Source organism: Xenorhabdus cabanillasii, assembly GCF_003386665.1.
GTDB classification, from domain to species: Bacteria; Pseudomonadota; Gammaproteobacteria; order Enterobacterales; family Enterobacteriaceae; genus Xenorhabdus; species Xenorhabdus cabanillasii.
Map to the genome: position 1 here is coordinate 4,032,843 of NZ_QTUB01000001.1, position 230,686 is coordinate 4,263,528.

The 230,686-nt window shown below is 43.1% G+C and carries 165 protein-coding genes, 2 tRNA genes, 4 pseudogenes, 1 riboswitch and 1 other annotated feature (2 of these 173 only partly in view); of the genes and pseudogenes, 81 read left to right on the forward strand and 90 right to left on the reverse strand.

The window, feature by feature from the left end:
* The 5 genes from pflB to BDD26_RS18165 form a co-directional block, all read left to right on the forward strand.
* On the forward strand, positions 1-854 hold the final stretch of the coding sequence (gene pflB, locus BDD26_RS18145) for a formate C-acetyltransferase (RefSeq protein ID WP_115827348.1). Its footprint begins 1,429 nt before the window's first position; only the last 854 of its 2,283 coding nucleotides appear in the window; its start codon lies beyond the left edge, outside the window; the stop codon is at positions 852-854.
* A 138-nt stretch (positions 855-992) separates the two neighbouring features.
* A complete protein-coding gene (gene pflA / locus BDD26_RS18150) occupies positions 993-1,733 on the forward strand; it encodes a pyruvate formate lyase 1-activating protein (RefSeq protein WP_115827349.1) in 741 nt (246 codons plus the stop codon).
* Positions 1,734-2,279: 546 nt separating this feature from the next.
* The gene (locus BDD26_RS18155) at positions 2,280-3,002 is read left to right on the forward strand and encodes a BPSS1780 family membrane protein (RefSeq protein ID WP_280524545.1); all 723 of its coding nucleotides are present in this window, start codon (positions 2,280-2,282) and stop codon (positions 3,000-3,002) included.
* Positions 3,003-3,152: 150 nt separating this feature from the next.
* Entirely contained in the window at positions 3,153-3,626 is a 474-nt protein-coding gene (locus BDD26_RS18160; protein WP_051502334.1) for a helix-turn-helix domain-containing protein, read from the forward strand.
* Entirely contained in the window at positions 3,620-4,156 is a 537-nt protein-coding gene (locus tag BDD26_RS18165; RefSeq protein ID WP_084766466.1) for an IS630 family transposase, read from the forward strand. Before BDD26_RS18160 ends, BDD26_RS18165 begins: the two co-directional genes overlap by 7 nt.
* 270 nt (positions 4,157-4,426) lie before the next feature.
* Here BDD26_RS18165 and serS read toward each other — a convergent pair whose 3' ends face one another.
* From serS to lrp, 5 genes are all read right to left on the reverse strand, one after another.
* Positions 4,427-5,716, reverse strand: coding sequence for a serine--tRNA ligase (gene serS, locus BDD26_RS18170; protein ID WP_115827350.1), 1,290 nt, complete (start codon positions 5,714-5,716; stop codon positions 4,427-4,429).
* Positions 5,717-5,878: 162 nt separating this feature from the next.
* A complete protein-coding gene (locus BDD26_RS18175) occupies positions 5,879-7,222 on the reverse strand; it encodes a replication-associated recombination protein A (protein ID WP_115827351.1) in 1,344 nt (447 codons plus the stop codon).
* A 7-nt stretch (positions 7,223-7,229) separates the two neighbouring features.
* Positions 7,230-7,841: an outer membrane lipoprotein periplasmic chaperone LolA gene (gene lolA, locus BDD26_RS18180; protein ID WP_038269267.1), complete on the reverse strand. Its 612-nt coding sequence runs from the start codon at positions 7,839-7,841 to the stop codon at positions 7,230-7,232.
* A 66-nt stretch (positions 7,842-7,907) separates the two neighbouring features.
* Positions 7,908-11,294 (reverse strand): DNA translocase FtsK 4TM domain-containing protein, encoded by a 3,387-nt coding sequence (locus BDD26_RS18185; protein ID WP_115827352.1) that lies wholly within the window; start codon positions 11,292-11,294, stop codon positions 7,908-7,910.
* A 139-nt stretch (positions 11,295-11,433) separates the two neighbouring features.
* On the reverse strand, positions 11,434-11,928 hold the full coding sequence (gene lrp / locus BDD26_RS18190) for a leucine-responsive transcriptional regulator Lrp (protein ID WP_004256338.1): 495 nt from the start codon (positions 11,926-11,928) through the stop codon (positions 11,434-11,436).
* Positions 11,929-12,580: 652 nt separating this feature from the next.
* Here lrp and trxB point away from each other — a divergent pair.
* The 5 genes from trxB to infA all read left to right on the forward strand — a co-directional run bounded on the left by trxB (position 12,581) and on the right by infA (position 18,282).
* Positions 12,581-13,540 carry a thioredoxin-disulfide reductase gene (gene trxB, locus BDD26_RS18195; RefSeq protein ID WP_038259446.1) on the forward strand — a complete coding sequence of 320 codons (960 nt, stop codon included), beginning with the start codon at positions 12,581-12,583 and terminating at the stop codon, positions 13,538-13,540.
* Positions 13,541-13,690: 150 nt separating this feature from the next.
* Positions 13,691-15,466, forward strand: coding sequence for a heme ABC transporter permease/ATP-binding protein CydD (gene cydD / locus BDD26_RS18200; protein ID WP_115827353.1), 1,776 nt, complete (start codon positions 13,691-13,693; stop codon positions 15,464-15,466).
* Between the two features lie 2 nt (positions 15,467-15,468).
* Positions 15,469-17,211 (forward strand): heme ABC transporter ATP-binding protein/permease CydC, encoded by a 1,743-nt coding sequence (cydC, locus tag BDD26_RS18205; protein WP_115827354.1) that lies wholly within the window; start codon positions 15,469-15,471, stop codon positions 17,209-17,211.
* Positions 17,212-17,219: 8 nt separating this feature from the next.
* Complete coding sequence (gene aat, locus BDD26_RS18210; protein WP_038259453.1) at positions 17,220-17,909, forward strand: leucyl/phenylalanyl-tRNA--protein transferase; 690 nt, start codon at positions 17,220-17,222, stop codon at positions 17,907-17,909.
* A gap of 154 nt (positions 17,910-18,063) precedes the next feature.
* On the forward strand, positions 18,064-18,282 hold the full coding sequence (gene infA / locus BDD26_RS18215; protein WP_002211347.1) for a translation initiation factor IF-1: 219 nt from the start codon (positions 18,064-18,066) through the stop codon (positions 18,280-18,282).
* A gap of 114 nt (positions 18,283-18,396) precedes the next feature.
* Here infA and clpA read toward each other — a convergent pair whose 3' ends face one another.
* Both clpA and clpS read right to left on the reverse strand, forming a co-directional pair.
* The gene (gene clpA, locus BDD26_RS18220; protein ID WP_115827355.1) at positions 18,397-20,682 is read right to left on the reverse strand and encodes an ATP-dependent Clp protease ATP-binding subunit ClpA; all 2,286 of its coding nucleotides are present in this window, start codon (positions 20,680-20,682) and stop codon (positions 18,397-18,399) included.
* 31 nt (positions 20,683-20,713) lie between these two features.
* Positions 20,714-21,034 (reverse strand): ATP-dependent Clp protease adapter ClpS, encoded by a 321-nt coding sequence (gene clpS, locus BDD26_RS18225; RefSeq protein ID WP_038259458.1) that lies wholly within the window; start codon positions 21,032-21,034, stop codon positions 20,714-20,716.
* 325 nt (positions 21,035-21,359) lie between these two features.
* On the opposite strand from clpS, the gene cspD reads away from it, so the two are divergent.
* The 6 genes from cspD to artM all read left to right on the forward strand — a co-directional run bounded on the left by cspD (position 21,360) and on the right by artM (position 26,277).
* On the forward strand, positions 21,360-21,590 hold the full coding sequence (gene cspD, locus BDD26_RS18230) for a cold shock-like protein CspD (protein WP_038259460.1): 231 nt from the start codon (positions 21,360-21,362) through the stop codon (positions 21,588-21,590).
* A 598-nt stretch (positions 21,591-22,188) separates the two neighbouring features.
* Complete coding sequence (locus tag BDD26_RS18235) at positions 22,189-23,091, forward strand: LysO family transporter (protein ID WP_038259462.1); 903 nt, start codon at positions 22,189-22,191, stop codon at positions 23,089-23,091.
* Between the two features lie 225 nt (positions 23,092-23,316).
* Positions 23,317-24,045 (forward strand): arginine ABC transporter ATP-binding protein ArtP, encoded by a 729-nt coding sequence (gene artP, locus BDD26_RS18240; RefSeq protein WP_115827356.1) that lies wholly within the window; start codon positions 23,317-23,319, stop codon positions 24,043-24,045.
* A gap of 96 nt (positions 24,046-24,141) precedes the next feature.
* Positions 24,142-24,879 (forward strand): arginine ABC transporter substrate-binding protein, encoded by a 738-nt coding sequence (gene artJ, locus BDD26_RS18245; RefSeq protein WP_115827357.1) that lies wholly within the window; start codon positions 24,142-24,144, stop codon positions 24,877-24,879.
* Positions 24,880-24,893: 14 nt separating this feature from the next.
* Positions 24,894-25,616 carry an arginine ABC transporter permease ArtQ gene (artQ, locus tag BDD26_RS18250; protein WP_115827358.1) on the forward strand — a complete coding sequence of 241 codons (723 nt, stop codon included), beginning with the start codon at positions 24,894-24,896 and terminating at the stop codon, positions 25,614-25,616.
* Entirely contained in the window at positions 25,609-26,277 is a 669-nt protein-coding gene (artM, locus tag BDD26_RS18255) for an arginine ABC transporter permease ArtM (protein WP_115827359.1), read from the forward strand. Before artQ ends, artM begins: the two co-directional genes overlap by 8 nt.
* A gap of 111 nt (positions 26,278-26,388) precedes the next feature.
* On the opposite strand, the gene rlmC is transcribed toward artM, so the two are convergent.
* The 3 genes from rlmC to BDD26_RS18270 all read right to left on the reverse strand — a co-directional run bounded on the left by rlmC (position 26,389) and on the right by BDD26_RS18270 (position 28,453).
* A complete protein-coding gene (gene rlmC / locus BDD26_RS18260) occupies positions 26,389-27,522 on the reverse strand; it encodes a 23S rRNA (uracil(747)-C(5))-methyltransferase RlmC (RefSeq protein ID WP_115827360.1) in 1,134 nt (377 codons plus the stop codon).
* Between the two features lie 23 nt (positions 27,523-27,545).
* On the reverse strand, positions 27,546-28,061 hold the full coding sequence (locus BDD26_RS18265) for a type III secretion system chaperone family protein (protein ID WP_038259470.1): 516 nt from the start codon (positions 28,059-28,061) through the stop codon (positions 27,546-27,548).
* 80 nt (positions 28,062-28,141) lie between these two features.
* Entirely contained in the window at positions 28,142-28,453 is a 312-nt protein-coding gene (locus tag BDD26_RS18270) for a YbjC family protein (RefSeq protein ID WP_038259485.1), read from the reverse strand.
* A 261-nt stretch (positions 28,454-28,714) separates the two neighbouring features.
* Here BDD26_RS18270 and BDD26_RS18275 point away from each other — a divergent pair, with 261 nt between their 5' ends.
* The 3 genes from BDD26_RS18275 to BDD26_RS18285 all read left to right on the forward strand — a co-directional run bounded on the left by BDD26_RS18275 (position 28,715) and on the right by BDD26_RS18285 (position 32,279).
* The gene (locus tag BDD26_RS18275) at positions 28,715-28,978 is read left to right on the forward strand and encodes a GrxA family glutaredoxin (protein WP_038259471.1); all 264 of its coding nucleotides are present in this window, start codon (positions 28,715-28,717) and stop codon (positions 28,976-28,978) included.
* Positions 28,979-29,430: 452 nt separating this feature from the next.
* A complete protein-coding gene (gene ybjG, locus BDD26_RS18280; protein WP_244922781.1) occupies positions 29,431-30,039 on the forward strand; it encodes an undecaprenyl-diphosphate phosphatase in 609 nt (202 codons plus the stop codon).
* A gap of 935 nt (positions 30,040-30,974) precedes the next feature.
* Positions 30,975-32,279 (forward strand): HAAAP family serine/threonine permease, encoded by a 1,305-nt coding sequence (locus tag BDD26_RS18285; protein ID WP_038259472.1) that lies wholly within the window; start codon positions 30,975-30,977, stop codon positions 32,277-32,279.
* A 125-nt stretch (positions 32,280-32,404) separates the two neighbouring features.
* On the opposite strand, the gene BDD26_RS18290 is transcribed toward BDD26_RS18285, so the two are convergent.
* Positions 32,405-33,613 (reverse strand): serine hydrolase, encoded by a 1,209-nt coding sequence (locus tag BDD26_RS18290; protein WP_115827362.1) that lies wholly within the window; start codon positions 33,611-33,613, stop codon positions 32,405-32,407.
* 164 nt (positions 33,614-33,777) lie between these two features.
* Between BDD26_RS18290 and BDD26_RS18295 the strand changes: the two genes are divergently transcribed.
* Positions 33,778-34,398 carry a glutathione S-transferase family protein gene (locus tag BDD26_RS18295; RefSeq protein WP_038259487.1) on the forward strand — a complete coding sequence of 207 codons (621 nt, stop codon included), beginning with the start codon at positions 33,778-33,780 and terminating at the stop codon, positions 34,396-34,398.
* On the opposite strand, the gene BDD26_RS18300 is transcribed toward BDD26_RS18295, so the two are convergent.
* Positions 34,399-35,250, reverse strand: a complete 852-nt coding sequence (locus tag BDD26_RS18300) for an SDR family oxidoreductase (RefSeq protein ID WP_099119379.1) — start codon at positions 35,248-35,250, stop codon at positions 34,399-34,401.
* 382 nt (positions 35,251-35,632) lie between these two features.
* Between BDD26_RS18300 and hisL the strand changes: the two genes are divergently transcribed.
* The 9 genes from hisL (at position 35,633) to hisIE (ending at position 43,149) form a co-directional block, all read left to right on the forward strand.
* Positions 35,633-35,680, forward strand: coding sequence for a his operon leader peptide (gene hisL / locus BDD26_RS18305; RefSeq protein ID WP_113967449.1), 48 nt, complete (start codon positions 35,633-35,635; stop codon positions 35,678-35,680).
* Positions 35,656-35,778 (forward strand) — a sequence feature (His leader region). Its footprint overlaps the gene before it by 25 nt.
* Positions 35,779-35,958: 180 nt before the next feature.
* Positions 35,959-36,858 (forward strand): ATP phosphoribosyltransferase, encoded by a 900-nt coding sequence (gene hisG, locus BDD26_RS18310; protein ID WP_038259475.1) that lies wholly within the window; start codon positions 35,959-35,961, stop codon positions 36,856-36,858.
* Between the two features lie 5 nt (positions 36,859-36,863).
* A complete protein-coding gene (gene hisD / locus BDD26_RS18315; protein WP_115827363.1) occupies positions 36,864-38,237 on the forward strand; it encodes a histidinol dehydrogenase in 1,374 nt (457 codons plus the stop codon).
* A gap of 9 nt (positions 38,238-38,246) precedes the next feature.
* A complete protein-coding gene (hisC, locus tag BDD26_RS18320) occupies positions 38,247-39,353 on the forward strand; it encodes a histidinol-phosphate transaminase (protein WP_115827364.1) in 1,107 nt (368 codons plus the stop codon).
* On the forward strand, positions 39,350-40,417 hold the full coding sequence (gene hisB, locus BDD26_RS18325) for a bifunctional histidinol-phosphatase/imidazoleglycerol-phosphate dehydratase HisB (protein WP_115827365.1): 1,068 nt from the start codon (positions 39,350-39,352) through the stop codon (positions 40,415-40,417). The genes hisC and hisB overlap by 4 nt, the downstream gene beginning before the upstream one ends.
* Positions 40,418-40,429: 12 nt before the next feature.
* Positions 40,430-41,020, forward strand: coding sequence for an imidazole glycerol phosphate synthase subunit HisH (gene hisH, locus BDD26_RS18330; protein ID WP_115827597.1), 591 nt, complete (start codon positions 40,430-40,432; stop codon positions 41,018-41,020).
* Positions 41,021-41,024: 4 nt separating this feature from the next.
* On the forward strand, positions 41,025-41,762 hold the full coding sequence (gene hisA / locus BDD26_RS18335; RefSeq protein WP_115827366.1) for a 1-(5-phosphoribosyl)-5-[(5-phosphoribosylamino)methylideneamino]imidazole-4-carboxamide isomerase: 738 nt from the start codon (positions 41,025-41,027) through the stop codon (positions 41,760-41,762).
* A complete protein-coding gene (gene hisF, locus BDD26_RS18340) occupies positions 41,744-42,520 on the forward strand; it encodes an imidazole glycerol phosphate synthase subunit HisF (protein ID WP_115827367.1) in 777 nt (258 codons plus the stop codon). The genes hisA and hisF overlap by 19 nt, the downstream gene beginning before the upstream one ends.
* Complete coding sequence (gene hisIE / locus BDD26_RS18345) at positions 42,514-43,149, forward strand: bifunctional phosphoribosyl-AMP cyclohydrolase/phosphoribosyl-ATP diphosphatase HisIE (protein WP_115827368.1); 636 nt, start codon at positions 42,514-42,516, stop codon at positions 43,147-43,149. The genes hisF and hisIE overlap by 7 nt, the downstream gene beginning before the upstream one ends.
* Positions 43,150-43,304: 155 nt before the next feature.
* On the opposite strand, the gene yiaY is transcribed toward hisIE, so the two are convergent.
* On the reverse strand, positions 43,305-44,456 hold the full coding sequence (yiaY, locus tag BDD26_RS18350; RefSeq protein ID WP_115827369.1) for an L-threonine dehydrogenase: 1,152 nt from the start codon (positions 44,454-44,456) through the stop codon (positions 43,305-43,307).
* Between the two features lie 337 nt (positions 44,457-44,793).
* Here yiaY and BDD26_RS20600 point away from each other — a divergent pair, with 337 nt between their 5' ends.
* Positions 44,794-44,919 carry a hypothetical protein gene (locus tag BDD26_RS20600; protein WP_255296127.1) on the forward strand — a complete coding sequence of 42 codons (126 nt, stop codon included), beginning with the start codon at positions 44,794-44,796 and terminating at the stop codon, positions 44,917-44,919.
* A 111-nt stretch (positions 44,920-45,030) separates the two neighbouring features.
* On the opposite strand, the gene gndA is transcribed toward BDD26_RS20600, so the two are convergent.
* A complete protein-coding gene (gndA, locus tag BDD26_RS18355; RefSeq protein ID WP_115827370.1) occupies positions 45,031-46,437 on the reverse strand; it encodes an NADP-dependent phosphogluconate dehydrogenase in 1,407 nt (468 codons plus the stop codon).
* A gap of 279 nt (positions 46,438-46,716) precedes the next feature.
* Between gndA and BDD26_RS18360 the strand changes: the two genes are divergently transcribed.
* Positions 46,717-48,297: a TerC family protein gene (locus tag BDD26_RS18360; RefSeq protein ID WP_115827371.1), complete on the forward strand. Its 1,581-nt coding sequence runs from the start codon at positions 46,717-46,719 to the stop codon at positions 48,295-48,297.
* Positions 48,298-48,609: 312 nt separating this feature from the next.
* Positions 48,610-54,750: a phage tail protein gene (locus BDD26_RS18365; protein ID WP_115827372.1), complete on the forward strand. Its 6,141-nt coding sequence runs from the start codon at positions 48,610-48,612 to the stop codon at positions 54,748-54,750.
* A gap of 152 nt (positions 54,751-54,902) precedes the next feature.
* On the opposite strand, the gene asmA is transcribed toward BDD26_RS18365, so the two are convergent.
* The 5 genes from asmA to apbC form a co-directional block, all read right to left on the reverse strand.
* On the reverse strand, positions 54,903-56,753 hold the full coding sequence (gene asmA, locus BDD26_RS18370; protein ID WP_115827373.1) for an outer membrane assembly protein AsmA: 1,851 nt from the start codon (positions 56,751-56,753) through the stop codon (positions 54,903-54,905).
* 78 nt (positions 56,754-56,831) lie between these two features.
* Positions 56,832-57,413, reverse strand: a complete 582-nt coding sequence (gene dcd / locus BDD26_RS18375) for a dCTP deaminase (RefSeq protein ID WP_038264428.1) — start codon at positions 57,411-57,413, stop codon at positions 56,832-56,834.
* Between the two features lie 48 nt (positions 57,414-57,461).
* Positions 57,462-58,103 (reverse strand): uridine kinase, encoded by a 642-nt coding sequence (gene udk, locus BDD26_RS18380; RefSeq protein WP_038264425.1) that lies wholly within the window; start codon positions 58,101-58,103, stop codon positions 57,462-57,464.
* A 447-nt stretch (positions 58,104-58,550) separates the two neighbouring features.
* Complete coding sequence (locus tag BDD26_RS18385; protein ID WP_170140429.1) at positions 58,551-59,630, reverse strand: YiiG family protein; 1,080 nt, start codon at positions 59,628-59,630, stop codon at positions 58,551-58,553.
* A 338-nt stretch (positions 59,631-59,968) separates the two neighbouring features.
* Positions 59,969-61,081 (reverse strand): iron-sulfur cluster carrier protein ApbC, encoded by a 1,113-nt coding sequence (apbC, locus tag BDD26_RS18390; protein WP_038264422.1) that lies wholly within the window; start codon positions 61,079-61,081, stop codon positions 59,969-59,971.
* A gap of 180 nt (positions 61,082-61,261) precedes the next feature.
* Between apbC and metG the strand changes: the two genes are divergently transcribed.
* The 6 genes from metG (at position 61,262) to sanA (ending at position 68,457) form a co-directional block, all read left to right on the forward strand.
* Positions 61,262-63,289, forward strand: a complete 2,028-nt coding sequence (metG, locus tag BDD26_RS18395; RefSeq protein ID WP_115827375.1) for a methionine--tRNA ligase — start codon at positions 61,262-61,264, stop codon at positions 63,287-63,289.
* 150 nt (positions 63,290-63,439) lie between these two features.
* Positions 63,440-63,880, forward strand: coding sequence for a CidA/LrgA family protein (locus BDD26_RS18400; protein ID WP_051502342.1), 441 nt, complete (start codon positions 63,440-63,442; stop codon positions 63,878-63,880).
* Positions 63,881-63,882: 2 nt separating this feature from the next.
* On the forward strand, positions 63,883-64,578 hold the full coding sequence (locus BDD26_RS18405; protein ID WP_115827376.1) for a CidB/LrgB family autolysis modulator: 696 nt from the start codon (positions 63,883-63,885) through the stop codon (positions 64,576-64,578).
* Between the two features lie 162 nt (positions 64,579-64,740).
* Positions 64,741-65,625 (forward strand): cytidine deaminase, encoded by an 885-nt coding sequence (gene cdd, locus BDD26_RS18410; protein WP_115827377.1) that lies wholly within the window; start codon positions 64,741-64,743, stop codon positions 65,623-65,625.
* 206 nt (positions 65,626-65,831) lie between these two features.
* Positions 65,832-67,529, forward strand: a complete 1,698-nt coding sequence (locus tag BDD26_RS18415) for an NAD-dependent malic enzyme (RefSeq protein WP_038264407.1) — start codon at positions 65,832-65,834, stop codon at positions 67,527-67,529.
* Between the two features lie 205 nt (positions 67,530-67,734).
* On the forward strand, positions 67,735-68,457 hold the full coding sequence (sanA, locus tag BDD26_RS18420; protein ID WP_038264404.1) for an outer membrane permeability protein SanA: 723 nt from the start codon (positions 67,735-67,737) through the stop codon (positions 68,455-68,457).
* 34 nt (positions 68,458-68,491) lie between these two features.
* Here the strand turns inward: sanA and yeiB are convergent, their stop codons facing one another.
* The 3 genes from yeiB to BDD26_RS18435 form a co-directional block, all read right to left on the reverse strand.
* On the reverse strand, positions 68,492-69,655 hold the full coding sequence (gene yeiB, locus BDD26_RS18425) for a DUF418 domain-containing protein YeiB (RefSeq protein WP_115827378.1): 1,164 nt from the start codon (positions 69,653-69,655) through the stop codon (positions 68,492-68,494).
* Positions 69,656-69,673: 18 nt separating this feature from the next.
* A complete protein-coding gene (folE, locus tag BDD26_RS18430) occupies positions 69,674-70,342 on the reverse strand; it encodes a GTP cyclohydrolase I FolE (protein WP_038264398.1) in 669 nt (222 codons plus the stop codon).
* Positions 70,343-70,599: 257 nt separating this feature from the next.
* Positions 70,600-71,778: a YbfB/YjiJ family MFS transporter gene (locus BDD26_RS18435; protein WP_115827379.1), complete on the reverse strand. Its 1,179-nt coding sequence runs from the start codon at positions 71,776-71,778 to the stop codon at positions 70,600-70,602.
* Positions 71,779-72,151: 373 nt separating this feature from the next.
* Here BDD26_RS18435 and moeA point away from each other — a divergent pair, with 373 nt between their 5' ends.
* Together moeA and moeB are read left to right on the forward strand one after the other, a co-directional pair.
* Complete coding sequence (gene moeA, locus BDD26_RS18440; protein ID WP_115827598.1) at positions 72,152-73,393, forward strand: molybdopterin molybdotransferase MoeA; 1,242 nt, start codon at positions 72,152-72,154, stop codon at positions 73,391-73,393.
* Between the two features lie 30 nt (positions 73,394-73,423).
* On the forward strand, positions 73,424-74,179 hold the full coding sequence (gene moeB / locus BDD26_RS18445) for a molybdopterin-synthase adenylyltransferase MoeB (RefSeq protein WP_115827380.1): 756 nt from the start codon (positions 73,424-73,426) through the stop codon (positions 74,177-74,179).
* A gap of 44 nt (positions 74,180-74,223) precedes the next feature.
* On the opposite strand, the pseudogene BDD26_RS18450 reads toward moeB, so the two are convergent.
* Positions 74,224-75,796: pseudogene (locus tag BDD26_RS18450) on the reverse strand (ABC-F family ATPase).
* Positions 75,797-76,119: 323 nt separating this feature from the next.
* On the opposite strand from BDD26_RS18450, the gene BDD26_RS18455 reads away from it, so the two are divergent.
* Together BDD26_RS18455 and BDD26_RS18460 are read left to right on the forward strand one after the other, a co-directional pair.
* Positions 76,120-77,124 (forward strand): Gfo/Idh/MocA family protein, encoded by a 1,005-nt coding sequence (locus tag BDD26_RS18455; protein ID WP_115827381.1) that lies wholly within the window; start codon positions 76,120-76,122, stop codon positions 77,122-77,124.
* A 52-nt stretch (positions 77,125-77,176) separates the two neighbouring features.
* A complete protein-coding gene (locus tag BDD26_RS18460) occupies positions 77,177-77,794 on the forward strand; it encodes a short chain dehydrogenase (protein ID WP_115827382.1) in 618 nt (205 codons plus the stop codon).
* A 102-nt stretch (positions 77,795-77,896) separates the two neighbouring features.
* Here the strand turns inward: BDD26_RS18460 and BDD26_RS18465 are convergent, their stop codons facing one another.
* The 4 genes from BDD26_RS18465 to BDD26_RS18480 form a co-directional block, all read right to left on the reverse strand.
* Positions 77,897-79,114, reverse strand: coding sequence for an MFS transporter (locus BDD26_RS18465; RefSeq protein WP_038264377.1), 1,218 nt, complete (start codon positions 79,112-79,114; stop codon positions 77,897-77,899).
* Between the two features lie 201 nt (positions 79,115-79,315).
* Positions 79,316-79,612, reverse strand: coding sequence for a GNAT family N-acetyltransferase (locus BDD26_RS18470; protein ID WP_342353484.1), 297 nt, complete (start codon positions 79,610-79,612; stop codon positions 79,316-79,318).
* 34 nt (positions 79,613-79,646) lie between these two features.
* Complete coding sequence (locus tag BDD26_RS18475) at positions 79,647-80,111, reverse strand: GNAT family N-acetyltransferase (RefSeq protein WP_115827384.1); 465 nt, start codon at positions 80,109-80,111, stop codon at positions 79,647-79,649.
* A 22-nt stretch (positions 80,112-80,133) separates the two neighbouring features.
* Positions 80,134-80,745, reverse strand: coding sequence for an LOG family protein (locus BDD26_RS18480; RefSeq protein ID WP_051502341.1), 612 nt, complete (start codon positions 80,743-80,745; stop codon positions 80,134-80,136).
* Positions 80,746-80,890: 145 nt separating this feature from the next.
* Here BDD26_RS18480 and rhtA point away from each other — a divergent pair, with 145 nt between their 5' ends.
* From rhtA to BDD26_RS18495, 3 genes are all read left to right on the forward strand, one after another.
* Positions 80,891-81,781 (forward strand): threonine/homoserine exporter RhtA, encoded by an 891-nt coding sequence (rhtA, locus tag BDD26_RS18485; protein WP_038264370.1) that lies wholly within the window; start codon positions 80,891-80,893, stop codon positions 81,779-81,781.
* A 262-nt stretch (positions 81,782-82,043) separates the two neighbouring features.
* A complete protein-coding gene (gene dps / locus BDD26_RS18490) occupies positions 82,044-82,550 on the forward strand; it encodes a DNA starvation/stationary phase protection protein Dps (RefSeq protein ID WP_038264368.1) in 507 nt (168 codons plus the stop codon).
* 169 nt (positions 82,551-82,719) lie between these two features.
* A complete protein-coding gene (locus tag BDD26_RS18495) occupies positions 82,720-82,941 on the forward strand; it encodes an alkylphosphonate utilization protein (RefSeq protein WP_038264364.1) in 222 nt (73 codons plus the stop codon).
* A 54-nt stretch (positions 82,942-82,995) separates the two neighbouring features.
* Here the strand turns inward: BDD26_RS18495 and dinG are convergent, their stop codons facing one another.
* Positions 82,996-85,131, reverse strand: a complete 2,136-nt coding sequence (gene dinG / locus BDD26_RS18500) for an ATP-dependent DNA helicase DinG (RefSeq protein ID WP_115827385.1) — start codon at positions 85,129-85,131, stop codon at positions 82,996-82,998.
* 270 nt (positions 85,132-85,401) lie between these two features.
* Here dinG and BDD26_RS18505 point away from each other — a divergent pair, with 270 nt between their 5' ends.
* Both BDD26_RS18505 and sseA read left to right on the forward strand, forming a co-directional pair.
* Positions 85,402-85,587: a hypothetical protein gene (locus BDD26_RS18505; RefSeq protein ID WP_038264357.1), complete on the forward strand. Its 186-nt coding sequence runs from the start codon at positions 85,402-85,404 to the stop codon at positions 85,585-85,587.
* Positions 85,588-85,694: 107 nt separating this feature from the next.
* On the forward strand, positions 85,695-86,534 hold the full coding sequence (gene sseA, locus BDD26_RS18510; protein ID WP_115827386.1) for a 3-mercaptopyruvate sulfurtransferase: 840 nt from the start codon (positions 85,695-85,697) through the stop codon (positions 86,532-86,534).
* 129 nt (positions 86,535-86,663) lie between these two features.
* On the opposite strand, the gene BDD26_RS18515 is transcribed toward sseA, so the two are convergent.
* The 4 genes from BDD26_RS18515 to rhlE form a co-directional block, all read right to left on the reverse strand.
* Complete coding sequence (locus tag BDD26_RS18515) at positions 86,664-86,912, reverse strand: GlsB/YeaQ/YmgE family stress response membrane protein (RefSeq protein ID WP_115827387.1); 249 nt, start codon at positions 86,910-86,912, stop codon at positions 86,664-86,666.
* Between the two features lie 463 nt (positions 86,913-87,375).
* The gene (locus BDD26_RS18520) at positions 87,376-88,650 is read right to left on the reverse strand and encodes a bifunctional O-acetylhomoserine aminocarboxypropyltransferase/cysteine synthase (RefSeq protein WP_115827599.1); all 1,275 of its coding nucleotides are present in this window, start codon (positions 88,648-88,650) and stop codon (positions 87,376-87,378) included.
* A 243-nt stretch (positions 88,651-88,893) separates the two neighbouring features.
* Entirely contained in the window at positions 88,894-89,847 is a 954-nt protein-coding gene (gene dusC / locus BDD26_RS18525) for a tRNA dihydrouridine(16) synthase DusC (RefSeq protein WP_038262006.1), read from the reverse strand.
* A gap of 4 nt (positions 89,848-89,851) precedes the next feature.
* Positions 89,852-91,177 (reverse strand): ATP-dependent RNA helicase RhlE, encoded by a 1,326-nt coding sequence (gene rhlE / locus BDD26_RS18530; RefSeq protein ID WP_115827388.1) that lies wholly within the window; start codon positions 91,175-91,177, stop codon positions 89,852-89,854.
* 321 nt (positions 91,178-91,498) lie between these two features.
* Here rhlE and BDD26_RS18535 point away from each other — a divergent pair, with 321 nt between their 5' ends.
* The 5 genes from BDD26_RS18535 to BDD26_RS18555 are packed head-to-tail and all read left to right on the forward strand — an operon-like array spanning position 91,499 to position 97,255.
* Positions 91,499-92,191 (forward strand): transcriptional regulator, encoded by a 693-nt coding sequence (locus BDD26_RS18535; RefSeq protein WP_038262013.1) that lies wholly within the window; start codon positions 91,499-91,501, stop codon positions 92,189-92,191.
* Between the two features lie 34 nt (positions 92,192-92,225).
* Positions 92,226-93,215, forward strand: a complete 990-nt coding sequence (gene hlyD, locus BDD26_RS18540) for a secretion protein HlyD (protein WP_115827389.1) — start codon at positions 92,226-92,228, stop codon at positions 93,213-93,215.
* Between the two features lie 9 nt (positions 93,216-93,224).
* Positions 93,225-94,961, forward strand: a complete 1,737-nt coding sequence (locus BDD26_RS18545) for an ATP-binding cassette domain-containing protein (RefSeq protein WP_115827390.1) — start codon at positions 93,225-93,227, stop codon at positions 94,959-94,961.
* Entirely contained in the window at positions 94,958-96,136 is a 1,179-nt protein-coding gene (locus BDD26_RS18550) for an ABC transporter permease (protein WP_115827391.1), read from the forward strand. Before BDD26_RS18545 ends, BDD26_RS18550 begins: the two co-directional genes overlap by 4 nt.
* A 12-nt stretch (positions 96,137-96,148) precedes the next feature.
* Positions 96,149-97,255 (forward strand): ABC transporter permease, encoded by a 1,107-nt coding sequence (locus BDD26_RS18555; protein WP_115827392.1) that lies wholly within the window; start codon positions 96,149-96,151, stop codon positions 97,253-97,255.
* A 154-nt stretch (positions 97,256-97,409) separates the two neighbouring features.
* Here the strand turns inward: BDD26_RS18555 and BDD26_RS18560 are convergent, their stop codons facing one another.
* The 5 genes from BDD26_RS18560 to moaA all read right to left on the reverse strand — a co-directional run bounded on the left by BDD26_RS18560 (position 97,410) and on the right by moaA (position 100,520).
* The gene (locus BDD26_RS18560; RefSeq protein WP_038262022.1) at positions 97,410-98,120 is read right to left on the reverse strand and encodes a Bax inhibitor-1/YccA family protein; all 711 of its coding nucleotides are present in this window, start codon (positions 98,118-98,120) and stop codon (positions 97,410-97,412) included.
* Between the two features lie 199 nt (positions 98,121-98,319).
* Positions 98,320-98,781 carry a molybdopterin synthase catalytic subunit MoaE gene (gene moaE, locus BDD26_RS18565; protein ID WP_038262025.1) on the reverse strand — a complete coding sequence of 154 codons (462 nt, stop codon included), beginning with the start codon at positions 98,779-98,781 and terminating at the stop codon, positions 98,320-98,322.
* Positions 98,782-98,783: 2 nt separating this feature from the next.
* The gene (moaD, locus tag BDD26_RS18570) at positions 98,784-99,029 is read right to left on the reverse strand and encodes a molybdopterin synthase sulfur carrier subunit (RefSeq protein ID WP_038262027.1); all 246 of its coding nucleotides are present in this window, start codon (positions 99,027-99,029) and stop codon (positions 98,784-98,786) included.
* Complete coding sequence (gene moaC, locus BDD26_RS18575) at positions 99,026-99,505, reverse strand: cyclic pyranopterin monophosphate synthase MoaC (RefSeq protein WP_038262030.1); 480 nt, start codon at positions 99,503-99,505, stop codon at positions 99,026-99,028. Before moaC ends, moaD begins: the two co-directional genes overlap by 4 nt.
* A 19-nt stretch (positions 99,506-99,524) precedes the next feature.
* Positions 99,525-100,520, reverse strand: coding sequence for a GTP 3',8-cyclase MoaA (moaA, locus tag BDD26_RS18580; protein WP_115827393.1), 996 nt, complete (start codon positions 100,518-100,520; stop codon positions 99,525-99,527).
* Positions 100,510-100,704, reverse strand: a riboswitch (molybdenum cofactor riboswitch). It overlaps the preceding gene by 11 nt.
* A 265-nt stretch (positions 100,705-100,969) precedes the next feature.
* On the opposite strand from moaA, the gene BDD26_RS18585 reads away from it, so the two are divergent.
* The gene (locus tag BDD26_RS18585) at positions 100,970-101,878 is read left to right on the forward strand and encodes a gluconeogenesis factor YvcK family protein (protein WP_115827394.1); all 909 of its coding nucleotides are present in this window, start codon (positions 100,970-100,972) and stop codon (positions 101,876-101,878) included.
* Between the two features lie 101 nt (positions 101,879-101,979).
* Here BDD26_RS18585 and uvrB read toward each other — a convergent pair whose 3' ends face one another.
* The 5 genes from uvrB to bioB all read right to left on the reverse strand — a co-directional run bounded on the left by uvrB (position 101,980) and on the right by bioB (position 108,341).
* Positions 101,980-104,013, reverse strand: coding sequence for an excinuclease ABC subunit UvrB (gene uvrB, locus BDD26_RS18590; RefSeq protein ID WP_038262038.1), 2,034 nt, complete (start codon positions 104,011-104,013; stop codon positions 101,980-101,982).
* 706 nt (positions 104,014-104,719) lie between these two features.
* Entirely contained in the window at positions 104,720-105,403 is a 684-nt protein-coding gene (gene bioD, locus BDD26_RS18600; protein WP_038262041.1) for a dethiobiotin synthase, read from the reverse strand.
* Positions 105,393-106,166, reverse strand: coding sequence for a malonyl-ACP O-methyltransferase BioC (bioC, locus tag BDD26_RS18605; protein WP_115827395.1), 774 nt, complete (start codon positions 106,164-106,166; stop codon positions 105,393-105,395). The genes bioD and bioC overlap by 11 nt, the downstream gene beginning before the upstream one ends.
* Entirely contained in the window at positions 106,150-107,301 is a 1,152-nt protein-coding gene (bioF, locus tag BDD26_RS18610; protein WP_115827396.1) for an 8-amino-7-oxononanoate synthase, read from the reverse strand. The genes bioC and bioF overlap by 17 nt, the downstream gene beginning before the upstream one ends.
* The gene (gene bioB / locus BDD26_RS18615; protein ID WP_038262047.1) at positions 107,301-108,341 is read right to left on the reverse strand and encodes a biotin synthase BioB; all 1,041 of its coding nucleotides are present in this window, start codon (positions 108,339-108,341) and stop codon (positions 107,301-107,303) included. The genes bioF and bioB overlap by 1 nt, the downstream gene beginning before the upstream one ends.
* A gap of 95 nt (positions 108,342-108,436) precedes the next feature.
* On the opposite strand from bioB, the gene bioA reads away from it, so the two are divergent.
* Positions 108,437-109,717, forward strand: coding sequence for an adenosylmethionine--8-amino-7-oxononanoate transaminase (gene bioA, locus BDD26_RS18620; RefSeq protein WP_115827397.1), 1,281 nt, complete (start codon positions 108,437-108,439; stop codon positions 109,715-109,717).
* Positions 109,718-109,962: 245 nt separating this feature from the next.
* Complete coding sequence (locus tag BDD26_RS18625; protein ID WP_115827398.1) at positions 109,963-110,535, forward strand: hypothetical protein; 573 nt, start codon at positions 109,963-109,965, stop codon at positions 110,533-110,535.
* A 72-nt stretch (positions 110,536-110,607) separates the two neighbouring features.
* On the opposite strand, the gene pgl is transcribed toward BDD26_RS18625, so the two are convergent.
* On the reverse strand, positions 110,608-111,594 hold the full coding sequence (gene pgl, locus BDD26_RS18630) for a 6-phosphogluconolactonase (protein ID WP_115827399.1): 987 nt from the start codon (positions 111,592-111,594) through the stop codon (positions 110,608-110,610).
* 148 nt (positions 111,595-111,742) lie between these two features.
* Between pgl and BDD26_RS18635 the strand changes: the two genes are divergently transcribed.
* Positions 111,743-112,558 carry a pyridoxal phosphatase gene (locus tag BDD26_RS18635; protein WP_115827400.1) on the forward strand — a complete coding sequence of 272 codons (816 nt, stop codon included), beginning with the start codon at positions 111,743-111,745 and terminating at the stop codon, positions 112,556-112,558.
* Between the two features lie 148 nt (positions 112,559-112,706).
* Here BDD26_RS18635 and modC read toward each other — a convergent pair whose 3' ends face one another.
* From modC to BDD26_RS18655, 4 genes are all read right to left on the reverse strand, one after another.
* Positions 112,707-113,771 (reverse strand): molybdenum ABC transporter ATP-binding protein ModC, encoded by a 1,065-nt coding sequence (gene modC / locus BDD26_RS18640; RefSeq protein WP_170140430.1) that lies wholly within the window; start codon positions 113,769-113,771, stop codon positions 112,707-112,709.
* Positions 113,765-114,457 carry a molybdate ABC transporter permease subunit gene (modB, locus tag BDD26_RS18645; RefSeq protein ID WP_038262065.1) on the reverse strand — a complete coding sequence of 231 codons (693 nt, stop codon included), beginning with the start codon at positions 114,455-114,457 and terminating at the stop codon, positions 113,765-113,767. The genes modC and modB overlap by 7 nt, the downstream gene beginning before the upstream one ends.
* A gap of 17 nt (positions 114,458-114,474) precedes the next feature.
* The gene (gene modA, locus BDD26_RS18650; RefSeq protein WP_115827600.1) at positions 114,475-115,257 is read right to left on the reverse strand and encodes a molybdate ABC transporter substrate-binding protein; all 783 of its coding nucleotides are present in this window, start codon (positions 115,255-115,257) and stop codon (positions 114,475-114,477) included.
* A 269-nt stretch (positions 115,258-115,526) separates the two neighbouring features.
* The gene (locus tag BDD26_RS18655) at positions 115,527-115,673 is read right to left on the reverse strand and encodes an AcrZ family multidrug efflux pump-associated protein (RefSeq protein WP_038262067.1); all 147 of its coding nucleotides are present in this window, start codon (positions 115,671-115,673) and stop codon (positions 115,527-115,529) included.
* 211 nt (positions 115,674-115,884) lie between these two features.
* Here BDD26_RS18655 and modE point away from each other — a divergent pair, with 211 nt between their 5' ends.
* From modE to gpmA, 4 genes are all read left to right on the forward strand, one after another.
* Positions 115,885-116,691, forward strand: a complete 807-nt coding sequence (modE, locus tag BDD26_RS18660) for a molybdenum-dependent transcriptional regulator (protein WP_115827402.1) — start codon at positions 115,885-115,887, stop codon at positions 116,689-116,691.
* A 206-nt stretch (positions 116,692-116,897) separates the two neighbouring features.
* Positions 116,898-118,382, forward strand: coding sequence for a molybdate ABC transporter ATP-binding protein ModF (modF, locus tag BDD26_RS18665; protein WP_115827403.1), 1,485 nt, complete (start codon positions 116,898-116,900; stop codon positions 118,380-118,382).
* A 220-nt stretch (positions 118,383-118,602) separates the two neighbouring features.
* Entirely contained in the window at positions 118,603-119,433 is an 831-nt protein-coding gene (locus tag BDD26_RS18670) for a CPBP family intramembrane glutamic endopeptidase (RefSeq protein ID WP_115827404.1), read from the forward strand.
* 338 nt (positions 119,434-119,771) lie between these two features.
* Positions 119,772-120,524 carry a 2,3-diphosphoglycerate-dependent phosphoglycerate mutase gene (gpmA, locus tag BDD26_RS18675; protein WP_038262081.1) on the forward strand — a complete coding sequence of 251 codons (753 nt, stop codon included), beginning with the start codon at positions 119,772-119,774 and terminating at the stop codon, positions 120,522-120,524.
* Positions 120,525-120,587: 63 nt separating this feature from the next.
* Here the strand turns inward: gpmA and aroG are convergent, their stop codons facing one another.
* From aroG to sdhC, 23 genes are all read right to left on the reverse strand, one after another.
* Positions 120,588-121,640, reverse strand: coding sequence for a 3-deoxy-7-phosphoheptulonate synthase AroG (aroG, locus tag BDD26_RS18680; RefSeq protein ID WP_038262084.1), 1,053 nt, complete (start codon positions 121,638-121,640; stop codon positions 120,588-120,590).
* A 284-nt stretch (positions 121,641-121,924) separates the two neighbouring features.
* Positions 121,925-122,626: a nicotinamide riboside transporter PnuC gene (pnuC, locus tag BDD26_RS18685; RefSeq protein WP_038262088.1), complete on the reverse strand. Its 702-nt coding sequence runs from the start codon at positions 122,624-122,626 to the stop codon at positions 121,925-121,927.
* 272 nt (positions 122,627-122,898) lie between these two features.
* A tRNA-Lys gene (locus tag BDD26_RS18690) sits at positions 122,899-122,974 on the reverse strand.
* A gap of 31 nt (positions 122,975-123,005) precedes the next feature.
* Positions 123,006-123,081 (reverse strand) — tRNA-Lys (locus BDD26_RS18695).
* Between the two features lie 166 nt (positions 123,082-123,247).
* A complete protein-coding gene (gene cpoB / locus BDD26_RS18700) occupies positions 123,248-124,012 on the reverse strand; it encodes a cell division protein CpoB (RefSeq protein ID WP_115827405.1) in 765 nt (254 codons plus the stop codon).
* Between the two features lie 9 nt (positions 124,013-124,021).
* On the reverse strand, positions 124,022-124,528 hold the full coding sequence (pal, locus tag BDD26_RS18705) for a peptidoglycan-associated lipoprotein Pal (protein WP_038263194.1): 507 nt from the start codon (positions 124,526-124,528) through the stop codon (positions 124,022-124,024).
* 43 nt (positions 124,529-124,571) lie between these two features.
* A complete protein-coding gene (gene tolB, locus BDD26_RS18710) occupies positions 124,572-125,879 on the reverse strand; it encodes a Tol-Pal system beta propeller repeat protein TolB (RefSeq protein ID WP_038263191.1) in 1,308 nt (435 codons plus the stop codon).
* Positions 125,880-126,048: 169 nt separating this feature from the next.
* On the reverse strand, positions 126,049-127,059 hold the full coding sequence (gene tolA, locus BDD26_RS18715; protein WP_170140431.1) for a cell envelope integrity protein TolA: 1,011 nt from the start codon (positions 127,057-127,059) through the stop codon (positions 126,049-126,051).
* A 35-nt stretch (positions 127,060-127,094) separates the two neighbouring features.
* Complete coding sequence (gene tolR, locus BDD26_RS18720) at positions 127,095-127,526, reverse strand: colicin uptake protein TolR (RefSeq protein ID WP_038263184.1); 432 nt, start codon at positions 127,524-127,526, stop codon at positions 127,095-127,097.
* Between the two features lie 23 nt (positions 127,527-127,549).
* Positions 127,550-128,239, reverse strand: a complete 690-nt coding sequence (gene tolQ / locus BDD26_RS18725; protein WP_038263181.1) for a Tol-Pal system protein TolQ — start codon at positions 128,237-128,239, stop codon at positions 127,550-127,552.
* Positions 128,236-128,640 carry a tol-pal system-associated acyl-CoA thioesterase gene (gene ybgC / locus BDD26_RS18730; protein ID WP_038263178.1) on the reverse strand — a complete coding sequence of 135 codons (405 nt, stop codon included), beginning with the start codon at positions 128,638-128,640 and terminating at the stop codon, positions 128,236-128,238. The genes tolQ and ybgC overlap by 4 nt, the downstream gene beginning before the upstream one ends.
* A gap of 124 nt (positions 128,641-128,764) precedes the next feature.
* On the reverse strand, positions 128,765-129,052 hold the full coding sequence (gene ybgE, locus BDD26_RS18735; protein WP_038263175.1) for a cyd operon protein YbgE: 288 nt from the start codon (positions 129,050-129,052) through the stop codon (positions 128,765-128,767).
* Entirely contained in the window at positions 129,052-129,168 is a 117-nt protein-coding gene (cydX, locus tag BDD26_RS18740) for a cytochrome bd-I oxidase subunit CydX (RefSeq protein ID WP_115827407.1), read from the reverse strand. The genes ybgE and cydX overlap by 1 nt, the downstream gene beginning before the upstream one ends.
* Before the next feature lie 13 nt (positions 129,169-129,181).
* On the reverse strand, positions 129,182-130,321 hold the full coding sequence (gene cydB / locus BDD26_RS18745) for a cytochrome d ubiquinol oxidase subunit II (protein ID WP_038263172.1): 1,140 nt from the start codon (positions 130,319-130,321) through the stop codon (positions 129,182-129,184).
* Positions 130,322-130,335: 14 nt separating this feature from the next.
* Positions 130,336-131,922: a cytochrome ubiquinol oxidase subunit I gene (cydA, locus tag BDD26_RS18750; protein ID WP_038263170.1), complete on the reverse strand. Its 1,587-nt coding sequence runs from the start codon at positions 131,920-131,922 to the stop codon at positions 130,336-130,338.
* A 629-nt stretch (positions 131,923-132,551) separates the two neighbouring features.
* Positions 132,552-133,427 carry a succinate--CoA ligase subunit alpha gene (gene sucD / locus BDD26_RS18755; RefSeq protein ID WP_115827408.1) on the reverse strand — a complete coding sequence of 292 codons (876 nt, stop codon included), beginning with the start codon at positions 133,425-133,427 and terminating at the stop codon, positions 132,552-132,554.
* Positions 133,427-134,593: an ADP-forming succinate--CoA ligase subunit beta gene (gene sucC, locus BDD26_RS18760; protein ID WP_038263165.1), complete on the reverse strand. Its 1,167-nt coding sequence runs from the start codon at positions 134,591-134,593 to the stop codon at positions 133,427-133,429. Before sucC ends, sucD begins: the two co-directional genes overlap by 1 nt.
* 173 nt (positions 134,594-134,766) lie before the next feature.
* A complete protein-coding gene (odhB, locus tag BDD26_RS18765; protein WP_115827409.1) occupies positions 134,767-135,984 on the reverse strand; it encodes a 2-oxoglutarate dehydrogenase complex dihydrolipoyllysine-residue succinyltransferase in 1,218 nt (405 codons plus the stop codon).
* 13 nt (positions 135,985-135,997) lie between these two features.
* Positions 135,998-138,805: a 2-oxoglutarate dehydrogenase E1 component gene (gene sucA, locus BDD26_RS18770; RefSeq protein WP_115827410.1), complete on the reverse strand. Its 2,808-nt coding sequence runs from the start codon at positions 138,803-138,805 to the stop codon at positions 135,998-136,000.
* Between the two features lie 367 nt (positions 138,806-139,172).
* Positions 139,173-139,889, reverse strand: a complete 717-nt coding sequence (locus BDD26_RS18775) for a succinate dehydrogenase iron-sulfur subunit (RefSeq protein WP_038263156.1) — start codon at positions 139,887-139,889, stop codon at positions 139,173-139,175.
* Positions 139,890-139,926: 37 nt separating this feature from the next.
* The gene (sdhA, locus tag BDD26_RS18780) at positions 139,927-141,693 is read right to left on the reverse strand and encodes a succinate dehydrogenase flavoprotein subunit (RefSeq protein WP_038263154.1); all 1,767 of its coding nucleotides are present in this window, start codon (positions 141,691-141,693) and stop codon (positions 139,927-139,929) included.
* Positions 141,694-142,041, reverse strand: a complete 348-nt coding sequence (sdhD, locus tag BDD26_RS18785) for a succinate dehydrogenase membrane anchor subunit (RefSeq protein ID WP_038263153.1) — start codon at positions 142,039-142,041, stop codon at positions 141,694-141,696.
* Positions 142,035-142,424 (reverse strand): succinate dehydrogenase cytochrome b556 subunit, encoded by a 390-nt coding sequence (gene sdhC, locus BDD26_RS18790; protein WP_038263150.1) that lies wholly within the window; start codon positions 142,422-142,424, stop codon positions 142,035-142,037. The genes sdhD and sdhC overlap by 7 nt, the downstream gene beginning before the upstream one ends.
* A 623-nt stretch (positions 142,425-143,047) precedes the next feature.
* Here sdhC and BDD26_RS18795 point away from each other — a divergent pair.
* A complete protein-coding gene (locus tag BDD26_RS18795; RefSeq protein WP_115827411.1) occupies positions 143,048-144,331 on the forward strand; it encodes a citrate synthase in 1,284 nt (427 codons plus the stop codon).
* Positions 144,332-144,541: 210 nt separating this feature from the next.
* On the opposite strand, the gene BDD26_RS18800 is transcribed toward BDD26_RS18795, so the two are convergent.
* Positions 144,542-145,303 (reverse strand): AraC family transcriptional regulator, encoded by a 762-nt coding sequence (locus tag BDD26_RS18800; protein WP_038263143.1) that lies wholly within the window; start codon positions 145,301-145,303, stop codon positions 144,542-144,544.
* A gap of 120 nt (positions 145,304-145,423) precedes the next feature.
* Here BDD26_RS18800 and BDD26_RS18805 point away from each other — a divergent pair, with 120 nt between their 5' ends.
* Positions 145,424-146,575: a multidrug effflux MFS transporter gene (locus tag BDD26_RS18805; protein ID WP_115827412.1), complete on the forward strand. Its 1,152-nt coding sequence runs from the start codon at positions 145,424-145,426 to the stop codon at positions 146,573-146,575.
* Between the two features lie 20 nt (positions 146,576-146,595).
* Here the strand turns inward: BDD26_RS18805 and BDD26_RS18810 are convergent.
* The 3 genes and pseudogenes from BDD26_RS18810 to BDD26_RS18820 form a co-directional block, all read right to left on the reverse strand.
* Positions 146,596-146,894, reverse strand: a pseudogene (locus tag BDD26_RS18810) (helix-turn-helix domain-containing protein).
* A 173-nt stretch (positions 146,895-147,067) separates the two neighbouring features.
* Complete coding sequence (locus tag BDD26_RS18815) at positions 147,068-147,811, reverse strand: type 2 GTP cyclohydrolase I (protein ID WP_038263135.1); 744 nt, start codon at positions 147,809-147,811, stop codon at positions 147,068-147,070.
* 246 nt (positions 147,812-148,057) lie between these two features.
* Positions 148,058-148,267: a YbfA family protein gene (locus BDD26_RS18820; protein WP_038263133.1), complete on the reverse strand. Its 210-nt coding sequence runs from the start codon at positions 148,265-148,267 to the stop codon at positions 148,058-148,060.
* Between the two features lie 360 nt (positions 148,268-148,627).
* On the opposite strand from BDD26_RS18820, the gene kdpF reads away from it, so the two are divergent.
* The 5 genes and pseudogenes from kdpF (at position 148,628) to kdpD (ending at position 155,887) form a co-directional block, all read left to right on the forward strand.
* The gene (gene kdpF / locus BDD26_RS18825; protein WP_069202319.1) at positions 148,628-148,720 is read left to right on the forward strand and encodes a K(+)-transporting ATPase subunit F; all 93 of its coding nucleotides are present in this window, start codon (positions 148,628-148,630) and stop codon (positions 148,718-148,720) included.
* A pseudogene (gene kdpA, locus BDD26_RS18830) lies at positions 148,721-150,428 on the forward strand (potassium-transporting ATPase subunit KdpA).
* 32 nt (positions 150,429-150,460) lie between these two features.
* Positions 150,461-152,527, forward strand: coding sequence for a potassium-transporting ATPase subunit KdpB (kdpB, locus tag BDD26_RS18835; RefSeq protein ID WP_038263126.1), 2,067 nt, complete (start codon positions 150,461-150,463; stop codon positions 152,525-152,527).
* 87 nt (positions 152,528-152,614) lie between these two features.
* On the forward strand, positions 152,615-153,196 hold the full coding sequence (gene kdpC, locus BDD26_RS18840) for a potassium-transporting ATPase subunit KdpC (protein WP_115827413.1): 582 nt from the start codon (positions 152,615-152,617) through the stop codon (positions 153,194-153,196).
* 3 nt (positions 153,197-153,199) lie between these two features.
* Positions 153,200-155,887 carry a two-component system sensor histidine kinase KdpD gene (gene kdpD / locus BDD26_RS18845; RefSeq protein WP_115827414.1) on the forward strand — a complete coding sequence of 896 codons (2,688 nt, stop codon included), beginning with the start codon at positions 153,200-153,202 and terminating at the stop codon, positions 155,885-155,887.
* A gap of 63 nt (positions 155,888-155,950) precedes the next feature.
* Here kdpD and BDD26_RS18850 read toward each other — a convergent pair whose 3' ends face one another.
* From BDD26_RS18850 to seqA, 3 genes are all read right to left on the reverse strand, one after another.
* Positions 155,951-156,457, reverse strand: coding sequence for a hypothetical protein (locus BDD26_RS18850; protein ID WP_115827415.1), 507 nt, complete (start codon positions 156,455-156,457; stop codon positions 155,951-155,953).
* Between the two features lie 198 nt (positions 156,458-156,655).
* A complete protein-coding gene (gene pgm, locus BDD26_RS18855; RefSeq protein ID WP_038263118.1) occupies positions 156,656-158,296 on the reverse strand; it encodes a phosphoglucomutase (alpha-D-glucose-1,6-bisphosphate-dependent) in 1,641 nt (546 codons plus the stop codon).
* 105 nt (positions 158,297-158,401) lie between these two features.
* A complete protein-coding gene (gene seqA / locus BDD26_RS18860; RefSeq protein WP_038263115.1) occupies positions 158,402-158,935 on the reverse strand; it encodes a replication initiation negative regulator SeqA in 534 nt (177 codons plus the stop codon).
* Positions 158,936-159,195: 260 nt separating this feature from the next.
* Between seqA and ybfF the strand changes: the two genes are divergently transcribed.
* Both ybfF and BDD26_RS18870 read left to right on the forward strand, forming a co-directional pair.
* Positions 159,196-159,987: an esterase gene (gene ybfF, locus BDD26_RS18865; RefSeq protein WP_115827416.1), complete on the forward strand. Its 792-nt coding sequence runs from the start codon at positions 159,196-159,198 to the stop codon at positions 159,985-159,987.
* A 288-nt stretch (positions 159,988-160,275) separates the two neighbouring features.
* Positions 160,276-161,013 carry a class I SAM-dependent DNA methyltransferase gene (locus BDD26_RS18870; protein ID WP_038263109.1) on the forward strand — a complete coding sequence of 246 codons (738 nt, stop codon included), beginning with the start codon at positions 160,276-160,278 and terminating at the stop codon, positions 161,011-161,013.
* A 141-nt stretch (positions 161,014-161,154) separates the two neighbouring features.
* Here BDD26_RS18870 and BDD26_RS18875 read toward each other — a convergent pair whose 3' ends face one another.
* From BDD26_RS18875 to rtxA (BDD26_RS18885), 3 genes are all read right to left on the reverse strand, one after another.
* On the reverse strand, positions 161,155-161,961 hold the full coding sequence (locus BDD26_RS18875; protein WP_115827417.1) for an inositol monophosphatase family protein: 807 nt from the start codon (positions 161,959-161,961) through the stop codon (positions 161,155-161,157).
* A gap of 181 nt (positions 161,962-162,142) precedes the next feature.
* Positions 162,143-175,576 (reverse strand): MARTX multifunctional-autoprocessing repeats-in-toxin holotoxin RtxA, encoded by a 13,434-nt coding sequence (gene rtxA / locus BDD26_RS18880; protein ID WP_115827418.1) that lies wholly within the window; start codon positions 175,574-175,576, stop codon positions 162,143-162,145.
* 465 nt (positions 175,577-176,041) lie between these two features.
* Entirely contained in the window at positions 176,042-188,272 is a 12,231-nt protein-coding gene (gene rtxA, locus BDD26_RS18885) for an MARTX multifunctional-autoprocessing repeats-in-toxin holotoxin RtxA (protein ID WP_115827419.1), read from the reverse strand.
* Between the two features lie 714 nt (positions 188,273-188,986).
* Here rtxA (BDD26_RS18885) and BDD26_RS18890 point away from each other — a divergent pair.
* Complete coding sequence (locus BDD26_RS18890) at positions 188,987-189,487, forward strand: DUF3156 family protein (RefSeq protein WP_115827601.1); 501 nt, start codon at positions 188,987-188,989, stop codon at positions 189,485-189,487.
* Positions 189,488-189,723: 236 nt separating this feature from the next.
* Here the strand turns inward: BDD26_RS18890 and BDD26_RS18895 are convergent.
* The 4 genes and pseudogenes from BDD26_RS18895 to rtxH all read right to left on the reverse strand — a co-directional run.
* A pseudogene (locus BDD26_RS18895) lies at positions 189,724-189,978 on the reverse strand (transposase family protein); the annotation flags it as partial.
* Positions 189,979-190,251: 273 nt separating this feature from the next.
* Positions 190,252-204,168 carry an MARTX multifunctional-autoprocessing repeats-in-toxin holotoxin RtxA gene (gene rtxA / locus BDD26_RS18900; protein WP_115827420.1) on the reverse strand — a complete coding sequence of 4,639 codons (13,917 nt, stop codon included), beginning with the start codon at positions 204,166-204,168 and terminating at the stop codon, positions 190,252-190,254.
* Positions 204,169-204,195: 27 nt separating this feature from the next.
* Complete coding sequence (rtxC, locus tag BDD26_RS18905) at positions 204,196-204,657, reverse strand: RTX toxin-activating lysine-acyltransferase RtxC (protein WP_115827421.1); 462 nt, start codon at positions 204,655-204,657, stop codon at positions 204,196-204,198.
* Positions 204,658-204,691: 34 nt separating this feature from the next.
* Positions 204,692-205,036 carry a protein RtxH gene (rtxH, locus tag BDD26_RS18910; protein WP_038259903.1) on the reverse strand — a complete coding sequence of 115 codons (345 nt, stop codon included), beginning with the start codon at positions 205,034-205,036 and terminating at the stop codon, positions 204,692-204,694.
* A 499-nt stretch (positions 205,037-205,535) separates the two neighbouring features.
* On the opposite strand from rtxH, the gene BDD26_RS18915 reads away from it, so the two are divergent.
* The 10 genes from BDD26_RS18915 (at position 205,536) to fur (ending at position 219,245) form a co-directional block, all read left to right on the forward strand.
* Positions 205,536-207,656 (forward strand): peptidase domain-containing ABC transporter, encoded by a 2,121-nt coding sequence (locus BDD26_RS18915; protein ID WP_115827422.1) that lies wholly within the window; start codon positions 205,536-205,538, stop codon positions 207,654-207,656.
* Entirely contained in the window at positions 207,649-209,004 is a 1,356-nt protein-coding gene (locus BDD26_RS18920) for an HlyD family type I secretion periplasmic adaptor subunit (RefSeq protein ID WP_115827423.1), read from the forward strand. The genes BDD26_RS18915 and BDD26_RS18920 overlap by 8 nt, the downstream gene beginning before the upstream one ends.
* A 1-nt stretch (position 209,005) precedes the next feature.
* Entirely contained in the window at positions 209,006-211,150 is a 2,145-nt protein-coding gene (locus BDD26_RS18925) for a type I secretion system permease/ATPase (RefSeq protein ID WP_038259899.1), read from the forward strand.
* Positions 211,151-211,247: 97 nt separating this feature from the next.
* Positions 211,248-212,219: a GlxA family transcriptional regulator gene (locus BDD26_RS18930; RefSeq protein WP_244922783.1), complete on the forward strand. Its 972-nt coding sequence runs from the start codon at positions 211,248-211,250 to the stop codon at positions 212,217-212,219.
* Positions 212,220-212,461: 242 nt separating this feature from the next.
* Positions 212,462-213,568 carry an efflux RND transporter periplasmic adaptor subunit gene (locus tag BDD26_RS18935; RefSeq protein WP_069202295.1) on the forward strand — a complete coding sequence of 369 codons (1,107 nt, stop codon included), beginning with the start codon at positions 212,462-212,464 and terminating at the stop codon, positions 213,566-213,568.
* A gap of 1 nt (position 213,569) precedes the next feature.
* Positions 213,570-216,683, forward strand: a complete 3,114-nt coding sequence (locus BDD26_RS18940; protein WP_115827424.1) for an efflux RND transporter permease subunit — start codon at positions 213,570-213,572, stop codon at positions 216,681-216,683.
* Positions 216,684-216,730: 47 nt separating this feature from the next.
* The gene (locus tag BDD26_RS18945) at positions 216,731-217,321 is read left to right on the forward strand and encodes a TetR/AcrR family transcriptional regulator (protein ID WP_038259897.1); all 591 of its coding nucleotides are present in this window, start codon (positions 216,731-216,733) and stop codon (positions 217,319-217,321) included.
* A 268-nt stretch (positions 217,322-217,589) separates the two neighbouring features.
* Positions 217,590-217,880 (forward strand): LexA regulated protein, encoded by a 291-nt coding sequence (gene ybfE / locus BDD26_RS18950; protein ID WP_038259896.1) that lies wholly within the window; start codon positions 217,590-217,592, stop codon positions 217,878-217,880.
* 174 nt (positions 217,881-218,054) lie between these two features.
* Positions 218,055-218,588 carry a flavodoxin FldA gene (fldA, locus tag BDD26_RS18955; protein WP_115827425.1) on the forward strand — a complete coding sequence of 178 codons (534 nt, stop codon included), beginning with the start codon at positions 218,055-218,057 and terminating at the stop codon, positions 218,586-218,588.
* A gap of 207 nt (positions 218,589-218,795) precedes the next feature.
* On the forward strand, positions 218,796-219,245 hold the full coding sequence (gene fur, locus BDD26_RS18960) for a ferric iron uptake transcriptional regulator (protein WP_038259894.1): 450 nt from the start codon (positions 218,796-218,798) through the stop codon (positions 219,243-219,245).
* Positions 219,246-219,367: 122 nt separating this feature from the next.
* On the opposite strand, the gene BDD26_RS18965 is transcribed toward fur, so the two are convergent.
* The 6 genes from BDD26_RS18965 to nagE form a co-directional block, all read right to left on the reverse strand.
* Positions 219,368-222,061 carry a beta-N-acetylhexosaminidase gene (locus BDD26_RS18965; RefSeq protein WP_115827426.1) on the reverse strand — a complete coding sequence of 898 codons (2,694 nt, stop codon included), beginning with the start codon at positions 222,059-222,061 and terminating at the stop codon, positions 219,368-219,370.
* Positions 222,062-222,299: 238 nt separating this feature from the next.
* The gene (gene glnS / locus BDD26_RS18970) at positions 222,300-223,967 is read right to left on the reverse strand and encodes a glutamine--tRNA ligase (RefSeq protein WP_115827427.1); all 1,668 of its coding nucleotides are present in this window, start codon (positions 223,965-223,967) and stop codon (positions 222,300-222,302) included.
* A 256-nt stretch (positions 223,968-224,223) separates the two neighbouring features.
* Complete coding sequence (locus BDD26_RS18975) at positions 224,224-225,453, reverse strand: DegT/DnrJ/EryC1/StrS family aminotransferase (RefSeq protein WP_115827428.1); 1,230 nt, start codon at positions 225,451-225,453, stop codon at positions 224,224-224,226.
* A gap of 105 nt (positions 225,454-225,558) precedes the next feature.
* Entirely contained in the window at positions 225,559-226,305 is a 747-nt protein-coding gene (locus BDD26_RS18980) for a glycosyltransferase (RefSeq protein ID WP_038259890.1), read from the reverse strand.
* A 43-nt stretch (positions 226,306-226,348) separates the two neighbouring features.
* Positions 226,349-227,200 (reverse strand): phytanoyl-CoA dioxygenase family protein, encoded by an 852-nt coding sequence (locus BDD26_RS18985; protein ID WP_115827429.1) that lies wholly within the window; start codon positions 227,198-227,200, stop codon positions 226,349-226,351.
* Positions 227,201-227,662: 462 nt separating this feature from the next.
* Entirely contained in the window at positions 227,663-229,684 is a 2,022-nt protein-coding gene (nagE, locus tag BDD26_RS18990; RefSeq protein WP_425330447.1) for an N-acetylglucosamine-specific PTS transporter subunit IIBC, read from the reverse strand.
* 338 nt (positions 229,685-230,022) lie between these two features.
* Between nagE and nagB the strand changes: the two genes are divergently transcribed.
* Positions 230,023-230,686, forward strand: partial view of a glucosamine-6-phosphate deaminase gene (gene nagB / locus BDD26_RS18995; RefSeq protein WP_038259888.1) — the 5' portion only. It continues 143 nt past the right edge of the window; only the first 664 of its 807 coding nucleotides appear in the window; its start codon is at positions 230,023-230,025; its stop codon lies beyond the right edge, outside the window.

The following is a 230,686-nucleotide window of genomic DNA, read 5'->3' on the forward strand; positions in this document are numbered from 1 at the left end:
TTGAACGCATGGATCACTTTATGGACTGGCTGGCAAAACAATACGTTACAGCGTTGAATATTATCCACTATATGCATGATAAATACAGCTATGAAGCCTCTTTAATGGCACTGCATGATCGGGATGTTCACCGCACTATGGCATGTGGTATTGCAGGTTTGTCTGTGGCGGCAGACTCTCTGTCCGCGATCAAATATGCAAAAGTATCACCAATCCGTGATGAGAATGGCCTGGCGATTGATTTCAAAATCGAAGGTGAATATCCACAGTTTGGTAATAATGATACTCGTGTTGATGATATTGCCTGCGATTTGGTTGAACGCTTCATGAAGAAGATTCAGAAATTGCAGACCTATCGTAATGCAGTACCAACTCAGTCCGTGTTAACCATTACCTCTAACGTTGTTTATGGCAAAAAAACCGGTAACACACCTGATGGACGTCGTGCAGGTGCCCCATTCGGGCCGGGTGCTAACCCAATGCACGGTCGTGACCAAAAAGGTGCGGTTGCTTCACTGACCTCAGTTGCTAAACTACCATTTGCTTACGCGAAGGATGGTATCTCTTATACCTTCTCCATCGTACCTAATGCTCTGGGCAAAAATGACGAAGCACGCAAAACGAATCTGGCGGCTCTGATGGATGGCTACTTCCATCATGAAACCCATATTGAAGGTGGTCAACATCTAAACGTTAACGTAATGAATCGTGAAATGTTAATGGATGCAATGGAAAATCCTGAAAAATATCCTCAGTTGACGATCCGTGTATCTGGCTATGCGGTACGCTTCAATTCCCTGACTAAAGAACAGCAGCAGGATGTAATTACGCGTACATTTACGCAAACAATGTAAATATTCATCAGTAGCATCGTGTTACCTCAAAAATGCCATAGTTTTCTAATCGAGCAAAATGGCATACACTCCAAGGCCCCTGTACAACTCGGGCCTTTACTCTCTCAGCATCCAATCAGTTTTTGGAGAACCCCTTTCATGTCCGTACTTGGCCGTATCCACTCTTTTGAATCTTGCGGAACCGTCGATGGCCCTGGTATCCGTTTCATCGCGTTTTTTCAAGGCTGCCTGATGCGTTGTCTTTATTGCCATAACCGCGATACATGGGATACACACTGCGGCAAAACTGTAACTGTCGAAGAGCTTATCAAGGAAGCAATAACTTATCGTCATTTTATGAATGCCTCAGACGGCGGAGTCACAGCCTCAGGTGGAGAAGCAATCCTTCAGGCTGAATTTGTCCGTGATTGGTTCAGAGCCTGCCATGCAGAAGGTATTCATACTTGTTTAGATACCAATGGCTTTGTTCGCCGCTATGAATTGGTAATTGATGAGCTGCTGGATGATACCGATTTAGTGATGCTGGATCTAAAACAGCTTGACGATGATATTCACCGAGAATTGGTCGGTGTTTCCAATCACCGAACACTCGAATTTGCCCGTTATCTGGCAAAACGCAATCAAAAAACATGGATCCGCTATGTAGTTGTACCCGGCTGGTCAGATGATGATAAATCTGTCCACATGTTGGGAGAATTCACCAGGGATATGAAGAACATCGAGAAAATTGAATTATTGCCTTATCATGAGCTTGGAAAGCATAAGTGGATTACCATGGGTGAAGAATACAAGCTGGAAGGGGTGAAACCACCTTCTAATGAGACGATGGAACGAGTGCAACGAATCCTGACTAACTACGGGCATAATGTAATTTATTGAATCCAATATCCTTCCTGCTCCCTCAAAAGAAATAATTATAAATAGCAACTGGTTCAATGATAAATTGTAGCCAGTTTTGCGCTAAAAAATCATTTTATCATTTAAATATTGTGTAATTTAAACCCGATTTTTTTATCAGATAACGTTCTATAATAAGCTACAATATTATAAATACAGATGTACTTTTCACACAATTTAATTTCATCCAATAATTATTATTCCCTTAATTAATTACATCCACATCATGAATGCATTAATTAAAAAAGTACTAAGAAACTCATTTAACAATATGATAAACATCATTTCCTGATAATATACCATTTAAACTGCAGAGTGATTTTATTTATTACCAATGAAAAGGGAATTAATTTTAGTTAGTGCAAAAGAAAGATTTAAATATAAGCAGAGTTATTTGGCAAAATAGGAAAGGAATTATGTATTAATCTCTTAGATATTAATTTCAATTCCGGGGGAAAAATCATATCCCTAACTAAAGAAAAATAGGTATTTATTCGTGAAGGGCAGGCTGTTGGAGCAGGAGCAGCAATAAAATGGATCGGTAATGCATGGCAAATATTCAAAGCAAACCCGATGCAATGGATACTATTAACGTTAGTCTATATAGTTATCATGGTAGTCTTGAATTTTATTCCATTTCTAAATTTAGTATGTGATCTATTTGGTTCAGTATTTGTTGCTGGTTTTATCGCGGCTGCTGAAAAACAAAGAACTACCGGTAATTTTGAAATAGATTTATTATTTTATGGATTTAAAGATAAATTAGGTACACTAGTTGCCGTTGGTGCACTTTACCTGGGCATCTATATACTTGGGGCTGTCGCTGCTGTCCTTGTGGCAGGCTTTGGTATAGTAGAACTGATTTTAGCCTCTCAATATGGGGAGCCAAATCCAGTACTATTAATGGATAGCATTCCTTCTCTCATATGGGCAATCTTTGTCTTCTGTATTTTCAGCATAGTCGCCCTTGCATTTATTTGGTTTGCTCCTGCATTGATTATCATTAATGATATGAAATTTGGTGAAGCCGTATCAATGAGCCTGAATGCTGTGAAGAAAAACTTACTCGGTGGTTTTCTGTTTTTCCTGCTAATGGGAATTCTGATAGTTACTTCCATGATACCCTTATTATTGGGCCTGATTATAACTATCCCTATGAATCTTATCACTTATTATACGACATACCGCAGTATTTTTTATGTGTCAAAAGGAAACAGCAGCGAAGAACAAAAATCCAGCTTGATCATCTAATAAATACTTAATAAAAATAAATACAAGTGCTGAATATCAAAGTCAGCACTTTGTTAATAACCTAAATTATCCAACTTAAGTTAATCAGATAAATTATCTGCATTACTGTTACAATCGATAACACGATAACCTGATTCTCTGCCTGTTCTTATGAAATCGAAGATAATACTTTCTGAGCCTGAACGAATCACATTGCAACAACTTGCTTTGAATCATCCACATCGGGACATTCGTACGCGAGGAACGGGTTTGCTCATGCTTGCCAGAGGGATCAAGCCGTCCCAGATCACCGCTGAAATCGGATGCAGTCTCCGGGTTATCTATAATTGGGTTCACATGTGGCACAATTCAGGGATAGCGGGATTATTAGGTGGTCATGCCGGAGGCCGGTATCTCGCCATGACGCCTGACATGATTGCCACTGCGGTCGAAGCGGCCAGCGCAGAGTCCCTGACACTCGCCCGGATAGCTCAGTGCGTTGAGGCAAAGCATGGTGCCCTGCCTTGTACGCTTGAAACGCTGGCAAATACCCTGAAAAAGCAGGGGCTCACCTATAAACGAACCCGACTGTCGCTTAAAAAAAGCGTAACGAAACGGAGTTTGCTAAAAAATCCGCCTTGCTGAATAAAATTAAGGCTGGAGCACAGTTAGGCCATTACCGTCTGCTCTATTTCGATGAGGCGGGTTTTGCCGCGTCTCCTCCGGTGCAATATGGATGGAGTCCACGGGGTAAGCCCCATAAAACTGAGCCTCGAGAGCATGACAGACGGTCAGTTCTGGGGGCGTTAAATTACACGGATAACACGCTGTTTTACCAGACAACGTCAGGCAGTATCACGCGCGATGACGTGATTGATTTTTTAGAGCAGGTCGCCAAACAAGGGGACAACCGCCTGACATTTTTAGTGTTGGATAATGCGCGTATCCATCACGGGATCGAAGAACAAATCAGAAATGGCTGGTTACGAGAACACAACATGTTTTTATTCTATCTTCCCGCTTACAGCCCAGAGCTGAATTTGATTGAGATCGTCTGGAAACAGGCCAAATACCATTGGCGACGTTTTATCACTTGGACTCAGAATACAATGGAGCATGAATTAAATACTTTATTGAAAGGTTATGGCGACCAATTTGCAATTAACTTTTCTTGAGTACTTATCACCTAAATAAATAGAAAAAATCGGTAATAAAAATATAAATCTTAATGCAAAAGAAAAGAAATTCTCTTTGGTAATTTTTCTTTTATATATCTTATTATTCTTATTTTTGGTGCTTTCATTTTTACAATCAGTTCCATACCCAATGGATTTCAAGTTGCGTCGCGGCGACAGGGGAACAAATCTTATAGGCCAGGATAAAGCATAATTTATTGTTGATAAAAAAGCGCCTGATATGGCGCTTTTTATTAAGAATACAAGGTATTAACCAATATATTCCAGCCCTTTCATATAAGGACGCAATACTTCTGGAACTTCAATACGACCATCTGCCTGCTGATAGTTTTCCATTACAGCAACCAGTGTACGCCCTACAGCCAGACCAGAGCCATTCAGTGTATGCACTAACTGGATTTTTTTGTCATCTTTACTGCGGAAACGGGCCTGCATACGACGAGCCTGAAAATCCCACATATTAGAGCAAGATGAAATTTCACGATAAGTATTCTGCGCAGGTAACCAAACTTCCAAATCGTAGGTTTTTCTTGCACTCGCGCCCATATCTCCGGTACACAGCAACATTTTACGGTAAGGTAATTTCAGGAACTGCAATACTTTTTCTGCATGCCCTGTCAGCTCTTCCAATGCTTCCATGGATTTTTCAGGATGAGCAATTTGAACCAGCTCAATTTTATCAAACTGGTGCATACGGATCAGACCACGAGTATCGCGACCATAAGAACCCGCTTCTGAGCGGAAGCAAGGTGTATGCGCTGTCATTCTCAGAGGAAGATCACTCTCATCCAGAATCTCACCACGCACTAAGTTAGTTACAGGTACTTCCGCAGTTGGGATCAGTGCATAGTTATTGCCGGAATCTTCTGCCAGTGCCTTAGTGTGGAACAAATCTTCACCAAACTTAGGTAACTGGCCTGTACCGTACAACGTGTCATGGTTAACCAGATAAGGCACATAAGTTTCCAGATAGCCATGTTGTTCAGTATGCAGATCCAGCATAAACTGCGCCAATGCACGATGCAGGCGGGCAATTTGCCCTTTCATCACGACAAAACGCGCACCTGTTAATTTCACTGCGGCGGCAAAATCAAGACCATCAGTTAACTCACCCAACGATACATGATCTTTCACTTCAAAATCATACTGACGTGGTTCACCCCAACGGCTGATTTCCACATTATCACTATCATCTTTTCCGTCAGGAGAAGAATCATCAGGAACATTCGGCATGCCTAATGCGAGATCACGGATCTCAGCCTGCAATGCTTCTAATTCAGCTTTTGCTGAATCTAGCTTTGCTCCCAATTGATTTACTTCCTGGCGCAATGGTTCAATATCTTCACCACGGGCTTTAGCTGCACCAATAGCCTTCGATCGGGAATTACGTTCTGCTTGCAGGGTTTCAGTTTCAACTTGTAAAACTTTACGGCGCTCTTCTTGTTTGCGCACCGTCTCCACATCAAGGGTATAACCCCTGCGAGCCAGTTTTTCGGCGACTGCGTCTAGCTCGTTACGCAGCATATTTGGATCGAGCATGCTATTCCTGTGCTTGTTGTTGTTAAGAAACTAGTTGTTGAGAAAATAATTGTTAAGAAAATAGTATTGAGAAAAAAGTTACTAAAACAGTAGCAAAATCAGTTTTGATTAACCAACCTGATATAAATTCTTTGCCATATCAACCTTACCGTATCAATGATATTAACGATAGCGTTTTATTGAACTACTTTGGTCTTGTTCCATCAACCAGTTTAATTTTTCACCAATCTTACCTTCCAGCCCTCTGTTAGTCGGGTGGTAATAACGAGTACGTTGCATCTCAGGTGGAAAATAAACTTCTCCCGCCGCATACGCATTGGGCTCATCATGAGCATAACGGTATCCTTCACCAAAACCCATTTCGTTCATCAATTTGGTTGGAGCATTACGCAGATGCGCAGGAACGTCGTAATCCGGCTTTTCTTGTGCATCTGCCATCGCTGCTTTAAATGCCGTGTAAACAGCATTACTTTTGGGAGCACAGGCAAGATAAACAATTGCCTGAGCAATTGCCCGTTCTCCCTCTGCTGCTCCAACACGGGTAAAACAATCCCATGCAGCAATTGCTATCTGCATTCCACGCGGATCAGCATTACCTACATCTTCAGACGCTATCGCCAATAAGCGGCGGGCAACATAAAGCGGATCTCCACCCGCGGTAATAATTCTGGCATACCAGTAAAGTGCGGCATCCGGTGAAGAACCACGGATCGATTTATGCAAAGCCGATATTAAGTCGTAATATCGATCACCTTGATTATCAAACCGCGCACTCCGCTCCCCGCTAACCTCTTTCAGTAACTCTGGAGTCAGGATACGTTGCCCTTGTACATTGACTTCCGCCATATCCGACATCATTTCCAGCAAGTTCAATGAACGACGTGCATCCCCTGCGACCAACTCTGCTACCATCTGGCGAGTGCTGTCCGGCAACACGATATTTTGCCCACCAAGTCCATGCTCTTTATCATTTATGGCCTGAATAAGCACTTGTTCTATTTCTGCTGGCGAAAGAGATTTCAATAAATAGACTCGCGCCCGTGATAACAGTGCTGAATTTAGTTCAAAAGAGGGGTTTTCAGTCGTGGCACCAATGAATGTGATGGTGCCATCTTCAATATGCGGCAAAAAGGCATCTTGCTGGCTTTTGTTAAATCGGTGAACTTCATCGACAAACAAAATTGTTCTACGCCCAGCATTGCGATTCTGCCGCGCTTTTTCTATAGATTCACGTATCTCTTTGATACCGGATGTAACGGCAGAAATGCGTTCAATATCTGCTTGCGCATGATAGCCGATAATTTCAGCCAGCGTCGTTTTCCCCGTGCCCGGCGGCCCCCACAAAATCATGGAATGAAGACGACCTGTACGGATCGCCCTTGGCAAAGGTTTCCCCTCTGCCAATAGATGTTGCTGTCCAATATAACGATCCAGCGTAACTGGCCGCATTTTTGCAGCCAGTGGCTGAAACTCATTCTGTGAAAAATCGAGTAAAAGATTGTTCACTTAAACCTCACTGGCGTTGATCATCCAGCGTAACACCTTCTGGTAAAGTGAATTTGAATTTTGACGCATCTACGCTGGTATTCTGCTGCCCTTTCAACTGATATGCGCTTTTCTGACCGTCTTGTTCAACTGCCGTGAATTTCTGAATAGTGCCATCAGGTGTCACTGTGATTGAAAAATGTTTCAGATTTCCATTGGCATTATTAGGCGTCAGTTCAAAATTATTACCATTTTGTGTCACTCTGTATTGTTTCCAATCGGCGGGATCATTACGAGCAATCAACATAAACGGTGTATTACCCGTAGCATCTTTCAGCCAATTAGCTGTTACTTGCTCGACAAAAGGATTGTAGAACCACAATGTTTTGCCATCAGAAATCAAAGTACTTTCATCAGGCGATGTCATATGCCAATTAAACAAATTGGGACGTTTAACCCAGAGTTGCCCTTCACCATTTTGGATTGTTGAACCGTCACTGCTGGTAACAGTCTGGGTAAAGTTCGCGTGAAAACTATTTACCTTATTCAAACGCCCCTGCAAACCTTGTGCAGCATCAGCCCATGCAGAACTCACGCTCATTCCCATCATCAGACAACCAATCAACATCAGTTTTTTCATGTGTGAGTACCTTCAATTCATATATTATCGGCATCACAATAGCCGATGCCGAATTTAAAATGATGCTCAGTGTTCATGTGGCGGAGGTGCTAAAACTTCACGATTGCCATTATGACCAGGCGCACTGACAATTTGCTGAGCTTCCATCTGTTCTACAATCCGAGCTGCCCGGTTATAACCAATGCGGAATTGACGTTGTACCCCGGAGATAGATACCCGGCGTTTTTCAATCACAAATTCAACTGCCTGATCAAACAGAGGATCCAGCTCTTCATCACTGTCTAATCCCAATCCTCCTTCGCCATCTTCACCCCCTTTAATAATATTATCGATGTATTGAGGGCGACCACGTGCTTTCCAGTCATTAACAACTTCATGGACTTCCTGATCACGCACAAAAGCACCGTGGACACGTACAGGAATCGAAGAGTTTGGTGCCAAATAGAGCATATCACCCATACCAAGCAATGATTCCGCTCCGCCCTGATCAAGAATAGTACGGGAATCAATTTTACTGGAAACGGTGAATGCAATTCGTGTAGGAATATTAGCCTTAATCAATCCTGTAATGATATCAACAGAAGGACGCTGTGTAGCCAGTACCAGATGGATACCCGCAGCTCGTGCTTTCTGTGCCAAACGCGCAATTAACTCTTCCACTTTTTTCCCGACTGTCATCATCAAATCGGCAAACTCATCGACCATAACAACAATATAAGGCTCTTTTTTCAGTACAGGATGTATCACATCCATGCTGTCACCGGGCTTCCAGAATGGATCTGGGATCGGACGGCCCATATTTTCAGCCTGTTTGATCTTATCGTTATAACCCGCGATATTGCGCACACCTAAAGCTGACATCAACTTATAACGGCGTTCCATTTCATTGACACACCAACGCAATGCGTTGGCTGCATCTTTCATATCAGTGACCACTTCTGTCAACAAATGCGGAATACCTTCGTAAACAGATAACTCAAGCATTTTCGGGTCTATCATGATAAAACGAACATCTTCTGGTTTCGCTTTATACAAAATGCTGAGGATCATGGCATTAACGCCGACTGATTTTCCCGAACCTGTCGTCCCTGCCACCAGCAAATGAGGCATTTTCCCCAAATCAGCAACAACAGGCTGACCAGCGATATCTTTTCCCAAAACGATAGTTAATGGTGACGGGTCATCACGGAACTTTTCACAATCCAGCACTTCCCGTAAATAAACGGTCTGGCGTTTTTTATTCGGTAATTCCAAGCCCACATAAGGTCTTCCCGGGATCACTTCGACAATACGAACTGCCACAGCCGAAAGTGAACGTGCAAGATCGCGAGATAAATTAGAGATGCGGGAAGCTTTAACCCCAGGCGCTAAATCCAACTCAAAACGCGTGATTACAGGACCTGGAGAGAACTCAACAACATCCGCTTTGACACGATAATCATTCAGACGAGCTTCAATTAAACGCGAAGTTTGTTCCAGCGCAAACATATCAATCGGTTCTGCTTCTGCTGGAGGTTCTGCCAGAAGATCTAAAGAAGGCATCGGTGTAGTCGGCTTAGGTAATGGCTGATCATTACGTACCAAAAATGGATGAAACAGGCTTGGTTGCTGCGGTTGCTGCGGTTGCTGCGGTTGCTGCGGTTGCTGCGGTTGCTGCGGTTGCTGCGCAAAATTATGCGTAGTTTCCGGCTGATAAGAAGTTTTTAAAACAGATGAATTTGTTGTAACAGGAACAATATTTTTTTCCTGGTCTGGCTGAATAGCGTCTTCCGATAGTATGGACTCCGAAGGCATAAATAATGGTTCTGTCGGCTCGGGAATTTCTACGCTATTATTTGGTGCAAAATAATCAAACACAGGCTTTTCAGACTGCTGCGAAACAGCAGGCTGGCTTTGATAACGTTCACGTTGCTGCTGTTCAAATGCCTTCCGCAACATTTCTTCCTGTTCTGCTTGCTGATCAATGGTGATTGGTATTTTATCATCACGGTTCTCAACCGCTTTTTCCAAATCACAGCCATAACGCTCACGCTGTTGAGCAATAAATTGCTCACGTAGCATATCTTGCTGCTGCTCATCCATTTTCTGTTCTTCAGCTTCAGCATTGAGTTCGTCCTGTCTGTCTTTCCGCTGCAAATGCTCAGACAAACGGTGAGAAGGGACTTTAATACCATACAATTCACGGCGAGTCGGTATTCGTACCGGATTCGGCCTTGGCATTTCAGGACCTATTCCCTGTTTCATCTGAGGATTTTTCACAACAGCAACAGAGCCAGTTACCGCCCCCTGCAAATCAGTACTATCTTTTGAAGGTGGTGACATTGGCATAGCACTCTGTGTCACTATGTCATTCCCCGGCTGGTGCTCATCAGGCAGCTCAAATGTATATCGGGTAGGCTCTTGCTCCTGACTATTTTCAGTTTGTTCTGATCCAACAACCTGTTCAGCCCCAGCGTGCTTTAATTCCGTTTGAATTGATACTGCTTCCGGAACTATGGATATGTATGGCTTAATCAGGTGAGATTTATCGTCTTGTTCCAGAGTAGATTGCATCTGTTCAGGTGAAGTACTTTCATGCTTAGGGGAAACGATTTCAGGTGAAATTTTTTCCGCTGACTTTTCCATAACTGGCTGTTCTGAATCAGTATTTACCAACTCTGTCACTGTTGGAGCTGTCAGCAATACATCATCTTCATCATCAGCAATAGCGTTTTGAATAACATGAATTGCCTTAACAGGAGCTACTTTAGACTCCTCTTGTTTAGAATGGCTTGTATCATCAGAAAATTCTGGAACAACTTTTTTTTCCACTTCATCATCATAATCAGTTTGAGTACGCCCACGATTAACCACAAAACTGAGCGAATCCAGAGTGTACTCCCCAATTTTTTCTGCAATGGTAAGCCAGGACCAACCCGTAAATAATGTGAACCCGATAGCCCATGTACCAAGCAGGGCCAACGTTGCACCAAGGATGTTAAACCACGGCAGGATCGCATTACTGAACAGACTACCGATAACACCACCTGAAGCAAAATCATCGAAATCATCAATATTGAGTTCAGCCAAACCACATGAAGTCAAAATAAGAGTTAAGGCACCAATAACACGTAATGCCAGTGTGAAGAAATCCACATACTCTTGCCTATCTTTCTGACGGAAAGCATTCCAACAACCCGAAAGCATTAAGGGTGGGACTGCATAGGCAAGAATACCAAATGCTGAGAATAGTATGTCTGACAACCAGGCACCAATGCTGCCACCTAAATTATGAACAGGTTCATGCCAGGCAGTTTGTGACCAGCTAGGATCGGAAGGATGAAAACTGACAAGTGCTACCATTAAATATACGGCACATATGGCAATAACCAACAGAACGGCTTCCAGAAGCCGACGGCCACTGCTTACTCTTTTTAACCTAACACGTTTGTCTTCTGTATATTCCTGGTTCAAGAAAGGCTCTCCAGGTTTTCCTGTTGATTAAACGGAACAACGCTGAGGATAGCTCAGCGTTGAAACTGTATGCATAAACAGGAGTGTACCTAAATTTTTCCTGTTTTGCATCTATACACTGTACATTGTAGACAAAAGCTTAACGAGTCTTAATGACCAAACGGTTACTCTGTTTCACTTCTTCCATTACTACATAAGTACGAGTATCGTTAACGCCCGGAAGACGTAATAAGGTCTCTCCTAGCAATTTACGGTACGCAGACATGTCTGGCACACGTGTTTTCAGTAAGTAGTCAAAATCCCCTGAAACCAAATGGCATTCTTGAATTTCTTCCAATTTTTGTACGGCAGTATTGAACTGCTCAAAAACATCTGCCGCTCCACGGTTTAGGGTGATTTCAACGAACACCAGCAATGATGCATCCAGGTAATGGGGATTCAGCAAGGCGGTATAACCAGAAATAAAGCCTTGACGCTCTAAACGACGTACACGCTCCAGACAAGGTGTAGGTGATAATCCTACCCGTTTGGATAATTCCACATTAGAAATACGGCCGTCTTTCTGCAATTCGTTAAGGATATTACGGTCTATGCGATCAAGATCTTTTCCTGGACGCTTCTTATTATCTATCATCTTATTGCTCTCTCTTTATATTCCTACACCCATAACATTTTCCCTATCTCTTTAAAGCAGCTGAGCTGGAAAAGATGTCTTCAAAGGCTAAAGCTCAATCTGTAACCAAGGTTTGGGGTCTGCACGTAATCTTCCAGAATACAATTTCCCAGAACTCGATTAACCAAAACACGACTTACTAGAGCACCGTCTTCCAGAATGGAATCGCCCAAAACACGATTTTCCCAAAACACTGGGTCTCTCAGAAAGCAGCTTATCGGCAATTTTTAATATTCTATGAGAAAATCATCTACTCCAAATTGTCTATTCTATAGAAACAATTGATTAGCGAGGCAGATAATTATCTCTTACACAGATGTTTTCGCAAATGCATAGCCGATTGTCAAAGTAAATGAACAAAAATCAGAACAACCTACCAAACAAATTTTCGGTAAATCGTTTCAATAGCTCGTTTCATGCCTAAAACGAATAAATGATGTTCAATTCAAAAAGTTAAGCACTCACTCCTTACATTCCCATTACATCACAGTTACTATCTATCGGTAAAATCGTTAATAACATGAATATTTTATCTGATAACCGCTTTTTTTAACTTATTATTTCTCCTACAATCCCTAAATCTGCAATATGCGATAATGGAAATGAGGTATTCATGAGTACAGCCAAACACAGTAAGCTCATCATTCTCGGCTCAGGTCCTGCTGGTTATACTGCTGCTGTTTATGCGGCCCGTGCTAATCTAAATCCCGTACTCATTACCGGGGTTGAGAAAGGCGGTCAATTGACCACCACGACTGAAGTTGAAAACTGGCCCGGTGATCCTGAAGGGCTAACAGGCCCTGTTCTGATGGAGCGTATGTTCCAGCACGCTGAAAAATTTCAGACAGAAATTATAACTGATCACATTAAGAAAGTTGATTTTTCAAAAAAACCATTCCATCTATATGGTGATGATCAGGAATATACCTGTGATTCTTTAATTATCGCAACAGGTGCTTCTGCCCGTTATTTGGGATTGCTTTCCGAAGAAGAATTCAAAGGACGTGGTGTTTCTGCCTGTGCAACTTGTGATGGTTTCTTCTACCGTAAACAAAAAGTTGCTGTCGTAGGTGGCGGTAATACTGCTGTTGAAGAAGCATTATACCTGGCGAATATTGCGTCTGAAGTTCACCTGATCCACCGCCGTGATACTTTCCGTTCAGAAAAGATCTTAATTGACCGTTTGATGGATAAAGTTAAAAACGGCAATATTATTTTGCATACTGACCGCACCCTAGACGAAGTTTTGGGTGATGAAATGGGTGTAACAGGTATCCGTATTCGCGATACGAAAAGTGACAATACTGAAGAGCTAGATGTTGCAGGTGTTTTCATCGCCATCGGTCATAGTCCTAATACCGACATTTTTGCAGGACAGCTTGAACTGGAAAACGGGTACATCAAAGTTCAGTCCGGTCTGCATGGAAATGCCACCCAGACTTCCATTCCCGGCATATTTGCCGCAGGTGATGTCATGGATCATGTTTATCGACAAGCTATCACTTCAGCCGGCACGGGCTGTATGGCTGCGCTGGATGCCGAACGTTTTCTGGACGGATTGGCAACCAAATAAGATTATCTTTCCCTAAAAGCGCTATTTCGATAGCGCTTTTTAACAGGTAACATTTTTTTGTAGATAAAACATAGTACGCGGAAGCTGGCAACACGATTACCAGCTTTTTTGATACGCCGTATCATCATCTGCTAATCTGAAATTTTTCTTATGGACAAAACAAGACAATCTGAACTTGTTCGATGGCTGAGACAACAAAGTGCCCCAGCCCGTCGATGGCTTCGTCTATCCATGCTGCTAGGGCTAATTGGTGGTTTACTGATTATCACTCAGGCCTGGCTTCTCGCTTCTATTCTTCAGGCGCTTATTATGGATAATGTCCCCCGTGAAAATCTCATCAACCAATTCCTGATGTTGATGGCCACTTTCACGCTGAGAGCCATTGTCAGTGCTGTCCGGGAGCGTATCGGGTTTATCTGCGGTAAAGTCGTGCGTCAACAAATCCGCGGTATGGTATTGGATAAACTGACACAATTGGGACCTGTTTGGGTAAAAGGCAAACCTGCTGGTAGCTGGGCGACCATTATTCTGGAACAAATTGAAGACATGCAGGATTTTTATTCCCGCTATTTACCCCAAATGACCCTTGCGGCTACTATCCCTGTCTTAATCCTGATCACTATCTTTCCCATCAATTGGGCTGCTGGCGTTATTCTGTTCGTAACTGCGCCATTAATCCCTATTTTCATGGCCCTGGTCGGATTAGGGGCTGCTGATGCTAACCGACGCAATTTTGTTGCACTCAGTCGCTTAAGTGGTAATTTTCTGGATCGTTTACGTGGTCTCGAAACACTGCGTTTGTTCCATCGGGGAAAAGCCGAAATTAAACAAGTTACCGAATCAACAGAAGATTTCCGACGCAGAACAATGGAAGTACTACGTATGGCATTTTTATCTTCTGCGGTATTAGAGTTCTTTGCCGCTGTTTCCATTGCTGTTGTCGCTGTTTATTTTGGTTTTTCTTATCTGGGAGAGTTGCATTTTGGCAGTTATGGCCTTGGCGTGACATTATTTGCCGGTTTCCTCACACTTATCCTTGCTCCTGAATTCTTCCAACCGCTGCGTGATTTGGGCACTTTTTATCATGCCAAAGCCCAGGCTGTGGGCGCTGCGGAATCACTTTTCACTTTGTTAAGCAGCGACGGGGAGCACACCACATACGGTGGCAGAAAAACCTTGTCAGATAAAGAACCAGTGACTATTGAAGCAAGCGAATTGGAAATTCTGTCACACGATGGGCATTGTCTTGCTGGTCCTTTAAATTTTACAATTGATAAACATCAACGCATTGCATTAGTGGGAAAAAGTGGCGCAGGAAAAAGTTCACTGATAAATGTGTTACTCGGTTTTCTTCCTTACCGAGGTTCATTGAAAATCAATGGAAACGAATTACGTCAGCTTGATCTCGATAAATGGCGTGAAAAAGTAAGTTGGGTTGGGCAGAACCCTCATCTGCCGGAACAAACCGTACTCGATAATATTCGTCTTGGTCAATTTGATGCAACACCAGAACAGATCCACGATGTAATGAAGCGCGCTTATGTCGATGAGTTTGTCTGTGATCTCCCTGATGGCATAAACACAGTTATTGGTGATAATGCTGCACGCTTATCTGTTGGACAAGCTCAGCGTATCGCTGTAGCACGGGCATTATTAAATCCGTGCCAGCTCTTGTTACTGGATGAACCCGCAGCCAGCCTTGATGCTAATAGCGAACAACGCGTGATGATGGCATTGAATCAGGCATCCAGTCAGCAAACGACATTATTGGTTACACACTTACTGGAAGAAACGCTGGAATATGACCAAATCTGGGTTATGGAGGGCGGATTAATTATCGAAAAAGGTAACTATCAAAATTTGAGCCAATCTCAAACTCAAAGTGCATTTTTCCGTCTGTTGTCTCATCGCAGTGTGGAGCTTTAATCATGCGTGTATTACTCCCTTTTCTTGCACTATATCGCCGCCATTGGTTTCTTATTAGTTTAGGTATGATTTTAGCAGTTGTAACCCTGCTAGCCAGTATTGGCTTACTTACGCTGTCCGGTTGGTTTCTTGCTGGCACTGCTGTAGCAGGATTTGCCGGAAAATATACTTTCAATTACATGCTGCCTGCGGCGGGTGTCCGTGGGGCAGCTATTTTTCGCACTGCCGGACGTTATGGTGAGCGGTTGGTCAGCCATGATGCTACATTCCGGGTATTGGCACATCTTCGGGTTTTTACCTTCCAGAAGATCCTGCCACTTTCTCCGGGAGGTATCGCTCGTTTTCGCCAGGGAGAGTTATTGAATAGGATTGTGGCTGATGTCGAAACGTTAGATCATCTCTATCTACGCGTCATGTCTCCAGTCCTTGCTGCACTTGCCGTTATTGTTGTCCTGACATTTGGCTTGGGGTTCCTTGATAAAACACTTGCCTATACTCTTGGTGGTATTCTGTTAGGGCTGCTGCTGACATTACCTTTTGTGTTTTATCATGCGGGCAAACCTTACGGCAGGAATATCACTTTATTACGCGGCCAATATCGAACATTACTCACTAGTGCATTACAAGGTCAGGCAGAGCTGACCGTATTCGGTGCTCTCCGGCGCTTCCGCCACTCAATGTCTGAGGTTGAATCCAGGTGGTTAAAGTGTCAACAACAACAGGCTAATCTGACGGGGCTTTCTCAAGCCATTATGATTTTTGCCACTGGCGTCACAGTGACACTGATACTGTGGCTGGCAGCAACAGGTATAGACGGAAACAATCAACCCGGAGCGTTGATTGCTCTGTTTACATTCTGTGCTCTTGCTGCTTTTGAGTCTCTTGGGCCAGTCACTGTAGCTTTCCAGCACATGGGACAAGTTATCTCCTCAGCTACACGTGTCTCTCAGTTAATGCACCAGAAAGCTGAAGTCACCTTTCCTGCTTACGGACCAGAAAGTACAGATAATCTCAGTCTTGAGATAAAAAACATTGATTTCACTTATCCTAATCAACCTTTGCCTGTATTACAGAACATTTCTCTGTCTCTGCAAGCTGGTGAGCATGTTGCTTTGTTGGGCAAAACAGGCTGCGGTAAATCGACTCTTTTACAATTATTGACCCGAGCATGGGATGTTGATCACGGAGAGATTTTAATCAACCAACAGCCTATCTCTCGTTATGATGAAGCTACACTGAGATCAATGATGTCTATCGTTCCCCAGCGGATACATGTATTCAGTCATACTCTGCGTGAAAATTTGTTATTGGCAAAACCAGATGCTACTGATGAAGAATTAACGACAGTGTTAAAGCAGGTCGGATTAGGAAACTTGTTAGGCAATAATGAAAAGCTAAACTGTTGGATAGGCGAAGGCGGACGCCAACTTTCTGGCGGTGAGCAACGCCGCCTGGGGATTGCCAGAGCATTGCTGCATAATTCTCCACTTGTGCTTCTGGATGAGCCGACAGAAGGGCTTGATGCAGATACTGAACAACAAATTCTGTCGTTATTACGCGATAGTTGCCAAAATAAAACGCTTATTGTGATTACCCATCGGCTAACTGGCTTACAGTACATGGATCGTATCTGTGTAATGGATGGGGGGCGTATCATTGAGCAAGGGCAACATGATGTATTATTGTCCCAGCACGGGCGTTATTACCAATTCTATCAACGACAATACTATCCTGAGCAGGAGTGATAACTTTTATGTTGATAGCTCAATTGGATAACTCATGTGAGTTTCCTCATCCAACCAATGCATTAGCAGATCCGAATGGTCTGTTGGCATTCGGAGGGGATTTGAGTGCAGAACGCTTAAAAGCAGCTTATAGTAAGGGAATTTTCCCATGGTTTTCACCTGATGAGCCTCCCTTATGGTGGTCTCCAGATCCCAGAGCGGTCCTGATCCCGGGAGAATTACATACCGGACGTACTCTGCGACGTTTTATTCGCAAACATCCTTATCAAATTACGGTAAACTATGCTTTCGATCAGGTGATATACGGCTGTGCCCAGCGACAAGAAGGTACGTGGATCGGTGCTGACATTCAGCAAGGTTACCAAACCCTGCATCAGGAAGGTCTGGCTCATTCGGTTGAAGTCTGGCATGAACACCAGCTTGTCGGTGGATTATACGGTGTTAGTGTAGGAACGCTATTTTGTGGTGAATCGATGTTCAGCAAAATGGAGAATGCATCTAAGTGCGCTTTTGTGGCATTCTATCACCATTTTTTACGTCATAACGGTCAGCTGTTTGACTGCCAGGTGTTAAATCACCATACAGAGTCACTGGGCGCGAAAAATATTCCAAGGAGAGAATTTCTCCAGTATCTTGAGCAATGTAAAAAACAATCATTGCAGGCTGGCTGTTGGGATAGACAAGTGCTGGAATTATAATCAACACTTGGTGATTTATGCTGTTTACGGTGGGAGTGTCAATTCCATTATGAGGAAAATGATGGTTTAAAATACGACATTCCTTTACATGTTGAGGGTTTTTCGGCATTATCTTGCCGGTTAAAAACTATGGTTGTTACATTTAGAGGATTAGATGGCCAAAGAAGACAATATTGAAATGCAAGGCACTGTGTTGGACACACTGCCAAACACCATGTTCCGTGTCGAACTAGAAAACGGACACGTCGTTACTGCTCATATTTCAGGCAAAATGCGCAAGAACTACATCCGCATCCTGACTGGAGACAAGGTTACAGTTGAGCTAACCCCATATGACCTGAGCAAAGGCCGTATCGTCTTCCGTAGCCGCTGATTCACATACCTTCTATAACACCACAGGTAAATGTATTTTTTCAGCATTCTCCTGTGGTGTCACTCTTAGTCATACGGCCAGTGTCTTCCGTATTTGTTTTTTCCGTACCTATTTTTATAGTACGGCATCTTCTGATTTTTTCTTATTCGACTTTTGTACACCTTTGAAATCGTATTTCAGTGCCTGCTTATCTTTATCAAAAGTAATCCTGACAGATCCGCCATGCACTAAGGAACCAAACAGCAATTCATTGGCTAAAGGTTTTTTCAGGCTATCCTGGATCACGCGAGCCATAGGACGAGCCCCCATCGCTTTATCGTACCCTTTATCACATAACCAGTGACGAGCATCTGTACTGATTTCCAGAGAAACGCCTTTTTCATCCAACTGAGCTTGTAGTTCAACAATGAATTTATCAACTACTTGCTGAATAACTTCCGCAGAAAGTACATCAAACCAAATGATACTATCAAGTCGATTACGGAATTCTGGGGTAAAGGTTCGCTTAATTTCTTCCATACCATCAATACTGTTATCCTGCTCAGTAAAACCGATGGATTTACGCAGGGTCTCACGCACCCCGGCATTAGTTGTCATGACCAAAATAACATTGCGGAAATCAGCCTTCCGGCCATTGTTATCAGTCAATGTTCCATTATCCATGACTTGCAGCAGTATATTGAATACATCAGGGTGAGCTTTCTCAATTTCGTCAAGCAGCAATACAGAATGAGGGTGTTTGATAATCGCATCTGTCAATAAACCACCCTGATCATAGCCAACATAACCTGGTGGTGCACCAATCAGGCGGCTAACAGTGTGACGCTCCATATATTCAGACATATCAAACCGCAGTAGCTTGATATTAAGCACTTTGGCTAACTGAACTGTCACTTCAGTTTTACCAACCCCTGTAGGCCCCGCAAATAGAAAAGAACCAACAGGTTTATACTCCTGCCTCAAACCAGCACGGCTCATTTTAATGGCTTCTGTTAATACTCCAATTGCTTTGCCCTGACCAAAAACCAACATTTTCAAACGATCATCCAGGGTTCTCAATACATCTTTATCACTGGCTGAAACTGTTTTCTCAGGAATACGGGCAATACGAGCCACAACAGATTCAATGTCTGAAACATTGATAGTCTTTCTGCGACGACTGACCGGGACTAACCTTGTTCGAGCTCCTGCTTCATCAATGACATCAATAGCTTTGTCCGGCAAATGGCGATCAGTAATGTATTTCACGGATAACTCAACAGCAGCCCGAATAGCTTTCGATGTATAGCGGACATCATGATGTGCCTCATATTTGGCTCGTAAACCATGAATAATCTGTATTGTTTCTTCAGAAGAAGGCTCAAGAATATCAATCTTCTGGAACCGACGAGCCAAAGCGCGATCTTTCTCAAAGATGTTGCTGAATTCTTGATAAGTTGTTGAACCAATTACCCGGATACGACCACTGGATAAAAGTGGTTTAATCAGATTAGCGGCATCCACTTGCCCGCCCGAAGCAGCACCAGCTCCGATAATGGTATGAATTTCGTCGATAAAGAGAATACTTTTACTATCTTGTTCTAATGTTTTTAACAAGGTCTTGAAGCGCTTCTCAAAATCGCCACGATATTTTGTTCCTGCCAGTAACGAACCAATATCCAATGAATAAATCGTACAATCTTTCATCACCTCAGGGACATCTTCTTGCACAATACGCCATGCAAGCCCTTCTGCAATCGCAGTTTTACCAACCCCGGATTCACCCACAAACAAAGGATTGTTCTTACGCCGGCGACATAGCACCTGAATTGTCCTTTCCAATTCATGCTGACGTCCGACAAGTGGATCAATCTGTCCTTTCTGCGCTAACAGATTCAGGTTAGTAGTGAAATTCTCCAATCGATCTTCACCTATCACTTGTTCTTCCTGAACTGGATTAACGTTGTGATGAGGCTCACTATCGAGTTCATCTTTACGTGTTCCGTGAGATATAAAATTCACAACATCCAGTCGGCTAACATCATGCTTACGCAATAAATAAGCCGCCTGAGATTCCTGTTCACTAAAAATCGCAACTAACACATTTGCCCCAGAAACTTCTGAGCGCCCTGAAGACTGAACATGAAATACCGCACGTTGCAAAACACGCTGAAAACTCAACGTTGGTTGTGTATCTCGATCATCATTCTCAGATAGTAAAGGGGTTGTTTGAGTTATAAAATTTTCTAATTCCTGGCGTAATATTGCCAGGTCGACCTTACAAGCCTCCAGTGCTTCTCGCGCTGATGTGTTACTTAACAACGCCAGCAACAGGTGCTCTACAGTCATAAATTCATGTCTGTTATCCCTTGCTTTGGCAAAAGCAATGTTGAGACTAAGCTCCAATTCTTGATTGAGCATAAGCACCTCCTCCCAAAATCAATAAGCCAGATCAGACCTTTTCTAGCGTGCAAAGTAACGGATGCTCGTGCTCCTTCGCATACATGTTCACTTGCGCAGCCTTAGTTTCTGCGACCTCTGCTGTATAAATACCGCAAATAGCCTTACCTTGGTAATGGACATCCAGCATTAGTTGCGTTGCTCGTTCAACATCATAAGAAAAGAACTTTTGCAATACGTCAACCACAAACTCCATAGGGGTATAATCATCATTGTTCAGAATAATCTTATACATTGATGGCGGCTGTAACGCTTGCTTTTCTTTATCTTCAACAAATTCTTCAAGATTCAAGCTGTTATAAAACTGACTCATTGTCTTTCCACTGAGTATTATCTTTCTACCGGATTTTAGTATGAACTAATTCGTTCTACCTCTATATATTTTATCACTGCATAAAGCACTCTGCTTAATTCCCATAGACGATCAAAGCAAGTCTTCCACTTGAAAATCTGATACCGTTATCTATATCAAACTTTAGCGATTTGAGACAACCTGACGCTATTTCTATGCTTGACGATGAAATGAATTTCACTACAGTGTATTTTATGAACACTATTCCTAGCTGAACGACTGTTCATGATCCTGAAATTTTTAGTGATTCCTAAATCCGAAATCATAATACGAGGGATAGAGAAGTATGGAAACAGGTACAGTTAAATGGTTCAATAATGCAAAGGGCTTTGGATTTATTTGCCCGGCTGGCGGTGGCGATGACATATTTGCTCACTATTCAACTATTCAGATGGATGGTTATAGGACGCTGAAAGCTGGACAAAAAGTGAATTTCAGTGTTAATCAAGGCCCTAAAGGCACTCATGCCAGTCTTATTGTTCCTCTGGAAGAGGACTCAAAATCAAAAAAAGAGTAATCAAATCAATTTGTAATTTCCACGCCACAAGTAAACAAACGTTATTTGTGGCGTATTATTATCCAATAGCCATATCATTTTTTCTCTGGTTAAGAATCTAAAATAAGCGATAAGCCTCGACAACATCTCACCTCTTCTGTTCTTATCAACTCTAATATGTCAATTGCCTATCCACGATAGATATAAATGAGTCAGATGTAAATAAATTGGATATAAATGAAATAGATGTAAGAATCGGGAGAGTTTTATCATTAAATGTCAGTAACCATTGATTGATCTCCCTAAAGTCAGAAATTTCTATACAATTCAGAAAAATATTTTTCTATTTAGTATAAAAATCATTTCATTTTATTTAATGATTTCAATCTTATCATAGAGTAAAAAACGCATTGAATTTCAGTAGTTTTCCCTTTATTCTACTTGTTATTACAGTGTAAATTTATTGTTGTCATTATTTTTTGGTTTTTATGACCAGCTAAAGGTATACCCGATAGATTACCTGCTGCGACCATAAGTATGAATGCAGCTAATAATGAAGCTCGTAAGATAAAGGGTATAAAAACAGATAAAAAACCTTTATTATAATAAGGATTGTGACATGTATTCAGGATTACTAATTATCCTCCTTCCATTGAGTCTGGGTTACCTGATCCGTCTAAATAGTAAAATGATACTTATCAAAGTTCACCAGCTGCTCAATGTCATGGTTTATCTCATCCTCGTTTTTATGGGCATCAGCCTTGCTATGCTGGAAAATCTGGGCAGTAACTTACTCTCTATCTTGCTATATGCGATGACATTTTTTCTGTGCATCTTTACAACTAACTTACTGGCACTTTTCCTGTTGGATACAAGAAAACCGTGGACTATCGCAGAGTATAAGCAAGAAAGCCCTCCTTCCCGCCTGCATATGGCGTTTGATTCCATTAAATTATGCGGTGCTCTAATATTGGGTTTTTTATTTGGTTTGACGGAATGGTCATGGTTTCATTTTGCCAGCAAAGCCAGTGAAATCACTTTAATTTTTCTACTTTTTCTTGTCGGGATTCAGCTACGCAATAACGGTATGACCCTGAAACAGACCCTGATTAATCGCCGTGGAACCATTGTTGCTATCGTTGTTGCAGTCAGTTCTCTTTTAGGTGGTATGCTGGCTGCTTTTCTGCTAGGGCTACCGACCAAAACAGGCCTTGCCGTTGCGTCTGGCTATGGCTGGTATTCTCTTTCCGGCATTTTACTCTCTGATGCCTATGGGCCAGTATTAGGCAGTACCGCTTTTTTCAATGACTTGGCTCGTGAACTGGCATCAATCATGCTCATCCCTATGCTAATCAATCGATACCGTTCTACGGCATTGGGTTTAACCGGAGCTACATCAATAGATTTCACATTACCAATATTACAACGCTGTGGTGGTCTGAATATCGTACCCGCTGCTATCGTTCATGGTTTCATTTTGAGTTTAATGACACCTATATTTATTGCATTTTTTACCCAGTAGATTTAGCTCATGTTTTTGGTATAAAAAATTCGCAATATCACTTAACAGCATAATATTTAACCAGAAAAACCATATTAGAGAACAAAAAAACCAGACAAAACATCAGCAGAATGATTAGTTAACTTATTAAATTGACTAAAATAACATTCTTATGCAGATGTTATTGCATAGTTATTCTTTTGAGATTAATATCCCATCAATCAGTTAACTATTCATATTTTTCACATGAGAATTCAATTAAAAAACATTGATTGCTTCTATGGAACTAATCAGGCTCTGTTTGATATCAATTTCGAATGTACATCAGGAGAAACCGTAGTATTACTAGGGCCTAGTGGCGCAGGCAAAAGTTCCTTACTACGAGTCTTGAATTTGCTGGAGATGCCACGTTCTGGTCAGTTAAGTGTGGCACAGCATCAATTTGACTTTAAACAACCCCCTGGTGAAAAAGAAATCCGTGCCCTACGGCAGAAAGTAGGTATGGTTTTCCAACAATACAATTTGTGGCCACATCTGACCGTAATGGATAACCTGACTGAAGCTCCCCGTCGGGTATTAGGGTTACCGGGACAACAAGCACAGGAAAAAGCGGTAAAATTACTCTCCCGTCTTCGTCTGGAAGAATTTTCCAATCGTTTTCCATTACATTTGTCAGGCGGACAACAGCAACGTGTCGCCATTGCACGAGCGCTGATGATGGAACCCCAAGTTCTGCTGTTTGATGAACCTACTGCTGCACTTGATCCAGAAATCACATCTCAAGTCGTTGACATAATAAAAGAGTTGGCAGAAACCGGGATCACACAAATTATCGTGACACATGAAGTAGAGCTTGCCCGTAAAACAGCAAGTCAGTTCATCTATATGGAGAAAGGGCGAATTATAGAAAAAGGTGATGCAAGCCATTTTTTGAAGCCTCACACAGAAGCTTTTGCTAATTATTTATCACACTAAACCTACCATATTAATTCAGCCAGGCAGATAACTCGTTAACAAATAAATACCAATAACATTCATCAACCACATGCTCATGAATTACAGGACATGGCTATGAAAAAATTATTACTTGCAGCCTTACTAAGTTCAATAACACTATCCGCGACCGCAGCAGAAAAACAAACACTCCGTTTTGCCACTGAAGCAACCTATCCTCCCTTTGAGTTTATTGATGCAAATAATAAAATCCAGGGATTCGATGTGGATTTAGCAAACGCTATGTGTAAAAAAATTCATGCCGAATGCACCTTCACCAACCAGGCATTCGATAGTCTCATTCCCAGCCTGAAATTCCGCCGTGTTGATGTATTGATAGCAGGTATCGATATTACGCCTGACAGACAGAAACAAGTTGATTTCACTGATACTTATTATGACAACTCGGCCATATTTGTCACTGTCAAAGGTAAATATTCCCAAGTTGCTGATCTTAAAGGCAAACAAATAGGTACTCAAAACGGCACAACACATCAAAAATACCTCATGGAACAGCATAAGGAGCTAAACAGCGTTCCTTATGACAGCTATCAAAATGCGATCCTTGATCTGAAAAATGGGCGTATTGATGCAATATTCGGTGATACCGCCGTTGTTAATGTGTGGCTAAAAAAGAATAAAGAACTGGGTACTATTGGCAAAAAAGTTACTGATAAAAATTACTTCGGCACAGGTTTAGGCATAGCTGTTCGTAAAGGCAATACCGTTTTATTGAACAAACTGAACCAGGCTCTGGCTGAAATTAAGCAGGATGGCACTTATGACACTATCTACAAGAAATGGTTTGAACAATAATTAGCTGAATCTCTATGAATGAACTTCAATCTTTAATCAGTGCCGCCGGTATAACCGTCGGCCTTGCTGTTGTGTCTCTTGTAACAGGTCTGATTCTGGCAATGCTTTTTGCTACCTGGGAATCTTCCCGTTGGAAACCCTTCGCATTTCTAGGATCCTGCTGGGTTACTTTGATCCGTGGATTACCTGAAATTTTGGTGGTTCTTTTTATCTATTTTGGGAGTTCACAACTTCTGATCACCCTGTCAGAAGGAATTGATATCAACCTTGTGGTGTGGCAATTCAGGATACAAATGGAAATTGACAGTTTTGATGTCAGCCCTTTCCTTTGTGGTGTTATTGCCCTCTCCCTGCTTTATTCTGCATATGCCTCTCAAACACTGAGGGGAGCATTGAAAGCAATCCCAACGGGGCAACGAGAAGCCGGGCAAGCATTAGGATTAAGCCAAAGCCGTACCTTTTTTCGTTTAATTATGCCGCAAATGTGGCGTCATGCTTTACCGGGGCTTGGTAATCAATGGTTAGTCTTATTGAAAGACACAGCTTTGGTTTCACTGATAAGTGTTAATGATTTGATGTTACAAACAAAAAGTATTGCCACCCGCACACAAGAACCATTCACCTGGTATATGGTTGCTGCCACTATCTACCTACTTATTACACTGGTGAGCCAATTTATCCTCAAACGACTTGAAGTGCGCGCTACTCATTTTGAACGGAGTGCTTCTGATGTTTGAGTATATAAAGGATATTTTACCGGGTTTACAAACCAGCCTGAGTCTGACTATTAGCGCATTGCTGGTAGCATTTATGATGTCTGTCGCCCTGACTACTATTCTGGCGATGAAACCGCCGATATTATCGCAATTGGTGAAAGGCTACATCACACTGTTTACCGGAACGCCCTTGCTAGTACAGTTCTTTTTGATTTACTACGGCCCGGGACAATTTCCGTCACTGAAAGCATATCCGTGGTTATGGCAACTCATATCCGAACCATGGCTTTGTGCTATGGTGACATTGGCATTAAATAGTGCAGCATATTCGACTCAACTTTTCTATGGTGCAGTTAAAGCAATTCCAGCCGGACAATGGCAATCCTGCTACGCTCTTGGGATGTCAAAGGCACATTCTCTGTGCATTCTGTTACCTTATGCCTTCAAAAGAGCACTTTCTTCCTATTCGAATGAAGTTGTATTAATTTTCAAAAGCACTTCATTGGCCAGTACGATAACGCTGCTGGATATAATGGGATACAGCCAACTCCAGTTTGGCCGTAGCTATGATGCCACAGTATTTTTTGCCGCAGGTATTATTTATCTTTGTATAAATGGCCTTTTAACATTACTCATGCGTTTGATTGAACGACGCACCTTATTATTTGAGCAACGTAATTAAGATTATCTGCATTATTATTATTATTTTAGCTTCCATTGTTGATTGCTATTTGTTATCAGTAACCTATTATCAACAAACTGCTATCAACAATGGAAATATCCCTCGTTCCGGTTAATTGCCAGCAATAACTAATAATGCCAGCGTTTCATAATGCTCTGTATGAGGAAACATATCGAATAATTGTATTTTTTCTGTCCGGTATCGTTCGAGCATAGTAATATCTTTTGCCATAGTTTCAGCATTACAACTTGAATAAAGAATGAATTTAGGAGCCATTCGATTAAGATATTGGCAAAGCTCCTTACCAATTCCTCTGCGTGGAGGATTAACCAACACCAACTCAGGGATCTGAGATTTATCAAGAGCAAAACGTGTAGAATCCAGCGCCTGAAATTCAACATGTTTAAGTCCAAGACTATTAGCCGAATTCTTGGCACAAGCAATGGCTTCCTCACTGATTTCAATACCCGTCAGCCTTGTCTCTTCATCTGCACAATGCAGGCCAAAACCACCTGCTCCACAAAACAGATCCCACATACTGTTTATATTCAAATCTCTGACCCACTGCCCGGCAGTCGCATATAATCGTGAAGCAATATCGGGATTAGTCTGGAAAAAGCTACGGGGGCGAATATACAACGGAATATTATTAAAATTTTCCTGTAACATTTTCTTTTCAGTGAAAATTATCTCTTTTTCACCTTCAAGGATCGCCATATGAACAGGCTGAATATTTGCGGAAATCACCATCAATTGTGGTAATTGTTCTTGTAACCACGGTAAGACACGTTTTAACTGTTCCAACTTGGTTTCTGAACGCAGCACAAACCGCAGCATAATTTCTCTGTTAGCCCGACTTTCGGTCAATAAAATATATTTGAGCTCACCTTTTTTACGTGCAACGTTGTATGGAACTAATCCCGCTTTAGCAATAAATACTTTTATTACTTCGAATACTGACTGAAAATGTTGTGGATATAGGGGACAATCGCAAAGATCGACTGCCCTGCCATCCCGGTGCAACATCCCAAGTAGCGGACGCTCAACACTGCCACTCACTACCATTTTGGCTTTATTACGAAACTCAGTAAGTTGACTGGCAACAGGGGGTTGCCAGCACGTTATTGATAATTTTTGTAAAAGCTGTTGTAAATGTTCTTGTTTATCAGATAATTGCTTTAAATAGGACTTATCAAGCCACTGGCAGGAGTGACAATGCCCCGCGGTATACTGCGCACACTGCATTGTAAGAAACCACATAAAAAATATTAGTGCAAGGTAAACGTCGATGTTTTTGTCGAAGCTTGTAATTCTTCATCTTCTACTTCCATTTCCAGCTCGCCTTCCATGTCACTATTAACATAAAGGAAATTATTACTGTGAACTTCAAAGATCACATTAGCAATTTGTTCCTCACTCTGCTTCAGAAAATGAGAAAATTGTTGGAAAGTCATACCAGCCGCGATAGGAAATGCCTGACAAACAATCAGTTTGGGTAAATTTTCGTCCTGAACATCAAGAAATGCCTTAACAGTAAGGGAACTGGCATTAATCTGGCTCAAATTTGCCACTAATGGAATAATTGCAGTTGGCCTGACTTCCGCCAAAGCGGAGAAAAAGACAACATCCCCTAACAGATCAAGCTTGGCATCAAACAAGCCATCAATGTTCTGCATATGAGGCAAATGTAATACTGGACTTGCTTCATTCTCAAAATAAGAGATTTTGAGTTTATCCAGCCAATTACGTAATGTTGCTAAATTTGGGATAACCATAGAATCCATTGAATCAACCTCATATGACTAAAAGTGACATATGCTACCTTCAGAAAACACGACTAGGATAGCAACATGAAATCGTTAACCTATTTTGTTTTTTCTTCATCAGAGCCAATCTGATGATTTCTACTTGCTTTCTTATGATCAATGCCTAAGAAAGAAAGATTATAGATCGCACGCCAGATAATATGGATAGCTGCGGGTATCAAACAACCAATACCCAATAAGATCATAGCAATGTGTGCTTCTGTCGTCATTAATAAAGGCGATAGAATTATACTACCAGTTATCGACAAATAGACTAAAGCCAACAACCCAATTCCCAATATTTCTAATAAAACAACCAGCTTTGGCATATCAGCCAACGAACGCATCTCTTTTGATATACTTTTCTTCATTTGTTGACTACCTTCCAAATCTGATATGTGAGATGATTTTTTAACCGCTCTCATCGGGCTACCATACATAAATATCTGCTATATCCTTCGTCCTTCAGGTGACCTCTTTTGTTGGCTACATTTTGAAATCCATGAAAGTTAATTGGCGGGGCTGATTAAAGCGAAAGGAAATCCCTGCTTTTTTTTACCCGCTCTTACAGGCATAGTAACCCAAGATGACATATCTATGTAGTCCATGACTATTACTAATAAGGAGTTTATATGTACACAGTCATTTTTGGTCGTCCCGGTTGCCCATACTGCGTCCGCGCTAAGGAGCTGGCTGAAAAATTAAAAACAGAGCGCGAAGATTTTGACTACCGTTATATTGATATCTGGGCAGAAGGCATCACCAAAGACGATTTATCAAAAACAGTAGGTAAACCTGTTGAGACGGTTCCTCAGATTTTCATTGATGAAAAACACATTGGCGGTTGTACAGATTTTGAAGCCTACGCCAAAGAAAATCTGGAACTATACAAATAATCATAGCATCCGCTATTTAGGTGAGAGAAAATTCTCTTTCTGGATAGCGGCATGCGCCCAAATATTCAACAAAATCCCCCCATACTTCTTAATCTACCGCCGCACTGAAAAAATTCTGTGATTTTTTTTCGATCTCGAGAACTTTCATGTTTTCACACAGTCTCAATTAGTGCCACTGCTTTTCTTTGATGTCCCCATATTGAGGAGCCCGATAGTCATCCCCTTTGGTTAAAGACTATCGGGTTTTTTGTTTATACAGGAAAAAGAATAGTCATAAAGAACACCGTACTTATCAATACATTATTTACTCACTTCAATTTTAATCAGTATTAAACAACATGACGAATTAAGGCGATATCTCTTTACTAAACCACATGATAAAATTATTGTTTTGCACAGTATTTGATAAAGCACGTTATCATATTTACTTCAATGCACGTGTGAGGCTCATTTTGCTAGAACAACTGAACCACGATTTGTTTACTCTTATCAATGCTACACCAGATTCATCACCAGGTATGATCATGTTTTCAATCTTTGTTGCAAAATATCTGGTGTATGTATACCCCATCACTTTGGCAGTTTGCTGGCTTTGGGGGGGAAAAGAAGCTATCTCACACCAGCGCATTGTTGTCAGCAAATCTTGTATTGCTTTTGCCTTTGCAATGACAGTTTCAGCAATCATTGGAATGCTGGTTCCACATGCACGCCCTTTTGTTGAAGGTGTTGGTCATAATTTTCTTGCTCATGCGCCAACAGTTTCTTTCCCCAGTAATCACGGTACAGCTGTGTTTACTTTCGCATTAGCATTTATCTTCTGGCACCGAATCTGGTCAGGTTTTTGTCTGATGGTTATTGCCGGCGCTATTGTCTGGGCCAGAGTCTATGTCGGAGTCCACTGGCCAATTGATATGTTTGGCGCATTTTTGGTCAGCCTCATGGGATGTGCATTTTCCCAAATATTCTGGCACCTCTATGGAGCATGCTTGCAAAGCAAACTAACCTGCCTTTACCAATTCTGCTGTGCTTTTTTAATCAGAAGAGGTTGGGTACAAAGTTAAATCAAACTCTCAACATCGCAACAGAAAATAGATTCCCCCAGAGACTTAGGATTTTGTAACTGGGGGAACTACGATTAAGAAAGTTAGTGTGGCTGAACACAATAACGTCTCATTTGACAAAGCTTCTGTGTTATCTAAAAAAACAAATAAATCAGTAATCGATATAAAACACTTCGTTATATACAACATTACATAACTGTAATAAGATTACCCTTTCTTCACAAATCAAACCTTGTTTGATTTTTTTTCATTCAACATTTTTTAAACATCAAGAAGATTATTAATTCATAATATTAATGAAATCAAAATCCCAATCATACAGCACATATTTTAAACCAAAATAAAAGTCACTATTATTTTACTGTTATTTCATACTGATACAGTAAAATAAAGAAAGGAAGGATTTATAGCTAAAGGGATAAAGATTATATTAAGCTGAGACTAGCATCCCTCATAAAAAATAATATATTAATATTTTAATGAAAAATCAGGAATAAGTAAACGGACACAGAATGTTAAAATCCAATTGATGATATTTATTATCCATTTTTATGCATGCTTCTTATTTAATATTTAATTAACATCATCATGAAAACTCATAACATATTAACTTTACGATATAAATCTTACAATTGCGAGAGCGATCACGGTACATTTTACTAAAAATAATTATATTCCCCCTACCAAAATTCTGTGATTAAGCTTTTTTGATTTAAGCATCAAGAAATAGAACTAAACTGGATCTCGAATCCTCTGCTTAAGATGACCATATTTTAGGCAATATTATTAGTATAGAAATAAAAGTGTTTAAATAAACATCAGAACAATATCTGACAATTTATTATTCATATAACGAATCCAGCTCGCGCATTTTATTAATGTGCGGGTTTAGCAATTTTTAAATTTTACTTTACCGCGTTATTTCGGAGATATTTATGGACACATCTCAAACAGGTTCAATCGCATCCTCTGCTTTCAGCAAAAGCGATTATTCTACCTGGCGTAAATCAGACACTGTATGGATGTTGGGATTATATGGTACAGCCATTGGCGCTGGCGTTCTGTTTCTTCCCATAAACGCCGGTATTGGTGGGTTAATACCACTTATCATCATGGCACTGCTTGCACTTCCGATGACATTCTTTGCTCACCGCGGAATGTGTCGTTTTGTCCTGTCCGGCAAAAATAGCGGCGAAGATATCACTGGCGTGGTAGAAGAACATTTCGGTAAAGTTGCAGGTTTTTTAATCACTATTCTGTACTTCTTTGCAATTTACCCTATCCTGCTGGTTTATAGTGTTGCAATAACCAATACGGTAGAAAGTTTTATTATCCACCAGCTACATATGGATGCCCCACCTCGTGCACTGCTGGCACTGTTATTAATCCTGGGCGTTATGAGCATTATTCGTTTCGGTGAACAAACGATTGTCAAAGCAATGAGTGTCCTGGTATTCCCATTTGTCGCCGTTTTGATGCTTCTGGCTCTGTATCTGATCCCTCACTGGAACACGACTATCTTTGATACTTTATCGCTGGAAAATACCGTATCCTCAACCAATAGTCATGGTCTGCTGTTCACCCTGTGGTTGGCGATCCCAGTAATGGTTTTCTCTTTCAATCATTCCCCGATTATCTCTGCATTTGCTGTGGCAAAACGTGAAGAGTACGGTGAAAATGCGGAGAAAAAATGTTCACGCATTCTGGGCTATGCTCACATCATGATGGTACTGACAGTCATGTTCTTCGTCTTCAGTTGCGTACTAAGCCTGTCACCGGAAAATCTGGCGGAAGCTAAAGCACAGAACATTACTATTCTGTCTTATCTGGCTAACCATTTTAATGCACCAGTTATTGAATACATTGCACCATTCATTGCCTTCATCGCAATTACCAAGTCATTCCTTGGTCACTATCTGGGTGCCCGTGAAGGTTTTAATGGCATCATTAACAAGGCACTGAGCACACAAGGAAAAACAATTCAGCACAAGACGCTGAATCGTATCACCAGTTTGTTCATGCTAATCAGTGCCTGGATTATTGCAACACTTAACCCTAGTATTCTGAACATCATTGAATCTCTGGGCGGGCCAATCATTGCCATGATCCTGTTCATCATGCCAATGTATGCTATTTATAAGGTTCCGGCTATGCGCAAATATGCAGGCAAACCAAGCAATATCTTTGTTATTGTTACAGGGTCAATCGCTATTTCAGCAGCCGTTTACTCTGTGATGTAATGAATATATCAGGCAGCTTTCTACAGTCACTGCCCTGAAATAAATGCCAGCTACGATTAAAGGTGACTGGCATTTTTTTAACTTCTGACTATTTTCAAATTATTATATTTTTACTTAATCATTCACTAACTGAAAATTGAGTTAAACCAACCGCTGACGGTCAGTACAATAAAATCCCAAATGCGGCCAAAGAACCCTGTCTCCTCAACGGATTCTTTTACTACCAGCGGGCGTTGTTCAATGACCTTGCCATCCAGCATAAAATTAACCGTTCCTACAACCTGATTTTTTGCCAATGGCGCTTCCAGTGGTGTCTGATTCAGTGTAAAACTTGCTTTCAAATTACCCGACTGCCCACGCAAAACCGTAACTGCCGCATCTTTCTCTACCCCTAAAGCAACTTCTGGGCGAGTTCCATACCATACTTTTTCTGTTACTAGTACATCATCGGCCTTAAGCGGAGTACTGGTTTCATAAAAACGGAAACCCCATGCCAGAAGCTTTTCACTGTCCACAAAACGAATTCGATCACTTGGAGCACCCAGAACAACTGAGATTAAACGCATTGGGCCTTCTGTAGCAGAGGCAACAAGATTATATCCTGCTCCGCTGGTATGACCTGTCTTTATACCATCCACACTCATGTTTTGATTCCACAACAAACGGTTGCGGTTAGGCTGACGGATTTTGTTGAAAGTGAATTCTTTTTCTTTATTTAGTGCATATTCTTCTGGAACATCACGGATCATTGCCTGACCCAAAAGTGCCATATCACGAGCAGTGCTATACTGCCCGGCGGCATCTAAACCATGAACAGTCTTGAAATGAGTATTTGTCAGACCTAGCGATTGGGAGTATTTATTCATTAAATCAACAAAAGCATCCTGACTACCTGCAACATAATCTGCAAGAGCAATGCTGGCATCATTACCAGACTGGATAACAATACCACGATTTAAATCAATGACTTTGACTCTATCTCCGGGTTTTAAAAACATCAGGGATGACCCTTTAAGTACCGGATTACCTGTCGCCCAGGCATCTTTTCCGACAGTGACCAAATCCTCTTGGGAAACTTTGCCAGCTTTCATCGCCTGCCCAATCACATAGCTGGTCATCATCTTTGTCAGACTCGCAGGATCCAAACGCTCATCAGGGTTATTTGATGCCAGAATTTTTCCACTGGCATAGTCCATCAAAATATAAGCTTTAGCATCAATCTCTGGCGCAGCCGGTTCATTTATCGCGTATAAGTTGGTACTTGCCAGCCAAAAAACACTTAGCCCTATCGTAAAAGACTTTATTATCTTTATCTGACCTCTTTTTTTCATCATCGCTCGCCTTCTTTCTCTGACAGCCAAAATACAAAACCTCTATTAATATAGGATGTTATGAGATAAGACTCCAACCCAATAACGTAAAGATTTTCCTGTCATTCACATGCATTTATTGTCATATTATCGATAATTCAGAACAACCTGATATTAAGGAGAAAATGGTGCTGACAGTCTGGGGACGTAAGAATTCATCGAATGTAAAAAAGGTTCTTTGGTGTCTGGAAGAATTAAAGATCCCATATCAGCAAATTGATGTTGGTGGAAAATTTGGCAAACTTGATGATCCAAAATATTTACACATGAACCCTAATGGCGTTATTCCATGTTTACAGGACGATGATTTTATCCTGTGGGAATCAAATGTGATTGTCCGTTACATTGCGGAAAAATTTGGCAAAGATACTCTTTACCCAACTGATATTAAAGAAAAATATAATGTCGAAAAATGGATGGATTGGATAGGCTGTAATCTCTTTCCTCCAATCAAGCAGCTTATGATAAACCTTGTCAGAACTCCGGCAGCGCAACGCGATCAAAAAATCATCTCTCAGACATTAGCAGAGATAGAAAAACTGCTGAAAATTACTGATGAAACATTGAGCAAACAAACTTATCTTTCTGGTGATAAATTTGGCATGGCCGACATCGCCCTTGCTCCCTTTGTCTACCTATGGATTAATATCGTGACAGAACATCAATCGCTGCCAAACTTAGAACGCTGGTATCAATTAATGACTAAAAGACCAGCGTTCCAAAAAATCGTTATGATTGAAATAAGCTAATTACAGGCTCATCGGCATTCTGCCGGGATCTGGATATTGATATTCGAACCCCAGTTCCCGGCAAATGCGGCTTCCATCAACCGTTTTACATTTCCCTGTGTGATTTTCCATTTCCTCATCTTCCGGTTGTAAAAATTCTGGCGGGGTCAAATTAAGCTGACGGCAGGCTTGTGAGTAAAACTCCGATCTTTTCGGATGTTCCGGAGCACACAAGTTATAGATACTGCCTCCTTCAGAACGCTGAATAAGGAGTTTAATAGCAGAGATAGCATCATCCTGATGAACTAAATTTACTGCGTTTTCTCCCCCAACAATCGCTTTCTGCCCTGCCAGAAAACGTCCTGCATGGCGACCGCTGCCTACCAATCCCGCCAAACGCAGGATATCAACAGATGTATTGGGTAATTGATGCAGCCAGTTTTCCAGCTCAACCAATGCTCTGGCAGATTGAGTTTCAGGAAACAATGGTGCATCTTCATTGAGATGGCCGACAGAAGAGCCATAAACAGAAGTTGAACTGGTAAAAATAATATGAGGGACAGAATACGAGAGCGCAGTATCAACAAGTAACTGTATTGCTCTGACATACTCTGCCCCACCTCCTGCAACTCTGCTGACAGGCAATGTCAAAACCAATACATCAACTGACATAAGTTGTTCAAGCTCATCGGGTGTACAGATGATTTCAGGGGTCAAATTCAATAAATGACAGTCAACTCCACACATACAGGCTGCTTCAACACCATCCGGGGTTGTTTTGCTACCGACTACCTGTATACCGCTCCCCCGCAAAGCTTGTGCCAATGGCATTCCCAACCATCCCAGGCCAATAATTGAAACCTTTTTCACCATGATTCTCCCCAGCACATATGATTTTGATTATTGAAGCAAATTACGCCTGTAAAGGATATCAACCGCTCACTTTCCTAAAGAGGATAAAACATTATTTTCATATAAAACAAAACGTTAATAGCGAAAAATAACTTTTTTAAAAAAAGGGTTGCTTTTCATACACCGGATCAGATAGGTTAAATGGCACGCAATCAATTTCTTATGTCTGCTAGCCTATAGCAAACATATATACAAAGTTAAGCATAAAGTTTTCCTGAAGTCACAAAGTAGACCAGACATAAGTAGCGCTAAAACATGCCATTGCCTGCAAAGCCGTGACTTGGAAGATGACAAATATACGCTCAAATTATTAATCACGTATTCGACAGAGAGCACACATATTATGAATCGTATTCAATTTAACCATCACCACCACCATCATCCTGATTAGTCTTTCAGGCTGTTGTGTGCTGGAAGACGTTTAATAACTCTTCCGGTGGTGTGAATACGATAAAAAACCCTCGGAAGATTTTCCGGGGGTTTTTTATGCCCAACAGATTCCGAGTTACCTAAATTTCAAGTTTTCAAATTATATCGTGGTAAAACGTAGCAACAACCAAGCATCGCCAGTGCTAAGAGCCATGAACACAAGCGTCATAAGCCCCAAGAAACAACTTGAAACGACAGAGAATATTCTGATTTATATATTGATTATAGGGTAGACATAACATGTTAGATAAAACTCGATTACGGATAGCTATGCAGAAATCAGGACGCTTGAGTGATGACTCCCAGGCATTACTGACGCGCTGTGGCATCAAAATCAATTTACAGCAACAACGCCTGATCGCATTCGCAGAAAATATGCCCATTGATATCCTGCGTGTCCGTGATGATGATATTCCTGGTCTTGTAATGGATGGTGTTGTCGATTTAGGTATTGTTGGTGAAAATGTACTCGAAGAAGAACTGCTTAGCCGTCTCGCACAGGGAGATAGCCCACAATATACCACACTGCGCCGCCTTGATTTTGGTAGTTGCCGCCTCTCTCTCGCCGCCCCTTTTGATTATGACTATACTGGCGCAGAATGTTTACAAAACTCTCGTATCGCAACCTCTTACCCACACCTATTAAAACGCTATCTGGATCAAAAAGGCGTTCAATTCAAACCCTGTCTTCTCAATGGCTCTGTCGAAGTCGCTCCCCGGGCAGGATTGGCCGATGCCATCTGTGATTTGATATCAACTGGTGCAACATTAGAAGCAAACGGTCTGCGGGAAGTTGAAGTTATCTATCGTTCAAAAGCCTGTCTGATCCAGCGTGATGGTGAAATGCCAGAAACAAAACAACAATTAATTAATAAGTTAATGATCCGCATTCAAGGTGTAATTCAGGCTCGTGAGTCCAAATACATCATGCTACATGCTCCAAGTGACAAGTTAGAAGAAATTATCTCATTACTGCCGGGCGCAGAACGCCCAACCATTTTGCCTCTGGCCGGAGCTCAAAATCGCGTCGCCATGCACATGGTCAGCAGTGAAACTCTATTCTGGGAAACGATGGAAAAACTCAAGACACTGGGTGCCAGTTCCATTCTTGTTTTGCCCATTGAAAAGATGATGGAGTAATCCTGATGAGTGCTAATCTTAATATAACTTTGAGTAATGCCTCTGATTTTAACACCATCATTCGCTGGCAAGAGTGTACACCGGAACAGCAACAAATACTGCTGACCCGCCCTGCTGTTGCCGCATCTGAAGATGTTGCCCGTACGGTAAAACAGATCCTGGAAACCGTCAAAGAGCGTGGAGATGAAGTATTACGGGAGCTTAGTCAACATTTGGATAATACCGCAGTTAATACCATCCAAATTTCTGTAGATGAAATTAGCGCCGCAACCAAACGCCTGGCACCAGAAATCAAGCAAGCTATGCAACAGGCCATGAACAATATCCGCCTGTTTCATGAAGCACAAAAACCAACAGTGGTTGAAGTAGAAACTATACCCGGTGTGTACTGCCGACAAATTACACGACCGATTGATTCAGTAGGGCTATACATCCCCGGAGGTTCCGCGCCATTACCTTCCACTGTGCTAATGCTCGGAACACCCGCCAGTATCGCAGGATGCCGTAAGGTAATTTTATGCTCTCCACCACCAATTGCTGATGAAATACTCTATGCTGCCCAATTATGCGGTATCAGCGAAATATTTCAGATTGGTGGTGCTCAAGCCATTGCAGCAATGGCATTTGGTACAGAATCCATCCCTAAAGTGGATAAAATTTTTGGCCCAGGTAGCGCATGGGTCACCGAAGCCAAACGACAAGTAAGCCAACGCTTTGATGGTGCAACCATTGATATGCCCGCCGGCCCCTCAGAAGTACTGGTAATTGCAGACAATAGCGCTAATCCCACATTTACAGCAGCAGACCTACTTTCACAAGCAGAACATGGCCCAGATTCCCAAGTCATATTGGTCACACCTGACGAAAATTATGCCAAACAGGTCATTCGTGAAATTGAGAAACAACTTATTACTCTGCCACGTCAACAAATCGCTATTCAGGCCTTACAATCCAGCCGTATCATTGTCACTGCTAATATTGACCAATGTGTGACAATCAGTAACCAATATGGCCCTGAGCATTTGATCATCCAAACGCGGCAACCAGAACAGCTTGTAGACAAAATCACCAGCGCTGGCTCCATTTTCCTTGGCGACTGGTCGCCTGAATCTGCGGGAGATTATGCTTCCGGTACAAATCACGTATTACCAACTTACGGTTATACCTCAACCTATTCAAGCCTCGGTTTGGCTGATTTCCTGAAAAGAATGACCATTCAGAAACTCACACCACAAGGTTTAAAAAAACTTGCACCAACTATAGAAACACTGGCACAGGCAGAACAACTCACTGCACACAAGAATGCGGTTACATTACGCATAGCGGCCCTGAACAGTACAGATAATACAGACAACACCGACACACAGCCCAAAGCTTAAGGAGCAATAATGAGCACTGTTTTTGATGTCAATTCACTGGCAAGAGAAAATATCCGTAAATTAGTTCCTTATATGTCAGCCCGTCGTCTGGGTGGTAACGGTGATATTTGGTTAAATGCCAACGAATATCATACCGCCCCCGATTTTCAATTCTCGGAAAAAACTCTCAACCGCTATCCTGAGTGCCAGCCTGTAACGGTTATTCAGCGCTATGCAGATTACACAGACCTGCAACCAGAACAAGTGCTTGTCAGCCGTGGAGCTGATGAATCCATAGAGCTGCTGATCCGCGTTTTCTGCGAACCGGGTAAAGATGCCGTTCTGTTTTGCCCTCCAACATATGGTATGTACGGTGTCAGTGCGGAAACCTTCGGGGTCGAGCAGAAAAAGATCCTCAGCAGTGCTGACTGGCAGCCAAATATTACAGCAATCCAAAATAATCTGGATCGCGTCAAATTGATCTATATCTGCAACCCGAATAATCCAACAGGTAATCTGATTGATCCCGCGGCATTACGCCAGATCCTCGAACTTGCCCGTAATCGTGCCATTGTTGCCATTGATGAAGCCTATATCGAATTCAGCCCGCAAAATACTACCATTCACTGGCTAAAAGAGTATCCACACTTGGTGATTTTGCGAACCCTCTCGAAAGCTTTTGCTTTAGCAGGGCTACGTTGTGGATTTACTCTGGCTTCTGCCGATATTATCGCGCTAATGTTGAAAGTGATTGCTCCTTATCCACTTGCTACGCCTGTTGCAGACATCGCTGCACAGGCGTTAACTGCAACAGGCATTCGAGCAATGCAAAACCGGGTAGAAGAAATTATTGCTAATCGTGCTTATCTACAAGCAGCACTTGATGAATTGATATTAGTGGAAAAGGTATTTCCCAGTGAAACCAACTATATCCTGGTCAGATTCACCAATGCTGAATTAGTATTCAGAGCATTATGGGATCAGGGCACTATCCTGCGCGATCAACAAAAACAACCGGGGCTAGAAAATTGCTTACGTATTACGGTTGGCAGTCGTAGTGAATGTGAGCGGCTTGTCAATGCCATTGCTACTCTTTGCAAACAAACTCAACAAGTACAGGAAACAGAAAATCCATGAGCCAGAAATTGCTTTTTATTGACCGCGATGGAACATTAATTACTGAACCACCAACTGACTATCAAGTCGATCGCATTGATAAACTGGCATTTGAAGCTGGAGTGATCCCTGCTCTGCTGACCCTGCAAAAATCCGGTTACAAACTGGTTATGGTCACTAATCAGGATGGATTAGGTACAAACAGTTTTCCGCTAGCTGATTTTGAACCACCTCATACTCTGATGATGCAAGTTCTTACTTCACAAGGTATTCAGTTTGAAGAGGTATTAATCTGCCCTCACAAACCGGAAGATAACTGTAATTGCCGCAAACCAAAACTCGGTTTGGTCGAGAAATATCTGACAGATGGCATGATGGATACTAAAAACAGTTATGTGATTGGTGATAGGGAAACTGACCTGCAATTAGCCCGAAAGATGGGAATACAAGGCATTCGTTATCATGCTGATTTACTGGGCTGGTCAGCTATTTGTGAACAGTTGACCCGTAAAGATCGTTATTCCAGCGTAAATCGTAAAACGAAAGAAACTGCGATCAATATTAAAATTTGGCTGGATCGAGAAGGAGAGAGCCGCATTAATACAGGCGTCGGTTTCTTTGATCATATGCTGGATCAGATCGCCACCCATGGTGGTTTCCGCATGAACATTCAAGTTGATGGTGATCTTTATATTGACGATCATCACACTGTTGAAGACACCGGCCTTGCGTTAGGGGAAGCTCTGAAACAAGCATTGGGTGATAAACGTGGTATTGCCCGTTTCGGATTTACGCTTCCAATGGACGAATGTCTTGCCCGTTGTGCGCTGGATATTTCCGGCCGACCACATCTTGAATATAAAGCTGAGTTTAAACACCAACGCGTCGGGGATTTAAGCACAGAGATGATCGAACATTTTTTCCGCTCCCTCTCTTATACAATGGGATGTACCTTACACCTGAAAACGAAAGGTAAGAACGACCACCATCGTGCTGAAAGTCTGTTTAAAGTCTTTGGCCGCACCCTGAGACAAGCTATCCGCATAGAAGGCGATACTTTGCCCAGCTCTAAAGGTGTCTTATAAGAGAAAATGATGATGAAAGTTGTTATTTTGGATACAGGCTGTGCCAATCTTGCTTCGGTTACCTATGCTGTTCGTCGGTTAGGCTATGAACCTGTAATCAGCCGTGATGCAGATATTGTTAAATCAGCCGAGAAACTGCTCTTACCGGGTGTAGGCACAGCGGCTGCTGCAATGGATCAATTTCAGCAACGGAAGTTGATCTCCCTGATCACTTCTCTCACTCAGCCAGTATTAGGTATCTGTCTGGGTATGCAACTTCTGGCTGGAGCCAGCGAAGAAGGCGGCAATATCTCATTACTCAAATTAATCGATTCTTCTGTCAGAAAAATGGCAACTTCTGGTTTGCCATTACCACATATGGGATGGAATCAAGTCAATGCTCTCGCCGGACATCCCTTGTTCCGCAATATTAAAAACAATGCCTATTTTTATTTCGTACACAGTTATGCGCTACCTGTTGGCGAATACACCATTGCTCAAACGAATTATGGCAATCCATTCAGTAGTGCAATTGCAAAAAACAATTTTTTTGGTGTGCAATTCCACCCTGAGCGATCCGGCGCGGCAGGGGCACAGCTATTGAAAAACTTTCTGGAGATGTAATTGCATGATTATACCTGCATTAGATCTAATTGATGGCAACGTTGTGCGTTTGCATCAGGGTGATTATGACCAACGCCGGGATTATGGAAATTCTCCCTTATCCCGTTTACAGGAATATGAACAAACAGGTGCCAAACTATTGCATCTGGTGGATTTGACCGGAGCAAAAGATCCCGCTAAACGCCAAATTACATTGTTGCGTAAACTACTGGCGGGTGTTTCCATTCCGGTACAAGTCGGTGGAGGTATCCGCTCAGAAAACGATGTCAAAACGCTCTTTGAAGCCGGAGCAAGTCGGGTAGTTATTGGCTCAACTGCGGTCATCCAGCCAGAATTAGTTAAGCAATGGTTTCAAGATTACGGAGCAGAAGCCATCGTGCTGGCACTGGATATCCGCATCAATACAGATGATGTTAAACAAATTGCCATCAGCGGTTGGCAGGAAAACAGTAAGGCCACACTTGAACAAATTGTTGAACAATATCTTCCTGTTGGCCTGAAGCATGTCTTATGTACCGATATTTCCCGTGATGGCACACTAAGTGGTTCTAATATTTCACTGTATCAGGAAATCAGTCAACGCTATCCACAAGTTGCATTTCAAGCATCCGGAGGAATTGGTAGTCTCACCGATATTTCTCCTCTGCCTGCGTCTGGTGTTGCAGGTGTGATTGTTGGTCGTGCGTTACTTGAAGGAAAATTCACACTGAGGGAGGCTATTCAATGTTGGCAAAACGCATAATCCCTTGCCTTGATGTACGCGATGGACAAGTGGTTAAAGGGGTGCAATTCCGCAATCATGAGATTATTGGAGATATCGTTCCCCTTGCACAACGCTACGCTCAGGAAGGTGCAGACGAACTGGTATTTTACGATATCACCGCTTCTTCTGATGGCCGTATAGTAGATAAAAGCTGGGTTGCGAAAGTAGCTGAGGTGATCGATATCCCATTTTGTGTTGCTGGTGGGATCAAAACCGTCGAAGATGCAGGGCAAATCTTGTCATTCGGCGCAGATAAAATTTCCATTAATTCTCCTGCCTTGGCAGATCCTTCTTTGATTAACCGTCTGGCTGATCGCTATGGGGTTCAGTGTGTCGTGATCGGTATCGATACATGGTTTGATGAAAAGAATAATAGCTATCAAGTGTACCAATTTACCGGAGATGAAAAACGCACTATCGCAACTTCATGGCAAACATTAGATTGGGTCAAAGAAATACAACAACGTGGAGCAGGTGAAATTGTCCTGAACATGATGAATCAGGACGGGGTTCGTAATGGTTATGATCTCACCCAGCTTAAACTGGTTCGAGAAGCCTGCTCTGTACCCTTGATTGCTTCCGGTGGTGCAGGTACTCCAATACATTTTCTAGACGCCTTCAAAATAGCTAATGTTGATGGTGCTTTAGCCGCTTCCGTTTTCCACAAACAGATCATCAACATCGGTGAACTGAAACAGTATCTGGCAGCACAAGGGGTTGAAATAAGAACATGTTAACGATACCGCCACTAACACAACACGAAATCGAAAAATTAAACTGGGAAAAAGTCGATAACCTCATACCCGTTATCGTACAACATGCAGTGTCTGGCACAGTGTTGATGATGGGTTACATGGATCAGGAAGCACTGAATGTAACGCTAAATTCAGGCAAAGTTACCTTTTTCTCACGCACTAAACAACGGTTATGGACTAAAGGAGAAAGCTCCGGCAATTTTCTGGAATTAGTTGAAATTCACTCTGACTGTGATAACGATACTCTCCTTATCCTTGCCAGTCCTATCGGCCCAACCTGCCATAAAGGCACTGAAAGCTGTTTTGCTTCCGCACAAACAGAATGGAGTTTTCTTTACCAACTGGAACAGTTAATAGCAAGTCGAAAAAATTCGTCCCCGGATAGCTCCTATACTGCCCGCCTGTATGCCAGTGGGACAAAACGCATTGCGCAAAAAGTGGGAGAAGAAGGTGTAGAAACTGCATTAGCAGCAACCGTTAATGATAAAGAAGAGCTCACCAATGAAGCTGCGGATTTGATTTATCATCTGTTAGTGTTACTACAAGATCAAGATTTGGATCTCAGTTGTGTCATTCGCCAATTGCAAAAAAGGCATTCAATTAAGGAATAACTTTTAAGGAATAGTTTTCTGAACAGGAATAAAAGTTCAAAAAAACCGCCACTTCGTTAATTTACCTTAATAAAACGAAATGGCTTTTTGCTAAATCTTACCCTTACCAGATAAGATGCCAGAGTTTATGAAAAATTTAAAAATTTTATGAATCACTACATTGCCTCTTCGAAAATAGCAACAATCTCTTCATGTGATGCCTGAATCGGATTAGTGAAACCACAAGCATCTTTTAAGGCATTAGCTGACAATGTTGGGATATCTTCTGCTTTAACATTCAGCTCAGCTAATCCCGCCGGGATATTGACATCTTTTGCCAGTCGGCTTATCTCTTGAATACAGACTTCCGCACCCTCTTGATCATCGACATTAGCAACATCGGCTCCCATCGTGGCAGCAATATCTTTCAAGCGAGATGCTGCGGCTTTGGCATTAAAGCGCTGTACATGAGGTAATAACACCGCATTACAGACACCATGTGGCAGATCATAGAAACCACCTAATTGATGCGCCATCGCGTGAACATAACCCAAAGAAGCATTGTTGAATGCCATACCCGCTAAGAATTGGGCATAAGCCATATTTTCACGCGCTTCTACATCACTGCCATCTTCAACAGCACGACGCAAATGGCGGCTGATCATTGCTACCGCTTTCAACGCGCAGGCATCAGTGATCGGGTTAGCTGCTATAGATACATAGGCTTCAATCGCATGAGTCAGTGCATCCATACCGGTCGCAGCCGTCAGTCCTTTTGGCATTCCAATCATCAATGCAGGATCATTAACTGATAAGATTGGGGTCACATTTTTGTCCACAATTGCCATTTTAATATGGCGATCTATATCTGTGATGATACAAAAACGCGTCATTTCGGAAGCTGTCCCTGCCGTAGTATTAATCGCTATCAGCGGCAATTGGGGCTTTGCAGAGCGATCAACACCTTCATAATCACGGATATCACCACCATTTGCGGCAACCAGCGCAATACCTTTCGCACAATCGTGTGGTGAACCACCACCCAGAGAAATTACAAAATCACAATCATGCTGACGCAGAATAGCCAGCCCTTGTTCGACATTGATTGTAGTTGGATTCGGATTCGTTCCATCATAAACTGCACTTTTTATCCCTACATCGGCCAATAACCTCTGAACTTTCCCAACAACACCAATCTCGTTCAGCACACAGTCAGTGACAATCAAGGCCTGCTTATAACCATAAACTTTCACTAACTCAACGGCTTCATTCAAGCATCCCATACCGATTTTATTTACAGGCGGGATAAAAAAAGTTGATATTGCCATTAGGAACTCCTTATATTTTAATGAGGTATCTCAAATCCTGATGTACGAGAAGTGATTTATAATTTGTCACTTATCTGCATCAGTAATTTTGACTGATATCAATAACCTCTAGTGTAGGATTAAAAAATAAACTGAAATTCACCAAACCTTAAAAAAATAAAATTTATTTTAAATGAGTCAAATACAGGATTAAACATTCAAGACTCCACCGAAGGGCGCTCTGGTATCACCATGCCGGAGTTAGCCACATTTAGAATGCTCTCCAGTCAACCAGAAATAACTTAAATAAAATTTATATTTTGCTATAATTTAACCAGATGAAATAGGTGATTATTCTATGAATAATATTTTTGTTTTGGTAATAATTGGGCTGGTGGTTATCTGCATTATTGTGATGCATCACGCTTTTGATGCAAATATGGCTCACTGGCTGGTACAATTTGCTGAATGGTTGGTGAGATAGAGGTTACTTTCTTATAAATTGTTTATTAAAAAATTCTGCTACAAAAAAGGTGCTGAAAACTCAGCACCCCATCATTTTGAAAGTTAAATATTTATTATAGATATCTAACTATTATGATAACCATTCGGTATGAAATACACCTTCTTTATCGATACGCTTATAGGTATGCGCTCCGAAATAGTCACGCTGTGCCTGAATCAGGTTGGCAGGCAAAACGGCAGAGCGATAGCTATCGTAATAAGAGATAGCCGCAGAGAAAGTTGGCGTTGGAATACCATTCTGCACACCATAGGAAACAACATCGCGCAGAGCTTGCTGATATTCATCAGCGATTTGTTTAAAGTAAGGTGCCAGCAACAGGTTAGCAATATCTTGGTCTTCGTTGTAAGCATCCGTGATTTTTTGCAGGAATTGCGCACGAATAATACAGCCAGCACGGAAGATCTTGGCAATTTCACCGTAGTTCAAATCCCAGTTGTATTCATCAGAAGATGCTTTCAACTGCTGGAAGCCTTGCGCATAAGAAACGATCTTACCTAAATACAAAGCACGACGAACTTTCTCAATAAATTCTGACTTATCACCTTCAAATGGCTGTGCTTCTGGCCCTGACAGAACTTTAGATGCAGCCACTCGCTGATCTTTCATAGAAGAGATGTAACGCGCGAAGACAGATTCAGCAATCAACGTTACTGGAACGCCCAGATCCAGAGAACTCTGGCTAGTCCATTTACCAGTCCCTTTATTAGCTGCTTCATCCAGGATCACATCTACCAGATATTTACCTTCTTCATCTTTCTTGTTGAAAATATCAGCGGTAATTTCAATCAGATAACTACTCAGCTCACCCTGATTCCAACCATTGAATACATCCGCCAGCTCCTGATTGCTCAGATTCAGTGAATGTTTCAGCAGAGAATAGGCTTCAGCAATTAGCTGCATATCACCATACTCAATGCCATTGTGAACCATCTTCACGTAGTGACCTGCTCCATCTGAGCCAATATAAGTCACACAAGGCTCACCATCTGCTTGAGCAGCGATCTCTTTCAAAATCGGTGCAACCAGTTCATAAGCTTCTTTCTGACCACCCGGCATAATTGAAGGGCCTTTTAATGCACCTTCTTCACCACCGGAAACCCCTGTTCCAATAAAGTTAAAACCTTGAGCGGATAATTCACGATTACGGCGGATAGTATCCTGAAAATAGGTGTTGCCACCATCGATCAGAATGTCACCCTTATCCAAATGTGGCGTCAGAGATGCAATGGTTTTATCCGTAGCTTCACCTGCCTTAACCATTAACAGAATACGACGTGGCTTTTCCAGTGAATCGACAAACTCTTCAATGGAATAACTTGGAACTAATTTTTTCCCTGGATTTTCAGCAATAACTTCATCAGTTTTATCGCTGGAGCGGTTAAAAATAGATACAGAGTAACCACGGCTTTCAATATTCAACGCCAGATTGCGCCCCATAACCGCCATACCGACAACACCGATCTGTTGCTTGGACATGAATAACTCCCGTCTGATAATGACCTGCTGTCTAGCAAAATGTTGTACATGTAACAATATCGCGTACAACAAAATATAGTAGACAATTTGTTAATGAGATCACATGTTAACTCAGGAATGGGTATCGGGGATAGTTATTGATGCAATCGATATTGTGATACTGTTTTTTTGCTGAAAAAATTTCCAGCTGCAATAAATCGCCTATTGATATTTTGACAATCAATCCTCATTATTCAGAGGTCGGCATAAGCCGTCACAGTAAAAGGTAAAATAAACTATATGGAATGGATCGCTGATCCAACGATATGGGCAGGTCTGGCCACACTTATCGTTTTAGAAATTGTTCTCGGAATTGACAACTTAATCTTTATTGCCATTCTGGCAGATAAACTTCCTGAAAAACAGAGAGATAAAGCGCGTCTCACTGGTTTATCCTGTGCTCTGTTGATGAGGTTGCTCTTATTATTCAGCCTTTCCTGGCTTATTTCTCTGACAACACCATTGCTAACCTTGTGGGATCATCCATTCAGTGCCCGTGATTTAATTATGCTGATTGGGGGAATGTTTCTACTGTTTAAAGCCACAATGGAGTTGAATGAACGGCTAGAAGGAAAAATCCTGCATACCAATCAACAACGTAAAGGAACAAGTTTTTGGGCGGTTGTTGTACAGATTATTGTCTTAGATGCTGTTTTCTCACTGGATTCCGTTATTACCGCTGTGGGTATGGTGAATCATATCGGTATCATGGTTACTGCGGTCATCATCGCCATGATCCTGATGATATGGGCCAGTAAGCCTCTGACAAAGTTTGTTAATGCCCATCCTACCATCGTTATACTGTGTCTCAGTTTTCTACTGATGATTGGTTTCAGCCTGGTAGCCGAAGGCTTTGGCTACAAAATACCCAAAGGCTATCTTTATGCCGCCATTGGCTTCTCCATTATGATCGAAGCATTAAATCAATTCGCCCATTTCAATCGTCGAAAATTCCTGAGTGCTTCCCGCTCACTGCGCGAAAGAACCGCAGAAGCTGTCCTCCATATTTTAAATGGCAGACGTGAAAGTGCGGATTTGGATAACCATACTTCCAGTTTGATTGCGGATCATGAAGAGCATAAAGAAGTTTTTGAACCACAAGAACGGCAAATGATTGCCCGCGTTTTTAGTCTTGCACAACGTACAGTCAGCAGTATTATGACCTCACGCCACGACGTGGTTTACCTTGATGTTCACTCACCTACTGACAAACTGGCTATATTACTGGAGCAAAAACCACATACCCGGATTGTCGTCACGGATGAAAAAACTAGTGATGAACCGCTGGGCGTGGTTCATGTGATTGATATCCTTAATCAACAACTCACTTATAAAACATTTAATTTGCGGCAATTAGTACAACAACCTTTGATTTTCCCTGAATCTCTCTCTTTACTTCAGGCGTTAGAACAATTCCGTCAGGCACAAACTCACTTTGCTTTTGTTGTTGATGAATTTGGCTCTGTTGAAGGTATTGTCACAGTCACAGATGTAATGGAAACCATCACAGGAAACTTGCCTGTAGGTAGTGGAGAGATTGATGCTCGCCATGATATTCAGGTCACAGAAGAAGGGCATTGGATTGCCAATGGATTTATGCCACTGGATGATCTGATACTTTATGTTCCACTATCACTGGATGAAAAACGCGAATACCAAACACTGGCAGGCCTGTTGATGGAACATCTACAACATATTCCACAACAAGGGGAACAACTACAGATTGGCGATTATCTTTTTGAACCACTGGAAATCACCAGTCATCGTATTAATAAAGTGAAAATCACCTTGCTAAAAATAGAAGAAGAGATGAAAGAATAATTCACTCAGTGATACACATCATTTACTGACAAAAACCGACACTATGTCGGTTTTTTCATTTCTGACAAATTTCATTATTTTGATTTAATTTGAATTTCCAGATAATTAATCCGCTTAATCTTGCAGATGCAATGTATGTCTCATATAGGCAGAACCTGCCTACATTTCTCCACGAACACATGTTTACCAAAACAATGAGCTTATTAAACAGTCAGTTGTTATAGCTCAGGCAAATGCTACATGGACTTGTGTTGTAACAGGCGGGTTTGTGAATTACTCCATTAACTTGTCATTGATAAATAAGGGGATTACATGAGTACGAAATATTTTTCATTGTTGACAGATTCAGGTGCCAATAAGCTGGAAAACGCTGCAACCTCAGGTAGCAAGCTTGAAATTACACATATGGCAGTCGGCGACGGAAATTTATCAACACCTAATGCTAATCAAACTCAATTGATTAATGAAAGACATCGCGCAGAAATTGACAGATTATTCATTGATCCTAAAAACCCTAACCAAGTTATTGTTGAACAGGTACTTCCAGAAGATGAGGGTAGCTGGTGGATCCGTGAAATAGGCCTGTTTGATAAAGATGGTACGCTAGTTGCTGTCGGAAACTGTGCTGAACTGTACAAGTCACAGATGCATGAACAAACAATTCGTATGCTTCTACCTATTGATAACATAAATTTGATAGGTTCATTTGATGAATTATTTTCTGGCTTAGCAACTCGCAGATACGTAAGGGACAGAATCAGAAACCATGCAGAAAGCCGTAACCATCCAGATGCCACGCTGAAAAACAAAGGATTTGTTATCTTAAGTAATGCTGTAGACAGTAACAGTGAAGCTCATGCAGCAACATCAAAAGCCGTGAAATCAGCTAATGAGTTAGCCCAAAAAGCCTATGATTTAGCTAATCCAGAAAATGCCAAGAAGAAATGGGTGCCGTTAACTCGCCGTGTCAACGATAAAGAGCTAGTCAATGATATTACCCTGGTGGCGGCCGATGTCGGCGCCTATACCAAAGAAGAAACTAATACGCTGATCAAAGACAGCGATGCGCAGGTCATGAAAGTGACGGAAAGCAAGGTGCCGTTAACCCGCCGTGTCAATGACAAAGAGCTGGTCAATGACATTACCCTGACCGCCGCCGATGTCGGCGCCTACAGCAAGGAAGAAACTAATACGCTGATTAAAGACAGCGATGCACCGATCATGCAGGAAGCCCAGAAGGCTTTACATGAAGCCCATCGGGCTTTGAAAGATGCGGACAGCAAAGTGCCGTTAACCCGCCGTGTCAACGATAAAGAGCTGGTCAATGACATTACCCTGACTGCCGCCGATGTCGGCGCCTATACCAAAGAAGAAACTAATACGCTGATCAAAGACAGTGATGCGCAGGTCATAAAAGTGGCGGACAGCAAGGTGCCGTTAACCCGCCGTGTCAATGACAAAGAGCTGGTCAATGACATTACTCTGACCGCCGCCGATGTCGGCGCCTACAGCAAGGAAGAAACTAATACGCTGATTAAAGACAGCGATGCACCGATCATGCAGGAAGCCCAGAAGGCTTTACATGAAGCCCATCGGGCTTTGAAAGATGCGGACAGCAAAGTGCCGTTAACCCGCCGTGTCAATGATAAAGAGCTGGTCAATGACATCACCCTGGTAGCGGCCGATGTCGGCGCCTATACCAAAGAAGAAACTAATACGCTGATCAAAGACAGCGATGCACCGATCATGCAGGAAGCCCAACAGGCCCTGAAAGCCGCGGAAAGCAAAGTGCCGTTAACCCGCCGTGTCAATGATAAAGAGCTAGTCAATGATATTACCCTGGTGGCGGCCGATGTCGGCGCCTATACCAAAGAAGAAACTAATACGCTGATTAAAGACAGCGATGCGCAGGTCATAAAAGTGGCGGACAGCAAAGTGCCGTTAACCCGCCGTGTCAATGACAAAGAGCTGGTCAATGACATCACCCTGACCGCCGCTGATGTCGGCGCCTACAGCAAGGAAGAAACTAATACGCTGATCAAAGACAGCGATGCACCGATCATGCAGGAAGCCCAGAAGGCTTTACATGAAGCCCATCGGGCTCTGAAAGATGCGGAAAGCAAGGTGCCGTTAACCCGCCGTGTCAATGATAAAGAGCTGGTCAATGACATCACCCTGACCGCCGCTGATGTCGGCGCCTATAACAAGGAAGAAACTAATACGCTGATTAAAGACAGCGATGCACCGATCATGCAGGAAGCCCAGCGGGCCCTGAATGAAGCTCAACAGGCCGTGAAGACAGCGGACAGCAAAGTGCCGTTAACCCGCCGTGTCAATGATAAAGAGCTGGTCAATGACATTACCCTGACCGCCGCCGATGTCGGCGCCTATACCAAGGACGAAACCGATACGCAGGTCATGAAAGTGGCGGACAGCAAGGTGCCGTTAACCCGCCGTGTCAATGATAAAGAGCTGGTCAATGACATTACCCTGGTAGCGGCCGATGTCGGCGCCTATACCAAGGAAGAAACCGATGCGCGGATCAAAGACGGTGATACGCAGGTCATGAAAGTGGCAGACAGCAAGGTGCCGTTAACCCGCCGTATCAATGATAAAGAGCTGGTCAATGACATCACCCTGGCAGCGGCCGATGTCGGCGCCTATACCAAGGACGAAACCGATACGCGGATCAAAGACAGTGGTACACCGATCATGCAGGAAGCCCAACAGGCCCTGAAAGCCGCGGAAAGCAAAGTGCCGTTAACCCGCCGTGTCAATGATAAAGAGCTGGTCAATGACATCACCCTGGTGGCGGCCGATGTCGGCGCCTATACCAAGGACGAAACCAATACGCGGATCAAAGACAGTGGTACACCGATCATGCAGGAAGCCCAACAGGCCCTGAAAGCCGCGGAAAGCAAAGTGCCGTTAACCCGCCGTGTCAATGACAAAGAGCTGGTCAATGACATTACCCTGACTGCCGCCGATGTCGGCGCCTATACCAAGGAAGAAACCGATACGCGGATCAAAGACGGTGATGCGCAGGTCATGAAAGTGACGGAAAGCAAGGTGCCGTTAACCCGCCGTATCAATGACAAAGAGCTGGTCAATGACATCACCCTGGCAGCGGCCGATGTCGGCGCCTATACCAAGGACGAAACCGATACGCAGGTCATGAAAGTAGCGGACAGCAAGGTGCCGTTAACCCGCCGTATCAATGATAAAGAGCTGGTCAATGACATCACCCTGACCGCCGCCGATGTCGGCGCCTATACCAGGGACGAAACCGATGCACGGATCAAAGACAGCGGTGCACCGATCATGCAGGAAGCCCAACAGGCCCTGAAAGCCGCGGAAAGCAAGGTGCCGTTAACCCGCCGTGTCAATGACAAAGAGCTGGTCAATGACATTACCCTGGCAGCGGCCGATGTCGGTGCCTATACCAAGGACGAAACCGATGCGCAGATCATGAAAGTGGCGGACAGCAAAGTGCCGTTAACCCGCCGTGTCAACGACAAAGAGCTGGTCAATGACATCACCCTGGTGGCGGCCGATGTCGGCGCCTATACCAGGGACGAAACCGATGCACGGATCAAAGACAGCGGTGCACCGATCATGCAGGAAGCCCAACAGGCCCTGAAAGCCGCGGAAAGCAAAGTGCCGTTAACCCGCCGTGTCAATGACAAAGAGCTGGTCAATGACATTACCCTGGCAGCGGCCGATGTCGGCGCCTATACCAAGGACGAAACCGATACGCGGATCAAAGACAGTGGTACACCGATCATGCAGGAAGCCCAACAGGCCCTGAAAGCCGCGGAAAGCAAGGTGCCGTTAACCCGCCGTGTCAATGACAAAGAGCTGGTCAATGACATTACCCTGGCAGCGGCCGATGTCGGCGCCTATACCAAGGACGAAACCGATACACGGATCAAAGACAGCGGTGCACCGATCATGCAGGAAGCCCAGAAGGCTTTACATGAAGCTCATCGGGCCCTGAAAGATGCGGAAAGCAAAGTGCCGTTAACCCGCCGTATCAATGACAAAGAGCTGGTCAATGACATTACCCTGGTGGCGGCCGATGTCGGGGCTTATACCAAGGACGAAACCGATGCACGGATCAAAGACGGTGATGAGCAGGTCATGAAAGTGGCGGAAAACAAAGTGCCGTTAACCCGCCGTGTCAATGATAAAGAGCTGGTCAATGATATTACCCTGGTAGCGGCCGATGTCGGCGCCTATACCAGGGACGAAACCGATACGCGGATCAAAGACAGCGGTGCACCGATCATGCAGGAAGCCCAACAGGCCCTGAAAGCCGCGGAAAGCAAGGTGCCGTTAACCCGCCGTGTCAATGACAAAGAGCTGGTCAATGACATCACCCTGGTGGCGGCCGATGTCGGCGCCTATACCAAGGACGAAACCGATGCGCAGATCATGAAAGTGGCGGACAGCAAGGTGCCGTTAACCCGCCGTGTCAATGACAAAGAGCTGGTCAATGACATCACCCTGGTAGCGGCCGATGTCGGCGCCTATACCAGGGACGAAACCGATACACGGATCAAAGACAGCGGTGCACCGATCATGCAGGAAGCCCAGAAGGCTTTACATGAAGCCCATCGGGCCCTGAAAGCCGCGGAAAGCAAGGTGCCGTTAACCCGCCGTGTCAACGATAAAGAGCTGGTCAATGACATTACCCTGGTGGCGGCCGATGTCGGCGCCTATACCAAGGAAGAAACCGATGCGCGGATCAAAGACGGTGATGCGCAGGTCATAAAAGTGGCGGACAGCAAGGTGCCGTTAACCCGCCGTGTCAACGATAAAGAGCTGGTCAATGACATTACCCTGGTGGCGGCCGATGTCGGCGCCTATACCAAGGAAGAAACCGATGCGCGGATCAAAGACGGTGATGCGCAGGTCATGAAAGTGGCGGACAGCAAGGTGCCGTTAACCCGCCGTGTCAACGACAAAGAGCTGGTCAATGACATTACCCTGATAGCGGCCGATGTCGGGGCCTACAGCAAGGAAGAAACTAATACGCTGATCAAAGACAGCGATGCACCGATCATGCAGGAAGCCGAGCGGGCCCTGAAAGCCGCGGAAAGCAAAGTGCCGTTAACCCGCCGTGTCAATGATAAAGAGCTGGTCAATGACATTACCCTGGTGGCGGCCGATGTCGGGGCTTATACCAAGGAAGAAACCGATGCGCGGATCAAAGACGGTGATGCGCAGGTCATGAAAGTGGCGGACAGCAAGGTGCCGTTAACCCGCCGTGTCAACGACAAAGAGCTGGTCAATGACATTACCCTGACCGCCGCCGATGTCGGGGCTTATACCAAGGAAGAAACCGATACGCGGATCAAAGACGGTGATGCGCAGGTCATGAAAGTGGCGGACAGCAAGGTGCCGTTAACCCGCCGCATCAACGACAAAGAACTGATCAATGACATTAAACTGGCGGCGGCCGATGTCGGGGCTTATACCAAGGAAGAAACCGATGCGCGGATCAAAGACGGTGATGCACAAGTCATGAAAGTGGCGGACAGCAAGGTGCCGTTAACCCGCCGTATCAACAACAAAGAGCTGGTGAATGACATTAAACTGGTGGCGGCTGATGTCGATGCCTACAATAAAGAAGAAACCAGCCAGCTTATTGATAATATTCATGAGCTAGTAAACTCTGCCAATAACAATGCTGATAGCAAAGTGCCAATGACTCGTACAGTGAATAATAAAGCGCTGTTAACAGACATTACACTTACTGCATCTGATATAGATACCTATACTAGAGGAGAAATTGATCAACAAATCCATACAGTCAGGAAGTTAGCAAATGATGCCAATAATAATGTAAACGGCAAAGTTCCATTAACTCGTACAGTAAATAGTAAAGCACTGTTAGCAGATATTGTACTTACTGCATACGATGTCGGCGCCTATAGCAAAAACGAAGTAGATTCTCGTATAGGGAAAGTTAATGCGAACGCCAATAGTCGGCTGGCAAAAAATGAGAACGGAGCTGATATTCCAGACAAAAATGCTTTTGTAAGAAATCTTGGTTTAGCTAATCTGGTTGGGTTAAATATTGAATCTCGTTTAATCGGACAAGACGCCACTGTCATCAGACTTGGTGATATCGTCCAGATAAACGGGACCGCCGTAGCCAGTGACTCAATTCAGGCAGTTAATATGTCAGTTATCGGTGGAATAACCTATTACACCAATTACTACAAAGTACAACTGCCAATCAGCTTGTCAAATGGCATCATTTCATGTCATGCCAGTATTGTCGGAGATAATTTCGATGCACAAAGCCCTGGCTACCCGGCTGATGTTAAAACACAACGCAATAATCCGGATGGAATGGGAATATCGAAAGATACCTTAACTATATCGGTCACTACTCCACAATTAGGCTGGATTCCACAATTCTATTATGAGGTTATGGGGTATTAACAGAAACAGGAAATGAAAAACCCATCTGTTATTTGAGCTATAAGTTGATAGTGGTGTAACACCACTATCAACTCACTATCAATTTTTTCACATACAGGTGAACGTTAAAACGCTCACCTGTTTATTTTATCAATTATGATAAATTCAACTATTTATTCAGCAGTTTTTTTTCTTACTTCACTGTTATCGCTACTTTCAAGCCAGTTTTTGATGGATTGTTTGACTTTTTGCTGTAATTCATCACGCAATATTGGTTCAACATTCAAGGTATATTGCAGATTATCCCAATTACCATAAACCCGCAGTGGTACTTTTAGTTTTTCTAAACGACTAACTAATTCGTTTTCTTGCCCCCATCCACCGGTTAACTGAACCGCCAATGCAACATCAATATTCTGTTTCAGTAAATTGGCCTCACCCTGCCCTTCAATTTTCGAAATACCAGATGTAGCAGAAAGGTTATTAATTTTAATCTTACCTTTATCCAGTTGAGCTTTTACTGACAGATTCTGTGCATCAGTAAAGTTCTGAGTATTCGTCGGCTGTTGAACCAAATCAGTCATTCTTGAAAAAGATTGCTGAATAAGTAAAGGAATATTCAATCCGTCCAAACGCGCATTTTTCAGGCCGATATTCAGATCTCCCCGCCAGTAATGGGTGACTGCATATTCATCGTAGCCATCTCCCAAAAGATCTCCATCCAACGCAAGTTGTCCACTAAACACTGATGGCAGAGCCAAAGCTTTCAATAGTGATTGTAAGTCAATATTTTGCAACAGAGGTTTAGCATGTAATTTAGCCGGATTAACTGTTGCATCAATTGTGGCAGGCAGTGCAAAACGGCCACCAAATACGTTACCACTCAATCTCAAAATCTCTGTTATTCCCTCATCATTGACGGCATTAAAGACAAAGTTATCGATATCCATACCCTGATAAATAAATTTATTCGCCATGAATAACAGATGGGTATTAAATTCTTTCAGAAAACTGAGATCATAATTTGATAAAGGAGAAACAAACTTTGCAATCACAGGTTTTGCCGAATTATTTTCAGCCCGATAATCAAGTTTTGCCTGTAAACTATGCTGTGATAATTTATCCCATCCTAACAAATTATCTAAATCTAATTTTGGCGAAGACAGATTGATGGAATAGTGCGGTTTATCTTTCAGGTTAACCACAACATTGCCTGTCAATTCGCTTTCATTCATTGCCAGTGCTATTTTCTGCAACGAAATAGATGAGGAGAAAGCATCATATTTTACAGTCGCACTACCCGTTCCTGTTATGCCTTCTGGCGGGAGACCAACACCCTGTAGCTGATATTTAAACGAACTGATATCGCCAGTTAAATTATGTGGATAATCAGAAATGTCGAAAGAAGCGTTAACCTCAAAGGCAAATTCTTGCTGATTCTTATTGATCTTACTATTGAGTTCAAGATTAACATGGCTCTCATCCTGGCGTTTCATCAGCAAATCAATATCCCGCATATTTAACTGCGAATGGGGATCAGTTTGCCAAATCAGCAAGCTATTCTCTACTTTGATCTTATCGATATCCAGTTTCCAACTGTGAGCATCATCCGCTACGGGATAATGAAAATCACCTTCAGGCGCAATAGGGGCTTCTGGTTTTTTTTGCGGCTGACTATCCGGTGTAAACCGCAAAACAGCCCCTTTAAGCATCACTTCTTTGACAGAAAGTTGATGAGAAAACAATGGCAGCAACTCAACATCGAGGCGCATATTTTCTGCCATAACAGCGGGCATTTTCGCATTGGGAGCAATCAGTGATACCTGCCCGGTCAAAATACTCAATTTTGGCCAGGCATGCCAACGTAGATCATCTTGTAACACAAGCTGATAGCCACTCTTTTTTTGTACTTGTTTGACTATGTAGCTACGAAAATCGTTTGGATTAATCAGCACGACTAATGCTGTTAGCCCCGTAACAACTACCACCAACAAAATAACGAGTGTCGTCAACAATCTTTTCATGACTTCCCCAGTCTCATGTCCACAAGATGACTATTTTCACCAAATGACTACTTTACCAGAAATTTTCACCAGGAAAGATTAGTCTTCGCTGATTCGGCTCCCTACTGCTCCTTTCTGATTTTTATATTTAGCATCCTGACGTCGGTTATAAGGACGGTCAGCAATGCCTGAAAGCGGCTCAAAACTCAAAGCCCCAATGACCATACCCGGACGCAAGGCTAACGGTAATTTTCCTGAATTATAGAATTCCAGAACAATTTGACCATGCCAACCTGGGTCAATCCGGTGAGCAGTAACATGGACCATCAGACCAAGACGGGCCAGAGATGAACGACCATCCAGCCAGCCAACAAGATTAGCGGGCAATGTGACAGATTCCAGTGTCACTGCCAGTGCCAGTTCGCCGGGATGCAGAAAAAAAGCCTCCCCATCCGGCAAATTAATTTCATCGCTCATGACACGATCAAGTGCCGCATTGACTTCAGCCTTAGGACCACTCAAGTCAATATAAGCAGCAGTATGACCACGAAAAACGCGAAACTGATTCCCAAGGCGAACATCAGCAGTTGCCCCATTAATACGATCAACAGGAGGACGTGGGGTAATTTCCAGTTTACCTTCATCAAGCCATTTAATAATGTCACGGTCACAGAGTCGCATTACTTCCTCTCAAAATACGATGATACTTATGAATTCCTGAACATCAGGTTATTCGCAAAATTGGCCAATCTTGGCTTTCAGTATGTCGATAGCCACACGGTTTTTACCACCACGGGGAACAATAATGTCCGCATATTGTTTTGATGGCTCTATGAATTGCAGGAACATCGGACGAACTGTTTTTTTATACTGTTCTATTACAGAATCCAGTGAACGCCCACGCTCATTCACATCACGCTTGATACGACGCATCAGACAGATATCTAAAGGTGTATCAACAAAAATCGAAAAATCCAGTTCCTGACGCAAACGCTTATCCGTTAATAATAGGATACCTTCAAGGATAATAACTCGCTTCGGTTCAAAATGAATGGATTCTGGTTTGCGGGTATGAACAACGTAGTCATATTGTGGCAATTCAACGGACTTCCCGGCTTTCAGTGCCTGGATATGTTCGAATAGTAAATTGTGATCCATTGAACTTGGGTGGTCATAATTGACTTTATAGCGTTCTTCCAGCGGGGTGTTAGTTTGGTCTTTATAATAGCAATCTTCTGAAATAACTCCGATATTGTGATCACCAACCTGAGCGCGTAATTCTCTATAAAGTGTGCTGGCAATAAGGCTTTTGCCCGAAGCGGAGGCACCTGAAATACCTACGATTGTACACTTATGTGCTTCATCAGCCATACTAGAAATAACCTGGTTAAAAAGAAAAAATAAAGTGGGAAAATAGCATTCTGTCACGCTATGTTTGGCGGATTATAGGGAGTTAGTAGCTTCTATGCCAGCTCAAACGAGATAAGTCTCGCTTTTTTCGATACGCTTCGCATAAAAATTCCGCAATCACAGGTCTGCAAATGGAAAAATGACTCAAAAAAATAATGTTCAAAAACCAGTACCAAAGCAATTCCCAAAATCAGTCTCAAGATTGTATCCGAAATAATTCCCTGAAGGTATTCAGTTAAATTTCAAATGGTAGGTATAGTAGATAAAATAGAAACTGCCAAGTGTAGAACAATCGCTCTGTAACCGATGGTCCTGTAACAATAGAGCCATTGTTCTACGTTTTTGATATTGCGTCATCCCTATACCGTAAGCCACAACTAAATAACGGCAATATCAATGGAATAATCATTAATCTAGTCTATTAAATCTCTCAATATAACCGTTATATTCTTTTATCAGTTTACCGACAGATCCTTCCACCATCCATTCAGAAGAAGTACCTAAATTTCTTTTTTCAAAATCTGAATAAGGAACCTTATCTCTGACTCTGCGGATACGCTCTTTTGCAACTTTAGCGTAACTGTCAGCTTGATCTAACAGAGAATCATACCCCATGTAGGAAAGATCCCGCGCATTTTTACGCTCAGCAACCAGAGGAAGGGCGTTTTCAGTTTTATTTTGCAATTCAGTAACCAGAGCAAACGCTTGGGCGGTATCAAAAGCATCCTCTTCGATCATCTGATTGATTTTTTTAGCATCAATTAAAATTGCCAGACTATAATATTCCAATGTCCGGCCGTTCTCTTTTTCAATTTGCTGTAACGCGGTTATTTGACGTTCATTGTTAATCTTTTCAATAGATTGAGAAAATTCTTCAGATACTGGTTCAAATACTTGATACGCTGCTATTAATTGAAGGTGTTTCTCTTTGCCTCTGGCAAAATTGTCATCTTTGTAATCACCTTGATCATAATAACGGTTCAGTGCATTAATTTCTGGCACAAGCTTCGCTGATGACTCAATATAGTTAACAGCAATATGGTCAATCGGCTTCAATGCTGGAGTCATCACTGCAACATTTTTAATTTTTTCCTGACAACTGATTACACTATCCTGACTGACTGAGTAGAGCCCATAAACAACACTTTCATTTCCTGTAGGGCCTTTTTCTAAATCTTTAATCCAACTGGCATAGCGTTCTATGCTACGTTCGATATATTTATCCAGCGAATTGTAGCAATCAATGTATGCATTCATTTTTTCGGAAATAACCTGTTCTGGATCTTGGACAGATTTCTCTTTGATTTCTTTCGTCAGTTGTTCAACCTTCTCTGCAACTGAATTATTTTGCGCAGTTTCAGTTGATGACTTAGAAGTCACAGACTGTGTTAATTCTTCTTTTTTGTTATCACATGCTGATAGCGCTAATGTAACACAAAGAGCTATAACCCCTTTTTTCCATTTTGCAAAATTATTATTAAAATCCATTGCCATTCCTTACATAAGATTTTTTAAGGTAGACAAAATACCTTTTGAAACGATGAATATCAAGGTAGTCAGGTCACAATAAAGTAACCAAATTAATGAATTAAGACATCAATAAGATAATCGGCAGGATTTTGATTTTTTCTGAATTTATTTTAATAGTGCATTAAAGGAAAGCAGGCAGGTTTTACGCCTAATTTATCAATCAAGAAGAAATAAAACACCAAGGGGATAATAAATTAAATTAATTAATAATTAAATTCCCCTAAGAAACGCCGCTTCATACAAAAGTAATCATTCAGACGGCGTTTAATTGAGACATGTTTATTCAATAAATTAAATCAAACTTCACGAAAAGAAATTTCAGTCGGGATTTTCTCTCCGCGCCAGTACATCTGGGCAGAAATATTAGCGGCAATTTCACGATAAATACCCGCAAATTCGCTATCAGGTTGACTGATAACCGTAGGCTCTCCGCGATCAAGATCTTCACGCAGTGAAATATGCAGAGGGATCTTGCCCAATAATTGGCATTTGTATTTTTCCGCCAGTTTTTCTGCGCCTCCCTCGCCAAAAATCGGTTCATGTTTGCCACAGTGACTACAGATATGTGTGCTCATGTTCTCAATAATACCTAACACTGGTACGTTGACTTTTTGGAACATGACAATGCCTTTCATAGCATCAATCAAGGCAATATCCTGCGGTGTTGTGACAACCAATGCACCAGTCACGGGAATATTCTGGGATAACGTTAACTGGATATCCCCAGTTCCCGGTGGCATATCGATTACCAGATAGTCCAGATCCGGCCACAATGTATCTTGTAGCATCTGCATAAGTGCCTTACTGGCCATCGGGCCACGCCATACCATTGCGTTATCACCGGTGACAAGATAACCAATGGAATTTGTCGCCATGCCATGTACCATAATTGGTGCCATGTGCTGACCATCAGGTGAAGTCGGTCGCTCTTTGGCTGTCCCAAGCATATCAGGAACCGATGGGCCGTAGATATCTGCATCCAGAATACCTACTTTTGCCCCTTCCTGAGCCAAAGCCAGTGCCAGATTCACTGCCGTGCTGGATTTACCCACACCACCTTTTCCTGAACTGATTGCCAGAATGTTACGCACGCCATTAACACCCGGTAAGTTGTTAGCTCGGCGTAAGGTACAGATATCATGGGAAAGCCGCCATTCAACACTTTTTGCACCTGTAGCAGCTTGTAAGAGATGAATTGTTTCTTCCTTCAGTGTTTCAAAAGCTCGTTTCCAGACGAAAGGCATCATTAATTCAATATGTAGTATCTCATCCAGAACAGTACAACGATGCAATGCTTTCAGAGTCACTAAATCTTGTTCTAATGTCGGATGTTTAAATGCTGCCAATATTTTCGCAACGCTTTCTCTCAGCAGGTCAGGATTGGTCTGCTCGGGGGATTGTGAGTTCATCCCGGCTCCTTTTGATTTATCTTTTTCAACCTAAAACTGTTCGTCCATCATAGCAGAAGCAGGCAACTTACGATAAGAACAAAACAAAAGAGATGAAGTTCTCGCATTACCCTAGCGACAATGCTTCTTATCAGGTAACATCAAAAACCCTTTTCAATTTATGGAAGTCAGATCCTAACTATGTCTCAAGTCGCGAAAAAATTACTGGTGACCTGTGCGTTACCCTATGCTAACGGTCCAATTCATCTCGGTCACATCTTAGAACACATTCAGGCTGATATTTGGGTTCGTTATCATCGAATGCGCGGCAAAGAGGTTCACTTTGTCTGTGCTGACGATGCTCATGGTACACCAATCATGCTGAAAGCTCAGCAAGCAGGGATTCCGCCAGAAGAGATGATCGACAAAGTGCACCTGGAGCATCAGCAGGATTTTGCCGGTTTTGCTATCAGTTACGATAACTACCATTCTACGCACAGTGAAGAAAACAGAGCGCTTGCGTCAGAAATTTATCTGAAACTGAAAAAAAACGGTTACATCAAGAATCGCACCATTTCTCAACTGTTCGATCCAGAAAAAAGCATGTTCCTGCCTGATCGTTTCGTCAAAGGCTCCTGTCCGAAATGTAAGGCGGAAGATCAGTACGGCGATAACTGTGAAGTGTGTGGAACAACCTATTCTCCAACAGAGTTGATCAACCCTCGTTCGGTTGTATCCGGCGCAACACCAGAGCTGCGTAGCACAGAGCATTTCTTCTTCGACCTGCCAGCATTCAGCGATATGCTGCAACAATGGACTCGCTCTGGCACCTTGCAAGAACAGGTAGCAAACAAAATGCAGGAGTGGTTCGAAGCAGGTCTGCAACAATGGGATATCACTCGTGATGCGCCTTATTTCGGTTTTGAGGTTCCTGATGAACCGGGTAAATATTTTTATGTCTGGCTGGATGCACCAATCGGCTATATGGGGTCATTCCAGAACCTGTGTGACAAACGTGGTGACCTGAATTTCGATGAATTCTGGGCGAAAGATTCCAAAGCAGATCTTTACCACTTCATTGGTAAAGATATCGTCTATTTCCATAGTCTGTTCTGGCCAGCTATGTTAGAAGGCAGCAATTACCGCAAGCCAACCAACGTATTTGTTCACGGTTACATTACTGTCAACGGTACTAAGATGTCTAAGTCTCGTGGAACTTTCATCAAAGCAGAGACTTATCTGAAGCATCTGGATGCAGACTGTCTGCGTTATTACTACGCAGCAAAACTCTCTTCCCGTATTGATGATATCGACCTGAATCTGGAAGACTTCGTTCAGCGCGTAAACAGTGACATCGTCAACAAAGTCGTTAATCTGGCTTCACGTAACGCTGGTTTCATCAATAAGCGTTTTGCCGGCAAACTGGCAGATCAGCTCGCTGATCCTGTGCTGTACCAGAAATTTATTGATGCCGCACAGGGAATTGCAGAAGATTTCACTAATCGTGAATTTGGTAAGGCTGTTCGTGAAATCATGGCATTGGCAGATCTCGCTAACCGTTATGTTGATGAACAAGCACCATGGGTTGTGGCGAAAGAAGAAGGCAGGGATGCAGATCTTCAAGCTATCTGCTCAATGGGCATCAACCTGTTCCGCGTGCTGATGACTTACCTGAAACCTATTATTCCGGGCCTCGCTGCCCGTGCAGAAACATTCCTGAATACTGAACTGACTTGGGATGGTATCCAGCAACCTCTGCTGGATCATGATGTTTCACCATTTAAGGCGCTGTTTAACCGTATCGATATGGCCAAAATTGAAGCAATGGTAGATGATTCCAAAGAGAACATTGAGCCACAAAAAACCCAGACAGGCCCTCTGGCAGATGATCCAATTCAGGACACCATCACATTTGATGATTTTGCCAAAGTTGATCTACGTATCGCATTGATTAAACAGGCTGATTTTATTGAAGGCTCAGATAAACTGCTGAAACTGATCCTTGATCTTGGTGGTGAAACTCGTCAAGTCTTTTCCGGCATCCGTGCTGCTTATCCGGATCCAAAAGCATTAGAAAACCGCCTGACCGTTATGGTAGCTAATCTTGCTCCACGTAAAATGCGTTTTGGTATTTCAGAAGGCATGGTGATGGCAGCAGGCCCCGGAGGAAAAGAAATTTTCCTGTTAAGCCCGGACAGCGGTGCTCAGCCTGGTATGCAGGTTAAGTAATCACCTGATATTCTGAGACTGATGTTCTGAAAAGCTGATGTTCCGAAAACAGTAAAGCGGGTTTTTTGAACCCGCTTTTTAATGTGACCTATAGCACATTAACAATATTAATCGTATGATGACCCTCTTTACATTGAGGAATTATACGTTATGTCTTTCCAAAACGTACTCATGGCAGGTTGGCAATATCTGCGTGCATTTGTGCTGCTCTATTTATGCCTCATTGTAGGGAATCTCATTTCAGCACATCTCCCCTTCTCTCTCCCCGGTAGTATTATTGGCTTGCTTCTTCTGTTCTGTTTGCTGGCGCTTCAGATTATTCCCGCTCATTGGGTAAAACCGGGCTGTAGCTTATTGATGAAAAACATGACATTGCTCTTTTTACCCATCGGGGTTGGTGTCATGGAATATTATCCACAACTGAGCCAGCAGATACTCCCGATTGCCCTTTCCTGTATCATCAGTACCGTCATCGTCATGATTACCGTTGCTTACAGCTCTCATTATGTCCACCGCGAACGCACCATTATCGGCACCAATCACAAAAAACAATTACCAGAACAGAAATCATCACAACAGGAGGGAAAATAAAAATGCTAAACCATATCTGGTGGTCACTGTCATTAACCCTGGCTGTCTTTTATGTTGCCAAAAAACTATCTGTCCGACTCAGATTTCCTGTTTTCAACCCTTTATTGATATCAATGGCAGTCATCATTCCTCTGTTGCTGCTGACTCACACCTCTTATGAACACTATTTTGCCGGTAGCCGGATATTAAATGATTTGCTACAACCTGCTGTTGTTGCTCTGGCCTTTCCGCTGTATGAACAGCTCCATCAAATCCGTGCTCAATGGAAATCTATTATCAGTATCTGCTTCATCGGCAGTGTTACTGCAATGGTCACAGGTACAGCTATTGCTTTATGGGCAGGTGCTACCCCTGAAATTGCGGCTTCTGTGTTACCAAAATCAGTGACAACCCCTATCGCCATGGCAGTGGCTCATTCTATTGGGGGTATTCCAGCCATCAGTACCGCCTGTGTCATTGCTGTCGGTATGTTAGGTGCGATTTTTGGCCATAATCTGTTTAATTTATTGAAAATTAAAACCCAAGCCTCCAGAGGATTAGCAATGGGTACAGCTTCTCATGCCGTAGGAACTGCACGATGTGCTGAAATAGATCATGTCGAAGGTGCGTATAGTTCGCTGGCACTGATGACTTGCGGCGTTATTACTTCATTGATTGCGCCTTTCTTATTTCCTATGTTACTGCATCTTTTTGGTTAGTTACCAAAAAGTGAAAAAATCATTCAGATAGTAAAAAATTTGACGTAAGTTGTTAAAATAATATCTTTGTTACATTAATTTCATTAATTATATGGTATACATCACATTATAAACCCAACTAATCATCCTAGAATAACCTTCAATTAATTTGGAGATTATTCTATGCAAGCTCGTTTTCATGCTATCTGGTCAGAAGTTACACTTAAATTGCAAAAGGCTCTATTGCCCTACATTGGTAATGATGATTTTCCAGCTATGCTGACAGCAGAGCAGGTGGAGTCGATTAAGCAGAGTTGCGGCTTTGATGATCATGCGCTGGCACTTGCCCTGTTGCCACTCGCTGCGGCCTGCTCCATTGCTCCTATCTCACACTTTCATGTCGGTGCCATTGCACAAGGAGAAAGCGGAAACTTCTATTTTGGTGCCAATATGGAATTTGTGGGCGTTCCGTTACAGCAAACTGTCCATGCCGAACAATCAGCCATTACTCATGCCTGGTTACGTGGTGAGAAAAAACTGCTATCCGTCACTGTTAGTTGCTCACCTTGCGGCCATTGCCGCCAATTTATGAATGAATTAAACAGTGGAATACAATTGGAAATCTGTTTACCTGATCGCCCACGGTTAACTCTGGCTGACTATCTGCCAGAGGCATTCGGTCCACGTGATTTAGGAGATACTCCCTTGTTGCTGGATAGCATTCATCACGACTATCAGTTGGATACTAACGACGAACTCGTGCTGGCTGCACTGGATGCGGCAAATCAGAGTCATTCACCTTATAGCCAATCCCACTCAGGTATAGCTCTGATGGATGAACAAAATCGTGTTTATACTGGTCGCTATGCAGAAAATGCTGCATTTAATCCGAGCTTACCTCCTTTGCAGGCAGCTCTGATATTGATGAACATGTCAGGCAGTGATTGCCGAACCATCAAACGGGCGATATTAGTAGAAGGACAAAATAATCATCTATCACAATGGAATGCGACTGAATCCACCTTAATTTCCCTCGGCTGTAAGCAAACAGAGTGTCATACGTTCTGACAGTTCCATTGCTAAAAAATGGCCATCCTGGAAAATTTTTGGGCAAAAACGAGAAACTAAATAACATTTAATTAGCGAATTCTGTATGTTATCTCTCATTTTTGCTCATAATGAACATATTTAAGTAACATTCACTGTACTTATTTTTTTATCTTCTTAGGATCTATAGCCGATTTTGTTATTGATTAGTCCAAAGAGTAAGCATCATGGAACTGGAACACGAAAGTAAACGTCCTCTCTATATCCCCTACGCTGGCCCCATCTTGTTGGAATTTCCCCTGCTGAATAAAGGCAGCGCTTTTACGGAAGAAGAACGCAGCAATTTCAATCTGCATGGTTTATTACCTCAGACCGTTGAAACAATTGAAGAGCAGGCCGAACGCGCCTATCGCCAATATTGCGATTTCAAAAATGACGCGGATAAACATATTTATCTGAGGAACATTCAGGACACCAACGAAACTCTTTTCTACCGGCTCCTTGACGCCCATCTCAGCGAGATGATGCCTATTATTTACACGCCAACCGTCGGTGAAGCGTGTGAACATTTCTCTGACATTTACCGCCGTGCCCGTGGTTTGTTCATCTCTTACCCGAACCGGGCTTATATTGATGATATGCTGCAAAACGCGACTAAACAGAATGTTAAAGTCATCGTTGTCACCGATGGTGAACGTATCCTGGGTCTTGGCGATCAGGGGATTGGTGGTATGGGGATCCCTATCGGTAAATTATCTTTATATACCTCCTGTGGCGGGATCAGCCCTGCTTACACCCTGCCTGTCGTGTTGGATGTGGGGACTAATAACCCACAACGCTTGAACGATCCGCTGTACATGGGCTGGCGCCATCCTCGCATTACAGGCAAAGAATACGATGACTTCGTAGATGAATTCATTCAGGCTGTAAAACGCCGCTGGCCGAATGTACTGCTGCAATTTGAAGATTTTGCCCAGCAAAATGCGATGCCATTACTGACTCGCTATCGCAATGATCTTTGCTGCTTCAATGACGATATTCAGGGTACAGCCGCTGTTGCTCTCGGTAGCCTGATTGCCGCCAGCCGTGCCGCAGGCCGTCAATTGAAAGACCAAACTGTTACTTTCCTCGGTGCGGGCTCCGCTGGTTGTGGTATCGCTGAGCAAATCATCGCCCACATGAAATCGGAAGGTTTAAGTGATGAACAAGCCCGTGCCCGTGTATTCATGGTTGATCGTTTTGGGCTGCTCACTGACAGGCAACCAAATCTGCTGGATTTTCAAAGTGCACTGGTTCAGAAAAGTAGCGCACTGCAATCCTGGGATGTTGACAATGATAGCCTGTCACTGATGGATGTTGTCCGCAATGCCAAGCCTACTGTTCTGATTGGTGTTTCTGGTCAGTCCGGTCTGTTCACGGAAGAAATTATCCGTGAAATGCATAAACATTGTGAACGCCCAATTGTAATGCCGCTGTCCAACCCGACATCACGTGTCGAAGCCCGTCCTGAAGATATTATTACCTGGACAGAAGGTCAGGCACTGGTCGCAACCGGTAGTCCATTCTCACCAGTACAATATGAAGGCCAGGAGTTCCCAATTGCACAATGTAATAACTCTTATATCTTCCCCGGTATCGGGTTAGGTGTTATTGCTGCCGGTGCCAAACGCGTGACAGATGATATGCTGATGGCTGCCAGCCGCGCATTAGCAGATTGTTCACCACTGGCACAAACTGGTTCTGGCCCGTTATTGCCATTGATTGATGATATTCAGAACGTTTCCCGTAAGATCGCTAAAGAGGTAGCGAAAAAAGCCCAGATTCAGGGGGTAGCAACGGTTACTTCTGAAGATGCACTTGAAGAAGCTATTGAGCGTAACTTCTGGAAACCAGAATACCGCGTCTATAAACGCACATCATTCTGATATATTACCAACTGGCCTGCCGAAAACATTGACAGGCCTTTTAGTAAAAGCTTTTAGTAATAAGTACAGCCAATCTCTATAATCCAATAAACATACTAACAATAAAGAGCGTTCTATCTGGATGCTCATCCAATACTTGCTTCGGTATATCAAGTAAAGTAGCCTTTGACCACTTGTTTATAATTATGTAAAAGGCAAAAAAATAATGTGGAAACGCCTGATTATCAGTCTGATTTTCATAATAGCTGTTTTTATGCTATCAGCCATTATGCTTGATCGCTGGATCAGCTGGAAAACCGCTCCTTATGTTTTTGACGACCTTAGACAGTTACCTGAACGGGAAGTTGGTATGGTATTGGGTACATCCAAATATTATAAAACTGGTGCGTATAACCAATATTATTTCTATCGAATTCAAGGCGCTGTTAACGCTTATAACAGCGGGAAAGTAAAATACCTGCTGCTAAGCGGAGATAATGCCCAACACAGCTATAATGAACCAAATACAATGCGAAAAGACCTGATCAAGGCAGGGGTTCCTGCCTCAAAAATTGTGATGGATTTTGCTGGTTTTCGCACATTAGATTCGATTGTCAGAACCCGCAAGGTATTTGATACCAATGATTTCACTACCATCACTCAACGCTTCCATTGTGAACGCGCCCTGTTCATTGCAATGCACATGGGAATAGAAGCACAATGTTATGCGGTGTCTTCCCCTAAGAATATGATAACTATACGTATACGGGAAGTATTTGCTCGTCTCGGCGCTTTGGCTGACCTTTATATTTTGAAACGTGAGCCGCGTTTTCTAGGCCCTCTGACACCAATTCCTATCCAGCAGGTCGCTCCTGCCGGAATTGAGGGCTACCCTGCTGTATCACCAAAAGAGTTACAGGAACTGGAGAAAAAACAGCCCAGTAAATAAGAGCCTATTTTTCAAATAATAGGCTCTGCACAGTTTAAAATCTTTCTACCAATTTTCCAGATAGCCCCCGCCAAAGCGTTTCAACAGGCCCTTTTTGATGATATTTCAACCACCAGCAGGCGAACCCGATATTACCCCCCCAGACGAAAGGAACAAATATTAACAATTCCAAACGGGTGAATTGATTAAATAGCTCCCAATGATAAAAAAGCACGGTGCAAATCAAAGTTTGCATTAAATAACAGGTTAACGGCATTCTGCCAACCTGCTGGAACCAGAAAATAACTCGACAACGTGAAATAACCGGCCAGAATCCATAAATCAGTGCCACATAAGCCAACGCCAGAAATGGTGTCGCCAGTTCAGCGATGGTATGACGCACTGTCAAAGCGGTAAAATAACTGTACGGGTATAAATACTGAACTAACAGAGCAACAGCGTGGATCACCAGACCAACGACAAACAGCCACAACGCCATCCGACGATAATGGTAACTACTGTATGCTCCTTTCAACCATCCATTACGTACTAACATTGCCCCACAAAGCATTGTCCCAACCATTTGCCAGCCATACTGTACCGCGGTCACGATCATTGCCCCACTGACCTGACGCATACGATGCTCTATCGCCAATAGCCCACCATGGGTTTTCCAGTAAACTTCATGAAAAATATCCTGTTCTAATGGACGCCAGAACGTACTATTTTCTTCCACTGGAAATAATCCCAACAGATAAAACATCATCAAACCGAACAGGTAAAAAACAACCCCCTGACCAAACAGATTGTGGCGGGTATTGATCAAATGCAACGCAAAAATACCAGCCAAACCATATGACAGCAAGATATCGCCATCCCACAGTAAAATCCCGTGCAATAAACCAATAACCGACAGAATCAATAGCCTGCAAAGATTCCAGTTATGCTCGCGTTGCCTCAATAACTCAAGTGACGCACCAAACAACAGCGTTAAAATAAACAAAAATTTTCCTTGCGCAAAAGTACTCAAGGCAGACCATGTTAATACATCAGAAAATAAGACATCCTCTTTATAAAAGAGATTCATATAAGCAGCATATGGCAACGCAAAACTAGAGATATTCAGTAATAATATGCCCAAAATGGCGAAACCACGCACACTATCAAGAGCCACAATCCTATGGCCCGCTACTTCACTATTTAATTCACTACTTGTCATGATAATAAAAAAGATGTATCACGATAAGTGTAAGTGGCGAACGGCTCGCAAAAATTCCTGTCGTGTATTCTGACTGGACTTAAATAAACCGCCAAGAGAAGTCGTCGTTGTGGTACTGGTTGCATCACGAATACCACGGGCTTTTACACAGTAATGGACAGCATCAATAGAGATGGCAACATTATTTGTCCCAAGCAAAGTTTGTAGCGCAATTAAAATTTGCTGTGTCAGACGTTCCTGCACTTGGGGACGTTGCGCAAAAAATTGCACAATGCGGTTAATTTTTGATAATCCAATAACTTTATCTTTAGGAATATAAGCTACAGTGGCTTTTCCATCGATAGTCACAAAATGGTGTTCACAGGTACTGGTCAGCGTGATATCTCTTACTGTCACCATCTCATCGACTTTCATTTTATTTTCTATCAAAGTGATTTTCGGAAAATTTCTGTAGTCCAAACCCGAAAATATTTCATCTACATACATTTTTGCAATACGGCCTGGCGTATCAGCCAAACTGTCATCGCTCAAATCGAGGTTTAACAGTTTCATAATTTCTGTCATGTGTTCCTCAATGCGTGCTTTACGTACTTCAGGCTCTAAAATCTGTTCACGCAATGGGGTTTCAAGACCATGAGCAACCAGTGCCGAATGCACCAGAGCGGCTTCTGTACTTAAGGATGACATTGATTTCTCCAAGAGTAATACTTCCGTTATATGATGGGTATCTGCTTACATGATATCTATTGATGGGACATCTGTTCACATTTTTACTGTGCATAACTGCTTCGGATATAGCTACGCCAAATATAGCTATACCGAATATTGAATAGCTTTCCCCGTCATCCGTCGTCTTTCAAACCGCATTTTTATCAGCGCATATTGAAATCCATTGGATTAGGTTCATAACTATACCGTCATTGCATCAATGCACCAAATCAGGATTATTTCCGACAAATCCTGTTACGATTAAACACCAACAATCCGGCAATAACCAAGCCAATAAATGCGATATATAAAGCAGGTTCTAGTTTACCGGTCAGCCATGTTGAAATAGCGGACAACATCGGCCCGACCAATTGCCCCACAGCATAACCTGTGGTCAATAATCCCGCCATATAATGAATATGATTAGGTGCTAATTCACGCCCATACAGTAAAGCCAGTTGCACCACACACATAAAACCACCACCAACCAACAACGCCCCAATGACAAGGCCGCTGATCCCCGGCATTACCTCGGCTATCAATATTCCGAGTGCCTGAAGCCAGAGTGTGATCGCTAAACGAACTTGAGCTGTCGATACATGACTTAACAGAATTCCCAGTACAATACCAATGACAGAAGCGCCCCCAAATATCGGCCAGACAAATTGCGCAAACAGGCTGCCGGGAAAACGTTCATAGGCCATTTGAGAAAGGAATGTGGCAGGCAGAATATAGCCAAATCCCGCCAGACTGTAACTCCATAGCAACCGTTTAATTTCTGGAGTCAACATCAGTTTTTGGATAGCCGTTTGTGGGCGTTGTAATTCACCACGACGCGGCAAATGACGACTAGCATAAATACTGCACAACAAGGCCAGAATGCCATAAATAAGCCATGCCTGAGCAGCATTCATTCCCCACGACTGAATCCCCACCGCTAGTGCGCCACTGATCAAAATTCCAATTCCGGTGCCTGCAAAGACAGCCGCACTTAGCCCCGGACGATTCAGTTTTGCCAGTGCATCATTCGCCCATGCTGCCACTAACACCAATGTCCAGCCACTCGCCCAGCCAATAAAAAAACGGGCAATACTGTGTAATACCGGGCCATCCAGTAAGGCTGACAGAAGTGTAATAATTACCGCCCCCCACAGTCCGCCCCACAAACGATACTCTACAAACTGCCGTGCCCGCATTGCATCATAAGAGCCAGCAAAATAGCCAAGGTAATTAAACGCAGCAACAATTCCTGCTTGTGTCAGAGTGAATTGTGATTCTGCGATCATCAATGGAACTTGTGGAGTAAAAGTAAAGCGTCCTATTCCCATTGCAACAACTAAAGCGAGAAAACCGCTCAATGCAATCTGAATAGCTTGATAATTACGGCTGCCTGGTGTGATGATTTGATTGCTCATAGTGATTAATTATTTATTTAATTAAATGTTTTAATTATCATTATTTAGTTATAGCAAATCATGAATGTAATATACATCTTTTCTTAGTCACTAATCATACCCATCGTTACTGTAAACGGTACTCTGGTTGAACAGCATACCTATATTCTCAACATAATATGAAAACATATGATGTAGTCTTTATCTAACCGTAAACAACTGAAGTTATCAAACAGGGGTTCTCTTCCAGCCCTGCTAAAACGATCTAAATTCTTTTCCTGCTGATAATGAGGTGATTTAATGGTGCATAGAAGGAATGTGCCAAGCAATTCCCCATTAAAAGGATATTTGCCATAATGCAGTCATGCCATTTGCCGCACATTGGGAGCTTTCCATGGATCATTGTTATACTTCAGGTTTAATTTCACTCGAACAGGCGCTGGAAAAACTACTGACACAAACCGCTCCTCTTACCGAAACAGAAACAATTAACCTGACACAATCAGCAGGCCGTATTACTGCTACAGATATTATCTCACCCATTAACATTCCCCCTTTTGATAACTCAGCAATGGATGGCTATGCTATTCGCCTTACTGACCTGAACGATACTCAAGTTTTACCCGTCGCAGGAAAAGTACTGGCGGGTATACCATTTCAAAGGGAATGGCCTGTAGGTACTTGCATTCGTATTATGACAGGTGCCCCGATCCCCGCCGGTACTGATGCTGTCGTTATGCAAGAGCAGACAGAAGTTACTGAATCAGGCGTTCGGTTTACGTACCCTGCCCATCAGGGGCAAAACATTCGTACCATCGGCGAAGATATCGCCCAAAATACAGCAGTCCTGCCACAGGGTATTAAACTCTCTACCGCACAATTACCTCTGCTTGCTTCTCTGGGGATTGCGCAAGTTGATGTGATCCGCAAATTAAAAGTTGCCGTTTTTTCTACCGGTGATGAGCTACAAGCAATTGGTGAACCATTGCAGGCAGGGCAAATTTATGACACCAATCGTTTTGCAGTTCGTCTGATGCTGGAAAAATTGAGTTGTGATGTTATTGATCTCGGTGTCATTCCTGATGATCCTGACGCTCTGCGTCACGCTTTTGTACAAGCCAATGAACTCGCAGATTTAGTTATCAGTAGCGGCGGGGTTTCCGTTGGTGAAGCTGATTACACTAAACAGGTTTTGGATGAAATGGGTGAAATTAGCTTCTGGAAATTGGCGATTAAACCCGGTAAACCTTTTGCTTTTGGTAAGCTGAAAAATGCGTGGTTCTGTGGTTTGCCGGGTAATCCGGTATCCGCTGTGCTGACTTTCTACCAATTAGTACAACCTTTGATTGCACACTTATCGGGTTTTACAGCATGGCAACCACCAATGAGACTCAGTGCCAAAGTTATAACACCTTTGAAAAAATCTCCCGGCAGGCTGGATTTCCAGCGTGGGATCGCTGCACTCAATGAGCAAGGTGAGTTAGAAGTTCGAAGCACCGGGCATCAAGGTTCACATATTTTCAGTTCATATAGCCTCGGCAATTGCTTTATCGTACTGGAGCGGGAACGAGGTTCTGTTGCGACCGGAGAAACCGTGCAGATAGAATTTTTCAACCATTTGCTGAAAAATCAATAAATAAATGAAAACCAGTGACTAACTGAGAAAATGACTATTGAACTCACAGATGAAGAGATCCTGCGCTACAACCGGCAGATTGTTCTACGTCACTTTGATTTTGACGGGCAAGAAAAATTGAAATCATCCAGGGTGCTGATAGTAGGTTTGGGCGGTCTTGGTTGTGCAGCCGCCCAATATTTAACGGCAGCGGGTATCGGAGCAATCACTTTATTAGATTTTGATACCGTTTCCCTCTCTAATTTACAACGTCAGATCCTTCACCGTGATGAACGGATTGGTATGGCCAAAGTGCATTCAGCAGCACTAACGCTACGGGAAATTAATCCTCACATTGCTATCTATCCCATTGAAGGATTATTAGATGACCTAACCTTAGACCAGCTTATTAGTCAGCATGATATTGTGCTGGATTGCACAGATAATATTGCGATTCGCGAGCAACTCAACCGATTATGCTATGGGCATAAAACAGCATTGGTTTCCGGTGCGGCTATTCGCATGGAAGGACAACTATCAGTTTTTACTTATCAAACAGGGGAACCTTGCTACCGCTGCCTGAGCCGATTATTCGGTGAAAATAATCTGACTTGTGTTGAAGCAGGTGTCATGGCACCACTCGTAGGCACAATTGGTTCATTACAGGCAATGGAAGCAATTAAGTTGCTGACTCAATACGGAGAAGTTGGCAGAGGCAAAGTATTACTGTTTGATGCAATGACGATGCAGTTTCGTGAAATAAAATTGCCTAAAGATCCCCGGTGTGAGGTATGTCAGAACGGCTAATAACTGGCCCCGTTGTTAATCTACGGGGCCTGAAAAAACGGAGGTTATTCAACAATCCCCTGACTTCTCAGATACTCATCATAAGTACCTTTAAAATCAATAACTTTATCAGCTTTAATTTCCAGGATACGGCTGGCCAATGAGCTGACAAATGCGCGGTCATGGGACACAAAAACCAGCGTGCCTTGATAGAGTTCCAACGCAAGATTTAGTGATTCGATAGATTCCATATCCAAATGGTTGGTTGGCTCATCCATTACCAGAATATTTGGTTTATGCATCATTAGCTTGCCAAACAACATCCGGCCTTTTTCACCACCAGACAATACGCCGACTTTTTTCCTGATATCATCCTGAGTGAACAGTAAACGTCCCAGCACACTACGTACCGCCTGTTCATCATCGCCTTCACGCTTCCACTGGCTCATCCATTCAAATACAGTCAAATCACAGTCAAAATCACTGGCGTGATCCTGTGCATAATAGCCAATGGTGCTATTTTCAGACCATTTAATCGTACCGCTGTTTGGTTCAGCTTCGCCGATCAAAGTCTTCAGCAGTGTTGTCTTACCAATGCCATTCTCACCAATCACCGCCATTTTTTTCGCCAACTTCCATCAGCAGATTCAGGTTTTTAAATAATGGCCCATTATCATAACCTTTAGTCAGACTTTCTAACTCCAGCGCATTACGGAACAGTTTTTTCTCCTGCTCAAAGCGGATATATGGATTCTGGCGACTGGAAGCTTTTACTTCTTCTAACTGAATCTTATCAATCTGACGGGCACGTGAAGTTGCCTGCTTAGATTTAGAGGCATTAGCACTAAAACGGCTGACAAATGCCTGTAATTCAGCAATCTGGGCTTTCTTTTTGGCATTATCTGCCAGCAAACGCTCACGTGCCTGAGTTGCCGCCACCATGTATTCATCGTAATTGCCGGGGAACAGACGCAATTGACCATAGTCCAGATCAGCCATATGAGTACACACTGTGTTCAGGAAATGGCGGTCATGGGAAATGATAATCATCGTACTGTCGCGCTCGTTCAGTACTTGTTCCAACCAACGGATAGTATCGATATCCAGGTTGTTGGTTGGTTCATCAAGCAACAGAACATCAGGATTAGAAAATAGCGCCTGTGCCAGCAAAACACGTAATTTCCAACCCGGAGCAACTGCACTCATCAAACCATAATGCTGTTCTACCGGAATACCAACACCAAGCAATAATTCTCCGGCACGAGCTTCCGCACTGTAGCCATCCATTTCACCATAAGAGACTTCCAGATCAGCAACACGATAACCATCTTCTTCGCTCATTTCTGCCATGGCGTAAATACGGTCACGTTCCTGTTTCACCTGCCACAATTCCGTGTGCCCCATGATGACTGTATCCAATACAGTGTACTCTTCAAAAGCAAACTGATCCTGACGCAATTTACCTAAGCGTTCATTCGGATCAAGACTGACATTGCCGGAGGTCGGTGTTAAATCTCCCCCCAAGATTTTCATAAAAGTCGATTTACCCGCTCCGTTGGCACCAATCAGGCCATAGCGGTTACCGTTACCAAATTTGGCAGAAATGTTTTCAAACAGAGGCTTACTGCCGAACTGCATAGTAATGTTGTTTGTACTTAACACAACGTTTGCTCTTATAGTGAATAAAAAAGGAATTTGGAAAAATTGATAGTTATCTATTATGCCACAACAAGCAAAAAGTATCGCCAGTATGTTTCCATAACTACTTCAAACGCTCATTTCAAAAAGTCTATCATTTCAAAAGTCACGCCATCAATGTCCTCCCCCTGAAATCAGGAAAATAAATTTTTCTAATGTAAAAATATAAATTACCGAACAAAGAGCATAGAACAAAGCAAGGGGGTATTATAGACTGGAAAGGAATTTTACGGATTAACAATTTGATATACCGGAAAAATAAAATGCAAAAAACCAGATGGGGTATTATTGGTTGTGGTAATGTAACAGAGGTAAAAAGTGGCCCTGCTTTTTATAAATTGGAAAATTCAGAATTAATTGCCGTTATGCGGCGCGATGCAGATTTAGCTAAAGATTTTGCCAAAAGACATAATGTCTCCAAATGGTATTCTGATGCCAAATTGCTGGTTAACGACCCTGATATTGATGCAGTATACATTGCAACTCCCCCTTCTACTCATAAAGAATATACTTTATTAGCTGCTGAGGCTGGCAAAATAGTTTATGTAGAAAAACCAATGGCTCTGACATTTTCAGAATGCAATGAAATGATTGCTGCCTGCCAGTCTCATAATGTGCCATTATTCGTGGCTTATTATCGCAGAGCCTTGCCGAGATTTACCAAAATAAAATCACTAATTGATTCCGGTGCAATTGGCACTCCACGTATTGTGGTCTGTCAGTTATTCAGAGAAATGGAATCCCGTTATCTGGATCCTGATAATCTCCCCTGGTTTGTAAAACCAGAAATATCCGGTGGTGGATTATTTGTTGATTTAGCTTGCCATACACTGGATATATTGGATTTTCTTCTGGGAAAAATTATTTCAGTCAAAGGGCACTCTAATTCACAGGCAAAAGCCTATCCGGCAGAAGATTGTGTTTCAATGTCATTTATGTTTGAAAATCAGATTCAGGGGGTGGGTATCTGGAATTTTGTTGCCAGCTCTCGTGAAGATAAAGTAGAAATTGTTGGTACAAAAGGCAAAATAACCTTTGCAACATTCGGTAATTCCCCAATTTCATATTACGATGAAAACAATACACTGCATCAGTTCCATTTTGAAAATCCCACACACATTCAAATGCCATTAATCCAGACAATTGTGCATCAATTACAGGGAAAAGATATCTGCCCTTCTAATGGCATATCCGCTTCACGAACCAGTTGGGTTATTGATGAGGTTTTGAAAGAATATAGGGCTGAGTTACACTCTAAGACTAAATAATCATTATTCTATCCGGCGTGAACTAATCTAATTAAATTACGGAGTCATTAACATGAAAATATTAGTTATAGGAGCAACAGGAAATATAGGAAAGCACATTATCAGTAATATTAAAAAATATCATCCATTGCTGACTGATAACCTTACAGATCTTGAAATTCTTCAAGCCAGCCGTAATTCATCTGAATACCCGCTTGATGTTTTCGATACTCAACAATTAGATAGTTTTTTATCTAAAAATAAAATGTTTGAAGCTATTGTTTGTGCATTCGGTAAAACCAACTGGACAAAACCAGAAAAGCTGAGTGACTATGAGGAAAGTATCAGGAATAAAGCACTGGGTCAGATCAACGTTGCCCTCCGTGCCTTGCAATACGTTAAACCCGGCGGCTCAATCACTTTAACATCCGGTATTGTCGGCAAAATAATGTCACCCAATGGTTCACAAACTGCTGTAACCAATAGTGCTATTGATGCTTTTGTCCGCTCGGCAGCAACTGAAATCACCAATATCCGAATCAACGTCGTTAGCCCAAGATTACTGGATGAATCATTTACCAGTTATGCCCGGTTCTTCCCCGGACAGGAAACTTGTACAGGAGAACAGATAGCTAAAGGTTATATACGTAGTATATATGGTCAAGAAACAGGAATGGTTGTTGAAATATAAGCTCTTCTCTATCTGTCGTCTTTCAAATTGCAGTTTTGTTGTCTGCATTTGCAATCCATAGAATATATGATTAGCGGTTTTTATAACCGCTAATCATTGATACTACTTGGCATCAAGCTTCTCATTTTTTCCAATTACTATACCTAAGATCCCCTGTATCCCCAGAATAATGAAAAGCATCCACATAACGATACTCCATGAGGAGGTTAAATCATGGATATAACCAGAAACAACCGGGCCACAAAACGCAATCAAATAGCCAATTGACTGTATCATTGAGTTTGCTCTTGTAACATTGGCGGTATGATTGAAACGCAACAACGGCAGTAAAAAGGCAACTCCTGTACAGATACCCGCACCGATTCCCATGATCATTACCGCAACAGGAATCAGACTCTTCTGACCATAAACGAATAGTACAATCCCCAACATACCAATAATTGGGTTAATGATGAACATTATCTCCTGTCTTTTTATCTTATAGATATAAAATGCCGTTAATGTTGCAAAAGGTATCGCAATCAGCGAGAACAGAGCGGCATAGGATGCCGCTTCAGTCTGGCCTAAACCATAAGAACTGATAATTTCGGGAAACCAGGCAGTAATGATGTAAAAATTAAGCGATAAAATTGAAAAATAAACAGCCATCACCCAACATGGAATACTTGACCACGGATTGATGTTTTTAACTGGTTTATCATCATGATTACTGGAAGAATGTGGGTTATTGTCTGAAACTTGGGATTTTTTATCAGAAAATAACAGAATCAAGAGTAATGAGAATATCGGGATCAAGATCCAAACCCAGGATACTGCGTTCCAAGAAAGTCCGAAAATATGCTTAGCAGGTAAAGTGAGGCCCGTTGCCATTGCTGGCCCCAAATACAGAGAAGCCGTATAAGATGATGATAAAAGAGCGACCCTGTTACTCCCCAAACTCTTAAAGAATGAAGGTAATGCAATATTTCCCAGTGCGATGGCAAACCCAAACATTACTGTAGAAGTCAACAGTAATATCAGAGAGCTATTCAACCTTAAAAAATAAGCAGCAATAGCAACGATAAATGTCATCAATAAGGTTTTATATAAACCTATTTTACTTTCAAAATAAGGAGTTAAGGGAGAGAATAAAAAAAAACATAAAGGTGACAGCGATGTTATCAAACCGAACGTAGAATGACTTATTTTTAAATCGTCGATGATTTCCTGTGACATAGGTGGGATATAAGATATCGGTACTCTCAATCCCAAACCGGCAATCATAATAAACAATAGTAATTTAAGAATAAAGCTATTACTAAAGTGTTTCCCTATTTTCATTATTTCACCACAGAAGTTTGGAGGTTTATCATATTTTGACTTAACGAGATTGAGGATACACCAAATAAACTTGCCGCCATATTTATTTTAAATTCTGGCAGACAAATATTCTTTTCGCAAGCTCCAGAATTATTAATTTATCTATAACATCCGTTAACAACGTTAATCATATGGGAAATATTTTCTCCCTTTGATGAGTAGCTAAACTTCCTTTTTTACAATGAGTTCTGCTAACATTTCCTCATACTCATCACAATAACCCACTTCGGTAAAGCCAAAACGTTGATAGAATTTGCGGTGTCGCTCACTCGTTTCATCATAACAAACAGATATTTTGTGACAATCTGTTTGTTGTTTCATTTCATCCAGCAATAATTGCATAGCAACACTGCCGATTCCCTTATTTTGATACAATTTGTCGATCATCATGCGATAAAGATTATACTCACTCGGTTTTCCTTCATTCACACAACGTTCGTACATAGCGAAACCGACAATTTTTTTACTAAAACAAACCTGCTCTCCCTTTGAATCACAATGTAATAGCCATTAATTTGCTAATTTCTTTATAACCTTCCCTTTCATAAAATCTCGTCGCTGCAACATTTTCTGATAAAAAATTCAATTCTAAATGGGTGTGATTATTTTCCTTCGCCCACTTTTTTATTTCTGCTAATAATTGTTGACCAATGCCCTGACTTCTGACATCCCGACTGACAATTAAATCAATAATGTAACAATAAGTTCTCGGTATTATAGAGTTAAATGGCGGTGTTTTATTTTCTTGTGCAATGCAGAAGCCTTTAATATTACCATTATCATCTTCTGAAACTAATAAATAAAATTTATCATCATTTATACTGGAAATAATAAATTCTCTATCCTGTTCCACATCTCTCAATCGGTCTGGCTGCAATGCAGCCATTTCACTGAATAATATATTGTAGAGTGATGAAATAGCATCAAGATCCTGCATAGAGGCTGTTCTTATTATCATACCTGTGCTCCTGATATCAGTATTAATTGTAAGTTTTTATTGAAGGCACTACATAATGATCAAAACGGTCAAGTAATACGGTAGGATTTTTCTCAATAATCGCCATATTGCGATATTTTTCCTGTAAAAAACGCTCATCCGCCATTTTATTAATCATAGAGATCAGAGGATCATAAAAGTTATTAATATTCAGGATACCACATGGTTTACTGTTAAGGCCAATCATACTCCACGTAAAGACTTCACTGAATTCTTCCAATGTGCCAAACCCACCGGGCAATGCAACGAAACCATCAGCAAGTTCAATCATTTTATTTTTACGCTGATGCATGGTTTCCACAATATAAAGTTCAGATAAATTCTTATGAGAAATTTCACGTTCTTCCAGCAACGCCGGAATTACACCAATAACTTTACCTCCTTCGTGTAATACCGTATCTGCAACTGTTCCCATAATTCCTACACTGGCACCACCATACACCAAAGTAATACCACGTTTAACAAGCTCTTTTGCAAAAATAATGGCATTCTCTTTGTAAATTTCAGATGCTCCCAAGCTTGAACCACAATAAACCGCAATGCTCTTTATTGCCTCATTTTTTTCTGATGAACTCGTCACTACAGTCTCTTTCATGTCTAAACTCCACATTATTATTTTTTTAATTTCTGATTATACGTTAGCTTAATGAGCATACAACACATAATACAGTTGAGTTCTCATTATTTCGCTGCGAAGATAACGCTCCTAAATAACATGTTGTAATCGAGGTTTTCTGAAAATGTCTCTTTCCAAACATCAGGCGGCATCTTTCCCTCTGCTTCCTATCGTTTTATTATTATTTTCAATGACATCAATTCAAGCTGGTGCATCTTTAGCCAAAACAGTATTTCATGTCATTGGTGCTCCTGGTGTAACAGCTCTGAGACTTGCACTGGGAACAGTGATTTTATTTCTGATCTTTAAGCCCTGGCGTCTGAAATTTCAGCGGTCATCAATCATACCTCTCCTTGCCTACGGCATTTCACTCGGTGGAATGAATTATCTGTTTTACATGGCACTTTCCAGAATTCCTCTTGGTATCGCCGTTGCACTTGAATTTACCGGCCCTCTGGCTGTTGCCATGTTTTCCTCACGTCGTCCACTGGATTTTCTCTGGATCGCTTTGGTCATTGCCGGATTAGGTTTTCTGTTACCTATCGGGGATGACGTCAGCACACTTGATCCTATCGGTATTTTGTATGCATTAGGAGCCGGGGTTTTCTGGGCACTTTATATTATCTTCGGTCAACGTGCTGGTGCGGGCTATGGTGCTGCAACGGTTTCGATCGGCTCATTAGTTGCTGCCTTGATTTTCTTTCCAGTGGGACTAATCCAAACCGGCCCGGAACTCCTGTTTGATGTCTCATTGTTGCCCGTTGCTTTGGGGATTGCCATTTTGTCGACTGCATTTCCCTATACACTGGAAATGATTGCGCTTACCCGCTTACCTGCCAAAACATTTGGTACTTTAATGAGTCTGGAACCTGCATTAGGTGCCTTGTCAGGTATCATTTTCCTGAATGAGTACTTAACTACGACGCAATGGCTCGCCCTTTTCTGCATTATCTGTGCCTCAATTGGCTCTACTTCTACCGTGAAACAGAAGACCAAAATCGAAAAGGTTAAATAAACTATTTTAATGATATTGCATAATTCATCAAAGCCGGACGAACTTAGTATTATCCGGTTTTGATTATTACTATTATTGATTAATGATATTTTTATCAACTATCAATTTAATAGAATAAAGCAATATGACTTCTGATAAATGATCAGCTACTTTTAATGTATCCAATAAGATAATTCGTTATACCTTTTGGATTTCAAGATACAGCCAGCAGGACTGAAACCTGAAAGACGATGGGTATAGTTTAAATTAAGGGAACATTACGATGAGTACAGCAAAATTTATCAGAAAAAAATCCTCTAAGCTGATTTACACCCGTAATAATATTGATGAGGATATTAAACAAAGTTCTATTTCCACCCTGAACCATATGGTGATCCAATTTATTGATTTGTCTTTGATGACCAAACAAGCTCACTGGAATATACGCGGCAGAAACTTTATTGCCATTCATCAAATGCTGGATGATTTCCGTACCACACTTGTTGAGCATCTCGATACTTTTGCAGAACGTATAGTGCAATTAGGCGGTACTGCACTGGGGACAACTCAGGATGTTCATAAAGGGACCCGGTTAGAAAGTTATCCAACAGATATTCATGATGTACAAGATCACTTAAAAGCACTGGCAGATCGCTATGCTATCGTTGCCAATGATATCCGCCAGGCTATTGTTGATGCAAAGGATGAAGACACAGCAGATATGTTCACTGCCGCTTCCCGTGATCTCGACAAATTTTTATGGTTTATTGAAGCCAATATTGAGCAATGAGATAGAGAGTACCCTTTCATAATGTTAAGGCCGTCAGCGCGGCCTTTTTTGTTATTAAAAATATCTAAAAATAGAAGTTATAGCGTAAAAAATCATACTAACCTTTAAAAAATTATTTTTCTCTCTATAATCCTGTCTGTTCTAAAAATAAACATGAGGATTATATACGATGGATATCGAAGTCAAAGATACTAACGGTGCACTGCTGAATGATGGTGATTCAGTCCAGGTCATCAAAGATCTGAAGGTTAAAGGGACCTCTAAGACATTGAAACGCGGCACATTAATTAAGAATATTCGTCTTACCAATCGGGAAGATGAAATTGAATGTAATGCCGATAAGATCAAAGGATTAGTCTTAAAAACCTGCTTCCTGAAAAAAGTAGGATAAATAGCGGTTATCCATAAAATTATGTTTAAAGGATAAATAATATTAACTCTTTTATCATTTATCCTTTTTCATCCGCACCAATTCTTCTTCCGAGGGTATTTTGGGCTGTTCAATCGGAAATACAGGCAACGCCTTCAACAACCGGGAACCATAACGCTTGGTTAATAACCGTTTGTCATAAATCACTACTTCCCCATAACATTCATGGCTGCGTATCAATCTCCCAACTTGTTGGATCAGACTGAAAGAAGCACTCGGCAGACTCTGCACTTCAAACGGATAGCGTTTCAAAGACTTAAGCCATTCACTTTCAGTGATAATGACAGGATTTGTAACGGGTGGAAAAGCAATTTTATGGATATGCACCTGTGAAAGGTAATCACCTTTCAGATCCAGCCCTTCTGCAAAAGATTGTAACCCAACCAGAACACTTGCCTGCCCTTCATCAATACGCCTGCAATGGGTTTCCACCAGCCGATATCGCGGCTGATCTCCCTGTACCAGTAACATCAGTCGTAATTCTTTTACGAAAGTGAGAAAACCGTCCATTGCCCGTTGGCTGCTAAATAACACCAACATTCCCTGATGTTTGCCCAGCAGAACTTGTGCACGAAAATAGCGAGCCATCTCCTCAAGATGTTTCATTTCATTTTGAATTATAGGTTCTTCTGTCATCTGAGGAATAATCAGATGCCCTTGCCGCACATGCTCAAAAGGAGATGATAACGTAATAAAACGATCATCATGATTTTCATGTAACCCAGTCAGTTCCTGAATACGGGAAAAACTATTCAGGGAGCGTAATGTTGCTGATGTCACCACAACATGAGGAATATTCCGCCATAATAATTGAGTTAATTGCTCACTTACCCGAATGCCTGCGCAATGAAAGTAGACATTTGACTGATTCTTCTCATAACGACGTGTTAACCATTTTGATATCGGGGCATGGGAAGATTCCTCCTGTGCAGCTAATCGCCACAGTTTCGTCATATTTTCGAAATAACCTAATGTCCGGCTGGTCTGCAAGATAGCACGGTGCAGTCTGACAATATCCTGCCTGGCTGTTTGCTCGGTAAGATCACTTAAAATCGCTTCAGATAATCCGCGTAATCCATCAGTAAGTTTAAATAGTTGCTGGCAACACAACAGCAAATTTTCCGGCAGTTTTCCCAATTCAAACAGATATTCTTCCACCTCACTGTTTTCAGGCAACAATGCCTGTGTGATATCCGACAGTTCTTTAAAACATTCACGAATTTTTTCACAGTGTGCCTGCAAACGGGTAATATTAGCTAAAGTGGGTGGTTTTACCGGACGAAACTGAAGTAAATACTGTTCTACATGACGAACAAACGAATCCAGTTGCCCATTTAACTGAAATAACGTGATTTCCCCTTCAACTTCCAGTGAATCCCTTGCAACATCGGGAACATGATGGCCTTCATCCAAAACCAGCAGCAGATTTTTAGCTTCCGGTAAGACAGATTCACTTTCCAGTGCTGCCATAACCAAAGCATGATTGGCAACCACAACATCAGCATCTTCAATCTCCCTTCTGGCAAGAAAGAACGGGCAACGATGGTAAAACTGACAATTTCTCGCCAGACAGTTCATTTTATCCGTGCTGATCTTTGACCATAGCGAATCCGGCAATGCCAGCTTATGGTGATCACGTAAACCATCCCAGACAGAAGTCGTGTAATCATTGCGTAATCTGCGGCACAGCTCCCGTTCCTCACTATTGGCAATCGTTGTCTGATCTTCCACCAGAAGCATCAAATCAATTTGCTCTCCATCAGCAGCACAGATAGCTTCCAGATTACGTGGACAAACATAACGCGCACGACCAAAAGCCCCGGTAAATTTCAAATCGGGAATAATCTTTCGCAATAACGGGAGATCCTTACTGTAAATCTGATCTTGTAAGGCGACATTGGCCGTACTCACCACCAGTGGTTTTTGTTCCGCCCGGCTGACAGCAATACCAGGGAGAAGATAAGACAGCGTTTTTCCCACACCGGTTGGTGCTTCTATCACTAAATGCCGCCCTTCTTCATCAGCCAACGTTTTTGCTACTTCTGCAATCATCTGACGCTGCGGAGTTCTCGGAACGAAGCCATTGATATGGACAGATAGTGCTTTATACCATTGGCTGATTTGAGTTTTTATTGAATTGGAAAGTGCCATGAGTTTTGCTGCATAAAAATTGGAACGCTATTCTCCCACAGAGTTGCTATCAGATCAGCCTGATATCGTAATTATTGGAAACAGCTTTCCAGCTTTTCCATTATAAAAGCAAGAAAACTGCTTATATCCAATAGATTTTCTGTTGCATCTTGAAAAGTGAAGGGTATATCGCTTGTCTGGAATGCAGAAGCCTATATACTGCTGGCTTTCTATGTGACAAAAACCTTGTGGCTAAAAACCTTATAACTAAGAACGTTATTGAGAACAAAGATGAAAAAAATCCTGCTTATTATTATCGTACTATCCACTCTTGGCTCCATTGGCGGCATTATTTTAGCAGGAATGAATATGTATAACCGTTCAACAGCGTCAACAGAAGAACCTCAACAAGCACAGCAAGAGCAAATACAGCAGGAAGCAGTTCAACAGGAAACTACGCCAACAGAACAACAATAGTAATCAATACACCTTCAAGTTTATTACAACCCCGAACTTATCAGTATCTGAACTGAAACAACATAATGCATACAATATCCGACATTGCACATCAGATGAGGAAGCTTATGAACAATGAATATTTTGTAACTCCACAGTGGTTAAGTAAACATCTCAATGATGAGAATGTCGTTATTATTGATGCCAGTGCTCCCATGCCAACCCAATCTATCGATTATCATCAGAAATGGTTGGAGAATCATATCCCATGCTCCCAGTTTTTTGATCTTGATAAAATAGCTAATCTCCAGACCGAATTACCACATATGCTACCGGAGCCAGAAACTTTCCGGCAGGCTGTCAGCGCAATGGGGATCAGTGAAAACCATTTGGTAGTGATTTACGATCAGGGGAATATGTTTTCTGCCCCTCGTGCATGGTGGACGTTTAAAATTTTTGGTGCTCAGCATATCCGTATTCTGGAAGGTGGCTTACAAGGCTGGCAACAGGCGGATTATCCAATGGAATCAGGAGAAGTCAGCCGTCAGCCTCAGAAGTTCAATATTCAGTTTACGCCTGAATATGTTTTTTCCCAACGACAGATCCTGGATGCCCTGCAAAGCAATGCGCCGACACAATTTATTGATGCCAGAGCAGAAGATCGTTTTCAGGCCAAAGTACCAGAGCCGCGTCCCGGTTTAAGAATGGGTCATATTCCTAGTTCCAAAAATGTCCCGTGGACAGCGTTAATTGAGAATGGCCGCTATAAATCACCAGATGAAATCGAACAAATCTTTAAACAGCAAAGCGTCGATTTAAATCGACCAATTATTACCAGTTGTGGCTCTGGCATGACAGCAGCCGTTTTAGTATTAGGGCTTGATATAATCGGCCATAAAACAGCAGGACTATATGATGGTTCCTGGGCTGAATGGGGAGCAGATAATATGCTTCCATTAGAAAAGTAGGGATCTGTTTAATAAATTATAAGCACCAAAATTAGAAAGGGCATTAAAGTATCATGCCCTTTTTCTAATCCTTTTTTCTACCGAACATATGATATCAACCATATGAAACCTATTACTTTTACCAATCGATTAGTTAGAAACTTTATGGTATATAAATAGAATGATTAATGCGCCAATAACTGCAATCGCAAAACTTCCCAGGCTAAAACCATCTACTTTCCCCATACCAAAGAAAGTGCTGATATAGCCGCCAACAACCGCACCAACGATCCCCAGAATCATCGTCATAATGATACCACTGCTATTATCTCCCGGCATAATCCACTTCGCTATAATTCCGGCAATTAAACCAAAGATAATCCATGACAAGATACCCATATTCAACCTCCTGAATTTATTAGTTAATTAAGATTTAATATTAGTTAAGAGCTAAAAATATCTATGGGGTGATCTTACTGAAGGTTTCTCAATTCTACGTCCTAATTTAAGACACTAACTAAAAGAATTGCAAATAGTAAAAGATAAGATATTTACAAGTAATTAGTGATACTTATAGAATTCACTGACATTAAAAATCGGCACTGATTAATTTAATATCAGTATTAATTTTGTCAGATTAAGCATTATCATAAATTAGTCAATCCTAATTTTTGCAAATAATAAGACTTGCAGATCGACTTAAAATTATCATAAATAATTTTTATAAAAAATCAGAATAAGATAAAAATCAAAAAATGGATTAATTAATATAAATAATCTTATTTATCATCAAAATCCACATACTCTAATAACAGTATAAAAGCCTATTCAATTTAGGCTTTTATTCAAATAATATTGAAAATTATTTTTCTGCATCCAGTGCTTGTGCAAGATCAGCAATAATGTCATCGATATGTTCGATTCCGATAGATAGGCGGATCAGATCACGTGACACTCCAGCTTTTACCAATTCTTCATCATTCAGTTGGCGGTGAGTTGTAGATGCCGGATGACAAGCCAGTGATTTTGCATCACCGATATTGACCAAACGTATAATCAATTGCAAGGCATCGATAAAGCGTACCGCTACTTTTTCTCCTCCTTTGATACCGAAAGAGATAATGGCAGAAGATTTACCATCCATATAACGAACAGCCAAATCATATTCAGGGTGTGTCGGCAATCCTGCGTATTTAACCCAGGAAACCTGAGGATGTTGTTCCAGATATTGGGCTGTTTTCAGGGCATTTTCAGTATGGCGTTCCATACGAAGAGCCAATGTTTCAAGACCTTGTAAAATCAAGAAGGCATTAAAAGGGGAAAGTGCCGCACCAGTGCTACGCAGTTGCCCGACACGGCAGCGAGCGATAAACGCCGCGGAACCAAAATGTTCGATATAGTTTATTCCGTGATAGGAAGGATCCGGCGTATTTAAAATCGCAAAACGATCTTGATGATCTGCCCAAGAGAATTTGCCCGAATCAACAATTATTCCACCAATAGAAGTTCCATGACCGCCGATATATTTGGTCAGGGAGTGAATGATAATATCTGCGCCATATTCAAACGGGCGGCACAAATAGGGTGTTGCGACAGTATTATCGACAATAAGAGGAATGCCGTGCCGATGGGCAATGTCAGCTAATGCCTGGATATCAACAATATTCCCGCTTGGATTGGTGATGGTTTCGCAAAAGACGGCTTTGGTTTTTTCGTCAATCATCGCTTCAAGGGTAGTAAAATCATTATGATCAACGAAACGAACTTCAATCCCGATATTCGGGAAATTGTGTGCCATTAAATTATAAGTCCCGCCATACAATTTTGCTACGGAGACAATGTTATCTCCCAAACCAGTAATCGTCTGGATGGCGTAGGTGATTGCCGCCATGCCAGAAGCAACTGCAAGCGCCCCAATTCCTCCTTCTAAAGCAGCGATACGTTTTTCCAATACATCATTGGTTGGGTTCATGATGCGGGTGTAAATGTTGCCTTCAACTTTTAAATCAAATAAATCAGCACCATGCTGGGAATCATCAAAAGAGTAGGACGTTGTTTGATAGATTGGGACTGCAACGGCTTTGGTTGTAGGGTCAGGGGAGTAACCGGCATGGATGGACAGTGTTTCTAATTTCATTGTCATTTCCTTCAGTGAATTACAGAGTAAGGTCATGTATTCAACCTGCTGCTCGACCGCCAACATAATATGCTCTTTCGATAAAAGTACCAATGGCTTTATCATGCATTTTCGGTGATTATGAATAACCCAATACTTTACTATTTAGCCTTTAAATTCAGTTAAATAGTGTCATATTTTTACGTTCGATATGTAGTGTGAAGAAAGGTAATATAATAAAAATTACACTGCCACTTTAATTAATTATACATACAAACCACTCTCTACGGCTAAAGAAATAACTTCAGATATAGCAGATGAAGTTTTCAACGCTCTGATTTGCATAAATAGTTCATCAGCTTCATCATATTCTTTGCGTAGATAACCAAGCCATTGTTTGATACGTGTGACATGATATAAGCCTGTATCTCCCTGCTTTTCCAGCCAGATATACCTTTGCAGCAGCTGGAGCACCCCATGCCATGCCATTTTGGGTTCATTATATTTAATAACACAGCTTAGATTCGGCACATGCAGCGCACCACGTCCAATCATTACCGAATCACATCCGGTAACTTTGATACACTCCTGTGAACTCTGCCAATCCCATATTTCACCATTAGCAACCACCGGAATAGTAAGACGTCGGCGGATCTCTCCAATCGCCTGCCAATTTATGCATTCTGCTTTATAGCCATCTTCCTTAGTACGCCCATGCACAACCAATTCCGTTGCACCAGCTTGCTGAACAGCATCCGCAATTTCAAACTGACGGGCATCAGAATCCCACCCCAGACGTACTTTGACTGTAACCGGCAATTCTGCCGGTACAGCTTCCCGCATGGCTTTAGCACCACGGTAGAGAAGTTCAGGATCTTTCAGTAAGGTGGCCCCTCCTCCACTACCATTAACTGTTTTGGAAGGACAACCACAGTTTAAATCAACTCCCCACGATCCCAATTCCACTGCCCTGACCGCATTTTCAGCCAACCATTCAGGATATTGCCCCAAAAGCTGTATCCTGACCGGCGTACCCGATGGAGTCCTGCTCTGATGATGCAATTCAGGACATAAGCGGTAAAAAGATTTCACTGGCAACAGGCTGTCCACTACACGCAAAAATTCGGTAATGCAAAGATCGTATTCATTGACCTCACTCAACAACTCCCTAACCAATGAATCCAACACCCCTTCCATCGGAGCCAGCAAGACTCGCATGGAATTACTCTCCTGCCGCCGCTTTGACCGGCCTACGATAACGGCGCTGCTGTGACGATGCGCCTTTGCCACGTGGGTTACGACTATGATGTTGCTGGTCATCTTGTTTGTTACTGCTTCGCTGATCCTGACCACGGGATTGATTACTGCGCCCGTTGCGTCCATTCTGGATAGGCTCCGCTTTAATGGAAGGATCGGGTTCATAACCGGGGATCGCGATACGTGGAATTTCCCGTTTCAGCAGCCGTTCAATATCTTTTAATAGCTTATGCTCATCAACACACACCAGTGATATTGCCTGCCCCGTTGCTTCTGCACGGCCAGTGCGGCCAATACGATGTACGTAATCCTCTGCAACATTAGGTAATTCATAGTTAACGACATGAGGCAATTGGTCGATATCCAATCCGCGGGCTGCAATATCCGTTGCGACCAACGCACGTATCCGGCCTGTTTTAAAATCGGCCAATGCACGAGTTCTGGCTCCTTGACTCTTGTTACCGTGAATAGCCGCCGCAGTAACACCATCCTTATTAAGTTGTTCTGCCAGACGGTTCGCACCATGTTTAGTGCGGGTAAACACCAATACCTGCTGCCAGTTTTGGCTGCCAATCATGTAAGAAAGCAATTCTCCCTTACGTTTCTTATCCACAAAATGGACAGACTGATCGATCTGTTCAGAAGCCGAGTTACGACGAGCGACTTCCACACTAACCGGATCTCGCAGCAATTTATTAGCAAGATTTTTGATTTCATCAGAGAATGTAGCTGAAAACAGTAAGTTCTGACGTTTAGCAGGTAGTTTGTTCAGTACCCGACGGATATCATGAATAAATCCCATATCCAACATGCGGTCGGCTTCATCCAAAATCAGAATTTCCACACGGGATAAGTCCACGGCATTTTGATGTTCCAGATCCAGCAAACGGCCCGGTGTGGCGACCAAAATATCTACTCCACCACGTAATTTCATCATTTGTGGATTGATGCTCACACCACCAAATACTACAAATGAACGCAATCGGAGATATTTGCTGTAATTACGCACATTTTCAACTACTTGTGCGGCCAATTCACGGGTTGGTGTCAGGATTAATGCTCTGATCGGACGGCGGCCCTTGGATTGAATAGGAGATTCGCTCAATAACTGCAAGACAGGTAAAGTAAAGCCCGCCGTTTTCCCCGTTCCTGTCTGGGCACTAGCCAGAAGATCTTTACCAGATAGCACAACAGGAATTGCCTGTTGCTGAATAGGGGTAGGTTCTGCATAGCCTTGTTCTTCAATGGCACGCAAAATATCAGCCTTCAGGCCGAGTGACTCAAAATTCATAAATAAGAAATGCTCCAGACTTCACCATTCCTGATATCAATTCAGGGGCAGTTTTATGGGAAGAAAAACCAGACGCGATAAATCGCAAAAGAAATTACACAAACTGCAATGCACCATAAGCGTGGCATTATAACAGATATCTTTTTTCAAACAGCATGAGCACACAAGTAAATTTACATCAGCCTGTTTTATATTCTTTGTCGTACAAATTAAGTTCTGTTGACTGTATCTTGAAATCCAGTGGCTATAGCTTTAAAGTTAATCATACGATTGATATATTTATAACCATTTCAGTAATTTTTATCACAGGATATTCTTAACATGGCAGCGAAAATGGCTCAGACTTCACGAGGTGAACAAGCTAAACAGCAACTTCTTGAATCTGCATTAGAAATTTTTGGTAAATCAGGCCTGGAAGGTGCAACCACTCGTAATATTGCCCAACACGCAAAACAGAATATCGCTGCCATCGCTTATTATTTTGGTTCCAAAGAAGGGTTATACCTCGCTGTCGCACACCATATTGCAGATAGACTAAAAGCTGAATTCTCTCTGCTGATTAAGGCCATTGACCAATTTTTTATCACCACTCCCCAACCTTATTCACAAGACCAAATACTGGCATTTATTCATCAAGGCTTGATTAGCTATAACCGTCTTATTTTCGATAAAAGCAGTCTGAATCTCAGTCGCATTATGTCACATGAGCAATTGACACCGACAGAAGCTTATAGCGTCATCCATGAACAAGGGCTTGCTCCAATTTACTCTCGCCTGAATAAGTTAATCGCCTATTATATCGGTGCTGATGAAGGAAAAATTTCAACACAAATCCATACTCATGCCTTATTAGGCGAGATCCTTTCTTTCCGGCTGGCACGAGAAGCACTATTACGCCAAACCGGTTGGGATAATATTGGCACCAAAGAGTACGAATTAATTAACCAGGTTTTGACTCAACACATTGATGTTTTGCTTAATGGGTTGCGAAAAAATAACCAACAAACAGCGTAACTTGAAGATTTAATAACGCATAAGGGATAGTAGTATGAACACTAAAAAGTTTGCTCTTGTCCTATTGGCGATAGTCATTATTATCGGTGTTATTAGTATTTATTATTATCAGGAGAAAAATGACAAGGAGTTAACCCTATATGGCAATGTTGATGTCAGAACTGTCAACCTTGGCTTTCGGGTCAGTGGTAAATTAGAAAACCTGCTGGTGGATGAAGGCGATACCATCACCGCAGGGCAACTCCTTGGTCAACTCGATAATTCCCCTTTTAATAATGCATTGAATCAAGCCAAAGCAAATCGCGATGCAGCCAGGGCAAATCTTACCAAAACAGAAGCGGGTTATCGCCCTGAAGAAATCGCTCAGGTACGCGCCGAAGTTGCTCAGAAAGAGTCAGCATTCCGCTTTGCCGATAGTTTTCTGAAACGTCAACAGGAATTATGGCAACGTAAAATGATCTCAGCCAATGATCTGGAAAATGCCAGAACAGGACAACATCAGGCATTAGCCGCTTATCAAGCTGCAAAAGATAAATTACGTCAGTTTGAAACAGGATACCGCAAAGAAGAAATCGCCGCCGCTAAAGCACAACTCGCACAGGCTGAAGCAGCTGTCGCACAAGCTGAACTCAATTTACAAGATACCCGCCTCATTTCACCATCCGCCGGAATTATTCTTACCAGAGCCATTGAGCCAGGGACAATTCTGGCCGCCGGAAATACAGTATTTACACTGTCACTGACTAATCCGGTCTGGATCAGAGCATATATTAATGAACCTAACCTCAATCAGGCAGTGGCAGGACGCGATATCCTGATTTATACCGATGGACGGAAAAACCAACCCTATCACGGCAAAATTGGCTTTGTTTCGCCAACTGCTGAATTTACCCCGAAAAATGTTGAAACCCCGGATTTAAGAACCGATCTGGTCTATCGATTGCGCATTATTGTCAGCGATCCCGATGAGGGGTTGAAACAAGGAATGCCTGTCACATTACGTTTTACTGAGCCACACAAGTAAGGCTGAAATATGACCAGTTCAGCATATACGATAAAACTGAACAGTGTGGAGAAAACTTTTCCAGGGTTAGAAAAACCCGCTGTATCCCATCTGAATGCAGAAATCTTCGGAGGTTCTGTCACGGGTCTTGTCGGCCCGGATGGGGCGGGAAAAACCACACTGATAAGAATGTTGGCAGGGTTATTGAAACCTGATAGTGGCAATATTGAAATCATGGGGCTTGATCCAATTAAGGACAGTGTTGAAGTTCGTTCTGAACTTGGTTATATGCCGCAAAAGTTCGGTCTGTATGAAGATTTAACCGTATTAGAAAATCTCAATTTGTATGCTGATCTACGTGGTGTACTCGGAGAAGAACGAAAAACTACTTTTCAAAAGCTACTGACCTTCACTGATTTAACACGTTTTACTTGCAGGCTGGCAGGTAAACTTTCCGGCGGAATGAAGCAAAAGCTAGGTCTTGCCTGTACATTGGTCGGCAGCCCAAAAGTGTTATTGCTTGATGAACCCGGTGTCGGCGTAGATCCCATTGCCCGGCGGGAATTATGGCAGATGGTGCATGAACTCGCTTCCGATGGAATGTTGATTTTATGGAGCACCTCTTATTTGGATGAGGCTGAGTTATGCCCTGATGTTTTGTTACTGAATCAGGGGGAATTACTCTATCGCGGCCAACCCCAGAAATTAACCCAAAGTATTGTCGGACGCTCTTTTCTGCTTGATATCAAACCAGACTCCCGCCGAAAAACGTTGCAACACGCACTCACCTTGCCACAAGTGACTGATGGAGTGATCCAGGGCAGATATCTCCGCTTAATTTTAAAAGCTGATGCAGATAAAGATGGATTACTTCAGCAAATAGGTTTACCCGATGTAGAAATTCTGGATGCCAATCCACGTTTTGAAGATGCCTTTATCGACCTCTTAGGTGGTGGCCCTTCCCATCGCTCAGAGCTGGCAGAAATCATGCCTCAAATCCCACCGAATCCGACAGAAATCGTGATAGAAGCCCGAAACCTGACGAAAAAATTCGGGGATTTTGCTGCGACAGATCATGTGAACTTTCAGGTGAAACGCGGGGAGATTTTCGGCTTACTGGGGCCAAACGGAGCCGGAAAATCGACGACATTCAAAATGATGTGCGGATTAATGCTCCCTACTCACGGCAATGCACTGGTATTGAACATGGATTTAAAAACCAGTTCAGGTAAAGCTCGCCAGCGTCTTGGTTATATGGCACAAAAATTTTCACTCTATGGTGACTTAACTGTAGAGCAAAACCTGAAATTCTTTTCCGGTGTTTATGGCTTGAGTGGCCGCCATCAACAGAAAAAAATGACAGATATGATCAGTGCTTTTAGTCTGAGACCAATTCTGCACCAAACTACCGACAGTCTACCTCTCGGCTTTAAACAGCGCCTTGCCCTCGCCTGCGCCCTGATGCATGAACCAGATATTCTGTTTTTGGATGAACCAACTTCGGGAGTTGATCCACTGACTCGTCGTGAATTCTGGCTGCATATCAACGGCATGGTAGATAAAGGTGTGACTGTGATGGTAACGACACATTTCATGGATGAGGCAGAGTATTGTGACCGTATTGGGCTAGTTTTTCGGGGAAAATTAATTGCAGCAGGTACGCCTGATGAGCTGAAACAGCAGGTATCGACCACTGACCGCCCTAATCCTTCAATGGAAGATGTTTTTATCGATCTCGTGGTGAATTATGATAAGGAGCCGCAATGAGTGGCATTCAACAGAATCATCCCGCCCCTACTCCCTCTTCTCAAAAAGCAGTCAGTTTTTCATGGCGGCGATTAAAAGCACTTTGTATTAAAGAGAGTAAACAGATTATCCGCGATCCCAGTAGTACCTTAATTGCTGTGGTTATTCCACTCATGCTGCTGTTTATCTTTGGCTACGGGATTAATCTTGATTCCAGCAAACTTCGCCTCGGCATTTTGATGGAGCAACAAAGCGAAGATGCCCGCGAACTGGTGCATGCATTTATAGGATCGCCTTATATCGATGCCACAGTCAGCAACGACCGTCAATTTTTAATCAAAAAAATACAGGCGAGTGAGATCCGAGGCATTATTGTTATTCCGGTTAATTTCGATGTCCGGCTTGCCCGTGTCGGCGATCATGCTCCGATTCAGGTAATCACAGATGGTAGTGAACCAAATATAGCCAATTTTGTGCAAAGCTACGCTAAAGGTATCTGGCAAATCTGGTTACAACAACAAGGGCAGGATCGTGGAGTCTCAACGACACCATTGATCGATATGCAGATCCGTTATTGGTTTAATCCTGCCGCTATCAGCCAGCATTTCCTCATCCCCGGTGCTATTTCAATTATCATGACAGTCGTTGGCGCAATCCTTACTTCTCTGGTTGTCGCACGTGAATGGGAACGGGGCACAATGGAGGCCCTTTTATCCACTCAGGTTACCCGGACTGAATTATTGCTTTCTAAATTATTGCCTTACCAGGTTCTGGGCTCTTTCGTTATGGTACTTTGCATGGTATTCGCTGTGTTTATTATGGGCATTCCTTATCATGGTTCCCTCTGGGCACTCGCTTTGATTTCCAGCCTGTATCTCGCGACAGCTTTAGGAATGGGGTTATTTATCTCAACGGTGACGCGCAATCAATTTAATGCCGCAATGATTTCCCTGAATACCGCCTTTTTGCCAGCGGTTATGCTATCCGGCTTTGTGTTCGAAATTAACAGCATGCCGGCTTTGATTCAGGTATTCACTTATATCGTTCCTGCCCGTTATTTTGTCAGCAGCCTGCAAACGTTGTTTTTGGCAGGCAACATCAGCACCATTTTGATAACAAATTTACTGTTATTGATTGTCAGTGCTATCGTATTTATTGGCCTGACTGCATGGAAAACCCGCCGGCGCCTGGATTAAAAAGGAAAGAAAATGTTTTATCGCCTCTATACGCTCGTCATGAAAGAGTTGCAGTCTCTCCTGAGAAACCCTAAAACACGAGCCACTTTGATCGTACCTGTGATTTTTCAGATGAGCCTGTTTCCGTGGGCTGCTACGCTGGAAGTTAAAAATGCAACTATCGCTATTTATGACGAAGACAAAGGGCAGGCTTCCATTGAATTGACCCAACGGCTGGCTAAATCGAAATCCTTTCCTGATGTTATTATGCTGAACAGTTCGCAGGAAATTCGGCCAGTCTTGGATAACCGCGATGCCCTGCTGCTGGTTCGTTTTCCACAAAATTTCAGTGCTCATATTGCCAGCCATACTCCCACTTCAATTCAAGTTCTGCTGGATGGACGTAACTCTAACAGTGCACAAATTGCCGCAAATTATCTCCAGCAGATCGTGACGAATTACCAGAAAGAGCTATTGGGTAATACACCGGACCTCAATAACAGCGAGTTGATCATCCGTAATTGGTACAACACTAATCTGGATTATAAATGGTTTGTCGTTCCATCTCTGGTTGCCATGATAACAACCATTGGCGTTCTGATCGTTACTGCCCTTTCCGTTGCCCGTGAAAGAGAACAGGGAACATTGGATCAATTACTGGTTTCCCCGCTGACTACATGGCAGATTTTTATTGGTAAAGCCATTCCTGCGTTAGTTGTGGCGACAATTCAGGCAAGTATCGTTTTGTTGATTGGAACATTGTGTTACCAGATCCCTTTTTCCGGTTCATTGCTATTATTTTATGGCTGTATCCTGATTTATGGATTGTCACTGGTCGGGTTTGGATTACTTATCTCCGCTATTTGCTCAACTCAACAGCAAGCTTTTATCGGTGTGTTTGTGTTTATGATGCCTGCTATTTTGCTTTCTGGTTATGTTTCCCCCGTCGAAAATATGCCGGTTTGGTTACAAAATATAACGTGGATAAATCCAATCCGGCATTTTACGGATATAACCAAGCAAATTTATTTGAAAAGCGCTGATTTCTCAGTTATCTGGCATAGCTTATGGCCGTTATTGCTGATTATTGTCACTACGAATGGAATCGCTTATCGGTTATTTCGGAATAAGGTTGCCTAACGGCAAAGAAGTCGCCCAATAACTATTGTTTCAAATTCTCGGTATTCGTTATAGTCCAAACTGAAGGAAAATCCTTATATTGAAAATCAGTAGCAAAAAACCCTGTACAAACAGGGTCTTTAATATTTTAGAATAGGAAAATCGCATTCATTAATTAACGGCGATCACCCAGAATGCGCAGCAGCATCAGGAACAGGTTGATAAAGTCCAGATACAGCGTTAGTGCACCAGTAATGGAATATCTACGCAGGTTCTCTTTATCATTGATATCCAGCTCAGCACCCATTTCTTTCAGTTTCTGGGTATCGTAAGCAGTCAAACCAGCAAAGATCAGAACCCCAATATAGGTAATTGCCCACATCAGAGCCGGGCTTTTCAGCCAGATATTGACCAAAGAAGCCAGTACAATACCGATTAGCCCCATAAATAGGAAACTGCCTAAACCGCTCAGACTACGCTTCGTGGTATAACCATAGACACTCAGCGCACCAAACATCGCTGCCGAAATAACAAAAGTGCTGGCAATAGAACTACTGGTGTAAACCACAAAAATACTGGATAACGTCAGCCCGGTTAGCATGGAATAGAGCATAAACAGCCCTGTAGCCAGAGCACCACTCATTTTATGCACCAGACCAGACAGCACAAACACCAATGCAAGTTGTGCAATGATCAAGCCATAAAATACGACAGAGTTACTAAAGATGGCATATAAAATTTCCGGCGTATTTGCCACATACCATGCAACAAATGCGGTTAACAACAAACCACAAGTCATCCAACCGTAGACTTGCGCCATATAAGTTTGTATACCTGAACCAGCTTGCTGGACAATCGAACCACTAGAACGTTGATATCGGTCCATGACGATTACCTTTTATGACAATGTTAAAGGGTATAGACTGTTAAAAATAAACAACCTATTTCAAATGCTATACATTAGCATAGAACATGAACAAAACCATCTGCCAATTAATGACAATTTTAGTGATATATTATTTCTTTACCCAGTTTTAGAGATAGTTCGCAAAATACTCCGCAAATGTATTTTTTCTGATTTTATATCATTGAGTTAACCAGCGACTGGCGGCTTCCCGATCGCTTTCCTTTGCTTCCACCCAACGCTCTCCATCATTAAGGAATTCTTTTTTCCAGAAAGGAGCCTGAGTCTTCAAATAATCCATCAGAAATTCAGCCGCAGCAAAAGCCATGCTGCGATGGGTGCTTGTTACGCCGACAAATACAATTTCATCCCCCGGATATAACTTTCCAATACGATGAATAATGTTGATACGTTGTAGTCGCCAACGCTGGCGAGCTTCATCAGCAATTTTCTGCAACATATTTTCCGTCATGCCCGGATAGTGTTCCAATATTAACGCCCGGACATCATCGCCAAGATTGTGGTTACGTACCTTGCCTGTAAAGGTTACAACCGCACCATCTTCATCACACTGTGCCAGCCATTGGTATTCTGCACCAACATTAAACATCTCTTTCTGGACACAAATCCGTGTATTTTCCATACTTATCCTCCTGTAACAGGCGGAAAAAATGCTACTTCATCACCATCACGCAGTGGATGTTCGGCATGAACAAAGGATTGATTCACCGCTGTCAACCATTTGCCTTCTTCCAATGCTAATTTCCAGCGTTCACCTTTTTCAAGTAGTGCCTGACGAAGATGAGCCACCGTTGGATATTCACTGGGCACTTCAAGATAATCGGTTCCCACCAACTCACGGACTTGAGCGAAAAACAGAACTTTTATCATTTTTCCACCTTAAAATTTCCCGATTTTCCACCACTTTTTTCCAGCAAACGTACAGGCCCGATAACCATATCTTTTTGTACTGCCTTGCACATGTCGTAAATTGTCAGTGCTGCTACGCAAGCGGCTGTCAGAGCTTCCATTTCCACCCCGGTTTTGCCTGCCAGACGACAACAGGATTCAATTCTGACGCGATTATGTTCTGTTTGTGCCTCCAATTGAACCTCAACTTTGCTGAGTAACAAAGGATGACACAGGGGAATTAATTCCCAAGTCCTCTTCGCTGCCTGAATGCCTGCAATGCGGGCCGTTGCAAAAACATCCCCTTTGTGATGATCGCCGGCAATAATCATAGCCAGCGTTTCGGCCTGCATTTCAACAAAGGCTTCTGCTCTGGCCTCACGCACAGTTTCTGCTTTGGCAGAAATATCCACCATATGAGCTTCACCCGCAGTATTGATATGAGTTAATTGGGACATTCTTGCTCCTGAAAATAAATTAACCGCCAATAAAAGAAAGATTCGAGGTAATGCCACTATCCCCCTGATGTAGAAAATGCGTTTCACGTTTATGACGCAATCCGCCCTGAATACGTAATTTCAAATCATTAAGTGATGTGTCATCGGATAATAAATCACGCAACGGGATCCCCTGTTCACCAAACAGGCACAGATGGAGATTGCCAATAGCTGAAACACGCAGGCGATTACAACTTTGGCAGAAATCTTTTTCATACGGCATGATCAAGCCGATTTCTCCCTGATAGTCTGCATGCCTGAACACCTGAGCCGGCCCGTCACTACGTGCTCGCTGCTGTGGTTGCCAACCTTGTTGAAGTAAACGACGTCGGATCACATCACCGGAAAGATGATGACGCTGGAAAGTTGCACTACCTTCTCCCGTTTCCATCAACTCGATAAAGCGCAATTGAATTGAACGGTGCTTTATCCAATCAAGAAAAGCTGGCAGGATGGTCTCATTGATATTCTTCATCAACACCGAATTAACTTTTACTGTGCTGAAGCCTGCTTCAAAGGCCGCATCAATGCCACGCATAATCTGAAAAAACTTATCCTGTCCGGTAATAGCATAAAATTGACGGGGATCGAGACTATCCACACTCACATTGACTGCTGTAAGGCCAGCTTCTTTCCAGCGGGCAACTTCACGCTCCATACGATAGCCATTAGTCGTGACAGCAATTTTTTTAATCTGCGGATTTTCATGCACCGTCGCAATAATATCGCAAAAATCACGGCGCATAGTGGGTTCTCCTCCCGTCAGACGGATCTTCTCTGTGCCAAGCTCAGCAAATGCACGACTGACACGACGGATCTCCGGCAGGGTCAGAAATGATTTGTGTTCCCTGGAGGGAGAGCGGTCAGGTTGGTAACCGTTGGGCAGACAATAGGTGCAACGAAAGTTACATACATCAGTAATCGATAGCCTCAAGTAGTAAAACTTGCGGGAGAACATATCAATGAGTTGTTCCACTATAACACCTTCCAATCATGGGGGATGCAGGCATTTCTGCCTTGCACCCTGGTGACTCAAGAGCCACGGCCAAAGCATCATATCGATGTGGTATCCATTTGACAGAACTATTTATGCCAGTACTAATTAGTAAAAAATTACACAGCAAAGACTTAGATGCAGAGGCTAGGGGTTAATTTCAAACTTGGTCATCATGTAAACTATTACGTGAATAGCCGAGTCTTACTGTGGATTCTAACGCTTAAATCAATAAAAAGCTAACTTCGGCACCGATATATATCTTGATATACAACGAGTTACGAAATATCATCAGCATCAACCTGTTGTCATCTATTTATTCTATTTGGGTAGAAAAATAGCTGATAAAAATCGCATAAAATCATGGCAATTGCTCAAAACGTCATACTTTATGATAGATTACATAAAATTTATTCAGTAACAGGAACCCTATGCGAAACCGAACATTAGCCGATTTAGATCGTGTTGTTGCCCTCGGAGGTGGTCACGGACTCGGACGCGTCATGTCTTCCCTCTCATCTCTCAGTACCCGGCTGACTGGTATTGTCACTACAACAGATAATGGTGGCTCAACCGGAAGAATAAGACGTTCCGAAGGGGGTATCGCCTGGGGAGATACCCGCAATTGCCTTAATCAGTTGATTACGGAACCCACGGTTGCTTCAGCCATGTTTGAGTATCGATTTGGCGGTAATGGCGAGCTGGCAGGACATAATCTGGGTAATTTGATGTTGAAAGCTTTGGATCATTTAAGTGTCCGACCTCTTGAGGCGATTAATCTGATCCGCAATCTACTGAAAGTGAATGCGCATCTGATCCCTATGTCTGAACAATCTGTTGATTTAATGGCTCTAGATGATCAGGGAAATGCGGTGTATGGTGAAGTGAATATTGACCAACTGAATTGTGTGCCGCGAGAGTTAATGCTTTACCCCCATGTCAACGCCACTAAAGAAGCGCTGGAAGCCATTGAACAGGCTGATTTAATTCTAATCGGTCCCGGTAGTTTTTTCACCAGTCTGATGCCGGTATTACTGTTGGAAGATTTAACTCAATCTTTGCGTCGCAGTAATGCCAATATGATTTATATCGGTAATTTAGGGAAAGAACTCAGTCATGCTGCCGCTGATCTCTCATTGAAAGATAAACTCGATATGATAGAGAATACGATTGGTCGCAAGATGATTAATGCAATCATTGTTGGCCCATGCACAGATACCCGCAATTTGAATGACAGGATTATCACACAACAAGTTTTGGAAGCTCAGGATATTCCTTATCGTCATGATCGCGAATTATTACGGCAAGCAATAGAAGATACCCTGCAAAAATTGGGATAATTCATTCGTTACCGGCTGATATCTACAGATTACACCGCTAAGTTACCGATAGAGAGTGATTATTTCACTCTCCATTTCAATTTAAGAGTTGATAATAAGATTTAAGAATTGACAATAAACTGTGCTCTTAATGCCTGAACCTGATCGCGCACGTTAGCCGCCTGTTCAAATTCAAGATCACGCGCATATTGGTACATTTTTTCTTCCAACTCGCGGATTTTACTCTCCAGTTCTTTCGTGGATAGTTTCTGATAATCGTCCATTCCCAAATCTGTTTTGTTTCTGCTTTTACTCTTAGCTTTTCCTTTACCATTAACAGGTTGACCAAGTTGCAGAATATCGCCAATTTTTTTATTCAGCCCTTTTGGCGTAATACCGTGCTCTTCGTTAAACGCCTGTTGTTTAGCACGACGACGTTCTGTTTCACTAATTGCTTTCGCCATAGAATCGGTAATTTTATCACCGTACAGAATCGCTTTGCCATGCAGGTTACGCGCTGCACGCCCAATCGTCTGGATCAAAGAACGTTCTGACCGAAGGAAACCTTCTTTATCGGCATCTAAGATTGCAACTAAAGAGACTTCCGGCATATCCAAACCTTCACGTAACAAGTTGATCCCAACCAGTACATCAAATTCTCCCAGGCGCAAATCACGGATGATTTCCACCCGCTCAACGGTATCAATATCAGAATGAAGATAACGCACCCGCTCGCCATGCTCTTCCAGATATTCTGTCAAATCTTCCGCCATACGCTTGGTCAGAGTGGTTACCAGTACACGTTCATTTTTTGCTGCACGGACACGGATTTCAGACAATAAGTCATCAACCTGAGTCGCAACTGGACGAACTTCAACCTCTGGGTCGATAAGACCCGTTGGACGCACCACCTGTTCAACCACTTCATTGCCGGATTTCTCCAGTTCATAGTGGCCGGGTGTTGCCGATACATAAATGGTTTGTGGTGCCAGAGCTTCAAATTCTTCAAAGCGCATCGGACGGTTATCCAACGCTGATGGTAACCGGAAACCATATTCCACCAGTGTCTCCTTACGGGAACGATCTCCCCGATACATGCCACCCAATTGTGGGATAGTGACGTGGGATTCATCCACGATCAACAAACCATCCGCTGACAGGTAGTCGAATAAAGTCGGAGGCGGTTCCCCTGGAGCACGGCCGGACAGATAGCGGGAGTAGTTTTCAATCCCGGAGCAATAACCCAGTTCATTCATCATTTCCAGATCAAATTGGGTTCTCTGGGTTATACGCTGTTCCTCCAGCAGCTTATCTGAAGCCAGAAGAACTTTACGTCTCTCATCCAGCTCAACTTTAATATATTCTATCGCCTGAAGGATACGCTCACGTGGTGTTACATAGTGAGTTTTGGGATAAACAGTATAACGGGGAACATTATATTGCACCTGCCCTGTCAGCGGATCAAACAAAGAAAGCCGTTCCACTTCATCGTCAAACAATTCAACACGCAATGCATGTTCATCTGATTCAGCAGGGAAAATATCAATCACTTCACCACGTACACGGAAAGTTCCTCGCTGGAATGCCTGATCATTACGCGTATATTGCAGCTCTGCCAGACGACGCAGGATAGAGCGCTGGTCTATCAACATCCCGTTAGTCAGGTGCAGCATCATTTTCAGGTAACTATCGGGATCACCCAAACCATAAATTGCGGAAACAGATGCAACCACAACAACATCCTTTCGCTCCAACAAGGCTTTTGTCGCAGACAAACGCATCTGTTCAATATGTTCGTTCACAGATGCATCTTTTTCGATAAAAGTATCAGAGCTGGGCACATAGGCTTCTGGTTGATAATAGTCGTAGTAAGAGACAAAGTACTCTACTGCATTCTCAGGGAAGAACTCCTTCATTTCACTATAGAGCTGAGCCGCCAACGTTTTATTCGGAGCCAAAACCATCGTTGGTCGATTCATATTTGCAATAACATTGGCTATCGTGAATGTCTTGCCTGATCCCGTAACCCCCAATAATGTCTGATGGGCAAGACCATCTTCCAGCCCATCCTGCAATTTCCGGATAGCTTCTGGCTGATCTCCGCCAGGCTCGAAATCAGAACATAACTTGAATACTTTGCTCGTCTCTTTACTCATCTTCCACCCGATATCATTGCATGCCTATACACCCATCTTTCAAGTTACAACTTTGCGGACTGCGCGTTGAAACCCATCGTGTATATATGCTAACCAAAACGCTCTTATAATACTGGATAAAAAACCAGCTTCAAGTAGATTAGCAAAATAATATTATCCCCAATTCAAAAATTGTACCCGACAGACGTTAACCAGGGGCAGAAACAGCCATAAGGTGATATTAACCTTTAGTTAACATTAGCTAAGACTATTTTTATCCCCAGATAGCTATTTTGCTTTTTCCTATTTTCATTTTAGCTACTGAAATGATAAAGCAGGGAATGATAAAGAGGCATTGAAAAGGATTGATTTTATATAACCAACTAATTTTAAATAAAAAAAATTCAAAGGAGAGAATAACAGCAAATCTTGCGCAAGCCGCGTGTCATCTTGTGTCAGACTACTTTTCTAAACCTAATACACAAGGTTATCCACAGGAACAGTGGATAACTCAACAAACCCTATTAGGCATGGGAGGTTGCAGAGTTATCCTCTTCTGTGGATTTCTTCAATAGCGAAATGTTTTCATACTATTTTGAAATAGTTTTACGCTATTTATTGTTCAAAAATAGGACAATAATTGTTAAAATGAGGCATATTTTATACCAACTTTTCAGCCAGAACCCACTTATCCAGTGGGCTATTTTAACTAACAGCGAATAAATAATTAGTTAACCAACAAATCAATATTTATATATTCTCCAATGTTATTTTTTTTATCTGAGTCGCTTAAATGGGGTATAACACCAAGTAAAGGCGCAGAAATCATCCGTTTTAATGTTGCTAAATACTCAGCCTGACGCTTGCCAGCGGGCTCTATTTCATTCGCAACCCAACCCACTAATTCCAAATCTGAACCTTGAATAACTTTTGCTGTTAAGACAGCATGGTTGATACAGCCCAGTTTAACTCCTACCGTTAAGATCACAGGCAGTTTTTCCTGAACCACCCAATCTGCAAAAGTAGTATTTTCAGATAACGGTGTATACCAACCACCAGCCCCCTCAATTAACACCCAATTCGCTTTTACCGCCAATTTTTCCAGACCTTGTGACATCACAGTAAATTCGATCGGTTGATTGAGTTCAGCACTGACAATATGGGGAGAAGTCGGTTCTACAAATACTAATGGGTTAACTTCCTGATAAGATAGAGATACTGAACTGTTATACTGCAAAGCCAAAGCATCTCCATTACGTATCCCTTCCGGAGTCACTTCACTGCCTGATGCCACTGGTTTATAACCCGCAGTTTGATAGCCTTTTTTATTCGCCGCTTGTAACAAGGCACAACTGACAACCGTTTTACCTACTTCGGTATCAGTCCCGGTAAGAAAATATTTATTTGTCACAGTAAATGACTCCGAAAGCAATTTGATAGCTTAATGGGTAATTTCCATTATTTCTCGGATACACTTCTGAAAGAACATTCAGGCGTTTTCTCGTCATCAAACCCGGTTTACGGCCACGATGAAGATGTGTAGCTCCGATACCTTTCAAGGAATTCAATAAAAGCAGTAACTGTGGATAATGCTGGCTATATTGCTTGTGTATGAATTGATGCCGATACGGTTGACACGCATCAGCAATTGCCTGCAAGGACAGGAATTGATTGATGTGTCGATAAGAATCAACGCGCTCCCATGCTGTTTCCAGCTCACACAATGAGCCCTGTGCAAGCGTGGAGAACAAAATAAGGCCTCCGGGACGGGTTACGCGATGGAATTCCTGCAATGCACATGGCAGATCATTACACCACTGTACAGCCAAGTTACTGAAACAGATATCCACACTATTATCCGCCAGCCCTAAATGCTCAATATCGCCTTGCAGGTAATAGTCAGCAACTTGCTGACTCTGAGCATGGTTTAACATGCCGGCAGCCAGATCCAATGCGATAACCTGTTTACCCCATTGTTTCCAACGGTGACTAAAAAAACCTGTGCCACAACCAGCATCCAATACCCGAACACCAGTATCTTCTGCTCGTGCCAATTCCATCAGGTATTCCCCGGTTTGTTGTTGCAACTTCGCAACAGTGTCATAGCATGAGGCTGCTCTGCCAAAAGCCCCCGCAATCGCCTGTTTATCAACACATTTAATAGCCAGATCCACGCAACGCCTCCAGTAATACATCAATATCTTGTCGGGTATGATTTGCTGTCAGTGTGATACGCAAACGAGCACTATTCGGTGGCACTGTCGGTGGAAGAATCGCTTTTACCCATACTTTTTGTTGCATAAGCAAGTGGGATAAGGCGATACAACGTTCATTATCACCAATGATCACAGGCTGAATAACAGTTTCAGAATCCACCAGGGAAAAAGGTAAATTTTGCGCCTCACGGCGAAAATAACGGATATTATTTTGCAGACGATGGCGTAATTCATCTCCAGCCCGGATTTGCCGCACAGCTTCAGAAAGAGCTACAGCCTGAGCAGGTGGCATAGACGTGCTGTAAATCAAGTGTCGGGCATATTGAATCAGGTACTCTGCGGTCTGTTCATCACACAACACAGCCGCACCACTTAAACCAAATGCTTTACCAAATGTGACGATTAAAAGCTCTGGTTTCACATCCTGCAACCAACAACTACCCCGTCCTTCATCTCCACGAATACCGATACCGTGAGCATCATCAACCATTAACCAGCCGCCCGCAGATTGTGTTTGCTGTGCAATCACATCAAGTGGTGCACTATCTCCATCCATACTGAAGATGCCCTCGGTGACGACTAATGTTTTACCTGTACACTCTTTTGCCAGATGCTGTTTCAGAGAATCAGGATTATTGTGCAGAAAGCGCCGTAGTTGAGCCGGAGATTGCATAGCTGCTTCCATCAATGAGGCATGGCTCAGGCGATCAGCAATAATACGATCCTCCTTTTCCATCAATGCAGCTATCACTCCTTGATTAGCGGCATAGCCAGAAATGAACAGTAAAGCCCGGGGATAACCAAGCCATTCCGCCAGTTGTTGCTCCAGCATATGGTGAGCTGCGGTATAACCTGTAACATGCCCCGAACCACCGCTGCCTACACCATACCGCTCCGCCCCTTGTTGCCAGGCGGCAATAATTTGCGGATTTTGACTCAGTCCGAGGTAGTCGTTACTGGAAAAGTTCAGGTACTGGCCATCAGAAGTGTCTAAGAGCTGCCCACATGAACCCAAATGGACTTGCCTGCTACGCCACAAAGATGTGCCCCGGCGTTCAGCCAAACGCCGGGAGATAGAATCTGACCAATTCATCATATTGCCGCATTATAGAATTGTTCATTATCAGCATTGTTTATGATTGCTTCTGTCAGGTGTTGCTGCTGTTGATTATCACCAAATGCAGTTTTTGTCTGCTGAGGATTGATACCCAATCTGCGGAACAGTTGCAGGTCTTTGTCTTCCTCAGGATTCGGGGTTGTCAGCAATTTACAACCATAAAAAATAGAGTTGGCTCCGGCCATAAAACACATAGCCTGAGTCTGTTCATTCATCTGTTCACGCCCTGCGGATAAGCGGACATGAGATTTCGGCATCATGATCCGAGCCACCGCAATAGTGCGGATAAAGTCAAATGGATCGACGTCCTCGTTACTTTCCAGCGGTGTTCCTTTAACTTTTACCAGCATGTTGATTGGCACGCTTTCAGGTGGTTTCGGCAGGTTTGCCAGTTGTACCAACAATGCTGCCCGGTCACGAATTTCCTCACCCAGACCCACAATACCTCCAGAACACACCTTAATGCCTACATCCCTGACATTTTCCAGTGTATCCAGCCTGTCCTGATAACTGCGTGTGGTAATGATATTGCCGTAAAATTCCGGCGAGGTGTCCAGGTTATGGTTATAGTAGTCCAGACCTGCCTCTGCCAGACGCTGTGCCTGAGATTGGTTCAACATTCCCAGTGTCATACAAGTTTCCATACCCAATGCCTTAACTTCTTTAACCATCTTCTCCAGATAAGGCATATCCCGTTCGTGTGGATTTTTCCATGCTGCGCCCATACAAAAACGGGTTGAACCTGCATTTTTGGCTTTGCGGGCAGATTCAATGACTTTTTCCACTTCCATCAGGCGTTCTTTTTCCAGACCAGTTTTATAACGGGAACTTTGTGGACAGTACTTACAGTCTTCTGGACAGGCTCCGGTTTTTATTGAAAGAAGTGTACTGACCTGTACCTGCTGTGGATCAAAATGTTCGCGATGTATCTGCTGTGCCTGAAACAATAATTCAAAAAAAGGCTTATCAAACAGCACCTGTGCCTGTTTGATAGTCCATTGTTGACGCTCACTCACAATAATTTCTCCAGTGTGAAAAATGTTGTCAGTTTAAATAACACCGCTATCATGTCAACCAAAACAAACTCAAAAAGGTTTACAATAAATTTGTTATGAATCGTTCAGATATTGAATTTGACCTGCGCCATATCTGGCATCCGTATACATCAATGAGTAATCCACTGCCGACTTATCCTGTTGTTTCAGCCAGTGGCGCTGAACTGGTATTGTCAGATGGCCGTAGGTTAATTGATGGTATGTCTTCATGGTGGGCCGCGATCCACGGCTACAATCATCCTGTACTTAATAAAGCGGTAACGTCGCAAATTGACAAAATGTCTCATGTAATGTTTGGCGGTATTACCCATCCACCTGCTATTGAACTGTGTAAACAGCTAGTGGCAATGACCCCTGCGCCATTAGAGTGTGTTTTTCTGGCCGATTCCGGATCTGTTGCCGTGGAAGTTGCCATGAAAATGGCGCTGCAATATTGGCAAGCCAAAGGGAAAAAACAGAAGAAAAAACGCCAGAAATTTCTGACACTACGTCATGGTTATCATGGCGATACTTTCGGTGCAATGTCGGTCTGCGATCCCGATAATTCAATGCACAGCCTTTATAAAGGCTATCTCCCCAGTCATCTGTTCGCAGATGCCCCTCAATCCCGTTTTGATGATGAATGGCAACCAGAAGATATCGCTTCTTTCCGGCAATTAATACAACAGCATCATGATGAAATCGCCGCTGTCATTATGGAACCGATTGTTCAGGGAGCAGGTGGAATGCGAATTTATCATCCTGAGTATCTGCGTCAGGTTCGTCAGCTTTGTCATGAATACCAGATTTTGCTGATTGCGGATGAGATCGCTACCGGATTTGGCCGCACAGGCAAGTTATTTGCCTGTGAACATGCTGATATCGAACCAGATATTTTATGCTTAGGTAAAGCACTGACAGGCGGTTATATGACGTTATCCGCAACGTTAACAACTCGCCATGTAGCAGAAATCATCAGCCAGAGTGAGGCCGGCTGTTTTATGCACGGCCCAACTTTCATGGGCAATCCACTGGCTTGTGCCGTTGCCAGCGCCAGCCTGAAATTACTTACAGGAAGCCAGTGGCAACAACGTATTCAGTCAGTTGAATCTCAGTTAAAAAGCGAGTTGCTGCCTCTGAAATCACATGAATCTGTTGAAGATGTGCGGGTATTAGGTGCAATTGGCGTTGTAGAAATGAAACAGCCTGTTGATATGGCTTCTCTACAGCATCATTTCGTACAACAGGGAGTTTGGATAAGACCATTTGGACGCTTAATTTATTTAATGCCTCCTTATATTATTCAGCCGGGGCAATTGTCGAAACTGACAAATGCTATTACTGATGCAATAATTTAACAATGAAGGTCAGCATTAATAATTATGCTGGCCTTATTTTTCCTCAAAATTAAATTATCTCTTCTATTTTTTTATTTATCGATTCATATCATTAAGCTCGCTATATAATTATCCGGTTTAACTTCAAAAATCAGTCACTGATAAATATTAGTAACTAATTGGCTATATTCTGCATCATTTAAAAATAAATTTTCTGATATATTGCGTACACAGTCATATTTATTCTAACCAGAGAGAGATATATCATGAATCAAGAAAATTTAGTTGCACCTTCTAAAGACGAACTGGAAACTGTATTTGCACTGTCTAACGATATGTATAAGCAAGAACAATTACACTATGAGGCAATAGCAAAAGAGAAACCTGAGCTGGCTCATTTATTTGGGAAAAATCCTGGAGCAAATTCATTACCTCATCCAGGCTTAAATATAACAGAATACGTCAGTGGATATTTTAATATTAATACATATCTCCAGTATGGAAGTTATCCATTTATTCAAGTATCATCTTATCCTGTTTTAATTGGAACTGCTCCGAATACAAGAAAGAGTGCTAATTTCAATGGGTATATTTATGGTGGATATAATATGCCACAATTGAATTTTAATAATCTCTATCTTGGTGGTGTAATACACCATACCAATACTATTATAAACACTCCACTTAATTTCCAACTTTTCATTTATCCTCAAAAAATCTATCTGCGTTTATTTAAAGGAAATTTTTATTTGGGAGATTTAATTTCTGTATATCAACATCATATACTGGTTACATATCCTATTGTTTTCTCAGGGGTTGGCACCTTTAGTCTTGCCTAAAAGACAGCGGGTATCAGAATAATTTTCAGAAGAAGAATCAAATGCCGCGCTAATAATTTGCGCGGCTTCTAATTACAATGCCAATACTGTTACCCACATAGGCCCTTTACCAACCGGATAACGTGCCAGTTGGGTCAGTTTTCCGCTGTATTTATCAATGCCGGATACTGAAATATGATCGGATTTCTGCCCTGAAGAGATTAAAAAGTTACCACTGTAATCTATGGCAAAACCACGAGGCTGATTTTCTGTCAGGTAATGTCCTGCTAATGTCAGATGATAGCCATCTTCTGAAACACGGAAGTGACTAATCACACTTTCAGAACGCTCGCTGGTATAGAGATGACGACCATCCGGTGTGATATGAATATCCGCAGACCAACGGGTACTGGAAAAATCCGCAGGCAATGAATCAACAGATTGTACTATGCGGTATTTTTCCCATTTACGCAGCACATCTACGGTTGAATCGAGTTCATTAATGCAATAAATTGCCTCTTTTTCTGGATGAAAAGCCATATGGCGCGGGCCTGCACCAGCTTCTGTTGTGATTTCGTCGGCACGGCTTTCTGTCAGATATCCCTGCTCATTCAAATCAAAAATACGAATATGATCTTCTTTCAAGCATGGAACCAATAATTGGCAATTCTCCCGATCAATATTGGCCGAATGTGGCGCTTTCAACCCTTCTACAATTTGGATCGGTGCTTTGACTACACCATTTTTGTCAATGGGGTGAACACTTAAATTGTTGAAGCTATAGGAAGCAGAAAATAAAAAACGCCCTGCTTTGTCCGTTGAAATATGAGTCGGGCTACCCGGTAATGGTGCAATGGCTTGCTGTTCCAATCGCCCATCAGAGCCGATTTTATAAGTGACGATGTTGAATTGAGGTCGTATCCCTACATATAAATGTTTACCATCAGGATTAACCACCATCGGTTGTACTTCACCCGGTACATTTACCGTCTGGAGTAACGAAAGTTCTCCAACAATATTCAGAGACCAGACATGAATCTGACAACTATTCGGACTGGCTGTATAAACCACTTGTTTCATTTTATCTCCTTAAAGCTCCATCACTATTTTATTGATCTGTAATGATTCTTGGAAAAATTTGTTTGTTAAACTGAGTGTATATCAGTTTAACTGTTTTTAATTAACATATAATATTTGCTTGAATCATCAACAATCTAGAGGCTAACTCATGTCATACCGCGTTATTGCGCTGGATCTGGATGGAACATTACTTGATCCACAAAAAAATATTCTGTCAGAGTCAATAACAGCCCTAAGTGAAGCTTGCCAGACGGGCATTAAGATCCTGATTGTCACTGGGCGTCATCATGTTGCCATTCACCCTTTCTATCAGGCACTCCAACTCGATACTCCGGCTATTTGCTGTAACGGGGCTTATTCATACGATTACCACGCTAAAAAGGTTCTGGCTGCCGATCCTCTCTCTATTCAAGAAGCCTCTCAAGCACTTTCTTATTTGCAAGGTGCGGAAGTTGAGCATCTGATGTATGTTGATGATGCTATTTTATATGAATTTCCACACACAGTTACCCGTACCTTTGCGTGGTCAAATTCTCTGCCTGAACACCAACGCCCTACTCTCCAGCACATCAAGAATTTTCAGGAAGCGCTGCACAATGTGAATTTCATCTGGAAGTTTGCCACCAGCTCCCCCGATTTAGAGAAACTACGTCAGGTTAGCGAGCAAATTGAGAAAAATGTGGGTCTGGAATGTGAATGGTCATGGTTTGATCAGGTCGATATCACCAAAAAAGGCAATAGCAAAGGGATGCGTTTACAGCAATGGGTAGAGTCACAAGGGATGAGCATGAAAGATGTCCTGGCTTTTGGCGATAATTATAATGATCTCAGTATGCTGGAAGCAGCAGGTCTGGGTGTTGCTATGGGAAATGCTGTCGATGATGTCAAAGCACGGGCAGATCTTGTCACAAAGAACAATGCTCAGCCCGGTATTGCAGAAGTAATTCGAAAATATGTGCTTTAGTTTTTCACTTAATTAGCCGAATTCAAAGGGGGGAGTGAAAAAAGTTTTACTCCCCGAATCACCGGCTCTGTTCTGTTTTCTCAGTTCTTTTCTTCCGTGATTTTCTTTCATGACTTTTTTCGTGACTTTTTTTCGTGAATAGTTGCCATTACAAGTGACGATTCAGTGAAATACTCTTTATCTGAGCATATAACCATTGCCCTGTGCGTAAATTAAGCTCTTCCCGCGCCCATAGTGTGATCCTTGCCCATAGAAATTGATCGCTTAACGACAATTTGACATCAACCTGACCAGCCTCTTCAAAAATCTCGATGACTTTCACCTGTAAGGTATTACGGATACTGCTGCCTCTTGGTGGTTCTAATACTAAAGAGACATCCGATGCGTCAATTCGGATACGCAAGTCAGTTCCTGCAACGGCATCGATTTTCGGCAACCAAAGAGCTTTATCTCCCACCGCGACCACTGTCATCTGATGACGCTGGTGGTGATCCATCACAATCACAGGAAGTATGCTGCTAAGACTCTCTTTCTGTAACCACGGACACAGTATGCTGTTTGACCATACTTCTTCCAGTGAACCTGTGGCTCTGATTTTTCCTTTATCCATAACAACCACGTTATCTGCTAAACGGATAATTTCATCCAAACTGTGACTGACATACAGGATTGGGATCTTGACATCTTCAGACAGTTTTTCCAGATAAGGCAACAATTCACGTTTACGTGGCAGATCCAGTGAAGCCATTGGTTCATCCATCAACAGTAATTCAGGCCCGGTCAGTAATGCACGCCCAATTGCAACTCGCTGTTTTTCACCTCCTGATAAAGTCACCGGGAAACGGGACAGTAAATGTTCAATACCGAGTAAATCTACAATTTTATCAAATTGCGGTTGCATATCGGGTGACATGCCATATTGCAAATTTCCTTTGACCCGATAATGAGGAAAAAGACGGGCATCCTGAAACACATATCCAATGCGGCGCTTTTCTGGTGGCAGAAAAATTTTTTGTTCTGTATCAACCAAGATACGTTCATTCAAGGCAATTTTGCCTTTTTGCAGTCGGGTTAAACCAGCAATGACATTGATTAAAGAAGTTTTACCTGCGCCTGAAAGCCCAAATATGGCAGTAATACTTTCTGTTGGTAAAGTGGTGTCAACCTGCATGTGCAGATCACCCAAACGCTGTTTAAAACTTAGCTCTAACATGCTGCCCCCAGCCGCTTTCTTCCCCAACGAGTTAACCACTCAGATATCAATAACGAAACCAAAGCCAGCACTACAGCAATGACACATAAACGTGCAGCTGCCGTTTCTGCACCAGGCATTTCAATCAATGTGTACATAGCCAAAGGAATTGTGCGTGTTTCTCCGGGGATATTCGATACAAAAGTGATTGTTGCACCAAATTCCCCCAGTGAACGGGCAAACGCCAGCACAGATCCAACAATTATTCCCGGTAATGAAAGCGGTAAAGTAATGGTAAAAAAGACTTTAAGTGAATTTGCTCCTAATGTGCGTGCGGCCTGCTCCAGACGAAGGTCTATAGCCTCCAATGCCAACCGGATAGCTCTGACCATTAACGGAAAAGAGACAACTGCCGAAGCCAAAGCAGCTCCTGTCCAGTTAAACGCAAAGCTAACGCCAAACCAATTATAAAGAAATTCCCCAAGTACCCCCCGGCGCCCCATGCTGATTAACAACAGGTAACCAACAACAACCGGAGGTAATACCAGCGGCAGATGGATAAGGCTATCAAGCAGAGACTTCCCCAAAAACTGGCAGCGCGCCAGAACCCATGCCATCAAGATCCCTAATGGCAAACTGAATAACACCGCAATACCTGAAACTTTCAGGCTCAGTAAAATTGCCTGCCATTCATATTCACTTAACATCTCCAAAAGAACAGTTCCTACAGTGGACTAAAGCCGTAACGTTTGAAAACATTAACGGCTTCAGGGGATTTGAGATAATCATAAAAATCACGTACCGCCTGATTTTCGTGACCTTTAATAATTGCAATGGGATATTCCACTGGCTTATGACTCTCTTGCGGGAATATACCAATCACTTTCACTTTCTTGCTGGCAACGGCATCAGAACCATAGACAATTCCCAATGGTACTTCTTCCCGTTCCACCAAAGCCATACCGCTGCGTACATTATTGGTACGAGCCAACGATGGGTTAACCAAGTTCCACGCCCCCAGATAATGAAGGGATTCTTTGGCATAAATACCAACCGGAACATGATCGGGGTCACCAACCGCTAAACGTCCTCCAGACAGTAAAGACTGCCATTTTGTCTTTCGATTGATATCGACTTTATTCAGTTGACTCTCTTTAGGAGCAATCAAAACCAGTTGATTCCCCAGTAAAGTATGACGAGTATTTTCAACAATAAGTTTCTTATCAGAAACATAATCCATCCATTGTTGATCAGCAGAAACAAAGATATCTGCGGGCGCTCCCTGCTCTATCTGGCGAGCTAATGTTGAAGACGATGCATAAGAAGCAACAATATCTCCCCGATTTTCTTTTTTATACTGCTCAGCAATATCATTAAGTGCATTCGTTAATGATGCAGCAGCGAAAACAGTCACTTTCTCCGCAGCCCAACCATTTCCAACAAGTGCAAAAGAAACTATAGCTCCTGTCAGTAACTGATAAAAATTCTTTGCTATGCGCTTTTTCATACGCTTTTTCATATTGTATTCCACTTATGATAACCAAGACGGTGCGCTGTATATAACAAGATACAACGTTAAATGAAAATACTATTCTGAGATTAATCGGCAAGTTGTGAGCCAGTTTTAGCTTTTGTGTTCACTCAGGGCAGGTGTTGCAATTCAGGATGTGGAGAATTTTTATTTGTAAGCTGGCGGTTGATGGGAAAAAAGCGTAAGGCAAAAAAATTACCCGGAAAAACCGGGTAAGATAAACTCTGATGATCAACCAACTGAGATCAAAGCTTTCGTTCAAGATTTTTCGATTCGTTTTTGGAAATCATGTTAAACAGCTCGCCAAGCCCGTAAATCAATCCCAGAATGACTGCCATGACAGCGGGAACCATAACCAGCGCAAATGCCATACTTTTAATCAACTCAAACATGTAAACCTCATATCATGAGTGACTATTATCTAGCCAAAAATAAACTGTACCGTATTTAACTCTCTTTTCCCCTACCAGAGCAAGAGCAACGTACTGCACAGACAACAATCTCACTATTCTAGACAATAAAAAGATAACAGTAACCGACGAAACGTGCGATTCTTACAGTTATTCTGTATAAACTTTCAAATAGTTGCCTGAATAAATCACTATGCAAGCAGAAATATTGTTAACACTCAAATTGCAGCACCGGATTTTCGCCGATCCCCGACGAATCGAGTTACTAAAACAGATTAAAATCACAGGCTCTATCAGTCAGGGGGCCAGGCAAGCTGGTATCAGCTATAAAAGCGCCTGGGATGCTATCAATGAAATGAACCATCTCGCAGATGGGTTATTGGTTGATCGTGCAACTGGTGGTAAAGGTGGTGGAGGTGCCCAACTTACACGTTATGGTGAACGCCTGATACAGCTCTACGATCTGCTGGAAAAAATTCAGCAAAAAGCATTTGATGTTCTCAATCAGGATTCATTGCCTTTGGGTAGCCTGTTAGCCGCCATATCCCGATTTTCCCTGCAAACAAGTGCCAGAAATCAATTTTTTGGAACAATTGTCGAGCGTGATTATGAGAACGTTCAGCAAAATATCCGTATCCTGCTGGCTGATAACAAAACATCAATCTGTGCTGCGGTAACAGAGCAAAGCGCTAACCGATTAAATCTGGTAAAAGGTAAAGAGGTGATCGCCTTAATTAAGGCTCCGTGGATTACCTTAAGCAAAGGCACTATAGCTGCAATTTCCTCCAACAAGATCTCTTTTGAGAATAAGTTATCTGGTCAAATCAGCCAGATTGAAACAGGAAAACAATGCAGTGAAATTATCCTGACCCTTGATGGCGGTGGATCGCTCTGTGTCACGTTATCCAATCAGGAAATAGAAGATTTGGATCTTCAGCTGCATGATCCAGTGACTGCGCTTTTTAATGCAGATAAGGTGATTATTGCAGCATTATATTAGCGACATATTATCGATACTTGCCTCCTGATACTTACTGTCAGGGGCATCTGTACTGTTGTTGTAACACAATTTCTGTAACAATTTTTGTACCTCCCTTCCTAAAATATCAACCCATAACGAATAACAGACGGTTACTCATTGACATTGAACATTATTCCGCTTATTTCTGTGATCCTTTAGTTGATGTTGCTTAAAAAGGAATAGAAATGTCTGAATTGCAAGTAAAGCAAGGTAGTTTCCGTTTAAGTGACACCCGTATTCTGCGGTTACCGTCACTAAAAATTATTTCCGGGGAAAGCTGGGCATTTGTCGGCGCGAATGGCAGTGGAAAGTCTTCTCTGGCTCGTGTTTTATCAAATGAACTAACTCAACTGACAGGTGAAACACATTGCTCTTTTCATACTCCGATACGAATCTCTTTCGAGCAGCTTCAGCAGCTGATCGATGAAGAATGGCAACGCAACAACACAGATTTGATCAGTGAAGATGAAGAAGACACGGGGCGTACTGCCGCAGAAGTGATCCAAATGTATCACAAAGACAATGAATTGTGCCTTGAACTGACAAAATACTTTGGCATTAAAGACTTGCTTTCACGCCGTTTTAAATATCTTTCTACTGGAGAAGTACGCAAGGTTTTGCTTTGCCAGGCATTAATGGCCGATCCAGACCTTTTAATCCTTGATGAGCCTTTTGACGGATTAGATGCATATGCCAGGGATCAGTTATCTCAATTATTAGAGACTCTGACCACAAAAGGCATCACTCTGGTTTTAATCTTAAACCGATTTAACCAGATCCCTGATTTTGTCGAACAAATTGGTATATTGGCTGATTGTCATTTGACATTAGCCGGAGAAAAAAAACGTATTTTGGCTGAATCTCTTGTGGCACAATTGGCACACAGTGAAGCTCTAAAAAATATTCAACTACCAGAGCCAGATGAATATCGGGTTGATAAGCAACTCCCCGCAGATCAACCTTTAGTATCAATGCACAACATGGTTGTTCAATACAACGATAAACCAATATTACATGGCCTGAACTGGCAGGTTAACCCTGGTGAACACTGGCAAATCATCGGTGAAAATGGTGCCGGAAAATCCACTCTTCTCAGTCTGATCACTGGCGATCATCCTCAAGGTTATAACAATCAGCTGATTTTATTTGGCCGCCAGCGGGGAAGTGGTGAAACTATCTGGGATATAAAACGTCATATTGGTTATGTCAGCAATAGTATTCATCTCGAATACCGTGTCAGTACCAGCGTCCGTAATGTTATCCTCTCCGGTTTCTTCGATTCTATCGGGCTTTATCAGACAGTTTCAGATCGCCAGCAACAATTAGCTGATGAATGGCTAATACTGTTAGGTTTATCCGGGGCAACTGCAAACAGTCCATTCCATAGCCTGTCGTGGGGACAGCAGCGGTTGGTATTGATTGCCCGTGCTTTAGCGAAACATCCGGCATTATTAATTCTGGATGAGCCATTACAAGGGCTTGATCCACTTAATCGTCAATTAGTCCTGTGCTTCATTGACATCATGATCAGAAGTGGTGATACACAACTTTTGTTTGTTTCTCACCACCAGGAAGATGCGCCTGAATGTATTACTCATCGGCTGAAATTTATTCCTGATGGTGATGTCTACCGATATGAAACAGAGCTGACTTCCCGTTCCTTTTCGTGATGACTTAATAATCCCCCTCTCAAATGAAACTAAGAGAGGGGTAAGTCTGCACACTGCACCGTCTCTTAAATAAAGAAAATTGTGTGCCAGCTTACAAAATAGTACGGAATACTTTTTTGGTATTTTTTATTATTTTTTTTGAATTTTTTTTCTCTTGCTATAAAATCTCGGTCTATTTTTAGACTATTTACCTATTTTTTCAAAAATAACCGAGAGTTGTATGGGCTGGACTTTACTTGCCGCTTCGTTGGCACTGCTAGATATTCGCCAAAAAATCGCTTTTTTCATTGGATTTTTAGCTATTGTTGTTGGGATCAGCACTCATGTGTTGGCCTATCCCGCGATTATCTCACTATTAATGATAAGTGTGTTGGGTGTAGCACATATCTGTTTCAATACCAAAAAGCATGCTATCGGTAAAAACATTACCGAATTGCTATTGGTTATCGTGAGTATTTTGTTATTTATACATTACATCCCCGGTTTTCATAACCTGAAATATCTGGATAAAGTACAGGTTGGGCCACACAGTGCCCCTTTTTCCATGTATTTTAATTTTGACAAAGCTTTGATCCCCTTTATTTTGTTATGCTGTATGCCGAGTTTATTCCGCCGCAATCCGGTGGTTAATGCTCCTGCACATGGCTGGGCATTGTTAATCGCAACTATACCTGCGTTATTAGGGCTCGCGACTGTTCTCGGTGGATTAGCCGTTGAACTCCACCTCCCTAGCTGGTTTCCTGCATTTGTTGCTGCCAATATCTTATTCGTTTCATTGGCAGAAGAAGCCTTATTCCGCGGTTATATTCAACAAAAACTCAGTCAGTGGATGAGCCCTTATTTTGCACTTATCATAACTTCGTTAATATTTGGTGTTGCTCATTTTGCTGGCGGTGTCCTGCTGATGGCTTTCGCAACACTGGCAGGTCTGATTTATGGTATAGCATGGATGTGGAGTGGACGTTTATGGGTAGCTGTCGGCTTTCACTTTACGCTTAATGTGTTACATCTGCTGTTTTACACTTATCCGATAAAAGCAGTCATCAGCTAAACGGAATCTGATTCTAATCAATCTCCAGTTGCAGCCATATTCAATAAATTTCAAGATACGGGTCAACGGCAAGGGAACAAACTCCGGGGAACATAGTTCTATGTAACAGATACTATGTAACAGATACTATGTAACCGAGATGAGTAAAAACCGCTAGTAAAACTGCAACTTGAAAAATGACAGGAATAATCAGGCTGCAACTGTCTCCAGATGTGCCCAAACATGATTTAAAACAGGTGTTCCGAGACTATTGTTTGCCGTTTCGGTCTATCGCACCATATAATGCCCCCAGCGACCATTTCATTTGTATTAAAAAGTTAATGATAGGAGTTTAAGCTATGGCTGTAACTAAGCTGGTCCTTGTAAGGCATGGTGAAAGTGAGTGGAACAAAGAGAACCGCTTTACCGGCTGGACTGATGTTGAATTGTCTGATAAAGGCCGCACTGAAGCACAACAGGCTGGTCAATTGCTAAAACAAGAAGGTTTTACTTTTGATTTTGCCTACACTTCTGTTTTAAAACGTGCCATTCATACTTTGTGGAATATTCTGGACCAAGTCGATCAGCAATGGCTGCCTGTTGAAAAAAGCTGGAAACTAAATGAACGCCATTATGGTGCACTGCAAGGTCTGGATAAGGCTGAAACAGCAGCTAAATACGGTGATGATCAAGTTAAATTGTGGCGTCGTGGGTTTGCAATCACTCCTCCAGATCTGACTAAAGATGATGAACGTTATCCTGGTCATGATCCTCGCTATGCAAGCCTGAAACCAGAAGAACTTCCTGTCACAGAAAGTCTGGCAACCACTATCGAGCGTGTTGTCCCTTATTGGGAAGAAGTTATCAGACCTCGTGTTGCAAACGGTGAAAAAGTCATTATTGCCGCTCATGGCAACTCCCTGCGTGCACTGGTGAAATATCTGGATAACATGGGCGAAGACGAAATTCTTGAATTGAATATCCCAACGGCTGTGCCATTGGTTTATGAATTTGACGAAAACATGAAACCAATCAGACACTATTATCTGGGTAATGCTGATGAGATAGCTGCAAAAGCAGCCGCAGTAGCAAACCAAGGTAAAGCAAAGTAATTCAAACCATTTCTTAGACATTAAGCAAAAGCCGGAAATCACTCCGGCTTTTTTCATACTGGTTTAACCCCGACGTGCTCTGACAGCCTGAGATAATTGCCGCAATAAAGTCTCTGTATCATCCCAGCCAATACAGGCATCTGTCACACTTTGACCGTAAACCAGAGGTTCGTCACTATCCAAGCTTTGGTTGCCTTCAACCAGATTGCTTTCAACCATCACGCCGATAATCGCAGTTTCTCCTGCGGAAATCTGACCACAAACATCAGTACCAACATCCATTTGCCTTTTGAATTGCTTCGCACTGTTCGCGTGGCTGAAATCAATCATTACCCGTGGTGCCAATCCTGCTTTTATCAACTCTTCTTTGACAGCACCGACGTGTTCAGCACTATAATTCGGCACCTTACCACCACGCAGAATAATATGACAATCCTGATTACCTACAGTGTTAACAATTGCAGAATGACCCCATTTAGTCACTGACAGGAAACAGTGTGATGAGCTGGCTGCATTAATGGCATCAATCGCAACTTTTATTGTACCGTCAGTACCATTCTTAAAACCAACCGGGCAAGAAAGACCAGATGCCAACTCACGATGAACCTGGGACTCTGTTGTACGCGCTCCTATCGCTCCCCAACTCATGAGATCTGCAAGATATTGAGGTGTAATCATATCAAGGTATTCGCCTGCTGCTGGTAATCCCATATCGTTAATATCGATCAGAAGCTTACGTGCTATGCGTAATCCATCGTTGATATCAAAACTACAATCCATTTTCGGGTCATTAATTAACCCCTTCCAACCGATTGTGGTACGAGGTTTTTCAAAATAAACCCGCATCACGATTTCCAAATCTGCCTTCAATTCTTTGCGTAATTTGTTCAGGCGTTCTGCATATTCCAATGCAGCCTTCGGATCATGAATTGAGCACGGACCAATTACTACCAATAGACGATCATCTTCACCAGCTAAAACGTTATGAATAGCTTCACGGGCTTCACGGACAGTAATAGCAGTATCTTTTGTCGCGGGAAATTTTTCGAGCAATGCAACTGGTGGTAATAATTCTGTTATTTTCCTTATTTTTATATCGTCATTCTGGTAATTCATCGACCTTCCACCTAATGTGTTTACAGTTATTTGAAATAATTTTGTGATCTCAATCTAACTGTTAGGTGCTATGCTGTAAATAATCTTTGTGGGTAAGAAAAGAACTTTTTTCATAGAAGAATAAGAATATACATAAAAATTATGTAAATTCAGATAATTAAATTAATAAAGCGGGAACTTGTAAGAGGGAATAATTAAATGAAATATCAATAAATAAGCCATAAGCCGATTAATGACTTATGGCCTGCGCTAACTGTTAGTTAGCATTTTTAATAGATCACACTTCATTCATTATTTTTAGCTGCTGTGATCCACAAACGAGCACCATTCAGAGCGATCCCCGTCAGAATAATGTACTGCAACGACATAGCCAGAACACCCTGGTAGAAGTAAATCACTACACTAATAACATTAATGATCACCCATATCAGCCAATTTTCCACATGCTTACGAGTCATTAAAATCATTGCCACTATCGATAGCACTGTCATCACTGAATCCCAGAATGGGAATGCATCTGGCTGTAAATTCGGCATGGTAATATTGGAGCCCATCCCCTGTAAGACAAAAACCACAATTTTTGCCATATAACCAAAGATCTGATCAATATTGAATGTCATGATCAAGATAAAAATGATAGAAACTGCCGCAACACTAAGCATTTGTTTAGGGTTCAGCCAACGGATCTTTAATTCTATCTGTTTCTGTTCGTTGATTCGGCTCCAGGCATACCAACCATAAATATTAGCGGCGAAGAAAAAGATTTGCAGGATAAGACTGGCATAGAGTTGAATTTGGAAAAATATCACAGCAAATAATGACACATTAATCAAACCAAACAAGTAATTAATGATTTTTTCTTGACTGGCGAGCCAAATACATAATAAACCCGCAATTGTGCCAACAGCTTCTATGTATGAGAGGTTATAACCACCTGTTCCTAACGGAATATGTACTAATATGTTATGAATATTGAAAAAATCCATGCTTTCTTATCCTTACCATAAATGATGTTTAGTATATCAATACAAAAAACGTAGAATTAAGATAAAAATCGATTATTTTGCTCTTAATTGTTTTACATGCTAAACAAGATAGCGAATTATTAAGCAAAAGTCTTTAAGTATTTTAGAGATCTTAATGTAATAAGGGAGAAATAAATTTTCGACTCGAACCGGTGAGCGATTGATTAAAAGCCAACAGTTCTACTGACTAAGCTAACGACTCACTTGGAAAATGTATGAATGAGAATTTTAGATGGTGGGTCGTGCAGGATTCGAACCTGCGACCAATTGATTAAAAGTCAACTGCTCTACCGACTGAGCTAACGACCCATCTTGGGAATGTATGAATGAGAATTTTAGATGGTGGGTCGTGCAGGATTCGAACCTGCGACCAATTGATTAAAAGTCAACTGCTCTACCGACTGAGCTAACGACCCATCTAAATCTTGCCTGGCATTGCTTTCTTATTGCTTGCCAACGGCGGCATATATTACTGATTTCTCTGTAAGGCGCAATATTTATTTTATCAAATCCCGTTTAAGCGCCTATTAATCGGCCAATCATCCCCAAAAAGACCGATAAATAACCTCTTGGGGATAATTATTACATTCCTGCAATCTTTTTTTCGGCCATTTTAGCCGCACTAGTGCCGGGGTATTGCTTAACCACCTGTTGATAAACTGCCTTCGCTTTATCCTTTTGCCCTTTTTCCTGCATGATCAAACCAACTTTATACAGAGAATCACTGCTTTTTTGTGACTTAGGATAATTTTTCACTACGGTCGCGAAATAATAAGCCGCATCATCTTTCTTACCTTTGTTGTAATTCAACTGACCTAACCAATAGTTGACATTCGGTAAGTATTTCGACTTAGGATAAGCTTTAGCAAAATTCTGGAATGCTACGATAGCCTTATCGTATTCCTTAGTGTTGATAGCCAAAGCAACGGCGGCATCATAATCTCCCTTTTCGCTTCCTGTGCTGATGGCAGCTGCGGGCTGATTATCAGCCCCCTTTTCCGCCGGGGTCGCTGTATTACCATTTTCTGCATCTGAAGGATGAGTGATTTTATCCAACTGCTGATAAATATCTTTCTGGCGCTCAATGATCTGATTTAATTGATACTGATTTTCCTGAATCTGACCACGGAGTGTATCAATATCACGCTGAGAATCAGCAAGCTGTTGCTGGAGTTGAGTTAATAACTGGCTATGAGCGTCGGAAATACGCTCTAATTGGGAAAGGCGCTCATCTGTGGAGCCTGAGCCGACATTACTGATTGGCGCTTGGGCAGTAGCGGCCCATGGAGCCGCTACGCCAACCAATAACGACAGACCCAATACAAAACGTCTGAAGTTACTGTTCATGCCTTACTCTTAGTATACGATTACAGCGCGACGGTTTTTAGCGTATGCTGCTTCGTCATGACCAAGTACAGCTGGTTTTTCTTTACCATAAGAAACGATAGCGAGCTGGTCACCTGAAACACCTTTGCCTTGCAGATACATTTTAACTGCATTTGCACGACGCTCACCCAGAGCGATATTGTACTCAGGAGTACCACGCTCATCTGCATGGCCTTCAATAGTTACTTTAACAGATGGGTTGCTACGCAGGAATGCAGCATGCGCATCCAGCATCTGAGCAAATTCGCTGTTAATGTCGTATTTATCGAAACCGAAGTATACGATATTGTTGTTTTGCAGCTCTTGCATCTGCTGACGTGCTAATTCTTCAGCAGACGGACCTGCTTTAGAAGAATTATCAACAGTGCCTACACCAGACTGATCATTGTTGCCATTTTTGTTAGTGTTAGTACACGCTGCTACGGCCATGATTGGTAAAGCTAACATCAACCCTTTTAGCACTTTGTTCAGTTGCATCTCTTTGATCCTTTTATAGTTTGCCATACATACTTATTATGCATCACAGATACGGCGACCAGGCAGGAAATTTAACCTGTCCATCAGTAGCCGGAAGACGCGCTTTGAAACGCCCGTCAGTCGAAACTAGCTGCAATATAGTCCCCAACCCTTGAGTGGAGCTATAAATAACCATAGTGCCGTTAGGTGCGATACTCGGCGTTTCATCTAGAAACGTATCTGTCAAAATCTGAACAGATCCCGTTCCCAGATCCTGTTTGGCGATGTGCTGACTGCCACTCGCTGTGCTAACCATAACGATAAAAGTACCGTCTGGACTCACATCAGCATCTTGGTTTTGTGAACCTTCCCAAGTCAGTCGTTGTGGAGCACCGCCATTAATATCGATTTTATACAATTGTGGACGACCACCCTGATCAGAGGTATAGACCAGTGTCTGGCTATCCGGCATCCAGCTTGGCTCAGTATTGTTACTGCGGCCATCTGTTATTTGACGAATCTGCCCTGAAGCCAAATCCATCACATACAAATTCAAACTGCCTGTTTTAGATAGGGCAAAAGCGAGCTTAGCCCCATCAGGGGAGAATGCTGGTGCTCCATTGTGGCGAGGAAATGAAGCTACATTACGAAATACTCCTGTTGCCAATGTTTGGATCACCAGAGAAGAACGGCCACCTTCAAATGTCACATAAGCCAGTTGAGAATTGTCTGGTGACCATGCCGGTGACATTAAAGGTTCTGCTGAACTACGTACCGGAGTTTCGTTATAACCGTCATAATCAGCCACTCGCAGCTCATACGAATACTTATTCGCAGCAACCTTCTTAACGACATAAGCTATACGTGTGGTGAATGCGCCTTTAATGCCGGTCAGCTTTTCAAATACTTCATTACTGGCTTCATGCGCAGCATAGCGTAGCCATTTTTTCTCAACTGAAAATTGATTCTGCACCAATACTGAACCCGGTGTTCCAGCTACATCAACCAACTGATAGGAAACCAAAAATTTGCCATCAGCAGCAGGCTGAATTTGCCCTACAGCTACAGAATCTATTCCAAGAGCGGACCATACCGCAGGTGTTACTTCAGAGGCTGTGGTAGGTTGCTGTGGCATGCGATCCGGAGTAATGGGATTGAATTTCCCACTGTTCCTCAAATCGGCAGCAACGATTGAACCAATTTCTTCTGGCGGATTACCTGCACCAGTCCATTTAAATGGAACGACACCAATAGGACGGGCAGAATCAACACCTTCCGTAATTTCAATGCGAACTTCTGCATGAGCAAACGTTGCCCATAGCATCAGAAAACCCAATAATACTTTAAACGTCAGTTTAAAAGTTTGCTTCATCATCTCTCCCTTATCGCGATCGATATGCCCGCAATAATCCGCCGGATTCTAACAAACGCCAACAAACAAAACCAGATACCTAAATAAAATCTAATAATTTTATTTATACAAATAAATTATCCAAAACTTCACCTAATAAATAACACATTCCCACCAAATATTTACCTTACTATGGCTTAAAGTCTAGTGAAAAACTCTTGAAATGTTCATAAACCTCTTTACTTGGTGGACGTGGCATTTTGGTTTGATTCGCCGCAGCAATTGCTGCCCTACATAATGCGGGGTCGCCTCCATTAGCCTGAACACTAATCAACATACCATCTGATGCCAGTTTTATGCTCAAGTCACAAGTGCGCCCTAAATACAAACTCGGATCACGAAAATGACTCTGGATCGCAGCCCGAATTTGCCCTTTGTAATTATTGATATCCGATTCAGAAGCGCCACTTTTCTTACTACCGCCTTTACCGGCAGCGGATGCTCCACCTTGCTGTTTAGGTGCATTAGAAGTTAATCCCCCAAGCAGATCATCAACTGCCTGAGCCTCTTTTTGGGCTTCAGCCTTAGCCCTGACTTTTGCTTTAGCCGCGGCTTCCGCTTTAGCCTTTGCTTCAGCTTCTGTTTTTGCCTTCGCTTCGGCTTCAGCTTTTCGTTTCGCCGCTTCTTCTGCTTCTTTCTTAGCTTGGGCTTCTGCTTTTCTCTGAGCTTCTGCCTGCTCTTTCAGAATTCTTTCTTGCTCCGCTTTCGCTTTAGCAGCAGCTTCTTCGGCAATCTTTTGCTCTTCACGAGCCTTAGCTGCCGCAGCATCAGCCAGCTTTTTCTGTTCTTCCGCAGCTTGCTGTGCTTTTATTCGCTCTTCTTCTGCGGCTTTCAGCCGCTCCTGCTCTTCTGCCTGTTTAGCACGCAATTCGGCTGCCTGTTGTTCAGCTTTTTTCTTCCGTTGCTGCTCAGCCAGCTTTGCATTAGCCTGCTGTTGTTGTTGCTGGTTATATTGCTGAACTACCGCATTCGGATCGACCATAACGGCATCAATCACCGTACCACTATTTCCACCGCCTCCCATTTCTGTTTTTTGCTTCAAAGATCCCCAAATCAGGAATCCGAACAGGATAATATGCAAAATAATCGAAATGATAATGGCACGATTTAGCCTACTGTTTTGCTTATTTGTCTTTCCCACGCTCGACATCCAGAAACTTTAAGTAAAAGCCGCCATCAGGCACCAATAGGCTGAGTCATTAAACCAACCGATTTCACACCCGCTTGACGAAGCATATTCAGTGCCTTGATGATTTCATCATAAGGGACTTCCTTTGAACCTCCAATCAAGAAAATTGTTTTTGGGTTAGCTTTCATCAAGGTTTGAGCTTCAGCAATAATTTGCTGTTCAGGTAATAATTCTAAACGCTCCTGACTAACAACCATGTTGTAGCGCCCTACCCCGGAAACTTCTACAATAACCGGTGGATTATCAGAACTGGAGACAGTTTTGGAATCCACCGAATCAGGTAAGTCAACTTCTACACTTTGCGTGATAATCGGGGCGGTTGCCATAAAAATCAGCAGCAAAACCAGCAACACGTCCAGCAAGGGGACGATATTGATCTCGGATTTTAGCTCACGTCTGCGACTACGAGTGCGCGCCATTCGCTTTTTCCCCTTACGATAAATTACGATTTATTGGAATTGGAAACAAAAGCCTGACGATGCAAAATCGCCAGAAATTCTTCCATAAAATTATCGTAACTTTGTTCGAGTTTATTGACACGCTGGTTCAGACGGTTATAAGCCATCACCGCCGGAATCGCAGCAAACAAACCAATAGCTGTTGCAATCAAAGCTTCCGCAATACCAGGAGCGACCATTTGCAATGTTGCCTGTTTTACTGCTCCCAGAGCAATAAAAGCATGCATGATCCCCCAGACTGTGCCGAACAGACCGATATAGGGACTGATAGAACCGACAGTACCCAGAAATGGGATATGATTCTCCAAAGTTTCTAATTCACGATTCATTGAAATTCGCATAGCGCGGGAAGCTCCCGTAATGACAGCCTCTGGTGCATGGTTATTTGCCTGATGTAAGCGAGCGAACTCTTTAAAACCAGAATAGAAAATCTGTTCAGTGCCACTTAAAGAATCGCGGCGTGACTGGCTTTCTTTATAAAGACGGGATAATTCAACCCCAGACCAAAATTTATCTTCAAATGCTTCCGTTTCCCGCGTAGCGGCATTCAGAATTCTTGTTCGTTGAATAATAATTGCCCAAGAAACCACAGAGAAGCCAACCAGGATTAACATGATCAGCTGCACTAAAAAGCCTGCCTTCAGGAATAAATCTAGGATGTTCATGTCAGTCACTGCTTAAACTCCGCGACAATAGACTTTGGAAGCGCAATAGGCTTCATTTGAGATGAATTTACGCAGACGACCAGACATTCTGCGTTACTGATAACTACATCATTACAATCAACAATTCGTTGAATAAATGTCAGTGAAGCACCACGGATATTCGTGATCTCGCTTTCCACAACCAACTGGTCATCCAGCCTCGCTGGTTTGCGGTAGTCAACAGTCATACGGCTGACAGCAAAACCAACTTGTTCATCCAACATATACTTTTGGTGGAAGCCCTTATCACGCAGCATCTCTGTACGTGCTCTTTCATAAAAAGCCAAATATTGAGCGTGATAGACTATACCACTAGCATCTGTGTCTTCGTAGTAAACACGGATAGGCCAACGGAACAACATATTACTCACATATAATCCTAATCAGGCGAATTGACGTTGTCACTATACTCAAGAGAATAGCGCTTTGGAATGACTTGTTATTAAAGAAGTCAAAAAAATTTATAGGCCAGCGTCCTATAAAATCATAAATAGTTTACTTAAGGAAATGATATAAGCCAAAAATCAGAATCAAAAATGCAGGTAATGGATGAAAAAAAAGACGCCAGATAAAATGCTTAGGGTTAAATCCAATACCAAAAATAACCCCGGAACATACCGCCCAGATCAGTAAAATGCCTTGCCATACAGCTAATAAACTTGTGCTCGCAGCAAAGCGTGTTGGATCCCACAATACACATCCAGCAAGTGCCAGAGCCATAATAAGGATAAGGGCCCTTAGCAGGCCCTTACTCATCAGTTGGTAAAATTTGTCAACCAACATTAGCTTTTATCACTCTCAGTTATTTTTTCTGATTCACTATGTTCAAGTGCCAAAGCTGCAATAACTGCAAAACTACAAGCTAAGAGCGTTCCCAGAATCCAAGCAAAATACCACATGTTCTATGCTCCTTTAGTACAGTGAGTGTTTGTTATTTTCAATGTGGCTCTTATCCAAACGCCCAAAGGTTTTGTAGTAACACCAAATGGTGTATGACAGAACAATAGGAACGAAGATAAGCGCAACAACGAACATAATTTGCAACGTCCACTGACTGGATGTCGCATCCCACATAGTCAAACTGACATTCGGATTAAAGCTTGATGGCATCACAAACGGGAACATGGATACTCCTGCGGTCAGAATAATGCAAGCAACTGTCAGTGATGAAAACAGAAACGCCCAGGCACCTTTATCCAATCGAGTCGCCAGCATAGTCAGCAAAGGAAGAATGACACCCAATGCAGGTATAGCCCACAATATTGGCTGATTATTGAAATTGATCAGCCATGCCCCAACCTGTTGAGTAACTTGTTTATGCAATGGATTAGATACTCCATTCACATCCAGACCACCAGTCACAACATAACCATCAATGCCATAAATCAGCCACACACCTGCCAGTAAGAAAGCCACCGCGGTTATCAATGCACAAACGTGTGTCGCAGTACGGGAGCGCAAATGCAATTCACCCGTAGTACGCATTTGCAGGTAAGTTGCCCCTTGTGTCGTAATCATCATCAGACTGATGATACCTGCCAGCAGCCCATAAGGGTTCAGCAACTCAAAGAATGACCCTTCATAGGAAACCCTCTGATCTACATCTATCATCAAAGGTACACCTTGCAGCAGGTTACCGAATGCCACCCCAATAACCAATGGAGGTACAAAACTGCCAATAAACAGCCCCCAGTCCCACATGTTACGCCATTTTCTGTTTTCCAGTTTCGAACGATAGTCAAACCCTACAGGACGGAAGAACAATGCCGCCAACACCAAAATCATCGCTACATAGAAACCGGAGAAAGCAGCAGCATATACCGCTGGCCAGGCAGCAAACAGTGCTCCACCCGCTGTGATTAACCACACCTGGTTACCGTCCCAGTGAGGTGCAATTGAGTTAATCATGACACGGCGTTCAGTGTCATTTTTGCCGATAATCCGCAGCAGGATACCAACACCCATGTCAAAACCATCGGTCACTGCAAACCCGATTAGCAATACACCAATCAGCAGCCACCATATAAATCGTAACACTTCATAATCAAGCATAAGTGGACTCCTGCTTATTCAATATTATTCGCTGAAGAATTATTGGTTGAAGAAATAGTTTTCTGTTCAAAATGGTAACGTCCGGTCTTGAGGCTACTTGGGCCAAGGCGAGCAAATTTGAACATCAGAAACATTTCAGCGATCAGGAACAAGGTATACAGACCACAAATCAGTGCCATTGAGAAAATCAAATCACCAACACTGCGTGTCGAAGCTGCCACTGCGGTTGGCAATACTTCACCAATTGCCCAAGGCTGACGGCCATACTCTGCAACAAACCAACCAGCTTCAACCGCAATCCACGGTAATGGAATACTGAATAGCGCCGCACGCAACAACCACTTCTGTTGACCAATGCGATTACGGATAACGCTGAAGAATGCCAGGCCGATAACCAGTAACATGATGAAACCACAAGCAACCATGATACGAAATGCAAAATAAAGCGGAGCCACACGTGGAATAGAATCTTTCGCAGCGGCTTTGATTTGCTCTTCTGTCGCGTTTGCTACCTCTGGGGTGTAACGTTTTACGAGCATGCCGTAACCAAGGTCTTTTTTGCTTTCGTTGAATGCCTTACGTACTGCCGGATCAGTGTTACCTGCACGCAACTCTTCCAACAATTCATATGCCTTAAGTCCGTTACGGATACGTTGCTCATGCTGACTCATCAAGTCACGCAAGCCGACAACCGGAGTATCAGTAGAACGTGTAGCGATAAGGCCTAATATGTAAGGAATTTGAATGGAGTATTTGTTTTCCATCTTATCCTGATCAGGAATACCAATCAGCGTGAATGCAGCCGGAGGAGTCTGAGTATCCCACTCTGCTTCAATGGCAGCCAGTTTGGTTTTCTGCACATCCCCCATTTCATATCCAGATTCATCCCCCAGTACAATGACGGACAGGACTGCGGCAATACCGAAACTTGATGCAATGGCAAATGAACGTTTAGCAAACGGAATATCCCGCCCTTTAAGCAAGTAATAAGCACTGATGCCCAAGACAAAAATCGCGCCTGTCACATAACCAGCAGCTACAGTATGAACAAATTTCACTTGAGCAACAGGATTCAGAACCAGATCGCTAAAGCTCACCATCTCCATACGCATGGTTTCAAAATTGAAATCAGATGCAATCGGGTTTTGCATCCAGCCATTTGCAATTAGAATCCATAAAGCAGAGAAGTTAGAACCTAATGCAACCAACCAAGTCACAACCAAATGCTGTTTCTTACTCAGACGATCCCAACCGAAAAAGAACAAACCAACAAATGTGGATTCAAGGAAGAAAGCCATTAAACCTTCAATGGCCAGTGGTGCACCAAAAATATCACCAACGTAATGTGAGAAATATGACCAGTTTGTTCCGAACTGGAACTCCATAGTCAAACCTGTTGCAACACCTAAGGCAAAGTTAATACCAAATAACTTACCCCAGAATTTCGTCATATCTTTGTAGATTTGTTTGCCAGACAGAACATATACCGTTTCCATAATCGCAAGCAAAAACGCCATACCGAGTGTTAATGGTACGAATAAGAAATGGTACATAGCAGTTAAGGCAAACTGTAATCGTGACAGTTCGACAATATCAAACATCTTGACTCCTTGCTCCTAGCAGGAAGACACCGACTTGCGGCAACCCAACTTTCGTAAAATGAAAGTCTCATAACTACCAGCAATAAATGCCTCAAACACAACAACAAATTATTAAGTAAATCAAAATTCAGCAGATACCCCAATAATATTACGCTTATATTCACACACAATAAATAGCTTTTGCATGACTAAGATTAGAATTCTCAATATAAGCCAATATTGCCGCTAATTTATGAGGTAATACCATTTATTTTAGGACAATTAAATCAAGTTTAGCGAACACATTCCACAGTAATAAATTGATTTTAATAAATTTTTTCTATTCACTGTTAATCATTTCAGCTATTATTTCATTACGGTTGATTTAGTGTTAATAATTTGTTTCCCACAATGCCGATTAATTTATTTTTTGCTGTAAAAAGCATTATAAAATTAACTTTTCATTTTCATTATGAGAAAAATATATTTTTCTAACATTTCTAATTAAATTAATCGATTAAATAGAATTTTCTAAAATAAGTTCAGCTAAATTTTAAAATAGCTCTCCAGCCTACTGTTTATCTTATAAATGAAAATAAAAAGGCTGCTTTAAAGCAGCCTTTATTCTATAAAAATAGCTTATTTGGTGACTATTTGCTGGACAATAAACCTTTAACTGCATCGCCGATGTCAGCAAGGCTGCGGACAGTCTCCACCCCCGCGGATTCCAGTGCTGCGAATTTTTCATCCGCCGTACCTTTACCACCTGCGATAATCGCCCCTGCATGCCCCATTCGCTTACCTTTAGGTGCTGTTACACCAGCAATGTAAGCTACAACAGGTTTAGTAACATGCTCTTTGATATACGCAGCTGCTTCTTCTTCTGCTGTACCACCAATTTCACCAATCATGACGATAGCTTCAGTCTGTGGATCTTCCTGGAACAGTTTCAGAATATCAATGAAATTTGAACCCGGGATTGGGTCACCGCCGATACCAACACAAGTGGATTGACCCAATCCTGCGTCAGTTGTCTGCTTCACGGCCTCATAAGTCAAAGTCCCTGAACGAGACACAATACCTACTTTACCTGCCTTATGAATATGACCGGGCATAATACCGATCTTACATTCATCCGGAGTAATAATACCCGGACAGTTAGGGCCAATCATACGAACACCAGCCTGATCCAGTTTTACCTTAACTGTCAGCATATCCAGCGTCGGGATGCCTTCAGTAATGGTAATGATCAGTTTAATACCTGCATCAATAGCCTCCAGAATGGAGTCTTTACAAAATGGCGCTGGCACGTAAATAACAGAAGCTGTCGCACCTGTTGCTTCAACTGCTTCACGGACGGTATTAAAGACGGGCAGACCAAGATGCTGTGTACCACCTTTACCCGGCGTCACACCGCCAACCATTTGAGTACCGTAAGCGATCGCCTGTTCTGAATGGAAAGTACCCTGACTGCCAGTGAAACCCTGACAAATCACTTTGGTGTTTTTATCAATTAAAATAGACATTATTTGTTCCCCGCTGCTGCGACTGCCTGTTTAGCTGCGTCTGTCAAACTGGTTGCTGCAATGATATTCAAACCACTATCAGCCAGTTTCTTCGCACCCAGTTCAGCATTATTCCCTTCCAAACGAACGACTACAGGTACGTGAACACCTACTTCTTCCACCGCACCAATAATACCGTCAGCAATCAGGTCACAACGGACGATCCCACCAAAGATATTTACCAAGACAGCTTTCACATTTTCATCCGACAGGATAATTTTGAACGCTTCAGTAACACGCTCTTTTGTCGCACCACCGCCTACATCAAGGAAATTAGCCGGTGCGCCACCGTGCAGCTTGACAATGTCCATGGTTCCCATCGCCAGACCAGCACCATTTACCATACAACCAATGTTGCCATCCAACGCAACATAATTCAGTTCCCATTGTGCAGCCTGAGCTTCACGTGGATCTTCCTGCGAAGGGTCGTGCATTTCACGTAGTTCAGCCTGACGGAACATAGCATTACCGTCCGCACCCAACTTCCCATCCAAACAGACAAGATCACCTTGAGTTGTAATAACCAACGGGTTAATTTCGACTAGAGCCAGGTCACGGTCAAGGAAAAGGTTTGCCAATCCGAGGAAAATTTTAGTGAATTGATTGACCTGTTTACCAGTCAGACCCAGCTTAAACGCCAGTTCACGGCCTTGGTAGGGCATAGGGCCAGCCAGTGGATCGATAATTGCTTTATGAATCAGTTCGGGCGTTTCTTCCGCCACTTTTTCTATTTCAACGCCACCTTCGGTAGAGGCCATGAACACTACACGACGTGTACCACGGTCAACAACGGCACCGAGATACAGCTCCTTAGCAATATCGGTAGCCCCTTCTACCAGGATCTGATGGACAGGTTGCCCCTGTGCATCTGTCTGGTAAGTTACCAGTCGTTTACCCAGCCACTGTTCAGCAAAAGCACGGATATCCTCCTTGCTATTGACGACTTTCACGCCCCCGGCTTTACCGCGACCGCCAGCATGAACCTGACATTTAACGACCCAAGGGCCTGCACCAATCTTGGATGCTGCTTCTTCTGCTTCGCGCGGTGTAGTGCAAGCATAACCAGCAGGCGCTGGTAAGCCATACCGTGCAAAAAGTTGTTTTGCCTGATACTCGTGTAAATTCATGATGTTCTATCCATAATTTAATCTAAGAAAGGTAAATTACCTTCTATTTTTTTGCTCTGGATATGACCAGCCCGAAGGCTGGCCGCATAATTTGTTACATCAGCACTTTTTACATCAACATCGTTTTACTTCAGACTGGACGGAATTTAACACCCTCCGCCCTGATGGTGATGCTATACATCCAGCAACAAACGTGTTGGATCTTCCAGCATTTCTTTGATAGTCACCAGGAAGCCTACAGACTCACGCCCGTCAATCAGACGATGGTCATAAGACAGAGCCAGATACATCATTGGAAGGATCTCAACCTGACCATTTACTGCCATTGGGCGATCTTTAATAGCGTGCATGCCAAGGATCGCACTTTGTGGTGGGTTAATGATCGGAGTAGACATCAAGGAGCCAAAAACACCACCATTGGTAATGGTGAAGTTACCGCCAGTGAGTTCTTCAACGGTCAATTTGCCGTCACGGCCTTTAATAGCCAGCTCTTTGATGTTTTTCTCAATATCAGCCATACCCAATGCATCTGCATCACGCAGTACTGGCGTCACCAGACCACGTGGTGTAGATACCGCGATGCTGATATCAAAATAGTTGTGGTAAACCACATCAGTGCCATCAATAGAAGCATTAACTTCTGGATAACGTTTCAGCGCTTCAACAACGGCTTTCACATAGAAAGACATGAAACCCAGACGGACACCGTGACGTTTTTCAAACTCATCACCGTATTGCTTACGCAATTCCTGAATTGGCTTCATATTGACTTCGTTAAAAGTCGTCAGCATTGCAGTGTTGTTTTTCGCTTCGAGCAGACGTTCTGCAATACGCTTACGCAAACGAGTCATTGGTACGCGTTTTTCACTGCGGTGTGGCAACTGAGATGGTTGAGCTGCTGGAGCAGATTCAGCGGGTTTAGTACTCTCTTTTTTGTTCGCAGCAATATATTTTTCTACATCTTCACGCACAATACGGCCGCCTACACCACTGCCTTTAATCGCAGTAGGATCTAAATCATGCTCTGCAATCAAACGACGAACTGCCGGGCTCAGTGCATCATTGCTTTCTTCTTCCAAAGAAGCTGTCTGACGCTGTGCTGGTGTTGCTTCTGTTTGTTCTTTCACCATAGCAGGCATACCAGTACTGTCACTCAGGCTAATACGGCCAAGCAGTTGCTTAGACAGTACAGTGGCTCCTTCGTCTTCCAGAATAGATTCCAGAATACCCGCTTCACTTGCCGGTACTTCTAAAATCACTTTGTCTGTTTCGATTTCAACCAGAATGTCATCACGCTCTACGGTATCACCTGGTTTTTTATGCCATGTCGCAACAGTGGCATCCGCAACAGATTCAGGAAGGTCTGGAACCAGAATTTCTACGCTACTCATTTTCTATCCTTATTTATTCAACGTTCAGTGCGTCATTAACCAGAGCTTGCTGCTGCTGCTGGTGAACAGATGTATAGCCCACAGCCGGGGAAGCAGAAGCCGGACGCCCTGCATAACGTAAAGAAGCCCCAAATGGGATCGCTTCACGGAAATTATGTTGACTGCAATACCAAGCCCCTTGATTCAATGGCTCTTCCTGACACCAGACAAAATCATGCACATGTGCATACTGCTCAAGTAAGGTCTGCATGTCCTGACGTGGGAATGGATACAGTTGTTCAATACGCACAATGGCGACGTCGGTCTGCTCGTTCTTACGACGTTGTTCCAGCAGATCGTAATAAACTTTACCGGAGCAAAGTACAACGCGTTTCACACCTTTTGGATCCAACGCATCAACTTCACCAATCACTGTTTCAAATTTACCGTTAGCCAATTCATCCAGGCTGGATACTGCCAATGGATGACGTAACAACGACTTAGGTGACATGACTATCAGAGGACGACGCATACCACGCAATGCCTGACGACGCAGCATGTGGTAAATCTGAGCCGGAGTTGATGGCACACAAACCTGCATGTTCTGTTCTGCACACAATTGCAGGTAACGTTCCAGACGTGCTGATGAGTGTTCAGGGCCTTGTCCTTCGTAGCCATGTGGCAACAACATGACCAGACCACACATACGACCCCATTTTTGTTCACCAGAACTGATGAACTGATCAATCACAACCTGTGCTACGTTAGCAAAATCACCAAACTGGGCTTCCCAGATAGTTAATGTACGAGGCTCTGTCGTTGCATAACCATATTCAAATGCCAGTACAGCTTCTTCTGACAGGACTGAATCCCATACGTTAAATACACCCTGACCGTTGTGAACATTCGCCAGAGGGACATAAACAGAAGCATTAGCCTGATTGTGGACAACAGCATGGCGGTGGAAGAATGTGCCACGGCCAGCGTCTTCACCAGACAAACGAACTGGAATACCTTCATCAACCAAGGTTGCATAAGCCAGTGTTTCCGCTCCACCCCAGTCAAACAATTTGTTGCCGTTGGCCATGTCTGCACGATCAGCATAGATTTTTGCAACACGAGAGTGCATTTCCACTTCGGCAGGAATGGTACTAATGCGTTTGCCAAGATCTTGCAGACGCTTCATATCCATTTTATGTGGATACTCTTCATCCCATTCGTGATTCAGGTAAGGTTCCCATGTAAACGAATGCAATCCCATTGGACGCCATTCATCTACAACACATTCACCATGATCCAATGCATCACGATATAAGTTAACCATTTCAGTTACATCGTTAGGCGATAGCAGACCTTCTGCAATGAGTTTGTCCGCATAGATCTTACGTGGAGTCGGATGTTTCTTAATTTTCTGATACATCAGTGGCTGAGTTGCACTTGGCTCATCAGCTTCGTTATGACCGTGACGACGGTAACAAACCAGATCAATCATCACGTCACGTTTAAAGGTATTACGGAAATCCAGAGCCAGGCGGGTAACAAAGGCGACAGCTTCCGGGTCATCAGCATTAACGTGGAAAATCGGAGCCTGAACCATTTTCACAACATCAGTACAATATTGCGTTGAACGGGCATCTTTCGGGTTGGAAGTAGTAAAACCAATCTGGTTGTTAACCACAATGCGAACAGTGCCACCAACTTCATAACCGCGAGCCTGAGACATGTTCAGTGTTTCCTGAACAATCCCCTGCCCTGTTACTGCTGCGTCACCATGAATGGTTATCGGCAACACCATGTTGCTCTGGCCTTCATCAAGACGGTCACGGCGAGCACGTACTGAACCAATAACGACAGGACTGACAATTTCAAGATGAGATGGGTTGAATGCCAACGCTAAGTGTACTAAACCGCCTTCGGTTTCGAAATCAGAGGAAAAACCCTGATGATACTTCACATCACCTGTTCCGAGATGTTCTTTATGTTTCCCGGCAAATTCATCAAACAGATCAGCTGGTTTTTTACCTAAGATATTAATAAGGACATTGAGACGACCACGGTGAGCCATGCCAAGTACAACTTCGCGTGTATCTTGCTTACCTGCATGACGGATCAAATCCTTCAGCATTGGAACTAGTGCATCACCGCCTTCCAGAGAAAAACGTTTCGCTCCTGGAAACTTAGCCCCCAGATAACGTTCAAGACCTTCTGCCGCAGTTAACTCCGCCAGAAAGCGACGTTTTTCATCTGCGCTGAATTGTGAGCTTACAGAGACAGATTCCAGACGCTGCTGGATCCAGCGTTTTTCTTCTGTATTGGTGATATGCATATATTCCGCACCAATAGAGCCGCAATAAATGCGTTTCAGTGCATCATACAAATCCGCCAATTTCATTGTCTCTTTGCCGCTAGCAAATGAGCCTACATTAAACGTTTCTTCAAAATCAGCTTTTGTTAAATTATGGAAAGCAGGATCGAGATCCGATACAGGTTCCTGTTTCCATAATCCCAATGGATCAAGATTCGCATGTTGATGACCGCGGAAGCGGAATGCGTTGATAAGCTGCAAAACCTTAACTTGTTTTGCATCCATTGCTGGATCGCTGACTGAAGTGTGGTAACGAGTGGCATCCTTTGCCAGACGACGGAAGTAATCACGTGTCTGTGAGTGAAGTTGTTCCCCGTGAAGTCCTGCATCCGATAATTGTTGGAAAATTTCTCTCCAACCTGCATCAACAGAATTAGGATCGGTTATATAGTCTTCATAGATTTGCTCTATATAAGACTGGTTTGCACCAGCCAGAAAGCTTGAGTCCAGCCAGTCCTTCATTGCACCGTTCTGCATTGTGATCCCTTAAGCTTTAAAAGCTTTAGTTTTCGCCGTGGTTAACAAATACCGCTTTATTAATAAGCGGGGTTGATAAAAGGTTCATTTGGACGTGCTTAATGCATGTTCTTTATTTGGGTTATCCTACCCTTCAAGGAACCTTTAAAAACTGAGAGGCAGTTTTTAAAGGTTCCTTATTCCAATAACATGCGCCGTCATTAGCAGCAGGCAATTTATCATCTTTCATTCTTTATGCCCTCCACTGGTTTGATATTTATTTCAAAATTGTGGAGGGCTACCTTATATGCATTATTTACACACAGTTTATGTGTTATTTATGCACTATCTATACATTGTCAGTATATTTAATTAAGTAATATTTTAATTAAGCACTATGTCTTAATAACATCGACTTAATATGCCCAATCGCTTTTGTCGGGTTAAGACCTTTAGGACACACACTGACGCAGTTCATAATCCCATGGCAACGGAAGACACTGAAAGCATCATTCAGTCCATCCAATCGGGATGAGGTTTCAGTATCACGGCTATCAATCAGAAAACGATATGCAGCTAAGAGACCTGCTGGTCCAATAAATTTATCCGGGTTCCACCAGAATGACGGGCATGACGTCGAACAGCAGGCACACAAGATACATTCATAAAGACCATCCAATTTTGCACGTTGTTCCGGTGATTGCAGATGTTCACGCGCAGGTGGATTTTTACCGTCATTGAGCAAATAAGGACGGATTTTTTCATATTGCGCGTAAAACTGCCCCATATCAACAACCAGGTCACGAATAACTGGCAAACCAGGCAGCGGACGAATAACAATTTTCTTGTTACCACGGCGTAATGCTGAAACAGGTGTAATACAAGCCAGCCCGTTTTTACCATTCATATTCAGACCGTCAGAACCACATACACCTTCACGGCACGAACGGCGGAATGACAACGTTGGATCTTGTTCCTTCAACTGGATAAGCGCATCCAGCAGCATCATGTCACGCCCTTCTTCAGCTTCCAGCGTGTAATCTTGCATACGGGGTGCGTTGTCTACATCCGGATTATAACGATAAATTGAGAATTCAAGTTTCATAATCTATTTCTCCGCAACTGGAACATCAACAACGCAATTAGTAAGAACGCACTTTCGGCGGGAAGGCTTCACGCAATTTTGGCTGCATGTTAACTTCACGACGGGTCATGCTCTCAGTCTGCGGTAAATACAAGCTATGGCACAGCCAATTTGCATCATCACGCTCTGGATAATCGAAACGGCTATGCGCTCCACGACTTTCTGTACGGAAATTTGCAGCTACAGCAGTCGAATAAGCGGTTTCCATCAGGTTGTCCAATTCCAGACATTCGATACGCTGGGTATTGAATTCTGATGATGTATCATCCAAACGGGCATTTTGCAGGCGCTCACGGATGACTTTTAATTCATCTAATCCTCTCGCCATTGCATCACCTTCACGGAATACAGAGAAATTGTGCTGCATACAAGCCTGCAATGCTTTACGGATTTCAACTGGATCCTCGCCTGAACGGGTATTGTTCCAACGGTTCAGACGTTGCAGTGCTGCATCAACATCAGACTCGCTGGCATCACGGCTGGTTCCCTGCTCCATCAGACACTCTTTCAGGTGCAAACCAGCAGAACGGCCAAAGACCACCAAATCCAGTAATGAATTACCACCTAAACGGTTCGCACCATGAACAGATACACAAGCGATTTCACCCACAGCAAATAAGCCCGGAATGATAACATCTTCGCCTTTCTCATTAATAGTCAGTGCCTGACCAGTAATTTTAGTTGGAATTCCGCCCATCATATAGTGGCAGGTTGGGATCACCGGAATCGGCTCTTTTACAGGGTCTACGTGGGCAAAAGTACGGGACAGTTCAAGGATACCCGGCAGGCGGGATTCCAGAACCTCTTTACCCAAGTGATCCAGCTTCAATTTCACGTGAGGTCCCCATGGACCTTCACAACCGCGACCTTCACGGATTTCGATCATCATAGACCGTGCAACCACATCGCGACCAGCCAGATCTTTAGCATTTGGTGCATAACGCTCCATAAAGCGTTCACCATCTTTATTCAGCAGATAACCACCTTCACCACGGCAACCTTCTGTCACCAATACACCAGCACCCGCAATTCCTGTCGGATGGAATTGCCACATTTCCATATCCTGAACAGGAACATCAGCACGCAACGCCATACCAACACCATCCCCAGTATTGATATGCGCATTAGTCGTAGATTGGAAAATACGGCCTGCACCGCCCGTTGCGAGAATTGTTGCTTTGGCTTTGAAATAGACAACTTCACCTGTTTCAATACAGATGGCTGTACAGCCAACAATAGCACCATCTTGGTTTTTTACCAGATCCAGAGAATACCACTCAGAGAAAATGGTCGTGTGGTTCTTCAGGTTTTGCTGATACAGGGTATGAAGTAATGCGTGACCGGTACGGTCAGCAGCAGCAGCAGTGCGGGCAGCCTGCTCACCGCCAAAATTTCTGGATTGCCCACCAAATGGGCGCTGATAGATACGTCCATCATCCAGGCGTGAGAATGGCAACCCCATATGTTCCAGTTCCAAAATCGCTTCAGGGCCGGTTTTACACATGTATTCGATGGCATCCTGGTCACCGATATAGTCGGAGCCTTTTACCGTGTCATACATATGCCATTCCCAGTTATCATCATGAGAGTTACCCAGAGCAACGGTAATGCCACCCTGTGCTGAAACTGTATGGGAGCGGGTCGGAAAAACCTTAGAAATCAGGGCACAAGACAAGCCCATTTGTGAAATTTGCAGTGCAGCACGCATACCTGCGCCGCCAGCACCAATAACAACAGCGTCAAACTCTCTTACTGGCAGTTTCATTTATGCACCCCACACAACAATTGTTCCGTAAATCAAATAAGCCAGCAGCGCAACAATAATCACCAGTTGCAACACCAGACGCAGTGCCAGTGGCTTCACATAATCTGTCAGCACCTGCCACATTCCGATCCATGCGTGAACCAGAATAGAAATCAGTGCCAATATGGTGAACACTTTAGTGAGAGATGAAGAAAAAAAACCGCTCCAGACTTCATAAGTGATGTTTGACGTTGTTGCTACAAAACCAACAAGATAAAGAACATATAAAACAATAACGATTGCAGATGCACGTAACAACAGCCAGTCCTGAATACCCGTGCGCCCCAATGCGGATGCGTTGCTTACCATATTAATACCCCAGCCAGAATAGACAGAATAACTGCAATCACTATTGCCAATTTGGCAGAAGTTTTACCAGTAGCAAGGCTCTCTTCCAAAAAGCCAAAATCCATCAAAACATGGCGGATCCCACCACAGATGTGGTAACCCAATGCCGTTAATATCCCCCACAGGATAAATTTGGCGAAAAAGCCAGTCATAATTTCAGATGCATGCTGGAAGCCCTCTTGCGAAGACAGCGACATACCTAGCAGCCACAGCAGAATGCCGACTGCTACAAAGGTGATGACGCCTGAGATACGGTGCAAGATCGAAGCTATCGCGGACACGGGTTGATTTATCGTCCGCAGATCGAGGTTGACAGGTCTTTGTTTTTTCACAATTTTGCCCACACAGCTTTTTTTTATTTTCCATCCTCCGGCCCTGGGTGGGAATCAGACAGCGTTAAGAGGATACAAAGACACAACATAATTAATTTAACAATCCTTACTGTTCATAAAACGTTGTGATTTGATTACGCTGGGTGCTCCTACATCAGGTATCCGGAGACCTTAACGCAGTATAAGTACTTCACATTGTTATTACAATTCCCACACAATATGATTATTAACATTTAGCTTGAACAGTGAGTAAGATCACGCTTCAAACATTTATCATAAAAACCACTATCTTGTTTGACAAAGATTAAACATTTATCTTACATATATGGCGGTGCATATTATCCACCGTCGTTTTCCGATGAAAAAGTAAACTTCACGAAAAACACGAGCTTTGTAAAAGTATCGTTATGACACAAAATGGTAACATTTTATGTTAAAAATACTTTAGATATGACATCCAGAAACTTTTTAACAACCTGAAAACGATTGTCGTCCGTAAATGAGATTTCAGCACAAATGTATACAGCCTGATTTTTAATTCTCTCCGGTAGCACAATGCCGTCGGCACAGTAAAAAAATTGCGCCTATCTGAAGGTTGTTAGGGGTTATAAAAAATAAGCGCTAAGGAGATGTAAATGGCTGATAAAAAGGCTACGTTGACCATAAATGGTTCAGCTGCTATCGAACTAGACGTACTAACGCCAGCCCTAGGTTCTGAAGTGATTGACGTTCGTACCCTCGGCTCAAAAGGCTTCTATACCTACGATCCCGGTTTTACTTCCACTGCCTCCTGCGAGTCGAAAATCACCTATATTGATGGCAACGAAGGCATTTTGCTGCACCGTGGTTTTCCCATCGATCAGCTCGCAACGAAATCAAACTATCTGGAAGTTTGTTATATTCTGCTGTACGGGGAGCCACCCACACCCGAAGAATTTGAAAAATTCAAAAAAACTGTGACACGTCATACGATGATCCACGAACAGATTACCCGTCTGTTCCACGGTTTCCGCCGTGATTCTCACCCTATGGCTGTACTTTGCGGCGTGACCGGCGCTCTTGCTGCTTTCTACCACGATGCAGTGGATGTTCATAATCCTCAACACCGCGAAATCACTGCATATCGTCTGCTATCCAAAATGCCAACTGTGGCAGCAATGTGTTACAAATACTCCATTGGTCAACCTTTTGTTTATCCTCGTAATGATCTTTCTTATGCCGGTAACTTCCTGTATATGATGTTCTCAACGCCTTGTGAGGAATATAAGGTCAATCCGGTGTTGGAAAAAGCAATGGATCGCATTTTTATTCTACATGCGGATCATGAGCAGAATGCTTCAACTTCAACAGTACGTACCGCGGGTTCTTCTGGTGCGAATCCATTCGTCTGCATCGCTGCGGGGATTGCATCATTGTGGGGGCCTGCACATGGTGGTGCAAATGAAGCTTGTCTGCGTATGCTGGAAGAGATCCAGACTGTCGATCACATTCCTGAATTTGTCGCTCGCGCCAAAGATAAAAATGACTCTTTCCGCCTGATGGGCTTTGGTCATCGCGTCTATAAAAACTATGATCCACGCGCAACCGTGATGCGTGAAACCTGTCATGAAGTACTGGATGAACTTGGTCTGAATGACAGTTTGTTGGAAGTTGCCATGGAGCTGGAACGTATCGCCCTGAACGACCCGTACTTTATTGAGAAAAAACTGTATCCGAATGTCGATTTCTATTCCGGTATTATTCTGAAAGCAATGGGGATTCCATCCTCCATGTTTACCGTAATCTTTGCCATTGCCCGTACAATTGGCTGGATTGCACACTGGAATGAAATGCATGACGATGGTTTGAAGATCGCTCGTCCTCGCCAGCTTTACACTGGCCATGCTAAGCGCGACTTCACAAGTAAGATTAAAAAATAATCTAACAAACTTGCTGACACACTTCATATTCTGAAGCGTGTATATACTGCACCTTACCAGCCAATCCACCACAATTGGCTTGCCATCTGACAGTAGGGTGCAGTATCCGCTATGTAATGATACCCGTTATTATTTCAACGATTATGGTGCTTTCTATCGGTGAAACTATCCGTTTTTTCTCCTCCTCATCCCTGCTACGGGTTTTGCCCTTTAGCCTGCCATATATTCACGTGGCGGTTTTCCCATGATTTTGCGAAAGAACGTGACAAATGCACTGTCATTGGCAAACCCTAACTCCTGAGCCACATAAGATATGGTCTTATCCTGTGCCAATAATTCAATCGCTTTAATTAATCGCCATTGTTGCCGCCATTGTTGATAACTCATTCCTGTTTCACGCTGAAATATACGGGTAATCGTTTTTTCGCTGGCACCGATATAAGTAGCCATTTCCTGTAGTGAAGGAGGTAATTGCTCAAACGACAAACGAGCCAAACGGCGATCATGAGGCAAAGGCAATAGCGTTGGCTCTCGGCGTGCCTCACAAATTTCATCAAAAAACACCGCTAATATGTGTGCGTCTTTTCCCTGATCCCAGTCAGTATCAAAAGGCGATATTGCAATACGTTCCAAAACTGCCTGTAGCAATGGTGTAGCTTCCAGTACTTCACTCCTGTCAGGTATCCAATCCACTCCAGAAACATCAAGATAGATAGAACGATACTCAACAGAACCTCGCATCTCCGCCCGATGTAATGTCTTTGGCGGGACCCATGCCACTCTGGTCGGAGGTAAAACAGAAATCTGATTAGCCAAAGTGATCTTGATACAACCCCGCTGAGTAAATAATAGCTGCCCCATATTATGCTGATGAAAACCAGAGTCATGCTGTCCCATTTCTGCCGCAATGCCTACTACAGGTACATTCAAACTGTCAGGATCAAAATGATCACTTTGCCTCAACCATGCCATGCTGGCTCCCGTTAAATTAATGTCCTATTATATAAATTTATTGCCTTTATTATCATAATCAGACAAACATCAGAATGCTAACCTTCTGGTCATCAATCATTAACGATCAGAAAAAATACCATGCAAGTTAAACCATCACTTTGGCTCACTATTGCTTTAATGATGTTTCCTCAAATTGTGGAAACTATCTATAGTCCTGTCCTAACCAATATTGCCAATAGCTTTTCCGTCAGTGCAGAACAAGCCTCACAAACCTTATCACTCTACTTTTTTGCCTTTGCTTTTGGTGTCGTCGTATGGGGTCGCATGTGTGATGTTATTGGCAGACGTCCTACCATTATTGCCGGATTATTACTCTATGGTCTGGCTTGTGTTATGGCGCTATTAACAGAGCACTTCTGGTTACTACTGGTTGCCAGAATGTTATCCGCTTTTGGAGCGGCGGTCGGCTCAATCGGGACACAAACTATTATGCGCGATAGTTACCGTGGTGAAGAACTGGCACATGTTTTCTCCATTATGGGCATTGCTTTGGCTGCCAGTCCTGCTGTTGGTATGATCAGCGGCTCTGCTCTGAATCATTTTGGCGGTTATCAGGCCGTATTCGCAGGATTGACTGTTTTGGCTGCTATTTTGATCAGCTGGTCTGTTATTCGCTTACCAGAAACACGCCCGGTAACTGTAACAAAAATTGCACTATCTGATACCGTCAGCATGATGTTGAAAGATATTGCCATTTGGCGAAGTGTGTTTCTCATCGCTTTATTCAATGTTTGTCTATTCAGCTACTATCAACTAGCTCCTTTCCGTTTTGCACAATTCGGATTATCACCAGCGCTTTTCGGTTATACCGGACTGCTCTTCACTCTCGGTGTTGGGATGGGTTCAGTATCTAATAAGCAATTTTTAAAAAAGAAATGGCCAACTAAAAAAATCATATCCCTTGCTGCATGGCTTGTCTTATTAAGCGGGATTGGTGTTTATCTGCTTGAAAATAGATGGCTGTTTATTTTCCCTATGTTGGGTATTGTGATTGCTTATGGCCTTGCAATTCCCAATATTTTGGCATCTGCATTAAATCGTTATACAGATAGATTGGGCACAGCAGGCGCCTTGTTAGGGTTATTTTACTATTTGCTGTTAGGGGCTGGCTTAGCTATTGCTGGCTGGAGTCAAGCATTAGGTGGTATTCTAATTTATTGTGGATTAATCACAGTGTTTCTATCCTTACCGGGTATTACACCCAGCAAGCACAATAACCTTAAAAGTTAGTGCAATTATTCAGGTAACTGCTAAATATGGAAAATTTTTCCATAACCAGTTGGGAGTTCTATAGTTAAGCTCAATTTACTTCCCATCGCTTCAACATAGCGTTTTAGTGTAACTAACTTTATATCATTACCCGTTGTTCTATTTAAGTAATGGCTGGTTGGCTGATACCTAAACTGTCAGCCAATTTTTGCTGAGAAATATTTAACTCTTGCCTCAACTGTTGTAATCCAGTTTCTAAAACCAGCCCATCAGCCATTTGTTTTATTTCTGCTTGATCTTCTTTCGAAAATTCTCGAATTTTCTTTTTGAGAGTTTTCATTTCTTACCCTCCAGATTAGCTAAATGTGCTTCATACTCCGCATCAGCAACCGCGATTATTTCTTTGTAAAAACGTTTATCATTACAATCCATACGAGAATCTCATAAGCCATAACTTATAATGGCATCATATAAGCTATGACTTATATATCAATGATTATTCATTGTAAGACATCAAGCCGGATTAGGAATGTCAATAAAAGTGACATCTAACCCATGATGATTCGCCAGCCATTCACCAAGCGTTTTGATGCCATAGCGCTCAGTGGCATGGTGCCCTGCCGAATAAAAATGCAGTCCCATTTCACGGGCAACATGAATGGTTTTTTCGGATACCTCACCAGTAACAAAAGCATCAACACCAAATTCAGCAGCTTGCTCAATAAAACTTTGTCCGCCACCTGTACACCATGCGATAGTGCGGATCTCTTCCCTGGCGTTATCGCCACAATGCAGTACCTTGCGTTCCAGTCTTTTTTCAAGGCGCTCAGTCAATTCTGCTGGAGTAATCGGTTGATCAAATGCACCATGAGGAAGTAATGGCTCAATCGTTCCTATGATTTTCACACCCATCTGACGTGCTAACTGAACATTATTGCCTAATGCAGGATGAGCATCCAGCGGGAGATGGTAGCCATACAGGTTAATGTCATTGCAGAGTAAAGTTTGTAAACGACGGCGTTTCATGCCTCGGATAACAGGCGATTCATTCTTCCAAAAATACCCATGGTGTACGATGACAGCATCAGCCTCCAAACGAACAGCTTCATCCAGTAGAGCCTGACATGCTGTCACGCCTGTTATAATCCGTTGAATATGACGGCGTCCTTCCACCTGCAATCCATTAGGGGCATAATCCTGAAACTCACGAACATTCAGTTCCGTATTGAGTACATGCTCTAATTCAACATTATTCATTACACACCCCTTATTATTTAGCTTTTTCATCATAGAAGACGTACCTATTCTTCGCTTACCCAAAGTGATATATATATGTGTTAAGTAACAACATCAGTAGTAATAAGCAATAAGAGCAAAACACCTTGCCAGCATAAGCTGGCAAGGTGTCAGAATACTACATTTAATACTATGTTCAGAAGGCTATATCAGTCAGAAAACATTATGCATAAAAAACGAAGAACAGCCAGTCACCAAGCAGAGGATTCAGGGATTTAACGTGTCAGAGGCAATTTCTGCACGTTCTAACCATACGGGTTTATCACTTGTTTTTACCCATACTTTATACAAGTAGCTGTAAAAACGGGCGCGGTTTCGGCTAAATAACATAACAGGAAGCGCAATAACGCCTAATACGACAGCGCCAACACGCCGCAAGAGAACCTGATGCCGAGAATATTCACGATATGTAGACATAAAGACCCTCCTTGATGGGCAATACCTGTAAGACATACTAAATTTTACTCAATGAAATGAAATTTTACTACTGATCAGACCACTTTTTAGTGTTTAAAATCATTCTTTTTTTTCAGCATGTAATTTAATTACAAAAAAACACTTAAACAGAAACAAAACCAACATTTTAAAAACATAAAATCAACCTGTCGGAATTTGCTAAACTTATTTTTTATAATATCGAATCAATCAAATTTATTTATATTTTACGTTTACAGGCTCTCTTTTTTAATCACTTCTTTATATGGTTACTTTTATTTTCAACCGTCAGTTGTTATTAAGAAGTAAACAGTTATTAAGAAGTAAACAAGGAGATAAATAGTGAATAAATTACTCATTATTGTTGGCGCAATCCTGGTAGTGTTATTACTGTTCTATTTGATTTATGCGTTATTAAATGCGGAGGATTTCTAAATGGAAGCCTCTTCTTTTCTGTTGATAGCCACTTTCTTATTATTTCTATTTATATTAAGTAAACCTCTTGGAAATTTTATCGCTAACCTAATCGAAGGAGAATTACCTCACTGGATGACAAATACAGAAATAATCTTATGGCGTTGTTGTGGATTACAAAAACCCGGCAATAACTTCAAAGAAATGAACTGGTGGCAATATACATTTGCCATTATTATATTCAATGTTACAGGCTTGTTGTTATTATTTATCCTGCTGATAAGTCAAAAATATCTGCCACTCAATCCACAACATTTTGCGGGTATGAAATGGGATTTGGCTCTCAATACAGCAATTAGCTTTGTTACTAATACTAACTGGCAAGCCTACAGTGGCGAAAACACCCTCAGTTATCTGAGCCAAATGGCAGGATTAACAGTGCAAAACTTCCTGTCAGCTGCAACAGGTATTGCCATTGCGTTTACCTTAATACGAGCATTTTCCCGTCAGGGTGTAAAAACTCTGGGAAACGCGTGGGTTGATATCACCCGTATCACTCTATATCTACTGCTACCTTTGGCGATCATTTTTGCTCTTATCTTTGCCAGCCAGGGCGTAATCCAAAATTTCTCTCCCTATGTTGCAGTCCATGCCCTTGAAGGACAGCAACAACTGCTCCCTATGGGGCCGGTTGCTTCTCAGGAAGCTATCAAGTTACTGGGAACAAATGGCGGAGGAGTATTTGGAGCAAATTCAGCACATCCCTTTGAAAACCCAAATGCCATCAGTAACTTTGCACAAATGCTTGCGATTTTCCTGATCCCCAGCGCTTTGTGTTTCGCATTTGGTCTGGTTGTCGGAGATAATCGCCAGGGCTATGCCTTACTCTGGGCAATGAGCATTATCTTCCTTATTTCTGCATCTGTTGTGATTTACGCTGAAACTGCGGGTAATCCCCACTTCATGCAATTAGGAGCCAGCAGCAATATCAATATGGAAGGAAAGGAGAGCCGCTTTGGTATTCTTGTTTCCTCCCTTTACAGCATAATCACGACAGCAGCCTCTTGTGGAGCAGTCAATGCAATGCATGATTCTTTCACAGCATTAGGGGGCATGATACCACTCTGGTTAATGCAAATTGGCGAAGTCGTATTTGGTGGTGTAGGCGCCGGTCTCTATGGCATGTTGCTATTTGTTCTGTTAGCCGTCTTTATTGCGGGTCTGATGATAGGTCGCGCTCCTGAATATTTGGGCAAGAAAATTGATGTTCATGAAATGAAAATGGTTGCTCTTGCAATTCTGGTCACCCCCTCTCTTATCTTGCTAGGAACTGCACTGTCAGTTTCGTTTGATGCGGGGCGAGCTGCCGTAACCAATCCCGGAGCGCACGGTTTCACAGAAATACTTTATGCTGTCACATCTGCGGCAAATAATAATGGTAGTGCTTTCGCTGGCCTGGAAGCCAACAGCCTGTTTTTACAATCTGCTCTTAGGAATAGTGATGTTTCTTGGGCGCTTTGGTGTCATTCTGCCTGTACTATCCATCGCTGGTTCCATGAGTAGTAAAAAACGCCAGCCGATCAGTAACGGTACACTACCGACGCATAGTGCCTTATTCATTGGTTTACTAATTTTGGTCATCTTATTGATTGGAGCACTTACTTTCATTCCCGCATTGGCTCTTGGCCCTATTGCTGAGCATTTACAACTTTGGCAACTATCACGTTAGGTGAAGTTGTGAGATAAATTGTGAGATAAGTAATGAGAAATAAAAAACAGGCATTATTTGAATCCGATCTCATTCGCCAGGCGATCATCGATTCAATAAAAAAATGTCATCCGGCTATTCAGTGGCATAATCCGGTCATGTTTGTTGTTTATCTTGGTAGCTGCCTGACGACCTTGTTATGGCTCGGTATATTAACTGGTCAGGCAGAGGGCAATGCTCTCTTTACTGGGTCAATTGCTTTATGGTTATGGTTCACTGTGCTGTTTGCCAATTTTGCTGAAGCGCTGGCAGAAGGACGCAGTCAGGCTCAGGCTTCCAGCCTGAAAGGTGTAAAACAAACAACCTGGGCCACCAGACTTTCTGCGCCCAGTCGCAATGCTACAAAAGAGAAAGTCACTTCAGATAGTTTACGCAAAGGAGATATTGTACTGATAGAAGCGGGGGAAATTATCCCCTGTGATGGGGAAGTTATTGAAGGCGGCGCTTCTGTTAATGAAAGTGCTATTACAGGGGAGTCAGCCCCGGTGATCCGGGAATCAGGAGGAGATTTTGCTTCCGTAACAGGAGGTACTCAAGTGTTATCAGATTGGCTAATCGTAGAATGCTCTGTCAATCCGGGAGAAACTTTCCTCGACAGGATGATCTCAATGGTTGAAGGCGCTAAACGGCGAAAAACACCGAATGAAATTGCCCTCTCGATTCTACTTACTGCTCTCACCATCATTTTCCTGCTAACCTGCGCCAGCTTATTCCCCTTTTCCTTGTTCAGTGTTGAAGCCAATCATTCCGGTGCCCCCATTACGATCACTGTGGTGATCGCACTGTTAGTTTGTTTAATTCCCACCACTATTGGCGGGTTGCTTTCTGCTATTGGTGTTGCGGGTATGAGTCGCATGTTGGAAGCTAATGTCATTGCCACCAGCGGGCGTGCCATTGAAGCCGCAGGCGATGTAGATGTTCTGTTGCTGGATAAAACCGGTACGATCACATTAGGCAACCGTCAGGCATCTCAGTTTTTGCCTGCTCCTGGTGTGACGGAACAACAACTGGCTGATGCTGCTCAACTTTCCTCACTTGCCGATGAAACACCTGAAGGACGCAGCATTGTGATTCTGGCAAAACAGCGTTTTAATATGCGTGAACGTGACCTGCGCGCCTTAAACGCTACGTTTGTTCCTTTTTCTGCCATGACCCGCATGAGTGGGGTCAACATTAACAACCGTATGATCCGCAAGGGAGCGGTTGATGCTATCCGCCGCCATATTGAAGCCAACCGTAGTCAATTTCCTGAAGCTATTAACCTGCTGGTACAGCAAGTAGCAAGCAAAGGTGGTACGCCACTGGTTGTTGCCGAAAATCAGCGGGTTCTGGGAGTCGTTGCCCTAAAAGATATTATCAAAGGGGGTATTAAGGAGCGTTTCAATGAAATGCGCAGGATGGGGATCAAGACTGTCATGATCACCGGCGATAATCATCTGACCGCCGCGGCCATCGCCGCAGAAGCCGGGGTTGATGATTTTCTCGCAGAGGCTACCCCCGAAGCAAAACTGACGTTAATCCGCCAATATCAATCTGAAGGGCGCCTGGTTGCAATGACCGGTGATGGTACAAACGATGCTCCTGCGCTGGCTCAGGCTGATGTTGCCGTTGCCATGAATTCAGGTACTCAGGCTGCAAAAGAGGCCGGCAATATGGTGGACTTAGATTCTAATCCCACAAAATTAATTGAAGTGGTACGTATTGGTAAACAAATGCTGATGACCCGGGGTTCTTTGACCACATTCAGTATCGCCAATGACATTGCCAAATATTTTGCCATTATTCCTGCCGCATTTTCCGTCACTTATCCACAGCTTAACACTCTGAACATCATGCACCTCCATTCACCACAATCGGCAGTACTGTCGGCGGTTATTTTCAATGCGATCATCATTATCTTTTTACTGCCATTGGCTCTGAAAGGTGTCAGCTATCGTCCGATGAATGCACTATCGCTCCTGCGCCGCAATTTATGGATATATGGTCTTGGTGGTTTGCTTATGCCTTTTGTGGGTATCAAACTTATCGACATACTACTTACTGCACTCGGTTTTAAGTAACACGAATTCTGAATAAAACAATTTCCAGATAATACAGATTGCAAATCATTAGGCTCTAGAATTTGACTATCAAGTAAGGTGACAAAAATGATTTGGTTACGTTCTTCCATTGTTTTGTTGATATTTCTTACCCTGATCACCGGTATTGCTTATCCGCTGCTGATCACCGGGATCTCAGCAACATTGTTTCACCATAAGGCTAGCGGTTCATTGATTGAACAGAATGGAAAAGTGATCGGTTCTGAATTAATCGGACAGGAATTCACTAAAACCGGCTATTTTCATGGGCGTCCTTCCATGACCGCCCAACAGCCCTATAATGCGCTATCATCCGGGGGAAGCAATCTGTCGCCGACTAACCCGATTTTATTTCATAAAATACAACAACAGATTATTAAAATCCGTTTATTTAACTACCCGGAAAACCAGCCAATTCCGGTCGATTTAGTGACAGCATCCGGCAGTGGACTTGACCCTCATATTTCACCTGAAGCAGCCAGATTCCAGGCACAGCGCATCGCCACGGCCCGTCACATACCAATAAATGTAATTAATAAACTGATTCAGGAAAATACAACTTCTCCACTGCCGAACTACCTTGGTCAACCTGTAGTCAATGTCCTGAAACTTAATCTGGCATTAGATAACTTGCAACCACAAGGCCAATAGCTTATGAATCAGACCGAACCACAACGCCCGGACCCAGACAATCTGCTAACATTGGCGAATGAGAAACCGCGTGGCAAGCTGAAAATATTTTTTGGTGCTTGTGCCGGGGTAGGAAAAACCTATGCCATGTTACAGGAAGCCCAACGCTTACTGGCTCAGGGTTTGGATGTCATTGTCGGTGTCGTTGAAACACACGAGCGGCAGGAAACCGCAGCATTATTGAAGGGCTTGCCTCAACTACCGCCAAAACATATCCACCATGCTAAACGCAGAATAGCAGCATTTGATATTGATGCTGCTATCGCCCGCCGCCCGGCCATCATTTTGATGGATGAACTAGCATTCAGTAATCCTCAAGGCTGCCGTCATCCTAAACGTTGGCAGGACGTGGAAGAGCTTCTGGAAGCAGGTATTGATGTCCTGACCACCATTAACGTACAACATCTTGAAAGCCTGAACGATGTTGTCGGTGGCATTACCGGTATCCGGGTTCGGGAAACCATTCCCGATCACATATTTGATAGTGCGGACGATGTTGTTTTAGTCGATCTTCCACCTGACGATCTACGCCAGCGGCTCCACGAAGGTAAAGTTTATATATCAGGTCAGGCTGAACGGGCTATTGAACATTTTTTCCGTAAAGGAAACCTGATCGCCTTACGTGAACTTGCTTTACGCCGCACAGCAGATCGTGTGGATGATCAGATGCGTGCTTTCCGCGATACACGGGGAAAAGAACCAGTCTGGCATACACGGGATAACTTACTGTTGTGCATTGGTGATAATGAAGGAAATGAAAAACTGATCCGCAAAGCTGCCCGGCTGGCCGCAAAACTGGATTGTATCTGGCATGCTGTTTACGTTGAAACTCCTAAACTACACCGACTGCCAGAAGTCAAACGACGTACTATCTTAAAAGCGTTAAGGCTGGCACAAGAGTTGGGCGCAGAAACCGCTACACTTTCTGAGCCTGATAAAGAAAGGGCGATTCTTCGTTACGCAAGAGAACACAACCTCGGTAAAATCATAGTGGGGCGCTATCATAGTCTGTATTCAAAATTCTTTAATCGCAGATGGCGCTCTGATTTCGTTGAACGTTTAGGCAAACTTGGTCCCGATCTGGATATCATTATTATTGCTCTGGAAGATAAAAGACATTGGCATAATCATAATAAAGAACATACCGATCACCGCTCATTTAATGAAAAATGGCTCAGTCAGATCCAGGGCTTCGTGATGGCGATTATTCTGTGCGCCTTAATCACCTTATTTTCCCGTGCTGTTTTACTGCCTCTTGATAAAGCTAATCTGGTGACACTCTACCTGCTCGGCGTTGTTGTCATCTCCCTGTTTTATGGGCGTTGGCCTTCAGTCTTTGCTGCTTTTATCAATGTTGTCAGTTTCGATCTCTTTTTCGTTCAGCCACATTGGTCACTGGCAGTTAAAGATATGCAGTACCTGCTCGCCTTTATCGTCATGTTGATCGTAGGGGTTGTCGTCGGAAACCTGACCGCTGGTATACGTTATCAGGCCAGAGTTGCCCGCCATCGTGAACAGCGAACACGGCACTTATATGAAATTACCCGTGAACTCAGCCGGGCCTTGAATGAAGAAGATGTTGCCCGGATCAGCTATCACTTTTTGTCTAACAGCTTTCAGGCCAAAACAGGGCTGTTACTGCCGGATGGTAATAACCGTCTATATCAGGTGAAATCCTACAATGGCGGGCAAATGTTGGTTGATGAAGCCATCGCCAAATGGTGTTTTGAGAAAAAACAACCTGCCGGAGCAGGTACGGATACCCTGCCGGGTGTACCTTATCAGTTAATTCCCATAGCTACTCCGTCGCAAGTATTTGCTGTTCTTGCGATTGAATCGCCTAACCTTCGTCAATTACTAGTACCGGAGCAACAACGCTTACTGCATATTTTTACTGGAATTATCGCTAACGCATTAGAACGCTTACATTTGGCCCGTGGCGCAGAAACAGCCAAGCTAGATAACAAATGGGAACAATTACGCAACGCATTTCTGACTGCATTGTCCCACGATTTACTTACTCCGCTGACAATCCTCACTGAACAAACAGAAGCACTGAGATTAGATTTATCCATTGAAAATGCTCATCATGCCAGGCAATTTCAGCAAATTCACCAACAAATTCTCAATACCTCACATCTGGTGAATAACGTTCTGGATATAGTACGTATTCAATCAGGTACTCTTCAGCCCAATTTAGGCTGTTATTCGTTGGAAAAAATTGTTGGTACAGCCCTGCATTCATTAAACTATGCACTCAGCCGTTATCCTGTAGAACTTTCCCTGCCCTCCGATTTAACGCTACAGTGTGACGCTTCCTTATTAGAGCGTGTATTTATCAATCTATTGGAGAATGCTATCAAGCATACTAATGAAAACTCAGCATTAGGCATCAAAGCCATTGTTGAAAAAAAACAAGTTAATATCGAAGTTTGGGATACAGGTTCAGGCATTCCAGTAGGGCAAGAACAATCTATCTTTGATAAATTCTCACATAATCACCGAAAATCTGCTGTCCCTAATGCCGGATTAGGATTGACGATCTGTTATAACATCATTGAAATCCATAACGGAAAAATATGGGCAGCGAATAATGAAAAAGGCGGAGCCAGTTTCCATTTTTCCTTACCGCTTTGCTCTACTGCGGAGTAACCTCCCATAACAAGGGAGGGAATAGACCGCGTTCTATTTACACAATGCAACATAATCTTTTTGTTACTTTATTAAGTAATCTTGCTTTTTCATCATACCATTTTCGAATATTACGCAGTAATAGTTAGGAACGTTATTGGTATGCACTCGATTGTTTCCAGCCCGTACAAGATATTGTTCGATATAAGCACCATTACTCTCATTATTTAGATAAAGCTGATAAACATCCTTATATCTGAAGTTTATATACACTGAACCTACATATCCTTTAACTTCAGTATCTCGTATTATTGATGATATTTTTGATGCAGTAGAAGCGAGATCATAATTCGCTGAGTTGCAAGCAAGAATGTGGATTTTATTCAATGAATAAACTCTTGTGCATGACTGGATGAATTCAGCAACTCTGTCGGGAGGCCAGATATTGTTGTCTATGGCAAGACCTTCCGTCAATCCATGACAAGCAACTGTGAATTCGTTTGTCACGTATCCATCATGAAAGGTTGATGTAATGTACATGTGTGCATCTGGATAAATGCTTATAAGCTGGACTCTCTGCGTCAAGGCCATATGAAGTTTCCTCCCCAAAAAGCATGTCAGTTAGCATTGCAACGGTATTGGGCATATATATACTCATCGTCTTTCATGCTACATTCGTTTTGCACGATTATATCTATCATTCCCTATAGCAAGTATAAAAATAACGGGTATAAAAACGGAAAAGCCGCAGTCACAGCTACGGCTTTCCTTATCATTGTTCAACGTCAATTAACCCGCAGCGAGTACTTGATTGACAATTTCCTGAGCTTCCTGCTCAATTTTTTCACGGTGTTCAGTACCAAGGAAACTTTCACAATAGATTTTATAAGCTTCTTCTGTGCCAGAAGGACGAGCAGCAAACCAGCCATTATCACTCATCACTTTCAACCCACCAATGGAAGCACCATTGCCTGAAGCGGTTGTCAAACGGGCCGTAACAGGATCACCCGCCAATGTATCAGCCTTAACCATTTCCGGTGACAATTTGGATAATTGTGCTTTCTGCTGATGATTTGCCGGTGCCTGAAGGCGACTATAACTCGGTGTACCAAAACGCGCAGCTAATTTATCATAGCGTTGCTGTGGATTTTCTCCGGTAATCGCCATCATTTCTGCTGCAAGCAGACAAAGAATAATACCATCCTTATCTGTTGACCACGGTGTACCGTCAAAACGCAGGAAAGATGCACCTGCACTTTCTTCTCCAGCAAAGCCCAATTGCCCTTTATATAGCCCATCAACAAACCATTTAAAGCCAACAGGAACTTCCACCAATTCACGTCCCAGATCAGCCACAACACGATCAATCATGGCACTGGAAACCAATGTTTTACCCACTGCAACTTTTTCAGACCATTGTGGGCGGTGACGGAATAGATAATCCACTGCTGTCGCCAGATAATGATTAGGGTTCATCAAGCCTGCTGGAGTAATGATCCCGTGGCGGTCATAATCGGGATCATTAGCAAAAGCTAAATCAAACTTATCACGTAACTCCAGTAAACCCGCCATTGCCCAACGTGATGAGCAATCCATTCTGATCACACCATCACGATCCAGCGTCATAAAACGAAATGTCTGGTCAATATTGTCATTCACCAGCGTCAGATCGAGGTTATAGTACTCCCCAATCCGCTGCCAGTAAGCAATACCTGAACCACCCAGCGGGTCAATGCCAATTTTCAAACCCGCCTTTTGAATGGCGGCCATATCCACAACTTCACCTAACGCAGTCACATAAGGTTCAACCAAGTCTTGTGGATGCAAGTATTCACTTTTCAATGCCTGCTCATAAGGCTGACGTTTAACCCCGTTCAGGTTATTTGCCAGCAATTCATTAGCACGATCCTCAATAACGGAAGTCAGATCAGTATCAGCGGGGCCACCATTCGGTGGGTTGTATTTAATACCACCATCTTCTGGCGGATTATGGGATGGCGTGATCACAATCCCATCTGCTAAATTTTTTTCCTGGCAATTGTAAGACAGAATTGCATGAGAAATAGCCGGTGTTGGTGTAAAACCATTATTTTCCTGTACAACTACATCGACACCATTTGCTGTCAGCACTTCCAGCACTGAAATAAATGCAGCTTCAGAAAGTGCATGAGTGTCTTTCCCTACATAACATGGGCCTGTGATGTCGTGTTGCTTACGAACGTCCACAATAGCCTGAGAAATCGCCAGAATATGTGCTTCATTGAAACTATTGCGTCCAGCGCTGCCACGATGACCGGAAGTCCCGAATTTAACTTTATGTGCTGGATTTTCTGGATGTGGTTGCACGGTGTAATACTGCGAAGTGAGAAGTGCAACATTGATTAAATCATGCTGCCGGGCCAGTTGCCCTGCCCTTGGATGAATTGCCACTATATTTCTCCTGAAAGGCTGCACTGGATACCCTCCAGTGCAGTATAGAACAGATAAGCTGAGTAGTTTAAAGCGCTAACTAACTAGCTAAATCAGGTAGCTAAACTAGATTGTGCCACACACCTTTTCAATCAAATTTGCAGGAAAACTCATACTCTGCATAACATGTTCAATCATGCTGCGTTTACGGTCAGTATTAGTATTAGTGATCACCCAAAAAGGTGTGCCGGAGATATGACGTGGTTTGGTCTGCTTACCACTGGCCAGCAACGTATGTTCATCGCCTGCAAAATAAATGCGGGTACGACCGTGCATCTCTTCTGTTGCTTTGGAGAAATTTTCACTGTCCAAATTATACAATGCAGACAACACTAACATGAAACGCTCAACGGATTTTTTCTTTTCAGCATATTCATCAGAAAGCAATAATTCGCGCATAACACGAACAGTATCACGGGAACGTACAGCTGGTATTTTATCGACAGGTACAGGCTCGCTGGCAGACTGTATAGTTTGTACTGGCTGCCCGGCGTCCAATTTTAATATGCGCCGTAAAATATCAGATGCACTTTCACCGATATGCAGGGTTTGGCTTGCAATAAAGCGGTAAAGGTCTTCATCAACTTCTATCGTTTTCATTTCTATCCAGTACTGTTCTTAATGAAAAAATTATCCCCGGATTATAAGATATAATGCAACAAAACAAAACAATTAAACTTTCAATAACTTAAAGTGATTCTTCCCACAATTGAGAATTGAAAAAAAAGTCGCTTTTCCCCTAAAATAAATCAATCAGTTACAGCTATTTCGCCCCATTTTGTTTGTCCATGCTAATGTGTCATGATATTAAACTCTACAATATTAAACATTGTATGAATGGTATTAAACTCAGGCAAATTATGAAGTCAAACAATCAATTAAATTATCATTTACACAAACCGGAAAACCCGCTGTCTTCCACACCAATTATTCTTATCCATGGGCTTTTTGGTGATTTAAACAATTTGGGGATATTAGGTCGCGATTTACAACAATATTATCCGGTTATTCAAATTGACGTGCGCAATCACGGTATTTCTCCCCGGTCGGAAAACATGGATTACCGCGATATGGCTCAGGATGTTTTAGCACTTCTTAATGAACTACTTGATGAGCTGAATGTGCCGAAGGCTATCATTATAGGACATTCTATGGGTGGCAAAATTGCGATGAGTATGACAGCAATTGCCCCGGAACGAATTGAAAAGATTGTAGTCATTGACATCGCACCCGTGGCTTATCAGGTTCGGCAACATGACGGCATTTTCGCAGCACTGAACAAAGTTACCGAAGCCGGAGTACAAACCCGGCAGGCAGCAACAGATATAATGCGACAGAATATTCAGGAAGATGGTGTGATCCAGTTTTTGCTGAAATCCTTCCACCAGGGAGAATGGAAGTTCAACCTGCCTGTATTGCAAAAAGAGTATGAAAAGATTATCGGTTGGGAAACGATCCCTGCATGGCATAAACCTGCCCTGTTTATTCGTGGTGGAAATTCAGATTACATTACCGAGGAATATCGGCAGGATATTATCAGACAATTCCCAAAAGCTAACGCATGGATAGTAGCTGGTGCCGGTCATTGGGTTCATGCAGAAAAACCCGAAGCCGTACTCAGGGCAATTCATCGATTTTTAGGAACAGAATAATCATCATATCAGCCCACCTGTAAACGTGGGTTGATAGCTATTGATAGCAACAAGAGATATATTCAATACTATCGCTAATAAGTTATTTTTTAATATTCTTCTAATTAAATATTTATTCCTATACCTATTAAACTATATAACCAATACAAAAATAATTATATCTAAATTATTATTTATACACTAATGTGCTGTGATGAAATAAATATCAGGAAAAACCACATCAACAATAAACTTCATTCTTACCAAATAAAAAACATCCTCTTCAATTAATATTAAAGGATAAAAACAATGGATCCTAAAAACGTATATAATCCTATCGCAGATCTATATGAGAGTTTTTCAGATTCTGCCGCCCAAATCAATATCGAAATTCGGACTATTCTTAATCTGGCAGGGGACATACAAGGAAAATCCGTGTTAGATTTAGCCTGTGGATATGGTCTTTTTAGCCGATTGTTCAGAAACAATGGTGCTGCAAAAGTGGTAGGAGTCGATATATCACATAACATGATTGAGATTGCCAAAAGTAAATCGCAACAATACGGTGATAATATCGAATTTCATGTAAGAGATGCCTGCAATATGGAGTCATTCGGGAAATTTGATCTAATAGTTGCGGCCTGGTTATTCTGTAATGCGCTATCACTTGAAGAACTTGAAATGATGTTTCGTTCAGTTGCAAAGAATCTGGCACCTGACGGTAAACTCATCGCTTATACTATTGATCCTGATTATCGGTTAGCAAAAGGAAACTGTATAAATTATCGCGTCAATATTCTTAGTGAAGAGCCCTGGAAAGAAGGCTTTCTCGTCAAGGCTGAATTTCTTACCACTCCACCCAGCCCTTTTACAATGTATCAATGGAGTCGTGAACAACATAAAGAGGCGAGTAATAAAGCAGGATTAACACAATTGGAGTGGCATAAACCAACACTGTTACAAAGCGATATTGATAGTTACCCTCCGGGTTTTTGGGAAGATTTCCAGAATAACTGTCATGACACAGCATTTGTTTGTCAATTTTAACAGTATCAGGTAACTTATCTCTTCATCTTTCAATATGTGCTAATAAAATAATAAATTGAAAGATGAAGGGGATTTTAAATTGAAAAAAATAAACAGCCTAAGTGTATAGGCTATTTATTTACTAAGAAAGTTCTGAATAAATTAACCAGTGACAGAAGAATTCATTCTCTCCACTACCCGATCAAGTAGCTCTGAATTACATGCCGATACCAGGCTACCACCAAATATCACCTTTTCCCGGCTACCATTCAGTGCACAAAAATCACCACCCGCTTCTTTAATACAAGGCAAAATTGCGGCGCTATCCCACGGTTTCATTATTGTATCAATGGCACAGTGCAACCTTCCGGCTGCGACCATAGCATGTTGATAGCAATCATTGACAAAAATAAAATCACGGGAAGTGTTCACTAATTTATCTAAATTATAAGGAACCGAACCGTCTACAAGGTTATAGCTGGAACTGTGTATTCCAGAAGCAGCAACCACTGCATTTTCAACAGATTCTGGTGAATCCACAGCAACTTTAAGCTGGCGTAACGGCTTACCCTCCACATTCATCCAGCATCCTTCTCCCTGAGAGGCATAAACAGTTGTTGAAACTGCCGGAAAACTAATCACGCCAACCAACGGTTCACCATTTTCAACAAAAGCCAGCAATGTACTGAACAACGGTATGCCATACAAAAATGCTCTTGTACCATCTATAGGATCAATAACCCAACCGGATTCAAATTTCTCGATACCATTTAGCCCAAACTCTTCGCCTAAAATAGGGACTCCCGGACTGCGTTTTTCCAATATGTTACGAATTTCAGCTTCCAGCATTAAATCTGTCTGGGTGACAACAGAACGATCAGGCTTGTAATCAAATTGTCCCGCACCGTCAAAAGCATCTTGAGTTCGTTTCCTGATCGTATTTACCGCTTCAAGGGCAATCTCTAACATCTGTTTATAACTCCTCAAGGTTTAATTAATCTCATCCCGGCAAGGCAATTCTATTGTTAAAACCGTCATAATGTCCTGTTAAAAAAACATAAGGACATTAAATTAACCATTTGAAGTTAAATAAAAAAATGGCCCACATTTGTGGGCCATTTTGATTAATCAAGTTCAGGTAAGAAAACCATCAAATCAGTTTGGATTTCCCGGCTGTGGTATCCGACCAGGCCATCATGATGGAAGATTGAGTTTGTCTATCCAGTGAATCGATAAAACCACTGTCGCCAATCGCTGGCGCAAAACCACTCATTGCCTGAACCAATGAATCTAGCGCATTGGCAGAGAGTGCGGTATATTCACGCTCGCCACGTGCGTCTTTACTGCCCATTTGCATGATAATGTCCGCACGGTTGCCATTGAAGTAGTCAGTAAACGTCACCGAGCCGATTGCTTCAAACTGTCCTTGCTCAGAAGTATCCTCAATATTACGGTTGGTCAACATAACCAGATCGTAGCCACTACGCTGGAACCACAAGTCTTGCCAGTTAAGGTTGTTGAAAACGATCTTGTCACCACGTTTGATACCCTCAACTACGTTATCAATCACATCTCCACTGACCACATAACTGTTAACCCCTGCACCACCTTTGAAGGTGTTCTGGTATCCTCCCAACACCAACAGATCGTCACCATCACCGCCGTCAAACTGACTGAATTTGGAAATGACATCCGCGATCAGGTGATCGTTACCAGCCCCGCCATTGATCAGAGCATGGTAACCCATCAGCTTGATGGTATCGTTTCCCGCTCCAGCATCAATCTGGTTATAGTTGCCAAAAACCGTAGCAAAGTCGTGATCATCACCCAAGTCAACCTGATTGTTGTTACCAATAGTAACCACGTAATCCTGCCCTTCTCCGCTTTCAATGCGATTGAAGTTACCGGAAGCGACGATATAGTCACGTCCTCTGCCAGTATCGATCACACCACCTTCACCAAAAGCAAAGACCTGATCATCACCATCTCCCATGTAGGCATAGTTGATACGTCCCGCAACTACGGCAACATCATTACCCCTGCCGCCAAACATGATGTTTTCACGCCCCATCAAAACACCCATATCATTACCTTCACCACCAGTGAAGATATTGGAGGTTCCCAAAGCATAATAGACATCATCACCACGACCGCCCCAGAAGTTATTGTTATCTCCCAGATAAGCGCCCAGATCTTTTCCGTCTCCACCCCAGTTAAAGTTGTAGTTACCGAGAGAGACATGGATGTCGCCATCACCTTGCAGATGACCACTGTTGCGCAGGAAGTCGAAGGTTTTTTCCTGCATATGCAGCAGATCGTCAGTCAGGTTCTGTTTCAGGTTGGAAACTAACTCTTTCATTTCTTTCTGTTTATCCTGTCTGAACAGAGTTGCAAACAGGTTTGGCAGGCTCAGGGAATTAAACCCGAATGTACGCTCTGAGTGTGCATCTTCTGCTGTCGGTACAGCACCAACATTTTCAGTTGGCTCCGCCTGCTCATTTGGCGCTTTTTCTTTTATTCCGTGACTCTCAAGGAAAGAGTTCAGTCCGTCCGCACCTGCTGACAGGTTTGTCTTCAAACCACTGCGTAGTGTTTCCGGATCAATAAATGCCTCCAACTGGCTGCCACTGAATTCACTGATGACTTCCAGCATTTCCCGCAGAATAGCAACACCATCCACCGGTTGATTTGAGCGGGAAACAATAGCGCCATCCGATGTGTAATCCACGTTAAAGATATCGGCTAATGTGGTATCTGCATTCACGCTGGCAAGGTTTCTCAACAACTTGTTTTTAAGCTGACGAGGCAGATCCGTCGGACTGAACGTAAAGGTGGTTTTTGCCATTCCTGTTGAGGTGTATTGCTGAGTCATCAAACCAAACAGTGAACCAAGGTTGATATCCAGAATTGACTGGATATTGTCACCGAACATAAAGTTCCAGTTACCGGTTGTCACTTGAATATCAGCACCTTGTCCGCCAACAGCGAAATTAAAGGCTAATTTCTCATTTGCCTGCCGGAGTTTATTTGCCCGGCTGAGATTACCCAGTTCTGGTTTATTACCCGCGCCACTCAACCACTGGTTATATTTTTTATTCAGTGTACTTTCGATATCACTCTTCAGACCACGGCCATTTCGTTTATATTGGGAGTCAATCGCAGTCAGCGACATATAATCCACGTTGCTGGTCATATCAAGCCCTGACATATTCTGTAGATATTTCTTCACACTTTCTGCCGTCCACTGTGCTTCCTGCTCAGACAACCAGTCAGGGGCAGAGAATGATCCGGCAATATTTTGCAGGATACCCGATACGCGGGAGACGCTATCAAACGGATTAAGCATCGGTGGTGTCGGGATAGATTTATCCATCATAACCAGCAGGTCATTACTGCGACCCTGATTGAAACTGATATTCCGGTTTCCGATAAACAGTTGCGCGCCTTCCAATGCCTGATAACCTGCAATATTGACGCTGTGCTTGCTGTCACCATTCCCCAGATGAACCATGACATTGTTGTCACCAAAGGCCAGCGATTTGAAACCGCCTGTGCCGACTTTAATACCAACGTTGGTGGTTCCCCAGTTAATGGACGTAAATTCGCCGTCTCCTGCCTGTATCTGTACATTCCCGGAATAGCTCAGCTGGTTATCGGACGCGGTTCCGGCGGGGTAATCCTCATACTGATATTTTTCCGGTGCATGGAATACTTCGGTATTGCCTGTAATAGCCCCGCGTACCCGGTTTTTTCTGCTATCTGTACGCAGACTGCCTACACGCACAAGCGAAACATCGTTTTCAGAGACATTATTGCGTATACGTTCTGAATGACCTTCCAATTCTCCTTTCTCGTTCCAGTTCAAAACGATTTTATTGTCGAAGATCTTATTTTCCAGCATATTATGTTCTGATTTCGTATATTTACGCCCTGATTTACCGATCACAACTTCAGTGCGACGGGCAGATACCGTGGTACGTATCCCATTTTCATCAAGAGCTGAAATAAAGCGATAAGCAAAGCCATCCCGCTTATCATCACTGAGCAGAGAACACCCTACCAGACTGATATGGTCAAGCTCCCCTCCATATTGGAAGCTATTTTTGAACTGTTTTAACCGCATCGCCAGCTCAGATGCAGTGTAATCACTCAGCGTCGTGTGATTGAATCCATCAATATCATCACCGCCGTGTCCAACAACCTGCCAGCGTATTTTACCGTTCAACAGGCTTGGATCACCGTATATCACCTTATACTGGCCATTAGTATCAAGCTGGACAAGCACACTCTCTTTCGGGTGCTTACCGGTCAGATAAGAGACAGAGTCGGCCACGATAGGATCATCTTCAAGCTGAATAATGACCTGACCATCAAAACGCATTTTTTTGCGTTCTAATCTCGGTAAGACATCAATAACTTCCCACGTATTGACATCATGGTTATTCAACGGACGAAGTCTCTCCAGCGCTTTTTTCATTGGTGAGCCGACAAAGATTTCCATTGCCAGAATATCTTTCATAGTTGTTCTGTCGCCAATTACCGGACGATAAGATGCCAGTGTCTGACCATCCAGGACAATCACATGCTCGAAAACTCTTTCCCGCCGACCATTTTTAGACATTTTATAGCTTTCTGCCATGTTCAGGTCTGAACGACCAAAGAAATGTGTAACGTATTTACTGAATTTCTCCGCAGATGAAAACTCCACAATCCCGACATTAGGATCATAGAACCCATACATCCGGTTCTCTCCGCTGCCTTTTGACCATGCCGCCATTGCATGGCCCAATGTATCCAGCTCCAGCAGAATCGGTTGGTCACCTACGCTGGTGGCAGTGATTTTTTCAATCATACCTTTCACTGTTAGTGCCTTCTCATCGTTCAGTTTCTCTTTCCATATCTTGCAGGTACTGTCTAACATCGGATCTTTGGCATAGAGTGCAGACAATGTACCTAATAATTTACTGGCGTTGGCTTGTTCAACTTCAGAATACAGTTCTGGATGGCTGAGTACCGAAGCTGCGGAGTAAAGTTTATTCAACAAATCATGGCCAACATTTTCCTGACCGTCATTTTCAAGCTGTTTTGCCAGCAGAACCAATTTAGACAACGGTACACAGCGTCCGCCGAAACCATCATTGGATAAATTCAGCAATAGCAATTGTGGCGCTAAATGTTCACTTGCCTTAGGATCTACTGCGCCAGTGGAAGTGATATCACGAAACAGCCGGCTATACTTCTCCGTTTTTGGTCGAAGCGTAATTTTCAGTGCCCGGTTTTCAATTTCCCATGCTAACGCCCCTTTCTGCTCTGCCGTCCAATTTCCTGTGACCAACAGATCCACCAGTTGCTTGATGTCCATATCCGCATGGAAGCCGTCCACAATACGCTCAGCATGGTTATGTTTGTACCCTGACAGGAAAGCCTTTGTCGCACGCAGATCGTGCTCTACGCCCACTTCATCAACCTGAGGCTTCAGCGCTTGCATATAGCGTCTCAAATCACTCTTGATGCCTTTAAGAACGATATTCCCCTGTGCTTGCTGATTAGTGCCAGACAGGTAAGAAACTATTTTATCGGCATACTGACTCATCAGTTGATAACTGGATTCATGACCATGATAAGTTCGTTCCCCGGAAATGTTGTAACCGGCTGTCATTAATCTGGTACGGAGTTTTTCACCTTCATTACCTAAACCTCCACTGTCAGTCAGCAACATAATTGGCGTCTGCTTCGAGATCCCCCTCAGATTCTGCTCTACCGAGAATTTACCATTAACCGCTTTTGCCAATACACCAGCAAGACCGGATGGATTCGGTATTTCATGAGCAGTAATCGCCTTGGTCATGCTTGGCATTGGCCTGTCTAACAGTAAGCCGGAAACAGCCATGCCTTGTCTGTCAGCGTAACGAGCAAGATCTGCCGCAATGGGTGCTCCCATTGAATAACCGTGGATAATAATGTTTTCCGGCTTAATACCACGATCATTAACCAGATAATGGAACATGGTACGTACATCCTGATACATCCCTGCTTCCCCCGGATAGCCATCGCTGGTGCCGTAACCCCGCATATTGACCGAGAGCATATCAATACCCTGTTGTTGATAATGTGGCTGAATTTTACTCGCTTGATCTTCAACAGACGCACCGGAGCCATGGATAAACAGCACGACTTTATTTGTCATGTCTGTGTGTGACGAGCTTTGTGCCTGATTACTTTTTGCCTGATTATTTTTTGCCTGATAGTAATAACCTGCTAAGCGCCCGGTTTCACCCTGTAGGGTAACTTTTTGTGCAACACCCTGGTTTACTGCCAAATTGAGCTTGTTTTGTACCTCCTGACTGATCCGGCGACGTTCTTCTTTTGTACCATACAGTTCATTGTTCATGAAACGAGTCAATGGATTAAGCGGTTCTCTCTCACGCGGCAATGATCCATCGTTGGAGATAGCAATTCTCTCCAGTTCATACTCATTGGTTTCATTATTCAGAATTGCCTCAAACTGCTCTCCATTGAGACGGAGATGTTTTTGTTTAACCCGTTCAATATGAACTGCTTGCTGCAATGACCGGCCGAAGTCAAACAGATCACTTGGTGTCCAGACACCAAAGGCAGGCCGCCAGACCTTGCCGAGCATTTTCTCTGCACCTCCTGCTCTGAGAATACGGGCAACGACACTGGAACAGTTTTTAGTCAGTAACTGATAACGGGCATTCGGATCACTGCTTATTTTACTCCATTCAGCCTGCATTGCTGCCACATCAAGCCCTTCCAGATTGATGCGGTATACCCGATCAGGTTCAGCTTTGCTGTTTTTGAAATCGGTAATTTCTGCCAGTTCTCTTTCAGCAAATTGATGCATGACATCGGCAATTGCATTCTCCATACGTTTAGATGTCTGCATGTGTGCCGCCATACGTAAGGTCTCGGCAAAATTCCGGCCGATTTCTTGCATATCTATAGCGGGATCAGCCCACTGCGCAAGAAATGGCCGGTAAATATATTCCGGTATTTCCGCGGACTTGAGCAATTCAGGATTAGCAAGGGCAGCCATCGCAAAACCCTCACTGATATCCTTGAATTTTGCATCCACCCCTTTGGCTATTCTCAGTTTTTCAATAAACTCTCTCAGTTCAGCAGAACCATCAACTAACCCGAAATCATCATCCTCCTCGGCCTCAACATCGAATGTTAACGCCGGAGCCTGAAAAGCGGGTTGACTGAGGTCATACCAACGAAACCGCAGGTCCGGTTGATCTTGTGTCGAGATATCAAACATCTCGCGTATATCGACAGATTTATTCCCTGCCGGCCACCAACTGACATAATTCATTTCATTCAAATGACTGGCATCGTCTGCCTTGACCAGAACACGTCCCTGACCAATTTGCAGCGCTACATGACCAAGAGTGCTGTACTCACTTGGCCGCCAGACATACAGTGTCGCACTGACAGGGGATAAGTGCTGTTCAATCGCCAGATGGACTTTTTTCAGACCGGCTATATCAATGCCCCGGCCATCTTTCGCCAGATCACGGGCTGACAGTTTGGAAAAGACGGCATTTGTGACATTCTGTCCATATTCTTTGGTCACAGCTGCCATAACCTGCTGTAGCCCGGCATCGGCAGTATTTCTGGCGATGTGCAAACTGAACTGACCACGGGTCACAAAATCGCCCTGTGCATCCAGATAGAGATGTTTGCTATCCTTGAGATTGGCGTTACCCAGACTGGTATATAATTCGCTGAAACCACCCTGGCCTGAGCTTCTCAATGTCGGCTCTGCCAGTACCAATGATTCAGTCAGGCGTGTGTTGATTTGGGAAAGCAGCAGTTTCATCGCTGGTGCCCGCCCAGATTCAGAATGCCCGAGCAGATAACCTTCCACCTGCTGGTGTAAATCAGTTAATTTTTCGATAGCATCCAGAGAGTAATCCGGCTTTTCCAGCAGGACTTTTTCATAAGCACGCAGTGCCTCAAGCACCTTACGGTAACTTCCCCCCAGTTGTTTACCTTTAACATAAGCCTTTTTCTGGAACTCATCACCTGACATCAATTCGCTATGTGGCAAATAATGCCAGACACCATCCGCTCTTTCCGCGAGAATACGGGTATGACCCTCTTCAAGGGAAATAATATGGTTTTCCACCAGCCGCAACTCAGCAGGGAGTTGTTCATAGTTTTGATAATTAGCAAAGATGAAATGTTCAACTGTTTTCATCTGTGCCGGATCTTTCGGATTATCAACTTTTATAGTTTTAAACAGAGCAGGCCGGATTTCCGTCCAGGGAAGAACCTCAAAGCTGTCATGTAAGCCTTCGCGTATCAAAAGATTACGTTCAGTCCGTAAACGATAGAATGGAATCGCTTGATTTAACATACTATCGATAGCACTCAACTTGATATCCAGATTTATCAGTGAATCAGCGCGGTAACCATCAGGGTCCTGTTCAAGATAGCTTTTCTGCTCAGCCGTGTTCAGTGAGTCAAAACGTATTTTTACTCTGACACCGGCATCAGTCAGTCTGTGACCAATGGATTCCAGCGGCTTACCCCGGTAGTGATGGGCAGGTTTATCCAATAAACGAATTTCATTGACCAGACCTTCACGTTGCAATTGACGCAATACCGGCAACTCAACGTTCCAGAAGAAATTCCCTAAACGCAGACCGCCCGGCGCAATAACATAAACATCATCACGTGCACCGGTTGCATAAACGGAACTCCAGAATCCGATATTACTTCGCACCGCTTCGCCGATGGCTGAGTGCAGTTTTTCCTGCTTAATATCATCGGGATCAAGGGAAATTCGGTTCCAGTTCATCAATTTATTATTGAGTTCAAGGGCAAGTACATTCCCTCTCACATCAACATCATAAACCACTTTTTTGCCATCTTTCTGCGCAGCATCCAGTACGGAGCGGTATATGCCTGACTCCTGGCCTGACCAGAATGAAACAATACTTTTTTCCCCATAAGTGGGCTCAAAGCTATAACCGAAGCGTTCCAATTTAACCATAAACTGAACGCGCTTATCCCAGTCAAAATCAATGGTGGAATCGACAAACAACTTCGCCAGCGGTGCAATCTGATCTTTAGGAATAGTGTGTCGAATGACATTAAAGAAATTCTCAATATAGTTAGTCAGTTCATGCCTGATGTTGTCATTTATCTCAATATCAACACGTTCACCACCCGGTACAGGAATGTAGTTATCTTGTGAAAGCTCTCCGCTCCGATCATTATTCTTGCTCAGCCAACGGTAGATATCCGCTACTTTCGCAGCCCTTGTAGCAATAAAAGGATATGTCGCTCTATTTTGCAGAGAACTCTGACTGCTTTGTGGAACTTGAGAGGTGCTGCCTGAACGGGAGTCTGTCCTTCCCAACGCTTTCAGCCCACTCAGATCCAGACCGGAAATAGGTTGTTCTTTTCGGTTTTCCGGACTTGATGAATTTGTTATCAATGCAAATACACCAACAGATGAAGCATTACTATTATTTGATTGATGTGATGACTGTGGTGTGTGTAATGACCGTGGTACATGAATAGTGTTTGTATATCCGGCACGAAAACCGGCATTGATCTGTAGACGTTCGACAGCTTGTTTAGCATCTGCAAGTGCAGACAAATCAATACCTGACTCTTGCAACTTCTGGCTGAAAACCCCAATTCCCTGTATTAAGGAACCAGAGCCAACATGGCTGGCAGTATTACCGGCACCTTCTGCTTCATAGGCTTTACCTGACCGACCGCTGCCAGCATTAGTAAAGTTCGGTTTATAGGCATTGTCCTTCGCTGCGGTTTCTACCTCAGCCTCAATCTTCTGAAGAGTCTGATAACTATTCCGTGCGGCTTGTTCAGCCTGTTTCTGTTGTGTCAGTGCCTCTTCTTTCCGGTATTCTGCCTTAGCCAGAGCATCCGCAACATCTTTCTTGGCATTCAGTTGATCCTGTTTAGATTTAGCGACACTGACTTCCGATTTATCCAGCGCGGCTTCTATCTGATCCTGTTGCTTTGGAATAGTGGAAAGTGCATTATCCAGTTGCCGATCTGCCGTTTCTTTTACCCTACCCAGTTGTGTCTGGAGTTTATCCAGCAATCCACTGGCAAAATCATGACGCCACTGTGCCCCTGATCCCCCCTGATGGCTTGCGTATATTTGGTTATTCAGACTGTCAAGTGCTATGACTTTTGCCAATAATTCATCCGTCACAGCCTGCTCTTCTTCCTTGACAGCGTTACGCTGTGCCAGCCCGTTGGTATTCAGAGCCTCAAGATCGGTAGCCGCCAACTGAGCCTGAGTATCTGCAATTGCCGCCAGTTGTTTTTCTCTTTCCTGCTTTAAGCGATCACGGTCTGCTTCCGCATTGGCTTTATCACTTAACACTTTTTCAGAAACCAATTTCCCTGACGGGGATTCTGCACTATCCCTGCTGTCTGGACGATCTGAAGTCGCCACCACGTTATCCAGAATATAGCCTTCGCTGTCACTGTTACCGGTGCCTTTAAACGCCAGCCGGTTACTGCCTGCCTGTGCAACCAGAACCAGTTGTTTGTGTTGCCAGGTGATTTCATTGCCTGAAGATGAGAAGACAACCTGATCATTCCAGAGCACTTCCATACCGTTATCATTGGTACTGCCCGCCCGTCTGGCAAAATCAAAGTCAAGGGTAATGACTTCACCGGCCTGAAGCGGCCGGAGATCCTGATAAATAGTGGTGTTGACACGAGTATCCAGCTCAGTGACATATTTGCCGTGCCCATAGTTACCCAGACCATAAGCTCCGGCGGAATACTGAGCTTCAATACCCTCGGTAGACCGCCAACCTAGCTCTCTCGCTTCAAAATCACCATTGGCAATCAGATTCGGCTTCCGTGTTTCTGGAGACTGTTCACCGGCATACATGATGTTTTTCAGTTTGCTGACGTCTGGCGTATTAAGCTGCTCCACCGAAGCATGCAAATCAGTGGCTAAGTCTGACCTGACTTCCGCCATTTCAGTCAGTTCAAAACCGTTCAGTGCATTGACTTCCGGCAGATTAATGGCACCACGACCCCGGTAACTGCCGGATGTATTCGCTTCATCGCCATATACCAGAAAATTAATGCCCTGACTGCCCGTCACCCCTAATAACGTTTGTTTTAATTCACTGAACAGCATTGCCAATTCATGTCTCTCGGTGTCACCGGAGGTCAAAGCGAGATGATAAAAATCGCCGTTTCCGACCTGAATGGCAACGTTATTGCGGGCATAGGCGGCGTGGATATTCATCCCGTCGCCCACATGGATATTGGCATTGCCTGTCCCTTTCATCACCGAAACATTCAGGCCGTCACCCACTTTGGTGTTGATATTGAATTTACCCCACGCCACACTGACAGAAACACCGTCACCGACTTTGCTATTCACATTCAAATCACCGTGGGTTGCCACGACATTTAAACCATTACCCACGCTGGTAGTGATATTACTCTTACCTTTCGCGGCAGTAACCTGCATACCATCACCGACTTTGGTGACGATATTGCTTTGACTCCACAAGGCGTTGAAGCTGTCACCCTCCCCCACCTGTGTCACAATATTGGCATCACCTTTCGCCAGCGTAACCTGACGCCCCTGACCGACTTTCGTAATAACATTCGCTTTACCCCAGGCACCGGTATAATCATTACCCTTACCGACATGAGTGATGATATTGGCCGTACCCTGCACAATATTGACCGTCCGCCCCTCACCGATTTTGGTGACGATATTGGCTTTCCCTTTGGCAAAGTTATAGTGATCGCCTTTCCCCACGTGGGTCATGATATTGGCATCTCCCCACGCGGCATTGACAGCCAAACCTTTTCCTACTTTGGTTATCAGGTTCAGATTGCCTTTGGCAAATCCCACCGTATTGCCGTCACCCACATGGGTCATGACGTTGCCAAATTGAGAAACCAGCAGACCGGCTGTCGTCCCCGTGCCCACTTTAGTCAGAATATTGCCTTTGCCTAACAACAAACCGGCTGTCATGCCCTCCCCGACATGGGTTATCACATTTGCCCTGGCTGCCGCCACAACGCCGAGAAAATCATGCCCGACTTTCGTCACCACATTGGCTTCACCCAGTGCCAGCACCCCCGTCATTCCCTGGCCGGCATGAGTCATGATATTGGCCTGACCAAACATCGCCGCCAGCGTCGTGCCATCGCCGACCTTTGTCATGATATTGGCATTACCAGCAAACAGACCAATACTGGTGCCGTTACCCACATGGGTATAAATATTGGCCTTGCCGATCATCAGCGCGGCCGTCAGCTCATGACCGGCTTTGGTCAGAACATTCGCCTCACCCAACATCGCGGCAAAGGTATTGCCATCGCCAATGTGGGTCATGATATTACCGACGCCTAACATGGCGGCGAGGGTTTCACCGTTCCCCACTTTAGTCGCCATATTGCCTTTGGCCGCCATCAGCGCAACACTCAGGCCATCCCCGACATGGGTAAAAACGTTACCCAGAGCCACCATCAGAGCCAGGGCATGGCCATTCCCCACTTTGGTAAAGATATTGCCACCGCCAGCCATTATGGCGTACGCCTCCCCCTGGCCGACATGGGTAAAGATATTGCCGACGGCCAGCATGGCGGCGAGGGCTTCACCATTGCCTACTTTAGTAAAAACGTTACCTGCTGCGCCCATAGCGCCCAGGGTTTTGCCGTTACCGACATGGGTCAGCACATTGCCGAGGCCAAACATCATGCCGGTAGTCTCCCCCTCCCCCACTTTGGTCAGGATATTGGCGCCGCCCATCATCACACCGGTGGTTTCACCCTGCCCGATATGGGTCAATACGTTGGCACCGCCGCCCATGACAGCAAAAACCCTGCCATCCCCTTTTCGGGTCAGGATATTAGCCCCACCCAGAGCGACAACGTTAGTCTGGCTGCCATGAGGTTCCTGCAATGAAGTGGCAGGAGACGACATACTGATGTGGGTAATAACGTTGGCAAGCCCCCCTCCGTTGAAATTTAGCCGGCCTTTTCTGTCTTTCTTAAAAATAACATTGGCAGCGCCAGCGCCATCAAATTCAGTGTCACCGATTTCTGAATTATGCAGAATAACATTGGCAACCCCTGCGCCCTTAAAGTAAACATTGCCACGGGCTACGTTGGATTTGATCACATTGCCGCCCCCGACACCTTCAAACCGGACATCACCGTGACTGTCATCCTGTTTCTTAGATAACAATTCCTGTTCACAGAACTCATGCATATTGGCAATCCGCTCAGACGTCACGCGGACAGTATTCACACTGTAATGGACATCACTCAGTGTATAACTGCCTTTACCCATAACTTTGTAGCCAGAACGAACGCCAATAAATTGATCTGCCAAAGCTGCCGTTTGATCGCCGGCCTTATACCATGGCGTGGCAATGTATTTCAGCTCACCGGTTTTAGGATCGTTAGCCAGTTGTACGACCACGACTTTGGTGTATCCTTCCAAAACCTTGGCATACAAATAGGTATTTTCCATACAGTTAGATTTCACAGGCTTGACAGCAACGGTTGAACCATCGTTTGAAATTGCATAACCGCCCATTCGGGCATCCGACAATGTAATATTTTCTGCGGCGATCTGGACGCCACCGGCATACGTTACCCATTCATTTTCCGGCAGCTCACTTTCCAGCGCATGAACCGTAAATGCCTGGTGCTGTTCAACCGTCAGATTTGACAAGGTATAGGCACCATCAACATCGACCACTTGATAACCGCCGTAGTCAGAAATATCTTGAGATGCCAGATTATTGAGATGATTTCCCTTTTTATACCAGGAAGTAGTGTAATATTTCAGCCTGCCAGTTTTGGGATCATTATGAAGATGAATTTTATTAACTTTTGTAAATTTCTCATCAGCAAATGCAAACAGATAGGTATTTATGTCCCGCGTGGATTTAACACCAATGACTTTCTGTGATTCGTTAATCCAGCTTCCCCCCATTGTTGCAGTGGTCAGTACAATTTCTTCTGCTTTCGCATAAGCCATGCCTTCACCGCTGAAACAATCAGCCAGCCCCTTACGGGTAATTTGGTTATAACTACCTCCGCCGATAAAATGAATATTGCCGTGGGTAACATCTGAATAGAGATGGTTATAACCGCCCAATCCTTTGAAGGTAATATCACCACTGTTTCCCCGGCGATATAAATCGTTATAGGCTGCTATTCCTGAATAGTGCACATTACCGGAAATCCCATCATGCTGAATAACTGCCCCGCCAGCCGCACCGGAGAAAGTAATTGTTCCTTCCCCTTCTTTATTAATTTCTGCGTATCCCGCCGCACCTTTGACGTTCAGATCGCCAGTAGTATCGTTAATTTTTAGGTAGGCTGACCCACCAACGACCGTATCGTGACCGGAACCGGTATAAACTGATGCACCAATGGAGCCTAATGTAATATGATCATTACCGCCATAAGCATGTATTTGGCCACCAAATCCAATGGCAACGATATTATTATCGCCATCATCTGCGGTATAATTTCCTGTAAAAAAGTATTCAACACTTCGCCAAAATGGTTTTCCCATAAACAAATCCCGGAATAAATGCAAAAATTGAAGATAAAAAAACCCAGTTACAAAACGCAACTGAGCATCAGTATTTAAATAGATTTAAAAAATGAATATCTCAAGAACAAATTGAAATATATGATAGTTAATCTGGTCAATTTATCAGATTGATACATAGAAAAATAAGCTAGCAAGCAGACAGAAATTATCAATCGGAAAATACCCTGTTTTTACTTTTAAAATCAATATAGTTAAATTATAAAGTCTGTTTAACCACTATACTTAGTCCCAATACTCTCACTCAAATGACATAAAAACATCTGACAATATTTTTAATTAGACTACTTATAACAAGTAATATATAACTCATCTCTAATCAACCATCAGATAATAATGACGATGTTATTTTTAAATAAATGGTAAAAGAAAAATGGCTCACATCAGTGAGCCATTTTTGTTAATCAGATTTAGTTAATAAAACTGTCATACCAGTTTGGTTTTCCCAATTGTCGTATCTGACCATGCTGCCAAAATAGCAGACTTTGTCTGGCTATCGAGAGAATTAATGAAACCACTGTCACCGATCGTCGGCGCAAATCCACTCATTGCCTGTACCAATGAATCTACCGCATTCGCTGACAAAGCTGTGAATTCACGTTCTCTCCACACATCTTTATTACCCATCCGGGTGATAATCTCCGCCTGATTACCATTGAAGTAATTATTAAAAGTGACAGAGCCAGTGGCTTCAAACTGTCCCTGAACAGAGGTATCCGTCATATTACGTGCTGTGAGCAGTACCAAATCATCACCACTGCGCTGGAACCACAGGTTTTGCCAATTCAGGTTATTGAAAATAATCTTGTCGTTATATTTGATATCTTCGACGATGCTATCAATAACATCACTACTGACAACAAAACTATTAACGCCAGTGCCACCTGTAAAACGGTTTTGATATCCCCCCAATACCAGCAGATCATCACCATCGCCACCATTCAATTGACTAAATTTAGAGATGACATCGGCAATAAGGTGATCGTTACCTGCTCCGCCGTTGATCAACGCGTGATATCCCACCAGTTTAATAGAATCATTCCCTTCATTACCCTCAATCCGGTTATCATTGCCGAATACCGTAGCAAAATCGTTACCTTCCGCAAGTTCCACCTGATTGTTGTTACCGATGGTAACCACATAATCCTGCGCTTTCCCGCCATCAATATGATTGAAAGTACCGGAAACGACGATATAGTCATGCCCTTCACCACTTTCAATCACACCGCCTTCACCAAAGGCAAAAACCTGATCGTTACCGTCCCCCATACAGGCATAGTTAATGCGTCCAGCCAGCACAGCAACATCATCACCAACTCCACCAAACATGATATTTTCCCGTCCCAACAGAACGCCCGTGTCATTACCTACACCACCGGTGAAGATATTGGACGTTCCAAGGGAATAGTACACATCATTACCACGACCACCCCAGAAATTATTGTTATCTCCCAGATAAGCACCGAGATCTTTGCCATCGCCTCCCCAGTTAAAGTTGTAGTTACCAAGAGAGATATGGATATCGCCATCATCTTGCAGATGACCACTATTACGCAGAAAATCAAACGTTTTGTTCTGCATGTTCAGTAAATCCGCGGTCAGGTTCTGTTTCAGATTAACAACCAGACTCTGCATCTCCTGCTGTTTATTCTGGCTGAACAGCGTTGCAAACAGGTTTGGTAAATTCAGCGTGTTAAAACCGTACGTACAATCTGGTTGTCCATCGCCCTTGGTTTGGTTTTTAACTTGCTCTACAGGCTCAATCACCTGTTCCTCTTGATTATCGGCAGGTGCTTTCTTTTTCAACCCATGGTTTTCAAGGAAAGAATGCAGTGCATCAGTGCCTGCTGCCATATTCGTTCTTATATAATCGTGTAAAGTTTGTGGATCGATAAATGCCTTCAATTGGCTGCTGCTGAATTCACTGATGATCTCCAGTATTTCATCCATAATGGCAATACCATCCACGGATTGATTAGTACGGGATACAATGCCACCTTCCGGTGTGTAATCCACATTAAAGATATCTCCCAATGTCGTATCTGCATCGACACTGGCCAGATTTCTCAAGAGCTTATTTTTCACCTGACGTGGCAAATCTGTGACACTAAAAGTGAACGTGGTCTTTGCCAGCCCTGTTGTTGTGTACTGCTGTGTCATCAAACCAAACAGCGACCCCAGATTAATATCCAGTAGGGATTGGATATTGTCACCGAACATAAAATTCCAGTTACCGGTTGTCACCTGAATATCGGCTCCCTGCCCACCAACAGCAAAGTTAAAAGCCAGCTTTTCATTTGCCTGCCGGAACTTATCCGCCCGACTGAGGTTATTCAGTTTCGGTGCATTTCCGCCCAGCCACTGATTATATTTTTTGTTCAGAGCACTTTCGATATCGCTCTTCAAACCACGTCCACTACGTAAGTCCTGAGAATCAATTTCAGCCAGTGATCGGTAATCAACACTACTGGTCAAATCCAGCCCTGACATATCCCGCAGGTATTTCTTCACACTAGCGACAGTCCACTGACTCTCCTGCTCTGCCAGCCAGCCGGGAGAAAAAAACGATCCTGAGATATCCTGTAAAACACCCGAAATACGGGATACACCATCAAATGGGTTGAGCATTGGCGGAGTCGGAATGGATTTATCCATCATGACAATCAGATCGTTACTGCGCCCCTGATTAAAACTGATATTCCGGTTCCCAATAAATAATTGCGCCCCTTCCAAAGCCTGATAACCGGCAATATTAACGCTGTGTTTACTGTCACCATTACCCAGATGAACCATCACATTGTTGTCACCAAAGGCCAGAGACTTAAAACCCCCCGAACCTAATTTAATGCCAACATTAGTGGTTCCCCAGTTAATTGAGGTAAATTCGCCATTACCAATTTGTAACTGCACATTACCGGAATAGCTCAGCCGGTCGTTTGCGGATGCTCTGTTCACATAATCATCGTTTTGATAATGGCGTCGTCCCGGAGCCTGGAATATTTCTCTGTTGTCGGCAATTGCTCCTGTTGCACGTGCATTAGTGTCTCTAATACCCACATGCGAAAGGAGAATATCACTTTCAGAAATACCATGACGTACTCGCTCTGAGTAGGTTGCCAGTTCACCGTTGTTATTCCAGTTCAGAACTATTTTATTGTCATACAGTTTATGTACCCACTGCTCCTGAGCATCTCTGGTGTACTTACGACCGGTGTTATCTACTGCAATATGACTGCTACGTGCGGATACCGAAACACGGATACCCTGTCGCTCAAGTTCAGAAATGAAATGACGGGCAAAACCATCACGTTTGTCATCGCTGATCAGGGAACAACCCACCAGACTGATATGCTCTGGCGTATTCGCATACCGAAAGCGGTGAATGAACTGTTTCAATCTGATGGCTAATTCATCCGCACTGTAACCACTCATACGGGTATAGTTAAGCTCAGTTGCCTCACGCCCGTGTCCTACAATCTGCCAGCGTAATTTACCCGTTAATCTGGTTGGATCGCCGTATACCACCCGATACTGACCATTAGCATCAAGCTGAATAACTACGCTGGAATCCGGGTGTTTACCTGCCAGATTTGCGGCAGCTTTGGCGACAACCAAATCATTCTCAGTCTGAATAATGATCTGGCTATCAAAACGGGTATTTCCACCTTCTGGCTGAGGTGTGACCTCGATATTTTCCCACGAATGAACATCTTGGTTATGCAGAGGACGCTCTGTGCCCAAAACAGGACCCAAAGCATTTTTCATTGTGGTTTCAACAAACAATTTGGCAACAATCTTGTGAGCGTACAACGCCATCATGCGATTACTGGAATCATGGCCCAAATAAGTATGTTCACCTGAAATGTTATAACCAGCATTTTCCAGCTTAATACGCAGTTTTTCACCTTCTGCCCCCAGGCCATCTCTGCCAGTCAGCAACATAATAGGCACTGTTTTGGAAAGACCTTGCAGGTTTTTCTCCACTGAGAATTTGCCATTAACCGCTTTTGCCAGCACTGCAATAACGCCTGTCGGATTCGGGATGTTATGGGCCGTAATAGCTTTGGTCATGCTTGGCATTGGCCTGTCAAGCAACAAACCGGCGACGGATTGCCCCCTTCGTGCGGCATAACGGGCAAGATCAGCCGCAATAGGTGCTCCCATTGAATAACCATGAATAATGATATTTCCCGGTCTGATACCGCGCTCATTGACAAGATAACGGAACATAGTACGTGCATCCTGATACAGCCCGTTTTCGTCAGGACGACCATCACTGGTGCCGTAACCCCGCATACTGACCGCAAGCATATCAACGCCCTGTTTCTGATAATGCATCTTGATCTTACTGGCCTGCTCTTCCGCGGAAGTACCGGAACCATGAATAAACAGTATGACCTTACTTGATGCGTTCGAACTGGATGTACTTGAATTACCGTGATGGTAATAACCTTCCAGGCGACCAGCTTCACCTTGCAATGTCACTTTTTCAGCTATTCTGAGATCAATTTCCCGGCCAAGGCCTATTTGTACAGCTTTACTAATACGACGGCGATCTTCTTTCACACCGTATAGCTCGTTATTCATAAAACGTGCCAACGGATTACGTGCTTCTCTTTCACGCAGAGGTGTACCGTCATTTTCAATTGCGATTTTCTCCAGCATCTCTTCATGCAGATCATCTGCCTGATTCAAGAATCTTTCCGCATCATCGTCATTAAGACGGCGGTATTTCCCTCTATTCCGCTTAGTCTGTACTACTTTCTGCAATGCCTGACCATAATTGAACAAATCATTAGGTTTCCAGATACCAAACCCAGGTAGCCAGGCATAACCGAGCACTTTTTCTGCTCCACCCGCTTTCAGAACGCGGGCAACGACCGTTGAACAATTTTTAGATAAAAGCTGGTAACGCGCATCAGGATCTGTGCTGATTTTTTCCCACTCAGCCTGCATTGCCGCCACATCAAGGCCTTCCAGATTGATACGGAATACCCGGCCGGGATCAGCCTTACCCTCTTTAAACGCGTTAATGTCTGCGAGTTCACGTTCAGCAAATTGGCGTGTCACATTGGAAATTAAATGTTCCATGCGTTTAGAATTCTGCAATGCTGCCGCCATACGCAGGACTTCGGCAAAACGTTGGGCCACTTCCTGCATATCCATGGTGTCATCCCGCCATTGAGCAAGAAACGGCCGGTAAATATGAGGCGGTATCTCAGCAGATTTAAGCATGTCTGGATTAGCAAGCGCCGCCATAGCGAAACTTTCACTGACATCTTTGAATTTGGCATCTACGCCTTTTGCTGTTCTCAGTTTTTCAACAAACTCTTTCAGTTCAGCAGAACCATCAACCAGACCAAAATCATCATCTTCCTCAGATGCAACGTCATATCTGAGAGCCGGATTTTGATGAACCGGCATACTGAGATCGCGCCAACGAACCCGAAAATCAGATTGGGTATGAGTTGCATCAAAAAGTTCCCGCAGGTTAAGGGACTTACTGCCCGCCGGCCACCAGCTAACATAATTCATGTCATTGAAATTTTTGATATCTTCGGCATTAACCTTGACTCGTCCCTGACCAATTTGCAGTGCAGCATGCCCGACGGTGCTGTGGTCACTTGGCTTCCAGATATAGAGCGTGGCACTGACAGGGGATAAATGCCGTTCAATCGCCAAATGGACTTTTCTCAAACCAGCAATATCAATACCTACCCCATCTCTTGCCAGATCACGAGCGGTCAGTTTCGAAAAGACGGCATTAGTTACCTCCTGACCATATTCTCTGGTAATAGCAGACATAACCTGCTTAACACCGATGCCAACAGTATCTTTGGCTACCTTCACACTGAATCTGCCCTGAGTCACAAAGTCACCATGAGCGTCAATGTAGAGATGTTGAGGATCTCTGAGGTTGGAATTGGACAGTTTGCTGTACAATTCACTAAAACTGCCTTTACCGGAACTTCTTAATGTTGGTTCAGCCAGGATCATAGATTCTGTAAGGCGGATATCAATCTGGGATAATAGCTGTTTCATTGCCGGAACCCGTTTTGACTCAGCATGTCCAAGCAAATAACCTTCCACCTGCTGGCGCAAATAAGTCAATCTTTCGATGGCATCCAGTGAGTAATCCCTGTCTTCCAGCAGAGCCTGCTCATAACGTTGCAGTGCCTCAATGATATTGCGGTAACTTTCCCCTATTTGCTTCCCTTTTATGTAAGCCCTTAGCTGTAGCTCATTGGTTGACATCAGTTCAGCACGAGGTCGGTAATTCCAACGACCATCAACTTTTTCAGCCAGGATCCGTGTGCGCCGTTGTTCATAGGAAACAATACAATTCTCCACAAAATGCAGCTCTTTGGGGAACTGGTCATAGTTCTCATAATTAGCCAGTATGAACTGTTCAACCGCTTTGATTTGTGCCGGATCTTTCGGGTTCTCAAGTTTAATTGTCTTGATGGGAGCATGATGATCTTCCGGCCATGAATGCACTTCAAAGCTGTTGTCCAATCCTTCGCGTATTAAGATATGTCGCTCAGAACGCAGACGATAGAATGGCAGAGTTTTATTCAACATGCCGTCGATAGCACCCAGTTTAACGTTCAGATCAACCAGTGTATCGGGCTGATAACCCTGAGGGTTCATAGCCAGATATTTTTTCTGCTCAATTGGATTCAGGGCGTCGAAACGTACCTTAACGCCAATTTCTTTGTCCGACAGCCGGCTACCAATAAGTTTCAGTGGCAGGTTTTTATACTCGTGAGCGGGTTTATCCAATAAACGGATTTCTCCCACCATACCTTCACGCTGCAATTGGCGAAGTACCGGTAATTCGAGATTCCAGAAAGTGTTCCCCAAAAGTAAACCATTTTCCGCCACGACATACACATCTCCGCGTGCTTTGGTTGCATATACTGAACTCCATAGTCCCATATTGCTCCAGGCAGCGGTCTGAATTGCCAATTGCTGTTTTTTTTGCTGAGCGTCATTAGGATCAAGGGAGTGTGATGCCCAATGAAGCAATTGGTTACTCAATGAAGTACCAAACGAGTGTCCCGGCAAATCAATGTTATAAACCACCTTCTTACCACCCGCTTGTGCAGCATCCAACAACTCCCGGTATTGTTGGCTATTTTTTCCTGACCAGAATGTGACCATACTCTGTTCATCGTTTGGCGGATCAAAACGGTAACCGAGCTGTTCCAGTCGCGTCATAAAGCGAACGCGTTTATCCCAGTCAAAATCAATGGTGGAATCGACAAACAGCTTCGCCAATGAAGCCACTTGATCTTCAGGGACAGTGTGTTCAGTGTTGTTGAGATAACCTTCGATAACATCCATCATCTTTTGTCGGTTGATCTCATCAAACTCCATATCCACTCGTTCAATTCCCGGTACAGGAATGTAGTCATCGACTGAAAAATCCATTAGCCGATCATTGTCACTATTCAGCCAGCGGTAAATATCCGCCACTTTCTGCGCTCTTGCGGTAATGGAAGACAATGTCGCAGCGTTCGGCCGTTCATGACTATTTTGTTGCAGGCCATAATCCGAAGCTAAACGCGCATTGCCTAATCCTTCCAGTTCAGTCGGTGCCAAAACAGAAGTAGTGGAAATAGCCTTTGCATTTTTGTCACGAGGCGCCACTTTGATCTGCAAACGTTCCATCGCCAGCTTAGCATCAGCCAACACCTTCAGATCATCATCTGACTCCGGGATTTCCTGACTGAAACGGCCATCTCCCTGAACAATCGTGTTCGGATTGATATGGCTGCCAGTATGACCAGCAGCACTTGATTGATAAGCCTCGGACAAACCACTGCCTTGGTTTTCTCTGTGACTCGGCTTTTGTCCGCTATCTTTCGCCACTGTTTCAGCTTCGAATTCTGCCTGTTGGATAGCGTTATACCCAGCATTCTCAGCCTGTTCAGCCCGTTTTTGTTGCGATTGTGCTTCTTTTGTCCGGTATTCTGCGTTAACGCGGGCGTCATTAATATCCTGCTGAGCACCCCGTTGGTTCTGCTCACTTCGGGTTACGCCTGCTGCCGATTTCTCCAGTGCTGATTTCACCTGTTTTTGATGTTGCAGGATAGAGGTGCGCAAAGACCCCAATTGCTGCCCCGCTGTTTCTTTTACCCTATCCAGTTGTGTCTGGAGGCCATTCAGCAATCCACCGGCAAAATCCTGACGCCACTGTGCTCCCGATTCTCCCTGATGGCTTGTGTAAGTTTGGTTATCCAGACTGTCAAGCGCTATGACTTTTGCCAGCAGTTCATCCGTCACAGCCTGCTCTTCTTCCTTGACAGCGTTACGCTGTGCCAGCCCGTTGGTATTCAGAGCCTCAAGATCGGTAGCCTCCAACTGAGCCTGAGTATCTGCAATTGCCGCCAGTTGTTTTTCTCTTTCCTGCATCAGACGCTGACGGTCTGCTTCTGCGTTTGCCTTATCATGCAGCACATCACCCGCCACCGAAGTTTGTGATGTGCGTTTTACTTGTGCACTGTCAGAACGATTTGAAGTTGCAACGACATTGTCCAGAATATAACCTCTGCCGTCACTGTTACCGGTGCCTTTAAACGCCAGCCGGTTACTGCCTGCCTGTGCAACCAGAACCAGTTGCTTATGTTGCCAAACGACATAATCGTCTGAAGACGAGAAAACCACCTGATCATTCCAGAGCACTTCCATACCATTATCATCAGTGCTGCCCGCCCGTCTGGCAAAATCAAAGTCAAGGGTAATGACTTCACCGGCCTGAAGCGGTCGGAGATCCTGATAAATAGTGGTGTTGGCATGTGCATCCAGTTCAGTGACGTACTTGCCGTGCCCATCGTCAGGCAAACCATAAGCAGCAGCCGGGTGTTGCACTTCAATGCCGTCGCTAGCCGCCCAACCTTGTCCTCCTGCTTCAAAGTCGCCATTGACAATCAGATTCGGTTTCCGGGTTTTCGCCTGCTGTTCATCGGCATACATGATGTTTTTCAGCTTGCTGACGTCTGGCGTATTAAGCTGATTCACCGCAGCGTGCAAATCAGTGGCTAAGTCTGACCTGACTTCCGCCATTTCAGTCAGTTCAAAACCGTTCAGTGCATTGACTTCCGGCAGATTAATGGCACCACGCCCCCGGTAACTGCCGGATGTATTCGCTTCATCGCCATTTACCAGAAAATTAATGCCCTGACTGCCCATCACCCCTAATAACGTTTGTTTTATGTTATCAAACAGCGTTGCCAATTTATGGCTCTCGGTATTACTGGAAGCCAAAGCGAGATGATAAAAATCGCCGTTTCCGACCTGAATGGCAACGTTATTGCGGGCATAGGCGGCGTGGATATTCATCCCGTCGCCCACATGGATATCGGCATTGCCTGTCCCTTTCATCACCGAAACATTCAGGCCGTCACCCACTTTGGTGTTGATATTGAATTTACCCCACGCCACACTGACAGAAACACCGTCACCGACTTTGCTATTCACATTCAAATCACCGTGGGTTGCCACGACATTTAAACCATTACCCACGCTGGTAGTGATATTACTCTTACCTTTCGCGGCAGTAACCTGCATACCATCACCGACTTGGGTGACAATATTACTTTGACTCCACAAGGCGTTGAAGCTGTCACCCTCCCCCACCTGTGTCACAATATTGGCATCACCTTTCGCCAGCGTAACCTGACGCCCCTGACCGACTTTCGTAATAACATTCGCTTTACCCCAGGCACCGGTATAATCATTACCCTTACCGACATGAGTGATGATATTGGCCGTACCCTGCACAATATTGACCGTCCGCCCCTCACCGATTTTGGTGACGATATTGGCTTTCCCTTTGGCAAAGTTATAGTGATCGCCTTTCCCCACGTGGGTCATGATATTGGCATCTCCCCACGCGGCATTGACAGCCAAACCTTTTCCTACTTTGGTTATCAGGTTCAGATTGCCTTTGGCAAATCCCACCGTATTGCCGTCACCCACATGGGTCATGACGTTGCCAAATTGAGAAACCAGCAGACCGGCTGTCGTCCCCGTGCCCACTTTAGTCAGAATATTGCCTTTGCCTAACAACAAACCGGCTGTCATGCCCTCCCCGACATGGGTTATCACATTTGCCCTGGCTGCCGCCACAACGCCGAGAAAATCATGCCCGACTTTCGTCACCACATTGGCTTCACCCAGTGCCAGCACCCCCGTCATTCCCTGGCCGGCATGAGTCATGATATTGGCCTGACCAAACATCGCCGCCAGCGTCGTGCCATCGCCGACCTTTGTCATGATATTGGCATTACCAGCAAACAGACCAATACTGGTGCCGTTACCCACATGGGTATAAATATTGGCCTTGCCGATCATCAGCGCGGCCGTCAGCTCATGACCGGCTTTGGTCAGAACATTCGCCTCACCCAACATCGCGGCAAAGGTATTGCCATCACCAATGTGGGTCATGATATTACCGACGCCTGACATGGCGGCGAGGGTTTCACCGTTCCCCACTTTAGTCGCCATATTGCCTTTGGCCGCCATCAGCGCAACACTCAGGCCATCTCCGACATGGGTAAAGACATTACCCAGAGCCACCATCAGAGCCAGGGCATGGCCATTCCCCACTCTGGTAAAGATATTGCCACCGCCAGCCATTATGGCGTACGCCTCCCCCTGGCCGACATGGGTAAAAATATTGCCGACGGCCAGCATGGCGGCGAGGGCTTCACCATTGCCTACTTTAGTAAAAACGTTACCTGCTGCGCCCATAGCGCCCAGGGTTTTGCCGTTACCGACATGGGTCAGCACATTGCCGAGGCCAAACATCATGCCGGTAGTCTCTCCCTCCCCCACTTTGGTCAGGATATTGGCGCCGCCCATCATCACACCGGTGGTTTCACCCTGCCCGATATGGGTCAATACGTTGGCACCGCCGCCCATGACAGCAAAAACCCTGCCATCCCCTTTTCGGGTCAGGATATTAGCCCCGCCCAGAGCGACAACGTTAGTCTGGCTGCCATGAGGTTCCTGCAATGAAGTGGCAGGAGACGACATACTGATGTGGGTAATAACGTTGGCAAGCCCCCCTCCGTTGAAATTTAGCCGGCCTTTTCTGTCTTTCTTGAAAATAACATTGGCAGCACCAGCGCCATCAAATTCAGTGTCACCGATTTCTGAATTATGCAGAATAACATTGGCAACCCCTGCGCCCTTAAAGTAAACATTGCCACGGGCGACGTTGGATTTGATCACATTGCCGCCCCCGGCACCTTCAAACCGGACATCACCACTGCTGTTACTCTCTTCTGCCGTTGAGTTAAACAGAGCCTGTTCACCAATCCCACTAACACTGGAAATCTTTTCAGACGTTACCCTGACAGTATTCACACTGTAATGAACATCACTCAGTGTATAGCTGCCTTTACCCAGTGATGAGTAACCGTAGTTAGGGCCAACAAACTGATTCGCTATGGCTGCCGTGTGATCACCGGCTTTATACCAAGGTGTGGCAATGTATTTCAGCTCACCGGTTTCAGGATCATTTTTCAGTTGCACGACCACTACCTTGGTATACTCCCCCAAGACTTTAGCGTACAGATAAGTATTTTCCATCCAGTTGGATTTCACGGGCTTGACGGCAACGGTTGAACCATCAGTTGAAATTGCATAACCACCCATTCGGGCATCCGACAATGTAATATTTTCTGCGGCGATCTGGACACCACCGGCATACGTTATCCATTCGTTTTCCGGCAGCTCTTTTTCTATGGCATGTATCGTAAATGACTGATGGTATTCAATACCCAGATTAGACAGCGCATAGGCGTTATTAAGATTGATGATCTGAAAACCATTACGCTCAGAGATCTCCTGAACCTCAAGATCCTTGAGATGATTACCCTCCTTATACCAGGATGTTGTGGAATATTGCAGCCTGCCGGTTTTGGGATCATTGCTCAGGTGGATTTTATTGATTTTAGTAAATTTTCCATCAATCAATGCGAAGAGATGAGTATTCGCTTCCCGTGTCGATTTTACAGCCGCAACTTTCTGATGATTCTGGATCCAATTTCCTCCCAACATTGCGGTGGTCAGCACAATATCTTCAACTTTTGCATAAGCCATGCCTTCGCCGCTGAAGTGACCAGCCGCTCCTTTCCGGGTAATTTGGTTATAACCGCCCGCCCCCATAAAATGGATGTTGCCGTCGGCAACATCCGAATAAAAATGGTTATAACCACCGGCCCCTTTGAATATGATGTCACCACTATTTCCGTGCCGATTCAGACTGTTGTAAGCTCCTGCACCTGAATAATTCAAATGACCAGCATGACCATTATGCTGGATAACAGCACCACCTGCTGCACCGGAAAAAACAATATCACCCTCACCTTCTTTCTCGATTTCTGCATACCCGGATGCACCTGTCACGGACAGGTTGCCACTGGTATCGTGAACTCTCAGATAGGCAGCTCCGCCAACGACGGTATCATTGCCTGAACCGGTATAGACCGATGCACCAATAGTGCCTAATGTAATGTGATCATTACCGCCATAGGCATAAATTTGCCCACCAAATCCAATAGCGACAATATTATTGTCACCATCGTCAGCGGTATAATTTCCTGTAAAAAAATATTCAATACTTCGCCAGAACGGTTTTCCCATAGATCAATCTCTAAAAAATTAAAGACAAAAACGCCCAATTACAAAAAGCAACTGGGCGTCGATGTGTATCTTAGTGTTAGTAAAAAGATTAAATTCAAAAGATTAAAAAATACTTAAATTACACGTAATTACGTGGGTATCTTGGACACAGCTCAGATTATGGCAAATAAATAACCTAATAAGATAAGCTCTAACTCAATAATTGATAACAAATCAGATAAAGAATGGCGAATTCATCACCTAAAAACAAAATATCTTAAATTAATCTTTAAGATCAACATACAACAGAGATAAAGTCCGTTTAACCACTATATTGAGTCCCAATAACCTCAAACCATTTCAGACTGCCTTACAGAATTTATTCATTTTTATCTATGAGCTTTCTTATCAATAAAGAAAACATAAATTTTAACCATCCTTTTAATAGAAAATACATATGTTAATAATGTGAACTTGATTACAATTAATTAAAACTTATTTTCTTAAATTTTAGTGGCTTTTAGACTAAACCGGCACATCCAGAACAAATATTATTAATGTATTAATGAAAAATTTATCTTATTGTTTGATATAGCTTATATTATGGTGTTTTGCACCCTTTTCTTTGATACTTTTCGGCAGAAACAGGTACGTTATACTCCCCTTTGGGTATTGTTCTTTAGAATGATAGCGACGCTTTTCCTCTTATCTCTATAGTTGCATCACAGTCATTTTTTGTTTACAAAAAATTCACAATCGACTGTATTTCAGGGAACTTATCAGGCAGGCCTGACACTCAACAGGCTGGAGCGAGATCTTCAACCCTACCACTGTGAGAGAACAGGGCCAGATGAGCTGCTCATCAAACCAGAAGGACAATTGACAATATGTATCAACGAAAGGGTAAAAATCCTGTTTATGGCATTCATTGTTTACACACGATTTTCTGTTTCAGGAACAATAAATCAGCCTTTGAATGCAGAGATACAAGTGAAAACGAGAGGTAGCCTGCGCAAAAAGCAGATACGTTTCTTCTCAAAACAGAAAGATGGCTGCAAATTGATTGAGCAACTAGAACAATACCCTGTTATCCGGCAGAGCTTAGAAGAGCTGGACTTTCGGTCATGTAGCCTGCAAATCAAAGAAGGAATATGGTCTTCTTCTTATATTACTAAGGAAGTTTTTCAGATAAATAAAACAAAGTGGCTACACTTAAGCAATAAATCCAATGCCTGAGTTATGCTGAACAATTTTACCAAAAGAAACATCATTGTTGAGCTATTCAGGCATAATGAAATTAGACGAATGTCACTATTGCGTTGATGATCTTTCTTGAAATTGATTCTTTCTAAATATCAGTCATGTGTTGAAAACAAGTTACTTAAACTTCCCATTCATTAAGTTATTCCATACCGCTATATACTTACCTGTACTCTTATCATTATCAAGCCTTAACTGGTATTTTTGCTCAATTGAGTCGGATCAAAGTGGGAAATAATGCGGGCACTGGTGTCATGAGCAGGCAATCTTGTTGGGAACAATCCTTTTTGCTGGAGCCAGTCAAAGTACGTTTCACCGAAGTCTTCAATATCTTCCCATCCTTCCGCTCCAGCGATCACGGCACACATTGTCAAGAACAGAACATCAAACAAGGGATAACTGATTTTGGCCGACTGGCATAGGTCTGTTAATTCACCAAAATAGTGAGAAAAGGCATTGATATTCATAAGGAACTTCCGGAAAAAGGCGTATCAGATCATATCTGTTCCTGTAGGTCAAGTTTGAATTTTGTTAACAAAATTTTCACGCTCCTGCCTTAGGAATGATACTGATTCCAGTGTTAATCACTAATCTCCATTAATGTGTATAATTTATTCAACTAATATTGATGCCAAACCTCATTATTTTCAAACGGAGTTTGCCAGCAGATTAAAGCGGCCCACGCTATTGTGGGCCGCTGCTATTAATAGAAATAACTAACGTCAGAATCCAGCCTACCATCAGGCCAGTTTAGACTTCCCGTTTGTTGTATCAGTCCAGGCAGTGATGATGGTTGACTTCGTCTGGCTATCAAGCGAGTCAATAAAACCACTGTCACCGATATTCGGGGAGAATCCGCTCATGGCCTGCACCAACGTATCCACGGCATTGGCAGAAAGGGCTTTATATTCACGTTCGCCTTGTGGATCTTTATCACCCATTTGGGTGACGATATCCGCACGATTACCATTAAAGTAATCATTGAAGGTCACAGAGCCTGTCATTTCAAACTGTCCCTGTACCGAGGTATCCCGGACATTGCGGTTGGTCAACAGAACCAAATCGTAGCCACTACGTTGGAACCACAAGTTTTGCCAGTTGATATCGTTGAAAACGATTTTGTCGCCTTGTTTGATATCTTCAACCACGTTATCAATGACATTCCCACTGACCACAAAGCTATTGACACCCATTCCTCCCTTAAAGCGGTTCTGATATCCGCCCAGCACCAGCAGATCATCGCCATCACCACCATTAAACCGGCTGAACTTGGAAACCACATCGGCAATCAGATGATCATTACCCGTACCACTATTGATTTCCGCGTGATATCCCATCAGTTTGATAGAGTTACTGCCATTGTTGCTATCAATTCGGTTATAGTTACCAAATACGGTCGCAAAGTCGTCACCCTCTCCCAAATCTACCTGATTGTTATTACCAATAGTGACGACATAATCCTGATCTTCACCGGCATCAATGCGGTTGAAGTTACCAGACGCCACGATATAGTCGCGTCCTTTGTCACCATGGATCACCCCATTTTCACCGAAAGCAAAGACCTGATCATTACCATCTCCCATGTAGGCATAGTTAATGCGTCCGGCCAGTACAGCAACATCATCACCAGCTCCGCCAAACATGATATTTTCCCGTCCCATCAGAACGCCCACGTCATTACCTTCACCACCCGTGAAAATATTAGAGGTTCCCACAGAGTAGAAGACGTCATCACCACGGCCGCCCCAGACGTTGTTGTTATCTCCCAGATATGCACCAAGATCTTTACCATCACCACTCCAGTTAAAGTTGTAGTTACCGAGGGAGATGTGAATATCACCGTCACCTTGCAGATGACCGCTGTTGCGCAGGAAGTCAAACGTTTTGTCCTTCATGTTCAACAAATCAGCTGTCAGGTTCTCTTTCAGGTTAGTCACCAGAGATTTCATCTCAGCTTGTTTATCCTGATTGAACAGAGTCGCAAACAGGTTTGGCAGGTTCAGAGCGTTAAACCCAAATGCACGTTCTGGTTGTTCAGCTACGGTTTGCCCAGTCGGCTGATTACCTTCACTCAGAGATACCTTGCCTTCCTCAGCGTCAGCAGGTGTTTTTGCTTTCAATCCGTGGCTTTCTGCGAAGGATTTAATACCATCAGCACCGGTATTTAACCCGGCTTTTAAGCCATCAAGTAATTTTTCCGGATCAGTGAATGCTTTCAGTTGATCACCACTGAATTCCCCGATGATCTCCAGCATTTCTCGCAAAATAGCAACACCATCCACTGGTTGACCGGAACGGGAAACAATATGTCCATCTGGTGTGTAATCGACACCAAAGATATCCGCCAATGTAGTATCAGCTCTGACACCAGCGAGATTTCCCAGTAGCTTGTTTTTAATCTGACGTGGCAGATCCGTCGGACTGAACGTAAAGGTGGTTTTTGCCATTCCTGTTGAGGTGTATTGCTGGGTCATCAAACCAAACAGTGAACCCAGATTGGTATCCAGTATTGATTGGATATTGTCACCAAACATGAAGTTCCAGTTACCGGTTGTCACCTGAATATCAGCACCTTGTCCACCCACAGCAAAGTTGAAAGCCAGTTTTTCATTTGCCTGCCGGAACTTATCTGCCCGGCTGAGGCTTCCCGGTTCCGGTTTATTACCAGCCCCTCCCAACCATTGGTTGTAATTTTTGTTCAGGGTACTTTCGATATCATTTTTCAGGCCGCGGCTGCTACGTTCGTTCTCTGTATTGAGTTCAGTCAGGGTTTCATATTTGACACTGCTGGTCAGATCGAGGCCAGACAGATCGCTGATATATTTCTTCGCCCCTTCCAGGGACCATTGTTGATCCTGCTCTGTCAACCAATCCGATGAACCTTGTGAGCTGGCAATATTTTGCAATACGCCCGAAATGCGGGCCGCACCATCAAATGGGTTGACCAATGGCGGTGTCGGAATGGATTTTTCCAGCATCACAATCAGGTCATTGCTGCGTCCCAAGTTAAAACTGACGTTACGGTTCCCCACAAACAGTTGTGCACCTTCAATTGCCTGATAACCAGCAATATCTACACTGTGCTTGATGTCCCCATGACCAATGTGAACCATCACATTGTTATCACCGAAAGCCAGAGATTTAAAGCCGCCTGTTCCCACTTTGATGCCAACATTAGTGGTTCCCCAGTTGATAGCAGTAAATTCTCCATCCCCTACTTGTACCTGAATATTGCCGGAGTAGCTTAGTTGGTTCTTTGATGGTGTTTCACTGGATACAACGTTATTCCCGTTTTCATGCGGTTTCGGCGCGTGGAATGTTTCTGTGTTTTTCGCAATCGCACCTTTTGCTTTGGCTTCAACGTCTGTATGCCCCACACGAGACAAGATAATGTCACCTTCAGAGATACCACGACGGACACGTTCTGCGCGCGCTTCCACTTCACCATTGTCATTCCAGCCAAGCACGATTTTGTTGTCCACCAGTTTGTGAACCCAGTGGTCCTGAGCATCACGGGTATGTTTGCGGCCAATGCTGTCTACCGCAACTTCACTATTACGTGCCGACACTGTAGTGCGGAGCCCCTGCCCATCAAGTGCTGAAATAAAGCGTCGGGCGAAACCGTCACGTTTATCATCACGGATCAATGAACAACCAACAAGACTGATATGTTCAGGCTGGCCTGCTTGTCTGAAGTCTGTACTGAACTGTTTCAGTTTTAGTGCCAGTTCGTCAGCACTGTATCCCGCCATGCGAGTCAGATGCTGAGTTGATTCATCACGCCCGTGTCCGACAATCTGCCAGCGTAATTTGCCAGACAATACCGTCGGATCACCATACACCACGCGATATTTTCCATCTGCATCAAGCTGAACAATCACACTGGTATCTGGATGTTTACCTGCCAAACTCGCAGCCGCTTTGGCGACCGTCGGATCATTTTCTGTCTGGATGATAATCTGACTATCAAAACGGCTTTCGCCCCCTTCCGCTTGTGGTGTGACGGTAACGCGTTCCCATGATTCGACATTTTTATTGTCAACCACACGATCAACACCTTCAGGCAGATTGTCCTTGAGTGGTGATTTCACCACATCGGTAATTTCAGTTTCTGCACGTGCTTTCATTGGTGTTTCATCAAACACATTCAGATCAAGGATATCCCTCATGCTTATATTGTGTGTTGGTTTATAGGTCGCCAGTACACCGCCATCCATCACCACTACACGGTAAAAAACAGCTTCACCCGCGTCATTTTTCGGCATTTTGTAGCTGTTTTCCATATTCAGACCAGATTTACCGAAGAAACGGGTCATGTAATCGCCAAATTTCTCGGCAGACGAGAATTCGATAATACCGACATTCGGATCATAGAAACCATAGACACGATTTTCACCGCTGCCTTTCGCCCACGCACTCATCGCATGACCGGGTGCATCCAGTTCAAGCAGAACCGGTTTACCCTCGGCATTTGCCGCAGTCACTTTATTAATTACGCCGTTAACAGTCAGTGCCCGCTCGCCTTCCAGTTTCTCTTCCCATACTTTGATGAATGTCCCATACATCGGGTTACGGGCATGAAGAGCGGCCAAAGATCCCAAGAACTTATTGGCATTAGCAAGTTCAGTGTCTGAATACAGATCCGGATTACTGAGTACGGCGGCTGTGGAGTACATTTTTTCCAGTAACTTACGGGCAACGCCGTCCTGACCATCGTTTTCAAGCTGTTTCGCCACCAGAACCAGCTTCGATAATGGGTCACAACGCCCACCGTAACCATCATTGGACAGATTCAGGAACAATGTCTGTGGTGCAAGCTGTTCACTCGCCTTAGTATCAGCAATCCCCGTAGAAGCTACATCACGGAACAGGAGGTTGAATTTTTCAGCCTTCTCCTGGAAAGTGACTTTCAAGGCTCTGCTTTCAATTTCCCATGTCAAAGCACCTTTTTGTTCTGCGCTCCAGTTTCCTTTAACCAGCAGATCCGCCAGTTGCTTGATGCTCATGTCTGAACGGAATCCATCCACGATCTGTTTGGCATGGCCCTGCTTATAACCTGCCAGAAAATCTTCTGTTGTGCGGATGTCATACGTGGTTATACCTGCTTTGTTTACCTGTGGTTTCAGCGCTTCACCAACGTTTTTCAATTCACCCCAGATGTCTTTAAGTATTTCTGGTTTATCAGGCTGGCGTTGCACATCAAACAGGTTAGTCACAATCTGCCGCGCAAATTGTTTCATTAGCCTGTTGCTGGCTTCATGTCCATAAAAAGTATGTTCACCCGATACCTGATAACCCGATAGCCTGAGTTTGGTGCGCAGTTTTTCACCTTCAGCCCCCAATCCTTCGTTATCGGTCAGCAACATGATTGGTGTCTGTTTCGAGATACCTTGCAGGTTTTTCTCCACAGAGAACTGCCCATTCACCGCTTTCGCCAACGCGCCCACGATCCCCGCCGGATTTGATACTTCATGGGCTGTAATGGCTTTGGTCATACTCGGCATTGGGCGATCAAGCAACAGACCGGATACTGGCTGTCCACTGTGTTCTGCGTAACGGGCAAGATCTGCCGCAACCGCACCTCCCATTGAGTAGCCATGAATGATGATATTTTCCGGTTTGATACCACGATCATTCACCAGATAGTGGAACATGGTGCGGGCATCCTGATACAGCCCTTTTTCACTTGGATGACCATCACTTAAACCGTAGCCTCGCATGTTTACCGCGAGCATATCAACGCCTTGCTTTTGATAATGACCTTGAATAGCGTCGGCTTGTTCTTCCGCTGATGAACCGGAACCATGAATGAAAAGTACGACTTTTTTCGCTGTCTTCTGTTCCGCTGTTCCCTGCTCGGCAGATGCGTCTGTTCCTTTATCAGAGACATGGTAATAACCTGTCAGGCGGCCAGCATCACCACGTAATGTAACTTTATCTGCTGTACCGTTATTAACCGCATGATCCAGCAATATCTGGGTATCTTCGTTGATATTGCGGCGGGCATCTTTTGCACCGTACAGCTCATTATTCAGAAAGCGTGCTATCGGGTTCAATGGTTCGCGCTCACGCGGTGGTGTACCATCATTATCAATAGCGACATTTTCCAGTGCTTTGTTTTTGTCTTTGCTTTCGCTGTGACCCGGTTCTGTCAAATTTTCACCGATCAGGCGGCTTGGCTTCCTGACAGTGCCCTCAACCTGAGCTTCCTGCAATGCCTGTGCATAATTGAACAGTTCAGTAGGGGTCCAGACGCCAAAGTGTGGTCGCCATTTATGTCCGATGACCTGATCCGCTCCTCCCGCTTTGAGAACTCTGGCAACGATACTTGAACAATTATCTGTCAGTAGCTGGTAACGGGCATCAGGATTCTGGCTGATTTTATGCCATTCCGCCTGCATGGCTGCGGCGTCCAATCCCGCCAGATTAATACGGAAAACACGTCCCTGATCAGGTTCACTGGCTTTGAAGTCCTGAATGTTACTCAGTTCATACTCTGCAAATTGACGAATAACATTGGCAACACGCTTCTCAGTCAGTTCAGGTGTCTGTTGTTTTGCGGCTGTCCGCAGTGCTTGCGCAAATCCCTTACCGACTTCAAACATGTCCATGCTGCTATCTTCCCACTGTTGTATAAACGGGCGGGAAATATGCTCCGGTATACCAGCAGGTTTCAGCAGATTAGGATTTGCCAGCGCAGCCATAGCAAATCCTTCGCTGATGTCTTCAAATTTTGCATCAATGCCTTTTGCTGCCTGTAATTTTTCAATAAATCTTTCCAGCTTGCGTGCGCCATCTTGCATGCCAAAGTTATCATTTTCTTCGGAAGAGACATCCAGCTCCAGCGCTCTACTTTGTCCTGCCGGTTGGCTGAGGTCACGCCAACGGAGTCTTACCTCCGGATGTTCCGCCGAGGAAACATTAAAAATGCGGCCTATGTTGGTTGATTTGCCACCTTTTGGCCACCAGCTGACATAGTTTTTCTCATTAAATTCCCCGGCATTTTCTGCACTGACTTCAATACGTCCATGTCCGATTTGCAGGGCTGCATGTCCTAACCGACTGTGATCGCCTGGCTTCCAGATAAACAGCGTGGCACTGATCGGAGATAATTGCTGTTCAATAGCCTGATGTATCTTTTTCAAACCAGAGACATCAATTCCCTTACCATCTTTCGCCAGGTCACGGGTATTCAGATTTGAGAAAACAGCTTCTGTCACTGACTGTCCATATTCTCTGGTAACAGATGCCTTGACTTGCTCAATCGCTTTTTCTGCACTTTCTGCTTTCGTGGCAATCTGAATATTGGATTTACCACGGGTAACAAAATCTCCCTGCTCATCAATATAAAGATGTTTCGAATCTTTCAGACTGGCATTGCCCAGTTTGTCGTACAGATCACTGAAACTGCCCTTACCAGAACTTCCCACGCTGGATTCTGCAAGCGTTGTTGACTCGTTAATCCGCACATTAACTTGTGACAACAGGTTTTTCAGTGCTGGCACACGTTCTGAATCTGGATGTCCCAATAGATAGCCTTCCACCTGATGACGCAAGGCAGCGAGTTTTTCAATGGCATTCAGGTCATAATCTTTATTTTCTTGCAGCACATTTTCATAGTTTCTGAGCGCATCCAGTACCTTCTGATAACTGTCGCCACGGATTTTGCCTTTAACGTAAGCCGCTTCCTGCAATTCACTGACAGACATCAGATCTGTTTTCGGTTGGTAATTCCAGCTACCTTCCACTTTTTCGGCCAGAATACGGGTACGTCCGTTATCATGAGAAACAATGCGATCATCCACCAGATATAACTTATCAGGCAGTTGAGCATAATTGTCATAGTTGGCGAGGATAAAGCGTTCAATAGCTTTAATCTGCGCTTTATCGGACTGATCTTGCACAATAATGGTCTTGAAGCTCTCGTTCTCAGAACCATCACCGCGCTTGCCCGGCCACGGATGAACTTCAAAACCTTCCTCATCAGAGTCACGTACCAGCAAGTTACGCTCTGTACGTAATCCATAGAATGGCAATGCCTGATTCAGCAAATTGTCGATAGCGCTGGTTTTGATATTCAGATCAATCAGTGTATCCGGCTTATATCTGTCAGGGTGCAACGCAAGAAGTTTTTCCTGTTCTTTAAGGCTAAGTAAGTCAAAACGCGCTTTTACGGAGACGCCCGCTTCTGTCAGTCTGCGACCAATTTCGTCAGGCGGTACGCCCTGGTACTCTTTGGCTGCTTTATCCAGCAGGCGGACTTCTCCCACTAACCCTTCACGCTGTAATTGACGCAGTACCGGTAATTCGACATTCCAGAAATAGTTGCCCAAACGCAGGCCACCTTCAGCAATGACATAGACATCATCACGTGATCCGGTTGCATACAGGGAACTCCAGAAACCCGTATTACTCCGCGCAGATGCGTTAATGACTGATTGCAGTGCCTTCTGCTGTGCATTATCGGAATCAAGGAAAATACCGCCCCAACGCATCAGTGTCTTGTTGAGTTCAATGGCAAAAGAATTACCTTTTACATCAATATCGTAAACGACTTTTTTACCGTCTGTTTGGGCTGCGTCAAGAATGTCGCGGTATTGTTTAAAGTTCTTGCCAGACCAGAACGACACAATGCTTTTATCACCATGGGCTGGCTCAAAACTATAGCCATAGTGCTCAAGTTTTGAAATAAACTCGACCCGCTTATCCCAGTCATAGTCGATTGTGGCATCAATGAACAGTTTCGCCAGTGAAGATCTCTGTTCTTCCGGTACGCTGTTTTCAGTTCCGTTCAGGTAACCTTCAATAAAAGTTACCATTTTTTGTCTGAGATCGTCAGGGATATCCGCATCCACACGTTCAAAGCCCGGTACTGGAATATAGTTTTCGGTCGCCATATCATTATCGCTATCCAGCCAGCGGTAAATGTCAGCCACTTTCTGTGCTCTGATCGCGGCCCCAGATTCTGCTGATGCCTCTGTCGGTTCTGGCTGCGCCTGAGTTTTTTCCGCCTGAATTTCTCCCAGTGCTTCCAGCTCGCTGAGATCCAAACCGGAAATTTTCTGTTCTTTTCTGACAGAACTGACAGGCATATCAGCCATGCTGCTGACTGATATATCGGTAGATGTATTGACAGAAATATTGGCGGAAACCTTACTGTCAGCCGATGGCTGCGCAGTTTCCTCACTTTGGGCATTCAGATGAGTATGTCGCTTTCTGATACGCACTCCGGCATTAATCTGTAAACGATCCAACGCTTCTTTTGCATCGTCAAGTTCGTTCAGATCTTCCTCCAGATATTGCAACTCCATACTGAGTCCCTCCTCTGTTTCAACAGAAGAGTCGGAATCAATATGGCTATTGGCTTTTTCGGCGTGATTTTCAACCGTTGTTTCAAACGTTTTTCCAGTATCAGTAGCGGATTGCCCCTTAACTGACAATCCGCTTCCCGTTGCTTGCGCACGGTTCGGCAGGCTATTGCCATCTAGCTTCGCGCCTTTAGCATCAGATTGTACTTGTGCCGTTTTCATCTCCGCCGCAGACACTGCATATTGACCACGCTGTTCTGCTTTTTGTACTGCGGATTTTCCATCATGGGCAGCCTGTTCAGCCTGTTTCATGCGAGCTGTAGCTTCTTGTTCGCGCAATTCTATGCCGGCACGGGTCTTTTCAATATCCTGTAGAGACTGCTGATGGTTTTGTTCCCCGTTGAGGACACCTGACTCAGATTTGGTAACGGCGTCTTTAATATCACCCAGTCGTTCTGAAGATGCTTGCTGAGAGTGCTCTAGTTGCTGTTGTGCTGTCTCTTTTGCGCTGTTCAGTTGAGATTGCAGATTTCCCAACAAACCACCAGCAAACTGATCACGCCACTGACTGCCGGATTGTCCATGATGCGTCGCATGATCATTCAGCGCTTCTAATCCTTTAGTTTTTGCCATCAACGCTTTGGTAATTGCCTGCGCTTCATCATTGATAGAATCACGCTGCGATTGACCATTAGTCTCCAGTGCATCCAGATCGGTATTTTCCAGTTGCGCCTGAGTGCCAGAAACTGCTGCTAATTGTTTATCCCTTTCCTGCTCCAGACGTTGACGATCAGCTTCTGCTTTTTCTTTATCCTGTAAGGCATTCCGGGCTGCCTGATCCTGTTTCACATGCTTAGCAATACCACTGCCTGGCAGTTCAGATTGAGCAACAACGTTATCCAAAACGTAACCCAGACCATCATTTTGGCCCGTGCCTGCAAATTCGAGCCGATTACTGCCCGCCTGTGCTTTCAGGGTTAACGTTTTGTTGCTCCATGCAGCATCACCTGCGGAAACTGAAAAAACAACTTCGCCATTCCAGAGTACACACATTCCATTGTCAGCAGAAATACTGGCACGCCTTGCAAAGTCAAAACTGACTGTGATGGATTCTCCTTCGGTGAGGCCGTTGATATCCTGGTAAATGTGGGTATTAGCATGGGTATCAAGTTCACTGACGCGCTCACCATGACCTTCTTTACTCAGGCCATACGCTTCAGCAGAATAATCAGCCTCAACCCCATTCGTGGATTGCCATCCCGCAGAACCCTGCTCAAAATCACCATTGGTAATTAAGTTGCGTACCTGATCCGGGTAGACGTGTTTTTCATCACTTAAAGCATTCTGGATCGCATCAGTGTCTGGCGTATCCACACCTGATACACTACCTTGCAGGCTGTTCTGCAACTCAGAAGTCACTTCACCAATCTCTGTCAGCCTGAAACCATTCAGAGAGGAAATTTCCGGCAGATCAATAGCACCACGCCCTTTATGGGTCCCCGATGTGTTGGCTTCATCACCATTCACCAGATAGTTAATGCCCTGACTGCCAGCGGTGCCGAGTAATGTTTGTTTGATGTTATCAAACAGTGCGCCCAGTTTATTGCTCTGAGTATTGCTTTCTGCCACGGCAAGGCTGTAGAAATCTCCGTTACCTACCTGTACAGCTACATTGTTTCGCGCATAAGAAGCATTGATGTTCAGGCCATCGCCGACACGGATATTGGCATTACCCGTCCCTTTCATGACAGAGACATTCAGACCATCACCCACACGGGTATTAACGTTGAATTTACCCCACGCCACGTTGACAGAGACACCATCACCGACTTTGGTATTTACATTCAGGTCGCCATGAGTAGCCGTCACACTCAGACCGTTTCCGACGGTCGTGATGATATTGCCTTTGCCTTTAGCGGCTGTTACCTGTGTACCGTCGCCCACGTTTGTGACCAGATTGCCCTGACTCCACAACGCGTTGAAGCTATCACCCTCGCCGATCTGAGTGACAATATTGGCATCACCTTTGGCAAGCACGACATTACGTCCATCACCCACTTTTGTAATGACGTTAGCTTTGCCCCAGGCACCGGTGTAATCATCACCATTACCAACATGAGTAATGATATTGGCTTGCCCCTGAACAACCGTAATTTCCTGACCTTCACCTACCTTAGTGATGATATTCGCTTCACCTTTAGCAAAGTTATAGCGATCTCCGTCACCGTAATGAGTCAGGATGTTGGCTTTACCCCAAACCGCGTTGACGCCGGAACCATTACCCACTTTGGTAATGATATTGGCTTCGCCTTTGGCAAATCCGACTGTGGTTCCGTCGCCAACGTGAGTCATAATGTTGCCGATTTTAGAAACCAGCAGACCGACAGCGGTTCCATCACCGACTTTAGTCAGAACGTTTCCTTTGCCGTTCAGCAAAGCTGCCGTTGTTCCCTTACCAACATGAGTCACCACGTTAGCTTCTGAAGCAGCAACGACGCCCATAAAATCGTTACCGACTTTTGTCACGATATTGGCTTTACCCAATGCCAGCACACCCGTCAGTCCATCACCGACATGAGTCATAACATTGGCTTTGCCAAACATCGCAGCCAGTGTTGTGCCATCACCGACTTTGGTCATGATGTTAGCAGTGCCGGCAAACAAGCCGATACTGGTTCCTTCACCAACATGAGTAAAAATGTTGGCCTTGCCCACCATTAATGCCGCCGTCAGACCATTGCCGACTTTGGTCAGAACGTTTGCACCACCAATCATGGCTGCAAAAGTGGAGCCGTGACCAATCTGAGTAAAGATATTGGCTTTGCCGATCATCGCAGCCAGTGCGTCACCATTACCAGCTTTAGTCGCAATGTTGGCTTTGGCGATCATCAAAGCAACGCTGGTGCCATCACCAATGTGAGTAAAGACATTGCCAAATGCCAGCATTAATGCCAACGCATCACCATTACCCACTTTGGTAAAAATATTGCCGCCGCCCGCCATTATTGCGAACGCATTTCCTTCTCCGACATGGGTAAAGATATTACCGACTGCCAGCATGGCGGCAATGGTGTCACCGTCTCCCACTTTAGTGAAGATATTACCCGCCGCAGCCATCACACCCAATGTTTGTCCATCACCAACATGGGTCAAAACGTTACCTATCCCCAACATGATGCCGGTAGTATCGCCATTGCCAACTTTGGTCAGAATATTCGCACCACCTAACATGACGCCGGAAGTTGTTCCATCGCCAACATGAGTCAGGACGTTAGCACCACCCCCCATAACAGCCAAGAGGTTACCCTTACCCTTTTTGGTCAGAATATTGGCACCGCCCAGTGCAACTGCTTTTGTATCAGAAGAAAGTGGATTAGAAGTATCACTATCACTGCTGATATGGGTAATAATGTTGGCACCGCCGAACAAGCCAGCTTCAAGATCCCCTTCCCCTATCTTGGTCAGGATATTGGCTCCCCCGGCCAGAATAGCAGAAACATGGCCCTGCCCCATTTTAGTCAGGATATTAGCGCCACCAACACCAGACCAGACCGCATCCCCATGACCAATTTGAGTGTGAGTATTAAAACCCCCACCCATTGAAACGCGACTATTGCCATTACCTTTGTGGATAGAAATATTGCCGGCCGCCAGAAGATGAGCAAGATAGCGACCATCACCAACGCGAACCAATACGTTTGCTGCTCCACCAGCATTGACTTCCATATCCCCGCGCTTCGCCTGATGAAGAAGTACGTTAGCAACACCGGCACCATTAAAGCTCAGGTTTCCTTCCTTGCCTTTTTTGATGATGACATTTGCACCACCGGCACCATTAAATTCTGTGTTACCGAATGCGGAAGTGTGTTCAATAATGTTGGCAATGCCCGAGCCATTAAAATAGACATTACCCTTTGTTACATTGGATTTGATGACGTTGCCACCACCCGCACCTTCATAACGAACATCTCCCGAACTTTCGCGCCGCTCGGTAACTGGGAATAACGACTGATCACTGTATTCGTGCGTTCTGGCGACGCGTTCAGTCGTTTTGTGTACCATTCTGGCACTGTAATGAAGATCACTCAGTGAATAACCACCAGTCCCCATACTGTTATAACCATTGCCAGCAGAAATAACTTCGTTTGCCACATTGGTCGTATAATCACCTTCTTTGTACCAGGGGCGCGCAATGTATTGCAGTATTCCGGTTTCAGGATCATTCCTTAGCTCAACCACCACAATTTTGGTGTATATGCCCAGTTTCTTAGCATATACATAGGTGTTTGGCATCCGGTTAGATTTGACAGCTTTTACATCAACTGTTGAGCCATCCTGATAAATCGCATAACCGCCCATTTTGGCATCTGATAAAATGATTTCGGACGCATTAACTTGAATGCCATTACCATAATTCATCCATTCGTTTTCAGTCAGCTTCTGCGTTACTGCCTGAATAGTGACAGGTTTCTGATGTTCAACGACCAGATTTGACAGGGTATATGCGCCGTCAATATTGACATCCACAAAACCACCCTGACCAGAAATGTCTTGCTTCTCAAGTCCTTTAAGGTGATTACCTTCTTTATACCAAGAGGTCGAATGGTATATCAGTTTTCCGGTCACCGGATCATTACGAAGCTGAACTTTATTGATTTTAGTATAAGTACTATCTGCAAAAGCAAACAGATAAGTATTCGGCTCTCGTGTTGATTTAAGACCTGATACCTGATGATCGCTGCCAATCCATGAACCATTCATAGTGGCATTTTTCAGAACAATTTCTGCGGCAGCAGCGTATTCTATTCCTTCGCCACTGAAATCATTATCGGAACCTTTACGGACAATTTTGTTATAACCACCCGCACCAACAAAATGGATATCCCCCTTTTCAACATCGGAGTACAGGTTGTTATAACCTCCAGCGCCCTTAAACAGGATATCTCCCTGCACGCCTTTGCGGGTGATGCCGTTGTATCCTGATATACCAGAGTAATTGATGGCACCATTTTCGCCCGTGTGGTTAATTTCCAGCCCACCGGCAGCACCAGCAAACTCAATCGTACCATTATGTGTTTTATTGATAGCGGTATATCCAGAACCGCCTTTTACGGTCAGGGAACCGCTTGTGTCATTGACATTCAGGTAACCGGCACCACCAACAATGGTATCATGTCCCCATGTTGTATTAATTGTTGCCCCAATCGATCCGACAACAATATAGTCATTACCACCGTAAGCATTGATGACACCACCGACGCCTATGGCGTGTATAGTGTTGCCGTCATTATCATCTTCGTATCTACCGGTAAAGAAGTATTCTGCACTTCGGTTAGATGATTTCCCCATAAATATTCCTGGTGTTGGGCAAAAAAATTAAACAGTAAACCACTGCACCCGACGGATACAGCGGTCATTTTTAATATCCAGAATGCCCCGGACAGTACAGGCTTTCTGCCCTTTCCACGCTGCAAAAACACGTCGGCGCAGATCACAGGCAATGTCACGCGCATGTCCAAAAGGCGCTATCATTTCTGGAAAAAAGATATGCTGACCAGAGCGCCAGTCTTCATGCATGATTTCCCGTTCACCGGAAAGGATTGCATCCCGACTGCTGTCAGACAAAAAAGCCCAATTACAAAAAGCAACTGGGCGTTGGTATTTATCTTCGTAATAGCAAAACTGATTGAGCTGAAATGACGGTAAAATACGTTGTTGCCATTCTGCAACTAAATAGCGTCGATGCAGGGGAGAATGCTGACAAAGTAACATCACCCCACCAATTAATGCTTGTATTTCAGTCTGACTCAGTGTTGCTGGTTGATGTGTGATCATCATAATCGAGCAACTATCTGGTAGGATTTTACTGATTTTATTTTGATTTTTTCGTGTTACGTGCTGTCGGTTTTACAGACTGTTCAGCTTCAACAGGTGCTGCATTTTCGTTCACCTCTGGCATCGGCAAAAATCCGGCAGCAATCAGCTTATTGATTTCAGCTTCCATACGCGGATCTTCGAGCATACTTTTCACCATAGAAACCATATACATAAAACCTGATACCGGCATATGGATAACTTGTTTTAACTCCAATTCCTTATCGTTTTCCGCCAGTACGCCATTTGCCATTCGATGAGGATCTTGACCAACAAAATAAAGAGAAAATACACCTTTATTGTAATTAACGCTTGAAATTGTTTGAACGAATTTTTCAGACATACCATTATCCATTAAATAAATATTAATCAATTGTTAAAAACACATTAAAAAAAGGAATTTAATGATAAATGAAATCCTAACCAGATTAGGGTTCATTTATCATTTAATCCCTTTATTACAGCCATCTAATAGGTTAAGCAGCAATAAGGCACCGTTACAACATGAATTAATTAATGAGTGTTGAAGGTTGCAAACATACACTTCAACATAAATTGTAAAATGGCAAGTAAAACAAGGGAGAAGAAAACCAAGTAATCCATCGGCTATTTTGAGCGAAAATATATCTGCTTGCTTTTTAAAATCAACATATAAATATTAAAATGTCTTTTTAACCACCACATTTTGTCCCAATTACCCACGTTAATATCCCCATTAATGGCAGATAATATTGATTATTAAATTTATTAAGATTGTTTTATCGAGAGATATTACATTGTCTCTCTGGTTGCTTATTTAATTTGAGTTTTGTCTTTTTTTACAAATAGATATCCATGCATGAATGAAACAGAAAAAAACGACATTATCATTAATTAAGTTAATAATAATGATATCTAATGGCGAGCACTCGATTATATCTGATGAAAACATAAGCAATAATGATGATTATCATACTTATTTAAATGAATTAAAGAAAAAACACCATATATCCATTAAAAATAAGCGTTCAATAAATAAGAAAATTAATACATTATCTTTGCCAGCTATTCTATTCGATAATGATGGTAACCCTTTTATTCTGGCAAAATCCGATGAACATCGTGTGTTAATTCAAAAACCTCATCAAGAAAAACCAGAAATATTAGATAAGGCAGGCTTTATCAATTCATGGAGTGGACGTTGGATAAAAATAAAACAAAACAGTAGCCAATTTAATATCCAATGGTTCATTCCAGAATTTGTCAGACAGAAGAAAAATCTGTCTGAGATATTGCTGTTTTCTTTCGTCTTGCAGATCTTAGCCCTGATTTCTCCTTTATTCCTTCAGGTTGTCATGGATAAGGTATTAGTACATCAGGCGCTTTCTACATTGGATGTCTTGGTATTTGGTTTGGTGGTCGCCGGACTGATTGAAGTTATCCTGAGAGGGTTACGCGAATACCAGTATGCTCACACGGCTAACCGGATTGATATCAAACTGGGGCTTAAGCTGGTTAAGCACCTATTTGGCCTGCCTTTGCTGTATTTCAAATCCCGCCAGGTGGGAGCAATTGTCACGCGGGTACGGGAACTGGAAACCATCCGGGAATTTTTGACAGGTTCGATGTTTACATTATGTATCGATGTCCTGTTCATGTTCGTTTTCATCTATGTTATGAGCCTGATTTCCGGGACATTAACCCTGATCTTTCTGCTCACTATACCGTTCTATGCCTTACTTGCCTGGTGGGTTACGCCCAAGATCGAAAAAGCAGTAGAGAAACAATTCACTCATGCTGCACTCAATACCTCTTTTCTGACTGAAACCGTTGCAGGAGCCGAGACGCTGAAAAGCCTTGCTGCTGAGCCACGTTTCACGCACCGCTGGGATAACCAGACCGAAAATATGGTCAGTACCAGTTATGAAGTTCAGCAATGGGACAACCGTTCCAGCCATCTGGTGACGCTGCTACAAAAAGTAACCAGTGCAATTATTATCTGGCTTGGTGCATCAGAAGTTCTTTCCCTGCATATGACTATCGGTCAATTGATTGCTTTCAATATGATGGTCAATCATACTGAACAACCATTGACCAAACTGGTACAACTCTGGGGACAGTTTATCCGCTCACGTGTTGCTGTCGATAAGTTAGGGGATATGCTGAATTTACCGACGGAGCAACAATCAGGTAAGGAGCAGGTCACACTAACGGGTGCAATTTCGTTCTCCGATATCGTCTTCCGTTACCAACCAAATCTTCCTCCGACTATTAACCATTTCACGCTGAATATCAGGGCAGGAGAAACCCTTGGCGTTGTTGGTACATCCGGTTCAGGAAAAAGCACCCTTGCCCGCTTGCTCTTGCGTCTCTATACCCCGGAACATGGAAAAATCACATTAGATGGTATCCCGCTGCAACAGATTGATATTGCATCATTAAGGCAGCAAATAGGTATCGTGCTGCAAGAAAACTTTCTGTTCAATAAAACCGTACAGGAAAATATTGCGCAATCACGGCCGGATACCTCATTGTCCGATATAATTGAAGCTGCAAAACTGGCCGGTGCTCACGATTTCATTCTCAAACTACCACTAGGGTATGACACTGTTATTGCAGAAGGGGGACAATCTCTGTCAGGCGGGCAGAGACAACGTCTGGCGATTGCCAGAACCCTGCTCTCTGATCCCAAAATTTTGATCCTTGATGAAGCCACCAGCGCATTGGATGATGAATCACAGGCTATCATCCAATCCAATATGGCCAATATTGCACAAGGTAGAACCGTCATCACCATTGCACACCGATTGTCCACTGTTCGTCAGTGCAACCGGATAATTGTGCTGCATCAGGGCCAGATCACCGAACAAGGAAGTCATGAGCAACTTTTGCAGAATGGCAAACACTATCGAAAACTCTGGCAACTACAGCAAGAACTACAACAAGAACAGGAACTGAAACAGGAGAGCTCCTCCCATGTTTAAAGCCATCTTACGTAAAGGGCTAAAACACCTGCGTGCTCCTTCAATACATTATGATTTTCTGCCAACCCATTTGGCATTGTCACAACGTCCACCTTCTCCGTTTGCTCGTTATACGGCGATTATACTTAGTATTGGTGTACTGGCAGCTCTCCTGTGGGCATATCTGGGAAAATTAGATGTACAGGCAACAGCAACCGGGCGCCTGATCGTCTCTGGTCGTTCGCAAATGATTCAGGCTTATGAACAGAGTCGTCTGATCACGATCCATGTTACCAACGGGCAACATGTTGAAAAGGGAGCAGAGCTACTGACATTAAATACACTCGGTGTGAATCAGGATATTGCACGTCTGCTTGAGCAGCGCGAATATTTCACTGAAGAGAAAATCCGTTATCAGGCTTTGCTGGACAAGCATAACCCTGAATCTTCACCTCTTTTCCAGCAGCAGCCGATATCTGTACAGCAGAAAATCCTGACACATTACTCTCATGAGAAGCAGGAATTCGACGCTGTTATTACCAGTACCTATGCTGAAATGAATGTCAATCTCTCTTCCCAAAAAGCCAAAGAGAGCGATATTAAGGCGCTGACTAATCTGCGCCAGAATATCAGTCAACGCTTACAAGCAAGGAAGACACTGAGTCAGCAGAAAGTTATAAGCCGAATGGAATATCTGGAACAGGAAAAGGAATTACTGGAAACAGAACGGCTGCTAACTCAACAAAGATCAGAACTTAATGTCCAGATGACTCAATACAAAAGCCTTGAAGAGCGTCTGAAAAGTCTCAACGCACAAAAAGAACGGGAATGGTTTGAAAAAAGAAAGCAGGCTGAAATACAACTGGCTGTGCTGAAACAAGAACTATCAAAAATGAAGGAGCGGGAAGAACTTTCTGTTGTACGTTCTCCCGTTACAGGTACTGTTCAGCAATTGAGTGTTCATACTTTTGGCGCAGTGCTGCAACCCGCGCAAAATCTTATGGTGATCGTTCCAGATGACCATGTACAACTCGCTGAAATCCAGATCCTGAATAAAGATATCGGCTTTGTTCGTCCCGGTCAGTCGGTAACAGTGAAAGTCGATGCTTTCCCTTATACACGCTATGGTACTATTGAAGGAAAATTACTGAGTATTTCCCGAGATTCCACTATTGATGAACGATTGGGACTGGTTTTTCCGGCTCAAATCAGCCTCAAGCAGAACAATATCATGGTTGATGGCAAACCCGTCGAGCTTACGGCAGGAATGTCGATTGTTGCAGACATCAAGACCGATCAACGGCGAGTGATTGATTACCTGCTCAGTCCGATTCAGGAATATCAGTCTGAAGCGCTGAGGGAAAAATAATATGGCAGAGGCTTTTTCCTTTACAAATAATATTGATAAAAATAGTACCGATACGGAAAACCACGTTAATAATCGTGCACTGGAATGTGTCGCTTATCTGGGAAAACAATTCCACAAAGTTGCTGATGCCAGACAATTGCACCATGCACTGGGTTTAGATTCCCTGCAACTGACAGACTGGCAACTGCGGGAAGCTGTTGATGCTATCGGGCTACACAGTAAATTTGATTTGCTGACATCAGAGACAGCTGCAACTTTACCTCTGCCAGCACTGGTTGAACTGGAGCAATGCTGGTGGGTACTGTTGCATGCCAACGCTGGTCAATTTACAGTGTTCAATCCTATTACAGGAAAACAAAAAATCCAGGATTTGCATGATCAATACAAGATCTTGCTTGTCGCTGAAAAAAATCTGACTAAAAAACAGGTCAAATTTGGTTTAAGCTGGTTTTATCCATCCATTTTCAGACAGAAAAAACAGTTACAGGATATTTTTCTGCTGGCCATTGTGCTGCAACTTTTTGCATTGGCATCGCCTCTGTTGTTTGAAAACATTATCGACAAGGTATTGGTGGGACGTAGTATTTCCAGTCTGCATGTTCTCGGTCTGGCAATGCTGGCACTCGCCATTGCAGAACCTTTGTACGGTTTTTTGCGCAATACTGTGTTTGGACATATGGCAAGCCAAATCAACGCTGAACTCTCCGGCAGACTTTACCGCCATCTGGTGGGGTTACCTCTGCCCTATTTCAAACAACGTCAAACAGGGCAAATTATCGCCCGCGTCAGAGAAATGGCTCAAATTCGCCAGTTTCTGACGGGTTCTACTCTGATGTTATTGCTCGATCTGATCTTTATCATCCTGTTCCTTGGTGTCATGTTCCATTACTCCAGCCTGCTGTCATGGATAGTGATCGGCTCGCTGGTACTTTATTTCCTGCTCTGGATAACCGTCGGGCCAATTATCCGGCATAAAGTAGAAGCCGAGTATGAAGCTGATGCCAATGCTACCAGTTTCTTAACGGAAGCCGTGACGGGTATCGAAACGATCAAAACCACAGCAACGGAAAAACGCTTTCTGCACCAGTGGCAAAAAGTGTTGAGCCGACAGTTAATCCAGCGTTTTGCGGCCCAGAAAAGCGGGCTTGCCGCAGGACAGGGGATCACTTTGATCCAAAAAATTGTCGCGGCGCTATTGCTATGGTGGGGAGTCAAAAGCGTACTTGCAGGAGAGTTATCTCCCGGAGAGCTGATTGCTTTCAATATGCTGGCAGGGCATGTCACACAACCGATCCTGCGATTGGCACAAGTATGGCAGGATTTCCAGCATACTCTGATCGCGCTGAGACGTGTCGGTGATATTCTTGATGAACCCATGGAGAACAGTAAGCAAGGATTAGCGTCTTCTCCTGAGCTGGCCGGTCAGATTGAATTCAAAAATATCCGTTTCCGTTATCATGAAGATACTCCCGAAGTATTGATAAATCTGTCATTATCGATCAAGGCGGGTGAATTTATCGGTATCACAGGGCCATCCGGCTCAGGCAAAAGCACCCTGACCCGATTGCTGCAACGCCTGTATATACCGCAACATGGTCAGGTTTTGGTAGATGGCATGGATTTGGCAATTGCCGATCCGGTATCGCTGCGGCGTAATATGAGCGTGGTATTACAAGAAAGCATTCTGTTTTCTGGCAGCATTGCCGACAATATCCGTCTGTGTAAACCCAATGCCAGTGATGAAGAACTCTATCGGGCAGCAACTCTGGCTGGTGCTATTGATTTTATCAATCAGTTTCCCCATAAATTCGCCCATCCGGTCGGTGAAAAAGGCAGCAATTTGTCTGGAGGCCAACGGCAGCGTATCGCTCTGGCAAGAGCATTACTGAATGAACCCAAGATCCTGATCCTGGATGAAGCAACTTCCGCACTGGATTATGAATCCGAAGCTGCCATTATGAGCAATATGCATGAGATCCGCCGGGATCGGACAATTATCAGCATTGCTCACCGACTGAACACCATTCGCCATGCAGAAAAAATTTTCGTTTTAGATCAAGGGAAAATAATCGAATCAGGCTCACATGATACTCTGCTACAACAAAATGGACTCTATGCACAACTTTGGTATCAGCAAACCAGCTGACTATCACATTCTGAAAAATTCATTGAAGACAGGAGGCTTGTTTCATCTTAATAACGAAATTAACACAACATCATAAAATGTTCTTAAGGAAGAGAATATGGCTATGAAACAATTCTCTATCACAGCTCTGGTATTTTCACATACTTCAGTCACTTCGGTTGCTATGCCGATTGAAATACTGACTATTGCCGCTAATGCTATTGGCGGCCCTATTCCTGATGTTCGTATTGTTTATCCTACTCAGAAGGGAGTGGATAAACCCCATGATCTGTTGATTGGATCTGCATCAACTTTTCAGGGCAGTCTTTATTATGGTACACAACCCGACCTTATTCTGATCGGCTCACTGGGTTTTCCTGAATGGCAACCACATCATTGCTCACAGGAAATAATCGACTGGCTGAAAGCGATGGATGAAAAACATATTCCTATTGTTTCTATATGTTCCGGCACTTTCATGTCGGCCAATGCAGGCTTACTGAAAACAAGTGCAACTATTCATCCTCATTTCGCTGCTGAATTCAAAGAGCTATTTCCCCATATTCCTCTGTATACCGACAAAAAAATCACTTGCGACAATAATCGGTTCTGCATTTCCAGTGCTTATGAAGATGCCCGTTGCATGATGAATATTGTGGAGCTGATTTATGGACAATATGCCAGAGAACGTTGTACACATTTCCTGTTTGGAGAAAATGAGAACCAGGATCCAATCAGTTTTGTCCCTTATCGTCAACATTCAGATCCACTCATTCACAAGCTGCAAGATTGGATGCATTCCTCCCCTTCTGAAATTTTATCGGTCGCTGATTTGGCAAATAAAATTCATCTTTGTGAACGGCAAATGAAACGCAGATTTAAAATTGCCACAGGGCAAACACCAATCCAGTATATCCAACAGATACGTCTGTCACAGGCCAAACTTTGGCTGGAAAAATCACAAAAAACTATTGAAGAAATCAGTCATGAAGTGGGTTATGAAGATACCCGCTATTTCAGAGAATTATTTAAACGCTGTAATGGCCTGACTCCAAAAGAGTATCGACAAAAGTATCACCATAATAGCTGATTTCCTGTTGAATGATATCTTTGTTACTAAACAATTTTAGTGCATTGTAATTAATCAACATACTGTATAAGCTCCCCCCTTTGCGTGAGCCATATGAATCATCTGAGGATAGATACTCGGTAAAATATAGTTGACGCAAAGCATGATTAAAACTGTTGCACCCATATTTTAGATAGACTACTCTATCTAAAATATGGGTGCTATTTTAAGCGATCATCATCAGTCATTAGTAAGGACGATAAATGGCAAGAAATTTGTTATCTCTTCTTGGCTTTTGTTTTTCTGTGCTCGTTTTCACTACAAATGTCCAGGCCTCCCAGGAACAGATGCGTGTCTCAGCAACAACAATGCAGGCAGTTCCCTTTGCTCCTTCAATTAATATATTAGGCTCTGTTGTAGCAAGGAATGAAATTGTAATAAGCCCGTCACTGACTCAGCATATCATTACTGATGTCCTGGTTGAAGAAGGCGATCACGTCAAACAAGGTGATGTTCTGGCTACGCTGGAAACGCCTATTCAGGATGAGAAAGTCAAGCAGGCCAGAGCGAATCTGGAACAAGCTTTGGCTCTGATCAAACAAAATGAGGCCATGAACGATCGGGCACAATCCGATCTGAAACGGGTAAAACCACTGATCAAAACCGGCGTAATTGCTGCCAGTGAATTTGAAAAATATAAAATGGAGGCAAATTCCGCATTAGCAGCCTTAAATGCGGCAAAAGCCGAATACCGGCAATTACAGGCACAATTACAAGAAGAAAAAAGCCAGCGTGCCAAAACAACGATTCTGGCCCCCAAAGCAGGAATTATCAGTGAGCGTGCTGCCACAGTTGGTATGACCACGGATGGTAATTACCTGTTTAAGCTTATCGACAATAATCAATACGAATTTTCGGCTGAAGCCTATATTTCTGACCTAAAACAGATCCAGGTGGGTTCATCTGCAACCATTTCTCTTACTGAAGGGGATAAAATAACGGGTAAGGTGAGATATGTATCACCAAAGATTAATCCTATTACCCAAATAGGACTCATCAGGATCACGCTTGATAACGCTCCCGCAAATATCAAACTAGGAGATTTTGGTTATGCTCTCTTTCAGCTTAAGCCAGAAAATATTAATGCCATTCCTTATAGTGCAGTGAGTATCACTGATGGAAACAAAGCAGATGTCTATATTGTTGGTAAAAACAATGCGGTGGAGAAAAAACAAGTCAATATAGGACGTATTTTTGATAAATGGGTTGAAATAAAGTCTGGATTATCAGCAAACGATAAAGTTGTCGTCTCTGCATCTCCATTCCTACAAGAGATGGATACTGTTTCCATTAAATCACAGGGAAAATAAGATGAAGTTTCAATTATCAGAATGGGCTATCAGAAAGCCAATTCCCACTATTGTTATTTTCTTGGCTCTCACTATCGCCGGGTTATTTTCCTTTTCTGAGTTACCCATTAATGCCAACCCTGTGATTAATTTTCCGGTTGTGACGGTAACTGCTTCACAAAGTGGTGCTTCACCTTCTGAATTAGAAAATGCAGTGACTCAACCTATCGAACGGGCAGTTTCTGGCTTACCGGGAATTCGGCATATTAACTCAACCATTACTGATGGTGTCTCTATTACGGTTATTGAATTTAATTTGACGGTTGATCCTAATGTCGCCGTTAATGATATTCGTGAGCAAATTACCCAAATTCGGGCAGAATTACCTCAAAATATAGATGAGCCTTTAATAAACCGTATTGATGTAGAAGGCGGGGCTATTCTGAATTATGCTGTTCAGGCAAAGAATAAAAATTTAACCGAATTATCCTGGTTTGTTGATGACAAATTAAGTAAGCATCTATTAACTGTACCAGGGGTACAAAAAATAAGCCGTTCGGGGGGGACAAACAGAGAAATACTGGTTGAACCCGATCCGGTAAAACTGGCTGCGTTAAAGATCAGTGTTACAGATATTAACCGGTTATTGCTCCAGAGTAATGTCAATATTCCTGGCGGAAGAATGGTTATAGCGGAGCAAGGTCATTCTATCCGTATCTTAGGGGCCAAAAATCAATTAGATTATCTGCGTAAATTAAAGTTTCCTTTAGAGAATAATAACTGGGTCACTTTGGGCGATATTGCCACGATTAAAGACTCCCATTCAGAAACAAATTCTATTTCCCGTCTGAATGGTAAACCTGTTATTGGTTTTGCCGTGTTCCGCACTAAAGGTTCAAGTGATACCGTGGTAGAAAAAGGCGTCACAAAAGCATTAGAGCGAATTAAAAACGAGAACCCTGATATTGATATTAAACTTGTTTCATCAAATGTGAAATACACAGTAGCCAGTTATAACGCCACCATGCAGACATTAATCGAAGGCGCAATATTAACAGTCATTGTGGTATTTTTCTTCCTGAAAAGCTGGCGTGCTACTTTAATTGCAGCAATTGCGCTGCCATTATCTATTTTACCCACATTTGTTATTCTGCATTTATTTGGCTACACATTAAATAGCATCACACTATTAGCATTAACGCTGGTGATTGGTATTTTAGTTGATGACGCGATAGTCGAAATAGAGAACATAGAAAAATATATTGAAAGAGGAGAAAGACCTTATATTGCAGCGATCAAGGCATCCAATGCCATTGGGTTCGCAATCATCGCGATTACTATTACGATTGTCGCTGTTTTCCTGCCGGTCAGCTTTGTTGGCGGTTTCGTGGGTAAATATTTTGTCCCCTTCGGCATTACCGTATCCGCGGCGGTTTTATCATCCTTACTGGTTGCCAGAATGGTGACTCCTCTGATGTCCGCTTATCTGTTATTACCGAAAAAGGCATCAAAGAAAAAAGTATTGTCTGAACAAAACAGTGAAACAGGTAAAACCGAGACTCCGACATGGATTAAGAAATATGTTGCCATTCTGGATAAGACATTAAAATTTCGTAAAACAGCCTTAGCATTAGCTGTCGTTTTTTTGTTTGGTTCACTAAGTCTGCTTGAGCTATTACCATCTGGCTTTTTACCTAAATCCGATATCAGTATCGCTAGAATAGATATTGAAGCTCCACCGGGAACACAGGTAGCGCAAAGCGATAAACTTTTGCAGCAGATTATTAAACAGTTTGAAGACCGCCCAGAAATTGTAGATATTTTCTCTATTGCAGGTGTTGAAGGAACAGCCGGCGATATTAGCCAAAGTAAAAGCACTATTATCGTCAATTTAGTGCCCATCAATGATCGCAAATTGTCACAAAAAGAGTTTGAACAGTCACTGACGCCTATCTTAGATGCAACACCGGATATTCGCTATATCTTTGGCAGCAGTGATGGCAACCGGGATGTTTCGATTGTTTTAGCCAGTGATTATCCAGAAATTCTGGCTCAGACAACCAGGCAGTTGCGTCAGGAAATGATGCAGTTGAATGGATTAAAGAATATTCAAATTTTGCAACCATTACCCAAACGGGAAATTATTATCACTCCGAATATTGCTGAGGCTGCCAGAGCGGGGGTAACAACAGATGCTATTGGTTCAGTAATCAAAACCGCAACCATCGGTGAAATCAACGCCAATGTCTCTAAATTTAATTTACCGGACAGGCAGGTTCCGATCCGTGTTTTATTATCCAAAGAGGACAGAGATAATCTGAACGTGCTGAGTAATATGTACGTTAACAGCACATCCGGGGTTAATGTCCCTATAAAATCGGTCGCTGAGATCTCTTTTGGTTCAGGGCCTGACACCATAGAACGCATTGCCAGACAACGTAAAGCTGTGATTGAGGCTGATCTTAATGGTATCGCAATTGGCACCGCTCTGGAGCAGATCAATCAATTACCAACATTGAAAAAATTGCCACCTGAAGTTAAAAGAATTCAATATGGTGATATTGAATACATGAATGAGATGTTTGAACGCTTCTCTACCACTATGATGCTCAGTATCCTGATGGTATTGGCTATTCTGATTATTCTGTTCAAAGATTTCTTACAACCAATGACGATTCTGATTGCCCTGCCATTTGCTATCGGCGGTGCCATTATCGCTTTACTTATCTATAATGCCACAATTGATATGCCGGTTATTATCGGCATATTAATGCTGATGGGAATTGTCACCAAAAACTCAATCTTGCTGGTTGAGTTTATTCTCGAAAAATCCCGCTCTGGTATGTCACGAACTGACGCTATTATTCAGGCAGGAAGAGAGCGTGTCAGGCCAATTATCATGACAACAATTGCCATGATTGCCGGGATGATCCCTCTGGTGATCACCAGCGGCGCGGATACCAGTTTCCGTGCGCCGATGGCGATTGCCGTCATTGGTGGGTTACTCAGTTCAACACTGCTAAGTTTGCTGTTTGTGCCCGTTATTTACAGTTATGTGGATGATTTTAAAAACTATATCACTCCATATCTTAGAAAATTGTCATCGGTAACAAAAGACGATCTCAATTATCATTGACAGATGAATCAATTTGATTCTGTATCTAGCCTTTGGAGGAATATAAGGTGAAAAAACAGACCGAAAAACAGCGGGCTAAACGTAAACATATTATTGCTGCGGCTATCTCCTGTTTTATCGAGAAGGGATTTCATGCAACATCAACAGCAGAAATCTGCAAAGCAGCAGGTATGAGTCCCGGAAACCTGTTTCATTATTATCCAACCAAGAGTGCCATTATTGAAGCGATTGCAGAAGAAGACAGCCACGACTATGACGAAATTTTGGCTGCCTGTCATGATGAAAATTCAGTGGTTGCCACAATAGAAAAATTGTTGGCAAAGCTGATACAGCTCTATAACGAACCCGGCTATGCACGCCTCAGTATTGAGATTATCGCTGAGGCCAGCCGGAATCCTGCTATTAATAAGATATTTATCGAGAATGAGAAAAAAGTCCGGGAGCGTTTAACGTTATTACTCAATAAAGGCATTGCGAACGGGGAAATTGATAAAAAACTTAATGCTGAACAGACTGCTTCCTGGTTGATGATCGCCGTTGACGGCGCTATCGGCAAGCAAGTCATGGGATCTGATTTTGAGTGGCGTGAGAGCCTTGAAGCTTTTACTTATATGATACGAAAAGCCTTTACTCCATAACCCTTACAACCGCTTTCTGATTAAGGCATTTGCCTTAATCAGACCAGCGCTATTCCCTTTTCTCCGTTTTATTTCTCTTTCATACCGTACTTGTTATACATCACCCTATACACCACTTTCCCTACATTATTATGTCTGAATTATGACTGAACCCGACAATCCCTCTTATCAACCAACAATCTCTCCCATCAACCAGTAGCGACACGCGTCCAGCTAAGGTATCATTGCCCGCTATATTATTGGTACACGCCCTTTATCAATCGAATTTATGGCAAAAGAACAAACTGATCGCACCACACTGGATTTGTTCGCAGATGAACGCAGGCCAGGGCGACCTAAAACAAATCCGTTGTCCAGAGATGAACAGCTTAGGATCAACAAACGCAACCAGTTGCGCCGGGATAAAGTCAAAGGACTACGTCGGGTGGAACTAAAACTCAATGAAGATGCTGTTGGTGCTCTCAACCATCTGGCAAAACAGCGCAATATCAGCCGCAGTGAATTGATTGAACAAATGTTGCTGGCCCAACTGGCAACAGAGGATCACCTTGCCAATTAACGGCTTTAATTCAACAGAGTGAAGCCGCGTCACCACACAAATCTGACAGATTTGTCACTGATGTTTGGTCAAAATAACGTTTTTCATTTTAATAAAACTGCTATTTTTCCTGCTGATTTCAGCGTGACGTGTATGGATTTAATACACTAATAGAACAAGAGGTTAATCTACTTTATGGCAATAATAGGTATATTCTTCGGCAGCGACACTGGCAACACAGAGAACATTGCCAAAATGATCCAAGAAAAACTGGGCGGTGCTGATGTTGCGGAAGTTCACGATATTGCCAAAAGCAGCAAGGAAGATCTTGAAGCCTTCGATATCCTGCTGCTAGGCATTCCAACCTGGTACTACGGTGAAGCTCAATGTGACTGGGATGATTTCTTCCCGACTCTGGAAGAGATCAATTTTGAAGGGAAGTTAATTGCCCTGTTTGGTTGTGGTGATCAGGAAGATTATGCAGAATATTTCTGTGATGCTATGGGCACCATCCGCGATATTATCGAACCTCGTGGTGCAATTATTGTTGGTCACTGGCCAACTGAAGGGTATCACTTTGAAGTATCCAAAGGTATGGCTGATGATAATCACTTCATTGGTCTTGCTATTGATGAAGATCGCCAACCAGAATTGACCGAAGAGCGTGTTGATGCTTGGGTACAGCAGATTAAGGCTGAAATGAGCCTGTCAGAAATCCTCGGCGCATAATAAAAGATGCCCTCGTGTGTGTATAAGGAAACAATTACCTTTTGCGCGGGATAATTCTTGAATTATGTGTCATGATAGCGAAGCGGGCATGGTTTTCATTTTCAATATCCGTGCCTATAATCTACAGCATGAAACTAAATCATGATTCTCTCACGATACCCCAAGTATCACAAGTTCACTAAACTCAAGTTACAGGACTAAATCCGCATGACCGACAACAATAAAGCATTGAAAAATGCTGGACTTAAAGTAACACTTCCTCGCCTGAAAATTCTGGAAGTGCTACAGGATCCAGAATGCCATCATGTCAGTGCGGAAGATCTCTACAAAAAACTGATTGATATCGGTGAAGAGATTGGCCTCGCCACTGTCTATCGCGTGTTGAACCAGTTCGATGATGCCGGCATTGTTACTCGCCACAATTTTGAAGGCGGTAAATCGGTTTTTGAACTCACTCAGCAACATCACCACGACCATCTGATTTGTCTCGACTGCGGCAAAGTGATTGAGTTCAGCGATGAGTCCATTGAAGAACGTCAGAAGGATATTGCTGCACGTCATGGAATCAAGTTGTCAAATCATAGTCTCTATTTGTATGGTCACTGTACTACAGGTGATTGCCGTAAAGATAGTACGTTACATGATGAGAAAGCATGATAAGAAGGCACGATAAGAAGTAATACATACGATTTACTACTCACTTCCAATATCTGCTCTTGTCGAAAGAAGCTGCTGCCGATTAGCCTAAGCTAATCGGCAGGTTGCTTTTTTACAAACGATTATTTTTGATATACATCTTCAATTCGGCTGAAACGTTTACCATCAGTACTAACAGAACGGACTTTCACTTTACCTTCGACGTGCGGTCTTTGTCTGTCATCATAAATTTCCCAGGTTTTACCATCATTCAACGAATACTGAATTGCCAGCCCGGGCAAAGCAATGTTCGCTTCCAATGTCCCTGACACAATCCTTGCCCCTGGTATTGGTAATCGATATGCAACATGCGCCTTATCCAGTTTTGCCATCTCACGTTGCCCCATTAAATTGGCAAAACGGCGCCAATCATTATTGAGTTTATCGGTTTCAACATACCGTGTGACTCCGCCTTTATACTCTCTGCCCTGCTGGTAATTCTGTTCCCATTCAGCCTGATGCCACGCACGTTCCGCCAGCGGCAGTAAACGCGGATAAATCATATATTCCATTTGCTGATCAGTCCGCACTGTTTCACTCCATAATAGACCTGACACCCCATACGCCCCCGGCCAACGTTTATTACTGGTGGTATTGAAATAGTTGCCATTGATATCCACCGAAGTTTCGGCATTTTGTGGCATATTATCTGGTGCAAAACTGAAGATTTTGGCTTCATCATTAAAACGAGATGCCCAATAATAGCCCCGCTCTTTGGGATTGACTTCGTACGGCATATCTAGGTAAACATAATCAGGGCTGGAAACAACAACACGATAGCCCTTGTTTGCCCAGTCATTAACGGAATCATAACCTCCCCAATAGAGAGTATCCCAAAAGTTTACCGTAACGTACTGAGTAGCAAAGTCTTTCGCCGATTTCGCATGTTTCAGACCATCCTGCCATGACTGCATCGTCTCAATACCATGAGCATTGACAATCTTACTAACTTCAATCGCAAAGTAACTGGCCAGCTCATCAACATCTTTGATAATGCCCTTCGCAATCATTTTTTGACAAACCTGAGATTTTGCCCATGGCTTGTCTTCGATTTTTTTATTTATGATCCCTTTACCCGGTTCAATTGGGCCATCTTTATCCTGATAACCCGCCCCCAAACGAATATTTTTCGCTTCATCACCGCCAAAGTGCCATGTTTTCAGTGATGTCCCGGCTTCTTTGTGCATGGCAACGATTTCACTGATGACTTTGTCAACAAAACGTTTGGAAGAATCCATGCACGGGTTCAGATAGCTATGACGATCGTAAAACTGTACAGATGTCGTATTTGAGGTATCTGTCGGGTCGAGCAAACGGTATTCATTGGCTTCCTGCACCTTTCCTTCTGCCAACAATTTTTTATAACGGGCTTCCATAGACATTACCGCTGCACGGGCATGGGCCGGAATATCAATTTCCGGGATCACCTCTATCTGACGAGCCTTAGCATATTTCAAGATATCAATGTAATCCTGACGGCTAAAATAGCCACTTCCCATATTATTACTTGCTGGCCCTGAGCCTAATTGCGGTAACAAACATTGTGTCTCAGTTAAATCATGACAACGTTTGCTGCCGATTTCTGTTAATTCCGGTAAACCGGGAATTTCCAGACGCCAGCCTTCATCATCACTCAAATGGAAATGGAATTTATTCAGTTTATAAGCCGCCATTTGATCGAGCAGACGCAAGACAGCCTCTTTACTATGGAAATTCCGTCCGACATCAAGAAACATACCCCGATATTCAAATCTGGGTGCGTCTTTTGCTGTTAATGTGGCTATTTTCGGTACACCATTGGCCGGAAGAAGGGAAAACAGTGATTGCAGGCCATAAAATACACCGGACTCATCAAAAGCAACAATTTGCGCTCCCTTAGTAGTGATATTCAGGGAATAAGCCCCTTTAACCCGCCAATCACCGGTAAATTTATTCGCATTAATCTGAGTCGCAATCCGATAACCGCTATTGGTTAACTTAATGTTATAGTCAGCAAAACGCTCTCGAATAACCCGAACTGAAGCGTCACTCAACCCCCCCAGTTCCAATCTCACACCATGAGACAAATTGACATCCTGTGAATGAATGGACAATTTTCTGGGCGTCGGGATAATTTGCCCACGCAGTTTATCCTCATCAATTAATGACATCTGGCTGTTTTTCTCAAAACGGCTTTCGGGCGTCATCAGGATATTGTTATCCGTTGTAGTTCGTTTCCACTGCTCCCCTTTAAAATCAGATAAAAATGCACTCAGATCCTCAGTATCAGTATTAGTCAGTACTTTGGGAATAGCATTACCTGAAGTGGCATACCAGCGTGGCATAAAATCTGTACTGTAAATCTGCCAGTATTCACCAATGATTGGCAGTGAGACCTTTTCTTTAGCCTTGATCCCCCTGAACTTTTCTGTCGGTTCTAATTTATACAAGTCACCTGTGATATGCGTGATTTTGTATTGCTCATTCTCAACTTTCAGAATTTGGCGAATGCTATGAAAATAGAGTGCCCAATCCGCAGAATCAATTGCCTGATCGCCATTGGTCAATGTGATATTAACCCGATTACAAGCGGCCCCATTTGCACCTAAAATGGCACAATCAGTCCCATGTGATCCGGCCTGGTTGTCTACGATGCTGAAATTCACGTTTAACTGACTCAGTGAATCCACTATCTGCTGTGATGACATTTCCGCATGAATATTTTCTGCATAAGTACCTGCCGTGAACCCAGCCGCCATGATAATTGCTGCTAAAGTGTGTAATTTAATGCTTTTCATTAATGACCTCGTCCGAGTTTCTTATTTTCGTCCAGAACAGAAGGCTGTTTTTGATATCACAAAACGGTTTTGTACAACGGTTTTGCACAACATAGCATCAATGCGGAATAACCCTATACAAAATGTGACTATAAGGCAATTTTTAATCTTGGCAGGAGGAGTTAATTTTCATTACGAGACTTTTAAGCATAAAAAAAGCGCGATAATAATCACGCTTTTTTTATGTATTCAACTTACATTATTCTTTGGCGATTTTCGCCCAAGTATCACGCAAGCCTACAGTACGGTTAAACACTAAACATTCAGGATTTGAGAGTTTGCTGTCAGCACAGAAATACCCTTCACGCTCGAACTGATAAGTTTTTCCCGGCTGTGCTTTTGCCAGCCCCGGTTCAACAAAACCTTTACGTACCACTAATGACTCTGAATTAATCGTAGACAGGAAATCCTCTTCTGCCCCTGGGTTCGGTACACTGAACAGACGGTCATACAGATAGAATTGCGCAGCGGCAGCATGTGCTGCACTTACCCAGTGAATAACCCCCTTTACTTTGCGACCATCAGCCGGATCTTTATTCAGTGTCTGCTCATCATAGTGACAGTAAATAGTGGTGATATTACCTTCTGCGTCTTTCTCAACACGTTCAGCTTTAATCACATAAGCGTTACGCAGGCGAACTTCTTTACCGAGTACCAAACGCTTATATTGACGGTTTGCTTCTTCACGGAAGTCGGCGCGATCAATATAAATTTCACGGCTGAAAGGCACTTCACGACTACCCATTTCTGGTTTATTTGGATGATTGGGCATTGTCAGAATGACTTCACCTTCTGGCATATTTTCAATCACCAGTTTTACCGGATCAAGAACTGCCATAGCACGCGGCGCGTTTTCATTCAAATCATCACGAATACAAGATTCCAACGCAGCCATTTCAACGTTGTTATCCTGTTTAGTCACCCCGATACGACGGCAGAATTCACGGATCGCAGCAGAAGTATAGCCACGGCGACGCAAACCGGAAATCGTTGGCATACGTGGGTCATCCCAACCATCAACAATGTTTTCTGTCACCAGCAGGTTCAGTTTACGCTTGGACATCACCGTGTATTCCAGATTCAGGCGAGAAAATTCATACTGGCGTGGATGGCAATCAATTGTAATGTTATCCAATACCCAGTCATACAAACGACGGTTATCCTGAAACTCTAGTGTACATATAGAGTGAGTGATCCCTTCCATGGCATCAGAAATACAATGGGTGAAATCGTACATCGGATAGATGCACCACTTATTACCGGATTGGTGATGTTCCGCAAATTTAATGCGATACAGAACCGGATCGCGCATGACGATGAATGGAGAAGCCATGTCAATCTTTGCCCGCAGACAAGCTTTACCTTCAGCAAACTCACCAGCACACATTTTTTCGAACAGGACAAGGTTCTCTTCCACACTGCGATCGCGGTACGGGCTGTTTTTACCCGGCTCTTTTAGCGTGCCACGATATTCGCGGATCTCGTCTGGGCTTAATTCATCGACATACGCCAGACTTTTATTGATCAATTCAAGCGCGTATTCATACAGATTATCGAAATAGTTAGAAGAGTAGCGAATATCTCCACTCCACTGGAATCCCAGCCACTGGACGTCATTTTTAATCGATTCAACGTACTCAATATCTTCTTTAACCGGGTTCGTATCGTCAAAACGCAGGTTGCATTGCCCCTGGTAATCTTGTGCGATGCCAAAATTCAGGCAGATCGACTTCGCATGGCCAATATGCAGATAGCCATTAGGTTCAGGTGGGAAACGGGTATGTACGGATGTATGTTTACCAGTTGCCAAATCTTCGTCAATTATCTGACGAATAAAGTTTGTCGGGCGAGCCTCTGCCTCACTCATCGTTTTATTCCTCAATGCAAAAAGCGCTTCAATATAACCCTCTATAATCTATTAAGCTGAACCGAGAAACAACACTTAGTTAATGGGAAATGGACGAAAAGGGTAAAGTTAGTGCTAAAAAGCGATTTATGTACAATGAATTATGTACAATATAGTTAACTTTCCGTTAAAAACAGTGAAGGATACTGACAAGCCATTTTTTAATAATGGCTTGCCGTTTTTCTCATAAGGCGCTCAATAATAGCACCAAGTAAGATCAGCAAATGCGATGATTTTCCAGCACGACGATTAACTGATCCGCACAATAAATAATGTGCTCCTCGCTCCAGCTAGGATGCAAATACAGGCTGATTGTTCGGGGTAATAAAGAGCGAGCTGTCTCACACACAACATCACGATAATTGACTGATTCAGGCGATGTGTACTCTTTTGAATGGAAAGGAAAATTGGCTGAACCAAATCCCCGTAACTCTCTGAATACTCTTTCGCCATAGGCTTCCGGCCACTGAATTTTAAATGCCGGAACACCAATATTTTTCAGGTCATTTAAAATAACTTCGGCGGTACAATCCAATTTGGCAAGATCAAAAACAATAGGATATAACCAATACGCGTTGCATCTCTCTTCATTATTTAATGGCAAGCTGTGAATTAAATCGATATCTGTGAATTTTGTATCATAGATTTTTGCGTATTGTTTCCGATTGCGCATATTCCAGTCATCAAACCGTTCCAGTTCATTAATCCCGATGATCGACTGAATTTCAGTCATACGATAGTTATAACCAATACGATTGTGCACATGCCATGACACTTCCTCCAAAGCAAGCAAATCAAATTTTCTTCTTACATCAAATCCATGATCACGATAAGCACGACATTCCCAACCAATTTCAGCATCATTGGTCACAACCATGCCGCCTTCTCCACCCGTGGTAAAATGTTTTGACTGACAAAAACTAAAGGTTCCTACATCACCAATTGTACCAACCGATTTACCTTTATATTGACCTCCCAAACACTGAGCGCTGTCTTCTATCACTTTGAGATTATGTTTACGGGCAATAGCGAGGATTGCGTCCATATCACAAACAACACCATAAAGATGCACAACGATAATGGCTTTTGTCCTCTCTGTAATCAGCGCTTCTATTTTACCGGGATCAATAGTGTGTTCTTCCGTTGTATCACAAAACACAGGAATAGCCCCACATTGTAAAACCGCAAAAGAAGTAGCAATGAAAGTGTAAGAAGGTACGATAACCTCATCACCAGGGCCAATATTTAAAGCCCCCACAGCAATATTCACAGCTGAAGTGCCAGAATTACAAGATATCGCCATTTCTGCCCCAATCCAGTTAGCAAATTTATTTTCAAACTCCATTCCTCTTTCACCTGTCCAATAATTAACCTGACCAGATAATAGTGGCTGTTGGATATTTTTTAATGATTTTTCAGAAAAATCAGGCCATTGTGGAAATTTCATTATCTTTATACCTTAATAAAGTAAAATAAATAAATTTGATTACATACCTGTATGTAATTCCATAAAGCTAGTCAAGTTATGTAATATCATTTTATGCAAAATAAATTACACAATTTCAGGATCATTGATAAACCAATAAAGTTTGATAGAAAAAACCGCATAAATCATGACACTATAATTTAATAAAGTTTTTATTAGCCCCCAGTTTTCTCTTGTATCCTCCCAAACTACAGAGAGTTGATGTAAATTTTTAGACAATCTCTTGGTAAGATAAATAATTTCTGCATCAAATGCATAACCCTTAATTTTTTGTTTGGAAAAAACTTCTTTTGCCAAATCAGACTTTATCATTTTGAATGGGCATTGTGAGTCTGAAATTTTACAACTTAATAAGAGATTAACCGTTTTCAGAAAAATTTTACTGGTTATTTTTCGGTAAAAATTAGCCTTTGATTTATTGTTTGAAAAACGCTCCCCTATCACTAAATCAATATTATTAGATTTAATCTGGTTATAGGCATTAAAAAAATCAGATTCTTTTATTGGGAAATCAATATCGGTATAAAAGATATACTTTCCCTTTGCCAAATCAACACCTCGCCGAATGCTGTATCCTTTTCCATAGTTTCCGCAATTGGAAATGACCATAACATCACAGTAATTCTGTTTTATTTTTGCTATATCACTATCATAAAAATTGTTTTTATCTGAATCATTCACAATGATAATTTGTACATTCAATACTTCCTGAATTCTTCTAATCCGGTGTATTGTTTTCTCAATAATCAGGTAGTTTTCATGATATCTGGGAAGCACAATTGAAATTTCAACAGAATCTTCAACACGATCCATCCATTTTCTCCATTAAAACATGCCAATATCCATCACCTGTAACTTAATATCCCAATAGCTGTTTACCCAGTGCGGTCAGATGAATATCAGATGTATCTTGTTGACTGGCCTTCTTAATGGGAAAGGGTTTTCCGGTTATTGATGTTGTCGGCCTACCCTGTTTGTAGGCTGAAATTCGTTCTGCAACTTGCTGCTCTGTCAGATCTGTTCGCGGAAAATAACAGAAATATTGTGCCAATCTGGGCTTATCGGAAGTATTTGGCTGATTTCCATGTGGCAGTGTTCCATCGAAAATCACATAATCTCCCGCTTTAAGTGGGATTGATTCAATTTTCATTTCGCTAGTGTCAGGAAAACGGCTGTTATACCCTTTCGGTTGTTGAGATAACCAATGGTAAATAGTTTTATGGAAACCCGGCACACATTGAAAGCCACCTGAATCACCATCATCATCGGTCAGGCTTAACAAACCCTGTATTTTTCTTTCTAAGGGACGTTTTGAAACATCAATATCCCAATGAATGAATCCCTCATATTGCCATTTTTCTGTAACCGGTGGATTCATATTGACTCTGTCAATACTTACTAATAGCTCCGCAATACCAAATATTTTCTCATACACTGAATAAATAACTTCACTCTGACGATTATCCCATAATGTCTGGTGATGATAAAAAGGAATACGCCCCATTTTGTCTATTCCAGAACGTAAGCGAATATTTTCATCATAGAAATCGGAGGTTTTTCTCTGATCCATTTCTAAAAAATCAAATATAGCATTTACTGTTTTCTGTACTTGTTGCCTGCTCACCGCCGATTCAATAATGATATAACCGTTATCATCCCAACACTTCAAACATTGTTTCATTTTCTCTTCAGAAAAACATCCTGACATTCTGCCACCTAATCAATAATTAAATACCAGAGTCTTATCTTATTAAGCTCTCTGTTTATGCTCTTAAATTATAAAAACCAAATAACACCAATAATAGAAAGAAGCATTATTAAAAATAAAGACAAGCATCAAATTGGCGGAAAATAAATTACCTTAAACCAAATCAATTTCAACCCTAAAAGATTAAATTTATAAAAAATATCTTATTAATAGCGCACTAATCAATACAAAATAAATAATATAAAATGTTATATAAAATAATAATTATTATATTGCGTAAATATAATGCTAGAAAATATTAAAATACAAAAAATAACATCAATAATAAATTAGATAATTATATAAAATGATTTGGTTTTATTGATATTTATTATTATTAGAACTATTCAGGTGGGGTATTTTTATATAATCCGGTGATCGCCGAAACGATCACCGTTAACCAGGAAGGAGAAATGCATTAATTTATTTCATTACCTGAAATAAATTTGATTCTTTAGCAATAACATGACTTTCAGCCATGATACTGACACCTGCATAGTCATCAATATTGCTGATAATAATCGGGCTTATCATTGATTTGGCATGAGTGTTCAGGTATTCAAGATCCAACTTCAATAATGGCTCCCCTACTTTCACTCTCACACCTTCTTCAACCAAACGCTCAAAACCCTTACCTTGTAAAGAAACGGTATCAACACCCATGTGGATAATCACTTCAACACCGTTATCTGCCTCAATACACAGTGCATGATTGGTATCGAATATTTTCACCACCGTACCTGAAATCGGAGAAAAAACAGTATCGGAGGTCGGTTTAATCGCAATGCCATCACCCACTAATTTACTGGAAAAAGCTTCATCCGGGACATCCTCCAATTTAATCAATTTACCTGTTACAGGAGCAATGAGCGTCAGAATGTCTTTTCCCTGCGGCTTATACTTTTTTTCTGCCGGAATGTCTGACTCAGAATTATCATTTTCTGTCACTGCTGCAACAGGGCCTTTGGAGAGAACTTCCTTCATCGCACTGGCAATCAATTCCGCACGGGTTCCTACAATAATCTGAATGCTCTCTTTATTCAGACGGATAATGCCAGAAGCACCAAGGCGTTTAGTCACTTGTTCATTAACCAAACCCGCATCTTTCACAGATAAACGTAAACGGGTAATACAAGAGTCAATGCCTGTTAAATTGCCTGAACCGCCTATTGCGGCAATGTACTTGTACGCCACTTCCTGAATTTGCTCTGTATCGCTGACTTTTACCGCAATGCCAACATTGTGACCATCAATTTGCCCAATAAAAGAGGGTTCACGACCCAGTGTCATCAGGTTGAATTTTTTTATCGTAAAACGAAATATCACATAGTAGAGACAGAAGAAAACTAAGCCTTGTGGGATAAGCATGTACCAGTGAACGGCCAACGGATTGCGTGAAGAGAGCAGAAGGTCAGTAAAACCAGCACTGAAACCAAAACCGGCAATCCAGTGCATAGTCGCCGCAATATAGACCGAAATTCCCGTCATAATGGCGTGCAGGACATAAAGCACAGGTGCAACAAACATGAAAGAGAATTCAAGTGGCTCCGTTACCCCGGTAAAGAATGCAGCAAATGCGCCTGCCATCATAATACCGCCAACCATTGCTCTGTTTTCAGGACGCGCACCGTGGTAAATCGCTAATGCCGCCCCCGGCAGACCAAACATCATGATGGGGAAGAAACCTGCCTGATAACGCCCGGTAATGCCCGGAACGGCAGTCCCTTCAGCAATAGATTTTGCTCCTGCCAGGAAGTTAGGGATGTCATTGATACCCGCAACATCAAACCAGAAAACTGAATTCAGGGCATGATGCAAACCTATCGGTATTAACAAGCGGTTAAAGAAGGCATAAAGCCCTGCCCCCGTTGAGCCAAGGTTGATAATACTTTCACCAAATGCCACCAGCCAGCTATAAATTACAGGCCAGACAAACATCAGAACAAAAGAAAGCAGGATCATTAAAAAGGAATTGAGTATCGGAACTAAACGGCGACCGCTGAAGAATGACAGTGCCTGAGGTAATTCAATATGGCTGTAACGGTTATAGAGTTCGGCTGAAATAACCCCCACTAAGATACCAATAAACTGGTTATTGATCTTACTGAATGCTATTGGCACTTCAGCAACCGGAATATTTTTAATCATTGCGATTACTGCGGGAGAACATAGTTTGAGGACAACCATAAATCCGACTAATCCGGTCAATGCAGCAGCACCATCCTTGTCTTTCGACATACCATAGGCAATACCAACCGCAAATAATATTGCCATATTTTCGAGAATGGCATTCCCTGATGAAATAAGCAGCGCTGCCAGAGAGTTATCGGAACCCCAACCAGTTGGGTCGATCCAATACCCAACTCCGACTAATATTGCCGCAGCGGGCAAAGTCGCTACAGGCACCATTAATGCCCGACCAATCCGTTGTAAGTAACCTAAAATGTTCACTCACGCCCCCTTAAAGCTCCGTTAATGGAGTCTTTTATTTAATGAATGATGTAATGACATCACTTATGTATTTCTTGTTAAAACATTTTTAGTCTAAAAAAATTATTTTTCATCACAAATTAAATCCTTCTGATATGTGATAAAAATCACCACAGTTGATATTTTTTTAATCAAAATATGGCCTTAATCAAAAACTTATTTTATTATAAAAAATAACATTGTGACATTCGACAGGTAGAACCATCATAAAGAACAGGTATGATAGTCGGCTTTCCCGACAGCTGTTTGTATTGTCCCGTTTTTAATCATGAATAATTTTTAAAGAGGTCATCATGAGGCTGATCCCCCTGACAAATGCAAGTGATGTAGGCCGATGGTCTGCACACTACATTGTGAGTAAAATCAACGAATTCAATCCAACCGCAGAGCGTCCTTTCGTACTCGGTCTGCCCACTGGCAGTACACCACTGGCAACCTACAAAGCACTTATCACGCTATATCAGGCAGGAAAAGTCAGTTTCAAACATGTCGTCACTTTCAATATGGATGAGTATGTTGGTATTCCTAAAGATCATCCCCAGAGTTACCACTCGTTCATGCATCATAACCTCTTTAATCACATCGATATCCCAAAAGAAAACATTAACTTACTCAATGGCAATGCGGACGATGTTGATGCTGAGTGCTTACGTTATGAAAATAAGATCAAGTCGTATGGAAAAATCCATCTGTTTATGGGCGGTGTCGGGAATGACGGTCATATTGCCTTTAACGAACCTGCATCCTCCCTTTCTTCACGTACCCGGATTAAGACGTTAACGCTAGAAACGCGCACAGCTAACTCCCGCTTTTTCGATAATAATGTAAATTTAGTTCCCCAATATGCTTTAACCATTGGTGTGGGGACATTAATGGATGCCGAAGAGATCATGATCTTGGCGACAGGCGCCCAAAAAGCCTTGGCCCTGCAAGCTGCAATTGAAGGCAACGTTAACC

Coding starts and splice junctions, on each gene's coding strand:
- pflA (WP_115827349.1), top strand. CDS start 993: ATGTCCGTACTTGGCCGTATCCACTCTTTTGAATCTTGCGGAACCGTC.
- BDD26_RS18160 (WP_051502334.1), top strand. CDS start 3,153: ATGAAATCGAAGATAATACTTTCTGAGCCTGAACGAATCACATTGCAA.
- serS (WP_115827350.1), bottom strand. CDS start 5,716: ATGCTCGATCCAAATATGCTGCGTAACGAGCTAGACGCAGTCGCCGAA.
- lolA (WP_038269267.1), bottom strand. CDS start 7,841: ATGAAAAAACTGATGTTGATTGGTTGTCTGATGATGGGAATGAGCGTG.
- lrp (WP_004256338.1), bottom strand. CDS start 11,928: ATGATAGATAATAAGAAGCGTCCAGGAAAAGATCTTGATCGCATAGAC.
- trxB (WP_038259446.1), top strand. CDS start 12,581: ATGAGTACAGCCAAACACAGTAAGCTCATCATTCTCGGCTCAGGTCCT.
- cydD (WP_115827353.1), top strand. CDS start 13,691: ATGGACAAAACAAGACAATCTGAACTTGTTCGATGGCTGAGACAACAA.
- cydC (WP_115827354.1), top strand. CDS start 15,469: ATGCGTGTATTACTCCCTTTTCTTGCACTATATCGCCGCCATTGGTTT.
- aat (WP_038259453.1), top strand. CDS start 17,220: ATGTTGATAGCTCAATTGGATAACTCATGTGAGTTTCCTCATCCAACC.
- infA (WP_002211347.1), top strand. CDS start 18,064: ATGGCCAAAGAAGACAATATTGAAATGCAAGGCACTGTGTTGGACACA.
- clpA (WP_115827355.1), bottom strand. CDS start 20,682: ATGCTCAATCAAGAATTGGAGCTTAGTCTCAACATTGCTTTTGCCAAA.
- clpS (WP_038259458.1), bottom strand. CDS start 21,034: ATGAGTCAGTTTTATAACAGCTTGAATCTTGAAGAATTTGTTGAAGAT.
- cspD (WP_038259460.1), top strand. CDS start 21,360: ATGGAAACAGGTACAGTTAAATGGTTCAATAATGCAAAGGGCTTTGGA.
- BDD26_RS18235 (WP_038259462.1), top strand. CDS start 22,189: ATGTATTCAGGATTACTAATTATCCTCCTTCCATTGAGTCTGGGTTAC.
- artP (WP_115827356.1), top strand. CDS start 23,317: ATGAGAATTCAATTAAAAAACATTGATTGCTTCTATGGAACTAATCAG.
- artJ (WP_115827357.1), top strand. CDS start 24,142: ATGAAAAAATTATTACTTGCAGCCTTACTAAGTTCAATAACACTATCC.
- artQ (WP_115827358.1), top strand. CDS start 24,894: ATGAATGAACTTCAATCTTTAATCAGTGCCGCCGGTATAACCGTCGGC.
- artM (WP_115827359.1), top strand. CDS start 25,609: ATGTTTGAGTATATAAAGGATATTTTACCGGGTTTACAAACCAGCCTG.
- rlmC (WP_115827360.1), bottom strand. CDS start 27,522: ATGCAGTGTGCGCAGTATACCGCGGGGCATTGTCACTCCTGCCAGTGG.
- BDD26_RS18265 (WP_038259470.1), bottom strand. CDS start 28,061: ATGGATTCTATGGTTATCCCAAATTTAGCAACATTACGTAATTGGCTG.
- BDD26_RS18270 (WP_038259485.1), bottom strand. CDS start 28,453: ATGAAGAAAAGTATATCAAAAGAGATGCGTTCGTTGGCTGATATGCCA.
- BDD26_RS18275 (WP_038259471.1), top strand. CDS start 28,715: ATGTACACAGTCATTTTTGGTCGTCCCGGTTGCCCATACTGCGTCCGC.
- BDD26_RS18285 (WP_038259472.1), top strand. CDS start 30,975: ATGGACACATCTCAAACAGGTTCAATCGCATCCTCTGCTTTCAGCAAA.
- BDD26_RS18290 (WP_115827362.1), bottom strand. CDS start 33,613: ATGATGAAAAAAAGAGGTCAGATAAAGATAATAAAGTCTTTTACGATA.
- BDD26_RS18300 (WP_099119379.1), bottom strand. CDS start 35,250: ATGGTGAAAAAGGTTTCAATTATTGGCCTGGGATGGTTGGGAATGCCA.
- hisG (WP_038259475.1), top strand. CDS start 35,959: ATGTTAGATAAAACTCGATTACGGATAGCTATGCAGAAATCAGGACGC.
- hisD (WP_115827363.1), top strand. CDS start 36,864: ATGAGTGCTAATCTTAATATAACTTTGAGTAATGCCTCTGATTTTAAC.
- hisC (WP_115827364.1), top strand. CDS start 38,247: ATGAGCACTGTTTTTGATGTCAATTCACTGGCAAGAGAAAATATCCGT.
- hisB (WP_115827365.1), top strand. CDS start 39,350: ATGAGCCAGAAATTGCTTTTTATTGACCGCGATGGAACATTAATTACT.
- hisH (WP_115827597.1), top strand. CDS start 40,430: ATGAAAGTTGTTATTTTGGATACAGGCTGTGCCAATCTTGCTTCGGTT.
- hisA (WP_115827366.1), top strand. CDS start 41,025: ATGATTATACCTGCATTAGATCTAATTGATGGCAACGTTGTGCGTTTG.
- hisF (WP_115827367.1), top strand. CDS start 41,744: ATGTTGGCAAAACGCATAATCCCTTGCCTTGATGTACGCGATGGACAA.
- hisIE (WP_115827368.1), top strand. CDS start 42,514: ATGTTAACGATACCGCCACTAACACAACACGAAATCGAAAAATTAAAC.
- yiaY (WP_115827369.1), bottom strand. CDS start 44,456: ATGGCAATATCAACTTTTTTTATCCCGCCTGTAAATAAAATCGGTATG.
- BDD26_RS20600 (WP_255296127.1), top strand. CDS start 44,794: ATGAATAATATTTTTGTTTTGGTAATAATTGGGCTGGTGGTTATCTGC.
- gndA (WP_115827370.1), bottom strand. CDS start 46,437: ATGTCCAAGCAACAGATCGGTGTTGTCGGTATGGCGGTTATGGGGCGC.
- BDD26_RS18360 (WP_115827371.1), top strand. CDS start 46,717: ATGGAATGGATCGCTGATCCAACGATATGGGCAGGTCTGGCCACACTT.
- BDD26_RS18365 (WP_115827372.1), top strand. CDS start 48,610: ATGAGTACGAAATATTTTTCATTGTTGACAGATTCAGGTGCCAATAAG.
- asmA (WP_115827373.1), bottom strand. CDS start 56,753: ATGAAAAGATTGTTGACGACACTCGTTATTTTGTTGGTGGTAGTTGTT.
- dcd (WP_038264428.1), bottom strand. CDS start 57,413: ATGCGACTCTGTGACCGTGACATTATTAAATGGCTTGATGAAGGTAAA.
- udk (WP_038264425.1), bottom strand. CDS start 58,103: ATGGCTGATGAAGCACATAAGTGTACAATCGTAGGTATTTCAGGTGCC.
- BDD26_RS18385 (WP_170140429.1), bottom strand. CDS start 59,630: ATGGATTTTAATAATAATTTTGCAAAATGGAAAAAAGGGGTTATAGCT.
- apbC (WP_038264422.1), bottom strand. CDS start 61,081: ATGAACTCACAATCCCCCGAGCAGACCAATCCTGACCTGCTGAGAGAA.
- metG (WP_115827375.1), top strand. CDS start 61,262: ATGTCTCAAGTCGCGAAAAAATTACTGGTGACCTGTGCGTTACCCTAT.
- BDD26_RS18400 (WP_051502342.1), top strand. CDS start 63,440: ATGTCTTTCCAAAACGTACTCATGGCAGGTTGGCAATATCTGCGTGCA.
- BDD26_RS18405 (WP_115827376.1), top strand. CDS start 63,883: ATGCTAAACCATATCTGGTGGTCACTGTCATTAACCCTGGCTGTCTTT.
- cdd (WP_115827377.1), top strand. CDS start 64,741: ATGCAAGCTCGTTTTCATGCTATCTGGTCAGAAGTTACACTTAAATTG.
- BDD26_RS18415 (WP_038264407.1), top strand. CDS start 65,832: ATGGAACTGGAACACGAAAGTAAACGTCCTCTCTATATCCCCTACGCT.
- sanA (WP_038264404.1), top strand. CDS start 67,735: ATGTGGAAACGCCTGATTATCAGTCTGATTTTCATAATAGCTGTTTTT.
- yeiB (WP_115827378.1), bottom strand. CDS start 69,655: ATGACAAGTAGTGAATTAAATAGTGAAGTAGCGGGCCATAGGATTGTG.
- folE (WP_038264398.1), bottom strand. CDS start 70,342: ATGTCATCCTTAAGTACAGAAGCCGCTCTGGTGCATTCGGCACTGGTT.
- BDD26_RS18435 (WP_115827379.1), bottom strand. CDS start 71,778: ATGAGCAATCAAATCATCACACCAGGCAGCCGTAATTATCAAGCTATT.
- moeA (WP_115827598.1), top strand. CDS start 72,152: ATGGATCATTGTTATACTTCAGGTTTAATTTCACTCGAACAGGCGCTG.
- moeB (WP_115827380.1), top strand. CDS start 73,424: ATGACTATTGAACTCACAGATGAAGAGATCCTGCGCTACAACCGGCAG.
- BDD26_RS18455 (WP_115827381.1), top strand. CDS start 76,120: ATGCAAAAAACCAGATGGGGTATTATTGGTTGTGGTAATGTAACAGAG.
- BDD26_RS18460 (WP_115827382.1), top strand. CDS start 77,177: ATGAAAATATTAGTTATAGGAGCAACAGGAAATATAGGAAAGCACATT.
- BDD26_RS18465 (WP_038264377.1), bottom strand. CDS start 79,114: ATGAAAATAGGGAAACACTTTAGTAATAGCTTTATTCTTAAATTACTA.
- BDD26_RS18475 (WP_115827384.1), bottom strand. CDS start 80,111: ATGATAATAAGAACAGCCTCTATGCAGGATCTTGATGCTATTTCATCA.
- BDD26_RS18480 (WP_051502341.1), bottom strand. CDS start 80,745: ATGAAAGAGACTGTAGTGACGAGTTCATCAGAAAAAAATGAGGCAATA.
- rhtA (WP_038264370.1), top strand. CDS start 80,891: ATGTCTCTTTCCAAACATCAGGCGGCATCTTTCCCTCTGCTTCCTATC.
- dps (WP_038264368.1), top strand. CDS start 82,044: ATGAGTACAGCAAAATTTATCAGAAAAAAATCCTCTAAGCTGATTTAC.
- BDD26_RS18495 (WP_038264364.1), top strand. CDS start 82,720: ATGGATATCGAAGTCAAAGATACTAACGGTGCACTGCTGAATGATGGT.
- dinG (WP_115827385.1), bottom strand. CDS start 85,131: ATGGCACTTTCCAATTCAATAAAAACTCAAATCAGCCAATGGTATAAA.
- BDD26_RS18505 (WP_038264357.1), top strand. CDS start 85,402: ATGAAAAAAATCCTGCTTATTATTATCGTACTATCCACTCTTGGCTCC.
- sseA (WP_115827386.1), top strand. CDS start 85,695: ATGAACAATGAATATTTTGTAACTCCACAGTGGTTAAGTAAACATCTC.
- BDD26_RS18515 (WP_115827387.1), bottom strand. CDS start 86,912: ATGGGTATCTTGTCATGGATTATCTTTGGTTTAATTGCCGGAATTATA.
- BDD26_RS18520 (WP_115827599.1), bottom strand. CDS start 88,650: ATGAAATTAGAAACACTGTCCATCCATGCCGGTTACTCCCCTGACCCT.
- dusC (WP_038262006.1), bottom strand. CDS start 89,847: ATGCGAGTCTTGCTGGCTCCGATGGAAGGGGTGTTGGATTCATTGGTT.
- rhlE (WP_115827388.1), bottom strand. CDS start 91,177: ATGAATTTTGAGTCACTCGGCCTGAAGGCTGATATTTTGCGTGCCATT.
- BDD26_RS18535 (WP_038262013.1), top strand. CDS start 91,499: ATGGCAGCGAAAATGGCTCAGACTTCACGAGGTGAACAAGCTAAACAG.
- hlyD (WP_115827389.1), top strand. CDS start 92,226: ATGAACACTAAAAAGTTTGCTCTTGTCCTATTGGCGATAGTCATTATT.
- BDD26_RS18545 (WP_115827390.1), top strand. CDS start 93,225: ATGACCAGTTCAGCATATACGATAAAACTGAACAGTGTGGAGAAAACT.
- BDD26_RS18550 (WP_115827391.1), top strand. CDS start 94,958: ATGAGTGGCATTCAACAGAATCATCCCGCCCCTACTCCCTCTTCTCAA.
- BDD26_RS18555 (WP_115827392.1), top strand. CDS start 96,149: ATGTTTTATCGCCTCTATACGCTCGTCATGAAAGAGTTGCAGTCTCTC.
- BDD26_RS18560 (WP_038262022.1), bottom strand. CDS start 98,120: ATGGACCGATATCAACGTTCTAGTGGTTCGATTGTCCAGCAAGCTGGT.
- moaE (WP_038262025.1), bottom strand. CDS start 98,781: ATGGAAAATACACGGATTTGTGTCCAGAAAGAGATGTTTAATGTTGGT.
- moaD (WP_038262027.1), bottom strand. CDS start 99,029: ATGATAAAAGTTCTGTTTTTCGCTCAAGTCCGTGAGTTGGTGGGAACC.
- moaC (WP_038262030.1), bottom strand. CDS start 99,505: ATGTCCCAATTAACTCATATCAATACTGCGGGTGAAGCTCATATGGTG.
- BDD26_RS18585 (WP_115827394.1), top strand. CDS start 100,970: ATGCGAAACCGAACATTAGCCGATTTAGATCGTGTTGTTGCCCTCGGA.
- uvrB (WP_038262038.1), bottom strand. CDS start 104,013: ATGAGTAAAGAGACGAGCAAAGTATTCAAGTTATGTTCTGATTTCGAG.
- bioF (WP_115827396.1), bottom strand. CDS start 107,301: ATGAATTGGTCAGATTCTATCTCCCGGCGTTTGGCTGAACGCCGGGGC.
- bioA (WP_115827397.1), top strand. CDS start 108,437: ATGAATCGTTCAGATATTGAATTTGACCTGCGCCATATCTGGCATCCG.
- BDD26_RS18625 (WP_115827398.1), top strand. CDS start 109,963: ATGAATCAAGAAAATTTAGTTGCACCTTCTAAAGACGAACTGGAAACT.
- pgl (WP_115827399.1), bottom strand. CDS start 111,594: ATGAAACAAGTGGTTTATACAGCCAGTCCGAATAGTTGTCAGATTCAT.
- BDD26_RS18635 (WP_115827400.1), top strand. CDS start 111,743: ATGTCATACCGCGTTATTGCGCTGGATCTGGATGGAACATTACTTGAT.
- modC (WP_170140430.1), bottom strand. CDS start 113,771: ATGTTAGAGCTAAGTTTTAAACAGCGTTTGGGTGATCTGCACATGCAG.
- modB (WP_038262065.1), bottom strand. CDS start 114,457: ATGTTAAGTGAATATGAATGGCAGGCAATTTTACTGAGCCTGAAAGTT.
- modA (WP_115827600.1), bottom strand. CDS start 115,257: ATGAAAAAGCGCATAGCAAAGAATTTTTATCAGTTACTGACAGGAGCT.
- BDD26_RS18655 (WP_038262067.1), bottom strand. CDS start 115,673: ATGTTTGAGTTGATTAAAAGTATGGCATTTGCGCTGGTTATGGTTCCC.
- modE (WP_115827402.1), top strand. CDS start 115,885: ATGCAAGCAGAAATATTGTTAACACTCAAATTGCAGCACCGGATTTTC.
- modF (WP_115827403.1), top strand. CDS start 116,898: ATGTCTGAATTGCAAGTAAAGCAAGGTAGTTTCCGTTTAAGTGACACC.
- BDD26_RS18670 (WP_115827404.1), top strand. CDS start 118,603: ATGGGCTGGACTTTACTTGCCGCTTCGTTGGCACTGCTAGATATTCGC.
- gpmA (WP_038262081.1), top strand. CDS start 119,772: ATGGCTGTAACTAAGCTGGTCCTTGTAAGGCATGGTGAAAGTGAGTGG.
- aroG (WP_038262084.1), bottom strand. CDS start 121,640: ATGAATTACCAGAATGACGATATAAAAATAAGGAAAATAACAGAATTA.
- pnuC (WP_038262088.1), bottom strand. CDS start 122,626: ATGGATTTTTTCAATATTCATAACATATTAGTACATATTCCGTTAGGA.
- cpoB (WP_115827405.1), bottom strand. CDS start 124,012: ATGAACAGTAACTTCAGACGTTTTGTATTGGGTCTGTCGTTATTGGTT.
- pal (WP_038263194.1), bottom strand. CDS start 124,528: ATGCAACTGAACAAAGTGCTAAAAGGGTTGATGTTAGCTTTACCAATC.
- tolB (WP_038263191.1), bottom strand. CDS start 125,879: ATGAAGCAAACTTTTAAACTGACGTTTAAAGTATTATTGGGTTTTCTG.
- tolR (WP_038263184.1), bottom strand. CDS start 127,526: ATGGCGCGCACTCGTAGTCGCAGACGTGAGCTAAAATCCGAGATCAAT.
- ybgE (WP_038263175.1), bottom strand. CDS start 129,052: ATGTTGGTTGACAAATTTTACCAACTGATGAGTAAGGGCCTGCTAAGG.
- cydX (WP_115827407.1), bottom strand. CDS start 129,168: ATGTGGTATTTTGCTTGGATTCTGGGAACGCTCTTAGCTTGTAGTTTT.
- cydB (WP_038263172.1), bottom strand. CDS start 130,321: ATGCTTGATTATGAAGTGTTACGATTTATATGGTGGCTGCTGATTGGT.
- cydA (WP_038263170.1), bottom strand. CDS start 131,922: ATGTTTGATATTGTCGAACTGTCACGATTACAGTTTGCCTTAACTGCT.
- sucD (WP_115827408.1), bottom strand. CDS start 133,427: ATGTCTATTTTAATTGATAAAAACACCAAAGTGATTTGTCAGGGTTTC.
- sucC (WP_038263165.1), bottom strand. CDS start 134,593: ATGAATTTACACGAGTATCAGGCAAAACAACTTTTTGCACGGTATGGC.
- odhB (WP_115827409.1), bottom strand. CDS start 135,984: ATGAGTAGCGTAGAAATTCTGGTTCCAGACCTTCCTGAATCTGTTGCG.
- sucA (WP_115827410.1), bottom strand. CDS start 138,805: ATGCAGAACGGTGCAATGAAGGACTGGCTGGACTCAAGCTTTCTGGCT.
- BDD26_RS18775 (WP_038263156.1), bottom strand. CDS start 139,889: ATGAAACTTGAATTCTCAATTTATCGTTATAATCCGGATGTAGACAAC.
- sdhA (WP_038263154.1), bottom strand. CDS start 141,693: ATGAAACTGCCAGTAAGAGAGTTTGACGCTGTTGTTATTGGTGCTGGC.
- sdhD (WP_038263153.1), bottom strand. CDS start 142,041: ATGGTAAGCAACGCATCCGCATTGGGGCGCACGGGTATTCAGGACTGG.
- BDD26_RS18795 (WP_115827411.1), top strand. CDS start 143,048: ATGGCTGATAAAAAGGCTACGTTGACCATAAATGGTTCAGCTGCTATC.
- BDD26_RS18800 (WP_038263143.1), bottom strand. CDS start 145,303: ATGGCATGGTTGAGGCAAAGTGATCATTTTGATCCTGACAGTTTGAAT.
- BDD26_RS18805 (WP_115827412.1), top strand. CDS start 145,424: ATGCAAGTTAAACCATCACTTTGGCTCACTATTGCTTTAATGATGTTT.
- BDD26_RS18815 (WP_038263135.1), bottom strand. CDS start 147,811: ATGAATAATGTTGAATTAGAGCATGTACTCAATACGGAACTGAATGTT.
- BDD26_RS18820 (WP_038263133.1), bottom strand. CDS start 148,267: ATGTCTACATATCGTGAATATTCTCGGCATCAGGTTCTCTTGCGGCGT.
- kdpB (WP_038263126.1), top strand. CDS start 150,461: ATGAGAAATAAAAAACAGGCATTATTTGAATCCGATCTCATTCGCCAG.
- kdpC (WP_115827413.1), top strand. CDS start 152,615: ATGATTTGGTTACGTTCTTCCATTGTTTTGTTGATATTTCTTACCCTG.
- kdpD (WP_115827414.1), top strand. CDS start 153,200: ATGAATCAGACCGAACCACAACGCCCGGACCCAGACAATCTGCTAACA.
- BDD26_RS18850 (WP_115827415.1), bottom strand. CDS start 156,457: ATGGCCTTGACGCAGAGAGTCCAGCTTATAAGCATTTATCCAGATGCA.
- seqA (WP_038263115.1), bottom strand. CDS start 158,935: ATGAAAACGATAGAAGTTGATGAAGACCTTTACCGCTTTATTGCAAGC.
- ybfF (WP_115827416.1), top strand. CDS start 159,196: ATGAAGTCAAACAATCAATTAAATTATCATTTACACAAACCGGAAAAC.
- BDD26_RS18870 (WP_038263109.1), top strand. CDS start 160,276: ATGGATCCTAAAAACGTATATAATCCTATCGCAGATCTATATGAGAGT.
- BDD26_RS18875 (WP_115827417.1), bottom strand. CDS start 161,961: ATGTTAGAGATTGCCCTTGAAGCGGTAAATACGATCAGGAAACGAACT.
- rtxA (WP_115827418.1), bottom strand. CDS start 175,576: ATGGGAAAACCATTTTGGCGAAGTGTTGAATACTTTTTTACAGGAAAT.
- rtxA (WP_115827419.1), bottom strand. CDS start 188,272: ATGGGAAAACCGTTCTGGCGAAGTATTGAATATTTTTTTACAGGAAAT.
- rtxA (WP_115827420.1), bottom strand. CDS start 204,168: ATGGGGAAATCATCTAACCGAAGTGCAGAATACTTCTTTACCGGTAGA.
- rtxC (WP_115827421.1), bottom strand. CDS start 204,657: ATGATGATCACACATCAACCAGCAACACTGAGTCAGACTGAAATACAA.
- rtxH (WP_038259903.1), bottom strand. CDS start 205,036: ATGTCTGAAAAATTCGTTCAAACAATTTCAAGCGTTAATTACAATAAA.
- BDD26_RS18915 (WP_115827422.1), top strand. CDS start 205,536: ATGAAACAGAAAAAAACGACATTATCATTAATTAAGTTAATAATAATG.
- BDD26_RS18920 (WP_115827423.1), top strand. CDS start 207,649: ATGTTTAAAGCCATCTTACGTAAAGGGCTAAAACACCTGCGTGCTCCT.
- BDD26_RS18925 (WP_038259899.1), top strand. CDS start 209,006: ATGGCAGAGGCTTTTTCCTTTACAAATAATATTGATAAAAATAGTACC.
- BDD26_RS18930 (WP_244922783.1), top strand. CDS start 211,248: ATGGCTATGAAACAATTCTCTATCACAGCTCTGGTATTTTCACATACT.
- BDD26_RS18935 (WP_069202295.1), top strand. CDS start 212,462: ATGGCAAGAAATTTGTTATCTCTTCTTGGCTTTTGTTTTTCTGTGCTC.
- BDD26_RS18940 (WP_115827424.1), top strand. CDS start 213,570: ATGAAGTTTCAATTATCAGAATGGGCTATCAGAAAGCCAATTCCCACT.
- ybfE (WP_038259896.1), top strand. CDS start 217,590: ATGGCAAAAGAACAAACTGATCGCACCACACTGGATTTGTTCGCAGAT.
- fldA (WP_115827425.1), top strand. CDS start 218,055: ATGGCAATAATAGGTATATTCTTCGGCAGCGACACTGGCAACACAGAG.
- fur (WP_038259894.1), top strand. CDS start 218,796: ATGACCGACAACAATAAAGCATTGAAAAATGCTGGACTTAAAGTAACA.
- BDD26_RS18965 (WP_115827426.1), bottom strand. CDS start 222,061: ATGAAAAGCATTAAATTACACACTTTAGCAGCAATTATCATGGCGGCT.
- glnS (WP_115827427.1), bottom strand. CDS start 223,967: ATGAGTGAGGCAGAGGCTCGCCCGACAAACTTTATTCGTCAGATAATT.
- BDD26_RS18975 (WP_115827428.1), bottom strand. CDS start 225,453: ATGAAATTTCCACAATGGCCTGATTTTTCTGAAAAATCATTAAAAAAT.
- BDD26_RS18980 (WP_038259890.1), bottom strand. CDS start 226,305: ATGGATCGTGTTGAAGATTCTGTTGAAATTTCAATTGTGCTTCCCAGA.
- BDD26_RS18985 (WP_115827429.1), bottom strand. CDS start 227,200: ATGTCAGGATGTTTTTCTGAAGAGAAAATGAAACAATGTTTGAAGTGT.